Annotated in this window: 211 protein-coding genes, 7 tRNA genes, 3 rRNA genes and 4 pseudogenes (2 of these 225 cut by a window edge); 140 read left to right on the top strand and 85 right to left on the bottom strand. The window is 58.4% G+C overall.

Annotation, left to right across the window (positions count from 1 at the left end):
* On the top strand, positions 1-524 hold the 3' portion of the coding sequence (locus tag LOY56_RS24395; protein WP_258617716.1) for a GNAT family N-acetyltransferase. Its footprint begins 43 nt before the window's first position; only the last 524 of its 567 coding nucleotides appear in the window; its start codon lies beyond the left edge, outside the window; its stop codon occupies positions 522-524.
* A gap of 330 nt (positions 525-854) precedes the next feature.
* On the opposite strand, the gene LOY56_RS24390 is transcribed toward LOY56_RS24395, so the two are convergent.
* Positions 855-1124, bottom strand: a complete 270-nt coding sequence (locus LOY56_RS24390; protein WP_258617715.1) for a hypothetical protein — start codon at positions 1122-1124, stop codon at positions 855-857.
* A 475-nt stretch (positions 1125-1599) separates the two neighbouring features.
* Here LOY56_RS24390 and LOY56_RS24385 point away from each other — a divergent pair, with 475 nt between their 5' ends.
* Complete coding sequence (locus LOY56_RS24385; protein ID WP_258617713.1) at positions 1600-5058, top strand: alpha/beta fold hydrolase; 3459 nt, start codon at positions 1600-1602, stop codon at positions 5056-5058.
* Positions 5059-5195: 137 nt separating this feature from the next.
* Entirely contained in the window at positions 5196-6437 is a 1242-nt protein-coding gene (locus LOY56_RS24380; protein WP_258617712.1) for a metallophosphoesterase, read from the top strand.
* Between the two features lie 66 nt (positions 6438-6503).
* Here LOY56_RS24380 and gbcA read toward each other — a convergent pair whose 3' ends face one another.
* Positions 6504-7799: a glycine-betaine demethylase subunit GbcA gene (gene gbcA, locus LOY56_RS24375; protein WP_038981128.1), complete on the bottom strand. Its 1296-nt coding sequence runs from the start codon at positions 7797-7799 to the stop codon at positions 6504-6506.
* Positions 7800-8081: 282 nt separating this feature from the next.
* Here gbcA and gbcB point away from each other — a divergent pair, with 282 nt between their 5' ends.
* Positions 8082-9182 carry a glycine-betaine demethylase subunit GbcB gene (gbcB, locus tag LOY56_RS24370; protein WP_258617710.1) on the top strand — a complete coding sequence of 367 codons (1101 nt, stop codon included), beginning with the start codon at positions 8082-8084 and terminating at the stop codon, positions 9180-9182.
* Positions 9183-9293: 111 nt separating this feature from the next.
* Here the strand turns inward: gbcB and LOY56_RS24365 are convergent, their stop codons facing one another.
* A complete protein-coding gene (locus LOY56_RS24365; protein WP_258617703.1) occupies positions 9294-10334 on the bottom strand; it encodes a low specificity L-threonine aldolase in 1041 nt (346 codons plus the stop codon).
* Positions 10335-10461: 127 nt separating this feature from the next.
* On the opposite strand from LOY56_RS24365, the gene LOY56_RS24360 reads away from it, so the two are divergent.
* The 9 genes from LOY56_RS24360 to LOY56_RS24320 all read left to right on the top strand — a co-directional run bounded on the left by LOY56_RS24360 (position 10462) and on the right by LOY56_RS24320 (position 21209).
* Positions 10462-11178: a conjugal transfer protein TraX gene (locus tag LOY56_RS24360; protein WP_258617701.1), complete on the top strand. Its 717-nt coding sequence runs from the start codon at positions 10462-10464 to the stop codon at positions 11176-11178.
* 314 nt (positions 11179-11492) lie between these two features.
* Positions 11493-12746 carry a serine hydroxymethyltransferase gene (glyA, locus tag LOY56_RS24355; RefSeq protein WP_258617699.1) on the top strand — a complete coding sequence of 418 codons (1254 nt, stop codon included), beginning with the start codon at positions 11493-11495 and terminating at the stop codon, positions 12744-12746.
* Between the two features lie 23 nt (positions 12747-12769).
* Positions 12770-14020 carry a sarcosine oxidase subunit beta gene (locus tag LOY56_RS24350; RefSeq protein WP_038981138.1) on the top strand — a complete coding sequence of 417 codons (1251 nt, stop codon included), beginning with the start codon at positions 12770-12772 and terminating at the stop codon, positions 14018-14020.
* A 14-nt stretch (positions 14021-14034) separates the two neighbouring features.
* The gene (locus tag LOY56_RS24345) at positions 14035-14364 is read left to right on the top strand and encodes a sarcosine oxidase subunit delta (RefSeq protein ID WP_008008142.1); all 330 of its coding nucleotides are present in this window, start codon (positions 14035-14037) and stop codon (positions 14362-14364) included.
* Positions 14361-17378, top strand: coding sequence for a sarcosine oxidase subunit alpha (locus LOY56_RS24340; protein WP_258617698.1), 3018 nt, complete (start codon positions 14361-14363; stop codon positions 17376-17378). The genes LOY56_RS24345 and LOY56_RS24340 overlap by 4 nt, the downstream gene beginning before the upstream one ends.
* A 55-nt stretch (positions 17379-17433) precedes the next feature.
* A complete protein-coding gene (locus tag LOY56_RS24335; RefSeq protein WP_052967382.1) occupies positions 17434-18066 on the top strand; it encodes a sarcosine oxidase subunit gamma in 633 nt (210 codons plus the stop codon).
* A gap of 62 nt (positions 18067-18128) precedes the next feature.
* Complete coding sequence (gene purU / locus LOY56_RS24330; protein WP_258617696.1) at positions 18129-18986, top strand: formyltetrahydrofolate deformylase; 858 nt, start codon at positions 18129-18131, stop codon at positions 18984-18986.
* A 166-nt stretch (positions 18987-19152) separates the two neighbouring features.
* Positions 19153-20352: a formaldehyde dehydrogenase, glutathione-independent gene (gene fdhA, locus LOY56_RS24325; protein WP_008008145.1), complete on the top strand. Its 1200-nt coding sequence runs from the start codon at positions 19153-19155 to the stop codon at positions 20350-20352.
* 239 nt (positions 20353-20591) lie between these two features.
* Positions 20592-21209 (top strand): DUF2780 domain-containing protein, encoded by a 618-nt coding sequence (locus LOY56_RS24320; RefSeq protein ID WP_258617690.1) that lies wholly within the window; start codon positions 20592-20594, stop codon positions 21207-21209.
* Between the two features lies 1 nt (position 21210).
* Here the strand turns inward: LOY56_RS24320 and LOY56_RS24315 are convergent, their stop codons facing one another.
* Positions 21211-22095 (bottom strand): acyltransferase, encoded by an 885-nt coding sequence (locus LOY56_RS24315; protein ID WP_258617688.1) that lies wholly within the window; start codon positions 22093-22095, stop codon positions 21211-21213.
* Between the two features lie 335 nt (positions 22096-22430).
* Between LOY56_RS24315 and LOY56_RS24310 the strand changes: the two genes are divergently transcribed.
* Positions 22431-22937 (top strand): ATP-dependent zinc protease, encoded by a 507-nt coding sequence (locus LOY56_RS24310; protein WP_258617687.1) that lies wholly within the window; start codon positions 22431-22433, stop codon positions 22935-22937.
* 150 nt (positions 22938-23087) lie between these two features.
* Here the strand turns inward: LOY56_RS24310 and LOY56_RS24305 are convergent, their stop codons facing one another.
* The gene (locus tag LOY56_RS24305) at positions 23088-24323 is read right to left on the bottom strand and encodes an MFS transporter (RefSeq protein ID WP_258617685.1); all 1236 of its coding nucleotides are present in this window, start codon (positions 24321-24323) and stop codon (positions 23088-23090) included.
* A gap of 210 nt (positions 24324-24533) precedes the next feature.
* Here LOY56_RS24305 and LOY56_RS24300 point away from each other — a divergent pair, with 210 nt between their 5' ends.
* Positions 24534-25394 (top strand): LysR substrate-binding domain-containing protein, encoded by an 861-nt coding sequence (locus LOY56_RS24300; RefSeq protein WP_258617683.1) that lies wholly within the window; start codon positions 24534-24536, stop codon positions 25392-25394.
* A 58-nt stretch (positions 25395-25452) separates the two neighbouring features.
* A complete protein-coding gene (locus LOY56_RS24295) occupies positions 25453-26067 on the top strand; it encodes a LysE family translocator (RefSeq protein ID WP_258617681.1) in 615 nt (204 codons plus the stop codon).
* A gap of 99 nt (positions 26068-26166) precedes the next feature.
* On the opposite strand, the gene LOY56_RS24290 is transcribed toward LOY56_RS24295, so the two are convergent.
* Together LOY56_RS24290 and LOY56_RS24285 are read right to left on the bottom strand one after the other, a co-directional pair.
* Positions 26167-26874, bottom strand: a complete 708-nt coding sequence (locus tag LOY56_RS24290; RefSeq protein WP_258617673.1) for a PolC-type DNA polymerase III — start codon at positions 26872-26874, stop codon at positions 26167-26169.
* Positions 26871-28811, bottom strand: a complete 1941-nt coding sequence (locus LOY56_RS24285) for a putative nucleotidyltransferase substrate binding domain-containing protein (protein ID WP_258617672.1) — start codon at positions 28809-28811, stop codon at positions 26871-26873. Before LOY56_RS24285 ends, LOY56_RS24290 begins: the two co-directional genes overlap by 4 nt.
* A gap of 252 nt (positions 28812-29063) precedes the next feature.
* Here LOY56_RS24285 and LOY56_RS24280 point away from each other — a divergent pair, with 252 nt between their 5' ends.
* The gene (locus LOY56_RS24280) at positions 29064-29516 is read left to right on the top strand and encodes a response regulator (protein WP_258617669.1); all 453 of its coding nucleotides are present in this window, start codon (positions 29064-29066) and stop codon (positions 29514-29516) included.
* A gap of 148 nt (positions 29517-29664) precedes the next feature.
* Here LOY56_RS24280 and LOY56_RS24275 read toward each other — a convergent pair whose 3' ends face one another.
* The gene (locus tag LOY56_RS24275; protein WP_258617668.1) at positions 29665-31857 is read right to left on the bottom strand and encodes a malate synthase G; all 2193 of its coding nucleotides are present in this window, start codon (positions 31855-31857) and stop codon (positions 29665-29667) included.
* Here LOY56_RS24275 and LOY56_RS24270 point away from each other — a divergent pair.
* Together LOY56_RS24270 and LOY56_RS24265 are read left to right on the top strand one after the other, a co-directional pair.
* Positions 31840-32106 (top strand): hypothetical protein, encoded by a 267-nt coding sequence (locus LOY56_RS24270; protein ID WP_258617667.1) that lies wholly within the window; start codon positions 31840-31842, stop codon positions 32104-32106. The two genes, LOY56_RS24275 and LOY56_RS24270, sit on opposite strands and share 18 nt — an antisense overlap.
* A 338-nt stretch (positions 32107-32444) precedes the next feature.
* The gene (locus tag LOY56_RS24265; protein ID WP_258617666.1) at positions 32445-32963 is read left to right on the top strand and encodes a glycine cleavage system protein R; all 519 of its coding nucleotides are present in this window, start codon (positions 32445-32447) and stop codon (positions 32961-32963) included.
* 215 nt (positions 32964-33178) lie between these two features.
* Here LOY56_RS24265 and rarD read toward each other — a convergent pair whose 3' ends face one another.
* The 5 genes from rarD to LOY56_RS24240 form a co-directional block, all read right to left on the bottom strand.
* Positions 33179-34063: an EamA family transporter RarD gene (rarD, locus tag LOY56_RS24260; protein ID WP_258617665.1), complete on the bottom strand. Its 885-nt coding sequence runs from the start codon at positions 34061-34063 to the stop codon at positions 33179-33181.
* 161 nt (positions 34064-34224) lie between these two features.
* Positions 34225-35199 (bottom strand): serine/threonine protein kinase, encoded by a 975-nt coding sequence (locus LOY56_RS24255; protein WP_123357589.1) that lies wholly within the window; start codon positions 35197-35199, stop codon positions 34225-34227.
* Positions 35200-35407: 208 nt separating this feature from the next.
* On the bottom strand, positions 35408-37309 hold the full coding sequence (locus LOY56_RS24250; protein ID WP_258617661.1) for a PhoX family phosphatase: 1902 nt from the start codon (positions 37307-37309) through the stop codon (positions 35408-35410).
* Positions 37310-37377: 68 nt separating this feature from the next.
* Positions 37378-38142, bottom strand: coding sequence for a TOBE domain-containing protein (locus LOY56_RS24245; RefSeq protein ID WP_258617660.1), 765 nt, complete (start codon positions 38140-38142; stop codon positions 37378-37380).
* 63 nt (positions 38143-38205) lie between these two features.
* On the bottom strand, positions 38206-38946 hold the full coding sequence (locus LOY56_RS24240) for a ComF family protein (protein WP_258617658.1): 741 nt from the start codon (positions 38944-38946) through the stop codon (positions 38206-38208).
* A gap of 90 nt (positions 38947-39036) precedes the next feature.
* On the opposite strand from LOY56_RS24240, the gene bioB reads away from it, so the two are divergent.
* The 10 genes and pseudogenes from bioB to LOY56_RS24190 form a co-directional block, all read left to right on the top strand.
* On the top strand, positions 39037-40092 hold the full coding sequence (gene bioB / locus LOY56_RS24235) for a biotin synthase BioB (RefSeq protein ID WP_030129970.1): 1056 nt from the start codon (positions 39037-39039) through the stop codon (positions 40090-40092).
* A 135-nt stretch (positions 40093-40227) separates the two neighbouring features.
* Positions 40228-41406 carry an 8-amino-7-oxononanoate synthase gene (gene bioF / locus LOY56_RS24230; protein ID WP_258617651.1) on the top strand — a complete coding sequence of 393 codons (1179 nt, stop codon included), beginning with the start codon at positions 40228-40230 and terminating at the stop codon, positions 41404-41406.
* The gene (locus tag LOY56_RS24225) at positions 41399-42130 is read left to right on the top strand and encodes an alpha/beta fold hydrolase (RefSeq protein WP_258617650.1); all 732 of its coding nucleotides are present in this window, start codon (positions 41399-41401) and stop codon (positions 42128-42130) included. The genes bioF and LOY56_RS24225 overlap by 8 nt, the downstream gene beginning before the upstream one ends.
* Entirely contained in the window at positions 42123-42935 is an 813-nt protein-coding gene (bioC, locus tag LOY56_RS24220) for a malonyl-ACP O-methyltransferase BioC (RefSeq protein WP_258617649.1), read from the top strand. Before LOY56_RS24225 ends, bioC begins: the two co-directional genes overlap by 8 nt.
* Complete coding sequence (gene bioD / locus LOY56_RS24215) at positions 42932-43612, top strand: dethiobiotin synthase (protein WP_258617646.1); 681 nt, start codon at positions 42932-42934, stop codon at positions 43610-43612. The genes bioC and bioD overlap by 4 nt, the downstream gene beginning before the upstream one ends.
* Before the next feature lie 119 nt (positions 43613-43731).
* On the top strand, positions 43732-44028 hold the full coding sequence (locus LOY56_RS24210) for a hypothetical protein (protein ID WP_008076394.1): 297 nt from the start codon (positions 43732-43734) through the stop codon (positions 44026-44028).
* 279 nt (positions 44029-44307) lie between these two features.
* A complete protein-coding gene (locus tag LOY56_RS24205; protein ID WP_258617644.1) occupies positions 44308-46113 on the top strand; it encodes a phenylacyl-CoA dehydrogenase in 1806 nt (601 codons plus the stop codon).
* 227 nt (positions 46114-46340) lie between these two features.
* Positions 46341-47630 (top strand): GGDEF domain-containing protein, encoded by a 1290-nt coding sequence (locus LOY56_RS24200; protein ID WP_258617642.1) that lies wholly within the window; start codon positions 46341-46343, stop codon positions 47628-47630.
* A 340-nt stretch (positions 47631-47970) separates the two neighbouring features.
* A complete protein-coding gene (locus LOY56_RS24195) occupies positions 47971-49749 on the top strand; it encodes an acyl-CoA dehydrogenase C-terminal domain-containing protein (RefSeq protein ID WP_258617640.1) in 1779 nt (592 codons plus the stop codon).
* 193 nt (positions 49750-49942) lie between these two features.
* Positions 49943-50038, top strand: a pseudogene (locus tag LOY56_RS24190) (YqaE/Pmp3 family membrane protein); the annotation flags it as partial.
* Between the two features lie 57 nt (positions 50039-50095).
* Here the strand turns inward: LOY56_RS24190 and LOY56_RS24185 are convergent.
* From LOY56_RS24185 to LOY56_RS24140, 10 genes are all read right to left on the bottom strand, one after another.
* A complete protein-coding gene (locus tag LOY56_RS24185; protein WP_258617638.1) occupies positions 50096-51928 on the bottom strand; it encodes a S9 family peptidase in 1833 nt (610 codons plus the stop codon).
* Complete coding sequence (gene pqqE / locus LOY56_RS24180) at positions 51894-53069, bottom strand: pyrroloquinoline quinone biosynthesis protein PqqE (RefSeq protein ID WP_258617635.1); 1176 nt, start codon at positions 53067-53069, stop codon at positions 51894-51896. The genes LOY56_RS24185 and pqqE overlap by 35 nt, the downstream gene beginning before the upstream one ends.
* A complete protein-coding gene (gene pqqD, locus LOY56_RS24175) occupies positions 53041-53316 on the bottom strand; it encodes a pyrroloquinoline quinone biosynthesis peptide chaperone PqqD (protein WP_258617634.1) in 276 nt (91 codons plus the stop codon). Before pqqD ends, pqqE begins: the two co-directional genes overlap by 29 nt.
* Positions 53313-54065, bottom strand: a complete 753-nt coding sequence (pqqC, locus tag LOY56_RS24170) for a pyrroloquinoline-quinone synthase PqqC (RefSeq protein ID WP_258617633.1) — start codon at positions 54063-54065, stop codon at positions 53313-53315. The genes pqqD and pqqC overlap by 4 nt, the downstream gene beginning before the upstream one ends.
* 131 nt (positions 54066-54196) lie before the next feature.
* On the bottom strand, positions 54197-55108 hold the full coding sequence (gene pqqB / locus LOY56_RS24165) for a pyrroloquinoline quinone biosynthesis protein PqqB (protein ID WP_258617632.1): 912 nt from the start codon (positions 55106-55108) through the stop codon (positions 54197-54199).
* A gap of 84 nt (positions 55109-55192) precedes the next feature.
* Complete coding sequence (gene pqqA, locus LOY56_RS24160; RefSeq protein WP_009045898.1) at positions 55193-55267, bottom strand: pyrroloquinoline quinone precursor peptide PqqA; 75 nt, start codon at positions 55265-55267, stop codon at positions 55193-55195.
* A 156-nt stretch (positions 55268-55423) separates the two neighbouring features.
* A complete protein-coding gene (pqqF, locus tag LOY56_RS24155) occupies positions 55424-57862 on the bottom strand; it encodes a pyrroloquinoline quinone biosynthesis protein PqqF (protein WP_258617629.1) in 2439 nt (812 codons plus the stop codon).
* Positions 57863-57900: 38 nt separating this feature from the next.
* Positions 57901-58695 carry a carbon-nitrogen hydrolase family protein gene (locus LOY56_RS24150; RefSeq protein WP_258617627.1) on the bottom strand — a complete coding sequence of 265 codons (795 nt, stop codon included), beginning with the start codon at positions 58693-58695 and terminating at the stop codon, positions 57901-57903.
* 12 nt (positions 58696-58707) lie between these two features.
* Positions 58708-60390 carry an NAD(P)/FAD-dependent oxidoreductase gene (locus tag LOY56_RS24145; RefSeq protein WP_258617626.1) on the bottom strand — a complete coding sequence of 561 codons (1683 nt, stop codon included), beginning with the start codon at positions 60388-60390 and terminating at the stop codon, positions 58708-58710.
* Positions 60391-60605: 215 nt separating this feature from the next.
* Positions 60606-61067: an Lrp/AsnC family transcriptional regulator gene (locus tag LOY56_RS24140; RefSeq protein ID WP_258617619.1), complete on the bottom strand. Its 462-nt coding sequence runs from the start codon at positions 61065-61067 to the stop codon at positions 60606-60608.
* Between the two features lie 123 nt (positions 61068-61190).
* Between LOY56_RS24140 and LOY56_RS24135 the strand changes: the two genes are divergently transcribed.
* The 5 genes and pseudogenes from LOY56_RS24135 to LOY56_RS24115 form a co-directional block, all read left to right on the top strand.
* Entirely contained in the window at positions 61191-61835 is a 645-nt protein-coding gene (locus LOY56_RS24135; protein ID WP_258617618.1) for a peptidase M41, read from the top strand.
* Between the two features lie 483 nt (positions 61836-62318).
* On the top strand, positions 62319-62621 hold the full coding sequence (locus LOY56_RS24130; protein WP_258617617.1) for a hypothetical protein: 303 nt from the start codon (positions 62319-62321) through the stop codon (positions 62619-62621).
* Positions 62622-62762: 141 nt separating this feature from the next.
* Positions 62763-63737, top strand: a complete 975-nt coding sequence (locus LOY56_RS24125; protein WP_258617616.1) for a hypothetical protein — start codon at positions 62763-62765, stop codon at positions 63735-63737.
* Between the two features lie 514 nt (positions 63738-64251).
* Positions 64252-64878, top strand: a complete 627-nt coding sequence (locus LOY56_RS24120; RefSeq protein WP_258617614.1) for a thioredoxin fold domain-containing protein — start codon at positions 64252-64254, stop codon at positions 64876-64878.
* A gap of 12 nt (positions 64879-64890) precedes the next feature.
* A pseudogene (locus tag LOY56_RS24115) lies at positions 64891-65327 on the top strand (recombinase family protein); the annotation flags it as partial.
* A gap of 40 nt (positions 65328-65367) precedes the next feature.
* Here LOY56_RS24115 and LOY56_RS24110 read toward each other — a convergent pair.
* From LOY56_RS24110 to rpsU, 6 genes and pseudogenes are all read right to left on the bottom strand, one after another.
* Positions 65368-65647 (bottom strand): annotated as a pseudogene (locus LOY56_RS24110) (site-specific integrase); the annotation flags it as partial.
* A gap of 105 nt (positions 65648-65752) precedes the next feature.
* Positions 65753-65829, bottom strand: a tRNA-Ile gene (locus LOY56_RS24105).
* A gap of 15 nt (positions 65830-65844) precedes the next feature.
* On the bottom strand, positions 65845-69591 hold the full coding sequence (locus tag LOY56_RS24100) for a bifunctional diguanylate cyclase/phosphodiesterase (RefSeq protein WP_258617613.1): 3747 nt from the start codon (positions 69589-69591) through the stop codon (positions 65845-65847).
* 123 nt (positions 69592-69714) lie between these two features.
* A complete protein-coding gene (rpoD, locus tag LOY56_RS24095; protein WP_258617607.1) occupies positions 69715-71562 on the bottom strand; it encodes an RNA polymerase sigma factor RpoD in 1848 nt (615 codons plus the stop codon).
* A gap of 67 nt (positions 71563-71629) precedes the next feature.
* Entirely contained in the window at positions 71630-73603 is a 1974-nt protein-coding gene (gene dnaG / locus LOY56_RS24090; protein ID WP_258617606.1) for a DNA primase, read from the bottom strand.
* A gap of 480 nt (positions 73604-74083) precedes the next feature.
* The gene (gene rpsU, locus LOY56_RS24085; RefSeq protein ID WP_002551877.1) at positions 74084-74299 is read right to left on the bottom strand and encodes a 30S ribosomal protein S21; all 216 of its coding nucleotides are present in this window, start codon (positions 74297-74299) and stop codon (positions 74084-74086) included.
* Between the two features lie 199 nt (positions 74300-74498).
* On the opposite strand from rpsU, the gene tsaD reads away from it, so the two are divergent.
* Complete coding sequence (tsaD, locus tag LOY56_RS24080) at positions 74499-75524, top strand: tRNA (adenosine(37)-N6)-threonylcarbamoyltransferase complex transferase subunit TsaD (protein ID WP_258617605.1); 1026 nt, start codon at positions 74499-74501, stop codon at positions 75522-75524.
* A gap of 23 nt (positions 75525-75547) precedes the next feature.
* Here tsaD and plsY read toward each other — a convergent pair whose 3' ends face one another.
* Positions 75548-76117, bottom strand: coding sequence for a glycerol-3-phosphate 1-O-acyltransferase PlsY (plsY, locus tag LOY56_RS24075; RefSeq protein ID WP_258617601.1), 570 nt, complete (start codon positions 76115-76117; stop codon positions 75548-75550).
* A gap of 74 nt (positions 76118-76191) precedes the next feature.
* Between plsY and folB the strand changes: the two genes are divergently transcribed.
* Together folB and folK are read left to right on the top strand one after the other, a co-directional pair.
* Positions 76192-76545, top strand: a complete 354-nt coding sequence (gene folB / locus LOY56_RS24070; protein ID WP_258617594.1) for a dihydroneopterin aldolase — start codon at positions 76192-76194, stop codon at positions 76543-76545.
* Entirely contained in the window at positions 76536-77054 is a 519-nt protein-coding gene (gene folK / locus LOY56_RS24065) for a 2-amino-4-hydroxy-6-hydroxymethyldihydropteridine diphosphokinase (protein ID WP_258617589.1), read from the top strand. Before folB ends, folK begins: the two co-directional genes overlap by 10 nt.
* Positions 77055-77170: 116 nt before the next feature.
* On the opposite strand, the gene LOY56_RS24060 is transcribed toward folK, so the two are convergent.
* The 12 genes from LOY56_RS24060 to LOY56_RS24005 form a co-directional block, all read right to left on the bottom strand.
* Entirely contained in the window at positions 77171-78592 is a 1422-nt protein-coding gene (locus tag LOY56_RS24060; RefSeq protein ID WP_258615292.1) for an IS1182 family transposase, read from the bottom strand.
* A 144-nt stretch (positions 78593-78736) separates the two neighbouring features.
* Positions 78737-79960, bottom strand: a complete 1224-nt coding sequence (locus LOY56_RS24055) for a multifunctional CCA addition/repair protein (RefSeq protein WP_258617587.1) — start codon at positions 79958-79960, stop codon at positions 78737-78739.
* A 63-nt stretch (positions 79961-80023) separates the two neighbouring features.
* Complete coding sequence (locus tag LOY56_RS24050; protein ID WP_258617584.1) at positions 80024-81586, bottom strand: SpoVR family protein; 1563 nt, start codon at positions 81584-81586, stop codon at positions 80024-80026.
* Positions 81583-82854 carry a YeaH/YhbH family protein gene (locus LOY56_RS24045; RefSeq protein ID WP_258617578.1) on the bottom strand — a complete coding sequence of 424 codons (1272 nt, stop codon included), beginning with the start codon at positions 82852-82854 and terminating at the stop codon, positions 81583-81585. Before LOY56_RS24045 ends, LOY56_RS24050 begins: the two co-directional genes overlap by 4 nt.
* 202 nt (positions 82855-83056) lie before the next feature.
* Positions 83057-84979, bottom strand: a complete 1923-nt coding sequence (locus LOY56_RS24040; protein ID WP_007904259.1) for a PrkA family serine protein kinase — start codon at positions 84977-84979, stop codon at positions 83057-83059.
* A 297-nt stretch (positions 84980-85276) separates the two neighbouring features.
* Complete coding sequence (glpE, locus tag LOY56_RS24035; RefSeq protein ID WP_030130002.1) at positions 85277-85606, bottom strand: thiosulfate sulfurtransferase GlpE; 330 nt, start codon at positions 85604-85606, stop codon at positions 85277-85279.
* A 33-nt stretch (positions 85607-85639) separates the two neighbouring features.
* On the bottom strand, positions 85640-86521 hold the full coding sequence (locus LOY56_RS24030; protein ID WP_258617572.1) for a symmetrical bis(5'-nucleosyl)-tetraphosphatase: 882 nt from the start codon (positions 86519-86521) through the stop codon (positions 85640-85642).
* On the bottom strand, positions 86521-86901 hold the full coding sequence (gene apaG / locus LOY56_RS24025) for a Co2+/Mg2+ efflux protein ApaG (RefSeq protein ID WP_258617571.1): 381 nt from the start codon (positions 86899-86901) through the stop codon (positions 86521-86523). Before apaG ends, LOY56_RS24030 begins: the two co-directional genes overlap by 1 nt.
* Before the next feature lie 115 nt (positions 86902-87016).
* Complete coding sequence (gene rsmA, locus LOY56_RS24020) at positions 87017-87835, bottom strand: 16S rRNA (adenine(1518)-N(6)/adenine(1519)-N(6))-dimethyltransferase RsmA (protein ID WP_258617568.1); 819 nt, start codon at positions 87833-87835, stop codon at positions 87017-87019.
* Positions 87832-88821 carry a 4-hydroxythreonine-4-phosphate dehydrogenase PdxA gene (gene pdxA / locus LOY56_RS24015; RefSeq protein WP_258617561.1) on the bottom strand — a complete coding sequence of 330 codons (990 nt, stop codon included), beginning with the start codon at positions 88819-88821 and terminating at the stop codon, positions 87832-87834. Before pdxA ends, rsmA begins: the two co-directional genes overlap by 4 nt.
* The gene (gene surA, locus LOY56_RS24010) at positions 88818-90134 is read right to left on the bottom strand and encodes a peptidylprolyl isomerase SurA (RefSeq protein WP_258617554.1); all 1317 of its coding nucleotides are present in this window, start codon (positions 90132-90134) and stop codon (positions 88818-88820) included. Before surA ends, pdxA begins: the two co-directional genes overlap by 4 nt.
* Positions 90115-92889 (bottom strand): LPS-assembly protein LptD, encoded by a 2775-nt coding sequence (locus tag LOY56_RS24005; RefSeq protein ID WP_258617550.1) that lies wholly within the window; start codon positions 92887-92889, stop codon positions 90115-90117. Before LOY56_RS24005 ends, surA begins: the two co-directional genes overlap by 20 nt.
* A gap of 130 nt (positions 92890-93019) precedes the next feature.
* Here LOY56_RS24005 and LOY56_RS24000 point away from each other — a divergent pair, with 130 nt between their 5' ends.
* The 3 genes from LOY56_RS24000 to LOY56_RS23990 are packed head-to-tail and all read left to right on the top strand — an operon-like array spanning position 93020 to position 95476.
* Positions 93020-94039: an aminoglycoside phosphotransferase family protein gene (locus LOY56_RS24000; RefSeq protein ID WP_258617547.1), complete on the top strand. Its 1020-nt coding sequence runs from the start codon at positions 93020-93022 to the stop codon at positions 94037-94039.
* Entirely contained in the window at positions 94036-94707 is a 672-nt protein-coding gene (gene murU / locus LOY56_RS23995) for an N-acetylmuramate alpha-1-phosphate uridylyltransferase MurU (protein WP_258617543.1), read from the top strand. Before LOY56_RS24000 ends, murU begins: the two co-directional genes overlap by 4 nt.
* Before the next feature lies 1 nt (position 94708).
* Positions 94709-95476, top strand: a complete 768-nt coding sequence (locus LOY56_RS23990; protein ID WP_258617542.1) for a TerB family tellurite resistance protein — start codon at positions 94709-94711, stop codon at positions 95474-95476.
* A 60-nt stretch (positions 95477-95536) separates the two neighbouring features.
* Here LOY56_RS23990 and LOY56_RS23985 read toward each other — a convergent pair whose 3' ends face one another.
* Positions 95537-96526, bottom strand: coding sequence for an alpha/beta hydrolase family protein (locus LOY56_RS23985; protein WP_258617540.1), 990 nt, complete (start codon positions 96524-96526; stop codon positions 95537-95539).
* 71 nt (positions 96527-96597) lie between these two features.
* Between LOY56_RS23985 and LOY56_RS23980 the strand changes: the two genes are divergently transcribed.
* The 10 genes from LOY56_RS23980 to trpE all read left to right on the top strand — a co-directional run bounded on the left by LOY56_RS23980 (position 96598) and on the right by trpE (position 108953).
* Entirely contained in the window at positions 96598-98991 is a 2394-nt protein-coding gene (locus LOY56_RS23980) for a PAS domain S-box protein (RefSeq protein WP_258617539.1), read from the top strand.
* Positions 98992-99041: 50 nt separating this feature from the next.
* Positions 99042-99671: a response regulator transcription factor gene (locus LOY56_RS23975; RefSeq protein ID WP_258617538.1), complete on the top strand. Its 630-nt coding sequence runs from the start codon at positions 99042-99044 to the stop codon at positions 99669-99671.
* 341 nt (positions 99672-100012) lie between these two features.
* Positions 100013-101137, top strand: coding sequence for an ABC transporter ATP-binding protein (locus tag LOY56_RS23970; protein ID WP_030130015.1), 1125 nt, complete (start codon positions 100013-100015; stop codon positions 101135-101137).
* A gap of 48 nt (positions 101138-101185) precedes the next feature.
* Positions 101186-102229 (top strand): ABC transporter substrate-binding protein, encoded by a 1044-nt coding sequence (locus LOY56_RS23965; RefSeq protein ID WP_258617536.1) that lies wholly within the window; start codon positions 101186-101188, stop codon positions 102227-102229.
* Between the two features lie 124 nt (positions 102230-102353).
* Positions 102354-103601 carry an ABC transporter permease gene (locus tag LOY56_RS23960; RefSeq protein ID WP_258617534.1) on the top strand — a complete coding sequence of 416 codons (1248 nt, stop codon included), beginning with the start codon at positions 102354-102356 and terminating at the stop codon, positions 103599-103601.
* 12 nt (positions 103602-103613) lie between these two features.
* Complete coding sequence (locus tag LOY56_RS23955; protein WP_258617533.1) at positions 103614-104438, top strand: ABC transporter permease; 825 nt, start codon at positions 103614-103616, stop codon at positions 104436-104438.
* Between the two features lie 238 nt (positions 104439-104676).
* Entirely contained in the window at positions 104677-105825 is a 1149-nt protein-coding gene (locus LOY56_RS23950; RefSeq protein ID WP_258617531.1) for an iron-containing alcohol dehydrogenase, read from the top strand.
* An 86-nt stretch (positions 105826-105911) separates the two neighbouring features.
* On the top strand, positions 105912-106586 hold the full coding sequence (gene rpe, locus LOY56_RS23945) for a ribulose-phosphate 3-epimerase (protein WP_258617529.1): 675 nt from the start codon (positions 105912-105914) through the stop codon (positions 106584-106586).
* Positions 106583-107401 (top strand): phosphoglycolate phosphatase, encoded by an 819-nt coding sequence (locus LOY56_RS23940; protein WP_258617527.1) that lies wholly within the window; start codon positions 106583-106585, stop codon positions 107399-107401. Before rpe ends, LOY56_RS23940 begins: the two co-directional genes overlap by 4 nt.
* Before the next feature lie 70 nt (positions 107402-107471).
* The gene (gene trpE, locus LOY56_RS23935) at positions 107472-108953 is read left to right on the top strand and encodes an anthranilate synthase component I (RefSeq protein ID WP_258617525.1); all 1482 of its coding nucleotides are present in this window, start codon (positions 107472-107474) and stop codon (positions 108951-108953) included.
* Between the two features lie 173 nt (positions 108954-109126).
* On the opposite strand, the pseudogene estP reads toward trpE, so the two are convergent.
* Positions 109127-111033 (bottom strand): annotated as a pseudogene (gene estP / locus LOY56_RS23930) (esterase EstP).
* Between the two features lie 409 nt (positions 111034-111442).
* Between estP and LOY56_RS23925 the strand changes: the two are divergent.
* From LOY56_RS23925 to LOY56_RS23910, 4 genes are all read left to right on the top strand, one after another.
* Complete coding sequence (locus tag LOY56_RS23925) at positions 111443-112036, top strand: aminodeoxychorismate/anthranilate synthase component II (RefSeq protein WP_008067458.1); 594 nt, start codon at positions 111443-111445, stop codon at positions 112034-112036.
* Between the two features lie 9 nt (positions 112037-112045).
* Positions 112046-113095, top strand: a complete 1050-nt coding sequence (gene trpD / locus LOY56_RS23920; RefSeq protein WP_258617522.1) for an anthranilate phosphoribosyltransferase — start codon at positions 112046-112048, stop codon at positions 113093-113095.
* A complete protein-coding gene (gene trpC, locus LOY56_RS23915; protein WP_258617519.1) occupies positions 113092-113928 on the top strand; it encodes an indole-3-glycerol phosphate synthase TrpC in 837 nt (278 codons plus the stop codon). Before trpD ends, trpC begins: the two co-directional genes overlap by 4 nt.
* Positions 113929-114070: 142 nt before the next feature.
* Complete coding sequence (locus tag LOY56_RS23910) at positions 114071-114769, top strand: lipoyl protein ligase domain-containing protein (protein WP_258617509.1); 699 nt, start codon at positions 114071-114073, stop codon at positions 114767-114769.
* A gap of 39 nt (positions 114770-114808) precedes the next feature.
* Here LOY56_RS23910 and crp read toward each other — a convergent pair whose 3' ends face one another.
* Positions 114809-115453, bottom strand: a complete 645-nt coding sequence (crp, locus tag LOY56_RS23905; RefSeq protein ID WP_258617507.1) for a cAMP-activated global transcriptional regulator CRP — start codon at positions 115451-115453, stop codon at positions 114809-114811.
* Positions 115454-115701: 248 nt separating this feature from the next.
* Between crp and LOY56_RS23900 the strand changes: the two genes are divergently transcribed.
* Positions 115702-116124: an OsmC family protein gene (locus LOY56_RS23900; protein ID WP_007941657.1), complete on the top strand. Its 423-nt coding sequence runs from the start codon at positions 115702-115704 to the stop codon at positions 116122-116124.
* Positions 116125-116362: 238 nt separating this feature from the next.
* On the top strand, positions 116363-117157 hold the full coding sequence (speD, locus tag LOY56_RS23895; protein WP_258617502.1) for an adenosylmethionine decarboxylase: 795 nt from the start codon (positions 116363-116365) through the stop codon (positions 117155-117157).
* A 136-nt stretch (positions 117158-117293) separates the two neighbouring features.
* Here the strand turns inward: speD and coq7 are convergent, their stop codons facing one another.
* The 5 genes from coq7 to hemJ form a co-directional block, all read right to left on the bottom strand.
* A complete protein-coding gene (gene coq7 / locus LOY56_RS23890) occupies positions 117294-117941 on the bottom strand; it encodes a 2-polyprenyl-3-methyl-6-methoxy-1,4-benzoquinone monooxygenase (RefSeq protein WP_258617501.1) in 648 nt (215 codons plus the stop codon).
* Between the two features lie 140 nt (positions 117942-118081).
* Complete coding sequence (locus tag LOY56_RS23885; RefSeq protein WP_007906873.1) at positions 118082-118420, bottom strand: histidine triad nucleotide-binding protein; 339 nt, start codon at positions 118418-118420, stop codon at positions 118082-118084.
* An 81-nt stretch (positions 118421-118501) separates the two neighbouring features.
* Entirely contained in the window at positions 118502-119290 is a 789-nt protein-coding gene (locus tag LOY56_RS23880; RefSeq protein ID WP_046052341.1) for an SDR family oxidoreductase, read from the bottom strand.
* 62 nt (positions 119291-119352) lie between these two features.
* The gene (locus LOY56_RS23875) at positions 119353-120330 is read right to left on the bottom strand and encodes a DUF805 domain-containing protein (RefSeq protein WP_258617492.1); all 978 of its coding nucleotides are present in this window, start codon (positions 120328-120330) and stop codon (positions 119353-119355) included.
* A 203-nt stretch (positions 120331-120533) separates the two neighbouring features.
* Positions 120534-120965, bottom strand: a complete 432-nt coding sequence (hemJ, locus tag LOY56_RS23870) for a protoporphyrinogen oxidase HemJ (protein WP_007906869.1) — start codon at positions 120963-120965, stop codon at positions 120534-120536.
* 135 nt (positions 120966-121100) lie between these two features.
* Here hemJ and argC point away from each other — a divergent pair, with 135 nt between their 5' ends.
* Both argC and erpA read left to right on the top strand, forming a co-directional pair.
* Positions 121101-122135: an N-acetyl-gamma-glutamyl-phosphate reductase gene (gene argC / locus LOY56_RS23865; protein ID WP_258617488.1), complete on the top strand. Its 1035-nt coding sequence runs from the start codon at positions 121101-121103 to the stop codon at positions 122133-122135.
* A 168-nt stretch (positions 122136-122303) separates the two neighbouring features.
* Positions 122304-122654, top strand: coding sequence for an iron-sulfur cluster insertion protein ErpA (gene erpA, locus LOY56_RS23860; protein ID WP_007906865.1), 351 nt, complete (start codon positions 122304-122306; stop codon positions 122652-122654).
* A 73-nt stretch (positions 122655-122727) separates the two neighbouring features.
* Here erpA and LOY56_RS23855 read toward each other — a convergent pair whose 3' ends face one another.
* Both LOY56_RS23855 and LOY56_RS23850 read right to left on the bottom strand, forming a co-directional pair.
* Positions 122728-123819 carry an anhydro-N-acetylmuramic acid kinase gene (locus LOY56_RS23855; RefSeq protein WP_258617487.1) on the bottom strand — a complete coding sequence of 364 codons (1092 nt, stop codon included), beginning with the start codon at positions 123817-123819 and terminating at the stop codon, positions 122728-122730.
* 3 nt (positions 123820-123822) lie between these two features.
* Positions 123823-125241, bottom strand: a complete 1419-nt coding sequence (locus tag LOY56_RS23850; RefSeq protein ID WP_258617486.1) for a peptidoglycan DD-metalloendopeptidase family protein — start codon at positions 125239-125241, stop codon at positions 123823-123825.
* Between the two features lie 209 nt (positions 125242-125450).
* On the opposite strand from LOY56_RS23850, the gene tyrS reads away from it, so the two are divergent.
* Entirely contained in the window at positions 125451-126650 is a 1200-nt protein-coding gene (gene tyrS / locus LOY56_RS23845) for a tyrosine--tRNA ligase (protein WP_258617484.1), read from the top strand.
* On the opposite strand, the gene LOY56_RS23840 is transcribed toward tyrS, so the two are convergent.
* The gene (locus LOY56_RS23840) at positions 126637-127065 is read right to left on the bottom strand and encodes a hypothetical protein (protein WP_258617482.1); all 429 of its coding nucleotides are present in this window, start codon (positions 127063-127065) and stop codon (positions 126637-126639) included. The genes tyrS and LOY56_RS23840 overlap by 14 nt on opposite strands.
* A 136-nt stretch (positions 127066-127201) precedes the next feature.
* Here LOY56_RS23840 and LOY56_RS23835 point away from each other — a divergent pair.
* The 54 genes from LOY56_RS23835 (at position 127202) to bfr (ending at position 167956) form a co-directional block, all read left to right on the top strand.
* Positions 127202-128738 (top strand): 16S ribosomal RNA (locus LOY56_RS23835).
* A gap of 82 nt (positions 128739-128820) precedes the next feature.
* Positions 128821-128897, top strand: a tRNA-Ile gene (locus LOY56_RS23830).
* A 30-nt stretch (positions 128898-128927) separates the two neighbouring features.
* Positions 128928-129003: transfer RNA gene (locus LOY56_RS23825), tRNA-Ala, on the top strand.
* Positions 129004-129238: 235 nt separating this feature from the next.
* A 23S ribosomal RNA gene (locus LOY56_RS23820) occupies positions 129239-132130 on the top strand.
* A 148-nt stretch (positions 132131-132278) separates the two neighbouring features.
* Positions 132279-132394 (top strand): 5S ribosomal RNA (rrf, locus tag LOY56_RS23815).
* Together the 16S, 23S and 5S rRNA genes with 2 tRNA genes alongside form the textbook arrangement of a ribosomal RNA operon.
* Before the next feature lie 136 nt (positions 132395-132530).
* Positions 132531-133490 (top strand): bifunctional biotin--[acetyl-CoA-carboxylase] ligase/biotin operon repressor BirA, encoded by a 960-nt coding sequence (gene birA, locus LOY56_RS23810; protein ID WP_258617480.1) that lies wholly within the window; start codon positions 132531-132533, stop codon positions 133488-133490.
* Positions 133480-134229, top strand: a complete 750-nt coding sequence (locus LOY56_RS23805) for a pantothenate kinase (protein WP_258617478.1) — start codon at positions 133480-133482, stop codon at positions 134227-134229. The genes birA and LOY56_RS23805 overlap by 11 nt, the downstream gene beginning before the upstream one ends.
* Positions 134230-134236: 7 nt before the next feature.
* Complete coding sequence (locus LOY56_RS23800) at positions 134237-134677, top strand: hypothetical protein (protein ID WP_258617475.1); 441 nt, start codon at positions 134237-134239, stop codon at positions 134675-134677.
* 143 nt (positions 134678-134820) lie between these two features.
* Positions 134821-134905, top strand: a tRNA-Tyr gene (locus LOY56_RS23795).
* Between the two features lie 24 nt (positions 134906-134929).
* Positions 134930-135003, top strand: a tRNA-Gly gene (locus LOY56_RS23790).
* A gap of 26 nt (positions 135004-135029) precedes the next feature.
* A tRNA-Thr gene (locus LOY56_RS23785) sits at positions 135030-135105 on the top strand.
* Positions 135106-135278: 173 nt separating this feature from the next.
* A tRNA-Trp gene (locus tag LOY56_RS23780) sits at positions 135279-135354 on the top strand.
* Between the two features lie 45 nt (positions 135355-135399).
* Positions 135400-135768 carry a preprotein translocase subunit SecE gene (secE, locus tag LOY56_RS23775; protein WP_258617473.1) on the top strand — a complete coding sequence of 123 codons (369 nt, stop codon included), beginning with the start codon at positions 135400-135402 and terminating at the stop codon, positions 135766-135768.
* Positions 135769-135777: 9 nt separating this feature from the next.
* Entirely contained in the window at positions 135778-136311 is a 534-nt protein-coding gene (nusG, locus tag LOY56_RS23770; protein WP_007896622.1) for a transcription termination/antitermination protein NusG, read from the top strand.
* Positions 136312-136428: 117 nt separating this feature from the next.
* On the top strand, positions 136429-136860 hold the full coding sequence (rplK, locus tag LOY56_RS23765; RefSeq protein ID WP_007933726.1) for a 50S ribosomal protein L11: 432 nt from the start codon (positions 136429-136431) through the stop codon (positions 136858-136860).
* Positions 136860-137555: a 50S ribosomal protein L1 gene (rplA, locus tag LOY56_RS23760; RefSeq protein WP_007896626.1), complete on the top strand. Its 696-nt coding sequence runs from the start codon at positions 136860-136862 to the stop codon at positions 137553-137555. Before rplK ends, rplA begins: the two co-directional genes overlap by 1 nt.
* A 198-nt stretch (positions 137556-137753) precedes the next feature.
* The gene (gene rplJ, locus LOY56_RS23755) at positions 137754-138254 is read left to right on the top strand and encodes a 50S ribosomal protein L10 (RefSeq protein WP_008030884.1); all 501 of its coding nucleotides are present in this window, start codon (positions 137754-137756) and stop codon (positions 138252-138254) included.
* Between the two features lie 75 nt (positions 138255-138329).
* Positions 138330-138695, top strand: a complete 366-nt coding sequence (gene rplL, locus LOY56_RS23750) for a 50S ribosomal protein L7/L12 (RefSeq protein WP_095054551.1) — start codon at positions 138330-138332, stop codon at positions 138693-138695.
* Between the two features lie 220 nt (positions 138696-138915).
* The gene (rpoB, locus tag LOY56_RS23745) at positions 138916-142989 is read left to right on the top strand and encodes a DNA-directed RNA polymerase subunit beta (RefSeq protein WP_258617462.1); all 4074 of its coding nucleotides are present in this window, start codon (positions 138916-138918) and stop codon (positions 142987-142989) included.
* A 64-nt stretch (positions 142990-143053) separates the two neighbouring features.
* Positions 143054-147253 carry a DNA-directed RNA polymerase subunit beta' gene (rpoC, locus tag LOY56_RS23740; RefSeq protein ID WP_258617453.1) on the top strand — a complete coding sequence of 1400 codons (4200 nt, stop codon included), beginning with the start codon at positions 143054-143056 and terminating at the stop codon, positions 147251-147253.
* A gap of 216 nt (positions 147254-147469) precedes the next feature.
* Positions 147470-147841: a 30S ribosomal protein S12 gene (rpsL, locus tag LOY56_RS23735; RefSeq protein WP_002555494.1), complete on the top strand. Its 372-nt coding sequence runs from the start codon at positions 147470-147472 to the stop codon at positions 147839-147841.
* A 118-nt stretch (positions 147842-147959) separates the two neighbouring features.
* Entirely contained in the window at positions 147960-148430 is a 471-nt protein-coding gene (rpsG, locus tag LOY56_RS23730; RefSeq protein WP_002555493.1) for a 30S ribosomal protein S7, read from the top strand.
* Positions 148431-148460: 30 nt separating this feature from the next.
* A complete protein-coding gene (gene fusA, locus LOY56_RS23725; RefSeq protein WP_258617443.1) occupies positions 148461-150566 on the top strand; it encodes an elongation factor G in 2106 nt (701 codons plus the stop codon).
* Between the two features lie 31 nt (positions 150567-150597).
* Positions 150598-151791: an elongation factor Tu gene (gene tuf / locus LOY56_RS23720; protein WP_258617437.1), complete on the top strand. Its 1194-nt coding sequence runs from the start codon at positions 150598-150600 to the stop codon at positions 151789-151791.
* A gap of 157 nt (positions 151792-151948) precedes the next feature.
* Complete coding sequence (gene rpsJ / locus LOY56_RS23715) at positions 151949-152260, top strand: 30S ribosomal protein S10 (RefSeq protein WP_003186070.1); 312 nt, start codon at positions 151949-151951, stop codon at positions 152258-152260.
* Positions 152261-152340: 80 nt separating this feature from the next.
* The gene (gene rplC, locus LOY56_RS23710; protein ID WP_003186059.1) at positions 152341-152976 is read left to right on the top strand and encodes a 50S ribosomal protein L3; all 636 of its coding nucleotides are present in this window, start codon (positions 152341-152343) and stop codon (positions 152974-152976) included.
* Between the two features lie 12 nt (positions 152977-152988).
* On the top strand, positions 152989-153591 hold the full coding sequence (rplD, locus tag LOY56_RS23705; RefSeq protein ID WP_007896707.1) for a 50S ribosomal protein L4: 603 nt from the start codon (positions 152989-152991) through the stop codon (positions 153589-153591).
* Positions 153588-153887 (top strand): 50S ribosomal protein L23, encoded by a 300-nt coding sequence (rplW, locus tag LOY56_RS23700; RefSeq protein WP_002555488.1) that lies wholly within the window; start codon positions 153588-153590, stop codon positions 153885-153887. Before rplD ends, rplW begins: the two co-directional genes overlap by 4 nt.
* A 14-nt stretch (positions 153888-153901) precedes the next feature.
* A complete protein-coding gene (rplB, locus tag LOY56_RS23695) occupies positions 153902-154726 on the top strand; it encodes a 50S ribosomal protein L2 (RefSeq protein WP_003176423.1) in 825 nt (274 codons plus the stop codon).
* Between the two features lie 16 nt (positions 154727-154742).
* The gene (rpsS, locus tag LOY56_RS23690; protein WP_002555486.1) at positions 154743-155018 is read left to right on the top strand and encodes a 30S ribosomal protein S19; all 276 of its coding nucleotides are present in this window, start codon (positions 154743-154745) and stop codon (positions 155016-155018) included.
* Between the two features lie 11 nt (positions 155019-155029).
* Positions 155030-155362, top strand: coding sequence for a 50S ribosomal protein L22 (rplV, locus tag LOY56_RS23685; RefSeq protein WP_003103908.1), 333 nt, complete (start codon positions 155030-155032; stop codon positions 155360-155362).
* Positions 155363-155375: 13 nt separating this feature from the next.
* Positions 155376-156062 (top strand): 30S ribosomal protein S3, encoded by a 687-nt coding sequence (gene rpsC / locus LOY56_RS23680; protein WP_003176422.1) that lies wholly within the window; start codon positions 155376-155378, stop codon positions 156060-156062.
* 12 nt (positions 156063-156074) lie between these two features.
* Positions 156075-156488: a 50S ribosomal protein L16 gene (gene rplP, locus LOY56_RS23675; protein WP_007943783.1), complete on the top strand. Its 414-nt coding sequence runs from the start codon at positions 156075-156077 to the stop codon at positions 156486-156488.
* Positions 156488-156679 carry a 50S ribosomal protein L29 gene (rpmC, locus tag LOY56_RS23670; RefSeq protein ID WP_002555481.1) on the top strand — a complete coding sequence of 64 codons (192 nt, stop codon included), beginning with the start codon at positions 156488-156490 and terminating at the stop codon, positions 156677-156679. Before rplP ends, rpmC begins: the two co-directional genes overlap by 1 nt.
* Before the next feature lie 2 nt (positions 156680-156681).
* A complete protein-coding gene (gene rpsQ, locus LOY56_RS23665; protein ID WP_003176419.1) occupies positions 156682-156948 on the top strand; it encodes a 30S ribosomal protein S17 in 267 nt (88 codons plus the stop codon).
* A 23-nt stretch (positions 156949-156971) separates the two neighbouring features.
* Complete coding sequence (gene rplN / locus LOY56_RS23660) at positions 156972-157340, top strand: 50S ribosomal protein L14 (protein WP_002555479.1); 369 nt, start codon at positions 156972-156974, stop codon at positions 157338-157340.
* 11 nt (positions 157341-157351) lie between these two features.
* Positions 157352-157666: a 50S ribosomal protein L24 gene (gene rplX, locus LOY56_RS23655; RefSeq protein ID WP_003176416.1), complete on the top strand. Its 315-nt coding sequence runs from the start codon at positions 157352-157354 to the stop codon at positions 157664-157666.
* A gap of 20 nt (positions 157667-157686) precedes the next feature.
* On the top strand, positions 157687-158226 hold the full coding sequence (rplE, locus tag LOY56_RS23650; protein WP_003176415.1) for a 50S ribosomal protein L5: 540 nt from the start codon (positions 157687-157689) through the stop codon (positions 158224-158226).
* A gap of 13 nt (positions 158227-158239) precedes the next feature.
* Complete coding sequence (rpsN, locus tag LOY56_RS23645) at positions 158240-158545, top strand: 30S ribosomal protein S14 (RefSeq protein WP_003176414.1); 306 nt, start codon at positions 158240-158242, stop codon at positions 158543-158545.
* A 209-nt stretch (positions 158546-158754) separates the two neighbouring features.
* A complete protein-coding gene (gene rpsH / locus LOY56_RS23640; RefSeq protein ID WP_003186040.1) occupies positions 158755-159147 on the top strand; it encodes a 30S ribosomal protein S8 in 393 nt (130 codons plus the stop codon).
* 12 nt (positions 159148-159159) lie between these two features.
* A complete protein-coding gene (gene rplF / locus LOY56_RS23635; protein WP_003176412.1) occupies positions 159160-159693 on the top strand; it encodes a 50S ribosomal protein L6 in 534 nt (177 codons plus the stop codon).
* 10 nt (positions 159694-159703) lie between these two features.
* Complete coding sequence (rplR, locus tag LOY56_RS23630; RefSeq protein WP_003186037.1) at positions 159704-160054, top strand: 50S ribosomal protein L18; 351 nt, start codon at positions 159704-159706, stop codon at positions 160052-160054.
* Positions 160055-160057: 3 nt separating this feature from the next.
* Complete coding sequence (rpsE, locus tag LOY56_RS23625) at positions 160058-160558, top strand: 30S ribosomal protein S5 (protein WP_003186035.1); 501 nt, start codon at positions 160058-160060, stop codon at positions 160556-160558.
* Between the two features lie 2 nt (positions 160559-160560).
* Positions 160561-160737, top strand: coding sequence for a 50S ribosomal protein L30 (gene rpmD, locus LOY56_RS23620; protein WP_003186033.1), 177 nt, complete (start codon positions 160561-160563; stop codon positions 160735-160737).
* Positions 160738-160740: 3 nt separating this feature from the next.
* Positions 160741-161178: a 50S ribosomal protein L15 gene (gene rplO, locus LOY56_RS23615; protein WP_007896782.1), complete on the top strand. Its 438-nt coding sequence runs from the start codon at positions 160741-160743 to the stop codon at positions 161176-161178.
* On the top strand, positions 161179-162507 hold the full coding sequence (secY, locus tag LOY56_RS23610; protein WP_007896784.1) for a preprotein translocase subunit SecY: 1329 nt from the start codon (positions 161179-161181) through the stop codon (positions 162505-162507).
* Positions 162508-162534: 27 nt separating this feature from the next.
* Entirely contained in the window at positions 162535-162651 is a 117-nt protein-coding gene (gene rpmJ, locus LOY56_RS23605; protein WP_002555468.1) for a 50S ribosomal protein L36, read from the top strand.
* 130 nt (positions 162652-162781) lie between these two features.
* Positions 162782-163138 carry a 30S ribosomal protein S13 gene (gene rpsM, locus LOY56_RS23600; RefSeq protein WP_003186020.1) on the top strand — a complete coding sequence of 119 codons (357 nt, stop codon included), beginning with the start codon at positions 162782-162784 and terminating at the stop codon, positions 163136-163138.
* A 30-nt stretch (positions 163139-163168) separates the two neighbouring features.
* A complete protein-coding gene (gene rpsK / locus LOY56_RS23595) occupies positions 163169-163558 on the top strand; it encodes a 30S ribosomal protein S11 (protein WP_002555466.1) in 390 nt (129 codons plus the stop codon).
* An 18-nt stretch (positions 163559-163576) separates the two neighbouring features.
* Positions 163577-164197 (top strand): 30S ribosomal protein S4, encoded by a 621-nt coding sequence (gene rpsD, locus LOY56_RS23590; protein ID WP_003176404.1) that lies wholly within the window; start codon positions 163577-163579, stop codon positions 164195-164197.
* Positions 164198-164219: 22 nt separating this feature from the next.
* A complete protein-coding gene (locus LOY56_RS23585; RefSeq protein WP_003186012.1) occupies positions 164220-165221 on the top strand; it encodes a DNA-directed RNA polymerase subunit alpha in 1002 nt (333 codons plus the stop codon).
* A gap of 42 nt (positions 165222-165263) precedes the next feature.
* Positions 165264-165650: a 50S ribosomal protein L17 gene (gene rplQ, locus LOY56_RS23580; RefSeq protein WP_007924175.1), complete on the top strand. Its 387-nt coding sequence runs from the start codon at positions 165264-165266 to the stop codon at positions 165648-165650.
* Between the two features lie 237 nt (positions 165651-165887).
* Positions 165888-167336, top strand: coding sequence for a catalase (locus LOY56_RS23575; RefSeq protein ID WP_258617431.1), 1449 nt, complete (start codon positions 165888-165890; stop codon positions 167334-167336).
* Positions 167337-167491: 155 nt separating this feature from the next.
* Positions 167492-167956 carry a bacterioferritin gene (gene bfr, locus LOY56_RS23570; RefSeq protein ID WP_123359019.1) on the top strand — a complete coding sequence of 155 codons (465 nt, stop codon included), beginning with the start codon at positions 167492-167494 and terminating at the stop codon, positions 167954-167956.
* Positions 167957-168127: 171 nt separating this feature from the next.
* Here bfr and uvrA read toward each other — a convergent pair whose 3' ends face one another.
* Positions 168128-170962: an excinuclease ABC subunit UvrA gene (gene uvrA / locus LOY56_RS23565; protein ID WP_258617428.1), complete on the bottom strand. Its 2835-nt coding sequence runs from the start codon at positions 170960-170962 to the stop codon at positions 168128-168130.
* Positions 170963-171142: 180 nt separating this feature from the next.
* Here uvrA and LOY56_RS23560 point away from each other — a divergent pair, with 180 nt between their 5' ends.
* Both LOY56_RS23560 and LOY56_RS23555 read left to right on the top strand, forming a co-directional pair.
* A complete protein-coding gene (locus tag LOY56_RS23560) occupies positions 171143-172540 on the top strand; it encodes an MFS transporter (RefSeq protein WP_258617427.1) in 1398 nt (465 codons plus the stop codon).
* Positions 172541-172549: 9 nt separating this feature from the next.
* The gene (locus LOY56_RS23555) at positions 172550-173074 is read left to right on the top strand and encodes a single-stranded DNA-binding protein (RefSeq protein WP_007896798.1); all 525 of its coding nucleotides are present in this window, start codon (positions 172550-172552) and stop codon (positions 173072-173074) included.
* Between the two features lie 70 nt (positions 173075-173144).
* Here LOY56_RS23555 and LOY56_RS23550 read toward each other — a convergent pair whose 3' ends face one another.
* The 10 genes from LOY56_RS23550 to LOY56_RS23505 form a co-directional block, all read right to left on the bottom strand.
* Complete coding sequence (locus LOY56_RS23550) at positions 173145-175349, bottom strand: OsmC domain/YcaO domain-containing protein (RefSeq protein WP_258617425.1); 2205 nt, start codon at positions 175347-175349, stop codon at positions 173145-173147.
* A gap of 107 nt (positions 175350-175456) precedes the next feature.
* Positions 175457-176614, bottom strand: a complete 1158-nt coding sequence (locus LOY56_RS23545) for a glutathionylspermidine synthase family protein (RefSeq protein ID WP_258617423.1) — start codon at positions 176612-176614, stop codon at positions 175457-175459.
* 12 nt (positions 176615-176626) lie between these two features.
* Complete coding sequence (locus tag LOY56_RS23540; protein WP_258617422.1) at positions 176627-177352, bottom strand: DUF1190 domain-containing protein; 726 nt, start codon at positions 177350-177352, stop codon at positions 176627-176629.
* 19 nt (positions 177353-177371) lie between these two features.
* Positions 177372-177800, bottom strand: coding sequence for a DUF350 domain-containing protein (locus LOY56_RS23535; RefSeq protein WP_258617421.1), 429 nt, complete (start codon positions 177798-177800; stop codon positions 177372-177374).
* A 14-nt stretch (positions 177801-177814) separates the two neighbouring features.
* Positions 177815-178489, bottom strand: coding sequence for a YjfK family protein (locus LOY56_RS23530; RefSeq protein WP_258617420.1), 675 nt, complete (start codon positions 178487-178489; stop codon positions 177815-177817).
* A complete protein-coding gene (locus LOY56_RS23525) occupies positions 178476-179510 on the bottom strand; it encodes an ion channel (protein WP_258617419.1) in 1035 nt (344 codons plus the stop codon). Before LOY56_RS23525 ends, LOY56_RS23530 begins: the two co-directional genes overlap by 14 nt.
* A gap of 71 nt (positions 179511-179581) precedes the next feature.
* Entirely contained in the window at positions 179582-180145 is a 564-nt protein-coding gene (locus LOY56_RS23520) for a rhomboid family intramembrane serine protease (protein WP_258617418.1), read from the bottom strand.
* Between the two features lie 238 nt (positions 180146-180383).
* On the bottom strand, positions 180384-181082 hold the full coding sequence (locus tag LOY56_RS23515) for a PspA/IM30 family protein (protein WP_052967054.1): 699 nt from the start codon (positions 181080-181082) through the stop codon (positions 180384-180386).
* A 24-nt stretch (positions 181083-181106) separates the two neighbouring features.
* Positions 181107-181688 carry a YjfI family protein gene (locus LOY56_RS23510; protein WP_258622866.1) on the bottom strand — a complete coding sequence of 194 codons (582 nt, stop codon included), beginning with the start codon at positions 181686-181688 and terminating at the stop codon, positions 181107-181109.
* Positions 181689-182040: 352 nt separating this feature from the next.
* Positions 182041-182589, bottom strand: a complete 549-nt coding sequence (locus tag LOY56_RS23505) for a cysteine hydrolase family protein (RefSeq protein ID WP_258617417.1) — start codon at positions 182587-182589, stop codon at positions 182041-182043.
* 102 nt (positions 182590-182691) lie between these two features.
* Here LOY56_RS23505 and LOY56_RS23500 point away from each other — a divergent pair, with 102 nt between their 5' ends.
* From LOY56_RS23500 to LOY56_RS23490, 3 genes are all read left to right on the top strand, one after another.
* Positions 182692-183687, top strand: coding sequence for a GlxA family transcriptional regulator (locus tag LOY56_RS23500; protein ID WP_258617416.1), 996 nt, complete (start codon positions 182692-182694; stop codon positions 183685-183687).
* Between the two features lie 205 nt (positions 183688-183892).
* Positions 183893-185002 (top strand): DUF3182 family protein, encoded by a 1110-nt coding sequence (locus tag LOY56_RS23495; RefSeq protein WP_258617415.1) that lies wholly within the window; start codon positions 183893-183895, stop codon positions 185000-185002.
* Positions 184992-185750, top strand: coding sequence for a S9 family peptidase (locus tag LOY56_RS23490; protein ID WP_237885348.1), 759 nt, complete (start codon positions 184992-184994; stop codon positions 185748-185750). Before LOY56_RS23495 ends, LOY56_RS23490 begins: the two co-directional genes overlap by 11 nt.
* Before the next feature lie 46 nt (positions 185751-185796).
* On the opposite strand, the gene LOY56_RS23485 is transcribed toward LOY56_RS23490, so the two are convergent.
* The 5 genes from LOY56_RS23485 to LOY56_RS23465 all read right to left on the bottom strand — a co-directional run bounded on the left by LOY56_RS23485 (position 185797) and on the right by LOY56_RS23465 (position 194261).
* The gene (locus tag LOY56_RS23485; RefSeq protein WP_258617413.1) at positions 185797-186783 is read right to left on the bottom strand and encodes a lysylphosphatidylglycerol synthase domain-containing protein; all 987 of its coding nucleotides are present in this window, start codon (positions 186781-186783) and stop codon (positions 185797-185799) included.
* Complete coding sequence (gene clsB, locus LOY56_RS23480) at positions 186780-188066, bottom strand: cardiolipin synthase ClsB (protein WP_258617412.1); 1287 nt, start codon at positions 188064-188066, stop codon at positions 186780-186782. The genes LOY56_RS23485 and clsB overlap by 4 nt, the downstream gene beginning before the upstream one ends.
* Positions 188063-188860: an endonuclease/exonuclease/phosphatase family protein gene (locus LOY56_RS23475; protein ID WP_258617410.1), complete on the bottom strand. Its 798-nt coding sequence runs from the start codon at positions 188858-188860 to the stop codon at positions 188063-188065. The genes clsB and LOY56_RS23475 overlap by 4 nt, the downstream gene beginning before the upstream one ends.
* The gene (locus LOY56_RS23470) at positions 188857-189783 is read right to left on the bottom strand and encodes a DUF72 domain-containing protein (RefSeq protein WP_258617409.1); all 927 of its coding nucleotides are present in this window, start codon (positions 189781-189783) and stop codon (positions 188857-188859) included. Before LOY56_RS23470 ends, LOY56_RS23475 begins: the two co-directional genes overlap by 4 nt.
* Positions 189784-189920: 137 nt before the next feature.
* Complete coding sequence (locus tag LOY56_RS23465) at positions 189921-194261, bottom strand: DEAD/DEAH box helicase (protein WP_258617408.1); 4341 nt, start codon at positions 194259-194261, stop codon at positions 189921-189923.
* 225 nt (positions 194262-194486) lie between these two features.
* Here LOY56_RS23465 and LOY56_RS23460 point away from each other — a divergent pair, with 225 nt between their 5' ends.
* Together LOY56_RS23460 and LOY56_RS23455 are read left to right on the top strand one after the other, a co-directional pair.
* Complete coding sequence (locus tag LOY56_RS23460) at positions 194487-195371, top strand: NAD(P)-dependent oxidoreductase (RefSeq protein ID WP_258617407.1); 885 nt, start codon at positions 194487-194489, stop codon at positions 195369-195371.
* A complete protein-coding gene (locus LOY56_RS23455; protein WP_258617406.1) occupies positions 195364-196293 on the top strand; it encodes an NAD-dependent epimerase/dehydratase family protein in 930 nt (309 codons plus the stop codon). Before LOY56_RS23460 ends, LOY56_RS23455 begins: the two co-directional genes overlap by 8 nt.
* Positions 196294-196391: 98 nt before the next feature.
* On the opposite strand, the gene LOY56_RS23450 is transcribed toward LOY56_RS23455, so the two are convergent.
* From LOY56_RS23450 to LOY56_RS23430, 5 genes are all read right to left on the bottom strand, one after another.
* On the bottom strand, positions 196392-197090 hold the full coding sequence (locus LOY56_RS23450; protein WP_258617404.1) for an OmpW family protein: 699 nt from the start codon (positions 197088-197090) through the stop codon (positions 196392-196394).
* A gap of 133 nt (positions 197091-197223) precedes the next feature.
* Entirely contained in the window at positions 197224-197742 is a 519-nt protein-coding gene (locus LOY56_RS23445; protein WP_258617402.1) for a DUF3299 domain-containing protein, read from the bottom strand.
* A gap of 11 nt (positions 197743-197753) precedes the next feature.
* Positions 197754-199019, bottom strand: a complete 1266-nt coding sequence (locus LOY56_RS23440) for an ABC transporter permease (protein WP_258617399.1) — start codon at positions 199017-199019, stop codon at positions 197754-197756.
* Between the two features lies 1 nt (position 199020).
* Complete coding sequence (locus tag LOY56_RS23435; RefSeq protein WP_258617398.1) at positions 199021-199731, bottom strand: ABC transporter ATP-binding protein; 711 nt, start codon at positions 199729-199731, stop codon at positions 199021-199023.
* A gap of 37 nt (positions 199732-199768) precedes the next feature.
* Positions 199769-200356 carry a DUF2796 domain-containing protein gene (locus LOY56_RS23430; protein ID WP_258617397.1) on the bottom strand — a complete coding sequence of 196 codons (588 nt, stop codon included), beginning with the start codon at positions 200354-200356 and terminating at the stop codon, positions 199769-199771.
* Positions 200357-200491: 135 nt separating this feature from the next.
* Between LOY56_RS23430 and LOY56_RS23425 the strand changes: the two genes are divergently transcribed.
* Positions 200492-200839 carry a hypothetical protein gene (locus tag LOY56_RS23425; RefSeq protein WP_258617396.1) on the top strand — a complete coding sequence of 116 codons (348 nt, stop codon included), beginning with the start codon at positions 200492-200494 and terminating at the stop codon, positions 200837-200839.
* A gap of 48 nt (positions 200840-200887) precedes the next feature.
* Here the strand turns inward: LOY56_RS23425 and trxA are convergent, their stop codons facing one another.
* The 3 genes from trxA to LOY56_RS23410 form a co-directional block, all read right to left on the bottom strand.
* On the bottom strand, positions 200888-201760 hold the full coding sequence (trxA, locus tag LOY56_RS23420; protein ID WP_258617395.1) for a thioredoxin: 873 nt from the start codon (positions 201758-201760) through the stop codon (positions 200888-200890).
* Positions 201761-201941: 181 nt separating this feature from the next.
* Entirely contained in the window at positions 201942-202598 is a 657-nt protein-coding gene (locus tag LOY56_RS23415; protein ID WP_258617394.1) for a methyltransferase, read from the bottom strand.
* Positions 202595-203059: a YbaY family lipoprotein gene (locus LOY56_RS23410; RefSeq protein WP_258617393.1), complete on the bottom strand. Its 465-nt coding sequence runs from the start codon at positions 203057-203059 to the stop codon at positions 202595-202597. The genes LOY56_RS23415 and LOY56_RS23410 overlap by 4 nt, the downstream gene beginning before the upstream one ends.
* A gap of 117 nt (positions 203060-203176) precedes the next feature.
* On the opposite strand from LOY56_RS23410, the gene nrdR reads away from it, so the two are divergent.
* The 11 genes from nrdR (at position 203177) to LOY56_RS23355 (ending at position 211151) form a co-directional block, all read left to right on the top strand.
* Positions 203177-203641, top strand: coding sequence for a transcriptional regulator NrdR (nrdR, locus tag LOY56_RS23405; protein ID WP_258617392.1), 465 nt, complete (start codon positions 203177-203179; stop codon positions 203639-203641).
* Complete coding sequence (ribD, locus tag LOY56_RS23400; protein WP_258617386.1) at positions 203638-204771, top strand: bifunctional diaminohydroxyphosphoribosylaminopyrimidine deaminase/5-amino-6-(5-phosphoribosylamino)uracil reductase RibD; 1134 nt, start codon at positions 203638-203640, stop codon at positions 204769-204771. The genes nrdR and ribD overlap by 4 nt, the downstream gene beginning before the upstream one ends.
* A 47-nt stretch (positions 204772-204818) precedes the next feature.
* Positions 204819-205499, top strand: a complete 681-nt coding sequence (locus LOY56_RS23395; RefSeq protein ID WP_258617385.1) for a riboflavin synthase — start codon at positions 204819-204821, stop codon at positions 205497-205499.
* Between the two features lie 31 nt (positions 205500-205530).
* Positions 205531-206622, top strand: coding sequence for a bifunctional 3,4-dihydroxy-2-butanone-4-phosphate synthase/GTP cyclohydrolase II (gene ribBA / locus LOY56_RS23390; protein WP_007906834.1), 1092 nt, complete (start codon positions 205531-205533; stop codon positions 206620-206622).
* Positions 206623-206713: 91 nt separating this feature from the next.
* On the top strand, positions 206714-207190 hold the full coding sequence (gene ribE, locus LOY56_RS23385; RefSeq protein ID WP_003228649.1) for a 6,7-dimethyl-8-ribityllumazine synthase: 477 nt from the start codon (positions 206714-206716) through the stop codon (positions 207188-207190).
* A complete protein-coding gene (gene nusB, locus LOY56_RS23380) occupies positions 207187-207687 on the top strand; it encodes a transcription antitermination factor NusB (protein ID WP_038981348.1) in 501 nt (166 codons plus the stop codon). The genes ribE and nusB overlap by 4 nt, the downstream gene beginning before the upstream one ends.
* An 18-nt stretch (positions 207688-207705) precedes the next feature.
* Positions 207706-208671 carry a thiamine-phosphate kinase gene (gene thiL, locus LOY56_RS23375; RefSeq protein WP_258617384.1) on the top strand — a complete coding sequence of 322 codons (966 nt, stop codon included), beginning with the start codon at positions 207706-207708 and terminating at the stop codon, positions 208669-208671.
* Positions 208668-209171, top strand: coding sequence for a phosphatidylglycerophosphatase A (locus LOY56_RS23370; RefSeq protein ID WP_258617383.1), 504 nt, complete (start codon positions 208668-208670; stop codon positions 209169-209171). Before thiL ends, LOY56_RS23370 begins: the two co-directional genes overlap by 4 nt.
* Before the next feature lie 23 nt (positions 209172-209194).
* Positions 209195-209932: an ABC transporter substrate-binding protein gene (locus tag LOY56_RS23365; RefSeq protein ID WP_258622858.1), complete on the top strand. Its 738-nt coding sequence runs from the start codon at positions 209195-209197 to the stop codon at positions 209930-209932.
* Positions 209933-210117: 185 nt separating this feature from the next.
* Positions 210118-210735 carry a GTP cyclohydrolase II gene (ribA, locus tag LOY56_RS23360; protein ID WP_007906827.1) on the top strand — a complete coding sequence of 206 codons (618 nt, stop codon included), beginning with the start codon at positions 210118-210120 and terminating at the stop codon, positions 210733-210735.
* Positions 210732-211151, top strand: a complete 420-nt coding sequence (locus LOY56_RS23355) for an MFS transporter (RefSeq protein ID WP_258617379.1) — start codon at positions 210732-210734, stop codon at positions 211149-211151. The genes ribA and LOY56_RS23355 overlap by 4 nt, the downstream gene beginning before the upstream one ends.
* 179 nt (positions 211152-211330) lie before the next feature.
* On the opposite strand, the gene dxs is transcribed toward LOY56_RS23355, so the two are convergent.
* The 5 genes from dxs to LOY56_RS23330 all read right to left on the bottom strand — a co-directional run bounded on the left by dxs (position 211331) and on the right by LOY56_RS23330 (position 216765).
* Entirely contained in the window at positions 211331-213229 is a 1899-nt protein-coding gene (gene dxs, locus LOY56_RS23350; RefSeq protein ID WP_258617377.1) for a 1-deoxy-D-xylulose-5-phosphate synthase, read from the bottom strand.
* Between the two features lie 92 nt (positions 213230-213321).
* The gene (ispA, locus tag LOY56_RS23345; protein WP_258617375.1) at positions 213322-214209 is read right to left on the bottom strand and encodes a (2E,6E)-farnesyl diphosphate synthase; all 888 of its coding nucleotides are present in this window, start codon (positions 214207-214209) and stop codon (positions 213322-213324) included.
* Complete coding sequence (locus LOY56_RS23340) at positions 214206-214448, bottom strand: exodeoxyribonuclease VII small subunit (protein WP_007894317.1); 243 nt, start codon at positions 214446-214448, stop codon at positions 214206-214208. Before LOY56_RS23340 ends, ispA begins: the two co-directional genes overlap by 4 nt.
* 123 nt (positions 214449-214571) lie before the next feature.
* Positions 214572-215717: a Fic family protein gene (locus LOY56_RS23335; protein WP_258617374.1), complete on the bottom strand. Its 1146-nt coding sequence runs from the start codon at positions 215715-215717 to the stop codon at positions 214572-214574.
* Positions 215718-215877: 160 nt separating this feature from the next.
* On the bottom strand, positions 215878-216765 hold the full coding sequence (locus LOY56_RS23330; RefSeq protein WP_258617372.1) for a LysR family transcriptional regulator: 888 nt from the start codon (positions 216763-216765) through the stop codon (positions 215878-215880).
* 127 nt (positions 216766-216892) lie between these two features.
* Here LOY56_RS23330 and LOY56_RS23325 point away from each other — a divergent pair, with 127 nt between their 5' ends.
* Together LOY56_RS23325 and LOY56_RS23315 are read left to right on the top strand one after the other, a co-directional pair.
* Positions 216893-218083, top strand: a complete 1191-nt coding sequence (locus LOY56_RS23325) for a serine hydrolase (RefSeq protein ID WP_258617371.1) — start codon at positions 216893-216895, stop codon at positions 218081-218083.
* Between the two features lie 139 nt (positions 218084-218222).
* On the top strand, positions 218223-219407 hold the full coding sequence (locus LOY56_RS23315) for an MFS transporter (RefSeq protein ID WP_258617369.1): 1185 nt from the start codon (positions 218223-218225) through the stop codon (positions 219405-219407).
* 130 nt (positions 219408-219537) lie between these two features.
* On the opposite strand, the gene LOY56_RS23310 is transcribed toward LOY56_RS23315, so the two are convergent.
* Genes LOY56_RS23310 through LOY56_RS23300 form a run of 3 tightly spaced genes read right to left on the bottom strand, consistent with a single transcriptional unit; the run spans position 219538 to position 223193 of the window.
* A complete protein-coding gene (locus LOY56_RS23310; protein WP_258617366.1) occupies positions 219538-220758 on the bottom strand; it encodes an MFS transporter in 1221 nt (406 codons plus the stop codon).
* Positions 220755-221879 carry a GNAT family N-acetyltransferase gene (locus tag LOY56_RS23305; RefSeq protein ID WP_258617365.1) on the bottom strand — a complete coding sequence of 375 codons (1125 nt, stop codon included), beginning with the start codon at positions 221877-221879 and terminating at the stop codon, positions 220755-220757. Before LOY56_RS23305 ends, LOY56_RS23310 begins: the two co-directional genes overlap by 4 nt.
* A gap of 15 nt (positions 221880-221894) precedes the next feature.
* Positions 221895-223193 carry a pyridoxal phosphate-dependent aminotransferase family protein gene (locus LOY56_RS23300; RefSeq protein ID WP_258617363.1) on the bottom strand — a complete coding sequence of 433 codons (1299 nt, stop codon included), beginning with the start codon at positions 223191-223193 and terminating at the stop codon, positions 221895-221897.
* 167 nt (positions 223194-223360) lie between these two features.
* Between LOY56_RS23300 and LOY56_RS23295 the strand changes: the two genes are divergently transcribed.
* The 6 genes from LOY56_RS23295 to rbbA form a co-directional block, all read left to right on the top strand.
* Positions 223361-224059 (top strand): response regulator transcription factor, encoded by a 699-nt coding sequence (locus LOY56_RS23295; RefSeq protein WP_258617361.1) that lies wholly within the window; start codon positions 223361-223363, stop codon positions 224057-224059.
* On the top strand, positions 224056-225231 hold the full coding sequence (locus tag LOY56_RS23290; protein ID WP_258617359.1) for a cell wall metabolism sensor histidine kinase WalK: 1176 nt from the start codon (positions 224056-224058) through the stop codon (positions 225229-225231). The genes LOY56_RS23295 and LOY56_RS23290 overlap by 4 nt, the downstream gene beginning before the upstream one ends.
* Before the next feature lie 147 nt (positions 225232-225378).
* Positions 225379-226230 (top strand): MipA/OmpV family protein, encoded by an 852-nt coding sequence (locus LOY56_RS23285; RefSeq protein WP_258617356.1) that lies wholly within the window; start codon positions 225379-225381, stop codon positions 226228-226230.
* Positions 226231-226600: 370 nt separating this feature from the next.
* Positions 226601-228043 (top strand): efflux transporter outer membrane subunit, encoded by a 1443-nt coding sequence (locus LOY56_RS23280; protein WP_258617355.1) that lies wholly within the window; start codon positions 226601-226603, stop codon positions 228041-228043.
* 7 nt (positions 228044-228050) lie between these two features.
* Positions 228051-229124 (top strand): HlyD family secretion protein, encoded by a 1074-nt coding sequence (locus tag LOY56_RS23275; RefSeq protein WP_258617353.1) that lies wholly within the window; start codon positions 228051-228053, stop codon positions 229122-229124.
* Positions 229121-230686 carry the 5' portion of a ribosome-associated ATPase/putative transporter RbbA gene (gene rbbA, locus LOY56_RS23270; RefSeq protein WP_258617352.1) on the top strand. Its footprint extends 1170 nt past the window's final position, so the window shows 1566 of its 2736 coding nt (coding positions 1-1566); its start codon is at positions 229121-229123; its stop codon lies off the right edge, out of view. The genes LOY56_RS23275 and rbbA overlap by 4 nt, the downstream gene beginning before the upstream one ends.

Here is a 230686-nt window from a genome sequence, read left to right as displayed (position 1 = left end):
AGATTGCTCGCTTGTTTCAGATTTCATCAGAAGGTGCGGCGGATTACATCTGGAGCCAACTGGCGCAGCCTGGCCAGGACCTGCTGGAGGTCGGTGCCAGTCGTTACGCACGTGAAGACGTTGATTTCTCCTATCAGAACTGCCTGATCGCGCAGGCCGAGGGAAAGGTCATCGGCATGCTGCACAGCTACGCGATGCGCCACGATCCGCAGGCCGCTCTCGTGACCGATCCGGTCCTGGCGCCGTATGCCACGATGGAGATCCCCGACACCCTTTATATTTCGAGCCTGGCCCTGCATGAGGGCTGGCGCAATCAGGGGTTGGGCAAACAATTTCTCGCCTATGCCTACGACCGTGCCAACCAGTTGGGACTCAACGGCTTGAGCCTGATCGACTATGCGGCGAACACCGGCGCCCGGCGGTTTTATGAGCGCCATGGCTTCCGGATCGTCGATACCTGCCAGATCACGCCCCACCCAATGATTCGGGTTACGGGGGAAGCCTATTTGATGTATCGGCCTTAAGGCCTGAACCCAATCCGTGTGGGCGATCCCCACGGGTTCGATGTCGATCACAGATTGTATGGGCACCAACAATCCACGGTGGTTACCCACAATCCCTGTTAGTGCTTCTGTGGATAACATGTTCGCCCCTCGCTACACCCCATGCCCATCAAGCCCTCCAGCCTTCCGTACAAAAAACAACCAACCTACGCCACGGTTTTTTCGAGCTTTTTCTACAGAACAACTTCGCTCATAAGCCGATACTTGCCCCCAATCTCTGTTGGCGCTTCTGTGGATAAGATGTTCGCTGTCCGCTACAGGCTATATAAACCGTGGCTTTCAGTGGGTTGGTTAAATAATGTTCAATTCATCCTTTTCCCTCACTAATCCTTCCGCAAACCCTGAATTCTCACGACGTTCAGCGGTTTTCCACAGAGCCTGCAAAGTTGCCCCCAAAGTCTGTTGGCGCTTCTGTGGATAAGGTGTTCGCCATCCTCTACACCTCATATAAACCGTGGCTTGCAGGCTTCTGATCAAAAAACGATCAATGCTTGGGTAAAACCCTGCTTCTGGATAAGTCACGGTTTTTCTTGGTTTTTTGTGAATAAATTTGTTCGTCATCCACAGTTGTCCCCATTAGCTGTGGGTGGATATGTGGATAACTTGTTCGCTAAACCCTGCAAGCCACGGCCTCTATAGGCCGCAACGCGATAGATCAGATTTCATACAGGTCTAAGGCGCTTCCTTGACTTCGATCTGTCGCCTGTCTTCACTCTCAGGGCACAAGGACAGCCGTCACTTATCCACATCTGGTTCAGGGAGAACGCGTGATGGATAGCCAGCTACATCGCTCGCCGCCACATTCGCATCCCAGCCCCTGCATAACCTGTGTACCGACACCCGCCACCTTGCTGCGTAAACGGATTCACCGTCGCGCCGCCAATCAGCGCGCTCGCCTATAGCGCCTGAGCCCCCTTTCCCCATGCCATAACGCCGTTGCCATTGAGGCCCGACCGTGCCTGGTGACCAGGCGTTCGTTCGTCGATCGATTGCAGGCAACCACAGAGTTGCCCATCTGCCTGAGAGGAAATGACCCATGACACGGATCGCCACGCCCATCAGCGACATCAAGGAACATTACGACGTGATCGTCATCGGCTCCGGCTACGGCGGCGGGATCGCGGCGTCGCGCCTGTCCCGGGCCGGCAAGCGGGTGTGCCTGCTGGAGCGAGGCCGGGAAATCCAGCCCGGCGAATACCCCAATACGATGCTGGCGGCCACTGAAGAGCTGCAAGTCCATGACCCAGACGGGCACATCGGTTCGCGCACCGGGCTGTTCGACTTGCACGTCAATGCCCAGCAGAACGTGGTGGTCGGTTGCGGCCTGGGCGGCACGTCGCTGATCAATGCCAACGTCGCACTGGAGCCGGAGCCCGGCGTGTTCGACGACCCGCGCTGGCCGCTGGCGGTGCGTGAACACCGCGACACGCTGCTCAAGGACGGTTATGCCCGGGCTCGGGAGATGCTCAAACCCAATCCGTATCCGAACACCGCGCCGAACCTGCCCAAGCTGGACGCCAACAAAAAGTCCGCGGACTACCTCAAGCAAGGTGCACATTTCTACAAGCCGCCGATCAACGTGACCTTCGACAAACTGCCGAACAACCTCAACCACGTCGGTGTCGAGCAGTTACCGTGCAACCACTGCGGCGATTGCGTGTCGGGCTGTAACAACAAGGCCAAGAACACCACGCTGATGAATTACCTGCCGGATGCCTGGAACCACGGCGCGGAAATTTTCTGCCAGGCCGAAGTGCGGCATCTGGAGCGCGACGCCGATGGCGACGGCTGGATCGTGCATTTCCAGTATCTGGACAGCGGCCGCGAGAAGTTCTCGGCGCCGACGCTGTTCGTCAAGGCTGACGTCGTCGTGGTGTCGGCGGGGACCTTGGGCTCCACCGAAATCCTCCTGCGTTCTCGGGACAAAGGTCTGGCGACGTCCGATCAGCTCGGCGAGAACATGAGCGGCAACGGCGACATTCTCGGTTTCGGCCACAACTGCGACCAAGCGATCAACGGCATCGGTTTCGGCGCGCACCCGGCCAATGAAATGAAACCGGTCGGCCCGTGCATCACCTCGATCATCGACATGCGCACCGAAGGCGACTGGCGCAGCCGCATGGTGATCGAAGAAGGCTCGATCCCTGGTGCCCTCGGCCGGCCCATGGTGCCGAGCATGGCCGCGTTCGCCGGGTTGATTGGCAAGCCCACCGATGACAGTTTCAGCGGCAAGCTCAAGTACGCGGCGCGCGAATCCGAAAGCTTCCTGCGCGGCCCCTATCACGGCGCCCTGCATAACATGCAGACCTACCTGATCATGAGTCACGATGACGGCAAAGGTCGCATGGTGCTCGACAGCAAGGATCAGCTGCGCATCGACTGGCCGGGCGTTGGCGAGCAGGAAAACGTCAAACTCGGTAACGAGCGACTGCACCAGAGCACCAAGGCATTAGGTGGGATCTGGGTCGAGAACCCGATCTGGACCGAGCTGCTCAAACACAGCATCGTTTCCGTCCACCCGTTGGGCGGCTGCGTGATGGGCGAGGACGCGGAGCAGGGCGTGGTCAATCACAAGGGCCAGGTGTTCAGCGGCGCCAGTGGCACTAATGTCTATGCCGGGTTGTACGTGACGGACGGCGCGGTGATTCCGACCTCCCTGGCGGTTAATCCGCTGCTGACCATCTCCGCCGTAAGCGAGCGCAACATGGGCCTGCTGGCGGCCGATCGCGGTTGGCACATCGACTACACGCTACCCTCGGCGCCGCGCAAGCAGGTGGCGCCGCCGACCCTCGGCGTGCAGTTCACCGAAACCATGAAGGGCTATTTCTCCAAGGACTTCACCCAGCCTCAAGGCACCGATCTCAAACTCTACGAGGCGGCGGCCAAACGCGGCGAGTCGGAGAACTCGCCGATCGAGTTCACTCTGACCATCACCGCCAACGACCTCAACCGCATGATCAAGGAGCCGCAACACGCCGCGACGCTGGTCGGCACGCTCAATGCGCCGGGCCTGTCGCGGGAACCGCTGACCGCCAGCAATGGCGTGTTCAACCTGTTCGAGGAATATCAGGAACAGGTCGGCGTGCGGCACATGAAATACGACATGAAACTGACTGCCGAGGACGGCAGCGATTATTACTTCAGCGCGTTCAAGACCGTGCCCGAAGACAACGGTGTGCTGAACGTCTGGCACGACACCAGCACTCTTTACGTAACGCTGTATCGCGGGTCGGACAAGACCGGTGAGGTGATGGGTTCGGGTGTGATGCACATCCATCCAGCCGATTTCGCCAAGCAGATGACCACCATGAAGGTGCTCAATGCGCGCAACGAACGCGAGCGTATCGATGGGCTGGCACGCTTTGGCAAGTTCTTCGCCGGCATCTTGTGGGAGAGTTACGGCGGGGTGTTCGCCGGGGACATCTACTTCAACCCTGATGCACCGCCCCGGCAGAAACGCCCGCTGGATGCGCCGACCCCGAGTGTGCAGTTCTTCCAGACCGAAGACAGCGTTCAGCTACGCCTGACCCGGTATCAGGGCGGCAGCAAAGGGCCGGTGATGCTGGTGCATGGTTTGGGGGTAGGCTCGAATATTTTCTCCACCGACACCATCCAGACCAACCTGCTGGAGTACCTGTGCAAGCACGAATACGACGTCTGGCTGCTGGATTTGCGGGTGAGCATTCTGCTGCCGGCTAGCAAGCACGAATGGAACGGCGACCAGGTTGCGCAGTACGACTTCAAGGCTGCCATCGCGCAGATCCAGCAGGCAACCAAGGCCGCGGACGTGCAATGCGTGGTGCATTGCTACGGCGCGACGACCTTCTTCATGTCGCTGCTGGCCGGGTTGCAGGGCGTGCGTTCGGTGGTGTGTTCGCAGATCGCCGCGGATACGGTGGTCGCCACGGCAACGGGGCTCAAGGCCGGTCTGCACCTTCCGGGAATGCTCGACGCCATCGGCATCAAATCCCTCACCGCCTACGCCGACAACAAGGAGAGCTGGTTCAACAAGCTCTACGACAAGGCCCTCAACATCTACGCACGCATCGAGGCTCAGGGCTACTGCACCAACCCGGTGTGCCATCGCATCACCTTCATGTACGCGTCGCTGTACCGCCACGACACGCTCAACGAGACCCTGCACGACAACCTGCACGAGCTGTTCGGCGAATCGAACATGCAGACCTTCGAACACTTGGCGCTGATCCTGCGCAAAGGCCATCTGGTGGACTTCAAGGGCCAGGACGTCTACATGCCGCACTTCGACCGGCTGACCATGCCGATCTGCTTCATCAGCGGCGAAGACAACCAGTGCTACCTGCCGGAAAGCACGCTCAAGACTTATGAGCGCGTATGCAAAGCCCATGGACCGGAGCGCTACAGCCGCCATGTGGTGCCGGGTTACGGGCATATCGACTGCATGTTCGGCAAGAATGCGGTGCTCGATGTGTACCCGATCATCCTGCAACACCTGGAGAAAACGGCCCTCGGCTAGGTGATCGTTCCCACGCTCCGCGTGGGAATGCCGCCATGGGAATGGCTGTACGGCACGCAGTTGTCGGAACTCGATAAGCGGGCGCTCATCGAGTTCATGAAAACCCTGTGATTCCACTGCGGATGGAGGAAGACGACATGTCATTGGTCAGTCATTGGGAACACGAGTACGACAAGGTCAAAGTGCGGCTGCATGGTTTGTTCACGCGGGTGGAAATGGCCTGGATGAAACTCGTCAGCGAACTCGAACCCCAGGAGTTCGAAGCCATCATTGCGCTGCTAAAACGCGGCCACGATCAGGCGCAGTACGTGCTCGAGCACGGCGAGTTGCCGGACGATCAGCCGGGCGTGCCGTGGGAATTGTCCCACGGCTTGTCGATCCTGCGCATCGGCAATGCCAGCCCGTTGCCGCAATCGGTGGATGAGCTACAAACCCGGGTGCTGAAGGACGGCAGTCTGCTCGGTTGCCGCAAATGGGAACTGCTCGACCTGTTATGGAGCGAGGCCCTGCTGAAGTGGATCGAAAACCTGCGGCATCACGCGCCGTTCGCCACGGACCCGGCACTGGTGAAAATGGAGCGCGACGTGACCCTGGCAATTGCCGGCGACTGGGGCACCGGACCGTTCGACAGCCATGCCCCGGCGGTGGCGGTGGCGAATCAGATGCAACTGGCCCGGGCCAATTTCACCATTCACCTGGGGGATGTGTATTACGCCGGCACTCATTCCCAGGAAGACGTGGACATGGCCGGTTGGCCGATGGGCACGCAGGGCTCGTTCACTCTTAATTCCAACCATGAGATGTACAACGGCGCCCACGGCTATTTCAAGGAACTGGCCAAGCGTTTTCCGGCGCAGCAGGGCACCAGTTACTTCGCGCTGTACAACGACGATTGGCTGGTGATCGGCCTCGACACGGCGTATGCCTCGGACGCCATGAATCTGTACATGGATGGCACCCTGAACCAACCGCAGATCGACTGGATGAAAAGCCTGCCCCAGCGCAAGAAAATCATGGTGCTCAGTCATCACCAGGGCTTCGACATTTCCGGGCACAACAAGACGGCGTTGTATCAACCGGTGTGCGACGCCCTCGGGCGCGAGCCGGATTACTGGTATTGGGGGCATTTGCACAACGGCATCTGCTACGCCGCTCAAGGCGGGTTGCATGCGCGTTGCGCTGGGCACGGGGCGATTCCCTATGGCAATGCCAGCGAACTGAACGGACATTCGCGGGTGCTGTGGTCGGAAACGCAAAATGCGCGGGATGCGGCATACCCGGATCGGGTGTTGAATGGTTATGTGAAGGTGCGGCTGGTGGGGGAGAACATCGAAGAGACGTTTATTGGCGAGGATGGGTCGGTGCGGTGGAGGAGCTAGCTACAAGCTACAAGCTACAGGCGTAAACCTGCGTTCGCTTGAAGCTTGTAGCTCGAAGCTGCTTCTCTAGCCTTGTACCGGCACCCCTTTGAGGTACGGCGCAGGCTCGGCCCCAAGGTTGTTCAGCAACCGCTCGCTGTACCAATCCACGAAGTTCACCACACCGAACTCATAGGTCTTGGAGTAAGGCCCTGGTTGGTACGCGGTGGAGTTGATCCCGCGCTGGTTTTCTTCGGCCAGGCGACGGTCCTGGTCGTTGGTCGCATCCCAGACCTGGCGCATGCGCTCCACGTCGTAGTCCACGCCTTCGACCGCGTCCTTGTGGACGATCCACTTGGTGGTGACCATGGTTTCCTGAGCGCTGATCGGCCACACGGTGAACACGATGATGTGGTCGCCCATGCAATGGTTCCACGAGTGCGGCAGGTGCAGGATGCGCATCGAACCCAGGTCCGGGTTTTTGATGCGGCCCATGAGTTTGGCGCAGCCTTGTTTGCCGTCCAGGGTCATCGACACGGTGCCCTTGAGCAGCGGCATGCGCACGATGCGGTTACGCAGGCCGAAGCTGGCGTGGGCGTAAGGGATCTTCTCGGCTTCCCAGGCAGCGGCCGAAGCAGCGACGTGGTCCTTGAAGGCCTGGTCGGCACGCGGGTCGGTGACGTCGTCCCATTCCAGCAGGGTTTTCAGCAGTTCCGGGTGCGACGCGTTGCAGTGGTAGCACTCGCGGTTGTTTTCCAGCACCAGTTTCCAGTTGGCTTTTTCGAACAAGGTGGTCTGGATCGCCACCTTGGTGTTCTCCATGTCGTACGGTTCCATGTAATGGTTCAGCGTCGACAGGAAGTCATCAATGGCCGGCGGGTTTTCCGACAGGCTGATGAAGATGTAACCGCCAGCGGTTTTCACGTTCACAGGCTTCAAGCCGTACTGCTTCATGTCGAAGTCGGCGCCCATTTCGGTGCCGGCGAACAGCAGGCGGCCGTCCAGCTCATACGTCCACTGGTGGTAGTGGCAGACCAGTTTGGCGACTTTGCCTTTTTCACTGGTGCACAGCCGTGAACCGCGGTGGCGGCAGACGTTGTGGAACGCATGCACCACGCCGTCGGCGCCACGAATCACGATGATCGGGTTCTTGCCGACTTGCAGGGTCAGGTAGTTGCCCTTGGTCGGGATTTCGCAGGTCATGCCGGCGATCAACCACTCTTTCTGAAAGATTTCCTGCATGTCGATATCAAACAGCCGCTCGTCAGAGTAAAACGGCTGCGGCAGCGAGAACGTGCGCTCGCGCTCTTGCAGCATCTGGGCGGTGGCCTTGCGTGCGGGTTCCAGCGGATCGCCCAAGCTCAGGGTAGTGGTGACGTCCATCATTTAATCCTCAAGGCCATTCTGTGTGGCCGGCGAATAGTGGCTACGGTTGTGCGACGCAAGACAAAAAACAGCAGTTATCTGTTGAGGCGAGTGTGGGGCCGGCGCTGCCCGGAACCTTATCCATGGGCGACATAGCCCAATCTGTTCCCGACGCGCAACCCCCGGTAATTGGGGGCTGGTCGCGATAAGTATGTGAATGTCGCAGATAGGTAAATGGAAGGTTCGCGCTATACGCAGAATCGCCAACATGAAGGCCGACAGTCGGCCGTGGAGATCAGCATGTCCAACAGCTTCCTGAACCCGGTAACCACCCAGACCTGGGCCAATGGTCGACACATTGTCCGTTGCGTCAAAGTCATCCAGGAAACCTGGGATGTGCGTACCTTCTGCTTCATGGCCGACCAGCCGATCCTGTTCTTTTTCAAGCCCGGGCAATTCGTCACCCTGGAGCTGGAAATCGACGGCGTGCCGATCATGCGCTCCTACACCATTTCCAGCTCGCCATCGGTGCCGTACAGCTTTTCGGTGACGATCAAGCGCGTGCCGGGGGGCAAGGTGTCCAACTGGCTGCACGACACCCTGCATGAAGGCCAGGAGCTGGCGGTGCACGGGCCGGTCGGACTGTTCAACGCCATGGATTTCACCGCGCCGAAAGTGCTGTACCTCAGCGGTGGCGTCGGCATCACGCCCGTTATGTCGATGGCTCGCTGGTTCTACGACACCAACGGCAACGTCGACATGGTGTTTATCCACAGCGCCCGTTCGCCCAAAGACATCATTTACCACCGCGAACTGGAACACATGGCTTCGCGGATCGAGAACTTCAGCCTGCACCTGATTTGCGAGAAGCATGGCATGGGTGAGCCCTGGGCCGGTTATCGCGGTTACCTGAACCACAGAATGCTTGAATTGATGGCGCCGGACTTCCTTGAGCGCGAAGTGTTCTGCTGCGGCCCGACACCGTATATGAACGCGGTCAAACGCTTGCTGGAAGCCGCTGGCTTCGACATGTCGCGTTACCACGAAGAATCCTTCGGCGCGACGCCGCCAGAGGCCCGCGCCGACGCCGTGGAACACGCTGAACAAGCGGCCGACGCCCCGGAAGTCGACGTGGCGGATCTGCATCAGGTGGAGTTCACTGCTTCGGGCAAGAGCATTCGCGTGGCACCGGGGGAAACCGTGCATGCGGCGGCAGCCAAGCTTGGCTTGCTGATCCCCAAAGCCTGCGGGATGGGGATTTGCGGGACCTGCAAGGTGATGAAGCTCGGTGGTGAAGTCGACATGGAACACAACGGCGGGATTACCGAGGAAGACGAAGCCGAGGGTTACATCCTGTCGTGCTGCAGCGTGCCGAAGGGTGATGTGCGGATTGAGTTTTAAGCAATATTGATGGGCGGGTGAACGCCCTCTCGGAGCTGCCGAAAGCTCGGGCCGCGTTCGGCAGTTCCTGCAGGAGGGCGCCGCCCAAGCGCCCTCCTGCAGGATCGTGTTTTAACCTGCCATCACTTCGCGGATGTCCCGCGCCAACTCCCGCACGCGTTCTTCTTCGGTGTCCCACGAGCACATGAACCGTGCGCCGCCGTTGCCGATGAAGGTGTAGAAGCGCCAGCTCTTGGCGGTCAGTGCGGCAATGGCCGGTTCCGACAGTTGCAAGAACACGCCATTGGCCTGTACCGGGAACATCAGTTCCACGCCCGGAATGTCGCTCACCAGTTCGGCCAGCAGCTGCGCGCAGTGGTTGGCGTGGCGGGCGTATTTGAGCCAGGCGTCGTTTTCCAGAATCCCGACCCAAGGTGCGGAGAGGAAGCGCATTTTCGAGGCCAGTTGCCCGGCCTGTTTGCAGCGGTAGTCGAAGTCTTCAGCCAGTTTGTGGTTGAAAAACAGAATCGCTTCGCCCACCGCCATGCCGTTTTTCGTGCCGCCGAAACACAACACGTCAACCCCGGCCTTCCAGGTCAGGTCCGCTGGCGAGCAGCCAAGAAATGCGCAAGCATTGGAGAAACGCGCGCCGTCCATGTGCAGGTTCAGGCCCAGTTCTTTGCAGGTGGCGCTGATGGCGCGGATTTCGGCCGGGGTGTACACGCTGCCGACTTCGGTGGCCTGGGTCAGGGTCACGACACGCGGTTTCGGGTAGTGGATATCCTGGCGCTTAAGGGCGATTTCACGGATTGATTCCGGCGTCAGCTTGCCATTTTCGGTGCGGGCGATGAGCAGTTTGGAGCCGTTGGAGAAAAACTCCGGCGCGCCGCATTCATCGGTTTCGACGTGGGCGGTTTCCGAGCAGATCACGCTGTGGTAACTCTGGCACAGCGACGACAGGGCCAGCGAGTTGGCCGCGGTGCCGTTGAAGGCGAAGAACACTTCACAGTCGGTTTCGAACAGTTTGCGAAATTGATCGGCCGCGCGGGCGGTCCACTCATCGTCGCCATAAGCGCGCTGGTGGCCGTGGTTGGCCTGTTCCATGGCAGCCCAGGCTTCAGGGCAGATACCGGAGTAGTTGTCGCTGGCGAATTGTTGGCTCTTGTCGGTCATGGCCTGCTTCCGTGATCGAGGCGCTTGTGGCGCTTCGTTGGTCAATGATGATGCACACTTTACCGAAGATCGTCCGGGGAGCACACGGGGTGACTCTGTCAGAAATATACAAACGCCTTGGGCAATTATGCACATGACGCAGAGGGACGGTGCACTGGACCTGCTCAAGTGGCTGGCACTGCTGAGCATGGTGCTCGATCACCTGCGATATGTCGGTTACTCCATCGATCTGCTGTATGTGCCGGGTAGATTGGCGTTCCCATGGTTCTGTCTGGTGATGGCTGTGAACCTGTCGCGTACACATGCAATGACGACCGACGGCCAATGGCGCTACCTTGGTTGGTTGTCGCTGTTTAGCGTTCTGAGCGAAATCCCCTACCGGATGTACGTTCCTGCGCCCGACACCTTGAATGTCTTGCCCACGTTGGCGCTGGGCTTGCTGGTGGCCGGTGGCTGGCAGCACCGAACGCCGCAGTCGCAATGCCTGGCAACGGCTGCCTTGGTGCTGGCGGCGCTGTTCCCGGAGCGACTGATGTTCGGATTCTTCGGCGTGCTGTTGCCGCTGGCGATGTTGCTGGTGATCAGGCGGCCCTGGTATTTCAGCCTGCTGCCGGGGCTGTTCTGTCTGGCGGCCAATCAGTGGCAAGTGCTGTATGACGCCGTTCGATTGGGTAATAGCCTGGCAGTGGCAGCTATCGCCACTTGTCTGATTGCGCCATGGCTGGGGCTATTCTTGTTGCGACACGCCCATGGCGTAAAACCACCACCTATGCGCCGTTGGACATATGCCCTCTATCCCGTGCATTTCCTCATATTGTTGGCGCTACGCAAGCTCATCGGCTGACATTTAACCTGTGGCGAGGGAGCTTGCTCCCGCTGGGCTGCGCAGCAGCCCCAATGCCGGCATCAGCGGTTTGTCAGTTGGACTGAGTTTGTCGGTTTTACGACTGCTTCGCAGTCGAGCGGGAGCAAGCTCCCTCGCCACAGGATATCTACAAGCCCAGTCATTTCAGCCCATGTCGTAAACGCACCTTTGCGTGGCGTCCATAGGCATTTGACCACTCGAAGCCGGTCATACCATCGCATCCAAAGGGCACTGCCGTAACGCCAGTGCCTTACCGAGACGAATGGCGCATAGATGCCGCTGGGAGAGACGCGATGTTCAGCAAGCAAGACCAGATCAAAGGCTACGACGATGCACTGCTGGCGGCGATGAATGCCGAGGAGCAACGTCAGGAAGATCACATCGAGCTGATCGCGTCAGAGAACTACACCAGCAAGCGCGTGATGGAAGCGCAAGGCAGTGGCCTGACCAACAAATACGCCGAAGGTTATCCGGGCAAGCGCTACTACGGTGGCTGCGAGCACGTCGACAAGGTAGAGGCCCTGGCCATCGAGCGCGCCAAGCAACTGTTCGGTGCCGATTACGCCAACGTCCAGCCACACTCCGGTTCCTCGGCCAACAGCGCCGTGTACCTGGCCCTGCTGCAAGCCGGCGATACCATCCTCGGCATGAGCCTGGCCCACGGCGGTCACCTGACCCACGGTGCCAAAGTGTCGTCTTCGGGCAAGCTGTACAACGCCGTGCAGTACGGCATCGACACCAAGACCGGGCTGATCGATTACGACGAAGTCGAGCGCCTGGCCGTCGAGTGCAAGCCGAAAATGATCGTCGCCGGCTTCTCGGCTTACTCCAAGACCCTCGACTTCCCGCGCTTCCGTCAGATCGCCGACAAGGTCGGTGCGCTGCTGTTCGTCGACATGGCCCACGTTGCCGGTCTGGTCGCTGCCGGCCTGTACCCGAATCCGCTGCCGTATGCCGATGTGGTCACCACCACCACCCACAAGACCCTGCGCGGTCCTCGTGGCGGCCTGATCCTGTGCAAGTCCAACGAAGAAATCGAGAAGAAGCTCAACGCGGCAGTCTTCCCGGGTGCCCAGGGCGGCCCGCTGATGCACGTGATCGCCGGTAAGGCGGTGTGCTTCAAGGAAGCGTTGGAGCCTGGCTTCAAGGTTTACCAGCAGCAAGTGATCGACAACGCCCAGGCGATGGCCGGCGTATTTATCAAACGCGGCTACGATGTAGTGTCCGGCGGCACCGATAACCACCTGTTTCTGGTCAGCCTGATCCGTCAGGGCCTCACCGGCAAAGAGGCGGATGCAGCACTCGGTCGCGCCCACATCACCGTGAACAAGAACGCTGTCCCGAATGATCCACAGTCGCCGTTCGTGACCTCCGGCCTGCGTATCGGCACCCCGGCGGTGACCACTCGCGGCTTCAAGGTTACCCAGTGCATCACGCTGGCCGGCTGGATCTGCGACATCCTCGACAACCTCGGCGATGCCGATGTCGAAGCGAATGTCGCGCAGCAAGTGGCAGCCCTGTGCGCGGACTTCCCGGTTTATCGCTGAGCGCGGTTTTGGAGTAAATGACTATGCAACGCTATTCGGGCTTCGGCCTCTTCAAACACTCCCTCAGCCATCACGAAAACTGGCAGAAGATGTGGCGCACGCCGACCCCGAAAAAGGTCTATGACGTGGTCATCGTCGGCGGTGGCGGGCATGGTCTGGCGACCGCCTACTACCTGGCCAAGGAACACGGCATCACCAACGTGGCCGTGGTCGAGAAAGGCTGGCTGGGCGGCGGTAACACCGCGCGCAACACCACCATCGTTCGCTCCAACTACCTGTGGGACGAGTCGGCGCACCTGTACGAACACGCGATGAAACTGTGGGAAGGCCTGTCTCAGGACCTGAACTACAACGTGATGTTCTCCCAGCGCGGCGTTTACAACCTGTGCCACACGCTTCAAGACATTCGTGATTCTGAGCGTCGGGTCAGCGCCAACCGCCTCAACGGCGTGGACGGCGAACTGCTCGATGCCAAACAAGTGGCTGACGAGATTCCGTACCTCGACTGCTCCAAGAACACTCGCTACCCGGTGATGGGCGCAACCGTCCAGCGTCGCGGCGGCGTGGCCCGTCACGATGCCGTGGCGTGGGGCTTTGCCCGTGCCGCCGACGCCTTGGGCGTGGACCTGATCCAGCAGACCGAAGTAATTGGCTTCCGCAAGGAAAACGGCGTGTGCATCGGTGTTGAAACCAACAAGGGCTTCATCGGCGCCAAGCGCGTTGGTGTGGTCACTGCCGGTAACTCCGGGCACATGGCCAAGCTCGCCGGTTTCCGTCTGCCGATCGAATCGCACCCGCTGCAAGCGCTGGTGTCCGAGCCGATCAAGCCGATTATCGACAGCGTGATCATGTCCAACGCCGTACACGGTTACATCAGCCAGTCCGACAAGGGCGACCTGGTGATCGGCGCCGGTATCGACGGCTACAACGGCTACGGCCAGCGTGGTTCGTACCCGGTGATCGAGCACACCGTTCAGGCCATCGTCGAGATGTTCCCGGTGTTGTCCCGCGTGCGCATGAACCGTCAGTGGGGCGGCATCGTCGACACCACGCCGGATGCGTGCCCGATCATTTCGAAAACACCGGTACCGAACATGTTCTTCAACTGCGGTTGGGGCACCGGTGGCTTCAAGGCAACACCTGGCTCGGGCAACGTATTTGCCGCCAGCCTGGCCAAGGGTGAAATGCACCCATTGGCTGCACCTTTCTCCATCGACCGTTTCCACAACGGTGCGTTGATCGACGAACACGGCGCTGCTGCGGTTGCCCACTAACAGGAGAAATCCCCATGTTGCATATCTTCTGTCCTCACTGCGGCGAGTTGCGCTCCGAAGAGGAATTCCACGCATCCGGCCAGGCGCACATCCCGCGTCCACTGGATCCGAACAGCTGCACCGACGAGGAGTGGGGCGACTACATGTTCTTCCGCGATAACCCTCGCGGTCTGCACCACGAGCTGTGGGATCACGTTGCCGGTTGCCGTCAGTACTTCAACGTCACCCGTGACACCGTGACCTACGAGATTCTCGAAACCTACAAGATCGGCGCCAAGCCGCAGTTCACCGACAAGACCGACAGCCCGAAAGCGGCCGCCACGGCTCTGGGAGAGAAGGTATGAGCCAGATCAATCGCCTGTCCAACGGCGGACGCATCGACCGCAACAAAGTGCTGAGCTTCACTTTCAACGGCCAGGTCTACAAAGGCTTTGAAGGCGATACCCTCGCTGCCGCCTTGCTGGCCAACGGTGTCGACATCATCGGCCGCAGCTTCAAGTACTCGCGCCCGCGCGGCATCTTCGCCGCCGGTGCCGAAGAGCCGAACGCTGTGCTGCAGATCGGTGCGACCGAAGCCACGCAGATCCCGAACGTGCGCGCCACGCAACAAGCGCTGTATCAAGGCCTGGTCGCCACCAGCACCAACGGCTGGCCGAGCGTGAACAACGACATGATGGGGATTCTCGGCAAGGTCGGCGGCAAGCTGATGCCGCCGGGCTTCTACTACAAAACCTTCATGTACCCGCAATCGTTCTGGATGACCTACGAGAAGTACATTCGTAAGGCTGCCGGCCTTGGCCGCTCGCCGACCGAGAACGATCCGGACACCTACGACTACATGAACCAGCACTGCGACGTGCTGATCGTCGGCGCTGGCCCTGCGGGTCTGGCGGCTGCACTGGCGGCTGCCCGTAGCGGTGCGCGCGTGATCCTGGCCGATGAGCAGGAAGAGTTCGGCGGCAGCCTGCTCGATTCCCGCGAAAGCCTCGACGGCAAACCTGCTACCGAATGGGTCGCCAGCGTCATCGCCGAGCTGAAAAACACCCCGGACGTGCTGCTGTTGCCGCGCGCCACGGTCAACGGTTACCACGACCATAACTTCCTGACCATTCACGAGCGCCTCACCGATCACCTCGGCGACCGCGCCCCGATTGGCCAGGTGCGTCAGCGCATCCACCGGGTTCGCGCCAAGCGTGTGGTACTGGCGACCGGTACTCACGAGCGTCCACTGGTTTATGGCAACAACGACGTGCCGGGCAACATGCTCGCCGGCGCCGTGTCGACTTATGTACGTCGTTACGGCGTGGCACCGGGCAAGAAACTGGTGCTGTCGACCAACAACGATCATGCCTACCGCGTCGCCCTGGATTGGCTCGATGCCAGTCTGCAAGTGGTGGCGATCGCCGATGCCCGCAGCAACCCTCGCGGTGCGCTGGTGGAAGAAGCTCGCGCCAAAGGTATCCGCATCCTGACCGGCAGCGCCGTGATCGAGGCCCGTGGCAGCAAGCACGTCACCGCCGCTCGCGTTGCCGCGATTGACGTAAAAGCACACACCGTGACCAGCCCTGGCGAGTGGCTCGATTGCGACCTGGTCGCCAGTTCCGGCGGTTACAGCCCGGTGGTTCACCTGGCGTCGCACTTGGGTGGCAAACCGATCTGGCGTGAAGACATCCTCGGTTTCGTACCGGGCGAGGCACCGCAGAAACGCGTGTGCGTCGGCGGCATCAACGGCATCTACGGTCTCGGCGATTCGTTGGCCGACGGTTTTGAAGGCGGCGCTCGCGCGGCCAGCGAAGCCGGTTTCAGCGGTGTAGAAGGCACCTTGCCGAAAGCCCTGAGCCGTCTGGAAGAGCCGACGCTGGCGCTGTTCCAGGTGCCGCACGAAAAAGCCACTGCCCGTGCGCCGAAGCAATTCGTCGACCTGCAAAACGACGTCACCGCTGCCGCCATCGAACTGGCGACCCGCGAAGGCTTCGAGTCGGTCGAGCACGTCAAACGCTACACCGCATTGGGCTTCGGCACCGATCAGGGCAAGCTCGGCAACGTCAACGGTCTGGCCATCGCCGCCCGTTCGCTGAACGTGACCATCCCGCAGATGGGCACCACCATGTTCCGCCCGAACTACACGCCGGTGACCTTCGGCGCCGTGGCCGGCCGTCACTGTGGGCACATCTTCGAACCGGTTCGTTTCACCGCGCTGCATCACTGGCACGTGAAGAACGGCGCCGAATTTGAAGACGTCGGTCAGTGGAAGCGTCCATGGTACTTCCCGAAAAACGGTGAAGACCTGCATGCCGCCGTGAAGCGCGAATGCAAAGCCGTGCGCGACAGCGTCGGCCTGCTGGATGCTTCGACCCTGGGCAAGATCGACATCCAGGGCCCGGACACCCGCGAGTTCCTCAACCGCATCTACACCAACACCTGGACCAAGCTCGACGTGGGCAAGGCGCGTTACGGCCTGATGTGTAAAGAAGACGGCATGGTGTTCGACGACGGCGTGACTGCATGCCTGGCCGACAACCATTTCGTGATGACCACCACCACCGGCGGCGCTGCACGCGTGCTGCAATGGCTGGAAATCTACCATCAGACCGAATGGCCAGACCTGAAGGTGTACTTCACCTCCGTGACTGACCATTGGGCGACCATGACCCTGTCCGGGCCGAACAGCCGCAAACTGCTCAGCGAAGTCACCGACGTCGATCTGGCCAATGAAGCTTTCCCGTTCATGACCTGGAAAGAAGCTCTAGTTGGCGGCGTACCGGCGCGGATATTCCGGATTTCGTTTACCGGCGAGCTGTCGTACGAAGTCAACGTGCAGGCCGACTACGCCATGGGCGTGCTCGAGAAAATCGTCGAGGCCGGCAAGAAGTACAACCTGACTCCGTACGGCACTGAAACCATGCACGTACTGCGGGCAGAGAAGGGCTTCATCATCGTTGGTCAGGACACTGACAGCTCGATGACCCCGGACGACCTGAACATGGGCTGGTGTGTCGGTCGCACCAAACCGTTCTCGTGGATCGGCTGGCGTGGCATGAACCGCGAAGACTGCGTGCGTGATCAGCGCAAACAGCTGGTCGGTCTGAAGCCGATCGATCCGACCAAATGGCTGCCGGAAGGTGCGCAACTGGTGTTCAACACCAAGCAAACCATCCCGATGACCATGGTCGGTCACGTGACTTCCAGCTACTTGCACAACTCCCTCGGCTATTCGTTTGCCATGGGTGTGGTCAAGGGCGGCCTGAAGCGCATGGGTGAGCGGGTGTTCGCACCGCTGGCCGACGGCAGCGTGATCGAGGCGGAAATCGTTTCTTCGGTGTTCTTCGATCCGAAAGGCGATCGCCAGAACGTGTAATCGATCGCTCCCGCGCCTGGCGCGGGAGCGACACAGAATTCAGGACAGGTGCTTTATGACCGCAGCCAATGTTTACCAACAACGCCCAACCACCGGGGCCAAGGCCGAGTCGTCGCTGCATCACGCCGACCTCGCCAGCCTGGTGGGCAAGGGCCGCAAGAACGCCGGCGTGATCGTGCGTGAGAAAAAACTCCTCGGTCACCTGACCATTCGTGGCGATGGCCATGATCCAGCGTTCGCTGCCGGCGTGCACAAGGCCCTGGGTCTGGAGCTGCCAGCCGCGTTGACCGTGGTGATCAAAGGTGAAACCAGCCTGCAATGGATGGGGCCGGATGAATGGCTGCTGATCGTGCCGACCGGCGAAGAATTCGCCGCCGAGCAGAAATTGCGCAAAGCCCTGGGCGACCTGCACATCCAGATCGTCAACGTCAGCGGTGGCCAACAGATCCTCGAACTCAGCGGCCCGAACGTACGTCAGGTGCTGATGAAATCCACCAGCTACGACGTGCATCCCAACAACTTCCCGGTGGGCAAGGCTGTCGGCACGGTGTTCGCCAAGTCGCAACTGATGATCCGCCACACTGCCGAAGACACCTGGGAACTGCTGATCCGCCGCAGCTTCTCGGATTACTGGTGGTTGTGGTTGCAGGATGCGGCCGCCGAATACGGGCTTAGCGTCCAGGCGTAATGATCGTTCCCACGCTCTGCGTGGGAACGATCAGACAGTTTCGCTACAGGAGTCACCGCACTATGAGCCGCGCCCCAGACACATGGATTCTGACTGCCGACTGCCCCAGCGTCCTTGGCACCGTGGATGCGGTGACCCGCTTTCTGTTCGAGCAGGGCTGCTACGTCACCGAGCACCATTCTTTCGATGACCGGCTCTCGGGCCGTTTCTTCATTCGCGTGGAATTCCGTCAGCCCGATGGCTTCGATGAACAAGCCTTTCGCGCCGGTTTGGCGGAACGTGGTGAAGCCTTTGGCATGATCTTCGAGCTGACCCCGCCGCACCACCGGCCAAAAGTGGTGATCATGGTCTCCAAGGCCGATCACTGCCTCAACGACTTGCTCTACCGCCAGCGCATCGGCCAGTTGTCGATGGACGTGGTCGCCGTGGTCTCCAACCACCCGGACCTCAAGCCGTTGGCCGACTGGCACCAGATTCCGTACTACCATTTCCCGCTGGACCCGAACGACAAACCGTCGCAGGAGCGTCAGGTCTGGCAGGTGATTGAAGAGTCCGGCGCTGAACTGGTGGTCCTTGCGCGCTACATGCAAGTCCTGTCGCCAGAGCTGTGCCGCAAACTCGATGGCAAGGCGATCAACATTCATCACTCCCTGCTGCCGGGTTTCAAAGGCGCCAAGCCGTATCACCAGGCCTACAACAAGGGCGTGAAACTGGTCGGCGCCACGGCGCACTACATCAACAACGACCTGGACGAAGGCCCGATCATCGCCCAGGGCGTGGAGGCTGTGGATCACAGTCATTACCCAGAAGATTTGATCGCCAAGGGGCGGGATGTCGAAGGGCTGACCCTGGCGCGGGCGGTGGGTTATCACATTGAAAGACGCGTGTTCCTTAACGCTAACAGGACAGTTGTGCTCTAACGTTTTTACTGCCTGAAAAGATCGTAGCCTTCGGCAGCTCCTACGCCGATTGCATGTCTCTGCAGGAGCTGCCGAAGGCTGCGATCTTTTGACTTACCGAGCAATCAACGCGCCGCCGGTCCATGGCGACGCGACCGCTACATAAAAACAACAGCGAGGTGAAAGCATGTCTGGTAATCGTGGTGTCGTGTATCTCGGCGCAGGCAAGGTCGAGGTACAGAAAATCGACTATCCCAAAATGCAGGACCCACGCGGCAGGAAGATCGAGCACGGTGTCATCCTGCGCGTAGTTTCCACCAATATTTGTGGTTCCGATCAGCACATGGTGCGCGGTCGCACCACCGCTCAGACCGGTCTGGTGCTGGGCCACGAGATCACGGGTGAAGTGATCGAGAAGGGCAGCGGTGTCGAGAACCTGCAGATCGGCGACTTGGTGTCGGTACCTTTCAACGTTGCCTGTGGCCGTTGCCGTTCGTGCAAAGAGCAACATACTGGCGTCTGCCTGAGCGTTAACCCGGCGCGTCCGGGCGGTGCCTATGGTTATGTCGACATGGGTGACTGGACCGGTGGCCAAGCCGAATACGCGTTTGTGCCGTATGCCGACTTCAACCTGCTGAAACTCCCGGATCGCGATCGCGCGATGGAGAAAATCCGTGACCTGACCTGCCTCTCCGACATTCTGCCGACCGGTTACCACGGCGCAGTGACTGCCGGCGTTGGCCCAGGTAGCACCGTATACATCGCGGGCGCTGGTCCGGTGGGTCTGGCCGCTGCCGCTTCCGCTCGCCTGTTGGGCGCTGCAGTGGTGATCATCGGTGACGTCAACCCGATCCGCCTGGCTCACGCCAAGGCTCAGGGTTTCGAAATTGCCGACCTGTCGACAGACACCCCACTGCACGAACAGATCGCCGCGCTGCTGGGTGAACCAGAAGTGGATTGTGCCGTCGACGCCGTAGGTTTCGAAGCCCGCGGCCACGGCCATGCCGGCGTGAAACACGAAGCCCCGGCAACCGTGCTCAACTCCCTGATGGGCGTGGTTCGCGTTGCCGGCAAAATCGGCATCCCTGGCCTGTACGTAACCGAAGATCCAGGTGCTGTGGACGCGGCCGCGAAAATGGGCAGCCTGAGCATTCGCTTCGGTCTGGGCTGGGCCAAATCCCACAGCTTCCACACCGGCCAGACGCCAGTGATGAAGTACAACCGCCAACTGATGCAGGCGATCATGTGGGACCGCATCAAGATTGCCGACATCGTGGGTGTTGAAGTCATCAGCCTGGATGACGCTCCACGTGGTTATGGGGAGTTCGATGCGGGCGTGCCGAAGAAGTTTGTGATCGATCCGCACAAGTTGTTCAGCGCGGCGTAAGGGCTTCACGCAAAGCAAAACGGCGACCCTCGGGTCGCCGTTTTTTTTGGGGTTCACATTACCCCCCGGCACAAAAGCTCGCCTCATTTCTTCCGCCAGATCCGCGTGCCCCATGTGCCATTCATCGCGTGAGTCCGCTCATCGACGTGACGGGGGAACATGCCACCGGATACCCGGTCAAATCGGCAGTTTTTCCGCCTCGTTACCGGGCGGTTTTCATGGCAATCGAGGATGTCTGGATGAAAGTTTCACGCGGTTTTGCACTGGCCTCGCTCATGGCTGTCGCTTCGTTGACGACACTGGTCGCCAGCCCGGCCTTTGCACAGTTCAGCCTCGTTGATGCGGCCAAAGCGGTTTCGGCGATGCAGGGCAACGAAGGCGGCGAGGACGATGATGGAGGCGATGAGGCCGATGGCATCGTGGCGGCGGCGCCCAAGGCCGCCGGTTTGCTCAATACCCTGGGCTCGCAGCTCGACATCACCCCGGAGCAGGCCATCGGCGGTGCCGGTGCGATGCTGGGGCTGGCGAGAAATCAGCTCAGCGGCCAGGACTTCTCCGAGCTGAGTAAAAACGTGCCGGGTCTCAGTCAAATCGCTGGCAACAGCGCCATCGGTGGCCTGAACGGTCTGGGCGGGCTGCTCGGGGCGGGCTCGGACAAAAATGCGTTACTCGATGGCTTGCTGGGTAACGTCAAAGACACCAACGACCTGAACAACGCCTTCGGTGCCCTGGGCATGGACACCGGGATGATCGGCATGTTTGCCCCGGTGATTCTGCAATATCTCGGCCAGCAAGGCGTGGCCGGTTCGTTGCTGCAAAATCTCGGCGGGATCTGGGGTGCAGGCACCGGCAGCTGAGTCAGCCTTCGGCGCGTAATGCCTTGATGCGCCGGTCCTTATCGATCCAGAGCTGGTTGACCCAGTTCTGGATTGTTTCGCGAAACGCTGGATCGTTTTCGTAATCGCCTTGCCACAGCGCCGGGTCCAGTTCGCGGGTCTGGATATCGATGATCACCCTTGGCACGCGACCGCTGATCAAATCCCAGAACCCTGGAATCTGCTGCTGTGGATACACCACGGTCACATCGAGAATGGCATCCAGTTGTTCGCCCATCGCCGCCAGCACAAATGCCACGCCGCCCGCCTTGGGCTTGAGCAGGTGGGTGAACGGTGACTGCTGCTGGGCGCTTTTCGCCCTGGTGTAGCGGGTGCCTTCCAGATAATTGACCACCGTCACTGGCTGACGCTTGTACAACGCGCAGGCTTGTTTGGTGATCTCCAGGTCCTGGCCGGCCAGCTCCGGGTTCTTTGCCAGAAACGCCTTGGTGTAGCGCTTCATGAACGGATAGTCCAAAGCCCACCAGGCCAGGCCCAGGAACGGCACCCAGATCAGTTCTTTCTTGAGGAAGAATTTGAAGAACGGCGTGCGCCGGTTAAGGGCCTGGATCAGCGCCGGTATATCGACCCAGGATTGATGGTTGCCGATTACCAGATACGAAGTGTCGCGGCGTAGATCATTGCCACCGCGAATGTCCCACTGGGTGGGAATGCACAGACGAAAAATCAGTTTGTCGATTTCGGCCCAGGTTTCGGCAATCCACATCACCGTCCAGGAGGCGGCATCGCGAAAACGTCCGGGCAGAACCAGTTTGAGCAGGGCGAACACCATCAACGGTCCGAACAGCATCAGGGTGTTAAGCAACAACAGCAGGGTAACGAAACAGCCGGTGAGCAGGCGGCGCATAGGTAACTCTTGAAAACGTGTGGGCGCGCCATGATAAGCAGCTTCAGGCGACAGGCCAAATGGGTGGTGACGAATGTTTCATGTTTGTGGCGGTATGCTTCCAGCGTTATGAGATCCCTGTGGCGAGGGAGCTTGCTCCCGCTGGGCTGCGAAGCGGCCCCAAAACCAGACGCCGCGATTTTTCAGGTATACCGCATGCAGCGGTTTTTACGAGCGCTGCGCACTCGAACAGGAGCTGGCTCCCTCGCCACAGAGGTGTGAGGCGGTCCAACTATCGCTGTTTTCTGCGGTCTAGAATTCGGCCATGTGTCCACATCCCTAAGGAAGCCCATTACGTGAAATCTCTCCTTGCACTGCTTTCCCTCATGGCCCTGCCGGTCTTGGCCGCCGAGCCGACCTTGTATGGGCGTTACGAATACATCGCGCTGCCGGAAATCGGCGGCGAAGTCCTCAAGGCCAAAATGGACACCGGCGCCCTGACCGCGTCGCTGTCGGCCAAGGACATCGAAACCTTCACCCGCGACGGCGACGAGTGGGTGCGCTTCCGCCTCGCCACCAAAGGCGCGAGCAACAAGGTCTATGAGCACAAGGTCGCGCGGATCAGCAAGATCAAGACCCGTTCCGAAGAAGACGAGGATGACAAGGAAACGATCGAACCCACCAAGCGGCCGGTGGTCGATCTGGAATTGTGCCTGGGCAACATCAAGCGCACCGTCGAGGTCAACCTCACCGACCGCAGCAGCTTCAATTACCCGCTGTTGATCGGCGCCAAGGCTCTGCGTGAATTCGGTGCGGCGGTGAACCCGGCTCGGCGCTTCACGGCAGACAAACCCGACTGCTGATTGACGGCGAATCAGCGTCGAGCACCGTTTGGCAAGTGCTCGGATGTTCGGCCGCCCTGGAGAGACTTCGATGTTCGACCACCGACGCGAAAGTCACGAGGCTGGATAGAGGATTCATGGTGTTCTCCGGAACGGCCAAACCGACATGGCTCAGGGCTTGCGTTTTGGCGACAGGACAAAAGCAAACAGACAGAGCAGGGCGATTCCTCCCCAGACTTCAGCCCAGGAGAAACTGCGCAGCAACACCGGGATCAACGCCGGTGTTGCGAACGCGGCGGCGAACACTGCGGTGTTCTCGATTCCCAGGGCCGTCCCGACCCTTGCCGCACCGGCCATCACCGCGATCTCGGTGTAGGCCACCCCGTGCCACGCGGAGCCGAACACGCCAGCCGCAATCAGCAGCAGCACACTGAGGGCCGGTGCGTTGAACGTCAGGATGTTCAATTGCAGCAGCACCAAAGACACTGCAGCGAGTAGGGCGATACCCCGCACGAACGCGCGACGATTATTGTGTTTGTCAGTCCAGCGACCGCTCCAGACCCGAGCGACGGCGCCGAGTAGCTGCACCGCGAAGATCACCGCCGAGGTCACTGCAATACCCAGATGAAACTCGTTGATCAAGTAAATCGCGGAAAAGGTCAGCACTGCGAACTGCGGTACGGTGAGCAGGCTGCTGGTCAGGAACAGGCGCCACATGTGCGGGTCATTGAGTGTGCTCTTGGGGCTGGCAACCGGATTGACCCGTGGTGCCGGTTGTACCGGTGCCGGCGTGAGCCAGGTCCAGGCGGCCATTGCAGCGAGCAGGCTGGTCACGGCCAGCGTACTGAAGACGCTGATGAAACCAAAGTGCAGCGCGACCCAGGGCAGGATGGCTGCACCGATTCCGCCGCCGACCGGCACTGCAGTCTGGCGGATGCTCATGGCGAAACCACGTTCACCGTCCTGGAACCAGGACATCACCGCCTTGCCACTGGAGCCGTTGATACTGCCGCCCAGGATGCCCAGCGCCAGCAGGCCACTGCCCAGTAGCAAGACTCCCGGAATGGAACCGACCCTGGGGGTGCCGAACATCGCCAGCAGGGCAAAGATCAGGCTCGTGCTCAGAAGACCGGTCAGCAAGACAAAGCGGTCGCCCAACTTGTCGGTCAGCAAGCCCCAAATGACTTCCGAGGCGGCAATACCCAAGGCAATCGCACCGAGTATCAGGCCCAACTGATCAAGGGTCAGGCCGTAAGCGTCCTGCAGTAACGGGCCAGTGGCCGGGATGCCCTGAAAACCCAGCGAGAAGCTTGCTTGTGCCGCCACCCCGACAGCGAGTACGACCCATCGATGGCGATTTATACTCGCGGTGGGCGCGGCAATGGTGCTGGTTTTAGTGTGGCTCATGCGCAAATTTCCTCATCGGCATCAATCGGTGTGACCGGGTGTTCCCAGATCACCAGTAGCGAACAGCCCTTTTCGCTGAATGGCGCGAGCTCAACCAATCTCCCGTGTTCAGACGCTTTTGTGAGCCATTCCGGGCGGATGGTGGCAAGGGCTGGGAGGGTTGTAAATTTATGATAGGATATATCTGTAATAACCAATGGTTATCTCTGAATGACAACTCATCTCGATCTATCGACTGTTGAAGCGTTTGTACTGACCACCGACATGCGCAGTTTTACCCAAGCGGCGGAAGTACTAGGGCTGACCCAGGCCGCTGTCAGTCTCAAGGTCTCGCGGTTGGAGCGCACCCTGCGTCGACGCTTACTCAATCGCACCCCGCGCTCGATCAAGCTGTCACCCGATGGCGAAGCGTTTCTGCCGCGGGCCCGTACGTTATTGGCCGCGCAACAATTAGCACTCTCTGAAGTCGCCTACACACCTCGTAAACTGCGGCTGGGCATCAGCGATCATGTGGCTGGCCCCGAACTGCCGAGGGTGCTGGAAAAAATAAAGTCCTACGATCCAACGCTGGACATCAGCGTGCGAGTGGGGGCGTCGCACGAATTATTGACGGAGTTCGATCGCGAGGAAATTGACGTGGCGATCGTGCGCAACGAAAAACATCGACGAGACGCCGAGAGTCTCTTCGAAGACCGCTACGGCTGGTTCGCCGATCTCTCTATGCGCACCCGTGGCGATCCGATGCCGCTGGTGACCGTGGATGACTCCTGCGGGATACGCGCAATCGCAATCCGTTTACTGGCGCAGGAAGGTATTCAGTGGTCGGATGCGTTTATCGGCGGCGGCGTCTCTACTGCGCTGTACGCGGCGGCGGCGGGTATCGGCGTCGCGCCGCTGCCAACGCGTCTGGCTTCGTCCCGATTGATCGATGTTGGCGAGCTGTTTGGATTGCCGCCATTACCGCCCGTGGAAATGGTCATGTACTCCCGTTGGCTGGACGTGCATACCCGCGAGAGTCTGCGCATTCTGGCTGGAGCATTTCGTGGGGTAGCCGTCACTCACCTCGCCTGAAGGCCTGATGTAGAGCGTCGCCCCGGACATAACCCATTCACTGACAAGGTAAAGACTTATGGTTAATTGGGCCGCGGTGCTGGCGGTTTTTTCAGTGTATTGCGCAGGGGTGGTCATACCTGGGCCGAACTTTGTCGCAGTGGCACACAAAGCAGCGTCATCGACGATCACCGAAGCGTTCATGCTGGTCGCTGGCATCGTGGTGGTGAATCTGTTCTGGGCTACCTGCGCCATTCTGGGGATCGGCATGGTGTTTACATGGCTCCCATGGCTGGCGGTGGTCATCAAGTTTCTGGGCGCTGCCTACCTGATCTGGTTCGGCGCGCGACTGATCGTGTTGCGAGGCGCTGGTCTGAGCCGCGACCCCTGCACCACTACCATAACTCGCCGCAAAGCGTTCCTGCAGGGCGTTGCTACCAACATTGCGAACCCCAAGTCCATCGCGTTCTATGCCGCCATTTTTTCCGCGGCCACGCCTCCCCACGTCAGCATCGAAACCTTAGCCGCCATGCTGGCGGTTGTCGCCATTGTTGCCTCTTTCTGGTACGGCTTTGTCGCCTTGGCGCTGTCACACCAGCGCGTTGCCGACGTGTACAGAAAACAGAAGCGCTGGATCGATTCTGTCTGTGGCGGCGTAATCATTCTGTTGGGCGTGCGGCAGATGCTGCGCTGAGGTCGTTCAACCGCGCTGCAATAGCCTTCCAATGGCGAGGACGGCGGGAATGCCCCGCCCGAGCAGGTCAAAGACGTGCCAAAACGGGCGCTGTAAAACTTAAAAAGAGGGCGCGCGCTGTCTGCGCTTCCACTGACTCAGCCGCTGCTGCAAATTCAACGGGCTAAGAATCTGCTGCTGCCGCGCCCGGCTGAACAAAATCAGCATCAGCTCCGCCGTCGCCAAGGCATCGGCACTGGCGTTATGCCGTTCGAAGAGCTCCAGCTTGAACCAGTCGGTCCACTCGTCCAGCCCGGCCTCGCGAAAGTGCGCCTGCGGGCACAACAGCGGCGCGATGTCTGCGACATCCAGAAACGGATGCTGCAACTTGTAGCCCAGATGTTCTTTCAGCGCGCGCCCCAGCATGTGCTGGTCGAACGGCGCATGAAAGGCCAACACTGGACTGTCACCGACAAACTCCATGAATTCGAGCAAGGCCTGCGCGGGATCGCTGCCGGCGGCAATGGCGCTCGGGCCCAGACCATGAATCAACACGCTGGGGCCAAGTTTGAGTTCGGTGCATTGCAGCGTGCGTTCGAATGGCTGACTGAAATCGATCGCCCCGTCCTCGATCACCACCGCGCCGATGGACAGCAGCCGATCCTTGTTCAGGTTCAGCCCGGTGGTTTCCAGGTCGAGTACCACCCAGCGTTGTTCGCGCAGGCTGCAATCGCCCAGCTCGGCCACGGCAGGCAAGCGCTCCAGACGTTGTTGCAGTTCGCCGGGCAAAATAGGGCTGACCGGGCGCAGCCATGAAAACAGGTTCATAACTGATACCGCAGGGTCAGGCTGCTTTGCAGGCGTTGGGCCTGGCGCAGGGATTCACGCAGGATGCGTCGGTCCAGATGATTGAGGCTGTCAGGATCGACACGGTTGGAGTAGGGCAAATTCTCCCGAGTCTGTAGTTGATGTTGCTGCATGCGGGTTTGCTGGATGAAGTGATACGCCTCTTCGTACGCCGCGCCGTCGAGCCGTTCGATGATCTCTTTGTCCACCAACTGACGAAAGCGCTCCAAGGTATTGTTGGTGTCGATGCCGTGGGCCAAGGCCAGCACTCGAGCGCCGTCGACGAATGGGGTGAGACCTTGGAGTTTCAGGTCGAGCGTGGCTTTCTCGCCATTTTTGCGAGCCAGCACGAATTCGCGGAAACGGCCCACGGGCGGACGGTTGCGCAGGGCGTTCTCGGCCATCATCCGCTGGAACAAGCGGTTGTCGCCGACCTGATCGAGGATGCCTTGGCGCAGTTGCTCGCAGCCTCGCTCGTCGCCCCAGACCACACGCAGGTCGAAATAGATGCTCGATCCCAGCAGGTTTTCCGGTGTCGCCTCACGGATAAACGCCGCGAAGCGTCGCGCCCATTCGGCCCGGGACAAACACAGCTCGGGATTGCCGGCCATGATGTTGCCCTTGCACAGGGTGAAGCCGCACAGCGCCAGGTTCTGATTGATCTGCTGGGCGATGGGTAGCAACTTGCCACGAATCTCAGCGGCGTGGGCCGCGTCGCGGGCTTCGAACAGAATGCCGTTGTCCTGATCGGTGTGCAGCGTTTGCTCGCGACGGCCTTCGCTGCCGAAACACAGCCAACTGAACCGTACGCCTGGGTCACCTTTCTCGGCGAGCACCAGTTCGATCACCCGGCACACGGTGTGGTCGTTGAGCAGGGTGATGATGTGAGTGATCTGGGTCGAGGACGCGCCGTGAGCCAGCATCCGCTCCACCAATTGGCCGATTTCGCCGCGCATCGCCACCAGGTTTTCCAGCTTCTGGGCACTGCGAATAGTCCGCGCCAGATGCACCAGATCGACCCGTTGCAGGGAAAACAGGTCACGCTCCGAGACCACGCCGCACAGGCGCTGGTCCTTGACCAGACAGACGTGGGCGATATGCCGCTCGGTCATGGCAATCGCGGCGTCGAAGGCACTGTGGTCCGGCGTCAGGTAAAACGGCGCCCGGGTCATGTGCCCTTCAATGGCTTCACTGAAATCGCTGGTGCCGTTGGCCACCACATGCCGCAAGTCGCGCAGGGTGAAAATGCCCAGCGGCGCCTTTTGCTCATCGATCACCACAATGCTGCCGACTTGCTGATCGTGCATCAGCGTCACGGCTTCGCGCAGAGGCGTGATCGGGCTGCAGGTCACCGGGTGACGCATGGCCAGTTCGCCCAGCCGGGTATTGAGCGAGTACTGGGTACCGAGAGTTTCCACGGCTTTTTGCTGGACTTGTTGATTGACCTGATCCAGCAAACTGCTGACACCGCGTAGGGCAAAGTCGCGAAACGGGCTGGAAAGTGCGAACAGTTTGATGAACGCCAGCTTATTCAGCTGTAGGCAAAAGGTATCTTCGGCCGCCAGATGTTCGGTACGAGTCGCCCGTTCCCCCAGTAGCGCGGCGAGGGGGAAACACTCGCCGGTGGTGATTTCGAAGGTGGTTTCGGTCCCGCCCTTGGCCGTGTGCGGACGTTCGCCCACGACCCGGCCCTGTTTGACGATGTAGAAATGCTCAACCGGGCCATCGGCAGGCTTGATGATGCTTTCGCCGGGTGCATAAAAACGCAGCTGACATTGCTCGACCAGATAGGCCAAGTGGGCGTTTTCCATCTGATTGAACGGCGGGAAGCGCTGTAGGAATTGCACAGTGCCCTGGATGTTCTGCAACACCGCGGTTTTCCCTGCCTGGGTGAAGGCGTCCGCTTTACTCATAACCATTACCGCAGTCTTTTTAGAATTGTTGTGTCGGATCTTTCCCTGCCATGGTCCGCCCCTACGGGCAGAGTGCCCATTGGACGTAAGTCTAGGTAGGCAGTACCGCGGCCTGAATATGGGAAATGTCTGACACAACGGTGGGAAAAACCTCCTACATTGTCTATTGGAAAAGTTTCCGACGACGTGCACATTGAAGTCTGCTGAGCGATGTCTGACCCTTGTGTCAGGGATCGAACCGAAAACGTAGAGAAAGCCATGTCCGACCACGATATTTTGAGTGATGCCGAGCGCGAAGCGCTCAGTGCCGTCATGTTGGAACCAGACTTGCCGCCGCAGCGGGTACTGATCGTCGATGACGATAAGGACTCCAGGGAATTGCTGTCGGAAATTCTGGGACTGGACGGCATTCACTGCATGACGGCGGCCAGTGGCGAAACGGCGCTCAAATTGCTGGAGACGAAGTCATCGATCGGGCTGGTGATTACCGACCTGCGGATGAGACATGTCGATGGCCTGGAACTGATCCGCCAGGTGCGAGACTCGGCGCGTGCGGCGTTGCCGATCATCATCGTTTCCGGCGACGCCGACGTGAAGGATGCAATTGAAGCCATGCATTTGCACGTAGTGGACTTTCTGCTCAAACCCATCGATAGCGGCAAACTGCTTGAATTGGTCAAGCATGAGCTGGGGATGGAGTCTTTGCCGTGATCGTTCCCATGCTCCGCGTGGGCATGCCTCCATGGACGCTCTGCGTCCCGGGCTGCATTCCCACGCGGAGCGTGGGAACGATCAATCTGAAGCAAAAAAGCCCCGATCTTTCGATCAGGGCTTTTTCATATCCGGCGTCAGCGTTTAATCAAAGGCCATTGGCAGCCTTGAACTCGCGGCGACGACGGTGCAGAACCGGCTCGGTGTAGCCGTTCGGCTGTTGGGTGCCTTCGACCACCAGTTCGACCGCCGCCTGAAAGGCGATGTTGCTGTCGAAGTTCGGTGCCAGCGGACGGTACAGCGGGTCGCTGGCGTTCTGACGGTCAACCACCGGCGCCATGCGCTTGAGGCTTTTCATCACCTGATCTTCCGTGACGATGCCGTGGCGCAGCCAGTTGGCGATGTGCTGGCTGGAGATACGCAGCGTTGCACGGTCTTCCATCAGGCCGACGTCATTGATGTCCGGCACTTTCGAGCAGCCCACGCCCTGGTCGATCCAGCGCACCACGTAACCGAGAATGCCCTGGGCATTGTTGTCCAGTTCGTTTTTGATCTGCTCTGCGGTCCAGTCTGGATTGACGGCCAACGGGATGGTCAGGATGTCGTCCACCGAAGCACGCGCACGTTTGGCCAGTTCGGCTTGACGGGCGAACACGTCGACCTTGTGGTAATGCAACGCATGCAGCGCGGCGGCGGTCGGCGATGGAACCCAGGCGGTATTGGCGCCGGCCATCGGGTGAGCGATTTTCTGTTCGAGCATCGCCGCCATCAGGTCCGGCATGGCCCACATGCCTTTACCGATCTGGGCGCGACCTTGCAGGCCAGTGCTCAGCCCGATGTCGACGTTCCAGTTCTCGTACGCGCCGATCCACTTCTCGGCCTTCATGTCCGCTTTGCGCACCATCGGGCCGGCTTCCATGGAGGTGTGGATTTCATCGCCTGTGCGGTCGAGGAAACCGGTGTTGATGAACACCACGCGCTCGCTGGCGGCCTTGATGCAGGCCTTGAGGTTGACCGTGGTACGGCGTTCCTCGTCCATGATCCCGACTTTGAGGGTGTTGCGCGGCAAGTCGAGGACGTCTTCGATGCGGCCGAACAGCTCGTTGGTGAATGCAGCTTCTTCCGGGCCGTGCATCTTCGGCTTCACGATATAGACCGAGCCGGTACGGCTGTTCTTGCGCGAGCTATTGCCGTTGAGGCTGTGAATCGCCGCGAGGCAAGTCACCAGGCCATCGAGAATACCTTCCGGAACTTCGTTGCCGTCTTTATCGAGGATCGCGTCGGTGGTCATCAGGTGACCCACGTTGCGCACGAACAACAGCGAGCGACCGTGCAGGCTCAGTTCGCTGCCATCGAGGGCAGTGTACGTGCGATCGGCGTTCATGGTGCGGGTAAAGGTCTGACCGCCCTTGGAGACTTCTTCCGACAGATCGCCCTTCATCAGGCCGAGCCAGTTGCGGTAGATCACCACTTTGTCATCGGCATCGACCGCGGCGACGGAGTCTTCGCAGTCCATGATGGTGGTCAGCGCGGCTTCCATCAGGATGTCTTTGACGCCGGCCGCGTCGGTCTGGCCGACCGGGGTGCTGGCATCGATCTGGATTTCGAAGTGCAGGCCATTGTTCTTCAGCAGGATCGCGGTTGGAGCCGCTGTATCGCCGTGGAAACCGATCAGTTGCGCATCGTTGCGCAGGCCAGAGCTCTTCAAAACCGAGTTGCTGCCGCCTTTGAGGGCGACCACCAGTTTGCCGTCAACGATCTTGTAGCCGGTGGAGTCGACGTGGGAGCCGGCAGCCAGTGGCACGGCTTCGTCGAGGAAGGCGCGGGCGAAGGCGATGACCTTGTCGCCGCGAACCTTGTTGTAGCCTTTGCCTTTTTCCGCGCCGTCCGCTTCGCTGATGGCGTCGGTGCCGTAGAGTGCGTCATACAGCGAACCCCAGCGAGCGTTCGAGGCGTTGAGCGCGAAGCGCGCGTTCATCACCGGCACCACCAGCTGTGGACCGGCCATGCGGGCGATTTCGTCATCGACGTTTTGTGTCGTTGCCTGGAAATCAGCCGCTTCTGGCAGCAGATAACCGATGTCTTGCAGGAAGGCTTTGTAGGCCACCGCATCGTGCGCAACACCTGCACGAGCCTGGTGCCAGGCATCGATACGTGCCTGGAAATCATCGCGTTTGGCGAGTAGGGCTTTGTTCTTCGGTGCCAGGTCATGGATGACCTTGTCGGCACCGGCCCAGAACGTGTCGGCGGTGAGGCCGGTACCGGGAATGGCTTCGTTGTTCACGAAGTCGAACAGGACTTTGGCGACCTGCAGGCCACCGACTTGAACGTGTTCAGTCATTGCTTGCCTCACTCTGCTCAGCTATTTCGCTTTTCAGCTCTTCAATTTGACAATGAAGCCTCTGGCCATTTAAACCACAAACCCATCTACCAGTACATGCCATTGCTGGCGGCCGGGTTCGATCCGATCAACGGCTTTGCGGCCGTGCTGACAGGGCTTTCAGGGGTTGCGACGGCACCTGCGGCAGACATCGATCCAGCGTTATGTAGTGCTTGCTGCGGCATACTACATGATGAATTGCGGTTGTGAAAATTAGACTAATTACGTCGTTCTGCGACCACATGACGTATTGCGGTCATGTCGGGGGCCGTGATGTTCTCAAAAAACTATTGGATTGTTCCAGTTAAATATAAAAACTTGTACACGATTTGTGGTTTGGCAGGATTGTGGGTGGTGCCCCATTCGCGGGCAAGTCGGATCGCCGCACCGCTCGCTCCTACAGGTCCGCGTCGTTCATGCCAACGCGGTACACGCCGACCTTGTAGGAGCGAGGCTTGCCCGCGAAGACGTCAGCCGATTCAGCGCAAGATCAACCCTTGCCTATACTTGTTTTTCTATAACAAAAGTCATGACCAGAGGGCTGCGCCATGGACCATCTCGTACTCACTGTAATTGCTCCAGACAAGCCCGGGCAGGTCGAGCGCATTGCTCAATGCATTGCCGAGCACGGCGGTAACTGGCTGGAGAGCCGCATGTCGCGGATGGCCGGACAGTTTGCCGGGATTCTTCGGGTGGGTGTGCCGGCCGAGGCCTACGACGAATTGGTAGACGCCCTGCAGGGATTGTCGACCCAAGGGATTCGCGTGCTGATCGCCGAGAGCGGCATCGAACAGTCCTGCACCTGGAAGCCGATTGCCATGGAACTGGTGGGCAATGATCGTCCCGGCATTGTGCGAGACATTACGCGTCTGCTGAGTGAACAGGGCGTGAACCTGGAGCAGTTGGTGACCGACGTTCGACCGGCGCCGATGAGCAGCGAGCCGCTGTTTCATGCCGAGGCGATTCTTGCGGTGCCACTGACCTTGTCGCTGGAGGTGCTGCAATCGCGCCTGGAAACCCTGGCGGACGATCTGATGGTCGAATTGGTGCTGCGCAGCGAACCTTGAAAAGGTTATCCAAGTTATACGTGCACCTGCCTGTGGATAACCTGTAGAGATACCTCGCCAGGCCACGCTGATCGGGGCTCTTCAGGATCTGATCAAAAAACCAGCAGTTTCAGTGACTTGCGCACAAACGCCGGGGATCACACTGTGGATAACCTTGGGAAGGATGGATGCAGGCCTCGAGAGACGTGGCCTGTAGAGGTTTGTACGTTTTCTGATCAGCGGCGGCGCAGACTTATCCACGCATCGATGCTGTAAACCGCCAAACCGGCCCAGATAAAGATGAACGCCACCAGCGTGCTGGACGACAAGTGCTCGCCAAACAGCAGAACGGCTTGCAACAACACCAGCGTCGGCGCCAGGTACTGGAGAAATCCGAGGGTGGTATAGGGCAAGTGCCGGGCGGCGGCGTTGAAACACACCAGCGGCACCAGCGTCACCGGACCGGCCGCCACCAGCCACCAGGCTTCAGAGGTGGTCCAGAATTCGGCTTGCGCACTGCTCGCCGTCGGATTGAACAGCAGCCAGGCGACGGCAATCGGCACCAGCATCCAGGTTTCCACCACCAGCCCCGGCAGCGCCTTGACCGGTGCCTGTTTGCGGATCAGTCCGTAGAAGCCGAAGGTCAATGCCAGTACCAGTGACACCCACGGCAGGCTGCCGACTTGCCACACTTGTTGCGCAACACCGACCGCTGCCAGGCCCACGGCGATCCATTGCATACGCCGCAGCCGTTCGCCGAGGATCAGCATCCCCAACAGCACGTTGACCAGCGGGTTGATGTAGTAACCGAGGCTGGCTTCGAGCATGCGTCCGTTGTTCACCGACCAGACGTAGGTCAGCCAGTTGGCCGCGATCAGCGTACCGCTCAGGGCCAGAATCGCCAGTCGCCTTGGGTTCTCACGCAGTTCGCGCCACCAGCCGGGATGCTTCCAGACCAGCAGCAGCAAAGCGCCGAACAGCGCGGACCACAGCACTCGGTGGATGATGATCTCCACGGCGGGCACGCTGGCGATGGCTTTGAAGTAGAGCGGGAACAGTCCCCAGATGATGTAGGCACTCAGGCCCAGGATGTACCCGCGACGCGGGTTGGCGGCTTGCATGAGAATCCTTGCTTAGGCAGCTAACAAAGAGGGGATTGTATAGATGTGTTGTGATTTTTGTAGGCGCGAGGCTTGCCCGCGAAGAACGATAACGCGGTTTGTCTGACGAACCGCATCATCGTTCTTCGCGGGCAAGCCTCGCTCCTACAGGTCTGGTGTGTTTAGAAGAGCTTCAGTGGTTCTTCGTTGAGTGCGGCGAGTTGTTCACGCAGCGCCAGCACTTGATCGCCCCAATACCGCTCGGTGCCGAACCACGGAAAGCTGCGAGGGAAGGCCGGGTCATCCCAGCGACGGGCGAGCCAGGCGCTGTAGTGCATCAGGCGCAAGGCGCGCAGCGGTTCGATCAGCGCCAGTTCCCGGGGGTCGAAGTCGTGGAATTCGTTGTAGCCGTCCATCAATTCCGACAACTGCCCCAGACATTCCTGACGATCGCCCGCCAACATCATCCAGATATCCTGCACCGCCGGGCCCATGCGGCAGTCGTCGAGGTCGACGATGTGGAACATCTCATCGCGGCACATCATGTTGCCGGGGTGGCAATCGCCGTGCATGCGGATGTTCTGGTGCGGCGTGGCCTTGTAGACCTCTTCGACACGCTTGAGCAGGTCGCGGGCCACGGACTCGTAGGCCGGTAGCAAACTTTTGGGTACGAAATTGCCTTCGAGCAATGTCGTCAGCGAGTCCTGACCGAAGTTCTTCACTCCCAGCGCTTCGCGGTGTTCGAACGGTTTTGTAGCACCGACCGCGTGCAGCCGACCGAGCAGTTGCCCCAGGCGATACAGCTGGTCGAGATTGCCCGGCTCCGGCGCACGGCCGCCACGACGGGGAAACAGAGTGAAACGGAAACCGTTGTGTTCGTGCAGGCTGGCACCGTTGTGGATCATCGGCGCGACCACCGGTACGTCGCACTCGGCGAGTTCGAAGGTGAATTGGTGTTCTTCGAGAATCGCTTCGTTGGTCCAGCGTTGCGGGCGGTAGAACTTGGCGATCAGCGGCTCGGAGTCTTCGATGCCGACCTGATAGACACGGTTCTCGTAGCTGTTGAGCGCCAGAATGCGGGCGTCGCTGAGAAAGCCGATGCTTTCGACGGCATCGAGCACGAGGTCTGGGGTGAGCGTTGCAAACGGGTGGGCCATGCTGACTCCTGCGCGCAGCAGGCTGCCGCGTCGGGCCAAACATGGTAGCGCAGACAGGGCTTCTTTAGGTGGATCGTTCCCATTGGATCGTTCCCACGCTCTGCGTGGGAATGCCTCACCGGACGCTTCGCGTCCGATTTTGGGAGGCAGAGCGTCCCGGGCTGCATTCCCACGCAGAGCGTGGGAACGATCATGAAGGGGGCGTTTATCAGGCGCCGACGATCCCGCCATCCTCGCGGGAAATCGCCATTACCGAAGACCGCGGCTTGCCGTTAAGCAGATGCTCCGGGAAGGTCGAGCCACCGTTTTCCCCCGGATGCTGAATCCCGACGAACAAGGTTTTCTGATCCGGCGAGAAGCTGATCCCCGTCACCTCGCAGCCCACCGGCCCGACCATGAAGCGGCGAATCTCGCCCGTCACCGGGTCGGCACAGAGCATCTGGTTATTGCCCATGCCCGCGAAGTCACCGGCGTTGCTCGAATCGCCATCCGTGAGAATCCACAGACGTCCGGCCTTGTCGAAGCCCAGGCCGTCCGGGCTGTTGAACATGTTCTGCGGGGTGATGTTCGACGAACCGCCCTTCGGCGTGCCGGCGTGGACGCCCGGGTTGCCGGCAACCACAAACAGGTCCCAGGCAAAGCTTTTCGAGCCGTGATCGTCGCGATCGGTGCGCCAGCGCAGGATCTGCCCGTAGACGTTCTTCGTGCGCGGGTTCGGCCCGCCCACCGGCTGGCCTTCTTCGCCACGTTTGGCGTTGTTGGTCAGGGTGCAATAAACCTGGCCATCCTTGGGGCTGACAACGATCCATTCCGGACGGTCCATACGCGTGGCGCTCGCAACGCTGGCGGCGAGGCGGGCATGAATCAGCACTTCGGCCTGATCGGCAAAGCCGCTGCTGGCATCGATGCCATTCTTGCCGTGGGTCAGTTCGATCCACTGGCCCTGGCCTTTCGGGTGGTCGGCATTGCTGTCGCCCGCGTCGAAACGCGCCACGTACAAGGTGCCGTGATCCAGCAGGTCGCGGTTGGCCTTGGGGGTTTTGTGGTTGATCTTGTCGCGGCTGACGAATTTATAGATGAACTCGCCACGTTCGTCGTCGCCCATGTACACCACGGCGCGACCGTCGTTGGTTTCGGCCAGGGCGGCGTTTTCATGTTTGAAGCGGCCCAGTGCGGTGCGTTTGACCGGCGTCGATTGCGGATCGAACGGGTCGATTTCCACCACCCAGCCATGACGATTGAGTTCGTTGGGGTTCTTCGCCAGGTCGAAGCGCGGATCGTGTTGATGCCAGTTGATCTCTTTGCTGGCGGCCACCGCGCCGTAGCGTTTCTGCGCGGCGTCGAACTTCTGCTCGGCATTGCTGCTGCCGAAGCAGTCGGTGAAGTTCTCTTCGCAGGTGAGGTAAGTGCCCCACGGCGTCTTGCCATTGGCGCAATTCTGGAAGGTGCCGAGGACGTTCTTGCCGTGTTTGTCGGCGCTGGTTTTCATCAACTCGTGACCGGCCGCCGGACCGCTCAGGCTGATCGGCGCGTTACCGTGAATGCGCCGGTTGTAGCGCGAGCCCTGGACGAACTGCCATTGGCCGTTCCTGCGCTGCACTTCGATCACCGACACCCCTTCACAGGCCAGGGCCTTGCGCACATCTTCTGCCGATTGCGGCGTGCCGCCGTGGGGGTAGAGGTAACGGTAGTTGGTGTATTCGTTGTTGATCGCCATCAGCGCCCGGTCTTTGTCACCGGGGAATTCGAACAGGCTCATGCCGTCGTTATTGTCGCCGAACTGGACTTCCTGATGCTCGGCGGTGCCGTTACCGCTCGGGTCGAACGCCGGGCCATTCTTTTGCAGTGGCTGGCCCCAGCTGATCAATACCGAAGACTTGTAGCCCGGCGGCAGGGTAATGGTGTCGGTCGTGGCGGCGGCGATGCTGTCGAAACCCAACAGTTTGCTGGATCCCGCGCTGACGCTGGCGGCCAGCACGCTGCGACTCAGCAGGTTGCCACCGAGAAACATCGCTGCACCGCAGAGGGCGCCGGCGCTGATAAAACCACGACGGCTGAGACCGACCATCTTTTCGAGGTCGGTCGGTTGGTTGTCTTCTAATAGGCTCACATCAGGCTCCCTGCGGGTTTTTGCAGTCACCATAATGGTGACTGATGAAGGTTTTGTTGCAGCGCTGATCAGAGCGGTGTCCCGAGAAGAATATTGGACGGCGCGAATTGCACAAGAACGGGTTTGCCAGCGGTGAGTTCGAGGGTTTTCAGGTGCGGTTGCTCGGCCAGGGCGCAGAGTGTCTGGCCATTGGGCAGGCCGATGCGCACTTCGCTGGGACCGTCTTCGGCGTCGAGGATTTCTTCAATCGTGCCCTTCAGGCAATTGTTGCCGGGCGTCGCGGCTTGATCGATACCCAGCAATTCCAGCCAACCGGCCTTGATCAGTGCCACCACTTCGGTGCCGGTTTGCAGTTCCAGGCGCAGAGTGCTGTCGTGAGTGATCTGCGCATCGATACGCAAGCCTTCGGCCAGTTCAAGACGGATGCGGTCGTTGCGCCCTTGTGTATCGATCGCCACGACCTTGCCGTGCAGTTGGTTGCGTGCGCTGGTTCTGAGCATCAGTCGCCCGAGCAAGCCCAGGTCACTGGCCTCTTCAGCAGCTTCCAGCACCTGGGCCTGCAAGGCTTGCAGCTTTTGATACAGACGCAACACGCGTTCGCCTTCGCTGGACAGTTTGGCGCCCCCGCCGCCCTTGCCACCGACGCTACGCTCCACCAGCGGTTTCTGCGCGAGGTTGTTCATCTCATCAATGGCGTCCCACGCGGCTTTGTAACTCAGGCCTGCGCTTTTCGCGGCGCGGGTGATGGAGCCTTGTTCGGCGATGTGTTGCAGCAACGCGATGCGCTGCGGGCGGCGGACAATGTGCTGGGACAACAACGTAGGCAAGGACATGGCGAGACGCTTTGGGCTATGACAATGGGGAAGACGTTGGCGGCTTGGCGTACGAGAGTCAAGTCAGACCCCATCGCCAGGTTTGGGGGTGCGGGCCAGGCAGTAGACATCGACTCGCGCGGCGCCCGCCTCCATCAACAAGCGAGCCAGGGCCTGGGCGGTGGCGCCGGTGGTTAGCACATCGTCGACCAATGCGAAGTGGCGACCCTTGATCGAGGCCGCGGGGGCCAAGGCAAAGGCGTGGCGCAGGTTCTTTTTACGGGCGTCGGCATTCAGCTCTTGTTGCGCGCTGGTGTCCTGAATCCTCAGCAACAGCGTTTCATCACAAGGAATGTCGAGGCTGACGCTGAGCCAGCGAGCGAGCATCGCCGCCTGGTTGAAACCCCGCTTGTGCAGACGTTTGGTGGCCAGCGGCACCGGGATCAGCGCATCGGGCCGGTCCAGATCCTCATCGAAGCGATGTTGCAGGAATTGAGCGAGAAGTTCGGCGAGCAGGCGGCCGAACGGCCACTTCGCGCTGTGTTTGAAACGGGTGATCAAACTGTCGACGGGAAAGCTGTAAGTCCAGGGTGCTGCGACCCGCTCGAAGGCTGGCGGATGTTTCAAGCATTGGCCGCACGTCAGGCCCATGGCAGGCAAGGGCAGGGCGCAGGTTCGACAGTGGTCGCCCAGCCAAGGCAACTCGGTTTCGCAGGCCATGCAGATTGGCGTGGTGTCGTCCGCCGCTTCTGCACAGAGCAAACAGCTTTGTTTGTTTTTTAACCAGATGTAAACCTGGTCTTCGTATCGTGGTTGACAGCGCATCGCTCTTCCTTAAATATGCCGAACATCCGTGTCGCGTCTGTGGGTATTCCATTCCCCAGCCGCTTGCCAAGCATAAACAAGGAAACGCCCATGAGCGCCAGCACCACTGCAACCCTGCGTCATGACTGGTCTTTGGCCGAAGTCAAAGCACTCTTCGTTCAGCCATTCAACGACCTGTTGTTCCAGGCGCAGACGGTGCACCGCGCGCACTTCGACGCCAACCGCGTCCAGGTCTCGACGCTGCTGTCGATCAAAACCGGTGCTTGCCCAGAAGATTGCAAATATTGTCCGCAGTCCGGTCACTACAACACCGGCCTGGAAAAAGAAAAACTGATGGAAGTGCAGAAGGTCCTCGAAGAGGCCGCTCGCGCCAAGGCCATCGGTTCGACCCGTTTCTGCATGGGCGCGGCGTGGAAACACCCGTCGGCCAAAGACATGCCTTACGTGCTGAAGATGGTCGAAGGCGTGAAAGCGCTGGGTCTGGAAACCTGCATGACCCTCGGTCGCCTGGATCAGGATCAGACCGAAGCACTGGCCAAGGCCGGTCTCGACTACTACAACCACAACCTCGACACCTCGCCTGAATTCTACGGCAGCATCATCACCACCCGTACGTACAGCGAACGCCTGCAAACCCTGGCCTATGTGCGTGATTCTGGAATGAAGATCTGCTCCGGCGGCATTCTTGGCATGGGTGAGTCCCTCGACGACCGCGCCAACCTGCTGATCCAGCTGGCCAACCTGCCCGAGCATCCAGAATCGGTGCCGATCAACATGCTGGTGAAAGTTGCCGGTACGCCGCTGGAAAATGCCGATGACGTCGACCCGTTCGACTTCATCCGCATGCTCGCGGTCGCCCGCATCCTGATGCCGAAATCCCACGTGCGTCTGTCCGCCGGCCGCGAAGCGATGAACGAGCAGATGCAGGCCTTGGCGTTCTTTGCCGGCGCCAACTCGATTTTCTACGGCGAAAAACTGCTGACCACCGCCAACCCGCAGGCGGACAAGGACATGCAATTGTTCTCGCGTCTGGGCATCCTGCCGGAAGCCCGCGAAGAGCACGCCGACGAAGTGCATCAGGCCGCCATCGAGCAGGCACTGGTGGAGCAGAAGAGCAGCGAGCAGTTCTATAACGCTGCTGTCTGACCCCGCTCAGGCTTCTTTGTAGGAGCTGCCGAAGGCTGCGACCTTTTGATTTTGTTTTTAAGGGCAAGATCAAAAGATCGCAGCCTTCGGCAGCTCCTACAGGGCTCGTCGTTTCTTCCTACTCGCGAGGTCTGCATGTCTTTCGATCTCAGCGCGCGCCTTGCTGCCCGTCGTGCCGAAAACCTTTATCGCCAGCGCCCATTACTCGAGAGTCCTCAGGGCCCGGAAGTGGTGGTCGATGGTCAGCCGTTGCTGGCGTTCTGTAACAACGATTACCTGGGCCTGGCCAATCACCCGCTAGTGATCGAGGCCTGGCGCGCTGGCGCTTCGAAATGGGGCGTAGGCGGTGGGGCCTCGCATTTGGTCATCGGCCACAGCGGCCCGCATCACGCACTGGAAGAAGCCCTCGCCGAGTTCACCGGCCGCCCGCGAGCGTTGCTGTTCACCACCGGTTACATGGCCAACCTCGGCGCGGTCACCGCATTGGTCGGGCAGGGCGATACGGTGCTGGAAGACCGGCTCAATCATGCGTCGTTGCTGGATGCTGGGTTGTTGTCCGGAGCGCGTTTCAATCGCTATCTGCATAACGACGCGGCCAGTCTGGCCAAGCGCCTAGAGAAGGCCACTGGCAATACGCTGGTGGTCACCGATGGCGTGTTCAGCATGGACGGTGACATCGCCGACCTGCCGGCGCTGGCGCGGGAAGCCAAGGCCAAAGGCGCTTGGCTGATGGTCGACGACGCTCACGGCTTTGGTCCGCTGGGTGCCAATGGCGGCGGGATCGTCGAGCATTTCGGGCTGAGTCAGGACGATGTGCCGGTACTGGTCGGCACCCTCGGCAAGGCGTTCGGTACGGCAGGTGCTTTTGTCGCCGGCAGCGAAGAGTTGATCGAAAGTCTGATCCAGTTTGCTCGCCCTTATATCTACACCACCAGCCAACCGCCAGCGCTGGCCTGCGCGACGCTGAAAAGCCTGGAGCTGTTGCGCAGCGAACACTGGCGACGTGAGCATCTGCAGACGCTGATTCGGCAGTTCCGCCAAGGCGCCGAACAGATTGGCCTGGAGTTGATGGACAGTTTCACGCCGATCCAGCCGATCATGATCGGCGACGCCGGGCGTGCGGTTCGACTGTCACAGATGCTGCGCGAACGCGGGCTGATGGTGACTGCGATTCGTCCACCGACCGTGCCTGCCGGCAGTGCTCGTCTGCGGGTGACCCTGACCGCCGCACACAGCGAGGCGCAGGTACAGCTATTGTTAAATGGACTGGCCGATTGTTTTCAACAACTGGGACCGGAGCCAAGCCATGCGTGATCGTCTGATTCTGCTGCCGGGTTGGGGTCTCGGGATTTCGCCGCTGGAACCCTTGGCGGCCGCGTTGCAGGGTTTGGATGAGCATCTGCGCGTCGAGATCGAGCCGTTGCCGGAACTGGAATCGAGCGACCTTGAAGAATGGCTCGATGAGTTGGACTCGACACTGCCCCAGGATGCCTGGCTCGGTGGCTGGTCGTTGGGTGGAATGCTCGCGTCCGAGTTGGCGGCGCGACGCGGTGACCGCTGCTGCGGCTTGGTGACCCTGGCGAGCAATCCTTCTTTTGTCGCCCATGAGCAGTGGCCGAGCGCGATGCTCGGTGAGACCTTCGATGCGTTTCTGGCCGGCTGCAAGGCTGACTCGCGCATGACGTTGAAACGTTTTTCGCTGCTGTGCGCCCAAGGTGCCGCAGACCCGCGCGGGATGTCGCGACTGTTGCTCGCTGGCGCACCGCATACGTCTTCGCCGGTGCTGATGAGCGGCCTGGAGTTACTCGCACAATTGGATACCCGACAAGCGTTGCAAGCGTTTCGCGGCCCGCAATTGCATCTGTTCGCCGGTCTCGACGGGCTGGTCCCGGCCGAAGCGGCGGGGGACTTGCTGGCACTGTTGCCGGATGTCGAAATCGGTCTGATTGAACAGGCCAGTCACGCGTTTCTTCTGGAGGACCCCCACGGTGTGGCGGGGGCGATTCAGGCCTTTTTGCATGAGTTCGGTGATGACTGATTTATCCCTTCCCAACCTGCCCGGCGGCTTGCCCGACAAACGCCAGGTGGCGGCATCCTTTTCCCGTGCGGCGGCGAGCTACGACAGCGTGGCCGAATTACAGCGCGACGTGGGCAGCGAGTTGTTGCATCGGTTACCGGAAGATTTTGTTCCTGCTCGTTGGCTGGATATGGGCTGCGGCACCGGGTATTTCAGCCGTGCCTTGGGTGAGCGTTTTCCTGCCGCTAACGGGCTGGCCCTTGATATTGCAGAAGGCATGCTCAATCACGCCCGTCCCTTGGGCGGCGCCACACATTTCATCGCGGGCGATGCCGAGCGCTTGCCGTTGCAGGATTCGACCTGCGACCTGGTCTTCTCCAGCCTGGCGGTGCAATGGTGCGCGGATTTCGCCTCGGTGCTCAATGAAGCGTATCGCGTGCTGAAACCGGGCGGCATTTTCGCGTTTGCTAGTCTGTGTGTAGGCACGCTGTACGAATTGCGCGACAGCTGGCGTCAGGTGGACGGCATGGTGCACGTCAACCGCTTCCGTGAGTTCGGTGTTTACCAACAGCTTTGCGCGGGCAGCGGCTTGAAGGTCGTCAGCCTCGAAACGCAGCCGCATGTGTTGCATTACCCCGATGTCCGCAGCCTGACCCATGAGCTCAAGGCACTTGGGGCGCATAACCTGAACCCCGGTCGGCCGGGCGGTTTGACCGGCAGGGCGCGGATCCTCGGCTTGATCGAGGCTTATGAGCAATTTCGTCAGGCACAGGGACTGCCGGCGACTTATCAAGTGGTTTACGCCGTGTTGGAGAAACCCTTATGAGCGCAGCCTATTTCATCACCGGTACTGACACCGATGTCGGCAAAACCACCGTCGCCGCAGGGTTGCTGCATGCTGCGCGGTTGGCGGGTTTGAGCACGGCGGCGGGCAAGCCGGTGGCCTCCGGTTGCGACCTGACGCCCAAGGGTTTGCGCAACGCCGATGCGCTGGCCCTGTTGGCCGAGTGCTCGATACCGTTGACCTACGATCAGGTCAATCCGGTCGCGTTCGAACCGGCGATTGCACCGCATCTGGCGGCGCGGGAGGCTGGCGTGGCATTGACCGTGCAATCCCTGTTGACACCGATGCGACAGATTCTCGATATGCAGGCGGACTTCACCTTGATCGAAGGCGCTGGTGGCTGGCGAGTGCCGTTGGCGGATCAGGACAATCTGTCGGACCTGGCCATGGCGTTGGGTCTGCCGGTGATCCTGGTGGTCGGCGTACGGTTGGGTTGCATCAATCATGCACTGCTGACAGCCGAGGCGATAGCCCGGGATGGTTTGCAGTTGGCCGGGTGGGTGGCCAACATCATCGATCCGAAGACCTCACGCCTGGAAGAGAACCTCGCGACGCTGGCCGAGCGCATTCCCGCGCCGTGTCTGGGGAGGGTGCCGAAACTCAAGTCGGTGACAGCCGATGCAGTAGCCGAATATCTGCAGCTGGATCTTTTGGACTGATTGTTGGCTTGGGGTTTTACCTATGACAAGGCACTGTGCCATTAGTGTTTTTGTCGGGCCTTTTGTCGGCGTGTCTGGTTCAATGGCCGCTGTTGATCCTTTGTCGGACGGGTTCCCCCATGGAAATCTCAGGAAACACTGCTTTTTATGCTGGTCTGAGCACCATTCAGACAGGGCAGAACCGTGTCGATCAGGCTTCGGGTCAGATCGCCAACAACACCATCGAGCGTTCAGTCACCAGTCAATCCTCTGAGGTTCAGGTCGATCGCCTGCGCTCGGTAGACCGCAGCCAGCAATCGGATCTGGCCAGCAACATGGTCGAGATGTCCCAAGGCAAGTTCCAAGTGGAACTGGGCGTCAAAGTTGCCAAGGCATCCGATGAAATGCTCGGTACGCTGATCGATACGTTCGCCTGATCCATCGCTGAATCCGCTACTCCAACGCCGCGCCTGTTCGCGGCGCTTTTCTGCGTAAGTCCTTCTGCCTCAACTAATCTCTCCTACAAGGGCGTGTTGCTCAGTCAACGGCGTCGTGCAACTGCGTGGCCGAGATTTTCATGGTGCGATGACGAACGGCAAAAGATCGGCGCTTGACAAGATTTGGGCGTAAACGTATGTTTCAAACAGCTGTTTGACCGCCACAACAAATCAACGCGGTCGTTCATTCCCCGGTTACATCAGCAGAGGTTTATCGCTATGCCTGACTACAAGGCCCCCTTGCGTGATATTCGCTTCGTTCGTGACGAACTGCTCGGTTATGAAGCGCACTATCAGAGCCTTCCGGCTTGTGCAGACGCAACTCCGGATATGGTTGACGCCATTCTCGAAGAAGGCGCCAAGTTTTGTGAGCAGGTGCTGGCTCCGCTGAACCGCGTGGGTGACACCGAAGGCTGCACCTGGAGCGAGTCTGGCGTTAAAACCCCGACCGGTTTCAAAGAAGCCTACAAACAATTTGTCGAAGGTGGCTGGCCAAGCCTGGCTCACGACGTAGAGCACGGCGGCCAAGGCCTGCCAGAGTCTCTGGGCCTGGCCGTCAGCGAAATGGTTGGCGAAGCCAACTGGTCGTGGGGCATGTACCCAGGCCTGTCCCACGGCGCGATGAACACCATTTCCGAACACGGTACGCCTGAGCAACAAGAGGCTTACCTGACCAAACTGGTTTCCGGCGAATGGACCGGCACCATGTGCCTGACCGAACCACACTGCGGCACTGACCTGGGCATGCTGCGCACCAAGGCCGAGCCTCAAGCCGATGGCTCCTACAAAGTGTCCGGCACCAAGATCTTCATCTCGGCCGGTGAACACGACATGGCCGACAACATCGTCCACATCGTTCTGGCACGTCTGCCGGATGCGCCGGCCGGCACCAAAGGCATTTCCCTGTTCATCGTTCCGAAATTCCTGCCAAACGCAGACGGCTCGATCGGTGAACGCAACGCTGTGACCTGCGGTTCCCTGGAACACAAGATGGGCATCCACGGTAACGCCACCTGCGTGATGAACTTCGACGCGGCCACCGGTTACTTGATCGGCCCGGCGAACAAGGGCCTGAACTGCATGTTCACCTTTATGAATACCGCACGTCTGGGGACTGCGCTGCAAGGTCTGGCGCACGCCGAGATCGGCTTCCAGGGCGGTTTGAAATACGCTCGCGATCGTCTGCAAATGCGCTCCCTGACTGGCCCGAAAGCGCCGGACAAAGCCGCTGACCCGATCATCGTTCACCCAGACGTACGTCGCATGCTGTTGACCATGAAGGCTTTCGCCGAAGGCAACCGTGCGATGGTTTACTTCACCGCCAAGCAAGTCGACATCGTCAAGTACGGCATCGATGAAGAAGAGAAGAAGAAAGCCGACGCACTGCTGGCCTTCATGACGCCGATCGCCAAAGCCTTCATGACTGAAGTCGGTTTCGAATCCGCTAACCACGGCGTACAAATCTACGGCGGCCACGGTTTCATCGCCGAGTGGGGCATGGAGCAGAACGTGCGCGACAGCCGCATTTCGATGCTGTACGAAGGCACCACCGGTATCCAGGCACTCGACCTGCTGGGCCGTAAAGTGCTGATGACCCAAGGCGAAGCGCTCAAAGGCTTCACCAAGATCGTCCACAAGTTCTGCCAGACCAACGAAGGCAACGACGCAGTCAAAGAGTTCGTCGAACCCTTGGCTGCGCTGAACAAAGAGTGGGGCGAGCTGACCATGAAGGTCGGTATGGCCGCCATGAAAGACCGCGAAGAAGTCGGTGCCGCGTCGGTGGACTACCTGATGTACTCCGGTTATGCCTGCCTCGCCTACTTCTGGGCTGACATGGCGCGTCTGGCTGCCGAGAAGCTGGCTGCCGGCACCACCGAAGAGGCGTTCTACACCGCCAAGCTGCAGACTGCGCGCTTCTACTTCCAGCGTATCCTGCCGCGTACCCGCACTCACGTTGTCACCATGCTGTCGGGCGCCAACAACCTGATGGACATGAAAGAAGAAGACTTCGCACTGGGTTACTAAGTCCTACGCTGTCTCTTCACAAGGCCGCTGCTTCTTCGGAAGCAGCGGTTTTTTTGTACCTGCCGCAAGTGATTGTGCTTGTAAATATTCCTGACTGAAACGCTAAGAATCACGACTTCGCTGCCGTTAAAGAGGATGGCGATGTGACACACGTCATATCGCATGTGCTTAATTGCCCCAGGCGCAGGCACAATGCCATCACTGTTTGCCGGGTCGGAGCTTTACCCTTGCTGCGTTCTTCCGCTGTACGTTTCAGTCATTTTTTGCCATCGCAGCTGTTGCTACTTGCGGGGCTTGCGGCTGCCTACGTCAAGGATCTAAACGTCTTTTTCACGTCGCTTTTCAACGTGCTCCCCACTCTGGTGCTATTGCTCGGCGGCGCGTATTGCGCGGTTTACCGACGTCAGCGTGAACTGTTTCTAATGGTCACGGTGTACATCGCCTACTTCCTGCTCGACACCCAGACCGACTACTATCGCGACAACGGTAAAGTTCGTGAAGATGCCGCCGTGGTCTTCCATCTATGCTGTTTGTTGCTGCCGTTGCTCTTTGGTTTGTTCGCCGCCTGGCAGGAACGCACCCATCTGTTTCAGGACATGGTGGCGCGCTTCGCCGTATTGCTGGCGTTCGGCAGCGTGACGTTGGGGCTGGAACAGAGTTACCCACATGCACTGCTGATGTGGCTGTCGGAGATCCGCTGGCCAGCGCTGCATGGCGCCTGGATGAGTCTGATCCAGTTGTCCTATCCGGTATTCATCGCCTCGTTCCTGTTATTGACCTGGCAATACTGGCGCCACCCAAGACCCTTGCACGCCGCACAATTGGTGGGGCTGTTGGGGTTGTTCTGGATGTTGCCGAGAACCTTCATCCTGCCCTTCACCCTGAACATCATGTGCAGCCAGGTGATGTTGATGATTGCTGCGGCGGTTGCCCATGAGGCCTATCAAATGGCCTTCCGCGACGAACTCACCGGCCTGCCGGGTCGTCGCGCCCTGAACGAACGCATGCAACGGCTGGGGCGCAATTACGTGCTGGCCATGGGCGACGTCGATCACTTCAAGAAATTCAACGACACCCATGGCCACGATGTCGGCGATCAGGTGCTGCGCCTGGTTGCCAGCAAGCTGTCGAAAATCAGCGGAGGCGGCAGGGCCTATCGCTACGGCGGTGAAGAATTTGCGCTGGTGTTCGCAGGCAAGACGCTCGAAGAATGCCTGCCGCACCTGGAAGTCATCCGCGAATCCATCGCCACCTACAACATCCAACTGCGCAATCAGGACAACCGCCCTCAGGATGACCAACAGGGACGCCAGCGCCGCGCAGGCTCGGGTACCTCGAGTGTATCGGTCACCGTCAGCATTGGTGTCGCCGAACGGTTGGAGCAGCGTACGCCAGAACAAGTGCTCAAATCCGCTGACCAGGCGCTCTACAGCGCCAAAGGCGCGGGGCGAAACTGTGTGATGGCTTTCGGTCAGAACCGCCGTGGCGCGGTGCGCATGGACATCGCTGCGGGTTGAGTGATGATGGCGCATTCAGCGTCTGGACTGTGATAGTGAGACAGGGTGTGCGGCAGCAGGCTCTGACGAATATTGAAAAACTTCGCGGGCAACCCTCGCTCCTACGGTGCTATGTCGTTCACGTGATGCGTGCGACATGACCTGTAGAGCGAGCGGTGCGGCGATCCGACTTGCCCGCGAATGCGTTCTGGCAGGCGAGAACGATCTGAAATTCTCATGACTAAAAATTACAAATTGGTCATGAGTTGACCCTATGTGTCGTAAAAGTTGTTGAGGTACACTCGGACACAGCGAAATCACTATTCTACGAACCACCTGTTTAGATCTTGCGAGGTTTGCCATGGCTGACTACAAAGCGCCCCTGCGCGATATGCGCTTCGTCCTCAATGAAGTTTTCGAGGTCGCCAAACTCTGGGCCGAACTGCCTGCGCTGGCCGAGACCGTCGATGCGGAAACGGTTGAAGCCATTCTCGAAGAAGCCGGCAAGGTCACCAGCAAAAGCATCGCGCCGCTGAGCCGTGCAGCTGACGAAGAAGGTTGCCACTGGGCCGATGGTGCCGTCACCACCCCGGCCGGTTTCCCACAGTCTTATCAGACCTACGCTGAAGGCGGTTGGGTCGGTGTCGGTGGCGATCCGACCTACGGCGGCATGGGCATGCCCAAGGCGGTTTCGGCGCAGGTCGAAGAAATGGTCAACTCCGCGAGCCTGTCGTTCGGTCTGTACCCGATGCTGACCGCCGGCGCCTGCCTGTCGATCAACGCCCACGCCAGCGAAGAGCTGAAAGCGGCGTACCTGCCAAACATGTACGCCGGTGTCTGGGCCGGTTCCATGTGCCTGACCGAGCCGCACGCCGGTACTGACCTGGGGATTATCCGTACCAAGGCCGAGCCTCAGGCCGATGGTTCCTACAAAGTCAGCGGCACCAAAATCTTCATCACCGGCGGTGAACACGACCTGACCGAGAACATCATCCACCTGGTATTGGCCAAACTGCCCGACGCACCGGCGGGGCCGAAAGGCATTTCGCTGTTCCTGGTGCCCAAGTTCATGGTCAATGCCGATGGCAGCCTGGGCGTGCGCAACCCGGCGAATTGCGGTTCGATCGAACACAAGATGGGCATCCAGGCCTCCGCGACCTGCGTGATGAACTTCGATGAAGCCGTGGGTTACCTGGTCGGTGAACCGAACAAAGGCCTGGCGGCAATGTTCACCATGATGAACTACGAGCGTCTGGGTGTCGGCATCCAGGGTCTGGCCACTGGCGAACGTTCCTACCAGAACGCTATCGAATACGCTCGCGACCGCTTGCAAAGCCGCTCGCCGACCGGCGCGCAGAACAAGGACAAGGTGGCTGACCCGATCATCGTCCATCCGGACGTGCGTCGCATGCTGCTGACCATGAAAGCCTCGAACGAAGGCGGCCGTGCCTTCTCCACTTACGTGGCGATGCAGCTAGACACCGCCAAATTCAGCGAAGACGCCACCACCCGCAAGCGCGCAGAAGATCTGGTTGCACTGCTGACGCCGGTGGCCAAGGCGTTCCTGACCGATCTGGGTCTGGAAACCACGGTTCACGGCCAGCAGGTTTTTGGCGGTCACGGCTACATCCGTGAGTGGGGCCAGGAGCAACTGGTGCGCGACGTACGCATCACTCAGATCTACGAAGGCACCAACGGTATTCAGGCGCTGGACCTTGTAGGGCGCAAGATCGTTGGTAGCGGCGGGGCGTTTTACAACCTGTTCGCTGACGAGATTCGTCATTTCACCGCGACGGCCAGCGCTGACCTGGCGGAGTTCACCCAGCCACTGAATGATGCGGTGGACACCCTTGACGAACTGACCGCGTGGTTGCTGGACCGGGCGAAAAACAACCCGAACGAGATCGGTGCGGCGTCGGTCGAGTACCTGCAAGCATTCGGTTACATGGCCTACGCCTACATGTGGGCACTGATGGCCAAGGCAGCCTTCGGTAAAGAAGCGCAGGACGATTTCTATGCGAGCAAACTCGGTACGGCGCGGTTCTATTTCGCACGTCTGCTGCCGCGTATTCACTCGTTGAGCGCGTCGGTAAAGGCAGGTAGCGAATCGTTGTTCCTGCTGGATGCAGGACAATTCTGACTCGTTAACGGTATGTAAGCATTCTCCTACATTCCGTGCTGCTGTTTTCCGATAGGCGAAGATTGGATCCAGAGCTAATCTACTTCACATGGACGTCGCGCAGGACGCGCAAAGCAACAACACGGACACGTAAGGATTCTGCCAGGATGGCGGAGTGAAATGGATGTCAGGGAAACAGTCTGCAAAGCCCCGCTTCGGCGGGGTTTTCTTTTGGGCGCAGAAACTGCTGACGTTGTGCGGTTACATTCCAGGGATCGTGCATGCGGTGTACATCATCGCCAAGCGCTGACATTCGCTGCGTTAGATAGATCGCGAATGGGGCACTACATTGTGTCGAACGCCGACTTTAGTCTGCCAAGTCCATCACCCTCCGATAAAACATCCACTCCTGCTCCAGCGCATGGGCCTGATTGCCGGCCTTGCGAAAGCCATGGCGCTCGTCGGCGTAGTAATGTGCTTCGACCAGAATGCCGTTGTCCTGCAACGCCTTGACCATGTCGCGGGTCTGTTGCGGCACCACAACGGCGTCCAGTTCACCTTGAAAGAAAACCACCGGAACGCTGATGTTGTTCGCGTGCAGCAATGGCGTGCGCGCGGCGTAGCGTTCAGCATCCTGCACCGGATCGCCAATCAACCAATCCAGATAATCGCCTTCGAACTTGTGGGTGGCGCGGCCAAGCGCAACGGGATCGCTGACGCCATACAGGCTAGCGCCCGCACGAAAGACCTTGTGAAAGGCCAGTGCACACAACGTGGTGTAGCCACCGGCGCTGCCTCCACGGATAAACGCCTTGTTGCCGTCGATCAGCCCCCGATCGGCGAGGTAGGCCACCACCGCACAGGCATCTTCCACATCCACATCGCCCCAGCTCAAATGCAGCGCCTGGCGATAAGCGCGGCCATAGCCGCTGCTGCCTCGGTAGTTGAGGTCGGCCACGGCGAAGCCGCGCTGCGCCCAATACTGGATTCGCGGGTCGAACATCGGGTAGCAGGCCGAAGTCGGGCCGCCGTGAATGAACACCACCAACGGCGGTTTCGTGTCGCCGGTCATCGCCGGGTAGAAGAAACCGTGGGCCTCACCCGAACCGCTCGGATAGCGCAGGGTTTGCGGGCGGCTGATCCGTTCGGCGGGTAAGGGTGCAGCACCGCCGGCGAGTGTCTTCACCTGCCGATTCTCGCGGTCAATGGCAATCACCGCCGACGAACTGACCGGCGAAGCGGCGATGCAGTAGATGAACTGTTCATCCTGTGCGAGATGGCGGAAACGGCTGTAGTCGCCCGTGAAATCGTCACGGGAACCATCGCCATGACAAAACTCCAGTCGACCAAAACCACCTTCGGTCCAACTCGCGAGATAACTGTCTTCGCCCAACGGCAACCACGTGCAACCACCCAGTTGCCAAGGCGCCGGTCCATGGTCGGCGGCAGCACTTGGCAGTGGGCTCAGACCGTTGCCCGATTCCATCCACGGCTGCCAGAAACCGCCTCGATCCGTCAGACAAAACAGACGGCTGCTATCATCGAATCGAGGTTGTTGCAGAGACTCCTGGGCCCCATCACCCGCCACACAGCGCGGTTGCGCAAAGGTGTGATCGCTCTGGCGCTCGGCAACCATCAGGCGAGTCGCGGTCCAGGGTTGATCCGGGCGATTCCACTCGATCCAGGCCAGACGTCGACCGTCAGGGCTCAGGGTCGGTGCCGCGTAGAAATCGGCGCCTTCGGCCAGCAGGTGACGTTGGCCGTCAGCCAGATCGATAGCCACCAGACGATGTCGATCGCGGTTCTCTTCTATCGCCAGCACTTGCCCGTTGGCGAAGTGCAAATCGCCGTAACGGCATTCACTTGAAGTCAGCACCTCTGGCGCCTCCCCCGTCAGCGATTGCCGATACAACTGCTGATCGGCCTCGTTGACGAAAACAAGCCCGTCGTCGGTCAGACAAAACGCGCCGCCGCCATATTCGTACACCCGGCTGCGCACACTGAAGGTGGGCGGTGTCAGGCAATGAGCCTGGCCATCGCGCCACTGCCAGATCCGGCAGGCGGCATCCTCGGGCCGATATTCGTTCCAGAACAGGCCATGCTTGCCGATTTGCAACTCGGCGAAGTCGATGCCGGCCGCGACAGCCCTGGCGGCGCTTAAGGGTTCAGCTTTTGGCGATGAGGCGTGAGTTTCGTTCATTGCGAAAGGCCAGTTGTTCGATGGTCTGAGTCGCGTGTTCGGCTTCTTCGCGGGCCTTGAGAATCACGCCGTGATGTTGCGACTTGCTGCACACCGGGTCGGCGTTGCTCGCGTCACCCGTGAGCATGAACGCCTGACAGCGGCAGCCGCCGAAATCCTTTTCTTTCTCGTCGCAGGAACGGCACGGCTCGGGCATCCAGTCGTAGCCGCGAAAGCGGTTGAAGCCGAACGAGTCGTACCAGATGTGCTGCATGCTGTGGTCGCGTACGTTGGGAAACTGCACCGGCATCTGTCGGGCTCCATGACAAGGCAGGGCGGTTCCGTCCGGCGTGACTGTCAGAAAAATACTGCCCCAGCCATTCATACAGGCTTTCGGGCGTTCTTCGTAATAGTCCGGCGTGACGAAAATAAGCTTGCATGGATGCCCTTCGGCTTCCAGTTTGGCGCGGTATTCATTGGTGATGCGTTCGGCGCGAACCAATTGTTCTTTGGTCGGCAACAGGCCAATACGATTGAGCTGCGCCCAGCCGTAGAACTGGCACGTCGCGAGTTCGACGAAGTCCGCTTCAAGGGCGATGCACAGCTCGATGATGCGGTCGATCTTGTCGATGTTGTGCCGATGGGTGACGAAGTTCAGCACCATCGGATAACCGTGAGCCTTCACCGCGCGAGCCATTTCGAGCTTTTGCGCGAAGGCCTTTTTTGAGCCGGCCAGCAGGTTGTTCACCTGCTCGTCGCTGGCCTGAAAACTGATCTGGATGTGGTCCAGACCGGCCTTCTTGAAGTCGCTGATTTTCTGCTCGGTGAGACCGATGCCAGAGGTGATCAGGTTGGTATAAAAACCCAGCTTGCGCGCCTCGGCGATCAGCTCGGCGAGGTCTTGGCGCACCAGCGGCTCACCGCCGGAAAAACCCAACTGCGCCGCGCCCATCTCCCGGGCTTCGCGAAAGACTTTGATCCACTGTTCGGTGGACAACTCTTTGCCTTGCTCGGCGAAATCCAGCGGATTGGAGCAGTATGGGCATTGCAGCGGGCAGCGATAGGTCAGCTCGGCCAGCAACCACAGTGGCAGGCCGATTTCGGGCTTGGGCGGTAACTTGTCTGACACGGAATCAGGCAAGTTCGATCCAGTGCTGAGCACGGGCGACCTCCATGAATTGCTCGATGTCATCACCGAGCTCAGGCACGTCGGGAAACTGCGCGCCCAGTTCGGCGATGATCGCCGCGACATCCCGCTGACCATCAATCAAGCCGCCAATCAACGCGGCGCTTTCATTGAGTTTGATCATGCCTTCCGGGTAGAGCAGCACATGGCCTTTTTGCGCCGGTTCGTACTGGAAGCGATAGCCGGTGCGCCATGTCGGGGTTTTGCTGCGATCGAAACTCATACGATGATTCCTTTATGCCAGACCCGCTGTTCGGTCACGCTGTGGTACGGCGGGCGGTTCAGTTCGTAGGCCATGCTCATGGCATCGAGCATGCTCCAAAGAATGTCCAGTTTGAACTGGAGAATTTCCAGCATGCGCTCCTGGCCTTCGCGCGTAGTGTAGTGCTGCAAAGTGATCGCCAGACCATGCTCCACATCCCGGCGTGCTTGCCCCAGGCGAGTGCGGAAATATTCGTAACCGGCCGGGTCGATCCACGGGTAATGCCGCGGCCAACTGTCGAGGCGCGATTGGTGGATCTGCGGCGCGAACAGCTCGGTCAGCGAACTGCTCGCAGCTTCCTGCCAACGGGCCCGGCGGGCGAAGTTGACGTAGGCATCCACGGCGAAACGCACGCCAGGCAGCACCAGTTCTTGAGAGCGCAGTTGATCCGGGTCGAGGCCGACCGCTTGGCCAAGACGCAGCCAGGCTTCGATGCCGCCCTCTTCGCCGGGGGCGCCGTCGTGGTCCAGCAGGCGCTGAATCCATTCGCGACGAATCTCGCGGTCCGGGCAATTGGCCAGGATAGCGGCGTCCTTGAGTGGAATGTTCACCTGGTAATAGAAACGGTTGGCGACCCAACCCTGAATCTGCTCGCGGGTTGCCCGGCCTTCATACATCGCCACGTGATACGGGTGATAGATATGGTAGTAGGCGCCCTTGGCGCGCAGGGCCGCTTCGAATTCGGCGGGGGACATTGCGGTGTCAGTCATTGCGGTTCTCCGGGGGAACAACCGGTGGATTCTTTGGTGTCTGGTCGGACGTCTTCGCGGGCAAGCCTCGCTCCTACAGGGGATAGCGCTATCTCTGTAGGAGCGAGGCTTGCCCGCGAAAGGGCCATCCGCTACAACACAATACTCATGCCGTCATACGCCACTTCAACCTCGCGCCGAACCAGCTCCGCACGCTCCGGCGAATCCTCATCAAGGATCGGGTTGGTGTTGTTGATGTGGATAAGCACTTTGCGCTGTTTGGGCAGCTGCTCCAGCACTTCGAGCATGCCGCCGGGGCCGTTCTGCGCCAAGTGGCCCATCTCCCGGCCGGTACGCGTGCCGACGCCACGACGCTGCATTTCGTCGTCGTCCCACATCGTGCCATCCACCAACAGGCAATCGCTGCTGGCCATGATCTTCATCAGCGCTGCGTCGACCTTGCCCAGGCCCGGTGCATAGAACAGTTTGCCGCCGGTGCCCAGGTCTTCGACGATCAGGCCGATGTTGTCGCCCGGATGCGGGTCGAAGCGATGCGGCGAGTACGGTGGGGCGGCGCTACGCAGGGGCAGCGGAGTGAAGCGCAGGTTCGGGCAGGCTGGGACGGTGAAGCTCTGATCGAGTTCTATGCGGTTCCAGTTCAACCCGCCGTTCCAGTGAGTCAGCATGGTGAACAGCGGGAAACCGGTGCTCAGGTCTTCGTGGACCATGTCGGTGCACCAGACCTGATGCGGGCAGCCTTCGCGCAGACTGAGCAGGCCAGTCGTGTGATCGATCTGGCTGTCCATCAGGATGATTGCGCTGATGCCGGTATCACGCAGTGCGCGACCTGGTTGCATCGGCGCGAAGTTCTGGAGCTGGGCGCGGATGTCCGGAGACGCATTGCACAGCACCCAGTTCACGCCGTCATCGGAAATCGCGATGGACGACTGGGTACGTGCCTCGGCCCGCAGGCTGCCGTCGCGAAAACCTGCGCAGTTCACGCAGTTGCAGTTCCACTGGGGGAAACCGCCGCCGGCGGCGGAACCTAGAATCTGGACAAACATGGCCGCTCCATCATTGAAAGCTGAAAATAAAAACGCCCCGGCGAGCCGAGGCGTAGCACTGCATTCTCTACCAGACGGCAGAGCTTAGCGGCTTGCGAAGTACATGGTGACTTCGAAGCCGATACGCAGGTCGGTGTAAGCAGGTTTGGACCAGGACATAGAAGCGCTCCTTCAGGTGGATGGGACAGTCGAGACCTATACATATAGTCCACCTCCAGCTGGAGATGTTCAGATAGTTAGGCGGCTATGTTACTCAAAATTACAGAACGATTGGCCACGAATCTTTGAGAAAGCTAATTGCAGCACCGGTAATGATCATTTTGCCACTTGCCAAGGCGCCCCGGAACAAGTCCCGCTGGCCAGACAGCGCCATCCACCATCGGCCCGATTCAGTCGTTGTGCCGCCGCCAGCAAGGCTTCACGGTCAATAATCAGAATTGCCTGAGGCAGACGCTTCAGGTAATCAGACGAATGGCCGGCCAATTTGCCCTGCCAGAGCAGTTCGGCGGCTTGGGCGTTGGGCAGAGCAGTGCTGTCGAATTGATCGGCCAAGGCTTGGCGCTGAGCGATGAAGGTCGCGTCATCGATGCTTTCGATCATCCCTTCCAATTCGCTGAGGAACTGTTTGATGTGCTCCAGCAAATCCAGAGGCGCGACGCTCGGCGATTGCACGCCAAACAGCAACCCGGTCTGACCGTTTATCTGGCGTAGTCCGCTGAATACGGCGTAACCGAGCTGCAGCTCCACCCGCAGGCGCTGGTAGAACGGCGTCTGGCATACGTGTGCGAGCAAACGCCAGGCGGCCTCATCGGCGATGTCATGGGTTGCTGTCGGACAAAAGAGTAACAGCGCGTGTTCGCTGGAGCCGGTATCGACGGAGTTCCACAGATGCAGCGACCGAATCGACGGAGGCGGCGTCAGTTGACTGTCCGCAGTGCCGGGAATACGACTCAAGGCAAGCCCCATTGCTGCTTGAGTCTGGGCAGACAGGCCTATCGTCAGGCCATCCCAGCGTGCGCCCGACCAGAGTTGCTGCAACTCATCTGAGGCTTCGGTGTGCTCAAGGCGTAGATCGGGCAGTGCCTTGAGCAATTGTCGAATCGGCATCAACGCAATGGACGCCGGCTCTTCCTGTGAGAAATCGGCATCAGGTTTTGTCAGTTCTTTCAGCGCATGTTCGAGGACTGTCGGCATCGGTTCCTGCAGGCCCGTCATTTTCAACAGCCATTCATTACCCGAAGCGCTGAAGGAAAAGTCGACACCGGCCTGGCGTGCATCTTCGCGCAACAGCCGCAGGCTGTTTTCCAGATTCGACTGAAGGCGGCTGTGAGGTGCGAACTCCAGACGCCAGCGCAGATAAACCGCACCTTCATCCGTGTTATCCGGCAACGCCTGACTGAACTGCATCGGCGATCGTTCGCGGCGACTGCGTGAGCGATCCTGGGCAAAAGTCCGCAGGCCGCGATGGGCGCTGGTCTGGCCGCGAATCAATCCGGCATTCGAGGCTGGAGTCTCGGCGCGCAAAAACGGGTTGGGTGTCGGTAGTTGCCACTGGCCGGTGAAGTTATCCACAGCGCCGATTTGTTTGAGGATTGCCTTGAGAGCGACAACGCCCTGTTCGGACAGCCCGGCTTCAAGCTGTTCGCTGTCTCGTCGGGCCCGTTGCAAGGCGTTGCTGACTTGCTGTTGGCGCCGCAGCAGAGCTGCATATTCTTCGCGCAGCTCGACCCAATCCTGATGAGAGGCAAAAAAGCCCAGCCAATCCAGGAGCCGTTCGCGGATCATGTTGTCCGGTTGCGTAGCGTGGGCGGGCCGTGTGAATTCGATGTGCAGCAAGGCTTGGCCGGCGTAGTGATAGAGCGGCGCGGCTTTCAGGTTGTCCGCCAGCCCATGCTCTCGTAGCTGCGCCAACAGGCCACCGGGTTTTTCGGCGTTCAGCCAATGGCACAGGAACGCCAGCGCTTCCGGCGATGAGTCGGGCAGCGCTTCGAAGGCGAACAGCAGATCCAGCCGACGCTCTCCAGCCTGTTGATAACTATTGTCTGAAGAATCCATCAACAGGGTGGGATTTGTCTGAGAGATTTTTTCGCCGGGGGTAATAGCAGCGGCAAACGCCTGAGCCATCTCTTTCAATTCATCGAGACTCTGTGGCCCGGCCAAACTCAGCGTCATTTGTCCGGTCTGGTAAAACCGCTGATAGAAGTCCTTCAATGCTTGCTGAAATTCGAGTTGTGGCACCGGCAGGCTGTAGCGGTTTCCAGCATGAAATGCCCGCAATGGGTGAGCTGCCGACAGTCCATCAAACAATGCAAATTGTTGCTGGGCTGTCGCATCCCGCGACCAGGCGACAAATTCGGCGTGCAGCACTTCCCGTTCCCGTCGCTGATCGTCCGGATTCATACGCGGATGAGCGAGCATGTCTGACAGACGCTCCAGCCCATCCCTAAACGCCTGAGACGGCAGCTCGAAAAAGAAGTCCGTCGTACGTTCGCTGGTGCGCGCATTCACCTGCCCGCCATGACCTTGTACGTAGGCCATCAGCCCTTGCTCTGCGGGAAAGCGCTCTGTACCCAGGAACAGCAAATGCTCAAGAAAGTGCGCCAGCCCCGGCCAGGCCAATGGCACGTCGTGACTGCCGGCAGCGACCCGCAACGCGGCGGCGCAGCGCTTCAATTCCGGAGCATGACGCAGCGTCACCCGCAGGCCATTGGCGAGGGTTTCAGTGTGGAGGCGAGGGTGATTCGGCGCAGGCATGAGCACTTCCAGAGCAGAGAAGCGCTCATGCTAGCGGATTAGGCCTTGTTCAGCTCGCCGTATAGCTCGGGACGGCGATCGAGGAAGTAGCGATTGGCGGCGCGGGAATCGATCATCAGCTGACGATCCAGTTCACCGACAATCAGCGCTTCATCAAGTCCGGCCTGGGCGATGCGGCTGCCATCCGGCGCGGCGATGCTGCTCTGGCCGCAATACTGGATATCGCCTTCGTGCCCGCAGTAGTTGGCGTAAGCCACATAACACTGGTTTTCGAAGGCGCGTGCGCGGACGGTGACGTCGGCGATGAAATCGTAGGGAATCATGTTCGCCGTCGGCACCAGAATCAGTTCGGCACCGGCCAAGGCCAGACGCCGGGCGTTTTCCGGGAACTCCAGGTCGTAGCAGATCAAAAAGCCAAGCTTCCAGCCGTTGAGTTCAACCAGCGGAAACTCATCCGGCCCGGGGCTGAACATCGAGTGATCGAGGTCGCCGAACAAGTGAGTCTTGCGGTAGTTGCACAACCGCTCGCCCTTGGCGTCGATCAACTGCACAGCGTTGTAGATCTGCCCGTCTTCGGTGCGCTCCGGGTAGCCATACAAAATGGCGATCCCCGTCGCTTTGGCAATGCGCGCGATGTGCTGCGCCGATTCACCGTTGTGCACCTCCGCCAGTACGCTGACGGCATCGATGCCGATGTTGTAGCCGGTCAGGAACATCTCCGGCAGCACCAGCAAGTCTGCGCCCTTGGCCTCCAGCGCCAGTTGATGCAGGCGTTGCAGATTACCTGCGACATCCAGGGGCAGCGGTGGACATTGGTAAAGGGCTACGCGCATTTCGGATTCCTCTTACTCGGGCAGGGCGATCGGGCCGATCTCGTTGAACACATCTCCTGGACCCGGGTTTTCGGCGTGAGTTTCACCGCCGAAGTGTTTCATGATCCCCCACACCGCGTTGAGCGAGGTCTGCACCGCGCCTTCGACCCAGGCCGGCGTCCACGAAACGTCGTCGCCGGCGATGAAAATTCCGCGTTGCTCGGCCGGCATGTCGTCCTGCATGAAGTGCGCGTACATGCGCTGATTGTAGCGGTAGTGGCCGGGCAGGGCGCCTTTGAAGGCCCCAAGGAAATGCGGGTCGGCTTCCCACGACACGGTGATCGGATCGCCGATGATCCGCGCGGCGATATCGACTTTCGGATAGATCTTCTTCAATGCGTCCAGCGCCAGCTTCACGCGTTTTTCCACCGGGTGCGGGAGCATTTTCAGCGCATCGCTCATCCACGAGTACGACAGGCAAATCACCCCGGGCTTGTCATCGCCGTTGTCGAACAGATAAGTGCCACGAGTCAGGCGATCGGTGAGGGTCATGCTCATCAGGTCGCGACCGGTTTGCGGGTCCTTGTCCTTCCAGAATGGGCGATCGACCATCACGAACGTCTTCGACGATTGCATGTAGCGGGTGCGGTCCAGGGCCATCCACATCTTTTGCGAGAACAGGCTTTCGTCGCATTCGATCTGGGTGGTCAGCAGCCAGCTCTGGCAGGTGGTCAGTACTGCCGCGTATTCGCGTGTGTCGCCATAGTTATCGGTAACGGTAAAACGCCCGTTTGGTGCATGGGCAATTTTTTTCACGCCGGAGCGCGGCGCGCCGCTGTGCAGCGAACTGAGACTGGTGCCTTCAGGCCAATGCACGCAACGCTCCGGCACATGGCGCCAGATGCCCAGCGGCACCTGCTCCACGCCGCCGACTACCAAGTGCTGGTGATCGTCGCAGTTGGTCATCACCACGCGGAAGATTTCCAGCATCGAGTTGGGGAAGTCCGAGTCCCAGCCGCCGGTGCCGAAACCGACTTGGCCAAACACTTCGCGGTGATGGAACGAGAGCTTGGCGAAGGCTTCGGAGGTGGCGACGAAATCATAGAACGTGCGGTCGTCCCACAGCGGCACCAGGGTGTTCCACAGTTCCTTGAGGCGCGGCACGTCGCGGTCACGGATCGCTTGCTGGATATCGGAGAACTGCGAGCCGGCTTCCAGAGCATCCGCCCAGGCGTCAGCGACTTCCTGGAACAGTGCAGGAAGATCCGCCAGTTTCTGTGCGTAATGAGTTTTGCCTTCCAGATCGATTACCGTGCTGCCCGACGCAGGTGTCAGCGGGTTCGGGAAGGGTTTGGTCTGCAGGCCAAGCTTGTCGACGTAGTGATAAAACGCAGTGGACGACACTGGGAAACGCATACCGCCGAGCTCGGCGATGATGCCTTCCGCGCCGTTGAACGCCTGGGAGCGCAGACGGCCACCCATCTTCGAGGCTTCGTAGACGACAGGTTTGAGGCCCAGCTTCATCAATTCGTAGGCGGCCACCAGGCCTGCAATACCAGCCCCGACAATCGCCACTTCGGCGCCGTGATTGTGCGCCGGAATACTGCCCAGCCCGGCCGGGTGCTCGATCCAGTCGTCGAAGGCGAAAGGAAAATCCGGGCCGAAAACGGTGACCGGTTTTTTACCGTCTGCAGGATGGCGATTGTTCTTGTTCATGGCTGACCTTGCTGGCGACCTGACGCAGAGTGCGCGTCTGAGTATAGGAAAAGATGGCAGCCATTCTAGAGAGCGTAGAACACGTTAATAAGACGCAATGTGTCGTCGTTTTGCTAATTGCTTGAACAATATGACGATCGAGTGATACACAGTGTAGGAGCGAGGCTTGCCCACGAAGAGGCCAGACCAGACACCCAAGACCTATTGGCGGAAACTCAAACCGGTTGGCCCCGATCAATCTTGCTGCTCAAGATGATCGAAGTCGTCGTCTTCTCCACGCCATCCACACTGCCAATTTGATCCAGCAACTGATCCAGCTGCTCCGGCGAGTCGGTGCGCAACCACGCCACATAATCAAATTCGCCACTCACCGCGCACAACTGCTGAACCTGCGCCATGGCGCTAAGACGACGCAGCACTTCCTTGCCGGAGCGCGGTTGCACGGTTATCCCGACGTACGCCTGTAATCCGCCATCCACTACACGCTGACCTAAACGCACGCCATAACCGGTGATAACCCTGGCCTTTTCCAGCCGAGCCAACCTCGATGTAACCGTAGTGCGGGCGATCCCCAGCTGCCGGGCGAGCATGGCCACGCTTTCGCGGGCATTGATCTGCAGGGCCGCGATCAATTGGCGGTCGATTTCGTCAAGAGCGGGGGGGCGGGTGTTAGGCAAAGGTCGTCTCCAGCACGGATCAATGGGCAGGCATGTTACAGGCACTCCTCGTCAATTGGATGGACACAAGCGGTCACTCGTAGTCGAATGCGTAACCAAGGGCAGTGAAGCGAGGGAGTCGGAATGAAGAGCATGTCTGCGGCTCTGCGAGACTATGCACTGCAGATTGCGAATCATGAAATGGGGCACTACGTAATTGCTCGGGCCTTGGGCTTTGAAACGGGTGATGTGACCCTGAAAGTCACCATGGACTTGAGGCATCAGGCCGGGTCTTCCATTGTCCTGACGCGGTCAATCTCCTCGATAGAAGAAATGAAGAAACACCTGGAAGGTCGTCTGATCGTCCTCTTTGCTGGCGCTATGAGTCAGACCTTGCCTGCAAAGCATTCGGCCAGGAAACTCGTCGATAAATCGAAAGCGACAGCCATCCTGAATGAAGCGCTTGGGGCGGAACAGGATTACGCAAAAATCAGGGAGCTACGGCACTTGCTGCGAAATATCGCCTATCCCGATACGGATCCAGCGTCGTCCGAGTGCATAACTGCCGAGCTTAAAGAGATTACTGATCGCGTGTGGCTGCGGACTCAACAAATCGTAGAGGCATTGGCCGATACGATTACCGGATTGGGCGCGACGCTGGTAGATGGCATGGTCATCGTGGAGCAATGGGGGAGGCCGGCGGATACGTATGAGGTCGTGTTGACGGGTGAAATGCTTGAACGGTTGCGGTCAGTGCAGGCCATTCCATTGTTGAGTGTCTGGGCATAAGTAATGCAGGTCTCGCCAGACGCAGTGGCGGTCGGGCATTGCAGCCCCAGGAAACCGGCACGCCCGAGGGCATCCCACGCACCGCAGCCGCGCTGGCGCTCGTGACCTTTGTTGCTGTTGTCTTGGTGGTTCGGCTGGATACCCAGCTGCTGCTGATCACTGGGCACGTCGAAAGCACCGAAAGATGACTCTGACAACCCAAACTAAGCTTCATGAATTAGGCATTTTTTTTTGCGTATCCCAAAGCGATGACAGCCATGCTCCAAGGTGCTCGAAGGCTCCGCAGAGACGCCAGCAGCGTATAGATATTGAATGGCCATCATTACCTGTGTTTAACTTACTGCTCGTAGGCGTGCATCTACCATGAAAAATCGCGGTGGATCGCCGAAAAGGATGGGGTGGAGCCCGTAGTAACGTCCGGCTTCGCCTAATCAAAGGCCGCAATCTGCTGCCACATCCATTCAGGAAGATCTAAGGAAAGTTATGCTAGCCAGCTTCAACATGTCGGATGAACGGGCGATCATCGGTGGTTACAAGTCGCAAGGCCTGAAAGATGCTGACGCGATCTACTCGCAGAAGCAAATGTTGATCAAAACCTTCAAGTTTACCAAAGTGTTCGCTTGGTTCTTCATCGTAATCGGTCTCCCACTTCTAATCTTCATCATTCCAGGCATCTTGTTTATTGGTGTCGGTATTTTCATGCTGTTGCGCGCCAACAAGAAGATCAAATTGATCGAACAGGCAACTGAGACATATTGCCGCGAAATCGGCGTACAACCGGTCTAATAATTTACACCACTCTAGCGCACCTTAGTATTCGTATAGCTTCCAAGCCACATGCCTGCCGTATTGCGGGCATGTGAGTGCGGCTGCCTCCTAACTAAAAAACGTCTACAACCACTGTGACACTTTTCAGGAATTTCTCAGATGCGCTTCAAAACGCTCTCTGTATTGGCATTGGCTATCACCCTCGCTGCCTGCTCGGAAAAAGAAGACGAACACCCAAAATCCGCCGCGCATTCGCCTTCCCAGCCCATGACTCAAGCGGAAATAAGCAAAGAGAAAGCCCGAAGAGTATATAACCCTACTCCCGAAGAGCGCGCTCAAGACGAAGCTGAGCGTATGCAGCGGGAGGCGAAGTTGCATGCGGATGACCCCGTAAGCTGGACGCTGCCATCGCCGAGCAGCCAGCCCGACTTCAGTCAGTACGTAACTCTGAAGTCTGGGACACAAATGCTTTACATCTACAACGGCAACAAAGAAACTCCGGACGATGCGCTGACCCTCGCCAACTCCTTTCGCTACGATCTGCGCACGCAATACGACTTGGGCGACGAAACTCTCAGCAGTTTTTTGCAGAAGTTCGCCAGTACAAACGATCAGTTCAGCCAACGCGACATCGCTAAAAGCCTAGAGCCAATTTTCACCAAACATATTCACGATAATCTCAACACCCGTTACGTCATGCTCGACATGCCACAAGCAATTCCGCTGTCGCAGTATGATTTCGACAAAAAGGGATTCAGCTACGCGCCAAGTGCATTTAACGCCGTCAACACACAAACGGCACATGAGCAATCCAGTTCCTACGCTTACGGCCACGAAGTAAAGAACAGAGGCGATATAAAGTTCGGAGATAACTCCTCCTACGCCCTAACTTTCAGCAATGGTCCGCAATTCAACTTCATCCCGGTTGAAGACGAAGCCGCCGCGCGAGTGCTCGAAAGCTATGTGAAGCAACGCAAACCTTACACGGTCAAGGTGTACGGCTACGTCGATTCATTGATTCAAGGTAATGACAAAAAAACCGATCGCCAACGCACGACTGTTGTAGCTATTCAAAAGCTAGTGGTTGTAGATGCGGAGCATCCGAGTACTGTGTTAGCGACTTTGAGTCACTGAGTCATGCGCTGACGCCTAAATCAGGCGCCTGTGGCGCATGCTGGTTTGGGCGGGCGATCTGAGATCGCACTCTTGCCCTGTTACAGAGGCCTTCGTATAAGAGTAATATTTGAGGATTCTTCGGCTGCCATCACACTGCCCCAGGTATCGAGTCCTTATTTCCCACTAACGCCTGTCCTTCGATTTTCTTCGGCAACGTGTCATTGAAAAATGATAGATCTCGAAATGCCGCTTTTAACAACTGACGTCCAAACAGGGTTAAGTCAGCGGCGAATGCATCCATTAAAAGCCGGTGATTTATGTTGGTGCCATTGCTGTGCCACAGCTGGTGTGGTGAAGTCAAATCAATTGTGAGTTCAGCTAATTAATTCGTGCCAGACGGATCTATTCAATTCCGTACTAACTTAGTTAGCTTGACCTTAAGATGCATTTTTCTTCGAGCTCAACTTAATACAGATGTTTTGCTGAAGTACTCAACCTACGATTTCGGAGGCGCGACTTTCGCGCAGCATGGATGATTTTACCAAAAAGTTCGTTCCGACTAGCTGGTCTCGGTCTTGTCGCAATTCTTGGTCTCGCTTCACCGCTTGCCCAAGCTGAAGGTCTCGGCAGCTTCCTTTCTGAACTGACCCAGCCACCGGTCCCCAAGCCGGCCCCTCAATTTCGGTTTTATCGGGATGCCCTGGGCACGCTGACGACAGAAGATTATATCTCCTTCAGTCCATCCAATCCCAAGGCATACGTCTATGTGTTTGCTGACGCCACCTGTCCGTATACTCGTGAACTGCATAAGTCGGTACAGGAGATCAACGCCCGGGGTGTTGAGGTGCGTTACCTCGCTGCGCCGGCGGGGGAACTTAATGGTCCGGCCTGGATGCTTTACAAGAACATCTGGTGCAGCGACAACCCGAAGCAGGCGTTCGATGACGCTATGAAGGGTAAGCCTGTGAGAGCGCAGACTTGCAGCAAAAACGACTTGCGCACACTAGGTGCCCAGGATGACGCCCGTAGGACTATTAACATTGCCAAAACGCCAACGACTTTCTTCCAAGATGGTGTTTGGTCGATAGGCTCAGAGGCCGCCAAAGGTTTACCAGAACGTGCCATCCTGGGGGCCAGGATACTGGCAAACCAGCGCTAACTCGGCTAAGCCTTAAAGGATGCGCGCAAGGGTGACGTGCTGCTGGTCGAGTCGATAGACCGTCTCTCCCACCTGCCGGTGGAGGACTGGCAGAAGCTCAGGGCCGCAATCGATTCCAAGGGCTTGCGCATCGTCGCACTCGACCTGCCAACCATTCACCCAGGAATGCAGGACACCAAGGGCGACGAGTTCACCGGACGAATGCTGACGCTATCAACTCAATGCTGGTGGAAATGATGGCCGCCATCGCGCGCAAGGATTACGAGCAGAGGCGCGTGCGCCAGGCTCAGGGCATCGAGAAGGCCAAGGCCGCCGGAAAATACCAGGGCCGGCCGGTCGACGTCGATCTGCACAAGCGCGTGAGTGAGCTGCTGGGCGATGGCCTCGGCATCTGCGCGACAGCTCGACATGCCGACTGCTCGACAACCACCGTGCTGCGCATCAGTGATAGCAAGTCATCAATAACTAACCAGGATCTCGGTTTTGTTTCTCAATCAGCTTTTTGGCTTTGGAGGCTTCGCCATGCTGGGTGGTAGGTTTTTTGGTGGGGGGTGACATCGCTCAAATAGTGCTTCAGGGCAGATTCGAGCGTCATCCGTTCTGAACCACTGCGCTGGATGTAAATGCCCCTGGCCATTTCGTCTTCGGTGCGTCTTGCCCAGTCTTCAGCATCGCGTTTTGTGCGGAAAGTTTTGGAAACGGTTGGCCAGCCATTTTTGCGAATGACCGCTTTCCATGTGTCTGAGGGGGTTTTTACGAGAGTTGCCATACGTTCTCCGAGGGAAGATCGGTATGGACTGTACCGAAACTATAACTCGGGAACATCTGATTGCGGAGTCAAAACCTGCAGCTGAGCTGCAGGCCTTGATTCATATGGTGGGCCCAGTAGGACTCGAACCTACGACCAAGGGATTATGAGTCCCCTGCTCTAACCAACTGAGCTATAGGCCCTCAGTAGGCCGCGGATTATAGCGATGGTTTCTCCGCTGTGCTATCCGAAAAATCCAATATGGCTGTACGAAGAAACGTCGCGGCGAATTCGTCCGCTGGTAAGGGCAGGCTGACGATGTAACCCTGGATCTGTTCACAGCCCTCCGCCGTCAGGAATTGCTGCTGCGCCTGGGTTTCGACGCCCTCTGCGATAACCGTGAATTGCATGCTGCGGCCCAGGGCAATGATTGCGCGAACAATGGCCGCGTCGTGCGGGTCGTCCGGCAGGCCGCGGACGAAGGATTGGTCGATCTTGAGGATGTCCAGCGGCAGGCGTTTGAGGTAACTCAGGGACGAATAGCCGGTGCCGAAATCGTCGATTGCCAGTTGCACGCCCAGGCGTTTGAGTTGGTGCAGCACCGTCAGCGCTTCCTCGGCCTGGCTCATGATGAAGTTTTCAGTGATCTCCAGTTGCAGGAAACCGGGGTTGAGGTGGTTGTCCTTGAGCAGTTGTTCGATTCGGCCGAGCAGGTTCGGCTGACGCAGTTGAGCACCGGCCAGATTGACCGAGAGTGGGCCCAGGCACTCATAGACCTGATTCCACTCGTACATCTGTCGGCAGGCGGTCTCAAGCACCCAGTCGCCAATTTGCAGAATCATGCCATTTTCTTCGGCCAGGGGAATGAAGTGCTCGGGAGGCACATCGCCGAAGGTCGGGTGATGCCAGCGAATCAGCGCTTCGGCGCCCACCACTCGATGATCGTCCAGACTGATTTTTGGCTGATAGTACAAAAGCAGCTCATTGCGTTCGATAGCGCGCCGCAGTTCATGTTCCAGCGCCACGCGCTCGCTGGCTTGGGCGGTGAGGTCGCAGGTGTAGCTTTCAACCCGGTTACGGCCCTTGGCCTTGGAGCGATACATCGCGGCATCGGCGTTCTTGACCAGTGTGGCAACGTCGCAGCCGTCTTTGGGGTACAGGCTGGTGCCGATGCTGGCGCTGATGAAAAACTCGTGCTCGCCGGCCTGGAAAGGGGCAGCGAAGCAATTGAGCAGCTTGGTGGCAATGTTGTCGGCATCGCTGGATTGTTGCAGGCCAGGGAGCAGGATGATGAATTCGTCGCCACCCAGCCGCGCCACGGTATCGATATCGCGCAGCTGTTCCTTGAGGCGCACGGCAATGCCTTTGAGCAGCAGGTCGCCAACCGGGTGACCGAGGCTGTCGTTGATGTGTTTGAAGCGGTCCAGATCGAGGAACAACACCGCGCCCTGGCCACCGTTTTCCTGCTGGCTGTTCAGGGCGGTCAATAGCCTGCTTTCGAACAGCGTGCGGTTTGGCAGGCCCGTCAGCGGATCGTGGTGCGCTTGGTAATCGAGTTTGGCTTGAGCGTGCTTGAGGCTGGAAATGTCCGCGAACACCGCAACAAAATGGGTGATGAATTTATCCCGGTTGCGCACTGCGCTGATGGTCAGCCAGCTCGGGTAGAGCTCGCCGTTCTTGCGCCGGTTGGAAATCTCGCCTTGCCAATGTCCATCGGCGGTCAACTGATGCCACATCGCCGCATAAAATGCACTGTCGTGCAGGCCCGAGGCGAGCAGGCGAGGGGTGTGGCCCAGCGCTTCGCTCTCGCTGTAGCCGGTAATTTCGGTGAACGCACGATTGACCGCGCTGATGTGCTGTTGGGTGTCGGTGATCAATACGCCCTCGGCAGTGCTCTCGAACACGGTGGCGGCCTGCTGCAGTTTCTCCTGCATCAGATGTCGCTCGGTAATGTCCCGGGCGATGGTCAACATGCAGTCTTCATCGCCAATAGGCAACGGACGGCTTGAGACCTCACAGAGCCGGATCTGCCCGTCTTTGCGGCGGATGTGGCAACTGAAGTCGCGGACGAAACCATCCCGGTGCAAGAGTTCGAGCATCTGCTTGCGCTCGTTGAGGTTGACCCAGATCCCCAGATCCAGAGCCGATCTATCCACGGACATCGCACTGTTGAAACCGGTAATACGGCTGAAACCTTCGTTGACTTCCAACAACAAACCGTCGCTTTGCCGGGACAGCAGCAAGCCATCGGGGGAAGCATGAAAGGCTTTGGCGAATTTCTCTTCGGAGGTTTGCAACTGTTGCTGGGTTTCCTTGAGCTGGCTGATGTCCCGTACGACGACCACCAGGGCCAGGGTCGTATCGAGATCGAAAGGCTCGGCGGAGATCAGGCCGGTAAACACCTGGCCATTGCTGCGGCGAAAGGGCATTTCCAGATTGCGGATGCTGCCGGCCTGTAACCGCTGCAACAAACCCGGCCCCACGCCGGGTACGCCCCAGATGTTCAGGTCGGTGGCAGTTTGGCCTATGACATCTTCAGCCTTGAGGCCGATCTGTTCTTCGAACGCTTCGTTGACCTCCAGCAGACAGCCGTCGGAAAGCCGCGCGATCACCAGAATATCCGGGCATTGCTGGAACACCGAAGCGAACTTCTGCTCCGACAGGCGCAGCGCCTCTTCGGTACGCTTGGCTTCGCTGATATCGATCATCAGCCCGCGCAGTACCGGTTCATGGGCGTGCTCAATCAGGCTGACGATGTCGCGGACCCACAGGCAGCGGCCGTCAGCGGTGATGACCCGGTAATCGACGCTGTGATCACGTCCGGCTGCTACTTCGCGGTCGCAAAAGGTCTGGGCCCGGGTCAGATCCGCAGGGTGGATGATGTTGCGCCAGAAGCCCGGAATCAGCCAGTGGGACAGAGGGTAACCTAGGAGGTCCTGAGCGTGGGGTGACACGTAGCTGTAGGTGAAATCGCTGATCTGCGCTTCCCAGGCGATGGCGGAAAGACTCTCCACCAGTCCGCGGTAATGGTATTCGCTACTGCGCAGTTCCTGTTCCAGAGCGACCCGACGGGCAATTTCCGAACTGAGTCGGCGGTTGATCCGGATAACCGCTGCCAGCACGATCATCAGCAATAGTAATCCCGGCAGGCCGTAACTCAGCACGTCGAACCAGAAAGTTCGATGGTCCAGGACGTTACCGACCCAATGTTCCTGGATGGCACTGATTTCACTCGAGGTCATGTCCGCCAGGACTTTGTCCAGGATGCTGACCAGCAGTTGGTTGTTTGGGGGCACGGCCATTGCCAATTGGTAGCGATAGGGTGTTTCACCGCTGACATAGAGCCCGTCGAGCTTGAGCTGGCGCAGGCTCCAGACACTGGAGGCTAGATCGCCCACTACAGCGTCCACTGCGTCGGTGGCCAGTGCCTGCAGCGCTGAGCTGACGTTGGGCATCGCCACCAGATTCAGGTCGGGATGGTGGGTGCGCAATAGTTCATGGGGGGCATAGTTTTCCACCACGGCGATCTTCAGCCCGTACAGGTCTTCGAGTTTGCGCGGTTGGGGGCCTCCGACGTGAGCCAGGATGACGATCGGAAAATCGAGATAGGGGCGGGTGAACGACAGATACGTCTGGCGCTCGGGGGTCGACATGATGCCGGGCAAGATGTCCAGCTTGCCTTGTTTGGCCTGCTTCAGGACTTCGGTCCAGCTGACCGGCTCGATGGGCGTGAGTTTGATGGCCAGTCGTTGACGAATGACGTTGATGTAGTCCGCTGCCAGGCCCTGATAGCGCCCATGTTCGTCGCGAAATTCAAACGGCGGCCAGGACGCGTCCACGCCCAGGCGCAATTCCGGGTGAGCCGTCAGCCAGCTACGTTCTTCGTCGGTAAGAGTCAACGCGCCAGCCGTTGCGGTCCAGGTCATCAGCGACAGCAAAAAAAGCACGGTCGGCCATCTGGGCATAACGGTCTCGTTATGGCTTGGGGGAATGTTTCGAGTGTAGACGGGCTATGCGGCGGGGGGGATGTACGGGGCATTAAATCTGAATAAAGCAAAACCCCCGGCCTGGGCCGGGGGTTCTGTGGATCACTCGTCGAGGAAGGAGCGCAAATGCTCGCTTCTCGTCGGGTGGCGCAGCTTGCGCAGCGCCTTGGCTTCGATTTGGCGAATCCGTTCACGGGTCACGTCGAACTGCTTACCAACCTCCTCGAGGGTGTGGTCGGTATTCATGTCGATACCGAAGCGCATGCGCAGAACCTTGGCTTCACGGGCAGTGAGGCCGGACAGGACTTCGCGAGTCGCTTCTTTAAGGCTCTCAACGGTGGCGACATCGATTGGCGACTGCATGGTCGAGTCTTCGATGAAGTCACCCAGATGAGAATCTTCGTCATCACCGATCGGGGTTTCCATGGAGATCGGCTCTTTAGCGATCTTCAATACCTTGCGGATCTTGTCCTCAGGCATTTCCATGCGTTCGCCCAGCTCTTCCGGGGTCGGTTCGCGACCCATTTCCTGCAACATCTGCCGGGAAATACGGTTGAGCTTGTTGATCGTCTCGATCATGTGCACCGGAATACGGATGGTGCGGGCCTGGTCGGCGATCGAGCGAGTGATCGCTTGACGGATCCACCAGGTGGCATAAGTCGAGAATTTGTAGCCGCGGCGGTATTCGAACTTGTCTACCGCTTTCATCAGACCGATGTTGCCTTCCTGGATCAGATCGAGGAACTGCAGACCACGGTTGGTGTACTTCTTGGCGATGGAGATCACCAGACGCAAGTTCGCTTCAACCATCTCTTTCTTCGCGCGGCGGGCCTTGGCCTCACCGATCGACATGCGACGGTTGATGTCCTTGATCTCAGCGATCGTCAAACCGGTTTCGGTTTCCAGTGCGGTCAGCTTCTGCTGGCAACGAATGATGTCCGGTTGCAGGCGACCAATGGCTTCAGCGTATTTGCTTTTGCCTTTGGCCAGTGCGTCGGTCCAGCTTTCGTCGACTTCATTGCCCGGGAACTGGCGCAGGAAGTCGGCACGCGGCATACGGGCATCACGAACGCACAATTGCATGATCGCGCGCTCTTGCTGACGCAGACGATCCAGGGCGCTACGAACACGCTCGACCAGGCCTTCGAATTGCTTCGGCACCAGTTTGATCGGCATGAACAGCTCAGCCAGGGCGATCAGCTCGGCGATTGCCAGCTTGTTGCCACGACCGTGCTTTTTCAGGGCCTTGCGGGTGATTTCCATCTGATCGGCGACAGCACCAAAGCGCTGTGCGGCGATGACCGGATCCGGACCGCTTTCGGCTTCTTCTTCGTCATCGCTCGCATCGGCGTCATCGTCGTCGGTGTCGTCGGCCGCTGGAGCGGCTTTCGGGTCGACTGGCGGTGGCACTTCGGCTGCAGGCGGCGCAATGCCGTCGTCCGGGTCGATATAACCGCTCAGGACGTCGGACAGGCGGCCACCTTCGGTGGTGACGCGAGTGTACTCGGAGAGAATATGGTCAACCGTGCCAGGGAAGTGCGCGATTGCGCCCATCACTTCGCGGATGCCCTCCTCAATACGTTTGGCGATTTCGATTTCGCCTTCACGTGTGAGGAGCTCTACCGTACCCATTTCACGCATGTACATGCGCACTGGGTCGGTGGTGCGACCAATGTCGGTCTCGACCGCTGCCAACGCTGCTGCTGCCTCTTCGGCCGCGGCTTCGTCGGTATCGGCGTCGGCCAGCATAAGGGAATCCTTATCTGGCGCAACCTCGAATACGTTGATCCCCATGTCATTAATCATGCGGATGATGTCTTCCACCTGTTCCGGATCTGAAATATCCTCCGGCAGGTGGTCGTTGACCTCCGCGTAAGTCAGGTAGCCCTGCTCACGACCCAGTGTGATCAACTCTTTGATACGAGACTGCTGTTGCGCTTTTCCGGACATAACACCCTATCCACTGAAGGTCTTGGCGGGCAAAAAACAAGCCGAGGATTATACCTGAGCTATGACCTCACGCGCCAGTTGAGGTCGGGCTTGATGCGGAAACATTGCGACTTAAAAGGTCGCGCAGTTGATTTTTCTCTTCGGTGCTCAATTCACTTTGACGTGCTTTTCGAAGAAGTTGTTCCAGGTTTCGCTCGCGTTGGCGGGCTGACAAGCTAGTAATGGTGTCGAAAAACTGTTGTTCAAGGTTATCTCCATCAATCAGCCATTCCTTTTCTGCCAGCGCTTTGAGCAGTCGGCCTTGTTCGGTGCCGTGCCAACGCGCAATCAGTTGAAATGAGTTTAGCTTGGGATTCTTCTGTACGGCTTCGAGCAGGGCGACCAACAGTTGTGTGTTGGTGTGGTCTTCGGCGGCAAAGTGCCCGGCATCCTCGACTTTTTCGGCCAGTTGCGGGTGATGCAGCAGCGTGCGCAAGGCTGCCAGGGTGGGCGGTTCCACGGCGGCTGGTACCCGTGGCGCGCGCGGCTGATCGCGATCGCCGCCGCGTTTGCCGTTCTTGTCCCACGGTTTTTTGTCCCATTTCTTGCCGCCGGCGCCAGGTTTTTTCGGCGTCCATTCTTGCTGCGGCACGTACATCTCTTGCGCCTGCGGCTGATGGTAGTCGCTGTAATCCGGCATAGCATCGTAATCGATGCCCGGATCGTAAGCGGGTGGCGCTTCCTGAGGCTGTGGCGTGCTTTGCACCAGTTGGCTCATGGCTTCACCGCTAAGTCCGGTAATTTCGCTCAGGCGCTGGCGCATCAGGATGCGCAGGTTGGCGCCCGGGACTTTGTCGATCAGCGGCGCGGCGAGGGTGGCCATGTGGGCCTTGCCTTCGAGGGAGCGCGGATCCGATTCCTCGGTCAGCTGTTGGAAAAAGTAATCGGCCAATGGCTGGGCATGCTGATTGATTCGCGCGCGGAACGCGTCGGTGCCCTCGGAGCGGACCAGAGTATCCGGGTCCTCGCCCTCGGGCAGGAACAGAAAGCGTGCCCGGCGCCCATCCTGCAAACATGGCAGGGTTGCCTCCAGAGCCCGCCAGGCGGCATTTCGGCCCGCCTGGTCGCCGTCGAAGCAGAACAGCACATTGGGCACGACGCGAAACAGCCGCTTCAAGTGCTCTTCGCTGGTGGCGGTGCCCAGGGTTGCGACGGCATTGCGCAGGCCTTGCTGGGCGAGGGCGATGACGTCCATATAGCCTTCGACGACGATGATTTCGTCGAGATTGCGATTGTTCTTGCGTGCTTCATAAAGGCCGTAGAGTTCCTGGCCCTTATGGAAAACCGGGGTTTCCGGTGAGTTCAGGTATTTCGGCTTGTCATCGCCCAGCACCCGGCCGCCAAAGGCGATGATGCGCCCGCGACTGTCGCGGATCGGGAACATCACGCGATCGCGGAAGCGGTCATAGCGCTTGCCGGTTTCGGCGTTCTCGATCAGCAGGCCGGCATCGATCATGGCCTTTTGCTGCAGGGTGTCGCTGCTCAAGTGCTTGAACAGATTGTCCCAGCCGGGCGGGGCAAAACCGAGCCCGAAGTCCCGGGCGATTTCTCCCGTTAGTCCGCGACCCTTCAAGTAATCCACGGCGGCTTTGCGCGACGGATGGCTTTTCAGGGCTTGACGATAAAAATCGGCGGCGGCGGTGAGCAACGGATACAGCGGCGAATCGGTGGGTTGCCGCGGTTTGTGCGGTCGGCCACTTTCTTCGCGGGGAATTTCCATGCCGGCGGCTTTGGCCAGTTCTTCGACAGCCTGGACGAAATCCAGATTGTCATGGTCCATCATGAAGCCGAGGGCGTTACCGCCAGCGCCGCAGCCGAAGCAGTAATAGAACTGTTTGTCGGGGCTGACGCTGAAGGACGGGGTTTTCTCTTTGTGAAACGGGCAGCAGGCAGTGTAGTTCTTGCCGGCTTTTTTCATTTGCAGGCGCGAGCTGACCACGTCGACGATGTCGGTGCGGTTCAGAAGGTCGTCAATGAAGCTCTGGGGAATTAGCCCGGCCATGGCGTTCTCGTCATCTGCGCTGAAATGGACCCAAAACGAAGGGCGGCCGAACGCGGGTCGTTGTTTGAGGCGCGCAGGGTGTGCGGCTCGACCGGTGTCGTCTGCGTATCGCTGTCGGGAAGTGTATCTGCCGAAAATCCACTGACGTTAGTACAATCAGCATTCGACTATTTGAAAGTGTTTCGCTGAATCCGGCGACGGCCAGTCATTGGCCTCGGATAGCTCATAAGCGGGCACGCAAGAAGGTGCCTTGGGCTGATCGTCGTGAGAGGAATCAGTGGGTGTGCTCGTCAGTAGCCTTGGAAGGCTCGTCAGAAAAGACGTGCACCGCTGGCAAAAGAGCCAGGTCTGACGTTGTGAAGCAGATTTGTCTCGGTCGCGTCTGCGGCTTTGACGGTGAAGCATCAAGCGTTGTCCGCAAATGCCATTAGCCCGGCTGAGGGCCGGGCTTGGCAGAAGCTTGCTACGATCGTCTGTGTATTAGTACAGACGAACGGCGCGGCGCTGTTCGCGCTGAACTTTCTTGGCGTGGCGCTTAACAGCGGCTGCTGCTTTACGCTTACGCTCAGAAGTTGGCTTCTCGTAAAATTCGCGGCTACGAACTTCAGCCAGTACACCGGCTTTTTCGCAGGAGCGCTTGAAACGACGCAGAGCTACGTCGAAGGGTTCGTTCTCTTTTACTTTGACGGCTGGCATCCAGAGCTACCTTCATTCATTACCGGGGTCAACATCCTCGCGGCAAAAGAGCACTTGAAGACGTCGGTTTTTAAGGGTTGCGGATGTTAACCCCTCATCGCTCGGAATGCAAAGCCTCTGATCGAAAACCGCTGGTCGGGGCATCACGCGACGACTATTATGCGCGCCTTCGAATTCAGCCTCTACAAGGCGCAAACCCATGCTAGTACTGGGATTAGAAACCTCTTGCGACGAAACCGGTGTCGCACTTTACGACAGTGAGCGCGGGTTGTTGGCCGACGCGCTATTCAGTCAGATCGATCTGCATCGTGCCTATGGCGGCGTGGTGCCGGAGCTGGCTTCGCGCGATCACGTCAAGCGCATGCTGCCCTTGATTCGTCAGGTCCTGGCCGAGGCCGATTGTGTGCCGACCGAGATCGACGCCATCGCTTATACCGCGGGTCCTGGCCTGGTCGGAGCCTTGCTGGTGGGGGCTTCGTGCGCCCAGGCGCTGGCCTTTGCCTGGGGTATTCCGGCCTTGGGCGTGCACCACATGGAAGGTCACTTGCTGGCGCCGATGCTGGAGTCGCAACCTCCGGAGTTTCCGTTCGTCGCTTTGTTGGTGTCGGGTGGTCATACGCAGTTGGTTCAGGTCGACGGGATCGGCCAATACACACTCTTGGGCGAGACCCTCGACGACGCTGCCGGCGAAGCGTTCGACAAGACCGCGAAGATGATGGGCCTGAATTATCCGGGCGGCCCGGAAATCGCGCGTCTGGCGGAGCAGGGCGTTGCAGGACGATTCATTTTTCCGCGTCCGATGTGCGACCGTCCAGGCCTGGCGTTCAGCTTCAGTGGCTTGAAAACCTTCGCGTTGAACACCTGGCAGCAGAGCGTCAGCGCCGGGGACGACAGCGAGCAAGCCCGTTGCGACATCTCGCTGGCGTTCCAGCAGGCCGTGGTGGAGACTTTGACCATCAAGTGCAAGCGTGCCCTGAAGCAGGCGGGCATGAAGCGTCTAGTGATCGCAGGGGGCGTCAGCGCCAACAAGGCGTTGCGTACTTCTTTGGAGAAGATGCTCGGCGACATGAAGGGCGACGTGTTTTACGCCCGTCCCGAGTTCTGCACCGACAATGGCGCGATGATTGCGTTTGCCGGCTGTCAGCGCTTGCAGGCCGGCCAGCATGAAAGCCTGGCGATCAGCGTGCAGGCGCGCTGGCCGATGGAGCAGTTGTCGGCGCTGTGATGAGCGACACTCATGTGCGGTATTTAAAAATGCCGTTCGCGCCCGGCAAACAGGTCGCGTAGATTGCCGCGATGACGCCAGACGATCAGGCCCGTGAGCGCGCTCATGGGCAGTAAGGCCGCCGGTTCTTGCCAGGCAAGCAGCGGCAGGGTCAGTGGTGTGGCAATCAGGGCGGCGAGCGAGCTGGTGCGGGTCAGGTAGAACGTCAGCGACCAGGCGCAGACCGCCAGCAGCGCGGCGGGCGGGTAGAGTCCCAGCAGCATGCCGGCCGCAGTGGCGACACCCTTGCCACCGCGAAAGCGGAAGTACAACGGAAACAGGTGGCCGATAACGGCACAGATGCCGATCCAGGCCTGGTCCTGTAGCGAAAAACCTGCTGCACTCGCGATCAACACGGGCAGCAGGCCTTTGTTCAGGTCGCCGAGCAAGGTCAGGATGGCGAGTTTTTTGCCGGCCAGGCGCAGCATGTTGGTGGCACCGGCATTGCCCGAGCCACTCATTCGCGGATCGGGGTTACCGGTCAGGCGGCTGAGCAAAATGGCGAAGGACAGAGAGCCGAGCAGGTAGGCGAGGATCGCCAGTAACCAAAACATGCTAACTATTCCGGGCGAGGACGCCCTGATTCTAACGGCGCATTGCGCCCTTGTCGTGCAGTGGAGAGAAGTGCTTGGACAGAGTGTTTATCGAGGGCCTGGAAGTCGACACCGTGATCGGTGCCTACGACTGGGAACGAGGCATCCGACAGTGTCTTCGACTTGATCTGAGCTTCGCCTGGGACAATCGTCCGGCCGCCGCCGGTGATGACCTGACGTTGGCGCTCGACTACGCGAGCGTTTCGTCGCGCATCCAGGCGTTCGCCGAGCAGGCGCAGTTCCAGCTGGTCGAGACTTTTGCCGAGCGTCTGGTTGAAGTGCTGATGAGCGAATTCAAGATCACCTGGATGCACCTCAAGCTGACCAAGCCAGGTGCCGTCCCGGCGGCCACGGGTGTGGGCGTGGAGATCGAGCGCGGATGTCGCTGACTCAGGTGTACCTCGGGCTCGGTAGCAATATCGAGCGCGAATCCCATTTGCAGGCTGGCCTGGACGCCCTGGCGGGTTTCCTGGTGGATATGCGCTGCTCGGCGGTATTCGAAAGCCAGCCGGTGGGGATCAAGAGCGGGCCGTTTTTCAACTTTGTGGTCTCGGCCTTCACCGATCTGCCGCTGATGGAGCTGGATCGACGGTTGAAATTCATCGAGGCGGATAACGGCCGTTACGCGCCGGACCGCAAGGGCTTGCCGCTGGATATCGACGTGCTTCTGTTCGGCGACCTAGTGGGTAATTTTGATGGCTTGATCTTGCCGCGGACAGAGATTCTGAAAAATGCCTTCGTGCTGTGGCCATTGTCGCTGATTGCGCCGGATCGTGTGCATCCGGACGTAGGCAAAAGCTTTGCGGTTCTGTGGGGGGAGGCGCAGATCGATCAGGTGTTGGCGCCGGTAGCTTTTGAGTGGCGCGGTGAGCAGTTGACTCCTTCCGAGATGCTGTAAAGCAAAAGATCGCAGCCTGCCAGACTGTGTGAAAACGCAGTAATCGCGGCCCAAGCAAACGCCACGGCTTGTTCGGGGCGTTTGCTCTTTGCGGGAAGCAGACGAAAAAAGGCTATTCAGCCCATTAACGCCATCAGTTGACGTGCTCCCAGCACATTAATCACTCTTTTGAGGTTGTAGGCGTTTATCGCCAGCGCCATTTCCGCTCTCGCGCCTTCCAATTGACGCAGCAGGAAGCGGCCGTTGCCGAACAGCCATTGTTTGAGGTTGCCGAAAGGGTGTTCAACGATGGATCTTCGGCTGACCATCATCTCTGGATGTGCCCGCATCCGTTGCCCCATGCGCTCAAAGGCATCTTCGTTTGCATGCCGCGAGACATACCGACGAGGCGCATCGGTGCACTGTGCTTTTAATGCACAGGAGGTGCAATCCTTGATGGCCTGGTACTCACGATTGCCGTTGTGCAATTGCTTGAGTGTCAGTAATTGGCCGGCAGGGCATTGGTAATGGTCGTGCTCTACGTCGTAAACAAAGTCTTTTCGGTCGAAAAAATCCTTACCTTTGCGGCTGGAGTTCTTTGATCGGCTGGGCGGCACATAAGCCGTGATGTTGGCGTCTTCACATGCCTGGAATTGCTGGCCATTGGAGTAGCCGGCGTCAGCCGTCACGGTCAGCTCTGGCTGCTGCAACTGTTCTTTGGCCTCCTTGGCCATCGGCTCCAACTGACGCCGATCGTCGCCATCCTGAGTCACTGCATGGTGCAGGATCAGGCAGTGTTCAGCGTCCACCGCCGTTTGCACGTTGTAAGCAACTCGCGGACCTTTGGCGGTGCGCATCATTCGAGCATCGCTTTCGTGAGCGTTGAACTGCTCCAGATCCATAGACTTCATCAAAGCCTGGCAAGTCCGGTTATTCGACTGCTTGTCTTCAAGTCGCGCCAGCGCGGTTTTGATCGCGCTGCGATCAACCGTTTCACCCGCCTCGTCCTTGTCGGCCTCATCCAGCTGCACCAGATACTGGGCAATGCGCTTGTCCAGCTTTTCCTCCTGGAGCTTGAGCTGTTTGAGATTCAGATGCCGTCGTGCAGACGCCACCGTCCGAAATTTACTGCCATCGATGGCAACCAGGTCGCCCGCAATCAAACCGACCGCGCGGCAGAATTGGACAAAGGCCCGGCACGTGGCAATGAACGCGGTTTTGTTGTCCCGACGAAAGTCGGCAATGGTTTTAAAGTCGGGCTTGAGTCGATTGATCAGCCACATGACTTCGACGTTGCGTTGGCACTCGGCTTCAAGTCGGCGCGAGGAGCGAATCCGCTGGAAATAGCCGTAGAGATACAGTTTGAGCTGGTCGGCAGGATCGTAAGAGGGACGTCCTGTGCCTTTGGGAGTTGCCCTGCCGAAGCCCAATTGAACAAGATCCAGTCCTGCGACATAGGCGTCAATCACGCGAACGAGATGATCTTCAGGTATTAAATCTTCCAGAGAAACCGGGAATAGACTGGTCTGGTTTCGTGGTTCACCTTGGATATACGCCACAGCAAAAATGCCCCGTATCTTTCAATGATGGGGCATTTTCTTGAATCGCTGCGCAAATGGCTAGGTTTTCACACAGTCTGCTTCGGCAGCTCCTGCAGGGTTCACCATTAGGAGCTGCCGAAGGCTGCGATCTTTTGATCTGGCTTATGCTTGATCTTTGTAAGCCTTCAAGGCTTTGAGCCGCTCGCCCTTGATCGCCTCGCCCAACTCCGGTCCCTTGAATCCCTTCTCCAGCAACGGCTGAACGGCAACGCTTCGCGCCGCCGTTGCCGCGCCACGTAAATAATCCGCCTGTGGATAACTTCTCTGCTCCAGGCCTTTGCGCCCCCGAGCGTCCATCTCGCACGCTGCGATAAATTCCTCAAAGCGCTGAGGTCGACGATAAACGTCGAAACGCTGCAGCAACTCCAGCAAGGTCGACGGCTTAAGCTCCAGAGCACGATGGCCATGGGTGTGATACTCGCCCACCAGCAGCGCCAGTTCCTGACAGTCTCTCGGTGCCTTGAAGCGCTCGTTGACCGCATTGATCAGCTTCAGGCCTTTGTGCTTGTGGGCAATGTGGCGGGGCCATTCTTCCTCGGGTGTCAATCCTTTGCCCAGGTCATGCAGCAAGCAGGCCCAGCGTACGGTCAGCGGTTGTTTGTGCAGCGCCGCTTGCTCCAGCACGCTCAGGGTATGCACGCCTGTGTCGATTTCCGGGTGATGGGCTTCGGGTTGCGGTACACCGAACAGTGCGTCGACTTCCGGCATCAGTGCCTTGAGCGCGCCGCAATCGCGCAGCACCTCGATGAATACCTGGGGTTGGTCTTCCATCAGCGCGCGGGCGATTTCTTTCCAGCTGCGTTCGGGAGTCAATGCCTCCAATTCACCTGATTCGCTGAGTTGACGCATCAGCTCCAATGTCTCGGGGGCGACGGTGAAACCCAGTTCCGCATAACGCGCGGCAAAACGGGCAACGCGCAAAACACGGAGTGGATCTTCGGCGAATGCGGGCGAAACGTGACGAAGCAGGCGAGCCTCGAGATCCCGCTGGCCATGGTAGGGGTCGGTCAGGTTTTGCTGGTCGTCTTCGGCCATGGCGTTGATTGTCAGGTCGCGACGAATCAGATCTTCTTCAAGCGTGACGTCGGGGCTGGCGTGAAAGATGAAGCCGCCGTAGCCGCGTCCGTTTTTGCGTTCGGTGCGGGCGAGGGCGTATTCCTCACCGCTTTTAGGGTGAAGAAACACCGGGAAGTCCGCGCCCACTGGGCGAAAGCCCTTGGCGAGCATTTCTTCGGTGGTGGCGCCCACAACGACCCAGTCGATATCGGTGACAGGTTTGCCCAGCAGGCGATCGCGGACCGCTCCACCGACTTTATAAATCTGCATAAAAACCTCCGTTAGCCCGACAGAATAACCTTTGCGTCGAACTTCCGGAGGCAGAAAACAGGATCAAAGATGAATGACTGCCAAGTCCAGCCGGCCGTAATCCCCCTCGCCATGTTCGCTTCTGGGCGGAACATGGTGGGTTTTCATCACCTGATCCCCTTGCAGGGTTTCCAGGTGAATGTCGAAGCCCCAGAGGCGGTGCAGGTGCTTGAGCACTTCGTCGGTGGAATCGCCCAGCGGCTTGCGGTCGTGTTGCTGGTGACGCAAGGTCAGGGAGCGGTCGCCGCGCCGGTCAATGCTGTAAATCTGTATGTTGGGTTCGCGATTGCCCAGGTTGTATTGCGCCGCCAGGGTTTCACGAATGGTTCGATAGCCGTCTTCGTCGTGTATCGCCGGAACCAGCAGATCGTCTTTCTGGTCGTCATCGAGGATGCTGAACAGCTTGAGGTCGCGGATCACCTTGGGTGACAGGTACTGCAGGATGAAACTCTCATCCTTGAAGCTGCTCATGGCGAATTTGATGCTGGACAGCCAGTCGGTACCGGCGATTTCCGGGAACCAGCGGTAGTCCTCTTCGGTGGGCTGTTCGCATATCCGGCGAATATCGCGATACATGGCAAAACCCAGGGTGTAGGGGTTGATGCCGCTGTAGTAGGGGCTGTCGAAACCGGGTTGAAAAACCACGCTGGTATGGGAAGTCAGGAATTCCATCATGAAGCCTTCGGTGACCAGGCCTTCGTCATACAAGTCGTTCATCAAGGTGTAGTGCCAGAACGTGGCCCAGCCTTCGTTCATCACCTGGGTCTGGCGCTGTGGATAAAAATACTGGGCGATCTTGCGCACAATCCGCACGATTTCGCGCTGCCAAGGCTCCAGCAGCGGGGCGTGTTTTTCGATGAAGTACAGGATATTTTCCTGAGGTTCGGCGGGGAAGCGTGCGTTATCCTTGTCGCTGTACTTGTCCGCGCCTTTTGGAATGGTCCGCCACAAATCGTTGATCTGCTTCTGCAGATGCTCTTCCCGATCCTTCTGTCGACGGCGTTCTTCTTCGGCGGAAATCGGATAAGGGCGTTTGTAACGGTCGACACCGTAATTCATCAGCGCATGGCAGGAATCGAGCAAGTCCTCTACCGCGTCGATGCCATGGCGTTCTTCGCACTGCATGATGTACTGCTTGGCGAACACCAGGTAATCGATGATCGAGCTGGCATCGGTCCAGGTGCGGAACAAGTAGTTGCCTTTGAAGAAACTGTTATGGCCATAGCAGGCGTGAGCCACCACCAGCGCCTGCATGCAGATAGTGTTTTCTTCCATCAGATAGGCAATGCAAGGGTCCGAATTGATCACAATCTCGTAGGCCAGCCCCATCTGGCCACGGCTGTAGGACTTTTCGGTGCTGAGGAAGTGTTTACCATAGGACCAATGGTGATAACCCAACGGCATACCCACAGAGGCGTAGGCGTCCATCATCTGCTCGGCGGTGATCACTTCGATCTGGTTGGGGTACGTATCCAGCGCGTAGCGGGCCGCGAGACGACTGATTTCGCGGTCGTAGGCCTGGATCAGCTCGAATGTCCATTCGGAGCCGGTGGAAATGGGTTGGCGCTTCTGCTCTTTGGCGGTCATGTCACTAACCTGCGCTGGAAGAGTTCACGGAAGACCGGATAGATATCCCCGGCCGAGACCAGTTGTTGCTGGGCAAAAGTGTCAGAGTAGGCTTCGGCGATGCGTTCGTACTCGAACCACAGGGCCTGGTGTTCGCGCGGGGTAATCTCAACATAAGTGTAGTACTGCACGAACGGCATGATCTGATTGATCAGGATGTCGCGGCAGATCGGCGAATCGTCGTTCCAGTTGTCGCCGTCGGACGCCTGGGCGGCATAGATGTTCCATTCGTTGCTCGGATAACGCTCGGCCATGATCTCCTGCATCAGTTTCAGGGCGCTGGAGACGATGGTGCCGCCGGTTTCCCGGGAGTAGAAAAACTCCTCCTCATCCACTTCGCGGGCGCTGGTGTGGTGACGGATGAATACGACATCGATTTTGTCGTAGTTCCGCTTGAGGAACAGGTACAGCAGGATGAAGAAGCGTTTGGCGATGTCCTTGGTCGCCTGGGTCATGGAGCCGGACACATCCATCAGGCAGAACATCACCGCCTTGGAGCTGGGGTTCGGCTGTTTGATCAGCAGGTTGTACTTGAGGTCGAAGGTGTCGAGAAATGGTACGCGGTGAATGCGTGCGCTGAGCTTCTCGATTTCTGCTTCGAGGTCCTGGATATCGCCGAAGTTATCCGGTTCCTCACGTTTAAGTCGCAGCAGTTCCTCTTTGACTTCGCGCAATTTCGCCCGGCTGCTGCCAGACAAAGCAATGCGCCGGGCATGGGCTGAACGCAACGTGCGGATAATGTTGATCCGCGATGGGTTGCCCTCGTTGCTGATGCCCGCGCGTACAGTTTTGAACGTGTCGGTGCCGGTCAGGTGGCGTTTGACCAAATTTGGCAGCTCAAGGTCCTCGAACATGAATTCGAGGAATTCCTCCTGGGTAATCTGAAAGACGAACTCGTCCATCCCTTCACCCGAATTACCAGCCTTGCCGGGGCCTCTGCCGCCGCCACCTCCGGGCGGACGGGCAATGTGCTCGCCGCTGGTGAACTCCTTGTTGCCCGGGTGCACGATGGTTTGCTTGCCGCCACGACCGTGATGAAGCACCGGCTCGTCGATGTCGCGGCCGGGAATACTGATCTGCTCGCCGTGTTCCATATCGGTAATGGAACGCCGACTGACCGCTTCTTCGACAGCTTTTTTGATGTGATCACGGTAGCGCCGCAGAAACCGCTGGCGGTTTACCGTGCTCTTGTTCTTGCCATTGAGACGTCGGTCGATCACATAGCTCATGACTGCTCCTTAGAAGCTGTCCTGAAAGGGGCGAGCGTTAACGCAGCATAAAACCAGTGCCGGAGGATGTACACGCTGCCCCCAAGCGCTTTGATGCTGCCTGAACCTCACTACCGCATTTCGGACACCTCCAGAGGCCTGTGTAACAGAAAAAGCGTAAACAGGCCTCGGGCTAACGACAACCGGTCTGACCGGCAGCGGGTTACTGTGATTTTCTGACCCGCAGGTACCACTCGGACAGCAGTCGTACCTGTTTGTCGGTATAGCCCCGCTCGACCATCCGTGTGACAAAGTCGTTGTGCTTCTGCTGGTCCTCTTTGCTGGCCTTGGCGTTGAAGCTGATGACCGGCAGCAAGTCCTCGGTGTTGGAAAACATCTTCTTCTCGATGACCACCCGCAGTTTTTCGTAGCTGAGCCAGGTTGGGTTCTTGCCGTTATTGTTGGCTCGGGCGCGCAGTACGAAGTTGACGATTTCATTGCGGAAATCTTTCGGATTGCTGATGCCGGCCGGTTTTTCGATTTTCTCCAGTTCCTCGTTCAGGGCGACACGGTTGAGGATCTCGCCGGTTTCCGGATCGCGATATTCCTGATCCTGAATCCAGAAGTCGGCGTACAGCACGTAGCGATCGAAGATGTTCTGACCGTACTCGCTGTAAGACTCAAGGTAAGCAGTCTGGATCTCCTTGCCGATGAATTCGATATAACGCGGCGCCAGGTATTCTTTCAGGAAGCGCAGATAGCGTTCGCGGGTCTCCGCCTGGAACTGCTCCTGTTCGATCTGTTGTTCCAGCACGTAGAGCAGGTGCACCGGGTTGGCGGCGATTTCGTGCGGATCGAAGTTGAAGACCTTCGACAGAATCTTGAAGGCGAAGCGGGTCGACAGCCCGTTCATGCCTTCATCGACACCCGCTGCGTCGCGGTATTCCTGGATCGACTTGGCCTTCGGATCGGTGTCCTTGAGATTTTCACCGTCGTACACGCGCATCTTGGAGTAGATATTGGAGTTTTCCGGCTCCTTGAGGCGCGAGAGCACGGTGAACTGAGCGAGCATTTTCAGGGTGTCGGGCGCGCAATGGGCCTTGGCCAGCGAGCTGTTGAACAGGAGCTTGTCGTAGATCTTCACCTCGTCGCTGACGCGTAGGCAGTACGGCACTTTGACGATATAGATCCGGTCGATGAAAGCTTCGTTGTTCTTGTTGTTACGGAAGGTGTGCCACTCCGATTCGTTGGAGTGGGCCAGCAGGATCCCGGTAAACGGAATCGCGCCCAAGCCTTCGGTACTGTTGTAGTTGCCTTCCTGGGTGGCCGTCAGCAATGGGTGCAGCACCTTGATCGGTGCCTTGAACATTTCGACGAACTCCATCAGGCCCTGGTTGGCCCGGCACAGCGCCCCCGAATAGCTGTAGGCATCGGCGTCGTTCTGCGGGAACTCTTCCAGTTTACGAATATCGACCTTGCCCACCAGGGCCGAGATGTCCTGGTTGTTCTCATCTCCCGGCTCGGTTTTCGCGACCGCGATCTGGTTGAGGATCGACGGATAGAGTTTCACCACGCGGAACTGGCTGATGTCGCCGCCGAATTCGGCCAGGCGCTTGGTGGCCCATGGCGACATGATGGTATTGAGATAGCGCCGGGGAATGCCGAAATCTTCTTCGAGGATCGCGCCATCTTCGGTGGCGTTGAACAGACCCAGAGGCGACTCGAAAACCGGCGAGCCCTTGATGGCATAGAACGGCACTTTCTCGATCAGTTGTTTGAGCTTTTCGGCCAGGGACGATTTACCGCCACCGACAGGGCCCAGCAGGTAGAGGATCTGTTTCTTTTCTTCCAGACCCTGAGCGGCATGGCGGAAGTACGACACGATCTGATCGATGCATTCTTCCATCCCGTGGAAGTCTTCAAAGGCCGGATAGCGGCGGATCACCTTGTTGGAAAAGATTCGAGACAGCCTCGAGTTGGTCGAGGTGTCGAGCAGCTCCGGTTCGCCGATGGCCAGCAAAAGACGCTCAGCTGCGGAAACGTAAGCGCTGCGGTCCTTTTTGCACAGCTCCAGGTACTCCTGCAGCGAGAGTTCTTCCTGGCGTGTGGACTCGAAGCGTTGTTGGAAGTGGCTAAAGATACTCATGACGTCACCTCGCTCGATACGTGGAGCCGACGCCGGATCAGTCAGTCGATGCTGGCAAGCAACTGAATATGCAGTTGCTGTTTACCCCCCAGAACACCTTCAGGGTATCAACCCCGAAAGCTACTCCCGATGACCCGCGCGCCGGTGTACCGGCTCTCCCCTGTATTGGATGGCCTGCGCTTAAGGATAGTTCGGAATCTTGAAGGTAAAGGCGCAATAAGTAATTAGTTGTGGCAGACCGTTCGTCTGCCAGTGCCCGAACCCACGGGGGCCGGGGCTTACGCGCCTTGAAAAAAATTATTCGGAAGTGCCTTGCGCCGTTTCCGAAGGATAGGTCGTACGCCACAGCTCAAAACCGCCGTCCATGCTGTAGACGTCGGAGAAGCCCTGGCTGATCAAATAGGCAGCCGCGCCTTGGCTGGAATTGCCGTGATAGCAGACCACGACAGTCGGTGCATCCAGATCGGCGCCCTGAATGAAAGCGTGTAAAGAATGGTTGTCCAGATGCTTCGAACCGGCGATGTGCAGCGCGGCAAACGTTGCCGGGTCGCGGACATCGACCACCACCGCGCCTTGTTCGCGCAGTGCCTGGGCCTGTTCTGGGGGGATACGTTTGAATTCGCTCATGGCGGGCTCCTGTGGCTCGGCTGAAAGCGCAGTCTAGCGCGGGGCGCTGGCTGACGTTTGTTCGGGAATAGAGGCGGCGACAGCCGGCCGAGTGTGGCCATGGGCGTCGCATTTACATTGCAGGCGCTCGCCAGTGTCAACGTTCATCAGGGTCATGGCGCCACCCCACACGCAACCGGTGTCGAGCGCAAACAGACCTGGCTCGTTGCACTGGCCTTCGAGCGCCGCCCAATGGCCGAAGATGATCTTCAGGCCTTTGGTCTTGCGCTCCTTGTGGGTGAACCACGGCGCATAACCCGGCGGTGCGGTGTCGATGCCTTCCTTGCCCTTGAGATCAAGCTGGCCGTCGCTGGTGCAGAAACGCATCCGGGTGAAATAGTTGGTGATGACTCGCAAGCGCGCCGCACCTTTGAGGTCGTTGTCCCATTTCACCGGTTCATTGCCGTACATACCGTCAAGGTAAGGCGCGAAGCGGTTGTCGTCGCGCAGGGCTTCTTCGACTTCGGCGGCGCACTTCAAGGCTTTGCGCAGCGACCATTGCGGCGGGATGCCGGCATGGACCAGGGCGATATCGCGCTGTTCGTCGTAATGCATGAGCTTTTGCTGTCGGACCCACTCCAGCAGCTCCGAGCAATCGGGTGCTTCAAGAATCTCGCGCAGGGTGTCGGCCTTCTTCAGGCGTTCGATGTTTTGCCCGACGGCCAGCAAGTGCAGGTCATGGTTGCCGAGTACGCACACCAGTGATTCGCGGATGCTATAGAGGAAGCGCAAGGTTTCCAGCGACTGTGGGCCGCGGTTGATGAGATCACCCACCAGCCACAGACGGTCCCGCGCAGGGTCGAAGGCAACTTGCCTGAGCAGGCATTGCAGTGGCTCAAGGCAACCTTGCAAATCGCCGACGGCATACGTCGCCATCAGTGCAGGGCTCCGGGCACCGCCAGACGGAACGGTGCGATGATGGCATCGAAGTGTTTACCGTCATCGGCGAGCATCTGGTAGGTGCCCTGCATAGTGCCGACCTTGGACATCATCACTGTGCCGCTGCTGTAAGTGTGGCTCTGGCCCACGTCGATCAACGGCTGCTGACCGACGACGCCTGCACCGCGAACCTCCTCGACGTGCCCGTCGCCATCGGTAATCACCCAGTGCCGGGACAACAGCTTGGCCGCTAGCTCGCCATTGTTGTGCACGGTGATGGTGTAGGCGAAGGCAAAGCGATTGTGCTCGGGTTGCGATTGTTCTGCCAGATAGCGGGTGACGACGCTGACGTCGACCTGATAACGAGGATCGGACATGCAAAAGGCCTTAGAAACGAAGCGGGACGCGGGGCGTAGCTGATTGAACTCAGTCTAGGCCAAGTATCGGGTAGTAGACCAGAGTGGCGTCCTACCCGATAGCGCTCATCGCCTGTCAGTCGGTAACAGGCTTTTGTAGGACTTGTTCGCTGAGCTTGTCGGCCAGGCGCACGAAGGCAGCCAGATCGAGCTGCTCGGGACGCAGGCTGCCATCGACGCCGGCGGCTTCGATTTCGGCGTTGCTCAGCAACAATTTCAGCGTGTTGCGCAGGGTTTTACGGCGCTGGTTGAAGGCTTCGCGCACGACGCGCTCCAGCAGTTTGTGATCTTTGGCTGGATGCGGGAGTACCGCGTGAGGCACCAGACGCACGATGGCCGAATCGACTTTCGGCGGCGGATTGAATGCGCCCGGGCCGACATTGAACAGATGTTCGACCCGGCAATGGTACTGAACCATGATCGACAGGCGACCCCAGTCACCACCACCAGGACCGGCCGCCATACGCTCGACCACTTCCTTTTGCAGCATGAAGTGCATGTCGCGGATCAGGCTGGCGTTATGCAGCAGGTGGAAAATAAGCGGCGTGGAGATGTTGTACGGCAGGTTGCCGACTACCCGAAGACTGCCCGGTGCTGCGTTCAGGCTGGTGAAGTCGAACTTCAGCGCATCGCCCTGATGCAGGTTGAAATTGCTCCTGCCGGCGAACTGCTGATTGAGGATCGGAACCAGGTCCTTGTCCAGCTCCACCACGTCCAGCTGGGCGCCGCTGTTAAGCAGGCCTTGGGTCAGCGCACCCTGGCCCGGGCCGATTTCCAGCAGACGGTCTTCAGGTTTGGCATGGATGGAGCGCAGGATGCGGTCGATAACGCCGGCATCGTGCAGGAAATTCTGGCCAAAGCGTTTGCGCGCCTTGTGTTGGTAATGCTCGGTCATAAACGGGTCTCGGCCATCTGGTAAGCGGTTTCCAGGGCGACTTGCAGGCTGCCGGTATCGATTTTGCCGCTGCCAGCCAGATCCAGGGCGGTGCCGTGGTCGACTGACGTGCGGATGATCGGCAAGCCGAGGGTCACGTTGACTGCCGCGCCGAAGCCTTTGTATTTCAGCACGGGCAGACCCTGGTCGTGGTACATCGCCAGCACCGCATCGCAGTGCTCCAGATATTTGGGGGTAAACAGAGTGTCGGCGGGCAGGGGACCGCGAAGGTCCATGCCCTCGCCGCGCAGGCGCTCTAATGTAGGTTCGATGATGTCGATTTCTTCATGGCCCAGATGACCGCCTTCACCGGCGTGCGGGTTAAGCCCGCAAACCAGGATGCGTGGCTGGGCGATGCCGAATTTTTCTTGCAGGTCGGCGTGCAGAATCCGTGTGACCCGCTCCAGCCGCTCCGGCGTGATTGCATCGGCAATCTCGCGAAGGGGCAGGTGAGTGGTGACCAGTGCCACGCGCAAGCCGCGGGTGGCGAGCATCATCACCACTTGCGCGGTGTGGGTCAGGTCAGCGAGAAATTCCGTGTGCCCGGAAAAGGCGATCCCGGATTCATTGATTACGCCCTTGTGCACAGGGGCGGTGATCATGCCGGCGAAATGCCCGTCCAGGCAGCCTTGGCCAGCGCGAGTCAGGGTTTCCAGGACGAAAGCAGCATTGGCTTTGTCCAGTTGCCCGGCGATGACCTTGGCGTTGAGCGGCGTATCCCACACATACAGGCTGTTGGCAGGTGCGGGAGCATCTGGCCAGCTGTCTGGCGTTACCGCCAGCAGATCGACAACCACGCCCAGCTGCGCAGCCCGCTCGATGAGCAGGTCGCGGCTGGTAATGGCAATCAAAGGGTGTGGCTGGGCTTGCGAGGCGAGCAGCAGGCACAGGTCGGGACCTATGCCGGCCGGTTCGCCGGGGGTCAACGCGAAACGCTTGGGTTTCACTGCGTTGCCTGGTCTGCACCAGGGAGCTTGATTTCTACATACGCTTCGTCACGGATCTGACGCAGCCAGGTTTGCAACTCTTCGTCGTATTTGCGGTTACGCAGCACGGTCATTGCCTGCTGCTCACGGGCCTGGGTAGTGCTGTCAGTGGCGCGGCGGCCAAGGACTTCCAGAACGTGCCAGCCATATTGGGTCTGGAATGGCTTGGACAGCTGACCTTGTGGGGTCTTGGACATCACTTCGCGGAATTCAGGCACCAGTGCATTCGGGTCGATCCAGTTAAGGTCGCCACCGTTGAGGGCGGAACCCGGGTCTTCCGAGAAGCTTTTCGCCAGCTCACCGAAATCTTCGCCCGCTTCGATACGGGAGTAGAGCGATTGAGCCAGGGCTTTGGTTTTTTCTTCGTCGCGGATCGGGCTTGGTTTGACCAGGATGTGACGCACGTGAACTTCGTCACGCACCTGGGCTTCGCCGCCACGCTTGTCGAGAATCTTCAAAATGATGAAGCCGCCCGGTGTACGCATTGGCTGGGTCACGTCACCCACTGCCATGGTGCCCAGCAGGCGATCGAACGGAGGGGGCAGTTGGGCGGCTTTACGCCAGCCCATGTCGCCGCCTTCCAGTGCGGTTTCGCTGGCGGATTTGGCGATCGCCAACTGACCGAAGTCAGCGCCTTGCTTGAGCTGCTGGTAAACCGCGTCCGCTTGTTTGGCTGCATTCTGAATCGCGTCGGAGTTGGCGCTTTCCGGCGTAGGAATCAGGATGTTGGCCAGACGGAACTCTTCGGACAGCTGCATCTTGCCCAGGTCGGACGCCAGGAAGTTCTTCACTTCCTGCTCGGACACCTGAATGCGTTCCGCGACACGGCGCTGACGCACACGGCTGATGATCATTTCGCGGCGGATCTGGTCACGGGCGTCGTCATAAGACAGGCCGTCGCGAGCCAGGGCGGCGCGAAATTGTTCGATCGACATATTGTTGCGCTGGGCAATGGTGCCGACAGCCTGGTTCAGTTCTTCATCGGTAATGCGGATACCGGAACGCTCGCCGATCTGCAGTTGCAGGTTTTCGACGATCAGACGCTCGAGCACCTGCTGATCCAGTACGCCTGCAGGCGGTACGGCAGCACCGCGTTTGGCGATAGTTTGCTGAACTTCGTGAACGCGCTGGTCCAGTTGGCTCTGCATGACCACGTCGTTGTCGACGATGGCCACCACTTTATCGATGGACTGTACCGCGGCGTTGGCCGCGGTACCCAGGAACAGCGCGCCCAGCATCAGCGGGCGCAGACAATCAGAAAGCTTGGTCTTCACGTTCACGATAACCTTGGATGCCTTTGTCGAGGAAGCTCTCTACCTTGGCGCCGGTGAGGCCGCCGAGTCCCTTCAGAACAATTTGGAGGAAGATGCCGTGGTCGCCTTTTTCGTTTTCCGGGGCGTTCTGACTGAACTCGTCATAGCTGACCCAGTAACGGTTGATCAGGCGCAATTTCCAGCAGCAGTTGTCGTATTCGAAACCACCGAAAGCTTCCAGAGTACGGTTGCGGTTGTAGTCATACTGCCAGCGGCTGATAGCGTTCCACTGCGGCACGATCGGCCAGATCACCGAGAAGTCGTGCTGCTGGATCTTGTAGTAGTCTTTCACGTAGCCAGGAGTGCCAGGAGTACCGTAGTCACCGCCGCCTACCGACCATTTGCCGGTGTTCTGGTCATAACGAACCTGGTCATTGCGATAGCGATAACCGGCGTTGATGACCTTGTTCGGATTGTCTTCAGGCTGGTAGTGGAACATCGCGCTGCCCGAGCGAGGGCTACGGCTGTCCGGGTCCCAGTTGTAGTCGGCCGTGGTGCGCCAATCGCGGTTCCAGCGATATTCGTATTCGAGCGCGTACGGTGAAACGTTGGACTTGGCGTCGTCACGATCATCGAAAGCGATACCTGGCAGTTGTACTTCACGGTCCTTGAAGTACAAGGCCTGGCCGACGCTGATGCGTTGACGTTCGAAGCCGTTGTCTTCGATCCAGCGGTTGGTGATGCCCAGCGACAGTTTGTTTTCATCGCCGACACGGTCGGAACCGGAGAAACGGTTATCACGGAACAGCGACGCATAGTTGAAGGTGTATTCGCCGGTGTCAAAGATTGGAATATCAGTCTGATCCTTCTCTGGAACATAAAGATAGAACAGACGCGGTTCCAGAGTTTGCCGATAGTTCTTGCCGAACCATTGAGTATTGCGATCGAAATACAGGCCGCTGTCGATGCTTGCAATCGGTACGCCACGGTTCTGGTTGCGGCTATAGCTCTCATCTGCAAGCAGAGTGTTTTTGCCCTGCTGATCCAGATCCAGGTCGTATTGCGTGTACTGGTACTTCAACGATGGTTTCAAGAAACCATAAGTCCAGTCTAGCGGCAGGCTGACACCCGGCTTGAGGTTCAAACGGTTGCCGTTGGCACGCGCCAGGCCGCTCACGTTGTTATCAAGTCGCCGCTCGACGCTGCCATCTTCGTTTACGAAGTTGCCATTTTCCAAATCACGGTCGAACCGGACGGCTTCAGTCTCGTAATCGAAATTCAAACCTTCCGGATGATAAGGCAGCTGTCCATTGAAGGTGATCTGCGGCAAACGATCATACGGTGTGATGTTCGAAACGGTCGCCAGCTGATAAGCCTGAGCATTCAAACGAGCGGTATAGCTGTCGCCCCGATAGGTAACGGAACCCTGCTGATTCACGTAATCGGCGCTTTTCACGCCAATCTGGTCAGTCTGCAGATCCTGGAAGTAATACGGATCGCTGATCTTGGTGTAATCGACCTGCGTGAAGACGCGCGAATCGAGGCCACCTTTGTGCTGCCAGTTGTACATGTAGCGGTTTTTTTCGTAATCGGTCTGCTTGCTGCGCTCGGTTTCCTCGTCATTGAGGTACGCGGCGCCGAACTGACCTTCGCTGGACTCGGTGAGGTAGCGGAATTCGCCTTCCATCAACAGGCCGTGCTTGGCCATGTAGCGCGGGTACAACGTGGCATCGTAGTTCGGTGCCAGGTTGAAGTAGTACGGAGTGACCAGCATGAAGCCGGTATCGCTGCCGGTGCCGACAGTCGGGGGCAGGAAGCCGGACTGGCGACGGTCGTCGATCGGGAAATAAATGTACGGCGTGTACAGAACCGGAATGTCCTTGACCCGCAGCGTCACGTTGGTCGCGGTGCCGAAACCGGTCGCCGGATTCAAGGTAATGTTGTTGCCCTTGAGCTGCCAGGCGTTGCTGTTCGGTTCGCACGTGGTGTACGTACCATCCTTGAGGCGGATGATCGCGTTCTCGGCCCGTTTGGCATACAACGCGTTACCGCGGATGCGCGACTTGTGCATCACGTATTCAGCGTTGTCGACCTTGGCTTCACCCGTGTCCAGCTGCACATCGGCGTGGTCACCCACGATCAGTGCGCCGTTGTCGCGAATGCGTACGTTGCCGCTCAGTTCGCCACGGCTTTCGGCCTGGTACAGGTTCGCTTCGTCGGCTTCGGCCTGCATGCTGCCTTGACGCATGACCACGTCACCGGCCAGGGTCGCGACTTGCTCCTCCTGCTTGTAACGGGAGGCCTTGGCGCCGATAAAGGTGGGCGCGTCACTTTTATTCGTCTTGTCATTCATGCCAGGACGAATCGGTTCGATATAGGAACCAGAGCAGTAAGGACCGGTTTCGGCCAATTGCGCTGCGGTGAGCTTCTCGCGCGGAACCCAGTCGAGATGGCTGTAGTCTTCACTACGCGACTTCAGGCCGCGGCCCTTGGATTCGGTAACCAGCACCGGTTGGGCGCTGGTGTCTGCGCTGGAGCCGGTGGCAGCCGCAGCTTCGCCAGTGGTGGAAACGGCGCTGCCGTCATGGACGGGGCGTGGCGGCAATGCAGCGGCCGGTGCTTTTGGCGCACAGTCCCAGGCACCCGAAGCAGAGACTGAGCAGTCATACTGTTCCGCGGCGACCACGAACGAAGTGGCTAGTGGTTGCAGGGCCAGCAGACTGCCGGTGACCAACAACGGAAATTTTTTACGAAACGCGGGGGATTTCAATGCCATCTTATTAGTCCGGGCTTCCTGCGTGCCATCTGCCCGCGGTGTGGGCCGCACGCCTCTCGATGGTCTGAAAAAGATGCTGGATAATAAAGCATGACCCGCTTGACGGCTAGCGCCGTCGGAGACCCTTGCAATGCCTGATCAAGATGTACGCTTGCAACACCTGAAAGTTTGGCTCGATGAACAGTTGGCTACCCTCTTTGCTGAACAAGGTTGGGGCTCCGTGCCCCCGGCCACGTTGACCGCGGCCAGTAGCGATGCGAGTTTTCGGCGCTATTTTCGCTGGGAAGGCGCAGGCAGAAGTTTCGTCGTGATGGACGCGCCACCGCCCCAGGAAAACTGCAAGCCCTTCGTGGATATTGCTTTTCTGCTGGCGAAATCCGGAATAAACGTGCCGAAAATTTATGCCGAAGACCTTGAGCGTGGTTTTCTTTTGCTCAATGACTTGGGCAACAAGACTTACCTGGACGTGATCGACAGCGAAAATGCCGACAACTTGTTCAAGGATGCCCTGCAAGCACTGCTGGCTTTCCAGCAGTTGCCGATGGTGGCGCCGTTGCCGAGTTATGACGTGGCGCTGCTGCGTCGCGAGCTGGAATTGTTCCCCGAATGGTACGTGAAGCGCGAACTGGGCATCGAGTTTGACTCGGCGCAGCAAACGCTCTGGCAGCAAGTCAGCGAACTGCTGATCGACAGCGCCCTGGCTCAGCCCAAAGTCCTGGTGCATCGCGATTACATGCCGCGCAACCTGATGCTCAGCGAGCCGAATCCCGGCGTGCTGGATTTTCAGGACGCGGTTTACGGCCCTGTGACTTATGACGTGACCTGCCTGTTCAAGGACGCCTTCCTCAGCTGGCCTGAAGAACGCGTGCGCGGTTGGCTGGAAGATTACTGGCAGCAAGCCGGCGCGCTCGACATCCCGGTTCAGCCAGATTTTGAAGACTTCCTGCGCGCCAGCGACCTGATGGGCGTGCAGCGCCACTTGAAAGTCATCGGCATTTTCGCCCGCATCTGTCATCGCGACGGCAAGCCACGCTACCTCGAGGATGTGCCGCGCTTTTTTGCATATATAGACGCGGTCATCGCCCGTCGCCCTGAACTGGCAGAGCTGGGTGAATTGCTGGCCAGTCTGCGTGCCGGAGCGACTGCATGAAAGCGATGATTCTGGCGGCGGGCAAAGGCGAGCGCATGCGCCCGCTGACCCTGACCACGCCAAAACCGCTGGTTCAAGCCGGCGGAGTGCCCCTGATCGAATATCACCTGCGCGCATTGGCGGCTGCGGGGTTTACCGAAATCGTGATCAACCATGCCTGGCTCGGTCAGCAGATCGAGGATTATCTGGGCGATGGTTCGCGGTACGGCGTGAGCATTCAGTACTCGGCGGAAGGTGAACCACTGGAGACCGGTGGCGGTATTTTCCGTGCGTTGCCGTTGTTGGGGGACGAGGCCTTTGTGGTGGTCAACGGTGACATCTGGACCGACTACGATTTCAGTGTGTTGCATCAGCCCATTGTCGGGCTCGCTCATCTGGTATTGGCGGACAACCCGGCGCATCACCCGAGCGGAGATTTCACCTTGGTCGATGGCCATGTGCAGGACGGTCGGCCGGATGCATCGACCCTGACCTACAGCGGCATCGCCGTGCTGCATCCGCAGTTGTTTGATGGCTGCTCGACCGGTGCCTTCAAACTTGCGCCATTGCTGCGCAAAGCCATGGCTGACGGGCAAGTGACCGGCGAACGTCTGAATGGGCATTGGGTGGATGTCGGCACTCACGAGCGCCTGGCGGAAGTCGAAACTCTGATAGAAGCGAGACGCTGACATGTTGTGGCCAGGGACTCTGATCGGAGCCGGAGCGGGCTTTGCCATAGCCAGCATTCCGGGGGCCATGCTCGGCGCTTTATTGGGACAGGCGCTGGATCGGCGCTTGCACCTGCAGAGCTGGGCGCATTTATGGGAAAAATTCGGTGGTCGCTCGGTGCTGCGCAACGATGAACTGCTGTTCGTGTTGCTGGGCCGATTGGCCAAGAGCGATGGGCGGGTAGTGGATGGGCACATCCAGCAGGCGCGGCAGGAAATGCGTTCGCTGGAAATGACCGAATCGGCGCAACGTCGGGCGATTGCGGCATTCAATCGCGGTAAGTCGGGACATGACCGGTTGCGCGGTTATCTGCGACGCCTGAGTACTCAACCCTATGCGGCGGAAGGTGTGTTGCGTGCCTGTTGGCGGATGGTCTGGGCCGATGGTCGCGCCGGTAGCAGTGAGCGTGAGCTGATTGCCCAGTGGGGCAAATGGCTGGGATGGACGCGGCAACAGGTGCAGGCCTTGGCGACTGACTATGAGCCGCACAAACGCCCATCGGTCAGCAGCGCTGTAACTTATCAAGACGCCTTGCGGCTATTGGGCGTGTCGGCGACCAGTGAGCCGGCGCAAATCAAGCGCGCCTATCGACGCCTGCTCAGCCGTCATCACCCCGACAAGATTGCCGGCAGCGGTGCAACGGCGTTGCAGGTTCGCGAGGCCACGGACAAGACTCGTGAATTGCACACGGCCTACACGTTGATTCGTGAGCAGCGGGATTTTCGTTAGCAGGGCTGAGTTGTATCGCCAGTGATTCCGACTTGCTCGCGAATGGGCCAACCCGGTCTATCAGTCCGCCGCAGGTTGCGGATTCAACCAACCCCGCACCCGACGGAACAACTGCTCTTGCTCCGCCTTGGCATTCCCCGGCAAAGCCTTGAGCGAAACCTGACTGAACCCTGAAGTTTTCAAGCGCTTGCTGGCCTGTAGACGTTCCAGCGCTGCGTTACGATCCACCGGCTTATCCATATAGAAGATATCTGCGGTAGGCAGCTTCAAGGTGGGTGTGAGCTCAGCCAGTTCGGGCTTCGCCGTAACGGGCGTCTGGGCGGCGACCATCACCAACTTCTCGACTTGCGATGGCTGTTTCTCGCTCAGATAACGCGCGGCCCAATAAGCACCGGTGCCATGGCCCAGCACAACGATGCTGTGAGCGCTTTGCTGTTCGGCGTAGGCGATGGCTGCATCGATGCGCGCGAAGATTCGCTCCGCGTCTGCTTTAGCCTGTTCTTCGGTGGTTTCGGCGATGGCCTTGTCAGCCACCTCCGCTTCGCCGCCGGCCGCCTGTTCGATGGGCGCCGCAGTCGTGGAGTCTTTGCTGCCGGCATCAGGCGTTTTGGGCGCTGGCGCCACTTCAACGATACGTGGCGCAATGGCTTCGCTTTGCAGGTCCGGCAAGGTGATACTCAGGCTGCTCCACTCGGCGTCCGGCAACTTGCGCCGCAATGGGCTGATCGCTTGCGGCCAGTCAGCGGTTTCGCCGGCGCCCGGGATGATAATCACCGCGCCTTTGGGTTCGGCGGTATTGGCCGGTTTCCACAAGGCGAGGAAGCTGTTGGTGCCGGCTTGCAGTTGCTGCTGTTCCTGCGCAGGGATTTTTCGCTCAAGTGCGCTCGCTTCTTCCTGACTACGCTCTAGCAACGGCTGACGTTCGACCGGTTTTTCTTCGGCGGGTTTTTCCGCAGCGGCAGGTGCCGGGTCGGCCGCCTCGGAAAACGCGCAAGGCAGGATCAACGACAGGCACAATGCTGGCAGTGCCAGACGGTAGACAGGGGGCATCGGATATTCCAGGCCAGAAGTTAATCCGGCAGCCTAATGGGTTGGTCAGTATTTGTCAGTGTGAGACTTCGATGATGCATTTTCGCTGCCTGTGGGTTATCGGCTGTTTGTGGTTTCCCTTGATGGGCTGGGCGGCGCCCGCGCCACCGGCGCACGTCGTGCACCTGTCGCCAGCGCAACAGCAATGGCTGGTGCAGCATGGCGAGTTGCGGGTCGGAGTGGTGTTGCAAACGCCCTATGCCCAATACGATCGCCGCTTGCAGCGCCTGTCCGGGGTTAACGTCGAGCTGATGAAGTGGCTGGCCAAGGCGCTCAAGATCGAACTGAGCTGGCGCAATTATCCTGATCTTGCTCAACTGGAAGCGGCGGCGCGTGAAGGCGACATCGATATCGCGCCGGGGCTGACGCAAACCCCTGCGGGTCTGCGACTTTGGCAATTTTCCGACCCGTACATGCGGGTGCCGCAACTGGTGGTCAGCGACCAGAAGAGCACTGGTGCGGTAGAGCTGGAAAAGCTCGACAGCCAGACCCGCGTCGCCGTACGTATGCCTAGCGTCACCGCCGATTATCTGCGCAGCACTTATCCCCACCTGAACCTGCAAGGCGTGCCGCTGGAGCGCCAGGCACTGCAACTGTTGTTGAGTCAGCAGGCCGGTTACGCCGTGGTCGATGAAGCGCAGTTCGGGCGTCTGTCTGCCGAGACTGAGTTCTCCGGGCTGGCCGTGGTGGGCGATATCGGTTTCCCGCAACTGTTGCGAGTGGCCACGCGCCGGGACTGGCCGCAGTTAGCCGGCATCGTTGAAAGTGCACTGCGGGCGATTCCGGCCAAGGACCTCGAACAACTGCACAATCAATGGCTGCAACCCAAGTATCCGCGGCTGTCCGAGTCGCCGGGTTTCTGGCAAAACCTCAGCTTGCTCTTGGTGGTGTTGCTATTGAGCAGCATGGCCATTGTGTTTTGGCAGCGTCGCCAACAACGCAGTCTGGAGCAGCGATTGCTGGCGGCGCGCGAAGACATTGCCCTTCGCGAGGCCAGCGAAGAGGCCTTGCGCCTCACGCAGTTTTCCATCGATCAGAGCACCGTCGGTATCCTCTGGGTCAACTGGGACAGCCATGTGCGCTATGCCAACCGAGCGGCCGAAACCATGCTCGGCTATCCGGCGGGCGGGATCGTTGATCGGCCATTGATCGACTTCGAACCCGGTTTGCACATGGACCGCTGGCTGAACCTGTGGAAACGCGCCAGGGCCAGTGAAGAAGGGCCGCAAAGTTTCGAAACCCATTGCGTGCGAGCGGACGGCAGTATTCTGCCAGCGGATGTTTCGTTGAGCTTCTTGCGCTTTCGCGATGGTGAATACCTGGTGGTTTACCTCAATGACGTCACCGAGCGTCGTCGCGCCCTGGCCGCATTGCAGGAAAGCGAAGCGCGGCTGCAAGGGATCGCCGCCAACGTCCCCGGCCTTGTTTTCCGGCTGGAGCGCGCGCCGATGACCGGGCAGATCGACTTTGCCTACATCAGTGAAGGCAGTGAGAGCCTGGTAGGGTACTCGCCGGCCACCCTGGCCCATCGGGACAAAGGCCTGCGCAGTCTGGTGCATCCGGACGACAAGGTCAGTTACCACCAGACCCAGGATCACGCGCTGGACACCGACAGCGACTGGTCGTGGCAGGGACGGATTCTGACCCGTCAGGGCGAGCAGCGCTGGGCCGAGATCAAAGCCATCACTCGCCGCCTCGAAGACGGCGCCTGTGTCTGGGACGGGATCGTCTGGGACATCACCGAGAGCAAGCGCATCGAACTGGAACTGGCCAGCTCCCGCGAGCAATTGCGCGAGTTGTCCGCGCACCTGGAGAGCGTACGGGAAGAGGAAAAGGCTCGCATTGCCCGGGAAGTTCACGACGAGCTGGGTCAGATGTTGACCGTGCTGAAGCTGGAAACGTCCATGTGCGAATTGGCCTACGCCCAGCTTGATCCGGGCCTGCACGAGCGCTTGAACAGCATGAAGCGTTTGATCGCTCAGCTGTTTCAACTGGTGCGCGATGTGGCTACGGCGCTACGGCCGCCGATTCTGGATGCCGGGATTGCCTCGGCTATCGAATGGCAGGCGCGGCGGTTCGAAGCGCGCACGCAGATTCCGTGCCTGGTGCAGGTGCCGGATAACTTGCCGATGCTCAGCGATGCCAAGGCCATCGGGCTATTCCGGATCCTTCAGGAAGCGCTGACCAATGTCATGCGCCACGCCCAGGCGCATACTGTTGAACTGACGCTGGCCCTTGAGGGCGATGAACTCTGTCTGACCGTTAGCGATGATGGCGTAGGATTCGTCGCCGCCACTGGCAGGCCGACATCCTTCGGCGTGGTCGGCATGCGCGAACGGGTGTTGATCATGGGTGGGCAGTTGTTGCTTGAGAGTGAGCCGGGGGAGGGCACGACCCTGACGGTGCGAGTGCCGTTGGACCGTTAAAAGATCGGACGATCTTTTCCGGCGCTCAACCCATCAATGAGGAGAGGCAAGTGATCCGTGTACTGGTAGCCGAAGACCACACCATCGTTCGCGAAGGCATCAAGCAATTGATCGGCCTGGCCAAGGACTTGCTGGTGGTAGGGGAGGCGAGCAATGGCGAGCAGTTACTCGAGACCTTGCGCCATGTTCCCTGCGAAGTAGTGTTGCTGGATATCTCCATGCCCGGGGTCAATGGCCTGGAAGCGATCCCGCGGATTCGCGCGCTGAGCAATCCCCCGGCGATTCTGGTGTTGTCGATGCACGACGAAGCGCAAATGGCCGCTCGGGCATTGAAGGTCGGCGCCGCAGGCTATGCGACCAAGGACAGCGATCCGGCTTTGCTGCTGACGGCAATCCGCAAAGTCGCGGCGGGGGGGCGCTACATCGACCCGGAGCTGGCCGACCGCATGGTCTTCGAAGTCGGCCTGACGGATTCGCGGCCGTTGCACTCATTGCTGTCGGAGCGTGAATTCTCGGTGTTCGAACGCCTGGCCCAAGGCGCCAACGTCAACGACATCGCCCAGCAACTGGCCTTGAGCAGCAAAACCATCAGCACCCACAAGGCGCGGCTGATGCAGAAACTCAACATCACCTCCCTGGCCGAACTGGTGAAGTATGCGATGGAGCACAAACTCCTCTGAGTCTTTACGCAGTCAATGTAGGCACGAGGCTTTCCCGCGAAACTTTTAGCGTCAGTGAGGACGCCTTCGCGGGCAAGTCGGATCGCCGCACCGCTCGCTCCGACAAAAATCTCGTGGTCATATCCATTTGCGACATCCCTCCAACACTGCTTTTGCCTGTTCTTGCGGCTTGTAGCTTGCAACTTGCCGCTGCCCTATCGAATCCCGCCATCCTTGTAGGGCAATCCCTACCCACAACCTTCCATCCGGCTGAGGCGATTCTCTCCTGCGCCCCGATTTGCGTGGCTCCCAGCGTCCACTAGGCTTAATCCACAGCAGTCATCAATAACAAAGGTGTGGGTATGAGCCAGGTTGATTCAAGCGCAGGGGCCAGCGATATTCTGGTCAGCTTTCGTGGAGTGCAAAAGAGCTACGACGGCGAGAACCTGATCGTCAAAGACCTCAACCTGGATATTCGCAAAGGCGAATTCCTCACCTTGCTCGGGCCGTCCGGCTCCGGCAAGACCACCAGTCTGATGATGCTCGCCGGTTTCGAAACGCCGACCGCCGGCGAAATCCAACTGGCCGGGCGTTCCATCAACAACGTGCCGCCGCATAAGCGCGACATCGGTATGGTGTTCCAGAACTATGCATTGTTTCCGCACATGACGGTCGCCGAGAACCTGGCGTTTCCGCTGACTGTGCGCGGCTTGAACAAAAGCGACGTCAGTGACCGGGTCAAGCGTGTTTTGAGCATGGTTCAGCTCGACACCTTCGCCCAGCGTTATCCGGCGCAACTGTCCGGCGGTCAGCAGCAGCGTGTGGCCCTGGCTCGCGCCCTAGTGTTCGAACCGCAACTGGTGCTGATGGACGAGCCTCTCGGCGCACTGGACAAACAACTGCGCGAACACATGCAGATGGAAATCAAACACCTGCACCAGCGCCTCGGTGTGACCGTGGTCTACGTGACCCACGACCAGGGCGAAGCCCTGACCATGTCCGACCGTGTAGCGGTGTTCCACCAGGGCGAGATTCAGCAGATCGCGCCACCGCGCTCCCTCTATGAAGAACCGAAAAACACCTTCGTCGCCAACTTCATCGGCGAGAACAACCGTCTCAATGGCCGCTTGCACAGCCACACCGGCGACCGCTGCGTAGTTGAGCTCGGTCGCGGCGAAAAGGTTGAAGCCCTGGCGGTCAATGTTGGCAAGACCGGCGAGCCCGTCACGTTGTCGATTCGCCCGGAGCGCGTGAGCCTCAATGGTTCGAGCGAGTCCTGCGTCAACCGCTTCTCAGGGAGGGTGGCGGAATTCATCTATCTGGGCGACCACGTCCGGGTTCGCCTGGAAGTCTGCGGCAAGACCGACTTCTTTGTGAAACAACCGATTGCCGAGCTCGATCCCGCGCTCGCTGTCGGCGATGTGGTACCGCTTGGCTGGCAGGTCGAACACGTTCGCGCGCTCGACCCACTTTTAGAGGCGCATTGATCGCCCCCCCGCTTCACCAACACTAACCCTGCAGTTGGAGAACAATAAATGTTGAGATCCCTGAAATTCACAGCCCTGGTCGTGGGCATGATGGGTGCGGCGCACGCGATGGCGGCGGGCCCGGACCTGACCGTGGTGTCCTTTGGCGGGGCGAACAAGGCGGCGCAGGTCAAAGCCTTCTACGCACCGTGGGAAGCGGCGGGCAACGGCAAAATCGTCGCTGGCGAGTACAACGGCGAGATGGCCAAGGTCAAAGCCATGGTCGACACCAAGAGCGTGTCCTGGGACCTGGTGGAAGTTGAATCGCCAGAACTGTCCCGTGGTTGCGACGAAGACATGTTCGAGCAACTCGACCCTGCGCTGTTCGGCAAGACTGAAGACTACGTCAAAGGCGCTATCCAGCCGTGCGGCGTGGGCTTCTTCGTGTGGTCGACCGTGCTGGCCTACAACGCCGACAAACTGAAAACCGCTCCGACCAGTTGGGTCGATTTCTGGGACACCAAGAAATTCCCGGGCAAACGCGGCCTGCGTAAAGGCGCCAAGTACACCCTGGAATTCGCACTGATGGCTGACGGCGTTGCGCCGAAAGACGTCTACAAAGTACTGGCTGGCAAGGATGGTCAGGACCGTGCGTTCAAGAAACTTGATGAGCTCAAGCCAAGCATTCAGTGGTGGGAAGCCGGTGCACAACCGCCGCAATACCTCGCCTCCGGTGACGTGGTCATGAGCTCGGCCTACAACGGCCGGATCGCGGCGGTACAGAAAGAAAGCAACCTGAAGGTGGTGTGGAACGGCGGTATCTACGACTTCGACGCATGGGCGATTCCAAAAGGCCTGGATAAAACCCGTGCTGAAGCGGCGAAGAAATTCATCGCGTTCTCGGTGGCTCCGCAGCAGCAGAAGACCTACTCGGAAAACATTGCCTACGGCCCGGCCAACACCCAAGCCGTGCCTTTGCTGTCCAAGGATGTCTTGAAAGACATGCCGACCACCCCGGAAAACATCGCCAACCAAGTGCAGATCGACGTCAGCTTCTGGGCTGACAACGGCGAGCAACTGGAGCAGCGCTTCAATTCCTGGGCTGCGAAGTAAGCAAGTCACACGGGACGACGGTTCACTGGATGCGTTCCCACGCACAGCGTGGGAACGATCAGCACCAAAAGTTCGAGGCGGCGTTTGCCACCTTTGCAATGACCAAAGATTTCCGGAGTACGCCATGGCCACCGCCATTCCCCTGAACGCGGGCACTGACCCCACCTTGAAGCAGCGGCTCAAGCACGCCGAGCGGATCAACCGCTGGAAAGCACAAGCCTTGATCGCGCCGTTGGTGCTGTTTCTGTTGCTGGTGTTCCTGGTGCCGATCGTGGCGCTGCTCTACAAAAGCGTCGGTAACCCGGAAGTGGTCGGCGCCATGCCGCGCACCGTGGCTGCCATCGCCAGTTGGGATGGCCGAGGCCTGCCGGCAGAGCCTGTGTACAAGGCCGCCAGCGAAGACCTCGCCGAAGCCCGCAAGAATCAGACCTTGGGTGACTTGTCCAAGCGCTTGAACATGGAGTTGGCCGGCTACCGCAGCCTGCTGACCAAAACCGCACGCGCCTTGCCGTTCGCCACGGAGCCGGCTTCTTATAAAGAAGCGCTGGAAGCGCTGGACGAGCGTTGGGGCGACCCGGCCTATTGGCAGGTCGTGCGTCGCAACACCAGTAACATCACGCCTTATTACCTGCTGGCCGCCGTCGACCACCGTATCGACGACCTCGGCGAAGTGGCCCCGGCCACCCCCGATCAGGCGATCTACCTCGATATCTTTGCCCGGACCTTCTGGATGGGCCTGATCATCACCGTGATCTGTCTGGTGCTGGCCTACCCGTTGGCTTACCTGCTGGCGAACCTGCCATCGCGGCAAAGCAACCTGTTGATGATTCTGGTGCTGTTGCCGTTCTGGACCTCGATTCTGGTGCGAGTCGCCGCGTGGATCGTATTGCTGCAATCGGGCGGCTTGATCAACAGCGGTCTGATGGCCATGGGCATTATCGATAAGCCGCTGGAGTTGGTGTTCAACCGCACCGGGGTCTACATCTCGATGGTGCACATCCTGCTGCCGTTCATGATTCTGCCGATCTACAGCGTGATGAAAGGCATCTCGCCGACCTACATGCGGGCAGCGATTTCCCTCGGCTGCCACCCGTTCGCCAGTTTCTGGCGGGTGTATTTCCCGCAGACCTATGCCGGTGTCGGCGCCGGCTGCCTGTTGGTGTTCATCCTCGCCATCGGCTACTACATCACCCCTGCGTTGCTGGGCAGTCCGAACGATCAGATGGTCAGCTATTTCGTCGCCTTCTACACCAATACCAGCATCAACTGGGGCATGGCGACCGCACTCGGTGGGCTGTTGCTGTTGGCGACCGTGGTGCTTTATCTGATTTACAGCTGGCTGGTGGGCGCCAGTCGCCTGCGCCTGAGCTAAGGGGAGAATGAAATGCTGAGTCCTTATATGTCGCCCATCGAACGGGTGTGGTTCTACAGTTTGCGGATTCTCTGCGGCTTGATTCTGTTGTTCCTGATCTTGCCGGTGCTGGTGATCATTCCGCTGTCGTTCAATTCGGGGAGTTTTCTGGTTTATCCGCTGCAAGGCTTCTCGCTGCACTGGTACCAGGACTTCTTTGCTTCGGCTGAATGGATGCGTTCGTTGAAGAACAGCATGATCGTGGCCCCGGCAGCGACGGTACTGGCGATGATCTTCGGCACGCTGGCGGCGATCGGTCTGACCCGGGGCGATTTTCCGGGCAAACCGCTGGTGATGGCGCTGGTGATTTCGCCGATGGTGGTGCCGGTAGTAATCATTGGTGTGGCCAGTTACCTGACCTTTGCCCCATTGGGGTTCGGCAACAGCTATCTCTCACTGATCGTTGTGCACGCCGTGCTGGGCGTGCCGTTCGTGATCATCACGGTGTCGGCGACCTTGCAGGGGTTTAACCAGAACCTGGTGCGGGCCGCTGCAAGCCTGGGGGCTTCGCCGCTGACCGCGTTTCGTCGGGTGACCTTGCCGTTGATTGCGCCGGGCGTGATTTCCGGTGCGCTGTTTGCCTTTGCCACCTCGTTCGATGAAGTGGTGGTGACGCTGTTCCTCGCCGGTCCCGAACAAGCGACCTTGCCTCGGCAGATGTTCAGCGGCATCCGCGAAAACCTCAGCCCGACCATCGCCGCCGCCGCGACGCTGTTGATTGCTTTCTCGGTGATCCTGTTGCTGACGCTGGAATGGCTGCGCGGGCGCAGCGAAAAACTGCGCACCGCGCAGGTATAAAGCAGCGCCCCGATCAACCTGTGAATGATCGTTCCCACGCTCCGCGTGGGAATGCAGCCCGGGACGCTCTGCGTCCCTTCTAAAGCTGGAACGCGGAGCGTCCCTTGAGGCATTCCCACGCAGAGCGTGGGAACGATCGGTCAGGGAGTCTTCGGTCATTTATGATCTGAATAACAGACAAACCCCAATCCCCAGCTACTCTTGTGCCCAGCTCCCCTATCTATAAGAGGTTGCGCACATGAGTCTTTCCTCTTTCAAAATCGCTCACAAACTGATCACCGGCGCCGGGGCCATCGAGCAACTGGCGGCTGAACTCACACGCCTGGACATCGACAACCCGCTGATCGTCACCGACGCCGCGCTGGTCAAGTCCGGCACGGTAGAGCTGGCGCTGGCGCAGTTGGGCGAGCGCAGTTACGAAATTTTCGACCGGGTGTTGCCGGACCCGGAAATCGCCATCGTCGAAGATTGCATGCGGGTTTACCGTGAAGGCGGGCATGACGGACTGATCGGCCTCGGTGGCGGCAGTGCCATCGACATCGCCAAGAGTGTTGCAGCCTATGCCGGTTACCACGGCGCCCTGGAGGACTTGTTCGGCGTCGATCAGGTGCCGCGCAAAGGCCCGCCGCTGATTGCCATCCCGACCACTGCCGGCACGGGGTCGGAAGTGACCAACGTGGCCATCCTCTCCGACAAGGTCGCGCAGCTGAAGAAAGGCATTATCAGCGATTACCTGTTGCCGGACGTGGCGCTGGTCAGCCCGCAAATGACCCTGACTTGCCCGCGCAGTGTCACCGCTGCCAGCGGCGTCGATGCGCTGGTGCACGCCATCGAGTCCTACCTGTCGCTCAATGCCTCGCCAATCACCGACGCCCTGGCCATTGGCGCGATCAAGTTGATTACCAAGGCGCTGCCCAAGGCCTACGCCAATCCCTCCCATCTGCAAGCCCGCGAAGACATGGCCACCGCCAGTCTCATGGCCGGCATGGCATTCGGCAATGCCGGGGTCGGCGCGGTGCATGCGTTGGCGTATCCGCTGGGCGGGCGTTTCAACATTGCCCATGGCGTCAGTAATGCCTTGTTGCTGCCGTATGTCATGACCTGGAACAAGATGGCTTGCGTGGAACGCATGCAGGATATTGCCGAGGCCATGGGGGTGAAGACTGCTCATCTGAGCGCCAATGAAGCGGCGGAAAAAGCCGTTGAGGCGATGACTGAGCTGTGCGCCGCCGTGGAAATCCCGCTGGGCCTGCGCAGTTTCGGGGTGCCCGAGGATGCGATTCCGGCCATGGCCGTGGAAGCCGCTGGCATCGAGCGCTTGATGCGCAACAATCCGCGCAAGTTGAGCGCTACCGATATCGAGAAGATCTATCGAACGGCCTATTAGAGCCCAATCATCGCAGCACGGTGCGCGCGTCAAAGCATGAGGTATACAATGCGCGCCATCGTGATTCTGCTCAAAAAAGGTGCGTCATGCAGCCCTTCGTCATTGCTCCGTCGATTCTCTCCGCTGACTTCGCCCGCCTGGGCGAGGAAGTGGACAACGTCCTGGCCGCCGGTGCCGACTTCGTGCACTTCGATGTCATGGACAACCACTACGTGCCAAACCTGACCATCGGCCCGATGGTCTGCTCCGCGCTGCGCAAGTATGGCGTGACCGCGCCGATCGACGCGCACCTGATGGTCAGCCCGGTGGACCGCATCGTCGGTGACTTCATCGAAGCCGGTGCGACCTACATTACCTTCCACCCGGAAGCCACGCAGCACGTCGACCGTTCCCTGCAACTGATCCGCGAAGGCGGCTGCAAGGCGGGCCTGGTGTTCAACCCGGCGACCCCGCTGGACGTGCTCAAGTACGTGATGGACAAGGTCGACATGATCCTGCTGATGAGCGTCAACCCAGGCTTTGGCGGGCAGAAGTTCATTCCCGGAACTCTCGACAAGCTGCGTGAAGCGCGGGCACTGATCGATGCTTCCGGTCGTGACATTCGCCTGGAAATCGACGGTGGGGTGAACGTGAACAATATTCGCGAAATCGCTGCGGCTGGCGCAGACACCTTCGTGGCCGGGTCGGCGATCTTCAATGCGCCGAATTACCAGGAAGTGATTAAAAAAATGCGCTCCGAACTGGCGCTGGCTCGCCCATGAGTGGTTTTGAGCAGCTGTTCCCCGGGCGTCTGCCGCGGCTGGTGATGTTCGATCTGGATGGCACGCTGGTCGACTCGGTCCCCGACCTCGCGGCGGCTGTGGATAACATGCTGCTCAAACTCGGGCGTCAACCTGCCGGTATCGAACCGGTGCGAGAGTGGGTTGGCAACGGCGTGCACATGCTGGTGCGCCGGGCCTTGGCCAACCACATCGACGCCGAGGGTGTCGATGAGGTCGAGGCTGAGCATGCCCTGGAATTGTTCAACGGTTTTTATGAGGACGGTCACGCGCTGACGGTGGTTTACCCCGGCGTGCGTGACACCCTCAAGTGGCTGAATAAGCAAGGCGTCGAAATGGCGCTGATCACCAACAAGCCGGAGCGCTTCGTCGCGCCGCTGCTGGATCAGATGAAGATCGGCCGTTACTTCAAATGGATCATCGGTGGCGACACCCTGCCAAATAAGAAGCCTGACCCGGCCGCGCTGTTTTTCGTGATGAAAATGGCCAACATCCCGGCATCGCAGTCGTTGTTCGTCGGCGACTCGCGCAGCGATGTGCTGGCGGCGAAAGCGGCGGGGGTCAAATGCGTGGCCCTCAGTTACGGCTATAACCACGGTCGGCCGATTGCTGAAGAATCGCCGGCGCTGGTGATCGATGATCTGCGCAAGCTAATTCCCGGTTGCCTGGATCCGGCCGCTGAGATAACGTTGCCCGACGCTGTTCAATCCCCTCCTGGAAACGCCATCGTGGTGGTCACTCGCAAACTCTGGATGAAAGTCATCAAGGCCCTGGCCCGCTGGCGTTGGCGCGCCTGACTTGTTCCTGGCCGGCGTACCGGCGCGTTTGCACACCTGACCGTTAGACCCTCAAGCCACGAGGCACCTCATGATCCGCGAAGAATTCCTGCGTTTGGCCGCTGCCGGCTACAACCGCATCCCGCTTGCCTGCGAAACCCTGGCCGACTTCGACACGCCGCTGTCGATCTACCTGAAACTGGCCGATGAGCCCAACTCCTACCTGCTGGAGTCGGTGCAGGGCGGTGAGAAGTGGGGCCGTTATTCGATCATCGGCCTGCCATGCCGCACCGTGCTGCGGGTTCACGATCACCACGTCAGCGTGACCCACGACGGCGTAGAGATCGAAAGCCACGACGTTGAAGATCCGCTGGTCTTTGTCGAAGCCTTCAAGGCACGCTACAACGTGCCGACCATCGCCGGTCTGCCGCGCTTCAATGGCGGTCTGGTGGGCTACTTTGGTTATGACTGCGTGCGCTATGTGGAGAAGCGTCTGGGCAAATGCCCGAACCCGGATCCGCTGGGCGTACCGGACATTCTGCTGATGGTGTCCGATGCGGTGGTGGTGTTCGACAACCTTGCCGACAAAATGCACGCGATCGTCCTGGCCGATCCGGCGCAGGAAGATGCCTTCGAGCAAGGTCAGGCGCGTCTGCAAACGCTGCTGGAACAACTCCGTCAGCCGATCACTCCGCGCCGTGGCCTGGACTTCAGCAAACAACAATCGGTTGATCCGGTGTTCCGTTCGAGCTTCACCCAGAACGATTACGAAAAAGCCGTCGACACCATCAAGGAATACATCCTGGCCGGTGACTGTATGCAGGTTGTGCCGTCCCAGCGCATGTCGATCGACTTCAAGGCTGCGCCTATCGACCTGTATCGGGCGCTGCGCTGCTTCAATCCGACGCCTTACATGTACTTCTTCAACTTTGGCGACTTCCATGTCGTCGGCAGTTCGCCGGAAGTACTGGTACGGGTCGAAGACAACCTGATCACCGTACGCCCGATTGCCGGCACCCGTCCGCGAGGCGCCAACGAAGAGGCTGATCTGGCGCTGGAGAAAGACCTGCTGTCGGACGACAAGGAAATCGCCGAGCACTTGATGCTGATCGATCTGGGCCGCAACGACACCGGTCGCGTTTCGGAAATCGGTTCGGTGAAACTCACCGAGAAGATGGTCATCGAGCGTTACTCCAACGTGATGCACATCGTGTCCAACGTTACCGGCCAATTGAAGGCCGGGCTGACGGCGATGGATGCACTGCGCGCGATTCTGCCGGCGGGCACCTTGTCGGGCGCGCCGAAGATTCGCGCGATGGAAATCATCGACGAGCTGGAACCGGTCAAGCGTGGCGTCTACGGCGGCGCGGTCGGTTACTTCGCCTGGAACGGCAACATGGACACCGCGATTGCGATCCGTACCGCCGTGATCAAGAACGGCGAACTGCACGTACAGGCGGGTGGCGGTATCGTCGCCGACTCGGTGCCGGCGCTGGAATGGGAAGAAACCCTGAACAAGCGCCGCGCCATGTTCCGCGCGGTGGCCCTCGCCGAGCAGACGCCTGACACCTGAGTTCACGCAATACCTGTGGGAGCGAGCCTGCTCGCGATGGGGCCTGCACAGCTAATATTGATGTTGCCTGACCCATCGCTATCGCGAGCAGGCTCGCTCCCACATGGACCTCCACCATAAAAAAACGCGACACCTGCAAGGGCGTCGCATTTTTGTGCCTGCTGTTTGCTGGTTTAGAAATCCAGCGTCACCCCAACGTTGATGCCCTGCTGGGTAAAGTCATCATCCTTGCGGAACGTGTAACCACCACGCAACGCCAGGTCGGCGGTCAACTTATGGCTGACTCCCAGGCTCACACGGTTCAAGTGACTCTGCGGCGTATAACCTTCCAGCGTAAAGTCATTCGCCGGCAGGCTGTTGAGGGCGATGTTTACCTTCTGAACGTCATCTTCGTATTCACGCTCGTAGGCATATTCGCCAAACACTTGGGTCTGACGGGTGAAGTTGTATTTGCCTTGCAAACCGACACCCAGGCGTTTCGAGTCTCGGGTCTGATCATCAAAGGTCAGCGCCGTGGCACGATTGCTGTTTTCCGAGTAGCCGTCGACTTCCACTTTGGCGTAATCGGCGCTGATGAACGGTGACAGGTGCCATACGCTGCCCGGTTGGGCAATGTCATAGCCAAGGCGAGTGCTGAAGGCCCAGAGATGGCCATCGGTATCACCCTTTTCCGCGCCTTCGCTGACACCCAGGTCGAATTTGCGTTCGAGATTGTCGTAATCCAGTTTGCCACCGGTCAACGCGGCATCGGCCCACCAGCGATTCTGCTGGAACTGGGCGAAAGCGGTCGCCAGATAGCTATTGAGTTTGTAGTCCGAATCGTTACTACCGGCGTCCAGGTTCTGACGATAGAAGCCTGCAGCCACACCGACGCGCCAGGCTTCATTGAGGCGATAGCTGCCGCCGATATTCAGGTTGTAGCCGCTGCCGTCGGCGCTGGCGCCACTGCTTTGGCTATCGACGTCCAGATGCTGACCACCGCCGGCGACGATCGCGCGCCATTGGCCGACGGCCTGCCAGTTCTCCCAGTCGGATTGCCACTGGCTGCGCAGTTCGTCCTGGTGGGCGCGCAAAGTGGCGTGGGCCATTTCCGGCAGCAGCGTCAGTTCCCACGGTGCCGCCAGCAAGGAATAGGCGTAATCGGCTATCAGCTTTTGCCCGGTTTCAGTGGGGTGAACCGAGTCGTTGTAGATCAGCTTGCTCGGGTCCGGAGTGGCGCTGTTGATGCCGTACGTAGCGTTTTCCGTACAACCGTTGCCGCTGAAACAGGTCGCCGTCAGGTTCTGACCGGTGGCGAGGCCAAAGCGCGCCGGGTCGGCGAAGGTTTCCCGCAGCAGCAATGGAATGTTCAGCGGAATGATTTCGGCATTGATTCCCGCGAGGCGTATGACCAACCGCTGGTTGAATTCGGTGCTCAGCTGTGAGATCGATGGCTGTAGTGAGGTGCCATTGACGGCGGCGTCAGTCCCAGGTCGGGCAACAGCCAGACCACGATGTATTTGGCGCCGGCGGTTTGCAGGGTCTGTACGCTGTCGGCCAGTTGATTCGCCGCGGCGTTGGCCTGGGTGGTACTGAGCACGCGGCCCTGAAGGAAGTCGTTGCCGCCCCCGGAAATGTAATACAGCGCATTCGGATCGGCGCGGAAGTTGTTCGCCGGCAAATAACCTGCCCGAGTGCGTTCGCCCGTGGCGGATTCGGTGGTGATCGAGTCCAGAATCTGGTCGGTGCGGTAACCGCCGACGGCCCAGTTGTTGCCATCTGCCAGTCCTTCATTCGCGCGCACAGCCGAAGTCGAGGCGGCGGTCTGGTCAGGTGAGAATCCGAGACGTCCACCCAACAGTTGCGTGGCGTTCAGCGAGCGTAATTCACCACTGCCATCCAGGTAGACCGGCCCGGTCCGGTTGGTAAAACGCTGGGTCGCACCGGCAGGGCCGCCCGTGTCGGTAAACTGCCCGGCATCGTTGAGGCTGTCGCCGAAGACGACGAAATTCGAATAAGGGTTGGGCGCGGCGATCGCCTGAGCGCAGGCAGCAGCGAGCAGGCATCCAGCGAGTGGTACAAATAACGTCTGTTTGATCATGAGCAAGTCCGTTTTATTTATTGTTGTAGCGAACGAAACGACAGTACCAAAAACTTTTGGCCTTTTGCCATCTGTCGCGACCCCCTCGATTGTTTCGCCAGCTGTCGCTCCGGCCATATTGCACGCTCTGCCCAGCTACGTTACTGTGCCGAGACGTATGAATGAGACCTTCCCCGTGTTGATCGTCAGCAAACTCCTGGATCAAGTCATCAAGGCACACGCCCGTTGGCGTTGGCGCGCCTGAATCTTTTCTGCCGGCCTGGCCGGACCTGTACCGTTTTGCCTTCTTTACCTGTATGAAAGCCGCTTTGCTGGCGCCACTCCAGCACCTGACAAAGCGCAGCGCGCTGCGGGTAAATCATTCGAAGGCCGTATTAAAAGTCAGTGAATTCAAGAGGTTTTTAACGCCATGTTGCTGATGATCGATAACTACGACTCTTTTACTTACAACGTTGTGCAATACCTTGGCGAGCTAGGCTCCGAGGTTAAAGTCGTGCGCAACGATGAACTCACCATTGCCGAAATCGAAGCCCTCAACCCTGAGCGCATCGTCGTGTCTCCCGGTCCTTGCACCCCAACCGAAGCCGGTATTTCCATCGAAGCGATCAAGCATTTCGCCGGCAAGCTGCCGATTCTCGGCGTTTGCCTGGGCCACCAGTCCATCGGCCAAGCCTTTGGGGGCGATGTGGTCCGGGCCCGTCAAGTCATGCACGGTAAGACTAGCCCGGTGTTCCACGAGGATAAGGGCGTATTCGAAGGTCTTAATCGCCCGCTGACGGTGACCCGCTATCACTCGCTGATCGTCAAGCGCGAAACTCTGCCCGATTGCCTGGAACTGACCGCCTGGACCCAGCTCGAAGACGGCTCGGTCGACGAGATCATGGGCTTGCGCCACAAGACACTGAACATTGAAGGTGTGCAATTTCACCCTGAGTCTATCCTCACCGAACAGGGTCACGAGCTGTTCGCCAATTTTCTCAAACAAACCGGCGGCACGCGCTAAGGACTTTCCATGGATATCAAGACAGCCCTGAGCCGTATCGTCGGCCACCTCGACCTCAGTACCGATGAGATGCGCGATGTCATGCGCGAAATCATGACCGGGCAATGCACGGATGCGCAGATCGGCGCGTTCATGATGGCCATGCGCATGAAGAGCGAAAGCATCGACGAAATCGTCGGTGCCGTGACGGCGATGCGCGAGTTGGCGGACAAGGTTGAACTCAACACCCTTGACGGCGTGGTCGATGTGGCTGGCACCGGCGGCGATGGGGCGAACATTTTCAACGTGTCCACCGCGTCCTCGTTCGTGGTCGCGGCGGCCGGTTGCACCGTGGCCAAGCACGGTAACCGTGCGGTATCGGGCAAAAGCGGCAGCGCCGACTTGCTGGAAGCGGCGGGTATCTACCTCAACCTGACCCCGGCCCAGGTGGCGCGCTGCATCGACAACGTCGGTATCGGTTTCATGTTTGCCCAGACCCACCACAGTGCCATGAAGCACACCGCCGGTCCGCGCCGGGAGTTGGGCCTGCGCACGCTGTTCAACATGCTCGGCCCGCTTACGAATCCGGCCGGTGTGAAACATCAGGTGGTGGGTGTGTTCAGTCAGGCGTTGTGCCGGCCATTGGCCGAAGTTTTGCAGCGTCTGGGCAGCAAACATGTGCTGGTGGTGCACTCCAAGGATGGCCTGGACGAGTTCAGTCTGGCGGCACCGACTTTCGTGGCGGAATTGAAGAATGACCAGATCACCGAGTATTGGGTCGAACCCGAAGACTTGGGGATGAAGAGTCAGAGCCTGCACGGCCTAGCGGTGGACAGCCCGGCGGCCTCCCTTGAGCTGATTCACGATGCCTTGGGCAAGCGCAAGACCGAGAACGGTCAGAAAGCCGCGGAGATGATCATGCTCAATGCCGGTGCCGCGCTGTACGCCGCCGACCATGCCAGCAGTTTGAAAGAAGGCGTTGCCCTGGCGCACGATGCGCTGCACACAGGCCTCGCTCGAGAAAAACTTGAGGAATTGGGTGCATTTACCGCGGTATTCAAAGTGGAGAATGAGGGATGAGTGTACCGACGGTTCTGGAAAAAATTCTGGCCCGCAAAGTTCAGGAAGTCGCCGAGCGTAGCGCTCGCGTATGTCTGGCGGAGCTGGAAAACCTGGCCAAGGCGGCCGATACACCCCGTGGTTTTGCCAAGGCATTGATCGATCAGGCCAAGACGAAACACCCCGCGGTCATTGCTGAAATCAAGAAAGCTTCACCGAGCAAAGGCGTGATTCGCGAGAACTTCATGCCTGCCGACATCGCCAGAAGTTACGAAAAGGGCGGGGCGACTTGCCTGTCGGTGCTCACCGACATCGATTTCTTTCAGGGCGCCGATGCGTATCTGCAGCAGGCTCGGGCGGCGTGCAAGTTGCCGGTGATCCGCAAGGACTTCATGATCGATCCTTATCAGATCGTCGAAGCCCGAGCACTGGGCGCTGACTGCGTGCTGTTGATCGTCTCCGCACTGGACGACGTGAAGATGGCCGAGTTGGCGGCGGTGGCCAAAAGCGTCGGTCTCGATGTGTTGGTAGAAGTTCACGACGGTGACGAACTGGAGCGGGCCTTGAAAACCCTCGACACGCCGCTGGTTGGCGTGAACAACCGTAACCTGCACACCTTCGACGTCAATCTGGAAACCACCCTCGACCTGTTGCCGCGCATTCCGCGTGATCGCCTGGTGATTACTGAAAGCGGCATTCTTAACCGGGCCGATGTCGAGCTGATGGAAATCAGCGATGTGTATGCATTTCTGGTCGGCGAAGCGTTCATGCGCGCCGAAAGCCCGGGTACTGAACTGCAGCGTCTGTTCTTTCCCGAGCGTGGTGTTCCAGTGAGCGGTTCTTCGCTCGACTGAACACCGCTTCGCGAGCAGGCTCGCTCCGACAGGACCCGGTACCGATCACAAAATATGGCCGCCGGGATCAAATGTAGGAGCGAGCCTGCTCGCGAAGGCGGCAAGGAATGCAACATAGACTGATCGCCTTACGGATTACCTTATGACCCCAACCCCCCTGACCATCGAAGCCGGCCTGCTCGCCGAACAGAATCTGCTGGCCCATGTGTGCACCGGTGAGTCGGAGTTCGGTCTGCTGTTCTGGCAACCCACTGACCGCGCATTGGTCATGCCCCGTCGCTTGAATCGCCTGCCACAATTCGAAGCAGCATGCGAAATATCCGCTGCTGCCGGCTGGCCGGTACTGCTGCGTGAAACCGGCGGTGAGCCGGTGCCGCAATCGGCATCGACCATCAACATCGCACTGGTTTATGCCCCGCCACGCAGCGAAGGCGATCTGAACCGCATCGAAACCGGCTACCGGCGTCTGTGCGATCCGATCTGTCAGCTACTGGATGAATTGGGCGGTACTTCGTCGCTGGGCGAAATCGAGGGCGCGTTCTGCGACGGCCGTTTCAACGTCAATCTCGATGGCCGAAAAATGGTCGGCACTGCCCAGCGTTGGCGCCAGAGCAAGGGCGGTCAGCGTCCGGTCGGGCTGGTGCACGGGGCAATGTTGGTCGATAACGAGCGAGAGTCGATGGCGGCGGCGGTCAATCACTTCAACGAAGCCTGCGGCCTGGAACAGCGGGTTCGTGCTGAAAGCCACATCGCCATGCATGAGAAGTTTGCCGCTCCCGAGGCACTGGAACGGCTCGATGCGCTATACCGACAGTTGCTGGCAGAAATGCTCGGGGCTTAAGTTATCTGAGTTTGGTTTTCGGAGCTTTAATTTTCGAGCTTAGCGCGTACCGAAGACCACCATGGTCTTGCCTTTGACGTCGACCAGGTTGCGCTCTTCCAGATCCTTGAGCACGCGGCCAACCATCTCACGGGAACACCCGACAATCCGGCCGATTTCCTGACGGGTCACCTTGATTTGCATGCCGTCCGGGTGGGTCATGGCGTCTGGCTGCTTGCACAGTTCCAGCAGGCAGCGCGCAACGCGACCGGTCACGTCGAAGAACGCCAGGTCGCCGACCTTGCGCGTGGTATTGCGCAGGCGTTGTGCGATTTGTCCGCTGAGCACGTAAAGAATGTCCGGATCCTGTTGGGACAGCTCGCGGAATTTCGCGTAGCTGATTTCCGCAACGTCGCATTCGGCCTTGGCACGTACCCAGGCGCTGCGCTCCTGTTCCAGGCCGGCTTGCTCAAACAGACCCAGCTCACCGAAAAAGTCGCCGGAATTGAGGTAGGCAATGATCATTTCACGGCCGTCGTCATCCTCGATCAGGATAGTCACAGAACCTTTGATGATGAAAAACAGCGTGTCCGAGCGGTCGCCGGCACAGATGATGTTGCTCTTGGCTGTGTAGCGACGGCGCTGGCAGTGCATCAACAGTTTGTCGAGGTTCTTGATTTTGGGTGTGGGGGTAATAGCAACCATGGTTGTATCCCGAAAAGACTGCACGGTATGTTGGTTTTTTTGTAGGCGCTGGCAAGCTTGCGATTTTTTTATCCGCTACAAAACTGGCTATGTGCCATTGAATTGGCGCCAGCTTAACAGACGCATTCCTTCAAGATTCGAGAATTTGCCTACAGCGCATATAGTTATGTCCTTGGAAGGCGACGCGCTGTCATTCAAGGGGCCTGTGCTAAGCTGGCGACCCTTTTTTATACAGTGGAGTCTTGGCGATGAAGGCACGCATCCAATGGGCTGGCGAAGCCATGTTCCTCGGCGAATCCGGCAGCGGTCATGTCGTGGTCATGGACGGTCCGCCCGATGCCGGCGGTCGTAACCTGGGTGTCCGGCCGATGGAAATGCTCCTGCTGGGTGTTGGTGGGTGCAGCAATTTCGATGTGGTCAGCATCCTCAAGAAGTCCCGTCAGGCCGTTGAAAGCTGCGAAGCCTTCCTTGAAGCCGAGCGTGCGACCGAAGATCCGAAGGTGTTCACCAAGATCCATATGCACTTCGTGGTCAAGGGCCGCGGGCTGAAGGAAGCCCAGGTCAAGCGCGCCATCGAGCTGTCGGCCGAGAAATATTGCTCGGCCTCGATCATGCTCGGCGCGGCTGGTGTGGCGATTACCCATGACTACGAAATCATCGAGCTCGGTTGAATCGACATTCAACTATCATAAAAGCAGTGCAGACTCTGGCGATCCATAGCTGACGTCTGCATAATGCGCCACTTTTTTCAGGGCGGTGATCGGTCAGCGGACAGGTCGCTTGCCTGAACAGACAACCAAAATCGCCATCGCGAAGAGGTGTTAACCGTCCTACGCAGATGCGTCGTTTGCATCTGACGGGCATGCTTGATCACGCGGCCAGCCCGCAATACATAGAGAGTTTTTAACGGTGAAAAGCAAACTCAAGCTCCACGGGTTCAATAACCTGACAAAGACCTTGAGCTTCAACATCTATGACATCTGCTACGCGGAAACCCCGCAAGACCAACAGGCTTACGTCGAGTACATCAATAAAGAGTACAACGCCAAACGCCTGACGCAGATCCTCACAGAAGTTGTCGATATCATTGGTGCCAATATCCTGAACATCGCCAGTCAGGACTATGAACCTCAGGGCGCCAGCGTGACGATTCTGATCTCTGAAGAGCCGGTGACCCCGACCGACAGTCAGATCGAAGAGTCTCCGGGTCCGTTGCCCGAAATCATTCTGGCTCACCTCGACAAGAGCCACATCACGGTGCATACCTACCCGGAGATCCATCCGGTGGACGGTATCGCGACGTTCCGTGTGGACATCGACGTGTCGACCTGTGGCGTCATTTCACCGCTCAAAGCGCTCAATTTCCTGATTCACCAGTTCGATTCGGACATCGTGACCGTGGATTATCGCGTGCGCGGCTTCACTCGTGACGTTGAAGGCAAGAAGCACTTCATCGACCACGAGATCAACTCGATCCAGAACTACCTGTCCGAAGACACACGCGACGCGTACCAGATGACCGACGTGAACGTGTACCAGGAAAACCTGTTCCACACAAAAATGCTGTTGAAGAACTTCGAACTGGATAACTACCTGTTCGGCGACGCCACCAGCAACCTTTCCTCTGAGCAACGTGCTCAGGTGACTGATCGTGTGAAACACGAAATGCTCGAAATCTTCTACGCGCGCAACATGCCAAGTTAAGAGTTCCGAGTACAAAAAAGGCGACTACCTTGCGGTAATCGCCTTTTTTATTGCTGGTGCGATATGGCCCTTGTAGGAGCGAGCGGTGCGGCGACCCGACTTGCCCACGAAGAGGCCCTGTTTTACAACCTGATCCTCAGATCCGATAAGTACTCTTGGTCATCACCTTGGCCAACAAGCTCATCCCGAACTTCACCGGCGCCGGAAAACGAAATCCACCGGCCTCCAGCGCGCTTTCAGCGTGGTGCTCTTCATCGATGCGCATCTGCTCAAGGATCGCCCGGGATTTTTCGTCCTCGGCTGGCAGTTGCTCAAGGTGTTCGTTCAAGTGTTTGCAGACCTGATGCTCGGTGGCAGCAACGAAACCCAGGCTGACTTTGTCGCTGATTAACCCAGCCACCGCGCCAATCCCGAATGACATTCCATAGAACAGCGGATTGAGGATGCTGGTGTGGCTGCCCAACTGATGAATGCGTTGTTCGCACCACACCAGATGGTCGATTTCCTCTTCGGCGGCGTGCTCCATGGCGGCGCGCACGTTCGGCAGCCTGGCGGTCAGGGCCTGACCTTGATACAACGCCTGGGCGCAGACTTCTCCAGTGTGGTTGATGCGCATCAGACCGGCGACGTGCCGGGTTTCTTCGTCGCTCATTTGTGCATCCGGCTGCACAATGGCAGGCGAGGGACGGTACGGCTGGCCACTGAAGGGCAGCAAAGTCCGCATCGCGGCATCGGCTTGCAGCAGAAGACGGTCAATCGGCGAGTAGTGACGTTGGGTAGTCATGCTGACCTCCGGGAAGAATCTCGGCGGCCAGTTTAACCCAATCGGCCAGGGGAGGGTTTGCGCTGGGTCATTTCCGGTGGGGCGACACCAATCCTGTAGGAGCGAGCGGTGCGGCGATCCTACAGGGGACGGATGGTGAATCAGCCCGGCGGCCAGTGCATCTGGCGCTGACCCAACACATGCATATGAATGTGATAAACGGTCTGCCCGCCCAATTCATTGCAGTTCATGACTACGCGGAAACCTTCTTCACAACCCAATTCCAGCGCCAGACGCTGGGCCGTGAACAGAATATGCCCGGCCAAAGCCTTGTCGTCCTCGGTGAGGTCGTTGAGGGTGCGCACCGGTTTCTTCGGGACCACCAGGAAATGCACGGGGGCCTGTGGCGCGATGTCGTGGAAGGCCAGTACCTGGTCGTCCTCATAAATGATCTTCGCCGGGATTTCCCGGTTGATGATCTTGGTGAACAGAGTATCCACAGCTGTTTTCTCCGTTGTTTGGGCTGGCCTGAGTGTAACCATGGGTTATCTCAGCGCCCAGTCTTTTGCCTTAAGGATGGATCAGCGCGGGCAATAGGCTTTGTTCACCATGCCCGCGATCGTCCGGGTCAGCCAGCGTGAGCCTAGCCGCGGCAGGAAGGCGCGCCAGCGGTTGCGTCGACCCGGAATAATGATGGCGCGATTTTTCTCCAGAGCCCGCACGGTATAGAGCGCGACTTCTTCAGGACTCATCAGCATTTTGCTGTCGACCAGTTTGCCAGCGTCCAATTGCGCGGTGCGGAAAAACGCCGTGCGGGTCGGGCCGGGGCAGAGTACCGATACCTTGACCGCGCACTTCTTCAGTTCGACGCGTAAACCTTCGGAAAAATGCAGTACGTAAGCCTTGCTGGCGTAGTAAGTGCTCATCCAGGGACCGGGATGGAACGCCGCCACCGAGGCGACGTTTAGAATCTGCCCGCCGCCTTGCAAGGCCATGCTGTTACCGATGGCATGACACAAGCGAGTGAGGGCCAGGATGTTCACTTCGATCAAGTCCTGCTCGGTCATCCAGTCTTGCGCCAGGAACGGACCGCAGGTGCCGATGCCGGCACAGTTGACCAGCAGATCGATTTGCCGGTCGCCTTCTTCCAGCTCCAGCAAAAATCCGGACAGCCTCAGCGGCTCGCCCAGGTCACAGGCACGAAACAGCACCTCCACGCCAAAACGTTGAGTCAGTTCAATCGCAATGCTTTCCAGCTGATCACGCTGTCGGGCCACCAAAATCAGGCTGCGGCCGCGCCGGGCCAGGGCTTCGGCCATCGCCAGGCCGATGCCGCTGGAAGCGCCAGTGATCAGAGCGTAACGGGTCATGCGGTTCTCCATCGCAACGGCTCCGCGCCGGCGACGCAGGTGTCACGGGCGGGGAGCGCTGTTCATTCTTTCGCAGAGTCTACAGGGGGCTCGGCTGCTTCGGCTGCCTCATCGGCTGAATTTACTGCTTGTTCGGCCACTTCGGCCGGCTCGACTTCAACTTCGTCGGTGATCACCGAGCTGCTTTGATAGGCGCTCTCGGTGGCACTTTCATACTCATCCTGGATCGCGGTGAGGCCGCCAGTCAGCCCGCCGACAAACATGATCGCGATAAACACCAGCCACAGCGAAGCCAGCACCCTGACGGCGTTGCTGTTGGGCGGTGGTGGTGCGCCATATCGGTTGGCGGTGATATTGCCCGGCACGATCATTATTACAAACGGAAAAACGCTGCCCACGAACGGCACAAGGTTCAGCAGCCAGAGCCAGCCGGACCAGCCGATATCGTGCAGGCGCTGCACGCTGAACTGGATGCTGATGAATGCGAGCACCACGACCAGGACAAAGGCCAGCAGACCCGCGAGAATCAAGCCAGCAGTCGAGTCGGTGCTGATGAGGGCGAGGCCGAACACAGCCAGCACGGCGCCAACACCAAGCGTCACCAGCGTAAGCGCCATTGTCCAGGCCAGAAAGCGCAAGCGGCCGATGCGACCAACGAAGCTGAATGCCTTGAGTGCAGAAAACTCCGGCAATGTTTCGCCGACAGAGGCTCGGGGTGGCGCATAGGGAGAATCGGGATCTGCCGTGACAGGCTGGTTGTTGGCGGAGGCGTGTTCGTGAACATCGGACAGGTTCAGCTCGATCGAGGGTTCTGTTTCGATTCGGGCATCGATGCCGGTTTTCGTCAGTGCCTGAAGATAAGTCTGCGCATCGGCGTGTGACAGGTCGCGTTTGAGCGCAACCTTCCGGCCACTGAACAAGCGCTCGATGGCCGCGACATCGCTTTTGAACAGCTCGGCGAGATTGAGCTTCGCGGTGGCGGCGTCAGCACCTGGCAGCAGAGCGCCATCGAAGACGATCTTGAAACGGTTTTCACTCATGGCCGAGGCATCCTTGTCGCGAGAGTTTGTAATAGACGATGTTGCAAGTATGGAGTGTAGGGTCAGCCGGATTAGGCTGGCCAAGTTTTTCTGTCAGCGCGGCCAGCGCTTGGCCAGCGCCGCCGCCAGTTCCAGCGTCTTGCGGTATTCGGTATCGAGACGTGCGACCCGTTGATCGACACACGGGTCGAAAAAAAAAGGATCTAAAACGGCCGAACGACGACCAGAATTACGATAGCCAGCAATATCAGCACCGGCACTTCATTGAACCAGCGATAAAAGACATGGCTGCGGGTGTTTTCGCCACGGGCAAAACGTTTTACCTGTGCGCCACACATGTGGTGATAGCCGATCAGGATTACCACAAGGGTCAATTTGGCATGCATCCACGCACCTTGGGTGAAGTAGGCGCTTGGGTTGAGGCTGATCAGCCAGATGCCGAACACCAGGGTGGCGATCATCGCCGGGCCCATGATGCCCCGGTAGAGCTTGCGCTCCATGATACTGAAGCGTTCCTTGCTGACGGTGTCTTCGCTTTGGGCGTGATAGACGAACAGGCGCGGCAGGTAAAACAGGCCGGCAAACCAGCAGACCATGCTGACGATATGAAGCGCTTTGAGCCACAGATAAAGCATTTTTAGTTATTCCCAGGTTCACGGTAGCCCGAATAGTAGAGGCTTGAGCCGCCACACGTCACCTTGACGGTTGTCGCAGCGCCGCGCGGCCCCTATTATCGACGGCTTTCCAGTGGGTTCGTTGAGGGCAGGTTTATGGTCAAGGTCGGTATCGTCGGCGGCACGGGTTACACCGGTGTCGAACTGCTGCGTCTGTTGGCACAGCATCCGCAAGCTGAAGTGGTAGTGATCACTTCCCGATCCGAGGCCGGCCTGGCCGTGGCCGATATGTACCCGAACCTGCGAGGCCATTACGACGGGCTGGCGTTCAGCGTTCCGGACATCAAGACCCTCGGGGCCTGCGACGTGGTGTTCTTCGCCACGCCGCACGGTGTCGCCCATGCTCTGGCGGGAGAGTTACTGGCGGCTGGGACCAAGGTCATCGACCTGTCGGCAGACTTCCGTCTGCAAGACGCCGAGGAGTGGGCCAAATGGTACGGCCAGCCGCACGGCGCGCCGGAACTGCTGGGGGAGGCGGTCTACGGCTTGCCGGAAGTCAATCGCGAGCAAATCAAGCAAGCGCGCCTGATTGCTGTGCCGGGTTGCTACCCGACTGCCACGCAATTGGGTTTCCTGCCATTGCTTGAAGCCGGTCTGGCCGATACCACTCGTTTGATCGCAGACTGCAAATCCGGCGTCAGCGGCGCCGGTCGTGGCGCTTCTGTAGGTTCGCTGTACTCCGAGACGTCGGAAAGCATGAAGGCTTACGCCGTCAAAGGGCACCGTCACTTGCCGGAAATCCGTCAGGGTCTGCGTCGTGCAGCGGGCAAGGACGTGGGGCTGACCTTCGTTCCGCACCTGACGCCAATGATTCGCGGTATTCATTCGACGCTCTACGCGACGGTCGTGGATCGCTCGGTGGATCTGCAAGCGTTGTTCGAAAAGCGCTATGCCAACGAACCGTTCGTCGATGTAATGCCTCCCGGCAGCCATCCGGAAACCCGTAGCGTGCGCGGCGCCAACGTGTGCCGTATCGCCGTGCATCGTCCGCAGGATGGTGATCTGGTGGTGGTGTTGTCGGTGATCGACAACCTGGTCAAAGGCGCGTCGGGTCAGGCGGTGCAGAACCTCAATATCCTGTTCGGTCTGGATGAGCGTCTGGGTCTGTCTCATGCGGGCATGTTGCCATAAGGGTTTATCCCGCTCAGCAAAAAGGCCCGTCGAACGGGCCTTTTTGCATTGTGGTCTGGCAATTGGGTTGATTGATATACCGTAACAATAGTTGACCGATTTTCTGGGAGAAGCGGATAATGCGCGTCATCACGCATTATGGCGGCGTAACGCCGGGAGATAGTCAGCATGAGCGTCGAATCCTTCACCCCCACGGCTTTGCAATTCACCCACGGTGCCGCACACAAGGTGAAGAGCCTGGTCGATGAAGAGGGGAATGATCGCTTGAAGCTGCGCGTATTCGTTACGGGCGGCGGTTGTTCAGGGTTTCAATACGGCTTCACCTTCGATGAAGAAGTGGCCGATGACGACACCATCGTCGAGCGCGAAGGCGTCAGCCTGGTGGTCGATCCGATGAGCTTCCAGTACCTGGCAGGTGCCGAAGTGGATTACCAGGAAGGTCTGGAAGGTTCGCGTTTCGTGATCAAGAACCCGAACGCTACCACCACGTGTGGCTGCGGCTCTTCGTTTTCGATCTGATCGCACCTCACCGCATTACCAAACGCCGCGGAGTCTCAGGACTCTGCGGCGTTTTGCTGTCTGGGGTTCAGGTTCAGGCGGGGTAGATGGCGCCGAGTACGCGTAGGCCGCAGGCACCGGTGACACTCGGACGGTTGGCCGCGATACCTTCCAGGCAGCAATGGGCCAGCCAGGCGAAGGCCATGGCTTCGACCCAGTCCGGGTCTACGCCGTAAGCGGCAGTGCTGCTGACTTGCGCATTCGGCAACAGACTGGCCAGGCGCTTCATCAGCGTGGCGTTGTGCGCGCCGCCACCACAAACCAGCAGCTCCCGTGTATCCGATTGGGCGCTTTGCAATGACTCGACAATGGTCAGCGCAGTCAGCTCAAGCAGCGTGGCCTGTACGTCTTCGGCAGCGAAGGTCGGTAGCTGCGACAGATGCTGCATCAGCCACGGCAGATTGAACACTTCGCGGCCAGTGCTTTTCGGGCCTTGGGTCACAAAGAATGGATCACTGAGCAGCTCGTTCAACAGAACCGGTTCAACCTTGCCGCTGGCGGCCCATAGGCCGTCACGATCAAAGTTGTCGCCGCGTTGCTGGTGAATCCAGGCATCCAGCAGAACGTTCCCGGGGCCGCAGTCAAACCCGGCCACAGGCTTGCCGGGTTCGATCAGGCTGAGGTTGCTGAACCCGCCGACGTTCAATACCGCGCGGTTGCCAGGTCGTTCTTCAAACAGGGCTTCGTGAAAGGCTGGAACCAGTGGCGCGCCTTGCCCGCCTGCGGCTACATCGCGGCTGCGGAAATCGCTGACGACGGTGATGCCGGTCAGCTCGGTGAGTAAGGCCGGGTTGCCGATTTGCACCGTGAACCCGCGCGCCGGCTCATGGCGAATGGTCTGGCCATGGCTGCCGATCGCGCGAATGTCGTCGGGTTTCAGATTTTGTTGGTTGAGGAGGGTGTGAATGCCCTGTGCGGCCAGTTTCACCCAGTTCTGCTGGGCAATGGCGGAGCGGGCAATCTCGTCCGGGCCGCTGGCGCACAAGCCAAGTAGCTCGGCGCGCAGGGAATCAGGCATAGGGATGTAATGAGTGGCGATCAGCTTGATCGCCGGGGCGTGTTCGATCAACGCAATGTCCAGGCCATCAAGGCTGGTCCCGGACATCACACCTATATAGAGCGCCATGGCTTAGCGTTTACTCGAAGCCAGCTGGGTGGTTTTCTCTTGATCCATGCGCGCCATCAGCGGTTGGCTTTGCGCGAGGAAGCGTGAGCGTTCAGCTTTGGAGATCGGATCGGCCATCGCTACTTTCTGGCCCAGCGGATCGACGTGCACGCCATTGACCTGGAATTCGTAGTGCAAGTGCGGGCCGGTGGAGAGACCGGTGGTACCGATGTAACCAATCACCTGACCTTGCTTGACGCTGCCGCCAGTCTTGATGCCTTTGGCGAAGCCCTGCATATGGCCGTACAGCGTGCGGTAGGTATTACCGTGCTGGATGATCACAGTGTTGCCGTAACCGCCGCGACGACCTGCCAACAATACTTTGCCGTCACCGGCAGCCTTGATCGGCGTACCGCGTGGTGCCGCGTAATCGACACCCTTGTGGGCGCGGATCTTGTTCAGGATCGGGTGCTTGCGGCCCATGGAGAATTTCGAACTGATGCGGGCGAAGTCTACCGGGGTACGGATAAACGCCTTGCGCATGCTGTTGCCGTCAGCCGTGTAGTAGCTGCTGTTGCCTTGTTTGTTGGTGTAGCGCACCGCGGTGTAAGTCTTGCCGCGGTTGGTGAAGCGTGCGGAGAGGATCGGGCCGTTGCCGACAGCTTTGCCGTTGACGACCTTCTGTTCATAGATCACATCGAACTCGTCACCCTGGCGAATATCCTGGGCGAAGTCGACGTCATAGCCAAACACACTGGCCATATCCATGGTCAGGCTGTGGGACAAACCGGCTCGGGCGGCAGATTGCGACAGCGAACTGTTGATCACGCCATGGACGTAGGCGGAGCGAACGGTAGGCTTGGCAGTAATGCGATTGAACGCATAACCCTTGTCGTTCCTGGTCAGGCTGATGCTTTCCATGTCGCTGACTTTACTGTGCAAGTTCGTCAGCTGGCCATCCGGGCTCAGTTCGAACTCAAGCTTCTGCCCATGCTTGAGTTGGCTGAACTGCTTGGCTTGCTTGTCGCTGGCCAGTACTTCATGCACCGAAGTGGCCGGAAGACCGACTTTCTCGAACAAAGTCGAAAGAGTGTCGCCTTTGGCAACGATCACTTCCCTGTGGCCTGGCGCCTTCTTTTCTTCGATGACTGGCGCGGGGGCGGCCTGGGCGGTTTTCTGGGTGTCTTCGACGCTATTTTCGATCTGCGCGAAAGGGGAGGCTACCGGTTCATTTGTGGCTTGAACGGCGTCGGCGGCGTCTTGATCTTGTGTCAGTTGTTCTGCAGGGTTTTCCAGTTCAAGGCTCAGTGTCGTCTTTTTGGCTTCAACATCACTGGAAGGGAATACCAGAAGCGCCAGGCTGAGAAGGGCGGCGATGCCACTTGCTGCGAGCAGGTGGGTCTTCGGGTAAAGCGGTGGCGCTTTAGACGGTTTTGTGGTCATAGGTAATTTTGACTTTGAAAAAATGAATTGGAAAAGATGAATAACTGATGAAGACGAAATAACTGTATAAAATATAACCAAATCATCTCTGAAGCAAGTCTGCGAACGCGCTGTCCGTGGATTGGCGTCCGTGCGCCGGGCAAAACTTGTATTTGGTGTGCGATCTTGTATGGTTGTTCCCCTTTGAATTCGAGCCTTGCGGGTCTGTTATGAAGTCGGTTGAAGAGCAGCTAGCGCTGATCAAACGTGGTGCAGAAGAACTGTTGGTCGAGTCCGAGCTGATCGAAAAGCTCAAGCGTGGCCAGCCACTGCGTATTAAGGCAGGCTTCGATCCGACAGCGCCGGATTTGCACCTGGGTCACACTGTGCTTATTAATAAGCTGCGCCAGTTCCAGGAGCTGGGTCACCAGGTGATCTTCCTTATAGGTGACTTCACCGGGATGATCGGTGATCCAAGCGGCAAGAGCGCGACACGTCCTCCGCTCACCCGTGAGCAGGTTCTCGAGAATGCCGAGACCTACAAGACTCAGGTCTTCAAGATTCTTGATCCGGCCAAGACCGAAGTGGCGTTCAACTCCACCTGGATGGATCAGATGAAGCCGGCCGACTTCATTCGCCTGACTTCGCAATACACCGTGGCTCGCATGCTTGAACGCGACGATTTCGACAAGCGCTACACCACCAATCAGCCAATTGCCATTCACGAATTCCTCTATCCGCTGGTTCAGGGTTATGACTCGGTCGCGTTGCGCGCGGATGTCGAGCTGGGGGGTACCGATCAGAAGTTCAACCTGTTGATGGGGCGCGAACTGCAGCGTAGTTATGGTCAAGAGGCTCAATGCATTCTGACCATGCCGTTGCTCGAAGGTCTGGATGGCGTGAAGAAGATGTCCAAGTCCTTGGGCAACTACGTCGGTATCCAGGAGGCGCCGGGTGTCATGTACGGCAAGCTGGTCTCTATTCCGGATGCGCTGATGTGGCGTTACTTCGAATTGCTCAGCTTCCGCTCCATGGAAGAGATTAATGCCTTCCGGGCTGATGTCGAGGCAGGTGCGAATCCGCGTGACATCAAGATCAAGTTGGCCGAAGAGATCGTTGCGCGCTTCCATGGTGAAGAGGCGGCGGCGAATGCTCATCGTGCGGCGGGCAATCGTATGAAAGAGGGTGAGTTGCCGGATGATCTGCCGGAAATCGAGTTGACCGCTGCCGAGGATATGCCGATTGCTGCTGTCCTTAATAAAGCGGGCTTGGTGAAGAACTCCGCTGTGGCGCGCGACCTTCTCGGTTCTGGTGGTGTGCGTATAGATGGTGAGGTTGTCGATCGCACCTTTATATACGTACTGGGATCGACCCATGTTTGCCAGGCCGGGAAGAAGGCGTTTGCGCGTATTACGCTCAAATCTGAATAAAGCTCAAATCAGGGGTTGACGGCAGATTCTGAAAGCCTATAATTCGCCCCACTTCCGGCGCAGTCGAAACGGAAAACTCCTTGGTAAACAAAGAGTTACGCAGTTTTCGACAGTGGTTACGCTTCAGTTCATCGAAGCTAGAAGGAGTTGAAAGGGCGGTGTTGTTTGGCTCTTTTGACGGTTCGATCTTCTCGGTCGAAAGCGGAAAAAGAGGTGTTGACAGCGGCGAGTAACGCTGTAGAATTCGCCTCCCGCTAACGAGAGATCGAAAGCGCAAGTGGTTGAAGTTGTTAAGGAAAACCTTGAAAACTTCTGAAAATAACCGCTTGACAGCAACAGAGGCTGCTGTAGAATGCGCGCCTCGGTTGAGACGAAAGATCTTAACCAACCGCTCTTTAACAACTGAATCAAGCAATTCGTGTGGGTGCTTGTGGAGTCAGACTGATAGTCAACAAGATTATCAGCATCACAAGTTACTCCGCGAGAAATCAAAGATGTAACCAACGATTGCTGAGCCAAGTTTAGGGTTTCTTAAAAACCCAAAGATGTTTGAACTGAAGAGTTTGATCATGGCTCAGATTGAACGCTGGCGGCAGGCCTAACACATGCAAGTCGAGCGGTAGAGAGGTGCTTGCACCTCTTGAGAGCGGCGGACGGGTGAGTAATGCCTAGGAATCTGCCTGGTAGTGGGGGATAACGCTCGGAAACGGACGCTAATACCGCATACGTCCTACGGGAGAAAGCAGGGGACCTTCGGGCCTTGCGCTATCAGATGAGCCTAGGTCGGATTAGCTAGTTGGTGAGGTAATGGCTCACCAAGGCGACGATCCGTAACTGGTCTGAGAGGATGATCAGTCACACTGGAACTGAGACACGGTCCAGACTCCTACGGGAGGCAGCAGTGGGGAATATTGGACAATGGGCGAAAGCCTGATCCAGCCATGCCGCGTGTGTGAAGAAGGTCTTCGGATTGTAAAGCACTTTAAGTTGGGAGGAAGGGCAGTTACCTAATACGTAATTGTTTTGACGTTACCGACAGAATAAGCACCGGCTAACTCTGTGCCAGCAGCCGCGGTAATACAGAGGGTGCAAGCGTTAATCGGAATTACTGGGCGTAAAGCGCGCGTAGGTGGTTCGTTAAGTTGGATGTGAAATCCCCGGGCTCAACCTGGGAACTGCATTCAAAACTGACGAGCTAGAGTATGGTAGAGGGTGGTGGAATTTCCTGTGTAGCGGTGAAATGCGTAGATATAGGAAGGAACACCAGTGGCGAAGGCGACCACCTGGACTGATACTGACACTGAGGTGCGAAAGCGTGGGGAGCAAACAGGATTAGATACCCTGGTAGTCCACGCCGTAAACGATGTCAACTAGCCGTTGGGAGCCTTGAGCTCTTAGTGGCGCAGCTAACGCATTAAGTTGACCGCCTGGGGAGTACGGCCGCAAGGTTAAAACTCAAATGAATTGACGGGGGCCCGCACAAGCGGTGGAGCATGTGGTTTAATTCGAAGCAACGCGAAGAACCTTACCAGGCCTTGACATCCAATGAACTTTCCAGAGATGGAAGGGTGCCTTCGGGAACATTGAGACAGGTGCTGCATGGCTGTCGTCAGCTCGTGTCGTGAGATGTTGGGTTAAGTCCCGTAACGAGCGCAACCCTTGTCCTTAGTTACCAGCACGTCATGGTGGGCACTCTAAGGAGACTGCCGGTGACAAACCGGAGGAAGGTGGGGATGACGTCAAGTCATCATGGCCCTTACGGCCTGGGCTACACACGTGCTACAATGGTCGGTACAGAGGGTTGCCAAGCCGCGAGGTGGAGCTAATCCCATAAAACCGATCGTAGTCCGGATCGCAGTCTGCAACTCGACTGCGTGAAGTCGGAATCGCTAGTAATCGCGAATCAGAATGTCGCGGTGAATACGTTCCCGGGCCTTGTACACACCGCCCGTCACACCATGGGAGTGGGTTGCACCAGAAGTAGCTAGTCTAACCTTCGGGAGGACGGTTACCACGGTGTGATTCATGACTGGGGTGAAGTCGTAACAAGGTAGCCGTAGGGGAACCTGCGGCTGGATCACCTCCTTAATCGACGACATCAGCTGCTCCATAAGTTCCCACACGAATTGCTTGATTCATTGAAGAAGACGATAAGAAGCAGCCCGAAATTGGGTCTGTAGCTCAGTTGGTTAGAGCGCACCCCTGATAAGGGTGAGGTCGGCAGTTCGAATCTGCCCAGACCCACCAATTTTGTGTGGGAAACGCCTGTAGAAATACGGGGCCATAGCTCAGCTGGGAGAGCGCCTGCCTTGCACGCAGGAGGTCAACGGTTCGATCCCGTTTGGCTCCACCACTACTGCTTCTGTTTGTTGAAAGCTTAGAAATGAGCATTCCACCAAGACGGTGTTGAATGTTGATTTCTAGTCTTTGATTAGATCGTTCTTTAAAAATTTGGGTATGTGATAGAAAGATAGACTGGATGGCACTTTCACTGGTGTTGTTCAGGCTAAGGTAAAATTTGTGAGTTTAATCGCGAATTTTCGGCGAATGTCGTCTTCACAGTATAACCAGATTGCTTGGGGTTATATGGTCAAGTGAAGAAGCGCATACGGTGGATGCCTTGGCAGTCAGAGGCGATGAAAGACGTGGTAGCCTGCGAAAAGCTTCGGGGAGTCGGCAAACAGACTTTGATCCGGAGATGTCTGAATGGGGGAACCCACCTAACATAAGTTAGGTATCTTAAGCTGAATACATAGGCTTAAGAAGCGAACCAGGGGAACTGAAACATCTAAGTACCCTGAGGAAAAGAAATCAACCGAGATTCCCTTAGTAGTGGCGAGCGAACGGGGACTAGCCCTTAAGTGGCTTTGAGATTAGCGGAACGCTCTGGAAAGTGCGGCCATAGTGGGTGATAGCCCTGTACGCGAAAATCTCTTAGTCATGAAATCGAGTAGGACGGAGCACGAGAAACTTTGTCTGAATATGGGGGGACCATCCTCCAAGGCTAAATACTACTGACTGACCGATAGTGAACTAGTACCGTGAGGGAAAGGCGAAAAGAACCCCGGAGAGGGGAGTGAAATAGATCCTGAAACCGTATGCGTACAAGCAGTGGGAGCCCACTTTGTTGGGTGACTGCGTACCTTTTGTATAATGGGTCAGCGACTTATTTTCAGTGGCGAGCTTAACCGAATAGGGGAGGCGTAGCGAAAGCGAGTCTTAATAGGGCGTCTAGTCGCTGGGAATAGACCCGAAACCGGGCGATCTATCCATGGGCAGGTTGAAGGTTGGGTAACACTAACTGGAGGACCGAACCGACTACCGTTGAAAAGTTAGCGGATGACCTGTGGATCGGAGTGAAAGGCTAATCAAGCTCGGAGATAGCTGGTTCTCCTCGAAAGCTATTTAGGTAGCGCCTCATGTATCACTGTAGGGGGTAGAGCACTGTTTCGGCTAGGGGGTCATCCCGACTTACCAAACCGATGCAAACTCCGAATACCTACAAGTGCCGAGCATGGGAGACACACGGCGGGTGCTAACGTCCGTCGTGAAAAGGGAAACAACCCAGACCGTCAGCTAAGGTCCCAAAGTTATGGTTAAGTGGGAAACGATGTGGGAAGGCTTAGACAGCTAGGAGGTTGGCTTAGAAGCAGCCACCCTTTAAAGAAAGCGTAATAGCTCACTAGTCGAGTCGGCCTGCGCGGAAGATGTAACGGGGCTCAAACCATACACCGAAGCTACGGGTATCACTTAGGTGATGCGGTAGAGGAGCGTTCTGTAAGCCTGTGAAGGTGAGTTGAGAAGCTTGCTGGAGGTATCAGAAGTGCGAATGCTGACATGAGTAACGACAATGGGTGTGAAAAACACCCACGCCGAAAGACCAAGGTTTCCTGCGCAACGTTAATCGACGCAGGGTTAGTCGGTCCCTAAGGCGAGGCTGAAAAGCGTAGTCGATGGAAAACAGGTTAATATTCCTGTACTTCTGGTTATTGCGATGGAGGGACGGAGAAGGCTAGGCCAGCTTGGCGTTGGTTGTCCAAGTTTAAGGTGGTAGGCTGGAATCTTAGGTAAATCCGGGATTCTAAGGCCGAGAGCTGATGACGAGTGTTCTTTTAGAACACGAAGTGGTTGATGCCATGCTTCCAAGAAAAGCTTCTAAGCTTCAGGTAACCAGGAACCGTACCCCAAACCGACACAGGTGGTTGGGTAGAGAATACCAAGGCGCTTGAGAGAACTCGGGTGAAGGAACTAGGCAAAATGGCACCGTAACTTCGGGAGAAGGTGCGCCGGTGAGGGTGAAGCATTTACTGCGTAAGCCCATGCCGGTCGAAGATACCAGGCCGCTGCGACTGTTTATTAAAAACACAGCACTCTGCAAACACGAAAGTGGACGTATAGGGTGTGACGCCTGCCCGGTGCCGGAAGGTTAATTGATGGGGTTAGCTAACGCGAAGCTCTTGATCGAAGCCCCGGTAAACGGCGGCCGTAACTATAACGGTCCTAAGGTAGCGAAATTCCTTGTCGGGTAAGTTCCGACCTGCACGAATGGCGTAACGATGGCGGCGCTGTCTCCACCCGAGACTCAGTGAAATTGAAATCGCTGTGAAGATGCAGTGTATCCGCGGCTAGACGGAAAGACCCCGTGAACCTTTACTATAGCTTTGCACTGGACTTTGAATTTGCTTGTGTAGGATAGGTGGGAGGCTTTGAAGCGTGGACGCCAGTTCGCGTGGAGCCAACCTTGAAATACCACCCTGGCAACTTTGAGGTTCTAACTCAGGTCCGTTATCCGGATCGAGGACAGTGTATGGTGGGTAGTTTGACTGGGGCGGTCTCCTCCTAAAGAGTAACGGAGGAGTACGAAGGTGCGCTCAGACCGGTCGGAAATCGGTCGTAGAGTATAAAGGCAAAAGCGCGCTTGACTGCGAGACAGACACGTCGAGCAGGTACGAAAGTAGGTCTTAGTGATCCGGTGGTTCTGTATGGAAGGGCCATCGCTCAACGGATAAAAGGTACTCCGGGGATAACAGGCTGATACCGCCCAAGAGTTCATATCGACGGCGGTGTTTGGCACCTCGATGTCGGCTCATCACATCCTGGGGCTGAAGCCGGTCCCAAGGGTATGGCTGTTCGCCATTTAAAGTGGTACGCGAGCTGGGTTTAGAACGTCGTGAGACAGTTCGGTCCCTATCTGCCGTGGACGTTTGAGATTTGAGAGGGGCTGCTCCTAGTACGAGAGGACCGGAGTGGACGAACCTCTGGTGTTCCGGTTGTCACGCCAGTGGCATTGCCGGGTAGCTATGTTCGGAATAGATAACCGCTGAAAGCATCTAAGCGGGAAACTAGCCTCAAGATGAGATCTCACTGGGACCTTGAGTCCCCTGAAGGGCCGTCGAAGACTACGACGTTGATAGGTTGGGTGTGTAAGCGCTGTGAGGCGTTGAGCTAACCAATACTAATTGCCCGTGAGGCTTGACCATATAACACCCAAGCAATTTGCGTCGAAAGGCCAGATTGCGGTGTGTGAAGACGCAACGAACCGAAAGTTCGAGAAACAAACACACAAATCTATTACATACCCAATTTGCTGAAGCGAGGCCAGCTGGTCACGACTCAGTACCCGAATTTCTTGACGACCATAGAGCATTGGAACCACCTGATCCCATCCCGAACTCAGCAGTGAAACGATGCATCGCCGATGGTAGTGTGGGGTTTCCCCATGTGAGAGTAGGTCATCGTCAAGATTGAATTCCGAAACCCCTATCTGCGTCTGCAGGTAGGGGTTTTGTTTTGTCCGCAGGAAAATCTCGCTTGTAGGGTTTCTATGCAACAGCCCGGGGCATGGCTATTATGCGGGCCTCATTGTGAGGCGGGACTTGCATGCTGACGTTGTTAAAGCTTCTTAAGGATGGTCGATTCCATTCGGGCCAAGCCCTGGGTGCTGCCTTGGGCGTCAGTCGTAGCGCTGTATGGAAGCAGCTTCAGCACTTGGAAGCCGAGCTCGGTTTATCCATTCACAAAGTGCGCGGTCGCGGCTATCAACTGGCTGTGCCATTGACACTGCTTGATCCTGCGGAAATAAGCGTGCGGGCGCCTTCTTGTGAGTGGCCCATTCTGGTCTTCGATTCAATTGACTCCACCAATGCTGAAGCCTTGCGCGCTATCGAGCGTGGCCAGCCTGCGCCATTTCTGGTGCTCGCTGAGCGGCAGACGGCTGGTCGTGGGCGGCGTGGACGTAAATGGGTGAGCCCGTTCGCGGAAAACATCTATTACAGTCTCGTACTGCGCATTGATGGTGGGATGCGACAGCTGGAAGGCTTGAGTCTTGTTGTCGGGCTTGCCGTAATGCAAGCCTTGCGAGGGCTTGGTATTTCAGGTGTGGGGTTGAAGTGGCCGAATGATGTTCTGGTGGGGCAGCAAAAGATTGCGGGAATACTGCTCGAATTAGTGGGGGATCCTGCTGATGTGTGTCACGTGGTGATCGGTGTCGGAATAAATGTGAACATGCAGATGACCGATGAGGTTGATCAGCAATGGACGTCCATGCGCCTCGAGTCAGGTAAGGCCGTTGATCGCAATCATCTGGTTGCGGAGTTAGGGTTGACGCTCCAGGCCTATTTAAATCGCCACCAGGTCGGCGGATTTCCAGCTATCCAGGCGGAGTGGGAGCAAAATCATCTATGGCAAGGGCGGGCAGTGTCGTTGATTGCCGGTGTGAGTCAAATAGATGGAGAGGTGCTGGGTATCGATAGTCAGGGTGCCTTGCGCTTGAAGGTGAATGGTGTGGAGAAGGTCTTTAGTGGTGGCGAGCTCAGCCTGAGGCTGCGTGATGATTCTTGAGCTCGATTGTGGAAACAGTTTCATCAAGTGGCGTGTGCTCGGCGAGGATGTCCGGCGGGTGGTTGGCGAGGGGGTCGTTGATGCGGATCTCGCATTGCTGGAGAGCTTGAAGGGGCTCAAGGGGCTCGCTCTCATGCACTGTCGTTTAGTCAGTGTCAGAACCGCCGAAGAAACCAGTGCGCTGATTTCTCTGCTGACAGAGGCTTTCAGCGTTTCCGTAGTGTGCGCGGCGCCAGCTCGGGAGATGTCCGGGGTTCGAAATGGCTATGAGGAGTTCGAACGGCTAGGGCTTGATCGCTGGCTTGCCGTGCTCGGAGGATTTCATCTGGCTTCGGGTGCTTGTCTGGTGCTCGACTTTGGTACCGCTGTTACGGCTGACTTTATTGCAGGGGATGGTGAGCATCTCGGAGGATTTATCTGTCCGGGAATGCCTTTGATGCGCAACCAGCTACGTACCCATACCCGTAGAATTCGCTATGGAGATCTTGCTGGCGAGCGCGCTTTGGAGAGTCTGGTTCCTGGGCGTACAACCGTCGAGGCGGTCGAGCGAGGTTGTTTGCTAATGTTGAGAGGGTTTGTCCTGACTCAGCTAGAGTTGGCGCGCAGCTATTGGGGGGATGATTTCGCAGTCTTCCTGACTGGAGGGGATGCTGATCTGGTCTCCGAGATTGTGCCCGAGGCCAGGGTGGTTCCAGACCTGGTATTTGTAGGTTTGGCGATGGCGTGTCCCTTGTCCTGAGGTTTTTATGCGTTGGTTGTTCCTGCTGTTGCTTGTTCTCAATATGTTCTATTACGTCTGGCACCAGCAGGAGGCTCCGCTTCGCGCGAAAGATGTAACCCCTTTGAGTTTGTATCGCGGCTCGCAGCAGGATATTCGTTTGTTGAGCGAGGCAACTGATGCTACTCGAGACAAAGGAAAATCTACGCAGGCGGATAGCAGTTGTCTCTATCTGGGAGGTTCTGCTCGACCGGAAATCGCCCAGATAATCGAGCGTCGATTGAGTGACATGGATATCAAGTTTCAGTCCCTGCCGAAGGATCTCCCCGAATATGCTGGTTACTGGGTGCGCATAGCCCCGGAGAGCCAGCGTTTGCTGGGTGACTCGCAGTTGCAAAACCTTTCTAAAGAATTCAATGAGTTAAAACATAAAATAATGCCGTGCGAGGGGGTTGCACCCGTCGAATAGTTTGCATAGAATGGCGCCCGCTCCGCAGTGAAGATCTTTAACGGTTAGCAATGCGAAGCGAGGTCAACGCAGCTAAGCTCAGGTTTTTAATGAGAAAAATGCTTGACAGAAGGCTGGCATGATGTAGAATGCCGGCTCGCTTAGGAGGGGTTCCCGAGCGGCCAAAGGGATCAGACTGTAAATCTGACGTCTACGACTTCGAAGGTTCGAATCCTTCCCCCTCCACCATTTTTAGCGAGAGCTGCAAGCCTCGCGGGTATAGTTTAGTGGTAGAACCTCAGCCTTCCAAGCTGATGATGCGGGTTCGATTCCCGCTACCCGCTCCAAGTTTGCAGGTTTTGCAAAGTGTTGCGCTCTTGTAGCTCAGTTGGTAGAGCACACCCTTGGTAAGGGTGAGGTCAGCGGTTCAAATCCGCTCAAGAGCTCCATATAACAAGGCAGATATGAAAATATCTGCCTTTGTTTTAATGGCTTGTGGTTGTTTCGTGCTGTTCGCGAGGGTCGTTGTTTGCTCTGGTGTCGGTGGGATGGTCGAGGTCGTTGAGTAAGTTGTTGTAAAGTCTTTTTCAGATCGGCATAATGGTCGGCCTGATTTCGTTTTAGGTCAGTAGCTCAATTGGCAGAGCGACGGTCTCCAAAACCGTAGGTTGGGGGTTCGATTCCCTCCTGACCTGCCAGATTCACCAGGTGTGTCTGGCTTTCTTTTCACAGGATCTTCATAGATGACTCCTAAAGCTGAAGCTCAAGGCTCTCGCTTCGATCTGCTCAAGTGGCTAGTAGTAGTCGCTTTGGTGGTTGTTGGCGTTGTTGGCAATCAGTATTATTCTGCTTCGCCGATCCTGTACCGTGTACTCGCTTTGCTCGTGATTGCTGCTGTAGCTGCCTTTGTAGGCCTGCAGACAATCAAGGGCAGGTCTTTCTTTGTGCTTGTCAAAGAGGCGCGCACCGAGATTCGTAAAGTCGTATGGCCAACTCGCCAGGAAACCACGCAGACCACGTTGATCGTTGTGGCTGTTGTTCTGGTTATGGCGTTGCTGTTGTGGGGGCTTGATTCCCTGCTCGGCTGGCTTGTTTCTTTGATTGTCGGCTAAGGGTGTCCCGTGGCTAAGCGTTGGTACGTTGTGCATGCTTACTCCGGTTACGAGAAGCATGTAATGCGCTCGCTCGTCGAGCGCGTAAAGCTGGCTGGCATGGAAGATGGCTTCGGCGAGATTCTGGTCCCCACTGAAGAAGTGGTTGAAATGCGCAATGGCCAGAAGCGCAAAAGCGAGCGCAAATTCTTCCCGGGTTATGTGCTGGTTCAGATGGACATGAATGAGGGTACTTGGCACTTGGTCAAGGATACTCCTCGGGTAATGGGTTTTATCGGCGGTACTGCTGATAAGCCTGCGCCGATCACAGATAAAGAGGCGGAAGCGATTCTGCGTCGCGTTGCTGATGGTAGCGACAAGCCGAAGCCGAAGACATTATTCGAGCCGGGCGAGTCGGTACGTGTGAATGACGGACCGTTTGCTGATTTTACCGGCACGGTTGAAGAAGTTAACTACGAAAAGAGCCGGATCCAAGTGGCAGTGCTCATTTTCGGTCGCTCTACTCCGGTAGAGTTAGAGTTCAGTCAGGTCGAAAAGGTCTAGCTGGGCAAGCATCCCAACCCCGCAGCCCTAGGCTGTGGGGTTTTGTCGTCACTGGGATAAACGCGCAAGTAACCGGGGAGCCTTTCGAGGCGTTCGAACCCGTAATTGGAGTGCCTCATGGCCAAGAAGATTACCGCTTACATCAAGCTGCAAGTGAAGGCCGCTCAGGCTAACCCAAGCCCACCTGTTGGTCCTGCTCTGGGTCAGCATGGCGTGAACATCATGGAATTCTGCAAGGCTTTCAACGCCCGTACTCAGGGTCTTGAGCCAGGTCTGCCGACTCCAGTGATCATCACTGTCTACAGCGACCGTAGCTTCACTTTCGAAACCAAATCCACACCTGCTTCGGTTCTGCTGAAGAAGGCTGCGGGTCTGACTAGCGGTTCCGCTCGTCCGAACACCGTTAAGGTTGGCACTGTGACCCGTGCTCAGCTGGAAGAAATCGCGAAAACCAAAAACGCGGATCTGACTGCAGCTGATATGGAAGCAGCCGTGCGTACTATCGCCGGTTCTGCTCGTAGCATGGGCCTTAACGTGGAGGGTGTGTAATGGCTAAGTTGACCAAGCGTCAAAAGGCTATCGCCGGCAAAATCGAAGCAGGCAAGTCCTACAACTTTGTAGACGCTGCTGCTCTGCTGGCTGAGCTGTCGACTGTCAAGTTCAGCGAGTCGTTCGACGTTGCTGTGAACCTGGGTGTTGACCCGCGTAAATCCGACCAGGTCGTTCGTAGCGCTACCGTGCTGCCACACGGCACTGGCAAGACTGTTCGCGTTGCTGTGTTCACCCAGGGTCCAGCTGCCGAGGCTGCTCTGGCTGCCGGCGCTGACCGTGTAGGTATGGACGACCTAGCTGCCGAAATGAAAGGCGGCGACCTGAACTATGACGTAGTTATCGCATCCCCGGATGCCATGCGCGTTGTTGGTCAGTTGGGTCAGATCCTTGGTCCACGTGGTCTGATGCCTAACCCTAAAGTTGGCACTGTAACTCCAGACGTAGCTACCGCGGTTAAAAACGCCAAGGCTGGTCAGGTTCGTTATCGCACCGACAAAAACGGCATCATCCACACCTCCGTTGGCAAAGTCGGCTTCGATGCCGTCAAGCTGAAGGAAAACGTTGAAGCCCTGATCGCTGATCTGAAGCGTATCAAGCCAGCTTCCTCGAAAGGTATTTACGTCAAGCGCGTTACCCTGAGCACCACCATGGGTCCAGGTCTGGTCATCGACCAAGGCTCGCTCGACGCGTAAGACAAAGGCTGGCGCAAGCGATTGCGCCAATCGAAAGATTGGGGTCCCTGCCTGGCGGGGGCTATCCAAGACCGTAGGCGACGCAAGTCTTAAACCACAAGCCTACGCAGATGGTGCTCCCGGTTCCTTACCGAATCAGACACCAAAACGACATCCGGCTTCGGCCAGATGAAACGGTAACAAGCAGGAGTTAAACCCGTGGCAATTAAACTCGAAGACAAGAAGGCCATCGTCGCTGAAGTCAACGAGGCTGCCAAAGTCGCTCTGTCCGCTGTCGTGGCTGATGCCCGTGGCGTAACAGTAGGCGCAATGACCGGACTCCGTAAAGAGGCTCGTGAAGCTGGCGTTTACGTACGTGTCGTACGTAACACCCTGCTCAAGCGCGCTGTTGCTGACACTGAATACAGTGTTCTCAACGACGTGTTCACTGGCCCGACCTTGATTGCATTCTCCAAGGAACATCCGGGCGCTGCTGCTCGTATCTTCAAAGAGTTCGCAAAAGGTCAGGACAAGTTCGAGATCAAGGCAGCTGCGTTCGAGGGCAAGTTCCTCGCAGCTAATCAGATCGACGTACTGGCAACTCTGCCGACCCGTAACGAAGCTATTTCTCAGCTGATGAGCGTGATTCAAGGCGCAACCAGCAAGTTGGCTCGTACACTGGCGGCCGTTCGCGACCAGAAAGAAGCTGCCGCAGCCTAAGGCTCGTCATCTCCTCGCGTTTTTTGTTTATTTCGATGGTCGCGAAGGCCGTCCCCAATATCAGGAATTAGATTCATGTCTATCTCTCAGAACGATATCCTTGAAGCAGTTGGCAACATGTCCGTAATGGAAGTTGTTGAGCTGATCAAAGCTTTCGAAGAAAAATTCGGTGTTACCGCTGCTGCTGCATCGGCTGGTCCAGCTGCTGCTGCCGCTGTTGTTGAAGAGCAAACCGAATTCAACGTCATGCTGACCGAAGCTGGCGAGAAGAAAGTTAACGTGATCAAGGCAGTACGTGAACTGACCGGTCTGGGCCTGAAAGAAGCCAAGGCTGTAGTTGACGGCGCTCCTGCCATGGTTCTGGAAGCTGTTTCGAAAGACGCAGCTGACAAAGCCAAGGCAACTCTGGAAGAAGCAGGCGCTAAAGTCGAGCTGAAGTAAGCATCGACTTTGCACCTCCAGCCCGAGCGTTAAGCGAAAGGCTGATGGCTGGTGGCTCTTGCCACCGGCCTTTTTCCGTTATTGGCAGCCGGCTGGGTCGGCGCTGGTAACGAGCTGTAACCACCCGATGCGGTGGCGCAAACCATGGGGTTTGCACGATTTTCTGGCTGCTCCCGTCGGGAGGGGCCAAACAAGCAGGTGACCAAGCTGGGGAACGCTGATGGCTTACTCATATACTGAGAAAAAACGTATCCGCAAGGACTTTAGCAAGTTGCCGGACGTCATGGATGTGCCGTATCTCCTGGCAATCCAGCTGGATTCGTATCGTGAATTCTTGCAGGCGGGAGCGACTAAAGATCAGTTCCGCGACGTGGGCCTGCATGCGGCCTTCAAATCCGTTTTCCCGATCATCAGCTACTCCGGCAATGCTGCGCTGGAGTACGTCGGTTATCGCCTGGGCGAACCGGCATTTGATGTCAAAGAATGCGTATTGCGCGGTGTAACTTACGCCGTACCTTTGCGGGTAAAAGTGCGCCTGATCATTTTCGACAAAGAATCGTCGAACAAAGCGATCAAGGACATTAAAGAGCAAGAAGTCTACATGGGTGAAATCCCCCTGATGACTGAAAACGGTACCTTTGTAATCAATGGTACCGAGCGTGTAATCGTTTCCCAGCTGCACCGTTCCCCGGGCGTGTTCTTCGACCACGACCGTGGCAAGACGCACAGCTCCGGCAAACTGCTGTACTCCGCGCGCATCATTCCTTACCGCGGTTCGTGGCTGGACTTCGAGTTCGACCCGAAAGACTGCGTGTTCGTGCGTATCGACCGTCGTCGCAAGCTGCCTGCATCGGTACTGCTGCGCGCGCTGGGCTATACCACTGAAGAAGTGCTGGACGCGTTCTACACCACCAACGTCTTCCACGTGCAAGGTGAAAACCTCAGCCTGGAACTGGTGCCTCAGCGCCTGCGTGGTGAAATTGCTGTCCTGGATATCCTGGATGACAAAGGCAAGGTTATTGTCGAGCAAGGTCGTCGTATCACCGCTCGCCACATCAACCAGCTGGAAAAAGCAGGGATCAAAGAGCTGCAAGTGCCTCTGGACTACGTCCTGGGCCGCACTACCGCCAAGGTCATCGTGCATCCGGCAACCGGCGAAATCCTGGCAGAGTGCAACACCGAGCTGAACACCGAGATCCTGGCAAAAATCGCCAAGTCCCAGGTTGTTCGCATCGAAACGCTCTACACCAACGATATCGACTGCGGTCCGTTCGTCTCCGACACTCTGAAGATCGACTCCACCAGCAACCAATTGGAAGCGCTGGTCGAGATCTATCGCATGATGCGTCCAGGCGAGCCGCCAACCAAAGACGCTGCCGAAACCCTGTTCAACAACCTGTTCTTCAGCCCTGAGCGCTACGACCTGTCTGCGGTCGGCCGGATGAAGTTCAACCGTCGTATCGGTCGTACCGAGATCGAAGGTTCGGGCGTGTTGTGCAAAGAAGACATCGTCGCGGTACTGAAGACTCTGGTCGACATCCGTAACGGTAAAGGCATCGTCGATGACATCGACCACTTGGGTAACCGTCGTGTTCGCTGCGTAGGCGAAATGGCCGAGAACCAGTTCCGCGTTGGCCTGGTACGTGTTGAGCGTGCGGTCAAAGAGCGTCTGTCGATGGCTGAAAGCGAAGGCCTGATGCCGCAAGACCTGATCAACGCCAAGCCAGTGGCTGCGGCGGTGAAAGAGTTCTTCGGTTCCAGCCAGCTTTCCCAGTTCATGGACCAGAACAACCCGCTGTCCGAGATCACCCACAAGCGTCGTGTTTCTGCACTCGGCCCTGGCGGTTTGACTCGTGAGCGTGCTGGCTTTGAGGTGCGTGACGTACACCCGACTCACTACGGTCGTGTATGCCCGATTGAAACGCCGGAAGGTCCGAACATCGGTCTGATCAACTCCTTGGCAGCCTATGCGCGCACTAACCAGTATGGCTTCCTCGAGAGCCCGTACCGTGTGGTGAAAGACGCTCTGGTCACCGACGAGATCGTGTTCCTGTCCGCCATCGAAGAAGCTGATCACGTGATCGCTCAGGCTTCGGCCACGATGAACGACAAGAAAATGCTGATCGACGAGCTGGTAGCTGTTCGTCACTTGAACGAGTTCACCGTCAAGGCGCCGGAAGACGTCACCTTGATGGACGTTTCTCCGAAGCAGGTAGTTTCGGTTGCCGCGTCGCTGATCCCGTTCCTCGAGCACGATGACGCCAACCGTGCGTTGATGGGTTCGAACATGCAGCGTCAAGCTGTACCCACCCTGCGCGCTGACAAGCCGCTGGTCGGTACCGGCATGGAGCGTAACGTAGCTCGTGACTCCGGCGTTTGCGTCGTGGCTCGTCGTGGTGGCGTTATCGATTCTGTCGACGCCAGCCGTATCGTGGTTCGTGTTGCTGATGATGAAGTTGAAACCGGTGAAGCTGGTGTCGACATCTATAACCTGACCAAATATACCCGCTCCAACCAGAACACCTGCATCAACCAGCGTCCGCTGGTGAGCAAGGGTGATCGGGTTCAGCGCAGCGACATCATGGCTGACGGTCCGTCCACCGATATGGGTGAACTGGCGCTGGGTCAGAACATGCGCATCGCGTTCATGGCCTGGAACGGTTACAACTTCGAAGACTCCATCTGCCTGTCGGAACGAGTTGTTCAAGAAGATCGCTTTACCACGATCCACATTCAGGAACTGACCTGTGTGGCGCGTGACACCAAGCTTGGGCCAGAGGAAATCACTGCAGACATCCCGAACGTGGGTGAAGCTGCACTGAACAAGCTGGACGAAGCCGGTATCGTTTACGTAGGTGCTGAAGTTGGCGCAGGCGACATCCTGGTGGGTAAGGTCACTCCGAAAGGCGAGACCCAACTGACTCCGGAAGAAAAACTGCTGCGTGCCATCTTCGGTGAAAAAGCCAGCGACGTTAAAGACACTTCCCTGCGTGTGCCTACCGGCACCAAGGGTACTGTCATCGACGTACAGGTCTTCACCCGCGACGGCGTTGAGCGTGATGCTCGTGCACTGTCGATCGAGAAGACTCAACTCGACGAGATCCGCAAGGATCTGAACGAAGAGTTCCGTATCGTTGAAGGCGCCACTTTCGAACGTCTGCGTTCCGCTCTGGTCGGCCACAAAGCCGAAGGCGGCGCCGGTCTGAAGAAAGGTCAGGAAATCACCGACGAAGTTCTCGACGGTCTTGAGCATGGTCAGTGGTTCAAACTGCGCATGGCCGAAGATGCTCTGAACGAGCAGCTCGAGAAGGCTCAGGCCTACATCGTTGATCGCCGCCGTCTGCTGGATGACAAGTTCGAAGACAAGAAGCGCAAACTGCAGCAGGGCGATGACCTGGCTCCAGGCGTGCTGAAAATCGTCAAGGTTTACCTGGCAATCCGTCGTCGCATCCAGCCGGGCGACAAGATGGCCGGTCGTCACGGTAACAAAGGTGTGGTCTCCGTGATCATGCCGGTTGAAGACATGCCGCACGATGCCAATGGCACCCCGGTCGACGTCGTCCTCAACCCGTTGGGCGTACCTTCGCGTATGAACGTTGGTCAGATCCTTGAAACCCACCTGGGCCTCGCGGCCAAAGGTCTGGGCGAGAAGATCAACCGGATGGTCGAAGAGCAGCGTAAGGTTGCTGAACTTCGCACCTTCCTGGACGAGATCTACAACCAGATCGGCGGTCGTAACGAAGATCTGGATAGCTTCTCCGACCAGGAAATCCTGGATCTGGCGAAGAACCTGCGTGGCGGCGTACCAATGGCCACTCCAGTGTTCGACGGCGCCAAGGAAAGCGAAATCAAGGCCATGCTGAAACTGGCAGACCTGCCAGAAAGCGGCCAGATGCAGCTGACTGACGGCCGTACCGGCAACAAGTTCGAGCGCCCGGTTACTGTTGGCTACATGTACATGCTGAAGCTGAACCACTTGGTAGACGACAAGATGCACGCTCGTTCTACCGGTTCGTACAGCCTGGTTACCCAGCAGCCGCTGGGTGGTAAGGCGCAGTTCGGTGGTCAGCGTTTCGGGGAGATGGAGGTCTGGGCACTGGAAGCATACGGTGCTGCTTACACTCTGCAAGAAATGCTCACAGTGAAGTCGGACGATGTGAACGGTCGGACCAAGATGTACAAAAACATCGTGGACGGCGATCACCGTATGGAGCCGGGCATGCCCGAGTCCTTCAACGTGTTGATCAAAGAAATTCGTTCCCTCGGCATCGATATCGATCTGGAAACCGAATAACACGTGACGCGAATCGAGAGCGGGGCAGGATTGCCCGCTCTCTGCTCCGCCAGGAGGAAAGGCCTTGAAAGACCTACTGAATTTGCTGAAAAACCAGGGTCAAGTCGAAGAGTTCGACGCCATCCGTATTGGATTGGCATCGCCTGAGATGATCCGTTCGTGGTCGTTCGGTGAAGTTAAAAAGCCGGAAACCATCAACTACCGTACGTTCAAACCTGAGCGTGACGGCCTGTTCTGCGCCAAGATCTTTGGCCCGGTAAAGGATTACGAGTGCCTGTGCGGTAAGTACAAGCGCTTGAAGCACCGTGGTGTGATCTGCGAGAAGTGCGGCGTTGAAGTCGCGCTGGCAAAAGTTCGTCGTGAGCGCATGGCGCACATCGAACTGGCCTCGCCAGTTGCCCATATCTGGTTCCTGAAATCGCTGCCGTCGCGTATCGGCTTGCTGATGGACATGACCCTGCGTGATATCGAACGCGTTCTCTACTTCGAGAGCTATGTCGTTATCGATCCAGGCATGACCACCCTTGAAAAAGGTCAGCTGCTCAACGACGAGCAGTACTTCGAAGCGCTGGAAGAGTTCGGCGACGATTTCGATGCCCGTATGGGTGCTGAAGCTGTCCGTGAACTGCTGCACGCTATCGACCTGGAACACGAGATTGGCCGTCTGCGTGAAGAAATTCCGCAAACCAACTCCGAAACCAAGATCAAGAAGCTGTCCAAGCGTCTGAAGTTGATGGAAGCCTTCCAGGGTTCCGGCAACCTGCCAGAGTGGATGGTGCTGACCGTTCTGCCGGTTCTGCCGCCAGATCTGCGTCCACTGGTCCCGCTGGATGGCGGTCGCTTCGCGACTTCCGACCTCAACGATCTGTATCGTCGAGTGATCAACCGTAACAACCGCTTGAAGCGTCTGCTTGATCTGTCCGCTCCGGACATCATCGTGCGCAACGAAAAGCGTATGTTGCAGGAAGCTGTCGACGCACTGCTCGACAACGGTCGTCGTGGTCGCGCTATCACCGGTTCCAACAAACGTCCTCTGAAATCCCTGGCTGACATGATCAAGGGTAAGCAGGGTCGTTTCCGTCAGAACTTGCTCGGTAAGCGTGTTGACTACTCTGGTCGTTCGGTAATTACCGTTGGCCCGACCCTGCGTCTGCACCAGTGCGGTCTGCCGAAGAAGATGGCTCTCGAGCTGTTCAAGCCGTTCATTTTCGGCAAGCTGGAAATGCGTGGTCTTGCTACCACCATCAAAGCTGCCAAGAAGATGGTCGAGCGCGAGCTGCCAGAGGTTTGGGACGTTCTCGCTGAAGTGATTCGCGAACACCCGGTTCTCCTCAACCGTGCACCGACCCTTCACCGTCTGGGTATCCAGGCGTTTGAACCGGTACTGATCGAAGGTAAGGCTATCCAGCTGCACCCTCTGGTCTGCGCCGCGTACAACGCCGACTTCGACGGCGACCAAATGGCCGTGCACGTACCGCTGACACTGGAAGCCCAGTTGGAAGCGCGTGCGTTGATGATGTCGACCAACAACATTCTGTCGCCAGCCAACGGTGAGCCAATCATCGTTCCTTCGCAGGACGTTGTATTGGGTCTGTACTACATGACCCGTGAAGCGATCAACGCCAAGGGCGAAGGTCGTGTGTTCGCGGATCTGCAGGAAGTTGACCGTGTGTTCCGTGCCGGCGAAGCCGCACTGCACGCCAAGGTCAAAGTGCGGATCCACGAAACCGTCAACGACCGTGACGGCGGCAGCGTGAGCAACACCCGTATCGTCGACACCACTGTCGGCCGTGCGCTGTTGTACCAGGTTGTGCCAAAAGGTCTGTCGTACGACGTCGTCAACCTGCCGATGAAGAAAAAGGCGATCTCCAAGCTGATCAACCAGTGCTACCGCGTGGTTGGTTTGAAAGAGACCGTGATCTTCGCTGACCAGTTGATGTACACCGGTTTTGCTTATTCGACCATTTCCGGCGTTTCCATCGGTGTTAACGACTTCGTTATCCCGGATGAAAAAGCCCGCATCATCAGTGCTGCCACTGACGAAGTGAAAGAGATCGAAAGTCAGTACGCCTCCGGCCTGGTAACCCAGGGCGAGAAGTACAACAAAGTGATCGACCTTTGGTCCAAGGCGAACGACGAAGTTTCCAAGGCGATGATGGCCAATCTCTCGAAAGAGAAAGTCATCGATCGTCATGGCGTCGAAGTCGACCAAGAGTCTTTCAACTCGATGTACATGATGGCCGACTCGGGCGCACGGGGTTCTGCTGCGCAGATCCGTCAGCTCGCCGGTATGCGTGGCCTGATGGCCAAGCCGGACGGCTCCATCATCGAAACGCCGATTACTGCGAACTTCCGTGAAGGTTTGAGCGTACTTCAGTACTTCATCTCCACTCACGGTGCTCGTAAAGGTTTGGCGGATACCGCGTTGAAAACTGCGAACTCCGGTTACCTGACTCGTCGTCTGGTAGACGTCGCGCAGGATCTGGTTGTGACCGAGATCGATTGCGGCACCGAACATGGCCTGGTAATGACTCCGCACATTGAAGGCGGTGACGTTGTTGAGCCGTTGGGTGAGCGCGTATTGGGTCGTGTCATCGCTCGTGACGTATTCAAGCCAGGTACTGAGGAAGTTATCGTTCCTGCCGGCACTCTGGTAGACGAGAAGTGGGTCGAGTTCATCGAGCTGAACAGCATCGACGAAGTGATCGTGCGTTCGCCGATCAGCTGCGAAACCCGCTACGGCATTTGCGCCAAGTGCTACGGCCGTGACTTGGCTCGTGGTCATCAGGTGAACATTGGTGAAGCGGTCGGCGTTATCGCTGCCCAGTCCATCGGTGAGCCGGGTACCCAGCTGACCATGCGTACGTTCCACATCGGTGGTGCGGCAAGCCGGACCTCCGCGGCTGATAGCGTTCAGGTGAAGAATGGCGGTACCGTCCGTCTGCATAACCTGAAGCACGTTGAGCGAGTGGATGGTTGCCTGGTTGCTGTGTCCCGTTCCGGTGAGCTGGCGATCGCTGATGACTTCGGTCGTGAGCGTGAGCGTTACAAGCTGCCGTACGGTGCTGTGATTTCGGTTAAAGAAGGTGACAAGGTCGACGCTGGCGCAATCGTGGCCAAGTGGGATCCGCACACTCACCCAATCGTTACCGAAATGAAAGGTACCGTGACCTACGTGGGCATGGAAGAAGGCATCACGATCAAGCGTCAGACTGACGAATTGACCGGTATGACCAACATTGAAGTACTCGACGCCAAAGACCGTCCAGCTGCCGGTAAAGATATCCGTCCTGCTGTGAAGATGGTTGATGACAACGGCAAGGATCTCTTGCTGCCGGGCACCGATGTAATCGCTCAGTACTTCCTGCCTGCCAACGCCCTGGTCGGTGTAGCGGACGGTGCGAAAATCGCGATCGGTGATGTTATCGCTCGTATTCCGCAAGAGACTTCGAAAACCCGTGACATCACCGGTGGTCTGCCGCGTGTTGCCGACTTGTTCGAAGCTCGTCGTCCGAAAGAAGCCTCGATTCTGGCTGAAGTCAGCGGCACCATCGCGTTCGGTAAAGAGACCAAAGGCAAGCGCCGTCTGGTTATCACCCCGAATGACGGTAGTGATCCGTACGAAGAGCTGATTCCGAAGTGGCGTCATCTGAACGTCTTCGAAGGCGAACAGGTAAACCGCGGCGAAGTTATCTCCGACGGCCCGAGCGATCCACACGACATCCTGCGTCTGCTGGGTGTGAGTGCGCTGGCCAAGTACATCGTGAACGAGATCCAGGACGTTTATCGTCTGCAAGGCGTGAAGATCAACGATAAGCACATCGAGACCATCCTGCGTCAGATGCTGCGTAAAGTTGAAATCGCTGAATCCGGCGATTCCAGTTTCATCAAGGGCGACCAGATGGAATTGACTCACGTTCTGGTAGAGAACGAGCGTCTGGCTGGCGACGAGAAATTCGTTTCCAAGTTCACTCGCGTACTGCTGGGTATCACCAAGGCGTCGTTGTCCACCGAATCGTTCATCTCGGCGGCTTCCTTCCAGGAAACCACTCGCGTACTGACCGAGGCGGCGGTAACCGGCAAGCGCGATTACCTGCGCGGCCTGAAAGAAAACGTAGTCGTGGGTCGTTTGATCCCGGCCGGTACCGGTCTGGCTTATCACAGCGAGCGTAAGCGCCGCCGTGATGCTGACAAACCGTTGCGCGTAAGCGCCAGTGAAGTGGAAGCTGCACTGACCGAAGCGCTGAACTCGAGCGGTAACTGAGTTCTGCGATAAATGAGGGTAGGGCCCTGGCCGTTCCGTTCATCGAATCGAGACAATTTGTCGAGGTTGGATGAGTGGGGAGGTCGGGGCCTTGCCTTGACTGGGGGCAAGATCCTCTTTAGACTCTTGTACCCCTAAATTTGGCGGGAATTCGTTCCTGCCATTTTGCTTTTCTTGCAAGACAATAGCGTCGCAAGACAACAGTGGAGCTAGTAGATGGCAACTATCAACCAGCTGGTACGTCAGCCGCGTAAGCGTATCGTCGAGAAATCCGACGTGCCTGCGCTGCAGAACTGCCCGCAACGTCGTGGCGTATGCACCCGTGTGTATACCACCACGCCGAAAAAACCTAACTCGGCACTGCGTAAAGTATGCCGTGTGCGTCTGACCAACGGTTTCGAGGTTTCCTCGTACATCGGCGGTGAAGGCCACAACCTGCAAGAGCACAGCGTGGTACTGATCCGCGGCGGTCGTGTAAAAGACTTGCCAGGTGTTCGTTACCACACCGTACGCGGTTCTTTGGATACTTCCGGCGTTAAAGGTCGTAACCAGGGTCGTTCGAAGTACGGTACCAAGAAGCCTAAGTAGTAGTGGCTTTTTGTAAAAACTGATTTTCTATTTTTCTGAGTCGATAAGAGTAAGGTCGGAGGCGTCCCGAAAGGGCACCGATTCCGAGCGAACCTGAAGACCGTTTGAGGGCTTATCCATGCCAAGAAGACGCGTAGCAGCCAAGCGCGAAGTGCTTGACGATCCAAAATACGGCAGCCAGATCCTGGCCAAGTTCATGAACCACGTAATGGAAAGCGGCAAGAAAGCCGTTGCCGAGCGTATCGTTTATGGCGCGCTGGAAAAGGTTAAAGAACGCAAGAACAGCGATCCCCTGGAAATCTTCGAGAAAGCTCTCGACGCCATCGCTCCGCTGGTCGAAGTAAAGTCGCGCCGTGTAGGCGGTGCTACTTACCAGGTTCCGGTCGAAGTTCGTCCGTCCCGTCGTAACGCTCTGGCAATGCGCTGGTTGGTAGACTTCGCCCGCAAGCGCGGCGAGAAGTCTATGGCTCTGCGTTTGGCTGGCGAGCTGTTGGACGCCGCTGAAGGCAAAGGTGCTGCAGTTAAGAAGCGTGAAGACGTGCACCGTATGGCTGAAGCCAACAAGGCTTTCTCGCACTACCGCTTCTAATTTTAGCGTCACTCATTTTGCGAGGGCTTTATGGCTCGTACTACACCGATTAACCGCTACCGTAACATTGGTATCGTTGCTCACGTGGATGCTGGTAAAACCACCACCACCGAGCGCGTCCTTTTTTACACTGGCAAAAGTCACAAGATGGGCGAGGTGCATGACGGCGCCGCGACCACAGACTGGATGGTTCAGGAGCAGGAGCGTGGTATTACCATTACTTCTGCTGCCATTACCGCCTTCTGGCAGGGTTCCGAGAAGCAGCACAAGGACCAATACCGCTTTAACGTCATCGACACCCCGGGCCACGTTGACTTCACTATTGAAGTTGAGCGTTCCCTGCGTGTTCTCGATGGCGCGGTCGTTGTGTTCTGCGGCACCTCGGGTGTTGAGCCTCAGTCGGAAACCGTTTGGCGTCAAGCCAACAAATACGGTGTTCCACGTCTTGTTTACGTAAACAAGATGGACCGTGCTGGTGCCAACTTCCTGCGCGTGATCGGTCAGATCAAGCAGCGTCTGGGTCACACTCCGGTGCCAATCCAGTTGGCCATCGGTTCCGAAGACAACTTCCAGGGTCAGATCGACCTGTTGTCCATGGAAGCTGTTTACTGGAACGACGCTGACAAAGGCATGACTCCGCGTCGCGAGCCTATCCCTGCTGAACTGCAGGAACTGGCTGACGAGTGGCGCGGCAACATGGTTGAGGCTGCGGCCGAAGCCAGCGAAGAGCTGATGAACAAATACCTCGAAGGTGAAGAACTCACCAACGCGGAGATCAAGGCGGCTCTGCGTCAGCGTACTATCGCTGGTGAGATCGTTCTGGCTGTTTGCGGTTCTTCCTTCAAGAACAAGGGTGTTCCCCTGGTTCTCGACGCCGTGATCGACTATCTGCCGGCTCCTACCGACATTCCTGCCATCAAGGGTACTGACCCGGATGACGAGAGCAAGGAAATGGAGCGTCACGCAGACGACAGCGAGCCGTTCTCGGCTCTGGCGTTCAAGATCGCTACCGACCCATTCGTGGGTACCTTGACCTTTGTTCGAGTTTACTCGGGCGTGTTGGCCTCCGGCGACGGCGTGATCAACTCGGTCAAAGGCAAGAAAGAGCGCGTGGGTCGTATGGTGCAAATGCACGCAAACGCCCGTGAAGAAATCAAGGAAGTACGCGCTGGTGACATCGCGGCCTTGATCGGCATGAAGGACGTCACCACTGGTGAGACTTTGTGTAACGCTGACAAGCCAATCATTCTGGTTCGCATGGACTTCCCGGAGCCGGTTATTTCGGTTGCCGTTGAGCCAAAGACCAAGGATGACCAGGAAAAAATGGGTATCGCTCTGGGCAAGCTTGCTCAGGAAGACCCGTCTTTCCGCGTCAAAACTGATGAAGAGACTGGTCAAACGATCATCTCCGGCATGGGCGAGCTGCACCTGGACATCCTGGTTGACCGGATGCGCCGTGAGTTCAACGTCGAAGCCAACATCGGTAAGCCTCAGGTTTCCTATCGTGAGCGCATCACGAAGAACTGTGAAATCGAAGGCAAGTTCGTTCGTCAGTCCGGCGGTCGTGGCCAGTTCGGTCACTGCTGGATCCGTTTTGCTCCTGCTGACGAAGGTCAGGAAGGTCTGCAATTCGTGAACGAAGTAGTGGGTGGTGTGGTTCCTAAGGAATACATCCCGGCTATCCAGAAGGGTATCGAAGAGCAGATGAAGAACGGTGTTGTTGCCGGCTATCCGCTGATCGGCCTGAAGGCTACCGTGTTTGATGGTTCCTACCACGACGTCGACTCGAACGAGATGGCGTTTAAGGTGGCTGCTTCCATGGCGACCAAGCAACTGGCCCAAAAGGGCGGTGGTGAGCTGCTTGAGCCGATCATGGCAGTAGAGGTTGTTACGCCTGAAGACTATATGGGTGACGTGATGGGCGACCTTAACCGTCGTCGCGGCATGATTCTGGGTATGGAAGATACGGTCTCCGGTAAGGTGATTCGTGCTGAAGTGCCGTTGGGCGAGATGTTCGGTTATGCGACCGACGTTCGTTCGATGTCCCAGGGTCGCGCAAGCTACTCTATGGAATTCAAAAAATACAATACAGCTCCGTCGCACATCGTCGAAACTGTTACCAAAAAACAAGGCTGATTCAGCCCCTTTAGGCTAGGAGTTAATTGTCGTGGCTAAAGAAAAATTTGATCGTTCCCTTCCGCACGTCAACGTTGGCACTATCGGTCACGTTGACCACGGTAAAACCACTCTGACCGCTGCTCTGACTCGCGTCTGCTCCGAGGTTTTCGGTTCGGCTGTAGTTGAATTCGACAAGATCGACAGCGCGCCAGAAGAAAAAGCTCGTGGTATCACCATCAACACCGCGCACGTCGAGTACAACTCGAAGATCCGTCACTACGCTCACGTTGACTGCCCAGGTCACGCTGACTATGTGAAGAACATGATCACCGGTGCTGCCCAGATGGACGGCGCGATCCTGGTTTGCTCGGCCGCTGATGGTCCGATGCCGCAAACCCGTGAACACATCCTGCTGTCCCGTCAGGTAGGCGTTCCGTACATCGTGGTTTTCCTGAACAAGGCTGACCTGGTAGACGACGCTGAGCTGCTGGAACTGGTTGAGATGGAAGTGCGCGACCTGCTGAGCACTTACGACTTCCCAGGTGATGACACTCCAATCATCATCGGTTCCGCGCGTATGGCGCTGGAAGGCAAAGACGACAACGAAATGGGCACTACTGCCGTTCGTAAACTGGTTGAAACTCTGGACAGCTACATCCCAGAACCAGTACGTCTGACCGACAAGCCATTCCTGATGCCAATCGAAGACGTATTCTCGATCTCTGGTCGCGGTACTGTTGTGACTGGTCGTATCGAGCGCGGTATCGTTCGCGTTCAAGATCCGCTGGAAATCGTTGGTCTGCGTGACACCACCGTTAGCACCTGCACCGGTGTTGAAATGTTCCGCAAGCTGCTCGACGAAGGTCGTGCTGGCGAGAACTGCGGCGTTCTGCTGCGTGGTACCAAGCGTGACGACGTTGAGCGTGGTCAGGTTCTGGTTAAGCCGGGTTCGGTTAAGCCGCACACCAAGTTCACCGCAGAAGTTTACGTTCTGAGCAAGGAAGAAGGCGGTCGTCATACTCCGTTCTTCAAAGGCTACCGTCCACAGTTCTACTTCCGTACTACTGACGTGACTGGTAACTGCGAGCTGCCAGAAGGCGTTGAAATGGTAATGCCAGGTGACAACATTCAGATGACTGTTACCCTGATCAAAACCATCGCGATGGAAGATGGTCTGCGTTTCGCTATTCGTGAAGGCGGTCGTACCGTCGGCGCTGGCGTCGTAGCCAAAATCATCGAGTAAGCTCTTTTTTGAGTAAGCTTCGATGAGTTGAAAAAGCCCCCGCTTAGCGGGGGCTTTTTTATTGGGTTGACACCTATATGGGGCGTCTATAGAATTGCGCCTCCTTTTAACGGGCGTATTGCGCTCGGTGGGAATAGCAGCCGGAGTCTGAAATCCAATGCAAAATCAGCAAATCCGTATCAGGTTGAAGGCTTTTGACCATCGCCTGATCGACCAATCCACCCAGGAAATCGTGGAAACCGCGAAACGTACTGGTGCTCAAGTGCGTGGTCCAATTCCACTGCCTACCCGTAAAGAGCGGTTCACCGTTCTGGTCTCTCCGCACGTCAACAAAGACGCGCGTGACCAGTACGAGATCCGTACTCATAAGCGCGTTCTGGACATCGTCCAGCCAACGGATAAAACCGTTGATGCACTTATGAAGCTTGATCTTGCGGCCGGTGTGGAAGTGCAGATCAGCCTCGGCTAAGACTCGGTCTTAGTCGTGTAACGCTCTGAAATGGGCGGCCATAGCGGGTGAAAGCCCCGTACACTCATGAGGTTTACAACATGACTATTGGTGTAGTCGGTCGTAAATGCGGTATGACCCGTATTTTCACCGAAGAAGGTGTCTCCATTCCGGTCACGGTCATTGAGATCGAGCCGAATCGCGTCACCCAGTTCAAAACTGAAGAAACCGATGGCTATCGTGCAGTGCAAGTCACTGTCGGCGAGCGTCGTGCTTCGCGTGTTACAGCTGCTCAGGCTGGCCACTTCGCTAAAGCGAACGTTGCCGCTGGTCGTACCGTAATGGAATTCCGCCTTGAAGAAGGCGAGTACCAGGCCGGCGATCTGATCAACGCTGAAATCTTTGCCGCTGGTCAACTGGTTGATGTAACCGGTCAGTCCAAAGGTAAAGGCTTCCAGGGTACGATCAAGCGTTGGAATTTCCGCGGGCAAGATAATACCCACGGTAACTCCGTGTCCCACCGCGTTCCAGGCTCTATCGGCCAGTGCCAGACTCCTGGTCGTGTATTCAAGGGCAAAAAAATGTCCGGTCATATGGGCGCTGAGCGCGTGACCGTGCAGTCCCTCGAAGTAGTGCGCGTGGACGCTGAACGCAATCTGTTGTTGGTCAAGGGCGCTGTTCCTGGCGCTACTGGCGGCAACTTGGTTGTACGTCCAGCAGCCAAGGCTCGCGGTTAAGGGGAAGCTGACATGCAATTAAATGTAAATGACGCTCAAGCGATCGAAGTTTCCGAACTGACATTTGGCGGCGAATTCAACGAGACGCTGGTTCACCAAGCAGTCGTGGCCTACATGGCTGGCGGCCGTCAAGGTAGCAAGCAGCAAAAGACCCGTTCCGACGTTCGTGGTGGCGGTAAGCGCCCATGGCGTCAGAAAGGTACTGGCCGTGCTCGTGCCGGTACTATCCGTAGCCCAATCTGGCGTGGCGGCGGTACCACTTTCGCAGCTCGTCCTCAGGATCACACCCAGAAGCTGAACAAGAAGATGTATCGCGCAGCAATGCGTTCCATCCTTGCTGAGCTGGTGCGTACTGATCGTCTGGTTGTGGTTCAGGACTTCGCTGTTGATGCACCGAAGACCAAAGATCTGCTGAACAAACTGACCGGCATGGGCCTGACTGACGTCTTGATCGTGTCTGAAGTGGTTGATCAGAACCTGTACCTGGCTGCTCGCAACCTGCCACACGTTGATGTGCGTGACGTGCAAGGTTCCGATCCAGTTAGTCTGATCGCATACGACAAGGTGTTGATCACCGTGTCGGCCGTGAAGAAATTCGAGGAGCTGCTGGGATGAACCAGGAACGCGTATTTAAAGTTCTGCTTGGCCCGCACGTTTCCGAGAAGGCTACGGTTCTGGCTGACAAGAAAGGCCAGTTCGTTTTCAAGGTTGCAACTGACGCAACCAAGCTGGAAATCAAGAAGGCCGTCGAAAGCCTGTTCAGCGTGAAAGTAGAGCGTGTTACTACCCTGAATGTTCTGGGTAAGAGCAAGCGCACTGCTCGCGGTCTGGGCAAGCGTAATGACTGGAAGAAGGCAGTTATCTCCCTTCAGCCAGGCCAAGATCTCGATTTCAGCAGCAGTGCTGAGTAAGGAAGGGGTGCATCATGGCAATCGTTAAATGCAAACCGACTTCCCCTGGCCGCCGTTTTGTGGTCAAGGTGGTCAACCAGGAGCTGCATAAAGGCGCTCCTCACGCACCGCTGCTCGAGAAAAAATCGAAGACTGGTGGTCGTAACAACAATGGTCGCATTACCACTCGTCACATCGGTGGTGGCCATAAGCAGCATTATCGTCTGGTCGATTTCCGTCGCAACGACAAAGATGGCATCTCTGCCACTGTCGAGCGTATTGAATACGATCCAAACCGTACTGCTCACATCGCTCTGCTGCTGTATGCAGATGGCGAGCGTCGCTACATCATCGCCCCTAAAGGCGTAAGTGCTGGTGACCAGCTGATCGCAGGTGCTCTGGCGCCGATCAAGCCGGGCAACGCTCTGCAACTGCGTAACATTCCAGTTGGTAGCACCGTACACGGCATCGAATTGAAGCCAGGTAAAGGCGCGCAAATCGCTCGTTCCGCTGGTGCTTCGGCTCAGCTGATCGCTCGTGAAGGTGTCTACGTGACCCTGCGTCTGCGCTCTGGTGAGATGCGTAAAGTGCTGGCTGAATGCCGCGCGACCTTGGGTGAAGTCTCGAACTCCGAGCACAGCCTGCGTTCGCTGGGTAAAGCTGGTGCCAAACGCTGGCGTGGCGTTCGCCCAACCGTTCGTGGTGTTGCCATGAACCCGGTTGACCACCCACATGGTGGTGGTGAAGGTCGTACCTCTGGTGGTCGTCATCCGGTATCGCCATGGGGCTTCCCGACTAAGGGCGCGAAGACTCGTGGTAATAAGCGTACCGACAAAATGATCGTCCGTCGTCGCAAGTAAATAGAGGGATACGACAGTGCCACGTTCTCTGAAAAAAGGTCCTTTTATCGATCTTCACCTACTGAAGAAGATCGAAGTGGCGGCGGAAAAGAATGATCGCAAACCGGTGAAAACCTGGTCGCGTCGTTCGATGATCCTGCCACAAATGGTCGGTTTGACCATCGCAGTACACAACGGTCGTCAACACGTCCCAGTTCTCGTTAACGAAGACATGGTCGGCCACAAACTGGGCGAGTTCGCCGGTACCCGCACTTATCGTGGGCACGTGGCAGACAAGAAAGCCAAGCGTTAAGGGGTTAGGAAATGGAAGTAGCCGCTAAGTTGTCGGGCGCTCGAATCTCCGCCCAGAAAGCCCGCTTGGTCGCCGACCAGATCCGCGGGAAGAAGGTGGGCGAAGCGCTCAACTTGTTGGCTTTCAGCAGTAAGAAAGCCGCCGAGATCATGAAAAAAGTGCTGGAGTCGGCCGTAGCCAACGCCGAGCATAACGAAGGCGCAGACGTTGATGACCTTAAAGTCAGCACCGTTTTCGTCAACGAAGGGCGTTCGCTGAAGCGCATCATGCCACGTGCCAAAGGCCGTGCTGATCGCATCGTCAAGCGGTCTTGCCATATCACTGTCAAGGTTGCTGACAAGTAACGGAGTCGAAGAGATGGGTCAGAAAGTACATCCCATTGGCATTCGCCTGGGAATCGTCAAGGAGCACACCTCCGTCTGGTACGCAGACGGTCGGACTTATGCGGACTACTTGTTCGCTGATCTGAAGGTGCGTGAGTATCTCCAAGACAAACTAAAAAGCGCGTCCGTAAGCCGTATCGATATCCATCGTCCGGCTCAGACTGCACGTATCACCATCCACACCGCTCGTCCAGGTATCGTTATCGGGAAGAAAGGTGAGGATGTTGAGAAACTGCGTCAGGACCTGACCAAGCAAATGGGTGTGCCTGTGCACATCAATATCGAAGAGATCCGCAAGCCGGAGCTCGACGGTATGCTGGTTGCGCAGAGCGTAGCTCAGCAGCTGGAGCGTCGCGTAATGTTCCGTCGCGCTATGAAGCGCGCTGTTCAGAACGCCATGCGCATTGGTGCCAAAGGCATCAAAATCCAAGTGAGCGGTCGTCTCGGCGGTGCTGAAATCGCACGTACTGAATGGTATCGCGAAGGTCGTGTGCCACTGCACACCCTGCGTGCCGACATCGACTATGCCAACTACGAAGCTCACACCACTTACGGTGTGATCGGTGTAAAGGTTTGGATCTTCAAAGGCGAAGTAATTGGTGGTCGCCAAGAAGAACTGAAACCACAAGCACCAGCGCCTCGTAAAAAAGCTGCTAAGTAAGGGGTACGCCAAATGTTGCAACCAAAGCGTACGAAGTTCCGCAAGCAGATGACAGGCCACAACCGTGGTCTGGCTCAGCGCGGTAGCAAAGTCAGCTTCGGCGAATATGCGCTGAAGTCTGTAGCTCGTGGTCGTCTCACCGCTCGTCAGATCGAGTCAGCGCGTCGTGCTCTGACCCGTCACGTTAAACGTGGCGGCAAGATCTGGATCCGTGTATTCCCGGACAAGCCTATTTCCAAAAAGCCCCTCGAAGTTCGGATGGGTAAAGGTAAGGGTAGCGTGGAGTACTGGGTTGCCCAGATTCAGCCAGGCAAAGTCCTGTATGAAATCGAGGGTGTTTCTGAAGAGCTGGCGCGTGAGGCTTTTGCCCTGGCTGCTGCAAAGCTGCCGCTCGCCACCGCCTTTGTTAAACGGACGGTGATGTGATGAAAGCGAATGAACTTCGTGAAAAATCCGCACAGCAGCTGAACGAGCAACTGCTCGGCTTGCTGCGCGACCAGTTCAATCTGCGTATGCAGAAAGCAACTGGCCAGTTGGGGCAGTCTCATCTGCTCTCGCAAGTTAAGCGTGACATCGCTCGCGTGAAGACTGTGCTCAACCAGCAGGCAGGTAAGTAATCATGGCTGAAGCCGAAAAAACTGTCCGTACGCTGACTGGCCGTGTTGTCAGCGACAAGATGGACAAAACCATCACCGTACTGATCGAGCGTCGCGTTAAGCACCCGATCTACGGTAAATACGTTAAGCGTTCGACTAAGCTGCACGCGCACGACGAAACCAATCAGTGCCACATCGGCGACAAAGTCACTATTCGTGAAACTCGTCCTTTGGCCAAGACCAAGTCTTGGGCGCTGGTTGATGTTCTCGAACGCGCTGTGGAAGTCTAAGGACTAGGGGTCGGAGAAATTATATGATTCAGACTCAATCCATGCTCGATGTGGCCGATAACAGCGGCGCTCGCCGTGTTATGTGCATCAAGGTGCTGGGTGGCTCCCATCGTCGTTACGCTGGTATCGGTGACATCATCAAGGTTACCGTGAAGGAAGCAATTCCTCGCGGTAAAGTGAAAAAAGGCCAAGTGATGACTGCTGTTGTAGTCCGCACTCGTCACGGCGTACGTCGTGCTGATGGCTCCATTATCCGCTTTGATGGCAACGCTGCTGTTCTTCTGAACAACAAGCAAGAGCCGATCGGCACCCGTATCTTTGGGCCAGTGACCCGTGAACTTCGTACTGAGAAGTTCATGAAGATCGTCTCGCTCGCCCCAGAAGTGCTGTAAGGAGATCCGACATGCAAAAGATTCGTCGTGACGACGAGATCATCGTGATCGCCGGCAAAGACAAAGGTAAGCGCGGTAAGGTGCTTAAGGTTCTCGCTAATAACCGTCTGGTTATTGGCGGTCTGAACCTGGTTAAGCGTCATACCAAGCCTAACCCGATGTCGGGCGTACAAGGCGGTATCGTCGAAAAAGAAGCTCCACTGGACGCTTCTAACGTCGCCATTTTCAACGGCGAAACCAACAAGGCTGACCGCGTTGGTTTCAAAGTAGAAGACGGCAAGAAAATTCGTGTCTTCAAGTCGACCCAAAAAGCGGTTGATGCTTGAACACTGCTAGGTAGAAGACCATGGCACGACTAAAAGAGATTTACTGGAAGGAAATCGCACCGAAGCTTAAGGAAGAACTTAAGCTTTCGAACGTGATGGAAGTTCCACGCGTTACAAAAATCACCCTGAACATGGGTCTGGGCGAAGCAGTCGGTGACAAAAAAGTCATCGAGCACGCTGTTGCCGACCTGGAAAAGATCACCGGCCAGAAAGTCGTTGTGACCTACGCTCGGAAATCCATTGCTGGCTTTAAAGTCCGTGAAGGTTGGCCGATCGGCGTCAAGGTGACTCTGCGCCGTGAGCGTATGTATGAGTTCCTGGATCGTCTGCTGTCGATCTCCCTGCCTCGGGTTCGCGACTTCCGCGGCCTGAATGCCAAGTCCTTCGATGGTCGTGGTAATTACAGCATGGGCGTTAAAGAGCAGATCATCTTCCCGGAAATCGACTACGACAAGATCGATGCTCTCCGCGGTCTGGACATTACCCTGACCACCACTGCCAAGAACGATGATGAAGGTCGCGCCCTGTTGCGTGCTTTCAAATTCCCGTTCCGCAACTGATTGGAGTAGGAAAATGGCCAAGATGAGCATGAAAAACCGCGAGCTGAAACGTCAGCTCACGGTTGCCAAGTACGCCAAAAAGCGTGCAGCACTGAAAGCTATCATCGTTGATCTGAACGCAAGTCCAGAAGCGCGTTGGGAAGCTACAGTAGCTCTGCAGAAGCAGCCACGTGACGCAAGCGCTTCGCGCATGCGTAACCGCTGCCGCCTGACCGGTCGTCCACACGGCGTTTACCGCAAGTTCGGCCTCGGCCGTAACAAACTGCGTGAAGCTGCAATGCGTGGTGACGTGCCTGGTCTGGTTAAAGCCAGCTGGTAAGCACTATCAAAGTCTCGGCGTTCGGAGTCGCAAGATACTGACCGCTGGTGACCTTGAACTTGAATCAAGCCCCTTTTGGGGCTTGATTCATTTGTGGGGTGTGTCTAGAATACCCGGCTCGCCTGAGCCCGTGCTTTTTTCGCATGGATGAACTCGGCGACACGTAGTAGCCGCAAGGCTAATTTTTTTGTATTAGGAGCGTCTAGCCCATGAGTATGCAGGACCCGTTAGCGGACATGCTAACTCGAATCCGTAATGCCCAGATGGCTGAAAAGTCCGTCGTAAGCATGCCATCTTCTACTTTGAAGGTAGCTGTTGCCAAAGTCCTGAAGGACGAAGGTTACATTGCGGGTTATCAGATCAGCAGCGAAATCAAACCACTGCTGTCCATCGAGCTGAAGTACTTTGAAGGCCGTCCGGTCATCGAAGAAGTGAAGCGCGTTAGCCGTCCAGGCCTGCGTCAGTACAAGTCCGTCGATGATCTGCCAAAAGTTCGTGGCGGTCTCGGTGTGTCTATCGTCTCCACCAACAAAGGTGTGATGACGGATCGTGCTGCGCGCGCTGCCGGTGTCGGCGGCGAAGTTCTTTGCACTGTGTTCTAAGGGGGGATAAGCATGTCACGCGTCGCTAAGAACCCCGTTAAGCTGCCAGCCGGTGTCGAAGTCAAATTCGCAGGCCAACAGCTTTCGGTGAAGGGTGCCAAGGGTACTCTCGAACTGAACATCCATTCGTCCGTTGAGATTGTTGAAGAGGCTGGTGAGCTGCGTTTTGCTGCTCGCAATGGCGATCAACAGACTCGCGCAATGGCTGGTACCACTCGTGCGTTGGTTAACAACATGGTCCAAGGCGTAAGCCAAGGCTTCGAGCGCAAGCTCCAGCTGGTCGGTGTTGGTTACAAAGCGCAAGCAAAAGGCACAGTGCTGAACCTGGCTCTTGGCTTCTCGCACCCAGTGGATTATGAACTGCCGGAAGGCATCACCGCTGAGACTCCTAGCCAGACCGATATCCTGATCAAGGGCATCGATAAGCAGCTGGTAGGTCAAGTGGCCGCCGAGATCCGCGACTTCCGTCCACCAGAGCCGTACAAAGGCAAAGGTGTGCGCTACGCGGACGAAGTCGTCCGTCGTAAAGAAGCCAAGAAGAAGTAGGGCATAGCAAATGACCGACAAAAAAGTTACTCGACTGCGTCGCGCTCGCAAAGCACGCCTGAAAATGCACGAACTCGAAGTCGTGCGTCTCTGCGTGTTCCGCTCGTCGCAGCACATCTACGCCCAGGTCATTTCGGCCGACGGCAACAAAGTCCTGGCAAGTGCCTCGACTTTGGATAAAGAACTGCGTGATGGCGCCACTGGCAACATCGACGCGGCCACTAAGGTTGGCCAGCTGGTCGCTACGCGTGCTAAAGCCGCTGGCGTCTCGCAGGTGGCTTTCGACCGCTCTGGCTTCAAGTACCACGGCCGCGTCAAGGCGCTGGCTGATGCTGCTCGTGAAGCTGGGCTGGAGTTCTAAGTTATGTCAAATAACGACCAAAAGCGCGACGAAGGCTACATCGAGAAGCTGGTTCAAGTTAACCGCGTAGCCAAAACCGTTAAAGGCGGCCGTATCTTCACTTTTACCGCGTTGACCGTGGTTGGTGATGGTAAAGGGCGTGTTGGCTTCGGCCGTGGCAAGTCGCGTGAAGTGCCTGCTGCGATCCAGAAGGCAATGGAAGCTGCTCGCCGCAACATGATCCAAGTTGATCTGAACGGCACCACTCTGCAGTACGCAATGAAGTCCGCCCATGGCGCTTCGAAGGTGTACATGCAGCCTGCTTCTGAGGGTACCGGTATCATCGCTGGCGGCGCTATGCGTGCTGTCCTCGAAGTTGCTGGCGTTCAGAACGTTCTGGCCAAGTGCTACGGCTCGACTAACCCGGTAAACGTGGTTCACGCCACTTTCAAAGGTTTGAAAGCTATGCAGTCTCCTGAATCCATTGCCGCCAAGCGTGGCAAAAGCGTCAAGGAGATTTTCTGATCATGGCTACCGTTAAAGTTACGCTGATCAAAAGCATGACCGGCCGCATCCCTAACCACAAACTGTGCGTTAAGGGTCTGGGTCTGCGTCGCATCGGTCACACTGTAGAAGTACTTGATACTCCCGAGAATCGCGGGATGATCAACAAGGCTTACTACATGCTGCGTGTCGAGGGTTAATCGATGAAACTCAATGATCTGAGTCCAGCGCCGGGTTCCCGTCGCGAAAAGCATCGTCCGGGCCGTGGTATCGGTAGTGGTTTGGGCAAGACCGGTGGCCGTGGCCACAAAGGTCAGTCCTCCCGCTCCGGTGGCACCATTGCTCCAGGCTTTGAAGGCGGTCAACAGCCGCTGCATCGTCGCCTGCCGAAGTTCGGTTTCGTTTCCCTGAAGGCCATGGATCGCGCAGAAGTGCGTTTGTCCGAGCTGGCTAAAGTGGAAGGCGACATCGTCACCGTGCAGTCCCTGAAAGATGCCAACGTGATCAACGTCAACGTACAGCGTGTGAAAATCATGCTGTCCGGCGAAGTTACTCGCGCTGTTACCATCGGAAAGGGAATCGGCGCCACCAAAGGTGCGCGTGCGGCTATCGAAGCAGCTGGCGGCAAGTTCGAGGAATAAATGGCTAAGCAAGGTGCTCTCTCTGCGCTCGGCAAAGGCGGTATGTCTGAACTCTGGGCTCGTCTGCGTTTTCTATTCTTGGCGATTATCGTCTACCGAATAGGCGCACACATCCCGGTTCCAGGTATCAACCCGGACCGACTCGCGGACCTGTTTCGACAGAATGAGGGGACCATTCTTAGCTTGTTCAACATGTTTTCCGGCGGCGCGCTGGAACGGATGAGTATCTTTGCACTGGGGATCATGCCGTACATTTCGGCATCGATCATCATGCAGCTGATGACCGCCGTCAGCCCGCAGTTGGAGCAGTTGAAGAAGGAAGGTGAAGCTGGGCGTCGCAAGATCGCTCAGTACACCCGCTACGGCACTGTCGTTCTCGCTCTCGTTCAGGCAATTGGCATGTCCATTGGTCTGGCAGGGCAGGGCGTTGCGTTCACTGGTGACTTTGGCTTCCATTTCGTCGCGGTATCCACTTTTGTGGCTGGTGCGATGTTCATGATGTGGCTGGGTGAGCAGATTACTGAGCGTGGTGTTGGCAACGGTATCTCGATGTTGATTTTCGCAGGTATCGTCGCCGGTCTTCCGAGAGCGATCGGGCAGTCTTTCGAGTCTGCGCGTCAGGGTGATATCAACATTTTTGCCTTGGTTGCCATCGGTTTGCTGGCAGTAGCGATTATCGGTTTCGTGGTGTTCATTGAGCGTGGTCAGCGTCGTATTGCTGTTCATTACGCCAAGCGTCAGCAGGGCCGTAAGGTCTTTGCTGCGCAGACTAGCCACTTGCCGTTGAAGGTGAACATGGCTGGTGTTATTCCAGCCATTTTCGCGAGCAGCATTTTGCTGTTCCCGGCTTCGTTGGGTACCTGGTTTGGTCAGTCTGAAGGTATGGGCTGGCTGCAGGACATCTCGCAGTCGATCGCTCCTGGTCAGCCGTTGAATATTCTGCTGTTTAGTGCAGGGATTATTTTCTTCTGCTTCTTCTATACGGCGTTGATGTTCAATCCGAAAGACGTAGCGGAAAACCTGAAGAAGTCCGGTGCCTTTATTCCGGGCATCCGTCCAGGTGAGCAGTCTGCGCGCTACATTGATGGCGTTCTGACTCGTTTGACCCTGTTCGGTGCTCTATATATGACGGCCGTGTGCCTGTTGCCCCAGTTCCTGGTGGTTGCAGCAAACGTACCGTTCTACCTTGGCGGGACCTCGTTGCTGATCGTGGTCGTGGTTGTGATGGACTTCATGTCTCAAGTACAATCGCACCTCGTTTCGCACCAGTACGAATCCCTGATGAAGAAAGCCAACCTGAAGGGTTACGGCAGCGGCATGTTGCGCTGAGTACCCATAAGGTTCGAGGAGTTGGTGATGAAAGTTCGTGCATCGGTGAAAAAGCTGTGCCGTAACTGCAAGATTATTCGCCGCGAAGGTGTTGTTCGAGTAATTTGCAGCGCGGAACCGCGTCACAAACAGCGCCAAGGCTGAGTGTGATTGTGCTTCAAGCCCGGCAGCTAGTGCGCTGCCGGGTTGATTATTTGTTATTACAGCGATATTATCTCGCGCCCTATTTCTTGGCTTCCGGGGCGTAGGTAGCTGTCAATTGGAGTCCCACTGAATGGCCCGTATTGCAGGCGTTAACATTCCAGATAACAAGCATACTGTTATCTCGCTGACCTACATCTATGGTGTTGGTCGCACTACTGCGCAGAAAATTTGTGCAGTGACTGGGGTAAACCCAGCCGCAAAGATCAAAGATCTGAGCGACGAGCAGATTGAACAGCTGCGTGGCGAAGTGGCGAAGTTCACCACTGAAGGTGACCTGCGTCGCGAAATCAACATGAAAATCAAGCGTTTGATGGACCTCGGTTGCTATCGCGGTCTGCGTCATCGTCGTGGTCTTCCAGTGCGCGGTCAGCGTACCAAGACTAACGCGCGTACCCGTAAAGGTCCGCGTAAGCCGATCCGCAAGTAATCGCCCCAGCGAATCGACAGGAAATTAATCATGGCTAAACCTGCTGCTCGTCCTCGTAAAAAAGTTAAAAAGACAGTGGTTGATGGCATCGCCCACATCCATGCTTCTTTTAACAACACAATCGTGACCATCACCGACCGTCAAGGCAACGCTCTTTCCTGGGCTACCTCCGGTGGTTCGGGTTTCCGCGGTTCCCGCAAGTCCACCCCGTTTGCTGCTCAAGTAGCTGCTGAACGTGCTGGTCAAGCTGCGCTGGAATACGGCCTGAAAAACCTCGACGTTAACGTCAAAGGTCCAGGTCCGGGTCGTGAATCCGCAGTCCGCGCTTTGAACGGCTGTGGCTACAAGATCGCCAGCATCACCGACGTGACGCCAATCCCGCACAACGGGTGCCGTCCGCCGAAGAAGCGCCGCGTGTAATCCAGGAGATTGTAAAGAATGGCTCGTTACATTGGTCCAAAATGCAAACTCGCTCGTCGCGAAGGCACCGATCTCTTTCTGAAGAGCGGCGTGCGCGCGATCGAATCGAAGTGCAACATCGAAGCAGCACCTGGTATCCACGGCCAACGCCGCGGTCGCCAGTCCGATTACGGCACCCAACTGCGTGAAAAGCAGAAGGTCCGTCGTATCTATGGCGTTCTCGAGCGTCAATTCAGCGGCTACTACAAAGAAGCTGCTGGCAAGAAAGGCGCAACTGGCGAAAACCTGTTGCAACTGCTCGAATGCCGTCTGGACAACGTTGTATACCGTATGGGTTTTGGCTCTACTCGTGCCGAATCCCGTCAGCTGGTATCGCACAAGTCGATCAGCGTTAACGGTCAGACCGTAAACGTTCCGTCTTACCAGGTTCGTGCTGGTGACGTGGTCGCAGTTCGCGAGAAAGCAAAGAACCAACTTCGCATTGTCCAAGCTCTCGATCTGTGTGCCCAACGTGGCCGCGTAGAATGGGTAGAAGTAGACACTGAGAAGAAGTCGGGCGTTTTCAAGAACGTTCCTGCTCGCAGTGATCTGTCCGCCGACATCAACGAAAGCCTGATTGTCGAGCTCTACTCCAAGTAAGGGCTAGAAAATAGGTGCATCCATGCAGATTTCGGTAAATGAGTTCCTGACACCCCGCCATATTGATGTGCAGGTTGTCAGTCCAACCCGCGCCAAGATCACTCTCGAGCCTCTCGAGCGTGGTTTCGGCCACACCCTGGGCAACGCGCTGCGCCGCATCCTGTTGTCCTCAATGCCCGGCTGTGCAGTAGTCGAGGCCGAGATTGACGGTGTGCTCCATGAGTACAGCGCCATCGAAGGTGTACAGGAAGACGTAATTGAAATCCTGTTGAACCTTAAAGGTCTGGCTATCAAGCTGCACGGTCGAGACGAAGTTACGCTGACCTTGTCGAAGAAGGGTTCGGGGGTGGTTACCGCTGCCGATATTCAGCTGGATCATGATGTCGAGATCGTTAACCCCGATCACGTAATCGCTAACCTGGCGTCTAACGGCGCCTTGAACATGAAGCTCACCGTAGCTCGTGGTCGTGGTTATGAACCGGCAGACTCGCGTCAGAGCGATGAAGACGAAAGCCGCAGCATCGGTCGCTTGCAGCTTGACTCTTCGTTCAGCCCGGTTCGCCGTATCGCATACGTGGTGGAAAACGCCCGTGTCGAGCAGCGTACTAACCTGGACAAGCTGGTTATTGATCTGGAAACCAACGGTACCCTGGATCCTGAAGAGGCTATCCGCCGTGCTGCAACCATTCTGCAACAGCAGTTGGCTGCGTTCGTCGATCTCAAAGGTGACAGTGAGCCAGTGGTTGTCGAGCAGGAAGACGAGATCGATCCGATCCTGCTTCGCCCGGTTGACGATCTGGAACTGACTGTACGTTCGGCTAACTGCCTTAAGGCGGAAAACATCTACTACATCGGTGACCTGATTCAGCGTACCGAAGTAGAGCTGTTGAAGACTCCGAACCTTGGCAAGAAATCCTTGACTGAAATCAAGGACGTTCTGGCCTCCCGCGGTCTGTCCCTCGGCATGCGCCTCGACAACTGGCCGCCTGCAAGTCTTAAGAAGGACGACAAGGCGACTGCCTGATCGTCGTAATCACCGAACGTAGTGTTTGGTAAGGAATGAACCATGCGTCATCGTAAAAGTGGTCGTCACCTGAGCCGCACCAGCTCGCACCGCAAGGCCATGTTTCAAAACATGGCGGTGTCGCTGTTCGAGCACGAGCTGATCAAAACTACACTGCCGAAAGCCAAAGAACTGCGTCGCGTTGCTGAGCCGCTGATCACTTTGGCCAAGACAGACAGCCTGGCTAACCGCCGTCTGGCTTTCGATCGTACTCGTTCGAAAGCTATCGTTGGTAAGCTCTTCAACGACCTGGGCAAGCGTTACGCTACCCGTGAGGGTGGCTACCTGCGCATCCTCAAGTGCGGTTTCCGCGCTGGCGACAACGCGCCTATGGCGTATGTCGAGTTGGTTGATCGTGCTGTCGGCGGTGAAGCTGTATCCGCTGAGTAAGACGTCAGTCTGAACAAGAAACCGGGCCTAGTGCTCGGTTTTTTGTGTCTGTAAGAAACGCGCTATATGTGCAAGCTTCAAACCTTTTCCTTTCTGCACTATAGGTGTGGGTTGATAATTAGTGATTTTCTATTGATGGCTGCAAGTTAATTAATTTGTGGCTGTCATATTGATGATCAATACTTCCCGCCAAGCCGATTAGCCGGCAGTTTCAAGACTGACAGAGGAAGAGATCGCATGAGCCAGAATAAAACGCTTACTACCGCCAGTGGCGCTCCTGTCGCCGACAACCAGAATTCCCGCTCCGCCGGCCCTCGTGGTCCTTTGCTGCTCGACGATTTCCATCTGATCGAGAAGCTTGCACACTTCAACCGTGAAAACATCCCTGAGCGTCGTGTACACGCCAAAGGCTCGGGTGCTTACGGTACGTTCACCGTGACTCGCGACATCACCGAATACACCAGCGCCAAGCTGTTTGAGTCCATCGGCAAGCAAACTCCGACCTTCCTACGGTTTTCCACCGTGGGCGGCGAGCGCGGTTCGGCTGACACCGAGCGTGACCCACGTGGTTTTGCCCTGAAGTTTTACACCGAAGAAGGCAACTGGGACATCGTCGGTAATAACACGCCGGTGTTTTTTATCCGTGATCCGCTGAAATTCCCTGACTTCATCCATACCCAGAAGCGTCTGCCGCAAAGCAACCTGAAAAGCGCTCAGATGATGTGGGATTTCTGGTCGCATTCGCCTGAGGCATTGCACCAGGTCACCATTCTGTTCTCGGATCGCGGTATCCCTGACGGTTATCGCCACATGCATGGCTTCGGCAGCCACACCTATAGCCTGATCAACGCCAATGGCGAGCGTCACTGGGTGAAGTGGCACTACAAAACCAAACAAGGGATCAAGAACCTCGCCCCGGCTGAAGCGGCACGCCTGGCGGGTACCGATCCGGATTACGCGCAGCGTGACCTGTTCGGCGCCATTGAGCGCGGTGACTTTCCGAAATGGAGTGTCAATATCCAGGTCATGACCGAGGCCCAGGCCGCGGCTCATTACGAGAACCCGTTTGACGTCACCAAGACTTGGTCGCAGAAAGAATTTCCGCTGATCGAAGTGGGCGAGCTGGAGCTTAACCGTAATCCGTTGAACTACTTCGCTGAAGTCGAGCAGGCGGCGTTCGGTCCGAGCAATATGGTCCCGGGTGTCGGTCTGTCGCCTGACCGCATGTTGCAAGGTCGCGTATTCGCCTACGCTGATGCTCACCGCTACCGCGTGGGGACCAATCATCAGCAACTGCCGGTGAATGCGCCTCGCAGCCCGGTCAACAGCTATCAGCGCGACGGCTCCATGGCGTTTGGCGCCAATGGCGGCGCAGCACCGAACTATGAGCCGAACAGCTATGTAGAGTTACCGAAACAGGCACCGCGCTACGCGGAACCTGCTTTGGCCTTGAGCGGCGCGGCTGATCGTTACGATCATCGCGAAGATACCGACTACTACAGCCATGCAGGTGCGCTGTTCCGCCTGATGAATGATGAGCAGAAAACGCTGCTGATCAATAACATTGCCGGCGCAATGGCTGGTGTTTCCAGTGATGTGGTGGATCGCCAATTGCAGCACTTTTTCAAGGCTGACCCGGCGTATGGAGAAGCAATCGCAAAGGCACTCAACGTACAGCTTAACTAAGTCTAAACGATAAGCAGAACCGCCCTCATTTGGGCGGTTTTTGCGTTATTTAAACCGCTTTTCTCAGAGTATCTTCGCTTTTGTTGTGTCGGACGAGTGACCTTCCGGTCAGGTTGGTTCAAACTGCAGACTTTCAAGCAGGGAGATGTAGGGCGATGCAAGGTCACCCAGACGTAATCGATTACCTCAACACGTTGCTGACAGGCGAGCTGGCTGCCCGTGATCAATATTTCATCCATTCGCGGATGTACGAGGACTGGGGTTTCACCGAGCTCTACGAACGTATCAATCACGAGATGGAAGAAGAAGCGCAGCACGCTGATGCGCTGATGCGTCGGATCCTCATGCTCGAAGGCACCCCTCGTATGCGTCCGGACGATCTGGATGTCGGCACCACCGTGCCTGACATGCTCGCCGCTGACCTGCGTCTGGAGTACAAAGTTCGCGCAGCTCTGTGTAAGGGCATCGAACTTTGCGAGCTGCACAAGGATTACGTCAGCCGCGAGATCCTGCGCATTCAGTTGGCCGATACCGAAGAAGATCATACCTACTGGCTCGAGAAGCAGTTGGGTCTGATCAAACTGATTGGTCTGGAAAATTACCTGCAATCGCAGTTCTGATGCTGTTGTAGGAGCAGGGGGGGGGCGCCTAGCCCTTGCCCGCGAAGGGATCACCGCGATGCATCAGCCCGACCGAGGTGAGACCTTCGCGGGCAAGCCTCGCTCCTACAGAAACGTACAAAAAAGCCCCTGTCACTGGTGAAGTGACAGGGGCTTTTTCGTGGGGCTGATTCACGCCCTGTCGCGAGCCAGCAGCGGTTTGAGATAGAAGCCAGTGTGAGACTGCTTCATCTCGGACACTTCCTCCGGTGTACCGACGGCAATGATCTGTCCGCCTTTGGAACCACCTTCCGGCCCCAGGTCCACCAACCAGTCAGCTGTCTTGATCACGTCCAGATTGTGCTCGATCACTACCACGGTGTTGCCGTGGTCGCGCAGACGATGCAATACGTCGAGCAGTTGCTGAATATCCGCAAAGTGCAGGCCGGTGGTCGGCTCATCGAGGATGTACAAGGTCTTGCCGGTATCACGCTTGGACAGCTCGCGAGACAGTTTCACCCGCTGGGCTTCACCGCCGGACAGCGTCGTCGCCGATTGCCCCAGCTTGATGTACGAAAGGCCGACGTCCATCAACGTCTGAAGCTTGCGCGCCAAGGCTGGAACCGCGTCGAAGAACACCCGGGCTTCCTCGATGGTCATCTCGAGGGTTTCGTGGATGCTCTTGCCCTTGTACTTGATCTCCAGCGTTTCGCGGTTGTAACGCTTGCTCTTGCAGACGTCGCACGGGACATAGATGTCCGGCAGGAAGTGCATTTCCACCTTGATCAGGCCATCGCCCTGACAAGCTTCGCAGCGTCCACCCTTCACGTTGAAGGAGAAACGTCCCGGCCCGTAACCGCGGGATCGGGATTCCGGCACGCCGGCGAACAATTCGCGAATCGGCGTGAACAGCCCCGTATAGGTCGCCGGGTTGGAGCGAGGCGTGCGACCGATCGGGCTCTGATCGATGTCGACGACTTTATCCAGATGCTCAAGACCCTTGATGTTGTCGTGAGCCGCCGCTTCTAGGGTCGTGGCGCCGTTGAGTGCGGTAGCGCTCAAGGGAAACAGCGTGTTGTTGATCAGTGTCGACTTGCCAGAACCGGACACTCCGGTCACGCAGGTCAGCAGGCCGATCGGAATCTCCAGATCGACATTGCGCAAGTTGTTGCCGCGAGCGCCTTTGAGGGCCAGCGACATCTTCTTGTTACGCGGCGTGCGTTTGGCTGGAACTTCGATCTTCACTCGCCCCGACAAATACTTGCCGGTCAGCGAATCAGGGTGAGCCATGACCTCGGCCGGCGTCCCTTCGGCGACGATATGCCCACCGTGCACACCCGCGCCCGGGCCGATATCCACCACATAGTCGGCCAGACGAATCGCATCTTCGTCGTGCTCGACCACGATCACCGTGTTGCCAATGTCGCGCAGGTGCTTGAGGGTGCCCAACAATCGGTCGTTGTCCCGTTGATGCAGACCGATCGACGGTTCATCGAGAATGTACAGAACCCCCACCAGGCCGGCGCCAATCTGACTGGCCAGACGAATCCGCTGAGCTTCACCGCCCGACAGCGTGTCGGCACTGCGGTCCAGCGACAAATAGTCCAGGCCGACGTTGACCAGAAACTGCAGCCGCTCGCGGATTTCCTTGAGAATCTTGTCGGCGATCTCACCACGGCGGCCGGTCAGTTTCAGCACGCCGAAATATTCACAGGCGTCGCCGATCGGCAGATTGGTCACCGCCGGCAAGGTCTTCTCGCCAACCCACACGTGCCGCGCCTCGCGACGCAGACGGGTGCCGCGGCAATCCGGGCAGGGTTGGGTGCTGAGGAACTTGGCCAGTTCTTCACGCACCGAAGCCGATTCGGTTTCGCGGTAGCGGCGTTCCAGGTTCGGTACGATGCCTTCGAACGGGTGCGAACGTTTGACGATGTCGCCACGGTCGTTCAGGTATTTGAAGTCAACATTTTGCGAGCCGCTGCCATGCAGGATGAATTTCTGCTGATCGGCCGGCAGGTCGTTGAACGGTACTTCAAGGCTGAACTTGTAGTGCGAGGCCAGCGACCCGAGCATCTGGAAGTAATAGACGTTGCGTCGGTCCCAGCCGCGAATCGCGCCTTCGGCCAGGGTCAGTTCACCGTTCACCAGTCGTTTGATGTCGAAGAACTGTTTAACCCCCAGACCATCGCAGGTCGGGCAAGCGCCGGCCGGGTTGTTGAAGGAAAACAGCTTGGGTTCCAGCTCGCTGATGGCGTGGCCGCAGATCGGGCAGGCGAAGCGGGCGGAGAAGATGATTTCTTCGCCGGGCTCGTCGTCCATTGGCGCCACAAGAGCGATACCGTCCGCCAGTTTGAGCGCGGTCTCGAACGATTCGGCCAAGCGTTGTTGCAGATCGGCACGGACCTTGAAACGGTCGACCACGACATCGATCGAGTGCTTCTTCTGTTTATCCAGCTTCGGCAACTCGTCCAGCTCACAGAGTCGGCCGTTGACCCGGGCCCGCACAAAACCCTGAGCGCGCAGTTCTTCGAAGACCGAGAGGTGCTCGCCCTTGCGCTCGCGGATCACCGGGGCCAGCAGCATCAGTTTGCTGCCCTCCGGTTGTGCCAGCACCAGGTCGACCATTTGGCTGACGGTCTGGGCTTCCAGCGGAATGTCGTGGTCCGGGCAGCGAGGAATACCGACGCGAGCGTAGAGCAGGCGCAGGTAGTCGTAGATTTCGGTAATGGTGCCAACCGTCGAGCGAGGGTTGTGCGAGGTCGACTTCTGTTCGATGGAGATCGCTGGCGACAGACCTTCAATGGTGTCGACGTCAGGTTTTTCCATCATCGACAGGAATTGCCGGGCGTAAGCCGACAGCGATTCGACATAGCGGCGCTGGCCTTCGGCGTACAACGTGTCGAAGGCCAGGGACGACTTGCCGGATCCGGACAGGCCGGTGATGACGATCAGTTTGTCCCGTGGCAGGGTCAGGTCGATGTTCTTCAGGTTGTGGGTTCGGGCCCCACGAATCAGGATCTTGTCCAAAGTGGCCTCGCTCGGCGGGCGTCGAAAACGTAGGAGTATACGGCCAAATACTGGATGGATGCACACTATCGAATGAGGGCATTGCAGTCATACATGAAAGCTGCGCGTCAAAGCGTCGCGATGTACCCCGTCAATCGATGGGACTGGTAGAATCGCCGCCGGTTCACATGAGGTTTTTCCATGCACGATCCCCACAGCGAACGCATGAGTGGCAGTGAGACCCGCGCAGCAAGCGGTCTGGCCCTGGTGTTCGCCTTCCGTATGCTTGGCATGTTCATGGTGTTGCCGGTTCTGGCGACCTATGGGATGGACCTGGCAGGAGCGACCCCGGCCCTCATCGGGTTGGCGATTGGCGCTTACGGCCTGACCCAGGCGATCTTTCAGATTCCTTTTGGCTTCATTTCCGACCGCATCGGTCGTCGTCCGGTGATTTACCTGGGGCTGATCATCTTCGCCCTGGGGAGTGTGCTGGCGGCCAATGCCGATTCGATCTGGGGTGTCATCGCCGGACGCATCCTGCAAGGCGCCGGGGCGATTTCCGCGGCGGTCATGGCGTTGCTGTCAGACCTGACCCGGGAACAGCATCGGACCAAAGCCATGGCCATGATCGGCATGACGATTGGTCTGTCGTTCGCTGTCGCCATGGTTGTAGGACCGTTGTTGACCCGAGCCTTCGGCCTGTCGGGATTGTTCTTCGCCACCGGTGGCATGGCGCTGGTCGGCATCGTCATCGTGATGTTCATGGTGCCGCGTGCAACCGGGCCGTTGCAGCACCGCGAGTCCGGCGTCGCGCGTCAGGCGCTGATACCGACACTCAAACATCCGGACCTGCTGCGCCTGGACCTGGGCATTTTTGTGTTGCACGCGATGTTGATGTCGAGCTTCGTTGCATTGCCCCTGGCCCTGGTCGAAAAAGCCGGGCTGCCCAAGGAGCAGCACTGGTGGGTGTACCTGACCGCGCTGCTGATTTCCTTCTTCGCCATGATCCCGTTCATTATCTACGGCGAGAAGCGACGCAAAATGAAACGAGTTTTGCTCGGCGCCGTCGTGACGCTGATGCTCACTGAGCTATTCTTCTGGCAATTCGGCGATAGCTTGCGGGCTCTGGTGATTGGTACGGTGGTGTTCTTCACTGCGTTCAATCTGCTGGAAGCCTCCTTGCCATCGCTGATCAGCAAGGTTTCACCGGCGGGCGGCAAGGGCACGGCAATGGGGGTTTATTCCACCAGCCAGTTCCTCGGTTCGGCGCTGGGCGGGATCCTCGGCGGCTGGATGTTCCAGCACGGCGGTTTGTCGGTTGTATTCCTCGGATGCGCCGGCCTGGCTGCCCTCTGGCTGGCCTTTGCTGTTACCATGCGCGAACCACCTTACGTCACGAGCCTGCGCTTGCCGTTGTCGCCCGAGGCGATCCGCGAAGCGGGTCTGGTCGAGCGCCTGAAGGCCGTCGTAGGGGTAACAGATGCAGTGATCGTCGAAGATGAAGCGGCGATTTACATCAAATTGGACACAGAACTATTGGATCGCACGACCCTTGAGCGCCTGGTGAACAACCCGGCCGAGGCAGCGTGCGTAGCCTAGGAGAACGTTATGGCCCGTGGGGTTAACAAAGTCATATTGGTCGGCACTTGCGGCCAGGATCCCGAAGTTCGCTACCTGCCTAACGGTAACGCCGTGACCAACCTGAGTCTGGCGACCAGCGAACAGTGGACCGACAAGCAAACCGGTCAGAAGGTCGAGAAGACCGAATGGCACCGTGTGTCTATGTTCGGCAAGGTGGCCGAAATTGCCGGCGAATACCTGCGCAAAGGTTCGCAGGTGTACATCGAAGGCAAGCTGCAGACCCGCGAGTGGGAAAAAGACGGTATCAAGCGTTACACCACTGAAATCGTGGTCGACATGCAAGGCACCATGCAACTGTTGGGCGGCCGTCCACAGCAGGGCGACCAACAAGGCGGGGGCAATAACTACCAGCAGTCCGCCCCGGCTCCACGCCAACAGGCTCCGCGTCCGCAGCAGTCGGCACCGCAACAGTCGCGCCCGGCTCCACAGCAGCAGGCCGCTCCTCAGCCGGCTCCGGATTTCGACAGCTTTGATGACGATATTCCGTTCTAAAAAGCAGCTATCCAGTCAGTAATAAAAAAGGCGAAGCCAGTGATCTGGCTTCGCTTTTTTGTGGGCGCTGTTAATTGAATAAAGTGGCTACATTGGCCCGTGCCGAGTGCAGTTTCTTGTAGCTGTCGATCAACCGCAGATGCCTGTCGAGCCCCTCCAGTTTCATGCTGGTCGGCGTCAAGCCATGGAAGCGCACGCTGCCGTCCACCGATCCGATCGCTGCATCCGTCCGCTCGTTGCCAAACATCCGGCGGAAATTGGCCTCGTAGTCTTCCAGTTCCAGGTCTTCGTCCAGCTTCATCTCCAGCACCACATTGACGGCCTGGTAGAACAAGCCACGCTCAACCGTGTTGTCGTTGTACTGCAGGAACATTTCCACCGCCTCTTTTGCCTCTTCAAACCGTTGCAAGGCGAGATAAATCAGCAGCTTCAACTCCAGGATCGTCAGCTGACCCCAAGCCGTATTGTCGTCAAATTCGATGCCGATCAAGGAGGTGATGTCGGTGTAGTCGTCCAGCTCACTTTCCACCAGGCGCTCAACCAGCGCTTGCAGTTCGTCTTCGTCCAGGCGATGCAGGTTCAGGATGTCGGCACGGAAAAACAGCGCTTTGTTGGTGTTATCCCAGATCAGATCGTCCGCGGGATAGATTTCCGAATAGTTAGGCACCAGGATGCGGCACGCCTTCGCGCCGATATGCTCGTAGACCGCCATGTACACTTCCTTGCCCATGCCTTCGAGAATGCCGAACAAGGTCGCGGCTTCCTCGGTATTCGAGTTTTCACCCTGGCCGGAGAAGTCCCACTCCACGAATTCGTAATCCGATTTGGCACTGAAGAAGCGCCACGACACCACGCCGCTGGAGTCGATAAAGTGCTCGACGAAGTTATTCGGCTCGGTCACTGCATGACCTTCAAACGTCGGCTGGGGCAAGTCGTTGAGGCCTTCGAAGCTGCGGCCCTGCAGCAATTCGGTCAGGCTGCGTTCCAGCGCCACTTCCAGGCTCGGGTGCGCGCCGAACGAGGCGAACACACCGCCGGTACGCGGGTTCATCAACGTGACGCACATCACCGGGAATTCACCACCCAGGGACGCATCCTTCACCAACACGGGGAACCCTTGCTCTTCCAGCGCCTGAATACCGGCCAGTATCCCGGGGTACTTCGCCAGTACATCGGCTGGCACATCCGGCAGTGCAAATTCACCTTCGATGATTTCGCGTTTTACCGCGCGCTCAAAGATCTCCGACAGGCACTGCACCTGGGCTTCGGCCAGCGTGTTACCGGCACTCATGCCGTTGCTCAGGAACAGGTTTTCAATCAGGTTGGACGGGAAATACACCACCTCGCCGTCCGACTGGCGCACGTACGGCAGCGAGCAGATGCCGCGCTCTTCATTGCCCGAGTTGGTATCGATCAGATGGGAGCCACGCAACTCGCCGTCGCGGTTGTAAATCTTCAGGCAGTACTCGTCGAGAATTTCAGTTGGCAGCTCATCTTTTCGGCCAGGCTTGAACCAGCGTTCGTCCGGATAGTGCACAAACGCTGCGTTGGCGATGTCTTCGCCCCAGAACTGGTCGTTGTAGAAGAAGTTGCAGTTGAGTCGCTCGATAAACTCGCCCAACGCCGACGCCAACGCGCCTTCCTTGGTCGCGCCCTTGCCGTTGGTAAAGCACATCGGCGAGTGCGCATCGCGGATATGCAGCGACCATACATTGGGCACGATATTGCGCCATGAGGCGATTTCAATCTTCATGCCCAGGTCCGCCAGAATGGCCGACATATTGGCGATGGTCTGCTCCAGCGGCAGGTCCTTGCCCGCAATATAAGTGTGCGCCTCTGAATTAGAAGCGGGCATCAGCAACGCTTGGGCATCGGCGTCGAGGTTTTCGACTTCTTCGATCACAAACTCAGGCCCGGCTTGCACCACTTTTTTCACGGTGCAACGGTCGATGGAGCGCAGGATGCCCTGACGATCCTTGTCGGAGATGTCCGCCGGCAACTCGACCTGAATCTTGAAAATCTGGTTGTAGCGGTTTTCCGGGTCAACAATATTGTTCTGTGACAGACGGATGTTATCCGTGGGGATATTGCGCGTGCTGCAGTACAACTTCACAAAATACGCCGCACACAACGCCGACGAAGCCAGGAAGTAGTCGAATGGACCAGGTGCCGAGCCATCGCCCTTATAGCGGATAGGTTGATCGGCCACCACCGTGAAGTCATCGAACTTGGCTTCAAGTCGAAGGTTATCGAGAAAGTTGACCTTGATTTCCATGGGGGATTACCAGAATAACGGGCTAGACGATTTGGCCGCCATTATCCGGTATTTCAGCCGTAAGTCTTGCGGGCATCGTACTTATGTCCACACCGGCGATGGATGGATCAGTCGAGTATCAGGTGCGGCAAGAAACGGCTCGAATCCTTGGTGATCAAACTGTTGTCTTCTCGCACGCCAATACCGGCCGCCTGATCGCCGATCACCCAAGAGCCAACCAGCGTAAAGCTGTCGCCAAATTTCGGCAGCGGGGCGAATTCCTGAAGGATAAACGGCGCGTCGGTGTAGGGGCCGTCCTCTTTCACGATCAGACCGTCGGCGGTTTGCAGCTCGATGTTGGCACCTTCCCGGGAGAAGAACGGCTTGCGCACCCAACCTTTGGGTACCGCTTTGCCCGGGTCGGTATCCAGGTGCGCCGCGAGCAGATTCGGATGACCTTTGTTGAACTCCCACAGCAGCGGCAAGATGCCCTTGTTGGAAATGATCGATTTCCAGGCCGGTTCGAAAAACTGTGTATCGCTCTGAGCAATCGCTGCACCAAAGGGTTCGTGGAAGATGAACTCCCAGGCATGCAGCTTGAACAGGTGAGGAATCCAGCGATCCTCTAAATCGACGAAACGTCCTTCGTTGGTGAGGCCGATGTCCTCGATATCGATGTGTCGCGATTCGATGCCGACCTTTTCCGCGATCAGGCGCAAGTAGTCGGTGGTGCCTTTGTCTTCGACCGAGCCTTTCATTGAGGCGAAATAGAAGGGTTGTTTGAGTTGCAGTTGCGCAAAGGCCCGATGCAGCTTGGTGTCGATGCTGTTGAACTGATCGACGTGCCCGGGTAGCAAGCCGCGTTCGATGCATTGCTCCAGCCAGCCCCACTGAAACGCCGCCGCCTCATACAGGCTGGTCGGCGTATCGTAGTTGAGTTCCAGCAACTTGGCCGGCCCGCTGCCGTTGTAGGAGAAATCCATGCGCCCATACAGGTGCGGATGGCCTTCGAGCCATGAAGTGCGAACCATGTCGTAGAAGGGCGCGGGAATGCTCAGGCGCTCCAGCAGCTCCTCGCTCTGAACCACGCGGGCCACCAGGTCCATGCACATCTCATGAAGCTCGGTGGTTGGGTCTTCAAGATCGTTCTCGATCTGTTTGAGCGTGAACTGGTAATACGCGCTCTCGTCCCAATAGGGTTCGTCGTCGATGGTATGGAACAGAAAGCCGAGGCTTTCGGCGGTCTGTTTCCAGTCATGACGCTCGGCGCAAAGGATTTTCTTCATGGCCCTGTTTCCTTAACTGCTCGAACCGCCAAAACTCTTGCTTGATCCACCCCAGCCACTGCGTGCACTGGCCTGGCTGCCGAAGCCGCCGCGAGAGGTGGCCGAGGCAACAGACGCCGCCTTGCTGCGGGTGATGGTGTCGCTGTAGTTGCTGGTGCCGTACCGCACCTGATTGGACCTGTTGAAGGTCGAGCCCGTCGAGACCCGTTGGCTGAGTGTCGAGGACGAGTAGTCACCGCGATCATCGCGATAGCGGTAGACCGGTTCGGAGTAAAAACTGTTGCGGTTGTTGCTGAGCATGTTGCCGATCAGCAGTCCGGTCAGCAGGCTGCTACCGGAGAATCCCGAACCGGCGGCAGCCGCTTCCGAAGCGGGCAATTGAGCTTTGGCGGCGTTCACCTGGGATTGCGTCACCTCACCATCGGCGTTCAGTTCGAAACCGCCGAGTTTGGGGATGAATTTGCCAGCGGAATCCTGCTGGCACCAGTCGGCGACAAAGTCGGCGTCGCAATCGGTCTTGTTGTCGTACACCGGCGCAATGCGGCGATGCTCGGCCATGGCCTTCATGTAGGCGTCGGAACAGATATCGACCGGGAGCTTTTCGTCCGCGCACTGCTGAACAGACTGGAAGTTGTATTTTTTGTGTATCTCGTAGGTTTTTTCCGTTGGCCCGCAGCCTGAGATCGCCATGGCGACCGACGCGGCCAAGGAGAGCTGAACGTACTTGCTTCGTTTCATCGGGATCTCCGTGGCGCAATCAGTTCTGGGAAGGGGTCATGCACGCGGCGTTCAACATGCCGACGCTGATGGCCACTGCCGCGACATAGATACCCGCAGCGATTTCGCCCTTTTTAATGCGCTCAGAGGCGCCTTTGAGCACCAGGCTGGTCACCAGGAACGCCAGCAGTTGTACGAACGCGGCGATCACTGCCCAGACGACGAAATCCAGAAGGCTGATCGAATAGGCAATCACATTGCTGGCCGGAATGGCGAAACCGATGATGGCGCCGCCCAGCGCGATTGCGGCCGCAACGTTGCCCGAGCGGATCAGTTCGAACTCTCTGTGCGGGGTGATTCGGGTGTAGATGAACTGGAACAGCGCGAACAGCACGGCGGCACCGAGGATGTACGAAACGAACCCGAGCACGGCGGCTTTGTTCAGGGAGATGGAGAGCGCTTCAAGCATGGACTTCTTCCTTTTTAAAAAGTGTTCAGGTCAGTGGTGTACAGCGAAATGCCCAGCGAAGTGCTCAAGCTGATGGTGCCTTCGGCGTCTTCCTCGACGGAAAACAGCAGGAATTCCCGGCGATCGGTCAGGCCGGTTTCGCGGGCGTACAGCATCGAACGGTGCTCGATGCGGTAAGACTCATCCGGGTTTTTCAGCTGTTCGCTCAGTGCCACCAGTTCTGTCTGGCCGCTCTCGGTGCCCCATTCGCGGGTGTATTCGACACCGTTGTGGGTGTAGGTCGGCAGGCCGATCAGGTTTTGAGGACCGGCCAGCCGACGCAGCTCCGATTCACTGTTGATGGTGACGTAACTGAGGTAATTGAACAGGATCACCGATTCGACCTGGCCGGCGATGTCGCCAGTGGTGTGCACTTGCAGCCAGTAGTCTTCGTCGTTCATGTAATAGCGTGACAGCCAGTTCGACTGCCCGAGATCAACAGTGCCAGCGCTCCAGATCTGTTGGGAGCCAGGGATGACCACGGTGGTGTTACCGTCGAGCAACAACTTCAGGGTGCTGTCGAACATCACCTCTTTGCCCAATGTCAGGCCCAGCGGACCGATGGCGGGCAGGGTTTGGTTGGCTGTCCATTTCGATTCTGTATTCGCTTTCGGGGCCTCAAGCCCCATCAACTGTTTAAACCATCCCATTGGTGATTTCCTTGAGGCGAGTGGAGGCGATATAGAAGAGTTCGCCGCCCTCAACGCGAGTGGCGCCGGGCGGGTTGATCGAAGGCTGTCGGGCGCCTTTGGCGCGGTAGCCGATAAGGGTAGCGTTGTGGCGCTCTTTCATCTGTGTGTACAGATCGCCGAACGTTGCTTCAAAGGTCTCGGGCAGTCTCATCAGGTATTGGGTGGCGCCTTGACCCACGCACAGCAATTCATTGATGACCACGGATGAGCCCGGATCCTGAGAGGCACGCACTAACATCTCGATGGCCATGCTTGAAGTGCATTCCAGGCTGGGCGCGTAGGCGCTGGCGAGCGCGGCGATTTCACTTTCATTGAAGTGGGCGACCACATGCCCGACAGGGCTCAGTTGATTGACCGCCAGCACGGTGGCCAGGGTCAGATCGTCTGATTGGGTTCGCACCAGGACGCGTTCGGCACCGGGAACGCCGGCCCGCAGCAAAAGCGCGGCAGAGGACAGGCTTTCACCTTTGATAAAGGCCGCTTTGCCCGGCATGGGGTTTTCTTCGAGGTCGCAATCGCAAATGACGATCAGGTTGTCATTGGACGTTTCGTCCTGCAGCAATAATTCAATGACCCGCTCGCTGGACGCGCCTTCCCAGCCGATGAGAACGGTGTGACCGACCTTGCCGGTGAAATCACCTTTGCCCTTCATGCTTTTTCTCCATACATCAATGACGCTGCTGGTGGTTTTGCCGATGGCTGCCGTCAGCAGCGCAATGCCCCCGAGCATGACCCAGGTCGCCACGAAAATTCGTCCCGCCGATGTCTGTGGCGCGAGATCGCCATAGCCGACGGTGAGCGTGGTGGTGAGATAGAAGTAGGTAAACGTGGCGGGGGCGGTGAGGTGTTGTTCGCCCAGAAGCACCAGGCCGATATAGGCCGTGCTCAGGTGTATGCCCAGCGCGATGGCCAGGCCGGCCCAGCCGAAACGATGGAAGAAGGACGCGGCGTACGTGCGCAATAAAAGGAAAATCGACATTACATCCCTGGCTCCATGGGGGCTCATTCCTGGCGACGTAATCGCTCTGGCGTCTGAGTGCTCAAATGCGGTTACCGGGCGGCATTAAACCTGCTGCGCGGCATAGATAACAGTACCTTGGCGGCAATAAATCCGGCGATCGCACCAAAGATATGCCCTTCGAAGGACACGCCCTGGCGAGGAAAGAAGCCAAAAATCAGGCCGCCATAGAGCAGAACCACGACACTGGCCGTGATCAGGTTGCGCCAGCTCCTCTGGAACCAGGCGCGCGACAGGAGGTACGCCCACAGCCCGAATACCCAACCGCTGGCACCGATGTGTACGCCTGCAAATCCGAACAGCCAGATCAGCGAACCGCCCAGCAGAATAATGATGGCGCTGACAGCGATGAACCGGTTGAGCCCTTCGACAATGACCAGGGTACCGAGAATCAAAAAGGCAATCAGGTTGGTGCTCAGGTGCGCAAAGGACCCGTGCAGGAAAGGCGAGGTGATGATGCCGAGCAGTCCGTGCAGTGTTCTCGGCACCAGGCCGAAGGCAACAAGGCTGTAGCCGGTCGCCACATTGAGCAGTTGCAGCGCGACCATGAAGAGGGCCACGCCTGCGATTGTCTTGAAACCCTTCAGGGCATCCATCCGTGACCTCGACTCGGCAAAAAGAAGGGCATTGAATTAATGCCTGTCAGTTAAGAGATAGAACGAGCGCTGAGTAAAATGGTGGCGAGGGAGCTTGCTCCCGCTGGACTGCGCAGCAGTCCTTTTTTTGGGACCGCTTCGCGGCCCAGCGGGAGCAAGCTCCCTCGCCACAGGTTCAGTGCGCTTGACTGACTGACATCAAGGCAATGAATGCCCTTTCTTCTGCGCAGTAACCGGGTTACTCAGCCGATTTTTTCTTCAGACGTTCCAGAATCGCATTGGCGCTGCCTTCGTTCGGCGTGATGCCGGCTTCACGCAGCTTGCGCTCCAGGTCGGTGCCGGTCGACGCATCGGCCAGTTGGTCTTGGGCTTCCAGTTCCGCGGCGCGTTGCTGTTGCTTGGCTTGCAAGCGGTTCAGCGTACCGACGGCGGTTTCCAGCTTGCCGTTGGCGCCGCCACTGGCGATCGAAGCACTGACCTGGGCTTTCTGTACGCTTTCACGCGCCTTGGCCATGTCCACTTGCTGACGCAGGCTTTTGATGCGGCTTTCAGCCTTGGTGATGTCTTTGCGCATGTTGTCCGCGTAACCGCCGAATTCGGTGGCCTGCTTTTGCTCGACATCCAGTTCATTGGTCAGGGTCGAAATGGCTTCGGCCACTTCCAGTGCCAGGTCTTCGCGGTTGGCCTGGATCGCGGCCAGGGCCTTGGATTCCAGGTCCTTGATCTTGGCGTTGTACTCGCTGACGCGATCGGCCGACAGTTTGTGCTTGGCCATGATGGTGACCAGCTCACGCTTGGCGTTGGCCAGCGCGCTGTCAGCATCGCGAATTTCCTGGTCGAGAATGCGCAGGGCCTGTTGGTCGACGATCGATTCGCCAACTTCGTTGGCACCGCCACGCAGCGCGGTGAACAATTTGCTCCAGATGGACTGAGTCATTGGATATTTCCTGTTCCCGAAAAATTAGATGAAGAAACGTTCAAAGGCTTCGCTGGCGCGCTGGACGTTGTCGACGAGGGTTTTGACCTCGGTCACGACGTTGGTCAGGCTGGAGTCTGCGCTCAGTGCACCGAACATGTTGTAAACGACCTGCCCGTTAGGCATGGACTCGATACCGATCGAGGACAGCGGGAACATTTCCCGGCTGCGCAGCACGGCATCATTGAATGCCGGCACGTCGTTGATGGACTCGACATCGACCAGAACGGTATCGACGATGACCTGATCGCCCACCACGGCGATGTAAATTGGCAAGCCACCGAAATCGTTCATTTCCAGCTTGATGCTGGACTCGGAGCCTTGAACGAGGGAGAGGGTGATGTCGTTTGAAACCACTTCGTCGAGGGCCTGAAGGGCGCTGTAGAGGCGATCGATGTTCCAGTTATTACCTGCGCTCATGTAATTCTCCGACATGAATGAGCCAGCCAGAATCGGTTGGCGTAGCTGTTTCTCCATTTGCTTGAGCAGGCTTCGGTTTTCGGGAAGCACCCAAGTCTCGTGTTTCACATAACCGGCGGCACCCAGGCCTGCGCGCATCTGCTTCATGTAGAAGCTGGATGGTTTTTTCGCGGTGGGTTTCGAGCGCTCTCCCTTGCGGCTCGCTGAATCGGTAACAGACCCGGCAGGCGGATCTGATGGAGAGCTGCTGTTCATGATGCTGACTCCGTTGTGAAAAACTCACGCGTGAGAAACACTACAGGCAATTTTTGCGGACCTCAATAGCTCACGCGTGAGATTTTTCGACTGGCGAGAGTCGGAATCGAGCCTTTAGTCACGCCCACCCCTTCAAGTCTAAACATACAAGCGAGCCTGCTCGCGAAAGCGATGTTTCAGGCCACATCAGTATCGATTGTGCCGCCGCCTTCGCGAGCAGACTCGCTCCCACAGGTTGTTCATGTTAACCAGCCAGAAAGTCGTCAGTGGACACCACGCTGGCATAAGCAAAACCCAGGGCCGACATGAAGGCGGCATGCACGTGGGCTGCCGGAACCGTCAGGCCGTTGAACTCAAGATCACGGGTGGCGCAGGCATCGTGGACGACGGTAACGGTATAGCCCAGGTCGGCCGCGGCGCGAGTGATGCCGTCGATGCACATGTGGCTCATGCTTCCGACGACCACCAGGTGCTCGATGCCTTGCTGGTCGAGGATGGCCTTGAGTTCGGTTTCGCGGAACGAGTTGGTGAAGTGCTTGAGTACTACCGGTTCATCGGCGCGGTTCAGGACTTTGGGGTGCAACTTCGCGCCGTCGGAGCCCGGTGTGAAGAACGGAGCGGCGTCGGAGGTGAATTCGTGGCGGATATGCACCACCGGATCACCGGCCTCGCGAAACGCCTGAATCATCCGTGCGGCGTTGTCCGCTGCGGCGTCGGCGCCCACCAGCGGCCATTTGCCTTGGGGGAAGTAGTCGTTCTGGATATCGACTACGATGAGTGCTTGCTTGGCCATGAGTGTTTCCTCGAAGTGTGTGTTGGGTGTGGAATCAAGTATTGGGTTTAGCGGGCGGTCCGAGGATTGGCCGCACCGACAATAGAAGGGGGAAAACTGACAATGGCTGTAGAAAGGGCAATCGCCGAACTGGGAGTGCTGATCTATCCCGGTGCGCAGATGGCGGCGGTGCATGGGCTGACGGACCTGTTCGGCGTGGCCAACCGGATCGCCGCCGAGCATCAGGCGGCGCAGCTGCCGTTGCTGCGGATCAGTCATTGGCGGGTCGAGGGCGATCAGGCGCCCGAGCGGGTCTACGACAGTCATCCCGGCCCGGCTGGCGCGTTGGTCGCCGTGTTGATCCCACCCTCGATCGGCGGTTTTTCCAAGGGCCAGGCATCCCAGGGGCTGATTCGCTGGATTCTTCAGCAACACGCCAACGGTGCGACCCTTGGCGGGGTCTGCGTGGGCTCTATTCTGTTGGCCGAAAGCGGTCTGCTCGACGGTCGTAGAGCCACGACCCACTGGACTTCGGCCAAGGCCTTCGCCGAGCGTTACCCGGCGATCAAGCTCAAGGCCGACACGCCGATTGTCGACGATGGTGACCTGATCACTACTGCTGGGTTAATGGCCTGGTCGGAACTGGGATTGCGGTTGGTGAACCGCTTGCTCGGGCCGAGCATTGCCACCGGCACGGCGCGGTTTCTGGTGGTGGAACACAGCGACAGCGCGAGCGAGTGCGGCAGCAATTTTTCACCGATTCTCAACCATGGCGATGCGTCGATTCTCAAGGTCCAGCATTGGTTGCAAAGCACCGGCGCGACCGATGTCTCGTTGACGGCAATGGCCGAGCGGGCGGGGCTGGAAGAACGCACCTTCCTGCGGCGTTTTCGTGCGGCGACCGGGTTGAAACCCACCGAGTACTGCCAGCACCTGCGGGTCGGCAAGGCGCGGGAAATGCTCGAATTCACTAACGGCACCATTGATCACATTGCCTGGACCGTGGGTTATCAGGATCCGAGTGCGTTTCGGGCAACGTTCAAAAAGATTACCGGGCTGGCGCCGAGTGATTACCGGGGGCGGTTTGGTGTGTCGGCTACCGCAGCCGTGGCTCGATAGCGAACATCACCGCGGCTCTATGCCAGACTTTGGTCGTGCAAAATGCCGGGAGTATTGAAAGGTGTCGTGCAGAATAAAACAGGCCTTGTGCTATCGCGTATTTCGCAACCGGCTGATTTGAAACCCGTTTCACTCCAGCCGCCGTTGGCCTGATCTCTGCACCGCCTTCAGCTACATTTATCAAGCGCAGATTGAAGGGGAACGCATGACCCCAACAAACCGCAAGAAACGGGTGCTCGCCCATTCGGTGCGCCCCGACGCCTCGCTGCACGAAGTCGAAACCAATCGCGCGCTGGCCCGTTGGCTGGCGCAGGTCCTCGGGCTCGAATACGGCGGCAGTTATGACTTGGATCTGCATAGCGGCCGTGATGTTTATCTGCTGCCGACCCAGACGCTGGTGGGCGTTGCTGCCGCCCGGCAGCTGGGCGTCAAAGGGCCGGAGGATTTGTGGGGCGGTTACGTCGACCACGATTTCATTTGCACCAAAGCCATTAGCCATGGGCTGTTGAATCGCTATGCGTTCGCGCCCGAAGGTTGGTCGCCGTTGTTTTCAGAACGGGTGCGTAGCGTCGTGCTCGATGGCCTCAGCGTGTTCTCCCTGGACGATGCTCGCCCGGCGGCGGAGCACCTGCTCTACAGCGGTCCGATCCGCATGAAACCTATTCATGCCTGCGCCGGACGCGGTCAGGAAGTGATCAAAAGCCTCGACCAGTTCGACGCCATTCTCGCTCGCCCCGATGCCAAAACACTCTTCACCGAAGGCGTGGTGCTGGAGCAGGACTTGACCGAAGTGGTCACCCACAGCGTCGGCCAAAGCTTCATCGGCGATAACGTGCTGAGTTATTGCGGTGATCAATACTTGACCGAGGACAGTCAGGGCGAACAGGTTTATGGAGGGTCCAACCTGTTGGTCGTACGAGGTTATTACGAGGACCTGCTGGCGCTGGAACTGGCGGACGACACGCGGCTGGCGATCCAGCAGGCGCAGGTATTCGACAGCGCGGCCGATGAAGCCTATCCCGGTTTCTACGCCTCGCGGCGCAACTACGACATCGCCCAGGGGCTGGATTGCGATGGCAAACAACGCAGCGGCGTGCTCGAACAATCCTGGCGCCTGGGCGGTGCCAGCAGTGCTGAAGTCGCGGCACTGCAGAGCTTCGTCAACAACCCCGGCTTGCGCGCGATTCGCGTGTCGTCGGTCGAAACCTATACCGAGCAACCGCTGCCGGCCAACGCCATTGAGGTCTACCGCGGGCCAGCGGAACACGGGGACTTTCTTCTCAAGTACGTAACGGTCAAATCCTATGACGGCTAGAAGCGAAACCATTGCGATCGACATCGACGATGAACAGATGAGCGGAACCTTCCTCAGCCCCAAATCGAAAGTCCCGGGTGTGCTTTTCGTTCACGGCTGGGGCGGCAGTCAGGAGCGTGATCTGGAGCGCGCCAAAGGCATCGCCGGGTTGGGTTGCGTGTGCCTGACCTTCGACTTGCGCGGCCACACCGGCGGGACCGGTATTCCGTTGTCGCGGATAACCCGCGAAGACAATCTGCGCGACCTGCTGGCAGCCTACGACCGCTTGCTCGCGCACCCGGCGCTCGACACATCTGCGATCGCTGTGGTGGGTACCAGTTATGGCGGTTATCTGGCGGCGATCCTGACCTCCTTGCGCCCGGTGCGTTGGCTGGCGCTGCGGGTGCCGGCGTTGTATCGCGACGACTTCTGGCACACGCCCAAGCGTGAGCTGGACAAGCTCGATTTGCGCGATTACCGCAGCACGCGGGTCAGCGCCGACAGCAATCGCGCGCTGCATGCCTGTTCGCAATTTACCGGGGATGTGTTGCTGGTGGAGTCCGAGACTGATGCCTATGTGCCCCACGCGACCATCATGAGTTACCGCGCGGCGTGTCAGCAGACCCACTCATTGACTCACCGGATCATCGACGGTGCCGATCACGCCTTGAGCGAGCCTGTCTCGCAACAGGCGTACACCTCGATCCTCGTGGGCTGGATCACGGAAATGGTGGTGGGCGAGCGGTTGAGCATCATTCAGTCGAGTTGAGGTTTGCGGTGTTCTCGCGATGGAGGCATCCGCTTCGCCATCATTCTCAAGAAGATTTCTTCGAAATCCGCAACGACTTCGCCTTGGCCTCCACCACCAGGTACATCACCACGGTAATCAGCAGCGGCAGGAGGAAATAGATCGCCCGATAAGCAAGCAACCCCGCCACCAGACTTCCCCGCGAGGCCTCATGTTGCAGCAGCGCCACGAACACCGCCTCCAGCACCCCGAGCCCGGCCGGAATGTGGGTGATAACCCCGGCAAAGGCGCTGATCAACAACACGCCAAGCACCAGCGGATAGTCCAGCTTGCTCGGCAGCAGAGTGAAAATCACTGCCGCCATCAGCGACCAGTTCAGCGCGCCGAGGGCCAGTTGCAGGACCGCCATGTGCAGCGACGGCAGGTTGATTTCCACGCCGCGAATCGACCACTCCCGCCGCCTGGAAAACCGGCAGGCCGCCAGATACCCCGCGCTCAACAGCAGCAATAACACGCCTACGCCTTGCAGGGCATCGCTGCTCAGTTTCCAGCTTGGCGGCATTCGTACCAGGCCGCTGCTGAACACCGTGCCGGCAATCACCATGTAGCCGAACCAATTGGTCGCCAGGCTCAGCCCGAGGATTTTCGCGATGTTGCTTTTGCTCACGCCAAGCCGCGAATACAGCCGATAACGCATGGCGACCCCGCCGACCCAGGCGCTCAGGTTCAGGTTAAAGGCATAGCTGATGACACCCACTGGGAGGATCTGTCGCCAGGTCAGGTCCTGCCGGATGTAGGTGCGGCCGATCAGGTCAAAACAGGCGTAGACCAGAAAACTCATCAGCGTCAGACCCGACGCGATGATTAGCGTGTGCACTTTGAAATCGGCGAGGGTATCGAACACTTCACCCCATTCGATGCGTTGGGCGAGCATCGTGAACAGTACGATCAACGCCAGAAAAAACAGCATCGTCAGCGGCTTTTTCCAGCGGTGCCAGTGGGATCTTCGCGGCGTGTCGGAGTGAGGGGCAGGCTGCGCATCAGAATGCCTCATGCCTTATCGCTCCCGGTCGGATGGATGAAGGGTTTCAGGCGCGGTTTATGTGCCGGCAGCCAACCGGCCCACGCCGGGAAATGCCGCAGGAAGTGGAACACCAGAAAACCGATGGTCATGTGCCAGATCCGCCCGCGAGGCGCCTTGTCCGCCGACATGACCTTGCAGTGGTTGCTGCTCAACTCGTCGAGACGCTCGAACAAGTCACGGTTGAAGGCACGGTCGCGGATCAACACGTTGGCTTCCAGGTTCAGGGACAGGCTCAGCGGGTCGAGGTTGCTTGAACCGACGGTGCTCCAGTCCTCATCGACCAGGGCGACTTTGCCATGCAGGGGGCGGTCGCAATATTCGTAAATCGCTACACCGGCCCGCAGCAGATAGTCGTAGGTCATGCGCGCGGCGAGTCTGGCTACCCGCAAATCCGGCTGCCCTTGAAGAATCAGACGCACCTCGACTCCGCGCCGCGCCGCGTTGCGGATCTCGCGCAGCAGCCGATAGCCTGGAAAGAAGTAGGCGTTGGCGATGATCGCGCGATGCCGGGCGCCGCGCAGTACCCGCAAGTACACCTCTTCGATATCGCCCTGGTGTTCGGCATTGTCGCGATACACCAGCCGTACCTGACCATCATGATCGCTGACCGCCAGTTCCGCGCGCCGCTGTCTGCGGCGTTGCCACCAGTATTTGGCCCGGGCCGGACGACCGCTTTGCAGCAAGGCGAAATGATGAATATCGGCCACCGCCGGGCCTTGCACTTCAACCGAGTAATCCTGTTTGGCCTCGGGACCGAAGTCGGCCAAGTGGTCGGCGGAAAAGTTGATGCCGCCGAGGAACGCAATCGTCCCGTCGACCACCACAATCTTGCGGTGCAGACGGCGGAACCAGTTGGTGCGGATGCCGAAGTGACGCGGGGCGGGATCGAATATCTGCAGGCGCACACCGGCATTGCTCAGGGCGGCGAGGTACTCCGTGGTCAGTTCGCCACAGCCAAAACCGTCGAGGCTGACGGTGATGCGCACGCCGCGTTGAGCCGCTTCAATCAGGATTTTTTGCAGCTCATTGCCGACCTTGTCTTCGAACACAATGAAGGTTTCCAGCAGGATTTCACTCTGGGCCTGGCGCAGCACTTCAAACACCCGTGGAAAGTATTCCTCACCGTTCTCCAGCAATTGGACCCGGTTGTTACCGTGCCAACCGTATTCGACGTTAACGACCGCCGGCTCACGCACGGGCGGAGGTGTGGAGACGTGTTCGATCGTGGTTTTTTCCATCGATGGGCCGGTCATAGCTCGATCTCCACCGACAGTGGTGCATGGTCGGAAAGGTGTGACCAGGGTCGTGCCGCGAGTACTTGCGGATGGCTGGCCTTGAGGTTGCGCACGTAGATGCGGTCCAGGCGCAACGCTGGCAGACGCGCCGGGAAACTGCGCGCCGGTTTACCATGCAGCTCGGCGAACACTTCACGCAAACCGCAGGGCTTGAGCAGCGCATCGGCGCGCAGGCGCCAGTCGTTGAAGTCGCCGGCGACCACCACCGGGGCATCCTGCGGCAACTCTTCCATGCGTTGGGTCAGCAGTTTGAGTTGTGCCATCCGGTGACTTTCGAGCAGTCCCAGATGGACGCAAATGGCATGCACTTCCCGGCCATCACCGGGCATGCGCAGCACGCAATGCAGGATTCCACGGTTCTCATGGCCGCTGATGGAAACGTCGAGGTTATCGTGACGAATGATTTGGAATTTCGACAACAGCGCGTTGCCGTGATCGCCCGCCGGATAAACCGCGTTGCGCCCGTAGGCAAATTGCGGCCACAGGGTATCGGCCAGAAATTCATACTGGGGCATCGCCGGCCAATTGTTGTAGCGCTGGGGGTGATGCTCGTGGGTGCCATGGACCTCCTGCAGAAACACCACGTCGGCGGACACCGTGCGCACCGCCTCACGCAACTCGGGCAGGATGAAGCGCCGGTTGAGCGCGGTGAAACCCTTGTGGGTGTTGACCGTCAGCACGGTGAAGCGGGTCACCGTGCTGATAATGGGCTGCTGTTCATCCGTCGTGCCGACCGGTTCGGAAATGCTCATGGCAGCACTCCTTCGGCAGCGGGTTCGCCGGGGGCCGTGGCAAGGTCTTTGTCGAGATGGAAACGCTCAAGCAAGCGGCGGGCATCGAAGGGCGCACGGACTTTGATGTCGTTATCGAAATAGCAGAACACTTCCCGGGATTTGCGTGTCTTGGGTTTTTGCCGGGGCGCGATCAATTGCGGATCCGCCGGTTGTTGTCCGTGGTACCAGGCCTCAATCCGGTCGCCCCAGCGTTTCAGTGCTTGTGGGGTATAACCGCTGGCATAGAGTTCCTCGGCGCCGTGCAAGCGCAGGTAAACGAAGTCGCTGGTGAGGTCTTCGCGATACGGCCATTTGCCGGCGGTGTCGGCGATAACCAGCGCAGTGCTGTAGCGTTTGAGCAGACGGACAAAGGCGGGATCGACGAAGCTGTCGTGGCGAATTTCCACGGCATGGCGCAGTGGTTTTTTGCCGTAGGCCTTCATGCTGGCGTGACCGTTCAGGCGCGGCTCATGCTGGCGGGCGAGGGCGGCGGCCTGTTCCGTGTCGTGGGGTAATTGTTCGAGAAAGCTTTCGAACACCTCCGGGTCGAATTTGAAGTTGGGTGGAAACTGCCAGAGGATCGGGCCGAGTTTTTCCTTGAGTTCCAGCACCCCGGAGGCGAAGAAATTCGCCAAGGGTTTATGGATGTCCCGCAGGCGCTTGATGTGGGTGATGAAGCGCGGCGCCTTGACGCTGAACACGAAGCCCGCCGGGGTTTCTTCGTACCACTGGGCGTAACGTTCGGGCCGTTGCAGGGCGTAGAACGATCCATTGATTTCGATGCTGTTCACTGCCCGTGAAGCGAATTGCAATTCGCGCTTCTGGGTCAGCCCCTTCGGGTAGAACTCCCCCCGCCAAGGCGTGTAGCGCCAGCCTGAAATACCAATATGAATCGCCGCCATGTCGCCTCCCGTCTGTGTAGCCCTCGGACAGCCTCTGTCTTTTGATGACTGCCGGGCGCGCGAGAAAGTTTCGACGGGGCTACGGACGGTAAAGCGAAGAGTTTGGCGGGCAAGTCGGATCGCCGCACCGCTCGCGCCTACAGGGAACTATGGCAGGTCAGCTTATTGCGTAGTTCGGCACTGGCCTGCTGATCCAGCTCCAGCCAGAATTGCTGCTTGCCGGCAATCTCGGCGGCGGCCGGTAAACCGTCGCGATACACCAGTCGATTGCTCGCCAGTGCCGGTACTTTCGCGCCTGGCAACAAGGTGCCAGCGAGGTTCAGCGGATCCACTCCACACACTGCGATCAGATTCCCATCGTGCGGTCGCCGTCTGACTTCGCGCAGCAATGGAATCGCTTCAGGCAACGCAAATTGCTCCCCCGCCAGACCACTGACAAACCGCCCGCCACGAATCTCGCCCCGGGCCTCGAGCCGATGAAATGTGCGCAGCAATTCTCGCCAACTCGGCAACCAGTCCGCTTCACGCTCCAGCACGCGCCAGAACACCACGCCGTAACGGCGCAACAAGGTCATGGCGATATGTTCCAGGGTTTCGCTGGGCGTAGGCGCTGGCCGTTGTTTATCCACAACCGGTGCAGCAGCACCGCGGCGCAGCAAGGCCCAGCGTCCGGCATCGTCCATCCCGCCGGAAAAGGCTCCGCGCCCGCGTCGGCTGCTGCGATTCTGGCGTTTGCTGGCCGGGGTAATCAGCGCTCGCAGGCCGGCGAAGCTGTCAGCGTTTACCAGCCCGGCACCGACCAGTTCCTGCAAGGCGATTTCCAGTTCCGAGCGCAGCAGATGGGCTTCGTGAATCAGTTCATCGAAAAACAGTGCGCCGTGCTGGCTGAGCGCTTCATGGACTTTTTGGGTTTTGGGCGACAGTTCGTTGACCGGCGTCTGCTCGGTCAAGCCACTCCATAACCCGACCTGGCTGCGTGGCAGCAGCAGAATCGGCGTGCTGCGCAATGCCGTGCTGGCGCTCTTGTTGCGCGCGGTCAGGCGGGTCCACACCAGTTTGCCGCTGCGACACAAATCATCCAGCCAGCTCGCCGAATAGTCTTTGAGCCGCGCCGGCAGAATGTCGCTGTCCCACGCCGAAGCGGCGGCGGGGTAGCCTTCGAACTGGCTGATGATCGCCGGTAACACCGCGCGGCCCTGACCTTGGCTCGCGGTGGAAAGATGCTGCCAGTCGAACAGGAATCGCATGAAATCCTGCAACGCCACCGGCTCGATTTCCCGTCGCAGACGCTTGACCGTATACCGATGAATCCGCGCCAGCAGATGCCGTTCACACCATTCTTCTTCACGGGCGCCCGGGGTGAATTGCCCACGCAGCACATAGCCTTCGCGCTCCAATTGCACCAAGGCCTGAGTGACGTGAATCGCCGGTAATCCAAGCGGCTCGGCAATGGCCTTCAGCGGTAACGGACCAAATGCGCTGAGCCGCGCGCGGATCACTTCCAGCACCGCTTCATCCGGCTCCCAGGTTTCATCGAAACCGGGCAACGCCTCCAACGGTGTAACCAATGTGGCCTGTGGATAAATCGCCCGCAGGCAGGTCAGGCGTTCCAGCGCCAACCATAGCGATTGTTCGGTATTGATTTGCAAACGGCTGGCCCGGCCACTGTCGGACAAGGCATTCAGCCACTCGAGCCAATTCGGGTTGGCCTGGGCCTCGGCATCGGCGATGCACGCCAGGCTCATCAGCGCTTCATGCATTTCATCAATGCCGGTGGGCGTTGGCCAGGCTTCATCACGCACCGCGGCAATCGCCTCGGCGTCCAGCGCACCGAGATCATCGGTGGACTGCGGATCGCTCCAGCGGCGGTTGAGCACCGCCTGAGTACGGCGCTCTTCCAGCGGCGCGTCGTCGAGAAAGGTGTAGGGGCGGGCGCTGAGAATCTCCGCCGCCAGCGGCGAGGGCGCTGGCAAGTCGCGGCTGATCAGGCGGATGTCGCCCTGTTCCATGCGCCGCAACAACGCCAGCCAGCCTTCGCAGTCCATGGCCTCATGGAGGCAATCGTCGAGGGTTTGTTCAACCAAGGGATGGTCGGGAATCTCGCGCTCGCCGGCGAGGTTTTCCACGCAGGCGATCTGATCGGGAAACACGCTGGCGATCAGGTCTTCGCTTTTCATCCGCTGGATCTGCGGCGGTACTTTGCGTCCGCCGCTGTAGCGCGGCAGCGCCAGGGCGACCCCGGCATTCCAGCGCCAGCGCACGCCGAACAGTGGGGCCTCGAGTACTGCTTGAATCAAGGTATGTTCGGCGCTGTTGCTGTGCAGATAACGCCAGACCTCCTCCAGCTCGAAGCTATGACCGGAGGACAGCGACAGCACGATGGCGTCCTCGCTGGCGGCGGCCTGCAATTCGAAGTTGAAGGTGCGGCAGAAACGCTTGCGCAGGGCCAGGCCCCAGGCGCGGTTGATGCGGCTGCCGAACGGCGAGTGGATTATCAGCTGAGTACCGCCGGACTCGTCGAAAAACCGCTCCATCAGCAGCGTGTCTTGCGACGGCAAGGCGCCGAGGGTCTGGCGCGCCCGGGCCAGGTAATCCACCAGTTGTTCGGCACTGGCGAGGTTCAAGCCGAGTACGTCGGTCAGCCAGTCGACGGCTGGCTGCAAGTTGCCGGGCGTGGCACCGAGCCGCTCATCGAGTTGCGCTTGCAGGCGGGCCACGGCGAACGACAATTCATCACTGCGACCCGGTGCTTCGCCGAGCCAGAACGGAATGGTCGGTGGTTGCCCCTGAGCGTCTTCGACCCGGACTTTGCCGGTTTCGACCCGCAGGATTCGATACGACGTATTGCCCAACTGAAAGATATCCCCGGCGATGCTTTCCACTGCGAAGTCTTCGTTGACGCTGCCGATGTTCAGCCCTTGAGGCTCCAGCAAAACGCTGTAGTCGGCGTTGTCCGGAATCGTCCCGCCGCTGGTCACGGCAGTCAGCTTGGCGCCTCGACGGCCGCGAAGTGTGCGGCTTACGGCGTCCCGGTGCAGGTAAGCGCTGCGAATACCCAGGCGACCGCTGTAACCCTCGGCGAGCATTTGCAGCAGTGCCTGATAGTGCTTTTCGTCGAGCCTGGCGTAAGGCGAAGCGTTGCGCAGCATTTCGAGCAGTGCCTGTTCCTGCCATTCCTGGCAGCTGACCTCGGCGATGATCTGTTGGGCCAGCACGTCCAGTGGTGCTTCTGGGATCTGCAACGTGTCGAGTTCGCCACGGCGGACGCAATCGAGCAGGGCGGCGCATTCGATCAGGTCGTCGCGGGTGGTGGCGAATAGCCGGCCCTTGGGCATGCCGCCGACCTGGTGCCCGGAGCGGCCGACCCGTTGCACAAATCCGGCAATCGAGCGTGGCGACGCGATCTGGCACACCAGGTCGACGTCACCGATGTCGATCCCCAATTCCAGCGAAGCAGTGGCGATCAGCACTTGCAGCTCGCCGCGCTTGAGCCGTTGCTCGGCGTCCAGGCGAAACTCCTTGGCCAAGCTGCCATGGTGGGCCGCTACCGCGTCTTTGCCGAGGCGTCCGCTCAAGTGTCGACTCAGGCGTTCGGCCAGGCGCCGGGTGTTGACGAAAATCAGCGTGGTCCGGTGTTCACGGGCGAGGGCGGCGAGTCGGTCATAGACCAGTTCCCAGACATCGTTGGCCATTACCGCCGACAACGGCACGGGCGGCACCTCTATATCGAGATCCCGTGGACGGGCGTGGCCGATGTCGATGATTTCGCAGTCGCGATCACGGCCGACCAAAAAGCGCGACACCGCTTCGATGGGTTTTTGCGTGGCAGACAGGCCGATACGCACCAGCGGTTGCGAGCGCGATTTATTTAAGGTCAGTGCCTGCAGACGCTCCAGGCTCAGGGCCAGGTGGCTACCGCGTTTGCTGGCGGCAATGGCGTGGATTTCGTCGACGATCACCGTTTGCGTGGTGCCGAGCATTTGCCGGCCGGAGTCGGAGCCGAGCAGCACGTAAAGGGATTCCGGAGTGGTCACCAGAATGTGCGGCGCGGTTTTGCGCATGGCCGAACGCTCTTTTTGCGGCGTATCGCCGGTGCGCACGGCGGTGCTGATCGGCACATCGGGCAGGCCCATTACCCGCAACTGTTCGGTGATGCCGGCCAGCGGGTTTTGCAGGTTGATCTGGATGTCGTTGGACAGCGCCTTGAGCGGCGAAACGTAGACCACCAGGGTTTCGTCCGGCAGGCCGTCCGGGCTCTCCAGGCCACGATGGACCAGATCGTCGAGCACGGCCAGAAACGCAGTGAGGGTCTTGCCGGAGCCGGTGGGCGCGGCGATCAGGGTTGAGCGGCGCTGACGGATCAATGGCCACGCCCGGGCTTGGGCGGCGGTGGCCGTCGCGAACGTGTTGCTGAACCAGGCGCTGACGGCGGGGTGAAAGCCTGCCAGGGCAGCGTCCGTGGGGATGGGCAGATTCATGAAGTCATTTATGCGGGTGGGGGCGGGAAGTTGCAAGTACCGCTCAGGATCTGTGTCGGTGCTGAGGGCCGCACAGGCACCACAAATCCCCGGGATCTACACTTTACGGATGACGGTTGCGCACTAAACCCGCAAAATGCAACGATTCCGGCAATTATTGAGGACATCGCCCGCGGGCGCTGTCGATAAAGCCATCGTTCCAATCAGACTGGGCCTGCTGACTCTATGCGAATGCGCCTTATGTTACTGGGCGGCGGAAATGCCCTTGGGCAGGCGCTGATTCGCCTCGGTGCGGAGGAAGACATCGGTTTCCTCGCCCCCCGCCCACCGCAAGACGGCTGGGATGCCGCGAGCCTGACGCAACTGCTCGACGATACCCGTCCGGATGCGTTGATCAATCTCGCCTACTACTTTGACTGGTTCCAGGCGGAGACTGTCAGCGAACAGCGTCTGGCCGGGCAGGAGCGAGCCGTCGAACGGCTGGCCGAGCTGTGCCAACATCACAACATTGTGCTGATGCAACCGTCGAGTTATCGCGTGTTCGATGGCTCTCGGGCGACCGCCTATAGCGAAAAAGACGAACCGGTACCGCTGGGCCTGCGTGGTCAGGCCTTGTGGCGAATCGAGCAAAGCGTACGCGCCACTTGTCCACAGCACGTACTGCTGCGTTTCGGCTGGCTGCTCGACGACAGCCCTGATGGCTCTCTCGGGCGATTCCTGAGCCGGGCCGAGAAAGCTGAAGAACTGTTGATGGCCGATGATCGTCGCGGTAATCCGACCCCGGTGGACGATGCCGCCCGGGTGATCATTTCGGTGCTCAAGCAACTCGATTGCTCCGCGCCGCTGTGGGGCACTTACCACTACGCCGGGCATGAGGCGACCACGCCGCTGGCACTGGGGCAGGCTATCCTTACCGAAGCACGCGCCCTGCACCCGCTGGCCATCGAAGCACCGACCGCCCAGGCTCACGCCGCGCGGCCCGACGCCGCTGAAGAACCGCAACACGCGGTGCTGGCCTGCAAGAAAATTCTGCACACTTTCGGGATCAAGCCCCGCGCCTGGCGCGCGGCACTCCCGGGCTTACTGGATAGGTTTTATCGCCATGGCTGACGGCCCTGTTTTAATCACCGGCGGCGCCGGTTTCATCGGCTCGCACCTGACCGACGCCTTGCTCGCCAAGGGGCACTCGGTGCGGATTCTCGATGACCTCTCCACCGGCAAGCGCAGCAACCTGCCGCTGGACAATCCCCTCGTCGAACTGATCGTGGGCGACGTCGCCGACGCCGCACTGGTGGCGCAGGTGATGGTCGGTTGCAGCGCCGTGGCGCACTTGGCCGCAGTGGCTTCGGTGCAGGCTTCGGTGGATGATCCGGTGAAGACCCATCAGAGCAATTTCATCGGCTCGCTGAATGTCTGCGAAGCCATGCGTCAGACCGGCGTCAAGCGGGTGCTGTACGCGTCCAGTGCGGCGGTCTATGGCAACAATGGCGAAGGTGAGTCGATCGACGAAGACACGCCCAAGGCACCGTTGACGCCGTACGCGGCAGACAAGTTGGCGAGCGAACATTACTTCGATTTCTATCGCCGCCAGCATGGCCTGGAACCGGTGGTTTTCCGCTTCTTCAACATCTTCGGCCCGCGCCAGGATCCGTCCTCACCGTATTCCGGGGTGATCAGTATTTTCAGCGAGCGCGCGCAGAAAGGTTTGCCAATCACCGTGTTTGGCGATGGCGAGCAGACTCGGGATTTTGTCTATGTCGAGGACTTGGTGGACGTGTTGGTGCAAGCCATCGAGAAGCCGCAGGTGGAAGTCGGTGCGGTGAATGTCGGCTGGAATCAGGCTACGACCCTCAAGCAAATGCTGGCAGCCCTTGAAGCAGTGGTCGGCAAGCTGCCGCCTGTGAGCTACGGCCCGGCGCGTTCCGGTGACATCCGCCATTCACGCGCGAATAACCGGCGTTTGCTGGAGCGGTTTACCTACCCGCAGCAGACACCGATGAGTGTCGGCCTGGCGCGGTTGCTGGGGCACTGATCAAAAAAGGCGCCTTACGAGGCTAATGGCAGTCAATTAAAACTGAACCTGTGGCGAGGGAGCTTGCTCCCTCGCCACAAAAGCCGATCAAATGTTGCTTAAAACTTGTAACCCAAACCCACCATGTAAATGAACGGGTCCACATCGACGTCGACCTTGGCTCGGGTGCCCGGCGCGACGGCGTTGTTTTCCACGGTCGCGGTGGTATCGATGTCGATGTAGCGCACCTGGGCGTTGATCATTATGTTGTCGGTCAGCATGTAGTCGGCACCGACTTCCCAGGCCAGGCCCCAGGAGTTTTCCGCCTTGAAGTTGCTGAAGCCGTTGGCGCTGGCTTCACTGCCGACGTGTTCGTCGTAGATCCAGGTGTAGTTGATACCGCCGCCGATGTACGGTTGGAACGCGGACTTGGCGTCCATCGGGTAGTAGACCAGGCTCAGGGTTGGCGGCAGGTGTTTGAGAGTGCCGAGTTTGCCGTTGGCGGCACCGAGGGCGGTGCCTTTGAGTTTCACGTCGTGTTCGAACGGCGAGGCTGCCAGCAGTTCGATCCCCAGATGGTCGGTGATCATGTAGGCGAAGTTCAGACCCAATTGCGTGTCGCTGCTCATGGTGGCCTTGCCACCCAGATCGGCACCCTTCAACGGGCCTTGATCGACCTTGACGCTGGAGCTGTCGGCCTCCGGGTTGACGGTGATCGCACCGGCCCGAACGATGATGTCACCGCCGGTGTGAGCATGAGCGAGCGGGGCTGCGAGCGCGAGAGCGAACAGCGAAGCGCAGAGCGCGGACTTGTGCATGGGGGCTCCAAAGGACGTTAAATATGTTCGATGTCCAATGGTAGGGATCCGACTGATACGGTCTTTTGACTCAGCTCAATGAAACAGTGAAGGTCCCGATTTTTGCCCCCGTCGCGACACACAATTGCCGGACTCACTCCTGCAATTCATACACATAAATCTTGTCCGCCTCCATCTGATACCCCGCGTCCGCCAACTCGCTGGTGGACGCCTTGACCTGCAACGCACCTTCGATCCAGTACGGTTGATACAGCTCATCAAGCTTCACGCCGACTTCGCTTTTGACATGCACGATCTGGTTCGACGGTGGAGGCGGTACGTGGATGCAGGCACCAAAATACGGCACCAGCAGAAACTCCGTGGTGCGACCTTCTTCACTGACTTCCAGCGGCACGATGTACCCCGGTAAACGAATATTCTTGCCGTCGAGGCTTTTCACCACTGGTGCGTTCGGCATGTCCTGCTTGGCCGCTGGAGCCGACTCCGCGGACAGCGCATCGCTCATCTTCGACAGGTCGTGCAGTGGCGTCATGTTCGGCACTTCCGGTGCAGCGTCCGGCGGGATCATTTCCGACCAGGTCAGGTCTTTTGGCTCGGCCGCCCACAGAGGCAGGGCGACCAACATCAACAGCGCGAGCAGGGCGCGGGGCATTTTCAACGTCCTCATAGTCGGATCGACAGACCATCGGCCAAGGATTGGCGATAAGCACGCCAGGCCGGCACGCTGCCCATCAGCAGCGCGGCGATCAGGATGCCACCGAGCAGCGTCCATTCATATTCACTCGGCCAGGCCAGCGGCAAATACAAGCCGTAATTCGCCTGCACGTAACCCTGAGCCGCGGCAATGCACACGTACAACAGCGCCACACCGGCAATCACCCCCGACAACGCCAGGGCAAAGGCTTCCAGCACCAACAAGGTCGCGATGTGCCACGGCCGCGCGCCGACCGAACGCAGAATCGCCATCTCTCGGCGCCGTTCGTTGAGGCTGGTGAGGATCGCCGTGAGCATACCGATCAACCCGGTCAGCACCACGAACAGCGAGACGACGAACAAGGCTTTTTCCGCCGTGCTCATCAAACTCCACAGCTCTTGCAATGCCACACCCGGCAGGATCGCCAGCATCGGCTCGCCACGGAATTCATTGATCTCCCGTTGCAGCGCAAACGTTGAAATCTTGCTGTTGAGGCCGAGCATGAACGCTGTGATCGCTTGCGGCTTCAGGTCCATGTTGCGCGCTTGGTCGGCACTGATCCGGCCGTTACCGCGCGCCGGCACGCCGTTGTGCCAGTCGACGTGAATGGCTTCCATCCCGCCGAGGCTGATGTGCAGCGTGCGGTCCACCGGGGTGCCGGTGCGTTTGAGAATGCCGACCACGGTGAACGGTTTGTCGTCGTGTTTGACCAGGCTGATCACCGCCACGCCATGGGCCAACACCAGTTTGTCGCCGAGCTTGTAATGCAGCGCATCGGCCACTTCGGCGCCGAGCACCACTTCGAACGGATCGCTGGCGAAGGCGCGGCCATCGGCGAGTTCGAGGTGCTGTTGATGGCCATACTGATAATGCTCGAAGTACGCCTCGGTGGTGCCCATCACCCGATAACCGCGATGGGAGTCACCGAGGGACATCGGGATCGCCCACTTCACTTTCGGGTTGTTGGCGAAATGTTCAAAGCTGTCCCAACGGATGTTGTTGGTGGCGTTGCCGATGCGGAACACCGAGTACAGCAACAGGTTCACTGAACCGGAACGCGCGCCGACGATCAGGTCGGTGCCGCTGATGGTGCTGGCAAAACTGGCCTTGGCCTCGGTGCGCACCCGCTCCACCGCCAGCAGCAAGCAGACCGACAGGGCGATGGCGAACGCGGTGAGGATCGCGGTGAAGCGACGGTTAGCCAGACTGGCCATGGCTAGACGAAACAAATACATCTCAGACCTCGGACGGGGTGGCGGCGCGATTGAGATCGGCCAGCGACAGGTGGCGATCGAACAGCGGCGCGAGACTCTGGTCATGGCTGACAAACAACAGGCTCGACCCGGCTTCGCGGCATTCGGCGAACAGCAGGCGAATGAAGTTCTCGCGGGCGTCGTAGTCCAGCGCCGAGGTCGGTTCGTCGGCGATCACCAGTTCCGGCTGACCAATCAACGCACGCGCGGCGGCGACCCGTTGCTGCTGGCCGATGGACAGAGAATCGGCGCGGCGGCTGAGCAAGTTTTGATCGGTCAAACCCAGGTGGGCAAGCAGGGTGGCGGCCGCCTGATCGACGCTGCCGTGGCGCTGTTTCGCCCGTTCGGCACGTAGTTTGGAAAAGTGGCAGGGCAGCTCAACGTTCTCACGCACTGAGAGAAATGGCAGCAAGTTGAACTGCTGGAAGATGTAGCCGGTGTGATCGACGCGGAAGTGGTCGCGAGCACCGGCAGAGAGTTCGGTCAGCTCCTGGCCGAGCAGGCGAATGCTGCCGCGATCGGGCTTTTGCACGCCACCGAGTAGGCCCAGTAGGGTGGTCTTGCCACTGCCACTGGGGCCTTTGAGGAACAGGGTTTCACCCGGCATAAGGCGAAACGCCGGGATGTCCAGCAGCGGCGGATGACCGGGCCAACTGAAGCCCAGGTCGGACAGTTCGATGAGTGCTTGGGTCATTTAACCGGTTTCATGAGTGCTGATGGTCGGGGTGGGTTTAGAACTTGAGGGCGGCAGCCTTGGTTGTTACTTCAACCCCTTGCTGGCCACTCGGGCTGATCAGTTGTACCTGAATCTTCTGGGTGGCCGGGAATGTGTTGAAGATAGTCGCCAGGTCCAGGGTCTTCAGCGCGCCCGGGGCCGAGCAGCTGAATTGGTAATGGGCATGGATCTCGCTATGGTCCTGGTGATGCTCGTGACCGTCTTTGGCGTCTTCTTCGTCATGGTCATCGGCATCCGGCTTGTCACCGAACAACGGGCTTTCCAGTTCCTGAGTCGCGACCACGCAACCGGCGGCTTTCGGCAGGTTGAACAGCACCAACGGTTTTTCCAGCTGCGCGCGGACGGTGGCGACTTTGGCCTTGTCGGCGTCGGTGCTGGCGGCGTGTTCGAAACCCACCAGATTCATCGCCGGGCTTTCCAGTTCCAGCTCCAGCGTCTGGCCGTCCAGCGCCGCGTTCAGGCGACCGACGCCATGTTCGTGGGCGCTGAGGCTGCCGTGCTCATCATGATCATGTTCGACAGCGGCGTGGGCGAGAGCCAGCGGCAACAAGGCAAACGGCAAAGCGAGCAGCAGACGGCGCATGGTGGGTCTCCGAAAAGTAAAATGAAAGATTTGTTATGTAATCTTATAACGGAAGTGCCGAGAGTTTGACCGTCTGCTTGGCGTTGTGCAAGGCCCATGGGAGCATGCGAGTCAGGTATGGGCAGGAGCAGACTTATGTTGCGAATACGCGGAAGCATCGGCGACTGGCCGGTGGATTTGACGCTGGAGCTGGATGAAGGCGACTGGGCACAGCTGGGTGCGCAGTTGCAGACAGCAAAACCAGAGGCGAGTGCTACGCCCGCCAAACCGGTGAATCAGGACGATGCGCTGTGGCAGATCGCCCAGGAATTGTTGCGCAAGGCCGGGCAATTGAGCGGGCCGGATTTGCTGGAGCAACTGGAAGGGCTGACTGGCAGCGCAGCAGCGGGCAAGCGCTTGCTGGTGCGCTTGCGCCACTGCGCAGATGTCAAAGTGATGAGCGGCGGGGATACGCCGCTGTACAGCTGGTGTAAGCCAGCGTAGGAGCCTGCGGCCGCTCCTACGGGATCGGGTTCACATGGCCCGATCCACTTAATAAAGCGCGGCAAACAACTTGCGACGGTACGTGGTCACCAGCGGGTGATCATTGCCCAGCAGTTCGAACACCTGCAGCAAGGTCTTGTGCGGCAAGCCTTCGCTGTAGCTGCGATTGCGGATGAACAGTTTCAGCAGGGCATCCAGTGCCGCGTCGTATTGCTGACGGGCCAGTTGCTGGATCGCCAGTTGATAGACTGCCTCATCGTCCTGCGGATTTTTCGCCAGACGTGCTTTCAGGTCTGCCGCATCCGGCAAATCCCTGGCCTGACCGAGGAACTGGATCTGCGCCTTGGCGCCGGCCAGCGCGGCCTTGTGCTCATCGGTCTTGACCGCGTCGAGCACGACTTGCGCTTCACCCAGCTCGCCGCGCTCAGTCAGGCAGCGGGCGTAGAGGATCAGCGCCTTGGCGTTGGTGTTGTCTTCAGCCAGCAGTACTTTGAGCGTGGCTTCGGCGTCGGCATAGCGGCCCTCATCGAACAGCGCCTGAGCCTGTTCGAACGGGTCGGTCGCAGCGGGCGGCGGCATTTGCACGTGGGGTTCGAGCATCGTGCGCACAGCCGATTCCGGTTGTGCACCGGCAAAACCGTCCACCGGCTGACCGTCCTTGAACAGCACCACGGTCGGCAGGCTGCGTATACCGAAGCGCGCAACAATATCCTGCTCGATGTCGCAATTGACCTTGGCCAGCAGCAACTCGCCCTGATAGCTCTCGGCAATGGTTTGCAGCATCGGCATCAAGGCCTTGCACGGCGCACACCATTCGGCCCAGAAATCCACCAGCACCGGTTTGTGAAAAGAGCTCTCGATCACCGACTGGTCGAAATCGGCAGTCGTGGCGTCGAAAATGTACGGCGTTTCCTGACTCATGGGGGATCTCGTAAAAGCGTGAATGTGGTCACTATAAGGCTTCGCGAGGGGCTACTGAAAGCCGTAACACTGATCGTTCCCATGCTCCGCGTGGGAATGCAGCCCGGGACGCTCCGCGTCCCTTCGTACCGCGTAACGCAGAGCGTCACTGGAGGCATTCCCACGCGGAGCGTGGGAACGATCATGTCCGGGTGGCGTGGTAGAGGCTCACATACCGAAACTCTTCGGGCTCGGCCAGATCCGGCAAGGTCATCGCTTCCAGCATTTCAATGCGCCGATACAAGGGATGGCAAAAATCCCTCACGCGCGAATCCGCCACCAAGGCTTCCTGGCCACGGCTGAGAAACTCGTCAAGTAGCGGCAGATTCGCCCGGTCGTACAACACATCGGCCACCAGAATCAGATCAAACCGATCCGCCTCGGCGAAAAAGTCTGTCGAGTAGCTGAGCTGCACGCCATTGAGTTCGGCATTCGCCCGACACGCGGCAATCGCCAGCGGGTCCAGGTCACAGGCCACCACTTCCAGTGCCCCGGCTTTCACCGCCGCAATCCCGGCCACCCCTGAGCCGGCGCCGAAATCCAGCACCCGTTTACCTTCGACCCATTGCGGGTGCTCGGCGAGATAGCGAGCCACGGCCAGCCCACTGGCCCAGCAGAAACTCCAGTACGGCGGCTCGTGGAGAATCCGCCGGGTTTCTTCCGGGCTGAAGGCACGGTCCATATTGTCGCCGTCGATCAGCCAGAGTTTCAGCTCGGTGTCTGGCAACTCACAGGCGACAAGCTGTGCATCGCCGAGCAGTTCGCTTAACGCCTGTTGCAGGTCGAGCGGTGCAATCATGGTGCTTTGACGAATTGCAGCTGACCCAATGCCTGGGTGGTTGGCTGTGTGATCATTTGCGCCGGCAGATGCAGGATCAACTGCCCTGACTGACTGGCGCGGCCGCGAAGCTCGACGCGGGCGCCGGCCGGAAAGGATTCAGGGTTGAAGCGCAGGCGAAACGGCAAAGCTTGATTGGTACCGATCAGGTTGGAACTGGCGAGCAATAGTTGTGGACGATCCTTTTCGTCGATCACCAGCAACGCCAGTTCGACTTCGGCACCGGCCGGCACGCCCTGCAGTGTGCCGCTCAATTCACGTTGATAAGCCGGCAGGGGGCCGAGCTCGGTCGATGCCTTGGCTTTCTTCTGCGCCTGTTGTGGTGCAGGGCCGGGCGTTGGCGGCTGGGGCTTGGGCGCATCGCTGCCACAGGCCACCAACAGGCTGAAAAGACTGAGCAAAATGAGGGGGCGTAAAGACATTGGCGGCTCCAGCAAGTGAAATCCATATACAGCCAGTCTGTATACCGCAAACCCTATGGCTTGTCTTGCCACGGGGATGCGCTACCATGGCCCTCCCATTTTTTGTTGCCTGCCACCATGCACTGTCCCTTCTGCGGTGCCAACGACACCAAGGTCATCGACTCGCGTCTGGTCGCCGAGGGCGAACAGGTGCGCCGCCGGCGTGAATGCCTGGCCTGCGGCGAACGTTTCACGACGTTCGAAACCGCTGAACTGGTGTTGCCGCGCCTGATCAAAACCGACGGCAGTCGCCAGCCGTTCGACGAAGAAAAACTGCGCGCCGGCATGCAGCGGGCGCTGGAGAAGCGTCCGGTGAGTGTCGAGCGCCTCGAGTCGTCGCTGGTGCACATCAAACATAAGCTGCGTGCCACCGGCGAACGCGAGGTTAAGTCTCTCGTGGTCGGCGAACTGGTGATGGAGGAGCTGAAGAAGCTTGATGAAGTCGCCTATATCCGCTTCGCTTCGGTGTACCGACGCTTCCAGGACCTCAACGAGTTCCGCGAAGAGATCGATCGCCTCGCCCGTGAACCGGTGAAAGAATGACCACTTCTTCCGAACAAGCCATCCTCGACGCGCATTACATGGCCCGGGCCCTGGAACTGGCACGCAAAGGTCATTACACAACCCACCCCAACCCCCGGGTTGGCTGCGTGGTGGTGCGTGACGGGCAGATTGTCGGCGAAGGCTGGCATGTGCGTACCGGCGAGCCCCACGCCGAAGTCCACGCGTTGCTCGCCGCTGGCGACAAGGCGCGGGGCGCCACGGCTTACGTGACGCTTGAGCCTTGCAGCCACCACGGCCGTACGCCGCCCTGCGCCGATGCGCTGGTGAATGCCGGTGTGGCGCGCGTCGTTGCGGCGATGCAGGACCCAAACCCGGAAGTCGCCGGTCGCGGTTTGCAACGTCTGGCTCAGGCTGGTATCGCCACCGACAGCGGTGTGCTGGAAGGCGAGGCACGCAAGCTCAATCAAGGCTTCCTCAAACGCATGGAACACGGCTTGCCGTTCGTGCGGGTCAAGTTGGCGATGAGCCTCGACGGTCGCACGGCGATGGAAAGCGGCGAGAGCCAGTGGATCACCGGGCCGGCGGCGCGTTCGGCGGTACAGCGTTTGCGCGCCGAGGCCAGCGTGGTGCTGACTGGCGCCGACACGGTACTGGCGGACAATGCGCGTTTGACCGTGCGTGCCGACGAATTGGGTCTGGACGCTGAGCAAACCGCGCTGGTCATGAGTCGCCCGCCGCTTCGCGTGCTGATCGACGGTCGCCTGCGGGTGCCGCTGGATGTACCGTTCTTCAAGGCCGGTCCCGCACTGGTCGCCACGTGTGTGGCGGTGGAAGAACAGTACGCCAACGGGCCGGAATGCCTGATTGTGCCGGGCGATGACGGTCAGGTCGATCTGCATCAGTTGCTGGTCGAACTCGCCAACCGTGGCGTCAATGACGTGCTGGTCGAAGCCGGCCCGCGACTGGCTGGCGCGTTTGCCCAGCTAGGGCTGGTGGACGAATTCCAGATATTCATCGCCGGCACGTTTCTCGGCTCCTCGGCCCGCCCCTTGCTGGACTGGCCACTGGCACAGATGAAAGACGCACCCGAGCTCAAAATCACCGAAATCCGCGCGGTTGGCGATGACTGGCGAGTCACTGCCATCCCTGTGCCATCGGCGAGCGTATAATTCCTGGCCATTGCTCTAGCGCTGGCTCTGTTCTCGAGGAGGACTCCATGTTTACCGGCATCATCGAATCCATCGGCAGTATTCGTGCATTGACCCCAAAAGGCGGAGATGTGCGGGTTTACGTAGAAACCGGCAAGCTCGACCTGAGCGACGTAAAGCTGGGCGACAGCATTGCGGTCAACGGCGTGTGCTTGACCGCGGTTGAATTGCCGGGCAATGGCTTTGCGGCGGACGTCAGTCGCGAAACCCTCGACTGCACCGCAATGAATGACCTCAAAAGCGGCAGCCCGGTGAATCTGGAAAAAGCCCTGACCCCGACCACCCGTCTCGGCGGGCATCTGGTCAGCGGTCATGTCGATGGCGTAGGCGAAGTGGTTGCCCGCACCGAAAATGCCCGCGCCGTGGAATTTCGCATCCGTGCCCCGAAAGACCTGGCCAAGTACATTGCCCATAAAGGCTCGATCACCGTCGACGGCACCAGCCTGACCGTGAACGCGGTCGATGGCGCCGAGTTCTTGCTGACCATCATTCCGCACACCCTGAGCGAAACCATCATGGCGTCGTACCAGCCTGGTCGTCGGGTGAACCTGGAAGTCGACTTGCTGGCACGTTATCTGGAGCGCCTTCTGCTCGGCGACAAGGCCGCAGAGCCAAGCGACTCTTCGCAACGGCCTGGCAGCACCATTACTGAAAGCTTTCTGGCCCAAAACGGCTACCTCAAATCCTGAAGCTCAAATTTCGAAAGAAGGGGGGTGCCTTGTGGCGCTCAATAGCATCGAAGAACTGGTTGAAGACATCCGCCAAGGCAAGATGGTCATCCTCATGGATGACGAAGACCGCGAGAACGAAGGCGACCTGATCATGGCCGCCGAGTGCTGCCAGCCTGAACACATCAATTTCATGGCCAAGCACGCCCGTGGCCTGATCTGCATGCCGATGAGCCGCGAGCGCTGCGAACTGCTCAAGCTGCCGTTGATGGCACCACGAAACGGTTCCGGTTTCGGCACCAAGTTCACCGTGTCCATCGAAGCCGCCGAAGGCGTGACCACCGGTATCTCCGCGGCCGACCGTGCGCGCACCGTGCAAGCCGCTGCCGCCAAAGACGCCAAGGCTGAAGACATCGTTAGCCCCGGCCACATCTTCCCGCTGATGGCCCAGGCCGGCGGTACGCTGGCCCGCGCCGGTCACACCGAAGCGGCCTGCGACCTGGCGCGCATGGCCGGTTTCGAGCCGAGCGGTGTGATCTGCGAAGTGATGAACGACGATGGCACCATGTCCCGTCGCGCCGAACTCGAAGCGTTTGCCGCCGAACACAACATCAAGATCGGCACCATCGCCGACCTGATTCACTACCGGATGATCCACGAACGTACCGTTCAGCGGATTGCCGAGCAGCCGCTGGACAGCGAACTGGGCCAGTTCAACCTGGTGACCTATCGTGATTCGGTGGAAGGCGACGTGCACATGGCCCTGACCCTGGGCACCGTGTGCGCCGAAGAGCCGACGCTGGTCCGGGTGCACAACATGGACCCGCTGCGTGACCTGTTGATGGTCAAACAACCGGGCCGCTGGAGCCTGCGCGCCGCCATGGCTGCGGTTGCCGAGGCTGGCAGCGGCGTGGTGCTGTTGCTCGGTCACCCGCTCGATGGCGACGTGTTGCTGGCGCATATCCGCGAAACCGCGGATCACAGCGCAGTGAAAAAACCGACCACCTACAGCATCGTCGGTGCCGGTTCGCAGATCCTACGGGACCTGGGCGTGCGCAAAATGCGCCTGATGAGTGCGCCGATGAAATTTAATGCGATATCCGGTTTCGATCTGGAAGTTGTAGAATACGTGCCCTCCGAATAATGACCGGCAATTTGCGGGCCTGTATTCGCGGTTAACACATCACTGAGGGACGCGTAGAAAACGCGTCCCGGCTCTTTAAGAGATCTAACGAATGACCCTGAAGACCATCGAAGGTACCTTCATCGCCCCTAAAGGCCGCTACGCTTTGGTAGTGGGCCGTTTCAACAGCTTCGTCGTTGAAAGCCTGGTCAGCGGTGCAGTTGATGCCCTGGTTCGCCATGGCGTGAGCGAAAGCGACATCACCATCATCCGTGCGCCTGGCGCCTTCGAAATCCCGCTGGTTGCGCAGAAAGTCGCTCAGAAGGGCGAGTTCGCGGCAATCATCGCCTTGGGCGCAGTCATTCGTGGCGGTACTCCGCACTTCGAATACGTGGCTGGCGAATGCACCAAGGGCCTGGCCCAGGTGTCCATGGAGTTCGGCGTACCGGTCGCTTTCGGCGTACTGACCGTTGATTCCATCGAACAAGCCATCGAACGTTCCGGCACCAAGGCCGGTAACAAAGGTGCTGAAGCTGCCCTGTCCGCCCTGGAAATGGTCAGCCTGCTGGCGCAGTTGGAGGCCAAGTGATTAGCGACGATAGCGATCGTTTCAACCCGCGCGATCCAAAGCCTGCGGATGCCGGCAAGCCATCGAAAAGCGTCAAGCGTCGCGAAGCCCGTCAGCTCGCGACTCAGGCGCTGTACCAATGGCATATGGCCAAGCAATCGCTGAACGAGATCGAAGCGCAGTTTCGGGTCGATAACGATTTCAGCGATGTCGACGGCGCCTACTTCCGCGAAATCCTGCATGGGGTTCCGGCTCAGAAGGACCGGATCGACGCCGCACTGGCGCCATGCCTGGACATCACCATCGAAGAGCTGGACCCGGTTGAACTGGCGGTTCTGCGCCTGTCTACCTGGGAGCTGCTCGAGCGCGTTGATGTGCCGTACCGCGTTGTGATCAACGAAGGTATCGAACTGGCCAAGGTCTTCGGTTCCACCGATGGCCACAAGTTCGTCAACGGTGTGCTCGACAAGCTGGCCCCGCGTCTGCGTGAAGCTGAAGTGAAGGCGTTCAAGCGCTAACCAGCGCTTGAGTTTGCGATGGGCGAGTTTGAGCTGATCCGCAATTTCTTCGCCGCCGCGCCTTGTGCGCAAGGCGGCGAAGGCGTTGCTCTGGGGATTGGCGACGACTGCGCCTTGCTGACTGTTCCCCCTGGGGAGCAGTTGGCGATTTCCACCGACACACTCGTGGCCGGTGTGCATTTCGCAGACCCCTGCGACCCGTTTCTGCTCGGTCAGCGCTCGCTGGCTGTGGCGGTCAGTGATCTGGCCGCCATGGGCGCCGCTCCCATTGCCTTTACCCTTGCCCTGACCTTGCCGACGGTGACCACTGATTGGCTGGAAGCCTTCGCCCGTGGTTTGAACCTCATGGCGCAAAATTGCGGTGTGGCGCTGGTGGGTGGCGATACCACTCGTGGGCCGTTGAGCCTGACCATGACCGTATTCGGTCGGGTGCCAACCGGCTTGGCGTTGACCCGCAGCGGCGCACAGCCGGGCGATTTGCTCTGCGTGGGCGGTGAGCTGGGGAACGGCGCGGGTGCATTGCCGTTGGTGCTCGGCCAGCGGATGGCTGAACCGGCCATTGCTGATCCGTTGCGGGCTCATTACTGGTCGCCGCAACCGCAGCTGGGTCTGGGCATGGCATTGCGCGGCAGAGCCACTGCGGCGCTGGACATCTCCGACGGCCTGCTCGCCGACTGCGGGCATATTGCCCTGGCGTCGAAAGTCGGGATTCAGGTGGAGAGGAGTAAGCTGCCGTTGTCGAAGGCGCTGTTGGCCTTCCTTGGTCAGTCCGATGCTGAGCAAGCCGCCTTGAGCGGCGGTGACGATTACGTGCTGGCCTTCACCTTGCCGCCCGCCGAGTTGCCATCGTTGCTGGCGGACGGCTGGCCGATCCATGTGCTTGGGCAGGTCATAGCAGGGCAGGGCGTGACACTTCTGGATGCCGACGGACACGACATCACCCCGCCAATCCGGGGTTATCAACATTTTCGGGAGACACCGTGACAGATCATCCCAAACAGGTCCCGGCGGAGTTCGTACCGCCGTCGGTCTGGCGCAACCCTTGGCATTTTCTGGCGTTCGGCTTCGGCTCGGGCACCCTGCCAAAAGCGCCGGGTACCTGGGGTTCGTTAGTGGCGTTACCCTTTATTCCGTTGTGGCAGATGCTGCCCGATTGGGGCTATTGGCTGATGCTCGGCATCACCATGTTGTTCGGCTTCTGGCTGTGCGGTAAGGTCGCCGATGATTTACGCGTGCACGACCACGAAGGCATCGTCTGGGACGAAATGGTCGGGATGTGGATCACCCTGTGGCTGGTGCCCGAAGGCTGGTATTGGTTGCTGGCGGGGTTCCTGATGTTCCGTTTCTTCGACATTCTCAAGCCTTGGCCGATTCGTTGGATCGATCGGCACGTGCACGGTGGCGTCGGGATCATGCTCGACGACGTGCTGGCAGGGGTGTTTGCGTGGTTGGGGATGCAAGGGCTGGTGTGGCTTTTTGCCTGAGGAGTCAAGTGAGAGAACTACGGATGGTGCGAAGCGGGTTGCTGTTAATGGTTTTTGCGGTGTTTTGCTCGCTCGCCCGGGCCGGGGATGCGCCGACGACGCCGTCTGTGATTCATCTGGCCAGCGAAGCCTGGGAAGACTTCACCAACGCCGATGGTCGTGGTTTGGGTTGGGATGTGCTGCGCGAAGTGTTTGAGCCGGCTGGCGTCAAACTGGATATTCGAACCGAACCCTACACGCGCTCCACGGGCCTGGCACAGCGCGGCGAAGTGGACGCCTGTGTCGGTGCTTATCGGGATGAAGTGAGCGATGTGCTCTATCCGCGCTGGCATTTCGATACCGATCCGATCTATGCATTGGGCTTGGCCAGCAGTCCGGCGCCGACTCTGGAAACCCTGGGCAGCTATCGATTGGCCTGGGTGCGCGGCTACAAATTCCAGGATTATTTACCCAATGTGCAGAGCTACAACGAAATCGTGCGGCGTACCGGGATTCTTTCGATGCTGATTCACAACCGCATCGATTACTACATCGACGCGCTGGACGAGGTTAACTCCATCGTCAACCGAGCCAAGGCCCCGTCGCAATTTCGCCGCACGCACATTGTGGATTTGCCGCTTTATCTGTGCTTTGCCGACACACCGAATGCCCGCAAATTGATGGTGCTGTTCGACCAGCGGATGGAATTGCTGGTAAAAAGCGGTCAGCTGAAACCGATCTTCAAACGCTGGAAGCAACCCTATCCGTTCGCCTCGAACTGATCATGCGGACTGGCGAGGACTCCCCTGAGAGAGCGAGCAGGCTCGTTTCCACAAGGGAGCAGGCGGGTTCGATATCAAACTTTTTGATCGTTATAGCCAATAATTCAGCCTAAGCGTGTGCAGGAGCGTGCTGTTACAATGCCGCCTCTGCGAATCCTCAGTACTTATAGAACAGGAGCACATCGGTGCCTGTCGTTTTTGTCGCCGCTTCCAAGCTGCCAACGCCTTTTGCGCAATTCACCATGCATGGCTTTCTCGATGAAGAGAACGGGCGCGAGCACGTGGTGCTGAGCCTGGGTGAGTTCGCCGACGGTGCTCCGGTACTCGGCCGGTTGCACTCCGAATGCCTGACCGGCGATGCCTTGTTCAGTCAGCGTTGCGACTGCGGTTCGCAACTCGAGGCAGCCTTGCAGGCGATCGCCCGTGAAGGCCGTGGTGTGTTGCTCTACTTGCGTCAGGAAGGTCGTGGTATTGGCCTGTTGAACAAGATCCGCGCCTATGAATTGCAGGACGGCGGCGCCGACACCGTTGAAGCCAACGAGCGTCTGGGTTTCGCCGCTGATCAGCGCGACTACGCCATGTGCCTGCCGATGCTGGAGCACCTGGGCGTGAAGTCCCTGCGTCTGATGACCAACAACCCGCGCAAGGTCAAAGCCTTGACCGACATGGGCATCGTCGTCGCCGAGCGCGTGCCGTTGCACACGGGGCACAACCCGCACAACAAACTCTATCTGGCCACCAAGGCCAGCAAGCTCGACCACATGATGGGCAATGAGCATCAGGGCGAGGTTGATCGGGCGTGACCCGCGGTCAGGTACGGCGACGATTGTCCGTCAATTGGTGGCAATACCTGGCGCTGGCCTTGCTGCCGCTGTTGGTGATCAACGGCGTATTTGGCCAAAGCGAGGCGATTCTGCCGGTGCTGGCCATGCCATTGTTCATCGCCGGTGTGGCCTCGATGTTTGTCAGTCTGAAGTTCTTTGGCGACTACAAGCACGCGCTGATCGCCACCCAAAAAGCCCTCGATACCCCTGAAGAACCCGCCGCCTGGATCGCCCTGGCTACAAAACGCCGCGCCGCGTTTCTGGTCGCCGGCCTGCCTGCCTGGATCGGTGCGCTGGCGGTATTCGTCGGTCTTGAAGCCGTTCCATTGGTGCTGCTGGCGCTGTCGACCACCGTGCTGTTCTACCTCTACTGTATTCCGCGCCAACTGGGCTGATGCGTCGCGTTTGAAGGTATCGGCCAGGGCGTTGGCCGTAGAAGGAAGCGTGAGAGAAAAACCATGCAGGCGTTGCCGAAGGCTGTGATCTTTTGATTTTGCTTTTAGGCGGGTCGGAGCCGCCGAAGAGCTAGATCAAAAGATCAAAGCCTTCGACAGCTCCCGCACAGGGATCGGGTTTACAGGTTGAGCAGTCGCAGGCGCTCACGTACCGATTCTTCGATCCCCGCTTCATCCAGCCCACATTCGGCCAGCATTTGCGCAGGCTTGGCGTGTTCCACATAGGTATCCGGCAAGCCCAGGTGCAGCATCGATTTGAGGATGTTTTCCCGGGCGAGGAACTCGCTGACCGCGCCACCGGCACCGCCCATGATTGCGTTTTCTTCGACGGTCACCAGCAATTCATGGCTGCCGGCGATTTCGCGAACCAGTGCTTCGTCGAGCGGTTTGACGAAACGCATGTCGATCACGGTCGCATCCAGCGTCTCGGCGACTTTCAGCGCCTCGGCCAGTTGCACGCCGAACACCAGCAGGGCGACTTTGTTGCCCTGGCGGCGGACGACACCCTTGCCGATTTCAATCGGTTCGAGGTCTTTCGCGATCGGCGCATTCGGGCCGGTGCCGCGCGGATAACGCACCGCCGCCGGGCCATTGTACAGGTGGCCGGTGCTGAGCATTTTGCGCAGTTCGTTTTCGTCGCTCGGGGTCATCACCAGCATCCCGGGGATGCAACGCAGGAACGACAGGTCGAAGCTGCCCGCGTGTGTCGGGCCGTCTTCACCCACCAGGCCTGCGCGGTCGATGGCGAACAGCACGTCGAGGTTCTGCACCGCCACATCGTGAACAAGTTGGTCGTAACCACGCTGCAGGAAAGTCGAATAGATCGCCACCACTGGTTTGGCGCCTTCGCAGGCCATGCCGGCGGCGAAGGTCACGGCGTGTTGCTCGGCAATCGCCACGTCGAAATAGCGCTGCGGGAAACGCTCGCTGAAGGCCACCAGGTCGGAGCCTTCCTTCATTGCCGGGGTGATTCCGACCAGACGCGGATCGGCCGCGGCCATGTCGCACAGCCATTCACCGAACACGCCGGAATACTTCGGCCCGCCGGCTTTCTTCGGCGCGGCGGCCGGTGCGTCCACAGGTTCGAGTTTGGTGATGGCGTGGTAGCCGATCGGGTCGACTTCCGCTGGAGCGAAGCCTTTGCCTTTCTTGGTGACCACGTGCAGGAATTGCGGGCCCTTGAGGTCGCGCATGTTGCGCAACGTGGCGATCAGGGTCGGCAGATCGTGGCCATCGATCGGGCCGATGTAGTTCCAGCCCAGCTCTTCGAACAGCGTGCCGGGGACCAGCATGCCTTTGGCGTATTCTTCGGTACGACGGGCGATTTCCCAAGCGCCGGGCAGGCGCGAGAGGACCTTTTTGCTGCCTTCACGCATGCTCGCGTAAGTGCGGCTGGAAAGGATTTTCGCCAGATAGTTCGACAGCCCGCCGACGTTGCGCGAGATCGACATGTCGTTGTCGTTGAGGATCACCAGCATGTTGGCGTCCACTTCCGGCGCGTGGTTCAACGCCTCGAAGGCCATGCCGGCGGTCAGTGCGCCGTCGCCGATCACGGCAATCGCCTTGCGATCGCTGTTTTGCAGGCGGGCGGCAATTGCCATGCCCAGCGCGGCGCTGATCGAGGTGCTGGAGTGGCCGACGCCAAAGGTGTCGTACTCGCTCTCGGAGCGACGCGGGAAGGCGGCAATGCCGTCCTTCTGGCGCAGGGTGCTCATGCGCTCGCGACGGCCGGTGAGGATTTTGTGCGGGTAGGCCTGATGACCCACGTCCCACACCAGCCGGTCGTCCGGGGTGTCGAAGACGTAATGCAACGCGATGGTCAGCTCGATGACGCCCAGGCCGGCACCGAAATGCCCACCGGTCTGACCGACCGTGTAGAGCAATTCCAGGCGCAACTCATCGGCCAGGGTTTCCAGCTCGGCTTCGCCTAACCGGCGCAGGCCGTCCGGCGTGTTGGCACGGTCGAGCAGGGGCGTGGTCGGGCGCTTGCGGGGAATCTCATGAAACGTCGTGGGCATCAGGCGAATCGTTATAGGTATAAAAGATGCAGCAGTTTACCTGATGCATCGCCCCCTGCCCACGCGTTGGTTTTTTTTTGGCGGATACGCCGTCAGCTGCGGCGATCGACGATATACCGGGCCAGATCGCGCAATGGCTCGGCCGCCGCGTCAAACGGTCGCAGCGTGTGCAGCGCCTGGTCGCGCAATTCCAGGGCATAGGCCTTGGCCGCGTCGAGACCGAGCAGGGCCGGGTAGGTCGGCTTGTCCCGGGCGATATCGGCGCCCTGGCGTTTGCCGAGGGTTTCGGTGTCACTTTCAACGTCGAGAATGTCGTCCTGGACCTGAAATGCCAGGCCAATGGCCTGTGCATAACTCTGCAGGGACTTCAGTTCGTCCTTCGCGGCATGACCGCTGGCCAGGGCACCGAGCTTGACGCTGACTTCGATCAGCGCGCCGGTCTTGTGCCGGTGCATGTATTCAAGGGCTTTTTGATCGAGCTTGAGGCCCACCGAACCGAGATCGATGGCTTGGCCGCCGACCATGCCCGCCGGGCCCGCCGCCAATGCCAGGGCGCTGACCATCTGCAGACGGGTTTCGGCGTCGCAATTGCTCAGGCGCGGGTCGAGCAGGGCGCTGAAGGCCAGACTCTGCAAACCGTCACCGGCGAGGATTGCACAGGCTTCATCGAATTTTTTATGCGTAGTCGGCTGGCCGCGACGCAGATCGTCGTCGTCCATGGCCGGCAAATCATCGTGCACCAGCGAATAGGCGTGGATCAGTTCCACCGCGCAAGCCGCACCGTTGGCTTGCTCGGCCTTGCCGCCCAGCGCCTCACACGCGGCGTAGGCCAGCAACGGGCGTACGCGCTTGCCGCCATTCATCACGCTGTAGCGCATGGCTTCGTAGAGGCGGGCGAGTTCAGGGCCGGGCGGATTGAACAGGGTTTCCAGTACCGCATTGACGCGGGCCTGGCTGGTCGCCGAATACGCTGCAATCATTCTGGTTGATCCGCGTCGAAGGGTTCCTCGGCCAACTCGCCATCACGCTCGAGCAGCACTTGAACCTTCTGCTCGGCCTGAGCCAGCGCCGCCTGGCAATCACGGGTCAGCCCGATGCCCTGCTCGAAAGCGGTCAGCGAGTCTTCCAGCGACAATTCGCCGTTCTCCAGACGCTCTACCAGCGTTTGCAGGTCAGCGAGGGATTGTTCGAAATCCAGTGCAGCTTTTTTGCGGGCCATGGCGGCTATTTCCGGTTGACGTTAAACCGGCGCGACACTAGCAGACATAGGGGGTATGGGCAAATGAGCGAGGCGTTTCGGTCAATGGTTTTGGGAGTCAATTCGCCTCTGTGGTGATCATGATTAATGTGTTGAGTCATCGGGATAGCTGATTTGATATCGAGTGCTGCGCCCGCCGCCGGGCAACCGTTTCAGGCAGCCCTTCTCTAGCAGTTCGGCCAGATGACGGGTTGCGGTGGCTTTGGAAACCTTTGCCACTGCCTGGTACTGAGCGGCGCTGATGCCATTATCGAAACCTCGTTCCCCGCCATCGAGCAAGCGATTCAGTACTTTGCTCTGCTCGGCCGACAGTTCGGATTCCCGATGCGCCTGCCAGAAACGCGCCTTGCCCAGCACCGACTCGATCCGCGTCATGGCTTGCTGCAAACTGCGCAACAAGGTTTGCAGGAACCACTCCAGCCACTCGGTGATATCCAGCGTGGCTTTCTGGCTGGTTTCTAGCACTCGGTAATAGCCTGAACGATCATCCAGAATACTCGCCGACATAGCGTAGAAACGGATGGCCTGAGCTTCACCCTGAGCCAGGGCCAGATCAGTGATCGTTCGCGTCAGGCGACCATTGCCATCGTCGAAAGGATGCAACGTCACGAACCAGAAGTGCGCGACGCCGGCCCGCAGCAAAGGGTCGAGGCCAACTTGATTTCGACTGGCTTCAAACCAGGTGAGGAAGGTTTCGAGCTGTCGCTCAAGACCAAGGCGAGGCGACGCTTCGAAGTGAACGGTCGGCCTGTCGAGTCGCCCCGAAACCACTTGCATGGGCTCGTCGCCGCGCAGGGCACCGACACGGATCGACCGGGCGGCGAGATCCATGTCTTGCTCAGGAAACAGCCATTGATGCCAATCCAGCAATCGAACCAATGTCAGTGGCTCAGCGAAATGCCGGGTCGCGTCGAACATCAATTGCGCAAGGCCTTCACTGCGCTGGCTCACCTTTTCGCCATTTGCCAGGTCCAACCCCAACCGTCGCGCCAGAGAAGAGCGTACGGAGCCAACATTTAACTGTTCACCCTCGATAGCGGATGAGGTCACGATGTTCTGCAACAACGCATCCAGTTCGTTTTGCGTGCTCAACGAACTGCCTACCGAACTGGCCATCCCCATCAACCGACCTTGCGCCTGAACGCAGTCGCGCAAAAGTGGCGTCAAGCGCTCGGCTTTCCATTGGAAATTCGGCCAATCAGGCTGCTGCCAGATCCAATGTGGTGTCATGGGGGCGGTACTCTTGGAGTGAGGTGAGCCGATTAGAAATGATATTCGGCTCATGTGATGAGCCGAATATGGCGTCTATTCGGCTCACTGTCCAGCAATCACCCTGTTCTCACCGCTAAACTGGAATCCCCGGGAAAAACCATTAAAAAGCCGGCAGCCCTCATCCGCGCGCGCGCCCGTCACAAATAAAATCAATGAACGCCCGCAGCTTCGGCGTGAGGTGCCGGCTCGATGGCCACACCACCTGTATGTTCAGTGTGCGCTGCACCCGATCGGGCAGAATCGACACCAGTTCACCGTTGTCCAAAGCCTCACGCACCGCGAATTCGGGGACACAGGCGATGCCCAGTCCTTGTCTGGCCATGTGGATCAGCATTTCCAGGTTATTGCAGGCCATCGTCGCCGGCACCTTCACCTCTGTGCCTTGCGCGAGCCCCGACAGCGGCCATTTTTCCAGTTTGCCCGTCGAAGGCAGTTTGTAATGAAGGCAGTGGTGCTCTTGCAGTTGCTCTACATTGGCCGGATAGCCGTTGCTGGCAAAGTAGCTTGGAGCGCCCACCAGGTAGTAGCCGAAGCTGTCCAGTTTCCTTGCCACTAATCGGGAGTCGTGCAACTGGCCGGTGCGCACCACCGCGTCGAAGCCTTCCTCGATCACATCCACCAGCCGATCGGTGAAGTCCAGCTCTAGCTGTATCTCTGGATAACACTGCATGAACCGTGACAGTTGCATGAACAATACGTTGCCGAGCAGCGGCAGGCTGATGCGCAGTTTGCCGCGTGGTGTCTCGCTGGCGCTGGAGAGTTCCTGCTCCGCGGCTTCCAGCTCGTTGAGCACTCTGCGGCAGCGCTCCAGAAACAGCGAGCCCTCGCCGGTCAGATTGATGCTGCGGGTATTGCGATGAAACAGACGCGCGCCGAGTTTCTCTTCCATGCGTGCAATGCTCTTGCCCACTGCCGAGGCGGAGATCCCGAGCAAACGGCCGGCCCCTACAAAACTGCGGCTTTCGGCGGCTTGCACGAACACCGTGATGCCATTGAGCTTATCCAACGCTCACTCCTCTGATTGCGGACAAAAAGGTCCGTGGACCCCGGAAGTGTAACCTCTGTTTCTCCGCAATGGCCGGCTCTACCATCGCCCCAACCAGATAATCCATTCAGCTATTTCGGGGCCAGACATGTCAGTCAACCAACCGCTTCGCCCATTACAGTCTCTTCGCTCGTTCGAGCCCGATCAGTTGGGTTTACGAATCGACGCCGTGCTCGAACAGACGCTGTACGACCAACGCCTGGTCGGCGCCGTGGTGCTGGTGGCTCACCGGGGCACGCTTATCTATCGCCGAGCGGCCGGCCTAGCCGATCGTGAAGCGCAATTGCCGATGCGCGAGGATGCCTTGTTTCGGCTGTCTTCGGTATCCAAGCCGATCGTTTCGGTGGCGGCGCTGGTACTGGTCGCCCAAGGCAAAATCCAGTTGGACGATGACATCAAGCACTGGTTGCCTTACTTCAAACCGACCCTGGGTGACGGCCAGCCCGCGACCATCACTGTGCGTGAGTTGCTGTGTCATACCGCCGGTTTGACTTATGGCTTCCTGGAAAGCGAGCAAGGCGGCCCTTATCGCGATGCCGGGGTGTCCGACGGTATGGAGTGCAGCAGCCTTACGCTGGAAGAAAACCTGCGCCGTCTGAGCCATGCCCCTTTGTTGTACAAACCCGGCAGCGGATGGGGTTATTCGATCGCCACTGATGTACTAGGCGGGTTGATTGCCGCGGTAAACGGCACGTCCCTCGCCGTGGCCATCGACGAGCTGATTTCCCGGCCACTGGCGTTGCGCGATACCGGCTTCAGTGTTTCAGAGGTCAGCCGCCTGAGTCCGGCGTACCTGAACGATCAGCCACAGCCACGGCGCATGAAAGCGCTGGAAGTGATTCCAGTCTTCGAAGGGAATGCTGGCATCAAGCTGGAGCCGGCCCGGGCGCTGGACCCACAGGCTTATAACTCCGGCGGTTCCGGCTTGGTCGGTAGCGCGGGTGAATTTCTTCAGTTGCTCGAAACCTTGCGCAAGGGCGGCGCGCCGTTACTGCCCAAGGCACTGGTCGATGAAATGGGCAGCAACCAGACCGGCGAACTGGAACTGGACAACTGGCCCGGGCGCGGCTTCGGTCTGGGCTTCACGGTACTCAAGGACCCGGCAGCGGCCCAAACCGCCGAGTCGGTTGGCAGTTGGCGGCTGGGCGGAGCCTATGGGCATTCGTGGTTTGTCGACCCGGCAGAGCAACTGACAGTGGTCGCCTTCACCAACACCGCATTCGAAGGCATGTTCGGGCAGTTCACCGTAGACCTTTGCAACGCCGTCTACGGGCAATGACCACACGCCGGTCTCGAAAAGGGGGCGCTAGCCCGATCATTGCGAAAACCTTTGTGTTCGGCCGGATCGTTGCCGCCCACCGTTATCTGGATGCGGGCGAGCAGTTCGGAAAAATCGTGGTCCCGCTGGAGTCTGACTCATGAAAATGCTCCATCCGATCTACTTCCTGGCATTGGGCCTGTTTGGTGTTTACACCATCGAGTTCGGTGTCGTCGGGATTCTTCCGGTGATTATCGAGCGCTTCTCGATCAGTGCGTCGCAGGCGGGCCTGTTGGTTGGGCTGTTCGCACTGATCATTGCAATGTTCGGCCCGATCATGGTGTTGCTGCTTTCGCGCTTCAACCGCAAGAAGGTCCTCACGATTGCCCTGTTCATTTTTGCCGGGACCAGTGTGCTGTCGGCCTATGCACCCAACTTTGAATCGCTGATGGTGCTGCGCATCATCCCGGCGCTGTTCCACCCCGTGTATTTTTCCCTGGCATTTGTTGCGGCTACTTCGCTCTACCCGCCAGGTGAATCAACCCGCGCCGCTGCCAAGGCTTTTGTCGGCACCAGCATGGGTATGGTGCTTGGGGTGCCACTGACGACACTTATCGCTGCACAATTTTCCTACGAAGCCTCGTTTCTGTTTTGCGCTGCGGTCAACTGCATTGCGGGCCTGGGGATCATTGTCAGGCTGCCGGATGCGCCCGGGAAACTCGGTATTTCCTATAAGGAACAGTTGGCAATTCTGCGTAAATTCCCGCTCTGGCTGAACATTGCCGCTTCGACCCTGATTTTCGCCGCGATGTTTTCCGTGTACAGCTACTCGACCGAGTACCTGGCCAAAGAAACTGGCATGAGCGCGCAATTGATCAGTGTTCTGCTGGTGGTCTTCGGTATCGGTGGTGTTGCCGGCAATCTGTATGCCGGCAAACTGATCGGTCAGAACATGGTCAGGACAACGATCCTGCACCCGGTCCTGCTGGCCGCAGCCTATGGGTTGTTGTATCTGTTCGCCAGCCCGTCCGTGATGACAATGCTGTTGATCGTGGTGATCTGGGGCGCGACCCATACCAGCGGGCTGATCGTTACGCAGATATGGTTGACCTCCGAAGCGCCGCACGCGCCGGAGTTCGCCACCGGCATCTACATATCGTTCATCAATCTGGGCGTGACGATTGGTTCTACCACCGGTGGTTGGTTCCTGACACGCATGGGATTGCAGGGCACCCTTTACAGTGGTTTGCTGTTTGCCGCCCTGGCCGTGTTGGTCATCGTGGTAAAAGTTCTGCTTTTCAGTGCGGTGCCGCGCAAGGGAGGCGCGCAAGTCGCAGTAGATTGAGATGCAGGATAGGATTCGCTCCACCTATGGGGCGGCAGCTGCGCAATCGCATTCGCCCGCTGCGTTGGCAGCCGCATGAGGGTGTCCTTCAAAAGAGCGGGCGTCAGTGCTATGCGTGATTAACGGTTTTCTATCCTGGCGCCACCTTTTTCAGGTGAAGCCAGGCTGTACTCACCTTCATCACAATGACCCCCAACAGCAGCAAGCCGGTGAGCGTCATGGCGAGCCCTTCCAGCAAGATGTTTGCCGGTACCTTATCGGCCACGACGCCTGTCAGCATGACCGAAACAAGAAAGGCCGCGCCTGTGCCGGTATCCAGCAATGCAATCACACGGGCATAGAAATCCCCAGCAACCTGTTGATAGATGCGCAACAGGCTCAGGGTAATGACCAGCCCCTCCGCCAGCCCCGTCACAGCCACCAACGGCAATGCCAAACCGAGGCTGTCGACTTGCGATACAACCCAGATAGAGGCACATATCAGGGTCAGACTGATCAACATCCATGCGCCATATTGCTGTACGACACGGGACCATGACGACAAAGCAAGTCCAGCCAACATGCCGACACCATAGGCGCCGAATAGCAACCCGACATCGGCCGGTGGACGTTCCAGCACCTGGACCACATAGACAAGCGCAAGAATCTCAAAACTGCCAAGGGCCAGCATCACCAGCATACTGGCCGTCATGGGCAGTATCAGGCTGGCTCCATAGCGTGAAACCGCCGTGCGCAAATCGCGCCAGATACCTGCTTCATCGGCCTGCTCCCGCTTGGCATGGGGCGAGGGCAACAACACACACAAGACACTGGCGATGAGCAGCAGCACGCCAATTACCACAACCGCCACCACATGCCCGTAGTGACTGGCCAGCACGCCAGCCAACAGCGTACCGATGGCCATCCCTGACATGCGCGCGGCCATGATGATGGCGTTGGCAGCGGGTAGCCGATCAGCCGAAACCAGGCTGGGTAATAAGGCACTGGCACCCGGCACGAAGAACCGGTTGCATGTCGCCGCCAGGGCAGCAATGGCAAGGATAGGGATAAGCTGCCCACGCATCGCCGGCAGCAAGAGTGCCAGGATGATGAACAGACGCGCCACACAGGCCCAGACCAGTACCCGTTTGAGATCGGTGCGATCGGCCACTGCACCGGCCCATGCGCCGAACAGCAGCATCGGGATCAACTCGCAAATGACCAGCAACATGATGTTGAATGCCGACTGGGTCAGATCGAATACCACGATCTGCAGCAGCACGATCAGCATCCAATCCGCCACCGAAATCACCCACTGCAGACCGGTCAAGAGCAAAAGACCGGCGCCATGCTTGTGTAGCAGCCGCTTCACCGCTGGTCTTCCACAGTCAGGTTTTCCAGCGCGAGCTTGTCCTGGTCGTGCTTGAGCACAAATCGATGCAGGAGCATGCGAAGCAGTCGTCCGAGCCACTTGGGATTGGCTTGCATCCAGGCGTAACAGGCTTGCAGGCGACAGCCCATTTCGACTTTTCCCTGCTCGTTGGAAATACCAAAGTTAATGCTGCGCAATCCTTTGCCGATGGCGTGGCGAACGATCTGGTAGCCCATTGCGCGGTGGATGGACAGGCGACTCGTTGCCTCCAGATCCACGCCGCAATAGGTGGACTCCAGATGGTCGCCCAGAACAAAACAGAGGTCGAACGCATCAATACGTCCTTCCTTGCGCAGCAGCAACCACACCGCATGGTCGAGCTGGCTCATTTGCAGAAAGAAATCTTCGGTGACCATGATTTGGTCAGGCGAGTGATGTTTGCGATACAGCTGTAACCATAAGGCGTGCAAGCGCTGCGCTTCATCAATCGACAGTGCCTGACCCTCGCGAATTTCAAGACGGTAGCCTGCCTTTTCAAGCGATCGCATATCACGGCGTATGCTTTTGCGCTTGGAGTGCTGCTCCAGATACTGCTCAAAGTCTGTCCAGGGCAGCTCCAAATGCGCGCAGCTGTAGAGCTTGTCGAGCGCCTGCTTGTGGAGGTAGTCGGATGTCGGAAAATCCCGCCCGACAAACAATCGGATGCCGCGCTTGATTGAAGCCCGCTCCAGCGCAGTCACCAGACCATATCGCAGGCTTATGGAATTCGCAGTGACCGCTAACATCAGCGGCAACCCAGTATTGACCGGCGTTCCCAGGGTCGTGATGCGCAACGACATCCCATATGGCAGATGAATCCGCCATAGGGTGGCTACAGCAGCGCCGACCAGTTCACCGTTTGAAATGGCCAGCGCATAAAGGTACTGGCATTCCAGACCGCTGGCCTCCAGGGCAGCCATATACTCATGGCTGCAAAACTGATGAGGCTTGCACAGTTGATTCCAGGACGTTCGGTCAATCGTCGCAATCGAGTCCTTGATTTCAATATGTTCCGCCGCCCAAGTGGTGTCATTTGTGCAGGCCGGCAAGCCGATCCGCACCACCTGTTCCATGCGTGTCATATGCGACTTCCTGACCTAGTTCGCTGCCGCTAGCATACGCTCGCCCAATCGACTGGATGAGTCATCGCAACCGAGCAGATTTTCCAGACTATGGGCGAACCTCTCGATTTCCGCGTCGGTGTGGTGCCGGTGCAGGATCAGCCGTATCAGTGCCTGATTGGGCTTGACCGCCGGATAGCGGAAGATCGGCACGCAGAAGCCTTGTTGCTCCAACTGCTCCCGAACTTGCTCGGCCTTGCTGTCCTTGCCGATCAACACGGAGGTGATGTAAGACGGTGCGCTATTGAGCTGCAGGCCACTGTCAAGCAATCGCATGCGAAACGCCAAGCTTCTGCGCAGGAAGTCATCCATGATGGAAGGGTCGCGCTTGAGGTGCTCGATGATGGATGCCGCTGCGTCTGCCGTTGGCGGTTGAATGGCTGCAGTGAAGATCGACGTTCCACTCAGTACTTCAAAGGCGTCGATGTACTCCGCTTTGGCGCTGATCGCGCCGCCTTCCAGGCCTACTGATTTCGATAATGAGATCATGATGAAATCGGCGCGGCGAAGGTGCTGGAACTCTTCATAGAAATTGCGCTGCGGCTCGCCATACACCATGAAGCCATTGGCGTCGTCGATATAGCTCAGGGCATTGAATCGTTCACACACATCCAGGATCGTACCGATAGGCGCCACACTCCCATCGGAGGAGTAGACACTTTCGAAAACCACAATGGCCTTTCGATCTCCGATATTTTGCAGAACACGCTCAAGGTCGGCCACATCGTTATGCTTGAACGACAGCAGCGATTCGCCGTACTTAAGGTGCCCGGCTGCTTTCCAGAGACTCCAGTGGCAATCACGGTCAAAGATCAGCACGGCATCGCGGTTGTCAATGCCGCTGCTGGGGGAGAAATTAAACTTCGCCGTCATGGCATTGATGAAGCCAAGGTTGGCCAGCATGCCTGAGGCAAACGTGAGTGTTTTGTCTTTGCCATGATGCTCGCTGAGCAACGTTTCCAATCGGAAATGTGGCTCGCAGACACCCTGCGTCGCCCGCGACCCTCCGGTGGAAAGCCCATAGCGCTTGACCGACTCACAGAACGCATCGAGCACTTGCGGGTCCTGTTGCCAGCCAAGGTAGTTGATCCCCGAGAAATTCACATACGGCAGGCCATTGCGCGTGATACGCGAACCAGACATTCCTTCCATAATGACCGGCTCGCGCAGGAACCCTTCGGACACCGACGACTCAACGAAGCGCTGAAAGCCCCAGCGATCTACATTTGGTGATATTTCCATATGTCCCCCTCCATTCATCCTGATTGCCAGCATTGATAAATCTTGACAAATGACTAAAAATAAGATTGTCGATTCGCTTTCCATTAACAGCAGTTAGTCATCTCAACGATTTGCCACCGCATTCAGAAGCGCAATGATCGTTACACCGCAATATCAAGTAACGATCAACAATCCATCAAGATCGCATGAAGGAGTGACCTGTGAGTTTAGGACGAGTACTGATCGTCGAGGATGATTTCGATGGGGCTGAAGTACTGGAGGCCTATCTTGGCCGGGATGGATTCCAGACGCGACATGCAGCAGATGGTCATAAAGCCCTGGACTACCACGCGCGTTGGCGGCCGGATCTGGTGCTGCTGGACATCATGTTGCCGGGACTCAGCGGCAACGAGGTTTTGACTGCCATTCGCCAACACTCAGCGACCCCAGTCATTATGGTGACCGCTGTTGGGCACGAACCCAGCCGCATCAACTCCCTGCTGTACGGTGCTGATGACTATGTGGTCAAACCCTACAACCCAGGGGAAGTGGTTGCTCGCGTGCATGCGGTGCTGCGGCGTTGGCGTGGGGGTGGCCAGGGTCAGTCGACCTTGCTACGGTATAATCACCTGGTCATTGATTTGAACGCGGCACTGGCGACCATTGAAATCAATGGCACGAGTCAACCCCTGGAGTTGACTCGCACCGAGTTCAATCTACTGTCCATGATGATGGCAGCGCCATCGCGCATGTACACACGTGCCGAGCTGCTCGCCAACTGCCAGCCCGAAAGTGATGCGATGGAGCGAGTGATCGATGCCCACCTGTACAACCTGCGACGCAAGCTGGAACGTGCAGGCATTCACGATGTCGTTCTGACGGTGCGGGGGCTGGGGTATCGCTTCAGCAATCCGGCATGAGCACGGCAAAGAAAGGACTCTCCCGCCAACTCTGGTACTGGATCAGCCTGCGCATGACCGGCCTGGCACTGGCGGCCATACTGGTGGTGGGTGCTGGCATGTGGCTACGCTTCTTCTCGTGGGAAACCAAGCTGCGGAACGCACTGCCCGAGGCCGTGCGCCAGGAACTCAAGGTCCTGGAAGTCGACCATGCCGCCAATGCCGAGCGCCTGCGTGAAATCTATGGGCAATACCTCTATGGCGATTACTTCACGCCAGAGGTCCTCCGGGCGGATCTGCTGTGGTTCAGCGGGTTGGCACTGATTGCGCTCCCCCTGATTATCGGCGGCGGCATCTGGGTCTCGTTGCGCCTGTCGCGCCAACTCAGCGCCGTTGCGATCTCGGCAATGCACATCGCCGGCGGAGACTTCCGGTCACGAGCAGGCAACGTGCGCGATGCACCCGCAGCGCTGCATAGCCTGATGGCCGATTTCAACCACATGGCTGAGCGCCTGGAGCGGCAGGAGCGGGAATTACAGGCATCCAGCGCCGCCATCGCCCACGAGCTGCGCACGCCCCTCACCGCTGCCAAGGGGCGGCTACAGGGTCTGATCGATGGCGTATTCGACGCCTCACCACAACAGTTGGCCATGATCATGCGACAGCTTGATCAGCTCAATCGGCTCATTGATGATCTGTACTTATTGTCGCTGGCCACAGCAGACCAGTTGCAGTTGACGCTCTCAAGCTTTGCGCTCAAGCCCCTGATGGAAGAGCGAGTGGCTTGGGCGGCACCACGCTTGCAACAGCAACCGGTGAACATCGTCCTCGACTGTCCGGACGGTTTGATGTTGATCGCCGATCGCGACCGCTTAGGCCAGGTACTGTCTATCCTGCTCGACAATGCCCTGTGCTACGCAGCATCCGGGGGCTATCTGGCGCTGCGGGCCAGCAAGCGGCAAGACCGGTTGCTGCTCGACGTCGAGGATGCTGGCCCGGGCTTCGCACCGGAGCATATCGAGCGCTCGTGCGACCGCTTCTGGCGTGCCGAACATTCGCGCTCTCGCCATGCAGGTGGCAGCGGGCTGGGGCTGTCGGTGGCAGTAGCTATCTGCCAAGCCCATGGTGGCAAGCTGAGTGTCCATAATCGTGCCGAGGGCGGCGGTCGCATCCATATCGAGTTGCCTGGCTGATTCAAGGCAAAGGCTGCGTCAGCCTGAAAGCGGGCACAGGCAAAACCTGGCCCGCTGTCCTTGACGAAGTCTTCATCGTTTCTTGGCACGACCTTGTATCGAGGGCGGCTCACTACCGGGGTACTAAACCTCAAAGGATGAACCGCCATGAGCAAGCCCGTTTCTCGATACAAACACAAGTGGCACATGACCAGCGCTGTCTCGGTCTTCATTGCCGGCAGCCTCTGCTTGCTAATGCCGCTGAAAAGCCAGGCCCAGCAGCAAGTCGCTGACGTACCCACCAGCTTGTTTGGCGAAAAAACCGAGGTCACGGTGGGACTGGGTGCCGCCTACACCCCCCGCTATCTGGGCGCAAAAGAATCGCGAGACATGCTGGTGCCGACACTGAGTATTTATCGCGGCATTTTCTTTGCCGATTCCGTGCGCGGCCTTGGCGCGGAATACCTGACTCAGAGCGGGTTTTACTCCAGCGTGGCAATCGGCTACGACTTTGGCCGTACTGATGAAGACAGCGATTGGCGTCCTGGCTCCAAGCGACTCCAGGGGATGGGTGAAGTCACAGGCGCGACCACTGCCACGTTTCTGCTGGCACAGGATTTGACCTCCTGGCTGTCGATCAATGGTGAAGCAGAGCTGCGCGTTGCCGGTCATAAGCGTGGTAATCGTTACCGGTTGGGCCTGGAAAGCACCGTACTGGAAACGGCAGGTGATGTGATTACCCTTGGCATGAACGTGCATGCCGGGGATAAGCGCTACAACCAAACCTACTTCGGGGTGAGCGATGCCCAGGCCCAGGCTTCCCGGTTCTCTCGTTTCGATGCCGAGTCCGGCGTCTATGCCTACTCGTTGTCAGCGGACTGGCAACATAATTTCAATAAGCATTGGGCGATGTTGGTCGGGGTGAATGTCATGGAGTTCCGCGAAGAGGCGGACAAAAGTCCTGTGGTGGAAGAAAAAACGGGCGTCACCAGTTTTGCCTCATTGCACTATTCATTCTGAGGCGAATAGACATCCACAGTGCGCGCACGTAGACAGTCCATCCCGGCACGGGGCCCATGGAGCCGGAAACTGATTTGGTTGGCCTGTACCGTGGCGGCAGTCTTGTTATTGGTGGCGGGCGCTTGGCTGCTCATGAGCGAGCCGCCCGTTTCAGTGCTGACACCGCTACAGCCCCCAAAATAATCTCAGACGCTCAAGGCAAGGCTGCGCCGTGGGCGTCTGTTCCGCAGACCGGCACTTTGGCCGCACTTGATGAAATCTTGATAAAACCTTGAAAGACGATTGACGCGTGAAGAGCACACTTCCCTCCATGCCTCCTATGGATCGGAAACTTCACATCATGTCACGACAGTGCAATGCAGCATTTGTGATGGTGCTGCTATCAGGCTGCACTACGCTAATACCGCCGTATACAACACCCAACAACAGCACCTTGCCTGCGCATTACCAGCAAGGGAGCGGTAAAAGATTCGAGGATGCCGCACTGACCTCGGCGGCCGATAAAACCTGGCAGAGCTATTTTCCCGATCCTCATTTACAGGCTCTGATCCGCCAGGCGCTGCTTCACAACCACGACCTGCGCAGTGCCGCTTTGCGGGTTCGGCAAGCACAGGCTGCCTACCGCATCGAGCGCAGCTCCCTGACGCCCACTGTTGCCCTGGGAGTCGATGCGCAACGCACGCGCACGCCTGCGGATCTGTCGAAAACCGATCAGATCTTGACTGGCAACGAATTCAAGGCAGGTGTGGGTATCAGCAGTTGGGAGATCGACTTCTGGGGGCGTATCGCCAGCCTGAACGAAGAAGCCTTGCAGCAATTCCTGGCGACCCAGGCCGGGCATCGGGCAGTGACGATCAGCCTGGTGGCGCAGGTGGCCGACGCCTGGATTGGCCTCCACGAGCTGGATGAGCGCCTGCGCCTGGCTAACGCCGCTCAGGCCAACCAGAGCGAATCGCTGCGCATCTTCACACATCGGTTTGAGATGGGGTCAGTGACCAAGCTGGAACTGACCCAGGTGCAGACGCTGCTGACCCAGGCCGAGGCATTGGCGCTGCAACTGCAACAGCAACGCGACCTGCAATGCAATGCAGTGAATCTGCTGGTCGGACAGGTTGACCTCGTCGATGCCAACTACAGGCCTGTCGCCGATCAGACCCTGGTCCAGCCCCTGGATGCCGGCCTGCCATCCGACCTGCTGATCAACCGCCCGGACATCGTCGCGGCAGAGCATCGCCTGCGTGCCGCCAACGCCCATATCGGCGCGGCCCGCGCGGCCTTCTTCCCGCGCATCAGCTTGACCGCTTTCGGCGGCCTGGCCAGCGCAGAACTGAGCGACTTGTTCAACGCAAGCAGCCGTGCCTGGAACTTCGCACCAAGCCTGTCGTTGCCGGTCTTCGATGGGGGACTGAACCAGGCCAACCTGGATTTGGCGAATGTGCGCAAACACCTTGCCGTCGTTGAGTACGAGCAAATCATCCAGAGCGCCTTTCGCGACGTAGCGGATGCCCTGGCCAGCCAGCACTGGCTGCAACAGCAATTATCAGTGCAGCAGCAAGCCGTCGAGATCCAGGAAGAACGCAGTCGGCTGGCGCGTCTGAGCCATGACCGTGGCCGGTCCAGTTTCCTGGAGGTGCTTGACGCCGAACGTGATCGTCTGCAGACCCAGCAACAAGTGGTACAAGCGCAACACGCACTGCTACGCAACCGGGTGGTGCTGTATGCCGCACTGGGTGGCGGCTCACGGCATGTGCCGAGCGCCCCGTTACTCGATCAGCCGCCATCCATCCTGTTTTCAGATATCGCAGAGGAATAACCCAGCCATGAGCGCCCCCATCAAGAAGAAAATCACCGCAGTTGCCATCGTGGCGGCCATTGCCGGTGCAGCCTGGATCGGCTGGGACTGGTTCGATCAACGCGCCATGCCGGACGGTCTGATGGTCAGCAATGGACGCATTGAAGCCACGGAGGTGGACGTGGCCGCCAAATTTGGCGGTCGCGTCGCGCAGATCCTGGCCGATGAAGGTGACGAGGTGCAGGCTGGGCAGGTGTTGGCACACATGTATATCGATTCGCTGCTGGCCCAGATGCGCGAGGCCCAGGCGCAATTGCAACGGGCAGAACATGCCGTGAAGGCCACTCAGGCGCAGGCGAACATGCGCCGCAGCGAGCAGGCGGCCGCCGAGGCTGTCGTGGTTCAGCGCCATACGGAACTGAATGCCGCCCAGCGTCGACTGGTGCGCACCGAGGTATTGGTCAAGGACGGCGCCACAACAGGCCAGGAGTGGGACGATGACCGCGCCAGCGTGGCGAATACCGGGGCCGCGCTCAATGCCGCGCGCGCGCAGGCTAACGCCGCCAGATCGGCCATCGAAGCCACCGACGCCGAAGTCACCGGCGCAACATCGACCGTCGCTGCAGCGCAGGCCACGGTCGAGCGCATCCAGTCCGAGTTGGACGACAGCACTCTCAAGGCCCCGCGCACTGGCCGCGTGCAGTATCGCCTGGCCCAGCCCGGCGAAATGCTCGGCGATGGCGGCAAGGTGCTTAACCTGATCGACCTGTCAGATGTCTACATGAGCTTCTTCTTGCCCACCGAAGCCGCCGGGCAAGTGGCCCTGGGCAGTGAAGTGCGCATCGTGCTGGACACCGCGCCGCACTTGCCGATACCAGCCAAGGTCACCTTTGTCTCGCGCCAGGCCCAGTTCACCCCCAAATTCGTGGAGACCGCCAATGAGCGGCAGAAGCTGATGTTCCGGGTCAAGGCTCGGATCGACAAAGCATTGCTGCGCAAGTACCAGGATTACGTAAAGTCCGGCCTGCCCGGCGTTGCCTGGATCAGGACCGATCCACAGGCCCAATGGCCTGAAGCCTTACAGCTTAGGGACTTGCCATGAACAGCCACGCTGAACCCGTGGTTCGCTTGCGGGACGTAAGCCTGCATTACGGCAAGACCCAGGCGCTGGCGGGCATCACCCAGGACATCCCTGGCGGTTGCATGGTAGGGCTGATCGGCCCGGATGGCGTAGGCAAGTCCAGTCTGCTGTCGTTGCTCTCCGGCGCGCGTCGGGTACAGCAAGGCACAGTAGAGGTGCTGGGCGCCGACATCGCCAGCAAGGCCCACCGTGACCAGATCTGCCCGCGTATTGCCTACATGCCCCAAGGCTTGGGCAAGAACCTGTACCCCACACTGTCAGTGGAGGAAAACCTGCAGTTCATCGCACGGTTGTTCAGTCAAAACGCCAGCGAACGGCGCCGACGCATCGACGATTTGACCCATAGCACCGGCATGTATCCATTTCTTGCGCGACCCGCCGGGAAGCTTTCGGGAGGCATGAAGCAGAAACTTAGCCTGTGCTGCGCTCTGATCCATGATCCCGACCTGCTGATCCTCGACGAACCCACTACGGGTGTCGATCCGCTGGCGCGCGCGCAGTTCTGGGAACTGATCGCCCGTATCCGTCGCCAGCGAGTCGGCATGAGCGTGATCGTCGCCACCGCCTACATGGATGAAGCACAAGGCTTTGACTGGCTGGCAGTCATGGACGAAGGTCGGGTGCGGGCCACCGGCACGCCTGCCGAACTGCTGGCACGCACCAATTGCGATTCGTTGGAGTCGGCCTTCATCAGTTTGTTGCCGGACGAGAAAAAGCAAGACCACGAGCCTGTGGTCATTCCTCCCTTGCAGACCGACCCGGACGATATCGCCATCCAAGCCCAGGGACTGACAATGCGCTTTGGCGACTTCACGGCCGTGGATCACGTGAGCTTTCGCATCCGTCGCGGAGAAATCTTCGGGTTTCTCGGCTCCAACGGCTGCGGCAAGAGCACCACGATGAAAATGCTCACCGGCCTGCTACCCGCCAGCGAAGGCCGTGCCTGGCTGTTCGGCAAGGAGATCGACTCTCACGACCTTGCCACACGCAGTCGCGTAGGCTACATGTCGCAATCGTTCTCGCTCTATAACGAATTGACGGTAAAGCAGAACCTGGTCCTGCATGCCAAGCTATTCCATGTGCCCGCCACAGAGATCGACGCTCGCGTGCAGCAAATGGCCGGGCGTTTTGAATTGCTGGACGTCATGGATAGCCTGCCGCCCAGCATCCCCATGGGCATGCGCCAGCGCCTATCGCTGGCCGTGGCGATGGTTCACAAGCCCGAACTGCTTATTCTGGACGAGCCGACTTCGGGCGTCGATCCGGTGGCGCGCGACAAGTTCTGGCGCTTGTTGGTGCAACTGTCGCGGCGCGACCACGTGACCATCTTCATCTCCACCCACTTCATGAACGAGGCCGAGCGCTGCGACCGCATGTCGATGATGCATGCGGGCAAGGTGCTCGACAGTGATGCACCGATGCAGTTGGTGGAAAAACGCGGTGCCGCCAGCCTGGAAGAGGCTTTTATCGGTTATCTGATCGAGGCCGATAACAATACCGCGCATGTGCCGGATGAGAGCGCT

The sequence above is a fragment of the Pseudomonas sp. B21-048 genome (assembly GCF_024748615.1).
Classification (GTDB): Bacteria; Pseudomonadota; Gammaproteobacteria; order Pseudomonadales; family Pseudomonadaceae; genus Aquipseudomonas.
Note: the sequence above shows the minus strand (reverse complement) of the source record. Positions and strands in the feature narration are given on the sequence as shown.

Excerpts from the sequence above, each read along its gene's own strand:
- tsaD (WP_258617605.1), top strand. The coding sequence starts at position 74,499 with ATGCTAGTACTGGGATTAGAAACCTCTTGCGACGAAACCGGTGTCGCA.
- LOY56_RS23470 (WP_258617409.1), bottom strand. The coding sequence starts at position 189,783 with ATGGCGGCGATTCATATTGGTATTTCAGGCTGGCGCTACACGCCTTGG.
- LOY56_RS23415 (WP_258617394.1), bottom strand. The coding sequence starts at position 202,598 with ATGATTGCACCGCTCGACCTGCAACAGGCGTTAAGCGAACTGCTCGGC.
- secE (WP_258617473.1), top strand. The coding sequence starts at position 135,400 with ATGACTCCTAAAGCTGAAGCTCAAGGCTCTCGCTTCGATCTGCTCAAG.
- LOY56_RS23525 (WP_258617419.1), bottom strand. The coding sequence starts at position 179,510 with ATGTCGATTTTCCTTTTATTGCGCACGTACGCCGCGTCCTTCTTCCAT.
- rpsC (WP_003176422.1), top strand. The coding sequence starts at position 155,376 with ATGGGTCAGAAAGTACATCCCATTGGCATTCGCCTGGGAATCGTCAAG.
- LOY56_RS23550 (WP_258617425.1), bottom strand. The coding sequence starts at position 175,349 with ATGGAAATCAAGGTCAACTTTCTCGATAACCTTCGACTTGAAGCCAAG.
- LOY56_RS24150 (WP_258617627.1), bottom strand. The coding sequence starts at position 58,695 with ATGCGCGTAGCCCTTTACCAATGTCCACCGCTGCCCCTGGATGTCGCA.
- rpmC (WP_002555481.1), top strand. The coding sequence starts at position 156,488 with ATGAAAGCGAATGAACTTCGTGAAAAATCCGCACAGCAGCTGAACGAG.
- LOY56_RS24100 (WP_258617613.1), bottom strand. The coding sequence starts at position 69,591 with ATGCCCAGATGGCCGACCGTGCTTTTTTTGCTGTCGCTGATGACCTGG.
- tyrS (WP_258617484.1), top strand. The coding sequence starts at position 125,451 with ATGAAGTCGGTTGAAGAGCAGCTAGCGCTGATCAAACGTGGTGCAGAA.
- rplA (WP_007896626.1), top strand. The coding sequence starts at position 136,860 with ATGGCTAAGTTGACCAAGCGTCAAAAGGCTATCGCCGGCAAAATCGAA.
- LOY56_RS24385 (WP_258617713.1), top strand. The coding sequence starts at position 1,600 with ATGACACGGATCGCCACGCCCATCAGCGACATCAAGGAACATTACGAC.
- rpsK (WP_002555466.1), top strand. The coding sequence starts at position 163,169 with ATGGCTAAACCTGCTGCTCGTCCTCGTAAAAAAGTTAAAAAGACAGTG.
- LOY56_RS24360 (WP_258617701.1), top strand. The coding sequence starts at position 10,462 with ATGCACATGACGCAGAGGGACGGTGCACTGGACCTGCTCAAGTGGCTG.
- LOY56_RS24040 (WP_007904259.1), bottom strand. The coding sequence starts at position 84,979 with ATGAGTATCTTTAGCCACTTCCAACAACGCTTCGAGTCCACACGCCAG.
- LOY56_RS23495 (WP_258617415.1), top strand. The coding sequence starts at position 183,893 with ATGACCCCAACAAACCGCAAGAAACGGGTGCTCGCCCATTCGGTGCGC.
- LOY56_RS23940 (WP_258617527.1), top strand. The coding sequence starts at position 106,583 with ATGAGTGGTTTTGAGCAGCTGTTCCCCGGGCGTCTGCCGCGGCTGGTG.
- rpsH (WP_003186040.1), top strand. The coding sequence starts at position 158,755 with ATGAGTATGCAGGACCCGTTAGCGGACATGCTAACTCGAATCCGTAAT.
- LOY56_RS23900 (WP_007941657.1), top strand. The coding sequence starts at position 115,702 with ATGAAGGCACGCATCCAATGGGCTGGCGAAGCCATGTTCCTCGGCGAA.
- LOY56_RS24145 (WP_258617626.1), bottom strand. The coding sequence starts at position 60,390 with ATGAACAAGAACAATCGCCATCCTGCAGACGGTAAAAAACCGGTCACC.
- LOY56_RS23325 (WP_258617371.1), top strand. The coding sequence starts at position 216,893 with ATGTCAGTCAACCAACCGCTTCGCCCATTACAGTCTCTTCGCTCGTTC.
- LOY56_RS23585 (WP_003186012.1), top strand. The coding sequence starts at position 164,220 with ATGCAGATTTCGGTAAATGAGTTCCTGACACCCCGCCATATTGATGTG.
- rpe (WP_258617529.1), top strand. The coding sequence starts at position 105,912 with ATGCAGCCCTTCGTCATTGCTCCGTCGATTCTCTCCGCTGACTTCGCC.
- rarD (WP_258617665.1), bottom strand. The coding sequence starts at position 34,063 with ATGCAAGCCGCCAACCCGCGTCGCGGGTACATCCTGGGCCTGAGTGCC.
- ribD (WP_258617386.1), top strand. The coding sequence starts at position 203,638 with ATGACCACTTCTTCCGAACAAGCCATCCTCGACGCGCATTACATGGCC.
- LOY56_RS24030 (WP_258617572.1), bottom strand. The coding sequence starts at position 86,521 with ATGGCGACGTATGCCGTCGGCGATTTGCAAGGTTGCCTTGAGCCACTG.
- rplK (WP_007933726.1), top strand. The coding sequence starts at position 136,429 with ATGGCCAAGAAGATTACCGCTTACATCAAGCTGCAAGTGAAGGCCGCT.
- rplF (WP_003176412.1), top strand. The coding sequence starts at position 159,160 with ATGTCACGCGTCGCTAAGAACCCCGTTAAGCTGCCAGCCGGTGTCGAA.
- LOY56_RS24275 (WP_258617668.1), bottom strand. The coding sequence starts at position 31,857 with ATGACTGAACACGTTCAAGTCGGTGGCCTGCAGGTCGCCAAAGTCCTG.
- LOY56_RS23435 (WP_258617398.1), bottom strand. The coding sequence starts at position 199,731 with ATGACCCAAGCACTCATCGAACTGTCCGACCTGGGCTTCAGTTGGCCC.
- trpD (WP_258617522.1), top strand. The coding sequence starts at position 112,046 with ATGGATATCAAGACAGCCCTGAGCCGTATCGTCGGCCACCTCGACCTC.
- rplX (WP_003176416.1), top strand. The coding sequence starts at position 157,352 with ATGCAAAAGATTCGTCGTGACGACGAGATCATCGTGATCGCCGGCAAA.
- rplL (WP_095054551.1), top strand. The coding sequence starts at position 138,330 with ATGTCTATCTCTCAGAACGATATCCTTGAAGCAGTTGGCAACATGTCC.
- bioD (WP_258617646.1), top strand. The coding sequence starts at position 42,932 with ATGAGCGCAGCCTATTTCATCACCGGTACTGACACCGATGTCGGCAAA.
- LOY56_RS23925 (WP_008067458.1), top strand. The coding sequence starts at position 111,443 with ATGTTGCTGATGATCGATAACTACGACTCTTTTACTTACAACGTTGTG.
- LOY56_RS23875 (WP_258617492.1), bottom strand. The coding sequence starts at position 120,330 with ATGAGTGAAAACCGTTTCAAGATCGTCTTCGATGGCGCTCTGCTGCCA.
- LOY56_RS23955 (WP_258617533.1), top strand. The coding sequence starts at position 103,614 with ATGCTGAGTCCTTATATGTCGCCCATCGAACGGGTGTGGTTCTACAGT.
- LOY56_RS23315 (WP_258617369.1), top strand. The coding sequence starts at position 218,223 with ATGAAAATGCTCCATCCGATCTACTTCCTGGCATTGGGCCTGTTTGGT.
- LOY56_RS23440 (WP_258617399.1), bottom strand. The coding sequence starts at position 199,019 with ATGTATTTGTTTCGTCTAGCCATGGCCAGTCTGGCTAACCGTCGCTTC.
- argC (WP_258617488.1), top strand. The coding sequence starts at position 121,101 with ATGGTCAAGGTCGGTATCGTCGGCGGCACGGGTTACACCGGTGTCGAA.
- LOY56_RS24185 (WP_258617638.1), bottom strand. The coding sequence starts at position 51,928 with ATGAACGAAACTCACGCCTCATCGCCAAAAGCTGAACCCTTAAGCGCC.
- LOY56_RS24320 (WP_258617690.1), top strand. The coding sequence starts at position 20,592 with ATGAAAGTTTCACGCGGTTTTGCACTGGCCTCGCTCATGGCTGTCGCT.
- LOY56_RS23475 (WP_258617410.1), bottom strand. The coding sequence starts at position 188,860 with ATGAGCATTTCCGAACCGGTCGGCACGACGGATGAACAGCAGCCCATT.
- LOY56_RS24390 (WP_258617715.1), bottom strand. The coding sequence starts at position 1,124 with ATGACGAACAAATTTATTCACAAAAAACCAAGAAAAACCGTGACTTAT.
- rpmD (WP_003186033.1), top strand. The coding sequence starts at position 160,561 with ATGGCTACCGTTAAAGTTACGCTGATCAAAAGCATGACCGGCCGCATC.
- LOY56_RS24295 (WP_258617681.1), top strand. The coding sequence starts at position 25,453 with ATGGTTAATTGGGCCGCGGTGCTGGCGGTTTTTTCAGTGTATTGCGCA.
- LOY56_RS23490 (WP_237885348.1), top strand. The coding sequence starts at position 184,992 with ATGACGGCTAGAAGCGAAACCATTGCGATCGACATCGACGATGAACAG.
- LOY56_RS24305 (WP_258617685.1), bottom strand. The coding sequence starts at position 24,323 with ATGAGCCACACTAAAACCAGCACCATTGCCGCGCCCACCGCGAGTATA.
- LOY56_RS23970 (WP_030130015.1), top strand. The coding sequence starts at position 100,013 with ATGAGCCAGGTTGATTCAAGCGCAGGGGCCAGCGATATTCTGGTCAGC.
- LOY56_RS23300 (WP_258617363.1), bottom strand. The coding sequence starts at position 223,193 with ATGCTGGCAATCAGGATGAATGGAGGGGGACATATGGAAATATCACCA.
- rpsE (WP_003186035.1), top strand. The coding sequence starts at position 160,058 with ATGTCAAATAACGACCAAAAGCGCGACGAAGGCTACATCGAGAAGCTG.
- LOY56_RS24380 (WP_258617712.1), top strand. The coding sequence starts at position 5,196 with ATGTCATTGGTCAGTCATTGGGAACACGAGTACGACAAGGTCAAAGTG.
- LOY56_RS24345 (WP_008008142.1), top strand. The coding sequence starts at position 14,035 with ATGTTGCATATCTTCTGTCCTCACTGCGGCGAGTTGCGCTCCGAAGAG.
- LOY56_RS23365 (WP_258622858.1), top strand. The coding sequence starts at position 209,195 with ATGGTGCGAAGCGGGTTGCTGTTAATGGTTTTTGCGGTGTTTTGCTCG.
- gbcA (WP_038981128.1), bottom strand. The coding sequence starts at position 7,799 with ATGGACGTCACCACTACCCTGAGCTTGGGCGATCCGCTGGAACCCGCA.
- LOY56_RS23800 (WP_258617475.1), top strand. The coding sequence starts at position 134,237 with ATGCGTTGGTTGTTCCTGCTGTTGCTTGTTCTCAATATGTTCTATTAC.
- rpsG (WP_002555493.1), top strand. The coding sequence starts at position 147,960 with ATGCCAAGAAGACGCGTAGCAGCCAAGCGCGAAGTGCTTGACGATCCA.
- LOY56_RS23510 (WP_258622866.1), bottom strand. The coding sequence starts at position 181,688 with ATGAAGCAGATGCGCGCAGGCCTGGGTGCCGCCGGTTATGTGAAACAC.
- LOY56_RS24335 (WP_052967382.1), top strand. The coding sequence starts at position 17,434 with ATGACCGCAGCCAATGTTTACCAACAACGCCCAACCACCGGGGCCAAG.
- folK (WP_258617589.1), top strand. The coding sequence starts at position 76,536 with ATGTCGCTGACTCAGGTGTACCTCGGGCTCGGTAGCAATATCGAGCGC.
- purU (WP_258617696.1), top strand. The coding sequence starts at position 18,129 with ATGAGCCGCGCCCCAGACACATGGATTCTGACTGCCGACTGCCCCAGC.
- LOY56_RS24225 (WP_258617650.1), top strand. The coding sequence starts at position 41,399 with ATGCGTGATCGTCTGATTCTGCTGCCGGGTTGGGGTCTCGGGATTTCG.
- trxA (WP_258617395.1), bottom strand. The coding sequence starts at position 201,760 with ATGAGTCAGGAAACGCCGTACATTTTCGACGCCACGACTGCCGATTTC.
- rplR (WP_003186037.1), top strand. The coding sequence starts at position 159,704 with ATGACCGACAAAAAAGTTACTCGACTGCGTCGCGCTCGCAAAGCACGC.
- rsmA (WP_258617568.1), bottom strand. The coding sequence starts at position 87,835 with ATGACCGAGCATTACCAACACAAGGCGCGCAAACGCTTTGGCCAGAAT.
- LOY56_RS23280 (WP_258617355.1), top strand. The coding sequence starts at position 226,601 with ATGGTGCTGCTATCAGGCTGCACTACGCTAATACCGCCGTATACAACA.
- LOY56_RS23560 (WP_258617427.1), top strand. The coding sequence starts at position 171,143 with ATGCACGATCCCCACAGCGAACGCATGAGTGGCAGTGAGACCCGCGCA.
- LOY56_RS24125 (WP_258617616.1), top strand. The coding sequence starts at position 62,763 with ATGCGCTTCAAAACGCTCTCTGTATTGGCATTGGCTATCACCCTCGCT.
- LOY56_RS24005 (WP_258617550.1), bottom strand. The coding sequence starts at position 92,889 with ATGGCATTGAAATCCCCCGCGTTTCGTAAAAAATTTCCGTTGTTGGTC.
- ispA (WP_258617375.1), bottom strand. The coding sequence starts at position 214,209 with ATGATTGCAGCGTATTCGGCGACCAGCCAGGCCCGCGTCAATGCGGTA.
- LOY56_RS23500 (WP_258617416.1), top strand. The coding sequence starts at position 182,692 with ATGGCTGTAGAAAGGGCAATCGCCGAACTGGGAGTGCTGATCTATCCC.
- hemJ (WP_007906869.1), bottom strand. The coding sequence starts at position 120,965 with ATGCTTTATCTGTGGCTCAAAGCGCTTCATATCGTCAGCATGGTCTGC.
- LOY56_RS23445 (WP_258617402.1), bottom strand. The coding sequence starts at position 197,742 with ATGCCCCGCGCCCTGCTCGCGCTGTTGATGTTGGTCGCCCTGCCTCTG.
- LOY56_RS24055 (WP_258617587.1), bottom strand. The coding sequence starts at position 79,960 with ATGCAGATTTATAAAGTCGGTGGAGCGGTCCGCGATCGCCTGCTGGGC.
- LOY56_RS24240 (WP_258617658.1), bottom strand. The coding sequence starts at position 38,946 with ATGCGCTGTCAACCACGATACGAAGACCAGGTTTACATCTGGTTAAAA.
- rplE (WP_003176415.1), top strand. The coding sequence starts at position 157,687 with ATGGCACGACTAAAAGAGATTTACTGGAAGGAAATCGCACCGAAGCTT.
- rplP (WP_007943783.1), top strand. The coding sequence starts at position 156,075 with ATGTTGCAACCAAAGCGTACGAAGTTCCGCAAGCAGATGACAGGCCAC.
- LOY56_RS23275 (WP_258617353.1), top strand. The coding sequence starts at position 228,051 with ATGAGCGCCCCCATCAAGAAGAAAATCACCGCAGTTGCCATCGTGGCG.
- glpE (WP_030130002.1), bottom strand. The coding sequence starts at position 85,606 with ATGAGCGAATTCAAACGTATCCCCCCAGAACAGGCCCAGGCACTGCGC.
- LOY56_RS23545 (WP_258617423.1), bottom strand. The coding sequence starts at position 176,614 with ATGAAGAAAATCCTTTGCGCCGAGCGTCATGACTGGAAACAGACCGCC.
- LOY56_RS24340 (WP_258617698.1), top strand. The coding sequence starts at position 14,361 with ATGAGCCAGATCAATCGCCTGTCCAACGGCGGACGCATCGACCGCAAC.
- dxs (WP_258617377.1), bottom strand. The coding sequence starts at position 213,229 with ATGCCCACGACGTTTCATGAGATTCCCCGCAAGCGCCCGACCACGCCC.
- LOY56_RS23425 (WP_258617396.1), top strand. The coding sequence starts at position 200,492 with ATGTTGCGAATACGCGGAAGCATCGGCGACTGGCCGGTGGATTTGACG.
- bioB (WP_030129970.1), top strand. The coding sequence starts at position 39,037 with ATGAGCGCCAGCACCACTGCAACCCTGCGTCATGACTGGTCTTTGGCC.
- LOY56_RS24120 (WP_258617614.1), top strand. The coding sequence starts at position 64,252 with ATGATTTTACCAAAAAGTTCGTTCCGACTAGCTGGTCTCGGTCTTGTC.
- LOY56_RS24350 (WP_038981138.1), top strand. The coding sequence starts at position 12,770 with ATGCAACGCTATTCGGGCTTCGGCCTCTTCAAACACTCCCTCAGCCAT.
- LOY56_RS24135 (WP_258617618.1), top strand. The coding sequence starts at position 61,191 with ATGAAGAGCATGTCTGCGGCTCTGCGAGACTATGCACTGCAGATTGCG.
- rpsD (WP_003176404.1), top strand. The coding sequence starts at position 163,577 with ATGGCTCGTTACATTGGTCCAAAATGCAAACTCGCTCGTCGCGAAGGC.
- LOY56_RS23460 (WP_258617407.1), top strand. The coding sequence starts at position 194,487 with ATGCGAATGCGCCTTATGTTACTGGGCGGCGGAAATGCCCTTGGGCAG.
- LOY56_RS23540 (WP_258617422.1), bottom strand. The coding sequence starts at position 177,352 with ATGAAACGAAGCAAGTACGTTCAGCTCTCCTTGGCCGCGTCGGTCGCC.
- LOY56_RS23395 (WP_258617385.1), top strand. The coding sequence starts at position 204,819 with ATGTTTACCGGCATCATCGAATCCATCGGCAGTATTCGTGCATTGACC.
- erpA (WP_007906865.1), top strand. The coding sequence starts at position 122,304 with ATGAGCGTCGAATCCTTCACCCCCACGGCTTTGCAATTCACCCACGGT.
- rplD (WP_007896707.1), top strand. The coding sequence starts at position 152,989 with ATGCAATTAAATGTAAATGACGCTCAAGCGATCGAAGTTTCCGAACTG.
- rplV (WP_003103908.1), top strand. The coding sequence starts at position 155,030 with ATGGAAGTAGCCGCTAAGTTGTCGGGCGCTCGAATCTCCGCCCAGAAA.
- LOY56_RS23530 (WP_258617420.1), bottom strand. The coding sequence starts at position 178,489 with ATGGGATGGTTTAAACAGTTGATGGGGCTTGAGGCCCCGAAAGCGAAT.
- LOY56_RS23990 (WP_258617542.1), top strand. The coding sequence starts at position 94,709 with ATGTTGTGGCCAGGGACTCTGATCGGAGCCGGAGCGGGCTTTGCCATA.
- rplO (WP_007896782.1), top strand. The coding sequence starts at position 160,741 with ATGAAACTCAATGATCTGAGTCCAGCGCCGGGTTCCCGTCGCGAAAAG.
- coq7 (WP_258617501.1), bottom strand. The coding sequence starts at position 117,941 with ATGACTACCCAACGTCACTACTCGCCGATTGACCGTCTTCTGCTGCAA.
- LOY56_RS24285 (WP_258617672.1), bottom strand. The coding sequence starts at position 28,811 with ATGGTTATGAGTAAAGCGGACGCCTTCACCCAGGCAGGGAAAACCGCG.
- pqqB (WP_258617632.1), bottom strand. The coding sequence starts at position 55,108 with ATGTTTGTCCAGATTCTAGGTTCCGCCGCCGGCGGCGGTTTCCCCCAG.
- rpsQ (WP_003176419.1), top strand. The coding sequence starts at position 156,682 with ATGGCTGAAGCCGAAAAAACTGTCCGTACGCTGACTGGCCGTGTTGTC.
- LOY56_RS23555 (WP_007896798.1), top strand. The coding sequence starts at position 172,550 with ATGGCCCGTGGGGTTAACAAAGTCATATTGGTCGGCACTTGCGGCCAG.
- nrdR (WP_258617392.1), top strand. The coding sequence starts at position 203,177 with ATGCACTGTCCCTTCTGCGGTGCCAACGACACCAAGGTCATCGACTCG.
- pqqF (WP_258617629.1), bottom strand. The coding sequence starts at position 57,862 with ATGCCTGCGCCGAATCACCCTCGCCTCCACACTGAAACCCTCGCCAAT.
- pqqC (WP_258617633.1), bottom strand. The coding sequence starts at position 54,065 with ATGACTGACACCGCAATGTCCCCCGCCGAATTCGAAGCGGCCCTGCGC.
- LOY56_RS23485 (WP_258617413.1), bottom strand. The coding sequence starts at position 186,783 with ATGAGGCATTCTGATGCGCAGCCTGCCCCTCACTCCGACACGCCGCGA.
- LOY56_RS24130 (WP_258617617.1), top strand. The coding sequence starts at position 62,319 with ATGCTAGCCAGCTTCAACATGTCGGATGAACGGGCGATCATCGGTGGT.
- thiL (WP_258617384.1), top strand. The coding sequence starts at position 207,706 with ATGGGCGAGTTTGAGCTGATCCGCAATTTCTTCGCCGCCGCGCCTTGT.
- rpsN (WP_003176414.1), top strand. The coding sequence starts at position 158,240 with ATGGCCAAGATGAGCATGAAAAACCGCGAGCTGAAACGTCAGCTCACG.
- ribE (WP_003228649.1), top strand. The coding sequence starts at position 206,714 with ATGACCCTGAAGACCATCGAAGGTACCTTCATCGCCCCTAAAGGCCGC.
- LOY56_RS24245 (WP_258617660.1), bottom strand. The coding sequence starts at position 38,142 with ATGTCCTTGCCTACGTTGTTGTCCCAGCACATTGTCCGCCGCCCGCAG.
- LOY56_RS23535 (WP_258617421.1), bottom strand. The coding sequence starts at position 177,800 with ATGCTTGAAGCGCTCTCCATCTCCCTGAACAAAGCCGCCGTGCTCGGG.
- rplN (WP_002555479.1), top strand. The coding sequence starts at position 156,972 with ATGATTCAGACTCAATCCATGCTCGATGTGGCCGATAACAGCGGCGCT.
- LOY56_RS23805 (WP_258617478.1), top strand. The coding sequence starts at position 133,480 with ATGATTCTTGAGCTCGATTGTGGAAACAGTTTCATCAAGTGGCGTGTG.
- dnaG (WP_258617606.1), bottom strand. The coding sequence starts at position 73,603 with ATGGCCGGGCTAATTCCCCAGAGCTTCATTGACGACCTTCTGAACCGC.
- trpC (WP_258617519.1), top strand. The coding sequence starts at position 113,092 with ATGAGTGTACCGACGGTTCTGGAAAAAATTCTGGCCCGCAAAGTTCAG.
- rplC (WP_003186059.1), top strand. The coding sequence starts at position 152,341 with ATGACTATTGGTGTAGTCGGTCGTAAATGCGGTATGACCCGTATTTTC.
- fusA (WP_258617443.1), top strand. The coding sequence starts at position 148,461 with ATGGCTCGTACTACACCGATTAACCGCTACCGTAACATTGGTATCGTT.
- clsB (WP_258617412.1), bottom strand. The coding sequence starts at position 188,066 with ATGACCGGCCCATCGATGGAAAAAACCACGATCGAACACGTCTCCACA.
- LOY56_RS24000 (WP_258617547.1), top strand. The coding sequence starts at position 93,020 with ATGCCTGATCAAGATGTACGCTTGCAACACCTGAAAGTTTGGCTCGAT.
- rpsM (WP_003186020.1), top strand. The coding sequence starts at position 162,782 with ATGGCCCGTATTGCAGGCGTTAACATTCCAGATAACAAGCATACTGTT.
- rplQ (WP_007924175.1), top strand. The coding sequence starts at position 165,264 with ATGCGTCATCGTAAAAGTGGTCGTCACCTGAGCCGCACCAGCTCGCAC.
- bioF (WP_258617651.1), top strand. The coding sequence starts at position 40,228 with ATGTCTTTCGATCTCAGCGCGCGCCTTGCTGCCCGTCGTGCCGAAAAC.
- LOY56_RS24205 (WP_258617644.1), top strand. The coding sequence starts at position 44,308 with ATGCCTGACTACAAGGCCCCCTTGCGTGATATTCGCTTCGTTCGTGAC.
- LOY56_RS23455 (WP_258617406.1), top strand. The coding sequence starts at position 195,364 with ATGGCTGACGGCCCTGTTTTAATCACCGGCGGCGCCGGTTTCATCGGC.
- LOY56_RS24265 (WP_258617666.1), top strand. The coding sequence starts at position 32,445 with ATGGACCATCTCGTACTCACTGTAATTGCTCCAGACAAGCCCGGGCAG.
- LOY56_RS23305 (WP_258617365.1), bottom strand. The coding sequence starts at position 221,879 with ATGACACGCATGGAACAGGTGGTGCGGATCGGCTTGCCGGCCTGCACA.
- rpmJ (WP_002555468.1), top strand. The coding sequence starts at position 162,535 with ATGAAAGTTCGTGCATCGGTGAAAAAGCTGTGCCGTAACTGCAAGATT.
- LOY56_RS24300 (WP_258617683.1), top strand. The coding sequence starts at position 24,534 with ATGACAACTCATCTCGATCTATCGACTGTTGAAGCGTTTGTACTGACC.
- LOY56_RS23430 (WP_258617397.1), bottom strand. The coding sequence starts at position 200,356 with ATGCGCCGTCTGCTGCTCGCTTTGCCGTTTGCCTTGTTGCCGCTGGCT.
- LOY56_RS23340 (WP_007894317.1), bottom strand. The coding sequence starts at position 214,448 with ATGGCCCGCAAAAAAGCTGCACTGGATTTCGAACAATCCCTCGCTGAC.
- bfr (WP_123359019.1), top strand. The coding sequence starts at position 167,492 with ATGCAAGGTCACCCAGACGTAATCGATTACCTCAACACGTTGCTGACA.
- LOY56_RS23950 (WP_258617531.1), top strand. The coding sequence starts at position 104,677 with ATGAGTCTTTCCTCTTTCAAAATCGCTCACAAACTGATCACCGGCGCC.
- LOY56_RS23465 (WP_258617408.1), bottom strand. The coding sequence starts at position 194,261 with ATGAATCTGCCCATCCCCACGGACGCTGCCCTGGCAGGCTTTCACCCC.
- LOY56_RS23985 (WP_258617540.1), bottom strand. The coding sequence starts at position 96,526 with ATGCCCCCTGTCTACCGTCTGGCACTGCCAGCATTGTGCCTGTCGTTG.
- LOY56_RS24280 (WP_258617669.1), top strand. The coding sequence starts at position 29,064 with ATGTCCGACCACGATATTTTGAGTGATGCCGAGCGCGAAGCGCTCAGT.
- crp (WP_258617507.1), bottom strand. The coding sequence starts at position 115,453 with ATGGTTGCTATTACCCCCACACCCAAAATCAAGAACCTCGACAAACTG.
- LOY56_RS23410 (WP_258617393.1), bottom strand. The coding sequence starts at position 203,059 with ATGTCTTTACGCCCCCTCATTTTGCTCAGTCTTTTCAGCCTGTTGGTG.
- rpoD (WP_258617607.1), bottom strand. The coding sequence starts at position 71,562 with ATGTCCGGAAAAGCGCAACAGCAGTCTCGTATCAAAGAGTTGATCACA.
- bioC (WP_258617649.1), top strand. The coding sequence starts at position 42,123 with ATGACTGATTTATCCCTTCCCAACCTGCCCGGCGGCTTGCCCGACAAA.
- LOY56_RS23960 (WP_258617534.1), top strand. The coding sequence starts at position 102,354 with ATGGCCACCGCCATTCCCCTGAACGCGGGCACTGACCCCACCTTGAAG.
- LOY56_RS24210 (WP_008076394.1), top strand. The coding sequence starts at position 43,732 with ATGGAAATCTCAGGAAACACTGCTTTTTATGCTGGTCTGAGCACCATT.
- LOY56_RS23505 (WP_258617417.1), bottom strand. The coding sequence starts at position 182,589 with ATGGCCAAGCAAGCACTCATCGTAGTCGATATCCAGAACGACTACTTC.
- rpsU (WP_002551877.1), bottom strand. The coding sequence starts at position 74,299 with ATGCCAGCCGTCAAAGTAAAAGAGAACGAACCCTTCGACGTAGCTCTG.
- rplB (WP_003176423.1), top strand. The coding sequence starts at position 153,902 with ATGGCAATCGTTAAATGCAAACCGACTTCCCCTGGCCGCCGTTTTGTG.
- LOY56_RS23980 (WP_258617539.1), top strand. The coding sequence starts at position 96,598 with ATGATGCATTTTCGCTGCCTGTGGGTTATCGGCTGTTTGTGGTTTCCC.
- secY (WP_007896784.1), top strand. The coding sequence starts at position 161,179 with ATGGCTAAGCAAGGTGCTCTCTCTGCGCTCGGCAAAGGCGGTATGTCT.
- LOY56_RS23910 (WP_258617509.1), top strand. The coding sequence starts at position 114,071 with ATGACCCCAACCCCCCTGACCATCGAAGCCGGCCTGCTCGCCGAACAG.
- LOY56_RS23575 (WP_258617431.1), top strand. The coding sequence starts at position 165,888 with ATGAGCCAGAATAAAACGCTTACTACCGCCAGTGGCGCTCCTGTCGCC.
- LOY56_RS23335 (WP_258617374.1), bottom strand. The coding sequence starts at position 215,717 with ATGACACCACATTGGATCTGGCAGCAGCCTGATTGGCCGAATTTCCAA.
- gbcB (WP_258617710.1), top strand. The coding sequence starts at position 8,082 with ATGTCCAACAGCTTCCTGAACCCGGTAACCACCCAGACCTGGGCCAAT.
- rpsJ (WP_003186070.1), top strand. The coding sequence starts at position 151,949 with ATGCAAAATCAGCAAATCCGTATCAGGTTGAAGGCTTTTGACCATCGC.
- LOY56_RS24315 (WP_258617688.1), bottom strand. The coding sequence starts at position 22,095 with ATGCGCCGCCTGCTCACCGGCTGTTTCGTTACCCTGCTGTTGTTGCTT.
- LOY56_RS23285 (WP_258617356.1), top strand. The coding sequence starts at position 225,379 with ATGAGCAAGCCCGTTTCTCGATACAAACACAAGTGGCACATGACCAGC.
- murU (WP_258617543.1), top strand. The coding sequence starts at position 94,036 with ATGAAAGCGATGATTCTGGCGGCGGGCAAAGGCGAGCGCATGCGCCCG.
- LOY56_RS23850 (WP_258617486.1), bottom strand. The coding sequence starts at position 125,241 with ATGACCACAAAACCGTCTAAAGCGCCACCGCTTTACCCGAAGACCCAC.
- LOY56_RS24290 (WP_258617673.1), bottom strand. The coding sequence starts at position 26,874 with ATGAACCTGTTTTCATGGCTGCGCCCGGTCAGCCCTATTTTGCCCGGC.
- LOY56_RS24195 (WP_258617640.1), top strand. The coding sequence starts at position 47,971 with ATGGCTGACTACAAAGCGCCCCTGCGCGATATGCGCTTCGTCCTCAAT.
- trpE (WP_258617525.1), top strand. The coding sequence starts at position 107,472 with ATGATCCGCGAAGAATTCCTGCGTTTGGCCGCTGCCGGCTACAACCGC.
- rplW (WP_002555488.1), top strand. The coding sequence starts at position 153,588 with ATGAACCAGGAACGCGTATTTAAAGTTCTGCTTGGCCCGCACGTTTCC.
- LOY56_RS24045 (WP_258617578.1), bottom strand. The coding sequence starts at position 82,854 with ATGAGCTATGTGATCGACCGACGTCTCAATGGCAAGAACAAGAGCACG.
- LOY56_RS24050 (WP_258617584.1), bottom strand. The coding sequence starts at position 81,586 with ATGACCGCCAAAGAGCAGAAGCGCCAACCCATTTCCACCGGCTCCGAA.
- fdhA (WP_008008145.1), top strand. The coding sequence starts at position 19,153 with ATGTCTGGTAATCGTGGTGTCGTGTATCTCGGCGCAGGCAAGGTCGAG.
- LOY56_RS23515 (WP_052967054.1), bottom strand. The coding sequence starts at position 181,082 with ATGACTCAGTCCATCTGGAGCAAATTGTTCACCGCGCTGCGTGGCGGT.
- pqqD (WP_258617634.1), bottom strand. The coding sequence starts at position 53,316 with ATGAGTTTCGATCGCAGCAAAACCCCGACATGGCGCACCGGCTATCGC.
- glyA (WP_258617699.1), top strand. The coding sequence starts at position 11,493 with ATGTTCAGCAAGCAAGACCAGATCAAAGGCTACGACGATGCACTGCTG.
- rpoB (WP_258617462.1), top strand. The coding sequence starts at position 138,916 with ATGGCTTACTCATATACTGAGAAAAAACGTATCCGCAAGGACTTTAGC.
- LOY56_RS23880 (WP_046052341.1), bottom strand. The coding sequence starts at position 119,290 with ATGACCCGTTACGCTCTGATCACTGGCGCTTCCAGCGGCATCGGCCTG.
- LOY56_RS23520 (WP_258617418.1), bottom strand. The coding sequence starts at position 180,145 with ATGGATGCCCTGAAGGGTTTCAAGACAATCGCAGGCGTGGCCCTCTTC.
- LOY56_RS23450 (WP_258617404.1), bottom strand. The coding sequence starts at position 197,090 with ATGCACAAGTCCGCGCTCTGCGCTTCGCTGTTCGCTCTCGCGCTCGCA.
- plsY (WP_258617601.1), bottom strand. The coding sequence starts at position 76,117 with ATGTTTTGGTTACTGGCGATCCTCGCCTACCTGCTCGGCTCTCTGTCC.
- LOY56_RS24365 (WP_258617703.1), bottom strand. The coding sequence starts at position 10,334 with ATGACCGACAAGAGCCAACAATTCGCCAGCGACAACTACTCCGGTATC.
- LOY56_RS24255 (WP_123357589.1), bottom strand. The coding sequence starts at position 35,199 with ATGGCCCACCCGTTTGCAACGCTCACCCCAGACCTCGTGCTCGATGCC.
- LOY56_RS23290 (WP_258617359.1), top strand. The coding sequence starts at position 224,056 with ATGAGCACGGCAAAGAAAGGACTCTCCCGCCAACTCTGGTACTGGATC.
- rpsL (WP_002555494.1), top strand. The coding sequence starts at position 147,470 with ATGGCAACTATCAACCAGCTGGTACGTCAGCCGCGTAAGCGTATCGTC.
- LOY56_RS23965 (WP_258617536.1), top strand. The coding sequence starts at position 101,186 with ATGTTGAGATCCCTGAAATTCACAGCCCTGGTCGTGGGCATGATGGGT.
- LOY56_RS23855 (WP_258617487.1), bottom strand. The coding sequence starts at position 123,819 with ATGGCGCTCTATATAGGTGTGATGTCCGGGACCAGCCTTGATGGCCTG.
- birA (WP_258617480.1), top strand. The coding sequence starts at position 132,531 with ATGCTGACGTTGTTAAAGCTTCTTAAGGATGGTCGATTCCATTCGGGC.
- apaG (WP_258617571.1), bottom strand. The coding sequence starts at position 86,901 with ATGTCCGATCCTCGTTATCAGGTCGACGTCAGCGTCGTCACCCGCTAT.